Genomic DNA, 230,686 nt, shown 5'->3' with positions numbered 1-230,686 from the left:
GCGCCCTCCCCCAGACAGGATTTCCCATGCTGCAAATGAACACTGAAGCGTTGATGGCCACGCCCTGCGACGACGAAGAAGACAACATGGCCATGCTTTGCTGCCACGGCAACAATGGCGAGATGTTCATGCTCAGTCGTTATCCGGACGAGGATGAGGTTGAGCTGACCTGGGACTATGAGCCATCGACCCTGGACGGGCTGAAAGTCACCTTGAGTGACACCACCCTGGTGATTGAACTGGCGGCCGGCGATGCCGATGCGCTGGGTGGCAAGGACTGTTTGGAGATCACCCACACCACCGCTGTGTCGGATATGGCTGAAGTGGAAGAAACCTTGCAGAACATCCTCAAGGACACCGGCACCTTCAGCCGGATTTAAGCTGCGCCAACGCTCAAATGTGGGAGTTGGCTTGCCTGCGATGCAGGCACCTCGGTGTATCAGGCCACCCCAGTTGATGCCATTGCAGGCAAGCCGGCTCCCACAGGGGTCGAGCAACCTTTGGTGGAATGTGTGCGCTGCACACAAAAATCCTACAAGTTTTGCTAAAAATACCGCCCACGCCGTTAGTCGCCGCACCCCGCGATGCATTAAAGTAGACGCCCCAGGCCCGGCGGTTTTTTTGACGTTGGGGCTCATCTCTCCAGGAACCGTCATCGATGGAACATCGTGAAGCGCTGCTTGCGCTGCGAACCTTTCTTTCTACGCAGATTCTCGGCCAGGAAAAACTCATCGATCGCCTGCTGATCGCCCTGCTCGCGGACGGCCATATGCTGGTCGAAGGCGCACCGGGCCTGGCCAAGACCAAGGCCATCAAAGAGTTGGCCGAAGGCATCGAAGCGCAGTTCCATCGTATCCAGTTCACCCCCGACCTGCTGCCCGCCGACATCACCGGCACCGAGATCTATCGCCCGGAAACCGGCAGCTTCGTGTTCCAGCAAGGCCCGATCTTTCACAACCTGGTGCTGGCGGACGAAATCAACCGCGCCCCGGCCAAGGTGCAATCGGCACTGCTCGAAGCCATGGCCGAACGCCAGGTCAGTGTGGGCCGCAGCACCTACGACCTGTCGCCATTGTTTTTGGTGATGGCCACGCAAAACCCCATCGAGCAGGAAGGCACTTACCCGCTGCCAGAAGCCCAGCTCGACCGTTTCCTGATGCACGTCAAAATCGGCTTCCCGGACGCGGCCGTCGAACGGCGCATCCTGCAGCAAGCCCGGGGCGAAGCACTCAATGGCGAAACCAAGCCTGAGCGGCGTGTGAGCCAACAGGCCATCTTTGCTGCGCGCAAGGAAATCCTTGGCCTGTACATGGCCGATGCGGTGGAGGAATACCTGGTGCAACTGGTCATGGCCACACGCACCCCGGCCAAGTTCGACCCGGAGATGGCCGAGTGGATCGCCTATGGCGCCAGCCCGCGCGGCTCCATCGCCCTCGACCGCTGCGCCCGCGCCCATGCCTGGCTGGCCGGGCGCGACTTTGTGAGCCCGGAAGATATCCAGGCGGTGCTGTTCGACGTGCTGCGCCATCGCATCATTCTGTCGTTCGAGGCCGAAGCGGCCGGCATTGACCAGGACCGCGTGGTGCAACGCATTCTCGACGTCGTAGCCGTCGCTTGAACCCCATGAATGCCGGCGATGGAATCCGCGTCACACTCAGCGAATTGATTGAGATGCGCCATCGCGTGCGCGAAGTGCAGCTGTTTTCCACCCCCAGCCAGCGCAGCCCGTTGATCGGCCTGCACCACTCCAAGCTGCGTGGGCGCGGGGTCGACTTCGACCAGGTGCGCGTGTACCAGGCCGGCGATGATGTGCGCACCATCGACTGGCGCGTCACGGCGCGTACCCAGGAGCCGCATACCAAGCTGTTCCACGAAGAACGTGAACGGCCGATTTTCATCATGGTCGAGCAAAGCTGCCGGCTGTTTTTTGGCTCCGGCCAAATGTTCAAATCGGTGCTCGCCGCCCAAGCCGCCAGCCTGATCGGCTGGGCCGCGCTGGGGCATAACGACCGTGTGGGCGGGCTGGTGTTCGGCGACAGCGAACACTACGAAATCAAACCTCGGCGCAGCAAACAAAGCCTGCTGCAATTGCTCAACCGCCTGGTGCGGGTGAACCAGAGCCTGAACACCGAACGTCGCCCCGAAGCCGACGCGTTGGGCATGGCCCTGCGCCGTGGCCGCGAAGTGCTGCGCCCGGGCAGCCTGGTGATTGTGATCTGCGACGAGCGCGCCCTGACCGAAGGCGCCGAGCAACAACTGAGCCTGCTGTCACGGCATTGCGACTTGCTGTTGCTGCCTATTTCTGACCCGCTGGACCACGCCCTGCCTGCTGCGGGGCTGCTGCGTTTCGCGCAAAGAGGCGCGCAACTGGAACTGGACACCCTGAACTTCGATTTGCGCCAGGCTTACAAAGCCCAGGCCGAGGAGCGTATTGCGCGCTGGGAACTGCTCGCACAGAAGCTGCGCATCCTATTGATGCCCTTAAGCACCCAAAGCGAAATGGTCGAGCAATTGCGCGAATACCTCAACCCGCAACGCCCGGTTAAAAAGCAATGAGCAGCCTTGACCAACTGCAGCCCCTGATCGCCCCGCCGGCCATCGGCTTCTGGCCGCCTGCGCTGGGTTGGTGGTTGTTGCTGCTGGTGATTCCCCTGCTGGGCTGGGGCTTGTGGTGGTTGCGCCGGTTCCTGCCCACACGCCGCCCCGTGGCCCGCGCCGAACAACCGCTGGACCCGCTGCGCATCGCCGCCCTCGCCGAACTGGCGCTGATGCCCAAACCCTACGACGGCGCGCCCGCCGGTGCCTGGCTGCAACAACTCAATGGCCTGCTCAAGCGCCTGTGCCGCAACGACTACCCCTACAGCCAGAGCCACACACTCAACGGTCGCAAATGGCTGGCGTTCCTCGACAACCGTTGCCCGGCCGCCGGCCTTACGCGCTGGATGGTGTTGGTCGAAGGCGCCTACAAACCCGAATGCAAACTCGACGACAAGGCCATCGCCGGCTTGACCCAAGCGGTCGATACCTGGATTCGCAAACATGTTTGAGTTCGCCTGGCCGTGGATCTTCGCCCTGTTGCCCTTGCCGTGGTTGATGCGCTTTATCCTGCCGGTGGCCGACAGCGGCGAGCCCGCGCTGAAGGTCAGCTACCTGGCCGACCTTGAAGGCCTGGCGCGCCGCCGTGCGCGGGTCAACCTGCCCGGCTGGCGCCAGCAAGCGCCGTTCGTGGTGCTGTGGTTGCTGCTGTTGACCGCTGCCGCGCGCCCTGAATGGCTCGGCGAACCGCTGCCGATTGCCGCCAGCGGCCGTGACCTGCTGGTGGCTGTGGACGTATCAGGCTCCATGGACTTCCCCGATATGCACTGGCACGACGATGACGTCAGCCGCCTGAGCCTGGTGCAGCATTTGCTCGGCGACTTCCTGGAAAGCCGCGAAGGCGACCGCGTGGGCCTGATCCTGTTCGGCAGCCAGGCGTACCTGCAAGCGCCGCTGACCTTCGACCGGCGCACCGTGCGCACCTGGCTGGATGAAGCGCGCATCGGCATCGCCGGCAAGAACACCGCCATCGGCGATGCGATTGGCCTGGCCCTTAAACGCCTGCGCCAACGCCCGGCGCAAAGCCGTGTGCTGGTGCTGGTCACCGATGGCGCCAACAACGCAGGGCAGATCGACCCGCTGACCGCCGCGCGCCTGGCGGCCGAAGAAGGCGTGAAAATCTACCCGATCGGCATTGGCGCCGACCCGGAGCAAACCGGCTCGTTGGGCATCCTGGGCGTCAACCCGAGCCTGGACCTCGATGAGCCAGCCTTGAAGGCCATCGCGGACGCCACCGGTGGCCGCTACTTCCGCGCGCGCGACGGCGATGAGCTGCAAAAGATCAAGCAAACCCTCGATCAGCTGGAACCGGTGGCCCAACAACCGACCCAGGCACGCCCGGCCCAGGCGCTGTACAGCGCCCCCTTGGCGCTGGCCCTGATACTGAGCATGCTGCTGGTGGTGCAGGAGCGCTGGCCCAATAACGCATTGCAACGCTGGTTCAATAAGCTCTCGACCAAAGGCATTTTTTTGCAGCAACACCCGCAATGGCGCCAACGCCTTAAACGCCTGCGCTTGCGGAGGCGTCGATGATCGACCTGTGGCCACACTGGTTCCGCCCCTGGTGGCTGTTGCTGCTGCCGTTGCTCGGCTGGCTGCTGTGGCAGCTGTGGCACCGGCAAAAGCGCGCCGGGCGCTGGCAGATGATTTTGCCGCCGGCCTTTCATGCGGTACTGCTCAGTGGCGGCAATGGCCGCGAGAGCAAATCACCGTGGGTGGTGCTGGGCATCGCCTGGCTGCTGGCCGTGTTGGCGTTGCTCGGCCCCAGCTGGCAAAGGGTTGAACAGAACAGCCAGAAACCCGCCGACCCGCTGGTGGTGCTGCTGGAACTGACCCCGGAAATGCTTGCCACCGACAGCCCGCCCAATCGCCTGGAGCAGGCGCGGCGCAAGCTCTACGACTTGCTGCAAGCACGTGACAACGCGCCCACCGCCATCGTCGTGTATGCCGGCAGCGCGCACACGCTGGTGCCGCTGTCGGACGACCTGGCCACCAGCCGCAACCTGCTCGAAGCGTTGCGCCCCTCGATCATGCCCGAGCCCGGCCATCGCGCCGATCTGGCGGTGGAAAAAGCCCTGAGCCTGCTCAAGCAAGCCGGCCTTGGCCAGGGGCGCCTGCTGCTGGTGGGCTCGTCACTGTCCAAACAGGAGCGCCAAGGCATCCGCCTGCAATTGCAAGGCGCCCAGGCCCCGGCCCTGTCGATCCTCGGCATCGGCAGCCGCGAAGGCACGCCGGTGACCCAGGAAAGCGGTGAGTTCCTTAAGGATGACCAGGGCGCCATCCTGGTGCCGCGCCTGGACAGCCCGACCCTCAAAGCCTTCGCCAGTGAGATGGGCGGGCGTTACCGCGCCGCGCGCCTGGACGACAAAGACCTGCGCCAACTCAACCTGCTCGACGGCCCGCAACAACTGCGCAATGACGGCCAACTGCTGCACCTCGATACCTGGGCCGACCAGGGATACTGGCTGCTGCTGCCGCTGTTGCTGCTCGCCGCCTGCGCGGGCCGCCGAGGCTGGCTGCTCTGTTTGCCGTTGCTGCTCCTGGGCGCGCCGCAACCCAGCTACGCCTTTGAACTTCAGGACCTGTGGCTGCGCCCCGACCAGCAAGGCCAATACCTGCTGAAGAAAAAGCGCCCCAGCGAGGCCGCCGAACACTTTGAAGACCCGCAATGGCAAGGCGTGGCGCTGTATGAGGCGGGCAACTACGCCGAGGCGATCAAGCGTTTTGCCCAGGGCAATGACGCCTATTCCCACTACAATCGCGGCAATGCCCTGGCCAAATCCGGTGAACTGGAAGCCGCCATCGACGCTTATGAGCAAGCGCTCGAAGCCCAGCCCGACCTGCAACCGGCGTTGAAAAACAAAGCGCTGGTCGAAAGCCTGATCCAGGAAAAAGCCCAGCCCGAACCGGCCAAGCCTGTCAAAAATGAGGATGACGAAACCACCCAACCCGGCCAAACTGCGCAACCGGGCGCCAGCGGCCAAAGGGCCACGGGCGGCGAGCAATCGCCCCAAGGCCAAGGCCAGGCCAGTGCCGGCGATAACCAGACGGGCGCCCCCCCCAAGGCCGGCGGCAATGACGTACCCGGCAGCGAACTGGGCGACGAGCACACCACCACCCCGCCCTTGCGCCCCGCCGATGCCAGCCTCGATGGCGAGCATCGCCAGGCACTGGAGCAATGGCTGCAGCAGATCCCGGACAACCCCGGCGAGCTGCTGCGGCGTAAATTCTGGTACGAACAGCAACAACATCAGGACAAGACTCGATGAGCCGCCGCACCACCCTTCTGCTCCTGCTTGCACTCTCGGCAGGCCACGCCCAGGCGGCCAACCTGGTGGCGAGTGTCGACCGCAGCCGCGTCAATTCCGGGGAAACGGTGGAGCTGACGGTGGAATCCAGTGACGTCACCCAGTTCGGCAAACCCGACTTGTCACCGCTGGATGCGCAGTTCGAAGTCAGCGGCACGCGCCAGATCAACCAGCTCACCACCTTGGGTGGCGATAACCACGCCACCACGCGCTGGATTATCACGTTGCTGCCCAAGGAAAACGGCACCGTAGTGATTCCGCCGCTGCAAGTGGGCGAACTCAAGACCCAGCCGATCAGCCTGCAAGTGCTGGAAACCGCCAGCCAGAACACCAGCGCCGAACTGGCCCCGGTGTTTATCGAAGCCAACCTCGACCAGAGCAGTGTGTACGTGCAGGCCCAGACGCTGTTGACCGTGCGCGTGTACCACTCGGTGTCGCTATATGACGACAGCAGCCTCACGCCGTTGCAAATCCCGGATGCGCGCATCGAGCAATTGGGCGAGTCGCGCACCTACGAAAAGGTCATCAACAGCATTCGCCACGGCGTGATCGAAACCCGTTATGCGATCTACCCGCAGCACAGCGGCGCCCTGGTGATACCGGCGCAGACTTTCAGTGCCACCCTGGTGGAATCGCGGCCGCCCCAGGAGAACACCCTGCAAGGCACCAAACCGGGCAAGTTGATTCATGTCAGCTCGGCCGAGTTGCCACTGACGGTAAAACCCAAGCCGGAATTTTACCCCGCCGACGCCGCCTGGCTGCCTGCGCGCAGCCTGACCCTGAGTGAAGCCTGGAACCCTGAACCCGATCACGTACAAGTCGGCGACTCCCTGACGCGCAGCCTCACGGTCAAGGCCGAGGGTTTGTCCAGCGCACAACTGTCGGCATTGCCCACCAGCGAGATCAACGGCCTGCGCCGTTACCCGGACCAGCCGGTGCTCGCCAACCAGAACAGCGACCGTGGCCTGATCGGCAGCCGTGAAGACCGTGAAGCCCTGGTGCCCACCCGCGCCGGCAGCGTGGAAATGCCCGCCGTGGAAGTGGTGTGGTGGAACACCCACGAAGATCACCTGGAACGCACCAGCCTGCCCGCGCGCACGCTGCAAGTGGCGACCAACCCAAGCCTGGTGGTGGACACGCCCGCCACGCCAACGGTGATTACTGCACCGGACGATAGCCGCCTGTGGCTGTGGCAACTGAGCACCTTGATACTCGCCTGCACCACGCTGCTGGGTTTCGGCCTGTGGTGGCGCGCACGTCGCCAACCTGCCGTGCAGCGCGCCGCACAAACCGGCCCGAGCCCACGCTCGCTGCTGGACGACCTCAAACGCGCCACCCAGGCCAACGACCCACAAGCCACACGCCAGGCGCTGGATGCCTGGGCGCGGCAACAGCCGGAAACCCTGGCCGACATGGCGGCGCGATTTGTGCCGTTGTCGGATGCCCTGGATGGGTTGAATGGCGCGCTGTACAGCGAGAGTGGCCAATACTGGCTGGGTGAAGATTTATGGCGTGCGGTCAAAGCGATTCCGATGGTCGAACGTGCGCAAGACCCGGCCACGGATACCACCAGTTTGCCGCCGTTGTATCCCAAGTAAATTTCTATCTACCTGACACCACAAAACCTAGGTGGGAGCTGGCTTGTCGAGTCGTCGCACCGCTGCGATGCAGACACCTCGGTATTCAGGCAAACCCAGGTCATGCCATCGCAGGCAGGCAGGGGGTCTATGAGCGTATGGGCACAAGCACTATTGCACTATAGCCGTTGCAGTTTGCACTGACAGAACGTGTCATGGGCGAGTCTCTGATTGAGTGAACGGGGCAAAGAAAGCTGTGTGTCCGAAGAGACGGAACCTGTGGTCGGACACCTTGCCCCGATCGGTAAGGTCTGCTTAACGGTGCTTACATTAAGTCTTGTTCCACTGATCCTCGGACTGGGCGCCAAAAATCACATAGGCATTGCCGTTGTTGGTGCCATTAGACGTGACATGGCGGCTAGGGTTGGGATCCAAACGGTGGTCACTGCGCAGCGCCCCATAACCCTGCTCTGTGAAGTCCTTCCACATCCCGGCCGGCGTGCCACGACGAGCATCGCCACTGCGTGTGATGCCTTCCAGATCGCCGTTATCCGAGTACTTGCCACGACTTTTACCCGTTGCGGTCAACGAGGTGTCAATCCAGTTGAGGACACGGGCGGCATTAAAAGCGGCGTCCGCCCTGGACACTGGATCAGGATTACTGTCAGTCCAGTTACCCAGGCGCTCATAGGCCAATTGACGATTAATATCTTTTTGAAAGCCCAAATTTTTCAAAATGGGGTTGTCATTAATGATTTGCTCGGCACTACGGTTATCGCCCTCAGGCCGCTTGATGTTCTGCTGGGGAACAAAATGCTGGTTCCTCTCGCTTCGGTAGTTGGGCATACCGATATCAGCAGTGACGCTCACGCGACTATTCGCGGTGTAGGCGCCTACGCTGACGTTCGCATTGTAGACCGTAGGCAGTACAGGAATGGAAGTAGTCATCTTACGTAGTACTCTTCGTTATTTATGATAAGAACCCACTGTCAATACCAGTGCGAAAAGTGATTGGTGCCTGAGAACAGTTCGGTTCCCTCTGCGTCCCACGCGAAGGCGTGACAAAATATGTGTGCATTGTTAAAGGCCAGCAATCCGTATCCCTTTAACTTGCAGGAAGTTTCCTAGACAATCCTTTGGCCTTGCGCCTGCTCACTTCACTGGCTAGCCTTCGCTTCGTCGCTGCCTATCAGCGATCGGGTGTGAGAACCTGTGAACCAGTAGGCGCCAAGCGCCGCAACCGCGAGCAACATGCTCTATGGCGGCTGTGTGCAGGCAGACTTTGGTCTGGCTGGAGTCCTACTGTCCGGTATTCTCACCCTGCACATAGCTGCCACCCTTTTGTCGAGTGAGACCGACATCCGGATGGCTCCTTTTCAGTAGGAATCTCCGTATGACAAAAATCGTCCCAGACCCACCCCGCCTCACCCCCGACCGCGAACTCTTTGAACGCGCCCTCAGCCACTCTCTACAACCCGACTCGCCGCCCGCCTTCGCCGTGCATCACGACTTCAGCTTCGAAGACGCCCTCGCCCAAATCTGCGACGTGCTGCGCTGTGCAGCCGCCACCGCAGCGGGCACCCGCCAGGCGCTGACGGGTGATGAACGCCATATGGCCGGCGCCACCGAGCACTTGGTCAACCAGGCCAAAACCCTCGCAGACCGTGCGCTGGAGTGCCTGCACGCCGCGTAGCCCTCTGCCGGAACTGGCTTGTGTGGGAGCTGGTTTGCCTGCGATGGCCATAGGTCTCTACACAGCCGCTTAACACAAAGTCTGTGGCCAGTGGGCTGTTGTGGCGAGCAGGCTTGTCCTGCGTTGGACTGCGAAGCGGCCCCACACCCGGACACTGAGTTTTTTCAGGAAAATTGCAGTGGCTTGACTGGGGCCGCTTCGCGGCCCAACGCAGGACAAGCCTGCTCGCCACAGGAGAAATTGGCTGCCTTCAGAAGGTGTGTAGAGACCTATGGCCATCGCAGGCAAGCCAGCTCCCACAATTGATGGGTGTGGGCATGGCTTAATAGGCGGTCAAGCCTCAGCCAAATGTTAGCGGTAAGTGTCGCGGTAGTTGCCTTCAGCGGTCACATTCGCGTCATTGGTCCATTCCAGACGACGATCGCGGTTCAGGATGTCGTAGCCATGCTCTATAAACCCCTCCCACGCCCCGGCTGGCGTGCCGAAGGCGGCGTAGCCGGTTTGGGTGTAGCCCTCCAGGACGCCGTTGTTGGAGTACTCACCGCGGTCTTCGCCCACTGCCGTCAACGACGTGTCAATCCAGTTGAGAACCCGGGCAGCATTGTAGGCAGCGTCCGCCCTCGACGCCGGATCAGGGTTATTGGCGCTCCAATCGCCCAGACGCTCCTTGATGAGTGCCAGGTGGATGTCTTTTTGAGGCCCCAGATTTTTTAGAATGGGGTTGTCGAGAATAATCTGCTCGGCGCTACGACGATCATTCGCGGGCCGCTGGACGTTCTGCGTGGGCACGCTGCCCAAGGCTTTTTCACCGGTGATGGCAACAGAAGAAGTAGAGCGCGCGACCGTCACTTTTGCAGGACTTAGCAGTTGCTCAAGCAGAGGCCTGACGAAGTGAAAACCAACGGAAAAATTAAGCATCTGAATAACCCTTGAATAGACGTAGAGAGAGGCCACCGCCAAGCGGGGCACACAAGGTAGTTGGCACCCGCCAGGCGCCCGGTTCCCCTCTAAATGGCAAGGGTTGTTGCGCATTATTAAAGGCCAGCAGTCCATATCCCTTTAATTTGCAGGAAGTTTCCTAGACAATCCTTTGGCCTTGCGCCTGCTCATTTCACTGGCTAGCCTTCGCTCCGTCGCTGCCTATCAGCGATCAGGGGTGAGATCCTGTGAACGGAGTGCCAAGTGCCACAACCGCGAGCAACATGCTCTATGGCGGCTGTGTGCGGGCAGACTTTGGTCTGGCCGGGTGCTCCTGACCGGTTATCTCACCCCGCACATAGCTGCCACCTTTTGTCGAGTGAGATCTGCAAAAGAATGGCTCCCAAACTTAGGAGTTTCATTCATGAAAAAAATCGTCCCAGACCCACCCCGCTTCACCCCCGACCGCGAACTCTTTGAGCGCGCCCTCAGCCATTATCTACAACCCGACTCGCCGCCCGCCTTCGCCGTGCATCACGACCTCAGCTTCGAAGACGCCCTCGCCCAAATCTGCGACGTGCTGCGCTGTGCAGCCGCCACCGCAGCGGGCACCCGCCAGGCGCTGACGGGTGATGAACGCCACATGGCCGGCGCCACCGAGCACTTGGTCAACCAGGCCAAAACCCTCGCAGACCGTGCGCTGGAGTGCCTGCACGCCGCGTAGCCTTCTGCCGGAACTGGCTTGTGGGGGGGCGCTGGCTTGCCTGCGATGGCCATAGGTCTCTACACACCTTCTGAAGGCAGCCAATTTCTCCTGTGGCGAGCAGGCTTGTCCTGCGTTGGGCCGCGAAGCGGCCCCAGTAAAGCCGCTGCGATTTTCCTGGAAGAACTCAGTGTCCGGGTTTGGGGCTGCTTCGCAGCCCAACGCAGGACAAGCCTGCTCGCCACAACAGCCCACTGGCCACAGGCTTGGTGTTAACCGGTTGTGTAGATACCTATGGCCATCGCAGGCAAGCGCCCACTGGTCAGCGTCTACGCGTGAACGTCAGGTCTTTGCGCGGCTGAGTTTGTAGACATAGGCGATGTTTTCGATATCGAAGCGGCCGTCCTGCTTACCCGGCCCATCGTCGCCAATCCCGATATCCAGCGCCAGCAGCAACTCAGGGCGGGCCAGAAGTTCCAAAGCGCTCTCTTGTGCCTGTGCCGAAAACGTCCGGGTGCTGGGCACCATGCCGGCGGCTTCTTTCAACTCATTAATGTTCACAAAACGGTCGTTTTTACCGGCGGCAAACTCGCGGAAGTAGTAGGCGATGTGCCGCAGTAAGTACTCGTCGCTCCAGAACGGCTGCGGCCCGAGTGTAGGCGGCCCGTCTTCGAGTGGCGTCAGCCATTGCTTATCGCTGAGCGCGCCATAACCCTCCTGACTGAAGGCTTGCCACATACTTGCCGGTGTTTCGGCCACCGCGTAGCCGCTGCTGGTGAACCCTTCCAATACACCGTTGTTTGCGTCCTGACTGCGGATTTTGCCGGTTGCGCTCAGGGACCCATCAATCCAGTTGAGCACTCTGGCCGCGTTGTAGGCCGCATCCGCTCTGGACTGGGGATAAGGGTTACTGGAGGTCCAATCACCCAATTGTTTATAGGCCATTTCAAAGTAGATATTTTTTTCACGCACCGGTTGTCTCACGACTATTTTGCCGTTCACTTTCCCCACCCAGTCACGACGAATATCTCTTTGGCTGTCCAGCCATTTGAGTATGGGGTTGTCATTAATGATTTGCTCAGCAGACCGAGTATCGCCCGGGGGACGCTGGAGGTTTTCTTTCGGGACAACAGACTGATTTTTCTCGCCGCGCAGCGGGTCGATGGGGCCGCGCGCAGGCGTTGGCACATAGATGGGGAAGAGTTCCCCTTCAGTAAACCCAGGTCGTGCGGGTTCGTGCTGATAAATGTTACCTAGAGACATGGGGCAGTGACTCCAAAAGGACAAAGAGAGACCTCGCTGAACACAGGAGGTCATTCTTATTGACGCAGGCCATGACGCTGGTTCCCTTACAGGGAACACCGAATGAGGCTGCATTCGTCGGCAAATGTTTCCACTGTGGTGTGGCGAAGATTACCCGGTCGCTCCCCCGACAAGCCCGCATGCCAGCGGTTTTTACAGGTAAACTCCCCTCTTTTTACCGCCCTTCTCTGTTCACGGCGGCCATTCACCTCTTGTATTTAACGGAGTTCGCCTTGCGTCTGTTCCACACCTCCGACTGGCACCTTGGCCAAAACCTGCACGGCCAGGAACGCGACTTCGAACACGCTTGTTTTCTCGAGTGGCTGCTGGGCCAGTTGAAAGCCGAGCAGCCGGATGCGCTGCTGATCGCCGGCGATATCTTCGACACGGTCAACCCGCCACTCAAGGCCCAGGAGCGCCTGTATGACTTCATCATCAGCGCCCACGAACAAAACCCCAAACTGACCATTGTGATGATCGCCGGCAACCACGATTCCGGCTCGCGGATCGAACTGCCCGCGCCGTTGATGCGCCGTTTGCGCACCCATGCGCTGGGCCGCGTGCTGTGGCTGGATGACGGCCAATTGGACGCCGAGCGCCTGCTGATCCCGCTGCCCGACGCCAAAGGCAAGATCGCCGCCTGGTGCCTGGCACTGCCGTTTTTGCGCCCGGCGGAAGTCACGGGTGCGCACTTGGGCGATGATTACCTGCGTGGTATCGGCCAAGTGCATGAATGGCTGATCGCGGCTGCCAATGCCAAGCGCAAGAAAGGCCAGGCGCTGATTGCCATCAGCCATGCGCACATGGCCGGTGGTTCGGTGTCCGAGGATTCCGAGCGCAGCCTGATTATCGGCAATGCCGAAGCCCTGCCTGCCAGCCTGTTCGACGCCAGTGTGAGCTATGTGGCACTGGGCCATTTGCACAAGCCGCAGCAGGTCAACGGCGAAGAGCGTATTCGCTACAGCGGCTCGCCCATTCCCCTGTCGTTTTCCGAAATCGGCTACAAGCACCAGATTCTCGATGTGACCTTCCAGGGCCAGCGCCTGGTGGGCGTGGAGCCACGCCTGATCCCACGCTCGGTCAACCTGCAACGGCTGGACGCCGCACCACTGGCGGATATCCTCGCGCAACTGGCCGACCTGCCCGACATCGACCTGCTCGCCGAAACCCAGCGCCACCCTTGGCTGGAAGTGCGCGTGCGCCTCGACGAGCCGCAACCGGACCTGCGCCAGCAAATCGAAACCGCCCTGCAAGGCAAGGCCGTGCGCCTGGTGCGCATCGCCGCCGAATACGCGGGCAAACGCGGCAGCGACGACACGGACGAAGACCGCCTGGTCGAACTGGACCAGCTCACGCCCCAGGAGCTGTTCAGCCGCGCCTGGCAGGACAACTACGGCAGTGAGGTGGATGAACAGACCTTGAAGGATTTCGCCGTGCTGCTCCAGGAAGTGCAACAGGAGGGCGAACAGCCATGAAGATCCTCGCCATCCGCCTGAAAAACCTCGCCTCCCTGGCCGGCCCGTTTGAAATCGACTTCACCGCCGAGCCCCTGGCCAGTGCCGGGTTGTTCGCAATTACCGGCCCTACCGGGGCGGGTAAAAGTACCCTGCTGGATGCCTTGTGCCTGGCCCTGTTTGGAGCCGTGCCGCGCCTGGGCGATACCGGCCAGGCGAAGATGCCGGATGCCGACAGCGATATCTCCATCGGCGACCCGCGCACCCTGATCCGCCGCGGCACCGGCGGCGGGTATGCCGAGGTGGATTTTGTCGGCGTCAACGGCCGTCGCTACCGGGCACGCTGGGAAGCCAACCGCGCGCGCGACAAGGCCAGCGGCAAGTTGCAAAACAGCCGCCAAAGCCTGATCGACCTGGACAGCGACCAACTGCTGGCCAGCCAGAAAACCGAATACAAAACCCAGCTGGAACTGGCCCTGGGCTTGAACTTCGAGCAGTTCACCCGTGCCGTATTGCTGGCGCAAAGTGAGTTCAGCGCGTTCCTCAAAGCCAACGACAATGAGCGCAGCGAACTGCTGGAAAAGCTCACCGACACCGCGCTGTACACCCAGCTCGGCCGCCGCGCCTTCGACAAGGCCAAGGATGCCCGGGACGCGCATAAACAGCTGCAAGACCAGGCCACCGGCCTGGTGCCGCTGGCGCCTGAGGCCCGCGCCGAACTTGACCAGCAATTGGCCGAGGCGCAGCAGCACCTCAAGACCCAGCAGGCCCAACTCAAACAGCTCGAGCTGCAACACACCTGGCTCAAGGAACTGCGCGAATGGCAAGAGCGCCAGCTCAGTGCCACCGAACAGTTGCAGCAAGCCCAACAGGTCTGGGACAGCCAAGGCCCGCAACGTCAGGACCTGAACCGCCTGGAGCAGTTAGCGCCACAACGCCATCAGTTCGCACGCCTGGCTGAACTCGACACCCTGCTTACGCCGCTGGCGGTGCAGATTCAACAGCACCTGGAGCAGCAAACCGCGTTGCAAACACGCCAGGAGCAGGCGCAACAACAGCAGGCCGCCGCCCAGGTCGCCTTGGCTGACGCCTTGAAACACCAGGCCGACGCCGTGCCCTTGCTGCGCCAGGCGTTCGAACAGCAGAGCACCCTCGCCCACCTGAGCAAAGACCTGGCCAAACGCAGCGACGACAAGCAGCAACAGGACACCGCCTGCGCCGAAGGGCAATCATTGCTCAATGGCTTGCTGGAGAAGCAGGCCCAGGTTACCGGGCGCCTGCAACGCCTGGCCGCTGAACTTGAGCGCAGCGCCGCGTTGGCACCGCTCAGCGACGCCTGGACCGCCTATCGCGACCGCCTGCAACAGCTGATGCTGATCGGCAACCGCCTGAACAAGGGCCAGGCCGAACTGCCGCAGCTTGAACACAAAGCCACCACCGCTGCCGAAAAATTCACCCAGCAACGCGAGGCGTTGGACCTGCTGTACCAGGAAGCCGGTGCCGAACCGCACGCCGTCGCCGAGCAGGTCCAGTTACTCGCAAGCCTGCTGCAGGACAATCGCAAGCAGCAACGCGCCTTCGAGGACCTCACGCGCCTGTGGGACAGCCAGCAGCAACTGGATCTACACAGTGCCGCGTTGACGCAAAAACTCGCAGACGCACAGCAACAGCGCGAACAACTGAACCAGACCGGCCTGCAAACCAAGGCCGAACTGAGCGTGGCCGAGCAAACCCTGTCGGTCACCAAGCAACTGCTGGAACGCCAGCGCCTGGCGCGCAGTGCCAGTGTCGAGGAGTTGCGCGAGCAGTTGCAGGACGACCAGCCGTGCCCGGTGTGCGGCAGCCATGAGCATCCGTACCATCAACCCGAAGCCTTGCTGCAAAGCCTTGGCCGCCATGATGAAAACGAAGAAGCCACGGCGCAGAAGGCCGTCGACACCCTCAAGGAAAAACTCACCGAACTGCGTGCCGTAGTGGGCGGCTTGATCGCCCAGCAAAAGGAGTTCCTGCTACAGCAGGAGCAGTTGGCGGCGCAACAGCAGAGCCTGACGCCAAGCCTGCAAGCGCACCCGTTGTCCGCCTCGCTGTTCAACCAGGACGCCGCCAAACGCAGCGCCTGGCTGGGCCAGCAGTTGAGTCAGCTGACGCAGAACATTGCCCAGGATGAGCAACGCCAAAGCGCCCTGCTCAACCTGCAACAAAATGCCGGGCGTTTGCAGCAACAGCTGCAAGCGGCCCAGGATGCCAGTCAGCAAGCCCGCCAGTTGCTGGTGGACCAGCAACGCGAACTGTCCAACGACCGTGAGCGCCTGGACGAAGAACTGCACGCCTTCGCCGGCCTGCTACCGGCCGATACCCTCGAAGGTTTGCGCCGTGAACCGGCAGCCACCTTTATGCAACTGGACCAGCACGTCAGCCAGCGCCTGGAACAGTTGGGCCATCAGCGCGATGAGTTGGCCGAACAGCAAGAGCGCCAGCAGGCCATCGAGAAAGAGCAGACCCATCAGCAGCATCGCCAGCAGCAGCTGGAAGCCTTGCAGCAGCAAGTCAGCGAGCTGACCACGCAGCAACAAGCCGCCCAGGCACAGCTCAGCGCATTGCTGGGCGAACACGCCACTGCCGAACAGTGGCAACAGCAGCTGGATCAGGCCGTGGCGCAATCACGCCGCAGCGACAGCGACGCCAGCCAACAGCTGCAAGACAGCCGCGATGCCCTGATCCAATTGGCCGCCGACCTCAAGGCCCTGCAGGAACGCCAACAGGCGCTGACCGCCGAGCAGCACACCCTCGCCGCGCGCCTGGGTGAATGGCGCGCGCTTCATCCAGAACTCGATAACGACGGGCTTACGCGTTTGCTGGCCTTTGATGACAGCCAAGTGGGCGCCTTGCGCCAGCAGTTGCAGCACAGCGAAAAAGCCGTGGAGCAAGCCAAGGTGTTGTTGCAGGAGCGCCAACAGCGCCTGGCCGAACACCAGGCCTTGCACAATGGCAACCTGGACGCCGAACAGCTGGACAGCCAGCTTGCCGCGCTTAATCAGCAATTGGCCGAGGGCGACAGCCGCTGCGCCGAATTGCGCGCCCGTCAGTCCGAAGACCAACGTCGCCAGGACGCCAACCATGTCCTGGGCGAGCATATCGCCAAGGCCTATGACGAGTGGCAGCGCTGGGCACGCTTGAATGCGCTGATTGGCTCGGCCACTGGCGACACGTTCCGCAAGATCGCCCAGGCCTATAACCTCGACCTGCTGGTACACCACGCCAACGTGCAGTTGCGCCAACTGGTGCGCCGCTATCGCCTCAAGCGCGGCGGCAGCATGTTGGGGCTGTTGGTCATGGACACGGAGATGGGCGATGAATTGCGCTCGGTGCATTCGCTGTCGGGTGGTGAGACGTTCCTGGTGTCGCTGGCGCTGGCGTTGGGGCTGGCGTCGATGGCATCGAGCACCTTGAAGATTGAGTCGTTGTTTATCGACGAAGGCTTCGGCAGCCTCGACCCCGAGTCGCTGCAGTTGGCAATGGACGCGCTCGACGGTTTGCAGGCTCAGGGCCGCAAGGTGGCGGTGATCTCTCACGTGCAGGAAATGCATGAGCGCATCCCGGTGCAGATCCAGGTCAAGCGCCAGGGCAATGGTTTGAGTACGCTGGAGGTCAAGTGAGCGAGGCGCTGCTGTATTCGTTTCGGCGCTGCCCGTATGCGATGCGGGCACGCCTGGCCTTGCGCTACTCGGGCGTGCCCGTGCAAATCATCGAAGTGAGCCTCAAGGCCAAGCCGGCCGAGATGCTCGCGCTGTCGCCCAAGGGCACGGTGCCGGTGCTTTGCGTGGGCGGCCGGGTGATCGAGGAAAGCCTGGAGATCATGCAATGGGCGCTGGCGCAGCACGATCCTGACGACTGGTCGCTACAAGGCGACCCGAGGGTTCAGGCACTGATTGCTGAGAACGACCAGGCGTTCAAACATCATTTGAATCGATACAAGTACGCCGAGCGCTACCCGGAGCAGCCGATGGAACACTATCGGGCCGAGGGCGAGGTGTTTTTGCACAAGCTGGAAGCGTTACTGGCAAGCAATGATTATTTGCTGGCCGAGCATTTGAGCCTGGCCGATATGGCACTGGCGCCGTTTGTGCGCCAGTTTGCGCATGTGGACCGCGAGTGGTTTGCGCAGACGCCGTACAAGCGCTTGCAGCATTGGTTGCAACGCTTTCTGGAGTCGCCGCTGTTTGTGGCGGTGATGGCAAAACCCTGAGATCCACACAATCAAATGTGGGAGCTGGCTTGTGTAGGAGCTGGCTTGCCTGCGATGCCGACGACTCGGTGCAACAGATTCACCGCATTGATTTCATCGCAGGCAAGCCAGCTCCCACATTTGACCGTCGCTTGGCTCAAGCTCAGTGCTGAGCTTTGTGATCCAGTGCGGCATAGAAGTTGGCGCTTTGTTGCAGGTATTTCTGGGTGTAGGCGGTGGTGCTGGATTTTTTGCCGGAGACTTCCACGCTGGCGGCAGCTGGCAGGGCCACGGTGGCGGAAACGGCGGAAGCGGCGATGATGGAGAAGAGGTTCAAGTTCATGGCGGTAACCCTTGTGTTCGTTTGGTTAGGTGGCCGGTGGAGGCCTTGGAACCCAACTTACGCCCGAGGGTTGAACCTTAGAAATGCTTTGAAACAGTAGCCGCTATTAATAGAATTAATACAAAGGGTCAGGCCCCGCATTGCGGGGCCTGTGGCTTATTGACGCACCAGGAACTTGAGGTCGCTGGGCGCATCGATCGATTGTTTCTGCACGGTTTTACCCAGCAGGCCGGTCCTGGGGTCGCGTTCGACCACCACGATTTCATTGCTTTTCTGGTTGGCGATCAGCAAAAACTTGCCGCTCGGGTCCAGGCTGAACTCGCGCGGATGGTCGCCTTCTACGGAGCGGCGCTGCAATTCCTTGAGGTGCGCGGTGGCCGGGTCGATGCTGAACACCAGCACCTGGTTGGCCGTGCCACGGTTGCTTACATACAGGAATTTGCCGTCGCTTGAGGCGTGTACTGCCGCACCGGCCTTGTCGGACACCGGCTGCCCGGCGGCAAAATCGACCAACTGGGTCTGGCTGAGTTTGCCGTCGTTGTAATCGAACACCGCGATCTGGGCGCTCATTTCGGTGGTCAGCCAGGCATGTTTGCCATCGGCGCTGAACAACAGGTGGCGCGGGCCGCTGCCCGGTGGCAATTGCACAAAGGCGGGATCGGCCGGGGTCAATGGCAGTTCGTGGTTGGCCTTGGGGTCGTAGTGGTAGGCAAACACCTTGTCGGCGCCCAGGTCCTGCACAAACACATACTTGCCGTCCGGCGACGACACCACCGAGTGCACATGGTTGGAGGCCTGACGCTCAGGGTTCACGCGGCTGGCCGGGTGCCCGCTCAACTGCACCGGCGCCGAGAGCTTTCCATTGGCATCAACCGGCAAAACCGCCAGGCTGCCGCCCGGATCTTCCAGCACCGAATAGTTGGCGACAAACAGGTAACGGCCATCGGCGGCCAGGCTCGAATGGGTAGGCTCGTTGCCCAGGCTCTGGACCTGGTTGATCAGGCTGAGCTGATGATTCTGCGGGTCGATGCTGTAACTGCTGACGCGGCCGACCGGGTCGTTTTGCCCTAGGCCGTTCTCGTTGACCACAAACAGGTGCTTGCGGTCTTGGGAAATCGTCAGCCACGACGGGTTGGCGGCCTTGGCCGCCAGCACGGGCTTGCCACTGAACTGGCCGGTGCGGCTGTCAAATTGCAGGCGGTAAATACCTTCGCTGGTGCCGGCGGTGTAGCTGCCCACCAACAGTTCATAGGTGTCGGCCGGCGCGGCTTGCACCGACATCGCACCGACACTGCCCGCCATCAGCAGGGGCCAGAATTTACGCATCATCATCCGCTTCGTCCTCGTCGTTATTGTTGCCGGTGACGCCACTCAAGCACACCAGGCGATGCTCGCCCGAGTCACCGGTAAGGGTCCAGCTTTGCAAGGTTGGATCAAACACCGCCGCGTTGACTTGCTCCAGGCTGAAACTCCAGCGCTTCTCGACGCGACCGTCCATGCAAATGATCAGCAGTTTCTGGTCATCCAGGCTGAAATCGAAGGCGTGCAGCCCATCGATTTCGACCATCTGGCAGTCTTTAAACGCATCGAGCAAGGTAGCGGTGTCGGCAGTCATAACCATCAATCATCAAGGGGAAAGACCTCATGATAGAGCAAGTTACCGCATCAGCCTAAGCCCCTGCCTTAAACACACCAACGCCTAGCGTGAAGTACCCTGATACCGCTTCCACACCACGAGATTGACGTTAACTCGCCATGACCCCTGTGAGTTTCAATTCACTAATCGTGGAGACCTCTAAACATGCAAGCACCCTCCAGCAACGAGCCGCAAACCACCGTCGCGACACGCACCGAACACCCGAACATGGCCGCTACCATCAGCGCGCTGTTCGCAGACCGCCCCACGCTTGAAGCCGTTATCCAACACATGCTGGAAACAACCATCAGGCAAAAATACCCCGGCTTGGCGCTGGACCTTTCCCGCACCCAGTTGGCGACACCCCAGGCCGATGGGAGCCACGCCTTCGAACGACTCACGACAACAGCACTGGACTATCTGGCAGCCGGGGCCGCCCTGGATTTCAGTGCGGTCGGCTCGCAGGCGTTTTTCCTCACTGAGCAGGCCCCCATCCCCATCTGCACCCCCACCGGTGAGGCGCTGGACATGAGGGAGATTGAGGCACTGATTCGCGAACTGACCTGGTCGCTGCCGATCGGCCTGCAAAATGCACTGACCGCCTATTGGAACCCGACCGGCGAGCTGCCCAGCCGCTGGAGGTCGCTCAGTGACAGCCTGGTGCAAGCGCTGCAGATTTCAGTGCTGACCCAGCCAGGCTTGAGCGATATCGAACGCCAGACGGTACAGCAGGTCATTGACCTCCCACAGTGTCGTCCGCGCTGGTCGGAAAACTATAAAAGCAACACCCGTGTCTACGAGCTGGAAACTTACCTGAACAGCGCCAGCGGCAACTCGGTTCTGTTCGCTCCCGCGTTGCTGCTGGAACGTACCGTCGATACGCGTACGGTCGTGCTGTTATGTCATCCGGGTGGCAAAATCGAAACCTTTGCCTCGATGGAGGCCTTCAACCAGCATTGGGGCAGCGCCCTCACCGCGCAATACCGCGTCGATTCGTTGAGCTGCAAGCGTTTCGAAGTGTATGGCGATGTGTTCGGGCATCAAGCCGAACTGATCCTGAATCAACAATTGCTCGACATTGAAGCCGTGCAACTGCCGTGCACCTTCGGCAAGGCCAAGTTGCAAGCGCTTTACCATGAGCTCAGTGACCCGGCGCCCTACTTTGCCAACTCGACCCAAGTCCAAACGCCGTATCAAAACGTGCTGAGCCCGCGACTGCCGGACTGGCTACAAAACGCCTCGCCCACCCTTAAACAATACTATTCTCGCGACAGCCTGGGGTTGGCTACCAGCAAGCTGAAGAGCAAAGGCCAAACTTTTCTCAGCGCCATTACGGATATCCACGCGTTCACCACTGCGGCCTTGTCAAGCGCGCTTGACGCCAAGCAGCGAAGCCTGCCCGCGAGCGACGAAGAGGCTGCGTTACCCCACACCTATGCACCCGACAACGTGCTTGTCACCGTGGCGCCTGTTGCTGACGCCGAAGACACGTCGCAGAGCGCCTCCACCGAGTCGATGAGCCTGACGGAGTTGCTCATCACCGGCCTGAAAGGCCGCCCTGCAGGCGCCTTGACTCTGGCGCATCGTGACGGCCTCACCCTGCCCGACTGGTTGTCGGCGGACTTCATCACCCGCACCGGCGGGCTGATTGAGCAACTCGACATCGGCAAGGCTTATGTCGACTACCTCCAGACACAGTTATTGGAGCGCACCCCAGAGGCTTTCGAGCGCCGGCGCAAGCTCGTCGCCCAGCTGTGTTATCAGTTGCCGTTGCAGGCGCTGGAGCTGCATCTGCAACAGCCGAGCAGTGTCAGCGCACTGGGCGCCGAATACGTTGCCACGTTGCTGCAGCACCACCTCAACGAACCCTCGGTTGGCAGCGAAGGCTTCGCCGACACCCCCTCCGTGATCATCCAACCCTTGGCACTGTTACGCGCAGTGCAAGCGGAACCTGACCGAGTCAGCGCGATGTTCATCATCGAAACGCAGGGCGAGACCCAAGGCCCCCACCTGCTTTACCGTCCTTTTTATGCACCCTCCTTTTGTGAGTTCGCCACACGCGAAGCGCTGTTGAATGCCATCGCACAGCCGGGAGACCTGCAAAACAGTGTGCTGGCCTGGTTGCCGGATGAGGCCCGGGCCGTCTATGACAACGGTGGTTTCCTCGCGCCCCATATCCTGGATGTGGGCCGGGATGATTCACCGCCACTCCCTGCACAACTGGCCAGCCAGAACGTGCTCACCGGCAGGAAGTTCTCGAACGCACAGTCCTTCCTCTACTACCACCTCGTAGAAGCGCTGATCAATTTAGGGGCTGATAGCGCGCCGCTGAATGCACCAAAACGCTGGGCTGCCTTACTGGAAATGAATGAGGGCCCGTTTAATGCGTTGCTGCTGCCGCAACAGCAAGCACCTGTGTTGCTGACGCCTTGGCTTGGCACGCTGGCGAACCCATTGACGCCTGATCTGCCTGCACTCAACAGCCATGAGCCCCTCGCACGGGAAGTGGCCATCGCCAATCTGACCCTCAACCTGGGTAGCCTGCTCACCGAAAGCATGCCGGTTGCCACGGCCTCCGAACCTGTGGACACCACGCTCAAAGACCAGGCATTACGCCCGCCGGCGCCACGCCAGCCCCAAGCGGGACGGCAGCTCTCGAGCGACGTGGCACTGACGGAAAACGTCATTGGCTACTACTACGGCGCCAACAAGAAGCTCGATTCGGCACTGGAGTTTGACTACACCTTTTTCCAGAACAGAATGCCGTATGGGCATTGGGCGAACGTCACCAGCTTTTTCGGCTTTGTCTATCTTGAAGAGCTGCCTGAAGCTTCGCCGGACGGCCCGTACCGCGGGCTGTACCGGATCGACAACGCCTGGCACTTGATCGCCTATGGAATTCACTTCAAGGTCACCCTGCTCGACGACGAGCGTGTGGCGATCGTTCGCGATAATCCCAGCACCCACGGACCGCGCGTAAAAGTCGACGCGCAAGGCAACTGGTCGTTCGATATGAGTCTACGTGTGAAAGGCGGCAGTGTGCTCAAGCGCCTGGCTACCGAACGCCAGCGCAGGGCCCAACGCGCGCACGCCGAGCCAGCGGCGTGAGGTGCATGACAAGCTAAGCCTTCGCCCGCCATGCCTTGAGGGTAAAACGCCCGATGGGTCAGGTCGGGCGTTTTTTCCGGATTGCCGGCGGTGAACCGGGCTCAGTGTGCAAACAGCGAATTGCCCTTCTGCCCCGCCAGCTTCTCGGGTTTGATCAGGAACCGCGCCAGTGCCGGCAACAGCCACAGCGCACCGAACATGTTCCAGAGCAGCATGAAGGTGAGCATCAGGCCCATGTCGGCCTGGAACTTGATGGCCGAGAAGATCCAGGTGCACACACCGATGGCCAGGCACAAACCGGTGAACAGCACGGCTTTACCGGTGGACTTGAGCGTCTGGTAGTAGGCCTCTTGCAACGGCAGGCCGGCGCGCAGGAAGCTTTCCAGACGGCTGTAGATGTAGATGCCGTAGTCCACGCCAATCCCCACGCCCAGTGCCACCACCGGCAAGGTCGCAACCTTGACGCCGATGCCCATGAAGGCCATCAGGGCGTTGCCCAGCACCGAGGTCAGCACCAGCGGCAACACGATGCACAGGGTCGCCGCCCAGGAGCGGAAGGTGATCATGCACATGGTCGCCACGCACAGGTACACCAGGATCAGGATGGTCAGTTCCGACTCCTTGATCACCTCGTTGGTGGCGGCTTCGATCCCGGCGTTACCGGCGGCGAGGATAAATTCCAGGCCGTCCCGGTTGTTTTCCTTGGCGAAGTCCTGCACCGCATGCACGGCACGGTCGAGGGTTTCGGCCTTGTGGTCGTTGAGGAACACCAGCACCGGCGCCAGTGAGCAATTGTTGTTGTACAGGCCGTCGGCGCGGGCAATGGAGTTGTTCAGCACGTCGGGGTTGCGCGACAGGGTTTCCCATTTGAGGTTGCCCTCGTTCATGCCCTTGATCATCTGCTTGGACACGGTCACCAGCGAGATCGCCGACTGCACGCCCTCGGTGTTCTGCATCTTCCACATCAACTGGTCGATGGGCGCCATGGCTTCATAACGCGAGCAGCCCTCGGCCTTGGTCTTGACCATCACCACCAGCACATCGGAGCTGGTGGAGTAGTTGCTGATGATGAAGTTGTTGTCTTTGTTGTAGCGCGAATCCGGGCGCAGTTCCGGTGCGCCCTGGTCCAAGTCGCCGATCTTCAGGTTCTGGCTGTACCAGAGGCCGCCGCCGAAGGCGACCAGCGCGAGCAGGATCGAGACGGGCGCAACCTTCGCGCTGGCGAACTTGGACAGCAGGCGCCAGAACGGGTGTTCGCGGTGCGCGTCCTTCTTGCTCTTGGCGATGGCACGCTTGCTGATGCCAACATAGGAGATCGCCACCGGCAGCAGGATCAGGTTGGTGAACACAATCACCGCCACGCCGATGGACGCGCCGATGGCCAGCTCGCGGATCACGCCGATGTCGATGATCAGCAGCGTGATAAAGCCCACGGCGTCGGCGAGGATCGCAATCATGCCGGGCAGGAACAGTTGCCGGAACGTGCGCCGCGCCGCGGTCAGTGCGTTGTCCGCTTCACTGGATTGCAGGGCGATACCATTGATCTTCTGCACGCCATGGGAAATACCGATGGCAAAGATCAGGAACGGCACCAGCATCGAATAGGGATCGAGGCCGAAGCCGAAAAAGTGCATCAGCCCCAATTGCCAGATCACCGCCACCAGGGTGGTACTCAACACCGCGACGGTGCTGCGCAGGCAGTTGGTGAACCACAGCAGCAGGATCAAGGTGATGACAAACGCGATGCCGAAGAACATCACCACCATCACCAGGCCGTCGATCAGGTCACCGACCTTCTTGGCAAACCCGACGATATGGATCTTGACGTTGGGGTTCTGTGCTTCGAATTTGTCGCGGATCTTGTCTTCGAGTTCATGGGAGAACTTGCGGTAGTCCAGGGCCAGCAACTTGCCTTGGTCCTGCGGGTCCGGGTAGGACTCCAGCAACGGAATATCGACGATGCTCGACTTGAAATCGTTGGCCACCAGACGCCCGACCTGGCCGGACTTGAGCACGTTGTTGCGCAATTGGTCGAGGCTTTGCGGCGAGCCGTTGTAGCTTTGCGGGATCACTTCACCGCCGGCAAAGCCTTCTTCGGTGACTTCGGTCCAGCGCACGCTGGGGCTCCACAGCGACTTGAGGCCCGAGCGGTCAACGCCGGAGATGTAGAACACCTCGTCGTTAATCTGACGCAGGGTCTCCATGTACTCCTTCGTGAAGATGTCGCCATCCTTGGCCTCCACCGAGATACGCACCGTGTTGCCCAGGTTGGCCAGGTCGTTTCGGTGCTCCATCATCTTTTCGATGAAGGGGTGCTTGAGGGGGATCATCTTTTCAAAGCTGGTGGACGGGCGAATCAAGGTCGCCTGCCAGAACAGGAAAATACTCACCAGCAGGCAGATGACGATCACTGCCGGGCGGTTGTTGAAGATCAGGCGCTCAAGAAAGGTCGCTTTATCGTTGTGATGACTGCTCATTCTTTCCCCGCCTTCTTATTGTTTTTCGAGTTCAGCGCCGGTTGGCTGGGCAACACGAACGCCGCCCTGCCCCGTCAGAATCAAGTTGCCATTGCCCGCCGCCGTGACCGAGGACAGTGAAATGCGGTCCGGGCGGTTGAACACGCTGAAGGTCTGGCCGTCGTCGTGGCTGATCACCACGCTGCCGCCGTTGCCGACCACCACGATGGCGCCGTCATCGAGCAACGTCGCACCCGACAAGCCGAACTCCAGGGCGCCGCGTGCTGCGTTCAACTCGACCTGTTCCCAGGTGCTGCCAAAATCGGTTGAGCGGTACAGATTGCCGCGCAGGCCATAAGCCAACAGGGTTTGTGGCTGCGCGGTGCCGATCACACCGAACAGCGAGCCTTCGTAAGGGCCTTCGAGTTTTTCCCAGGTCTGGCCGTCGTCGCTGGAGCGGAACATGCTGCCCTGCTCGCCGACGATAAACAGGCCGGCGCCCTTGATAGCGGCGATGGCATTGAGGTGGAACTGGTCTTCGTTGTCGAGGCGATCGCTCACGTCGTCCCAGGTTTTGCCGCCGTCGGTGGTTTCGATCAGCGCACCGTAGGCACCCACGGCCAGGCCATGCTCGGCATCCTTGAACCACACATCGAGCAATGGCGCTTCGCGCTTGAGGTCCTGGTATTGCTGGGCCCAGGTGGCGCCACCGTCGGTGCTGGCGAGGATCTGCGCGTCATGGCCCACCGCCCAACCCTGTTTGTCGTCAACGAAATACACCGCCGTGAGCAGTTGCCGGGTCGGCACTTTGGCTTGGTTCCAGGTGCTGCCCTGGTCATCGGAATACAGGATGTGCCCGCGATCGCCGACCGCCACCAGGCGCTTGCCGGCATGCACCACATCGATCATCAGGCCCTTGGCGGCCTTGGGGGATTCAATTGCAAATACCGGCTGTGCGCCGCTGGTGTCGCCGGCTGCCAACGCGGGTGTCGACAACACCCCAAGCAGCGAGAGCGCTGTGGCCAGCATCGCAACCTTGCGTGCGGCGCGCGGGCGGCAAACAGCCCAACCCATGACAGGCTCACTCATAGACCTTTCTCCCCATTTATTATTGTTAGGTGGTCTCGCCTTCCCGGGCTCTGAAACCTGCAATCTAGAGCGCCTGGAGGAAGCAGGGGCCATCCTATCGGGCTTTGGAATCGTCTGACAATCGGCGCTACGTTATCTTTTGTTAACTGAGGGTGTTTGGCGCCGGCCTGAATATGTCTGCATTACCCAGGCTGATGCTCGTTCCCTGGCGGAGTGAACTGTCGAACAAAATGAATTATTATTCCATCTATTGAATTATGGGAATTTTTATTCCATTAATAGCCTTCCTGACAACAATAATCCAAAGGACCACGGCGATGCGTGAACTCGGAATCGGCTTGATCGGCACAGGCTTCATGGGGCGCGCCCATGCGTTGGCGTTCAACAATGCCCGCGCAGTGTTCGAACTGCCGGTACACCTCAAGCTGGCAGCGCTGGCCGATGCCGACACCGAACGCGCCCAGCGTTGCGCCACGGCCTGGGGCTTTGCCCAGGCCCACGGTGACTGGCAGGCGCTGGTCAATGACCCTAATGTCGATGTGGTGGCCATCACCACGCCCAACCACTTGCACTATCCCATGGCCATGGCGGCGATAGCGGCGGGCAAGGCGGTGTACTGCGAGAAACCGCTGGCCGTGAGCCTGGAACAAGCCGACGCCATGCGCCGTGCCGCACGTGCGGCCGGCGTGGTCACGCGTGTCGGTTACAACTACCAGCACAACCCGATGATTGGCCTGGCCAGGCAGATGATCATCGACGGCGAACTGGGCGAGATCATCAGCTTCCAGGGGGAGTTCAGCGAAGACTTCATGGCCGACCCGGCCTCGCCCTGGTCGTGGCGCTGTGAAGTGGAACATGCCGGTGGCGCGCTGGCGGATCTGGGCAGCCATTTGCTGTCGATGGCGCGTTATCTGGTGGGCGATGTGGTGAGCGTGTGTGCCGACACACACACCGTGCATGCGCAACGCCCGGCCGTCAAAGGCAGCAGCGACCTGAAATCGATCGCGGTGGACGACCAGGTGCATGCCCTGCTGCGCTTTGCCAACGGCGCCCGTGGCACCGTGAGCAGCAGTTGGCTCAAGCAGGGCTACAAGAATCACTTGAGTTTTGAAATCAGCGGCACTCAAGGCACCTTGGCGTTCGATCAGGAACGTTTGAATGAACTGCGCGTATGCCGCGCCGGGCAGGACGGTTTCCAGCGTGTGCTCGCCGGTCCCGCCCTGCCCGGCTATGCCGCATTCAGCCCTGCCGCCGGGCATCAGTTGGGTTACAACGAGTTGAAGACCCTGGAAGTGCAGGAACTGCTCATGGCGCTGGCGGGGCAAGGCGCGCACGGTACCGACTTTGACGGCGCCTGGGCGGTCGAGCGGCTGGCCACCGCGATTCGCCTGGCCGCCCGTGAGGCGCGCTGGGTCGACGTCAATACGCTTTAAACAGCGTGCCCGCGGCGTGCACTGCCCGTGCGCGCCGATCCTTACGTGTGTTGGGCGTGCGCAAACTTACGCAAAAAAGAGCGAGTTATCGCGCCAAGCCCCTATTAGCCAAGCAACTTCCTTCGCACTAAAACTCCAGAACCCAACCCCACGCAACTCACAATCCCACACGCGCTTGTACAAAGCCCTGCCACACATTTACATCACCCACTGGAAATAACTATATGTCACACGCCGCAATATATACCCCGCTGGCACGCGCCTCAAAAACCACCTACCTTATTTATTCATCAGCCACTCCCCGACTTTATAATTTATTATTATCATCAAGAGCACTCCATGTTAACTCTCAAGCCTTATACCTTTACGCCCTTACACCTTACCCCGCCCCGAACAGCTTAAGCCCTCGTCCCTCTTCACAGGCTGCTACGCCTGCTACTTCCTCAGTATCTGACAGGGTTGCCAAAGAACTCACCCAGGAAGGATTCAAAATATGGGATAAGAACGGAGACGGCCAGATAACCATCGGTTATAAATTCTACAGCGCCTCCGATCCTACACAATCCTGGCGTAGAGAAAGCGGGGCAAGGCCATTCAGCGAAGCTCATAAAAAAGCCTTTAGAAATGCATTACGCGCCTGGGAAGATGTGGTTAAAGTCAAATTCATTGAGAACACCCAAAACGCCGATGCTACCTTATCAATTCACGGCACTGATGGCACCGGTGGCTTTTCCAGCATGCCAACTAACACAAACAACGCGTTGGACATCGGGATCGGAGTGGGCGATTCGCGTTTCCCCTCACACTCCTCAATGATTCACGAAATTGGCCACAGCCTGGGACTGGGACATACGGTCGGGCAGTACGCCGAAGACAACTTAACCTATACCGCCATGTCCTATAACCGCCATTGGTGGAGCCCTCAAGACCCAAACGGCGCCCGCGTCTCGGACAGCCCGTTAACGCCAATGATGCATGATATTGCCGCTGGTGATCTGCTCTATGGCGCCAACAAAAAAACCCGCCAGGGTGATACAACCTATGGCTTTAACTCAAACGCTGGGCGCGATCACTACAGTTTAAAAAATGCCAGTGACCTGACAGCCTTTTGCATATGGGATAACGGCGGTAATGACACTCTGGATTTGTCCGGTTACAAGCAAAACCAACGGATTAACCTCAACGCAGAGACACTGTCGGATGCGGGCGACAGGAAGGGCAACGTGTCCATCGCCAAAGGCGTTATAGTGGAAAACGCCATCGGTGGTTCGGGGCATGATGTGCTGATAGGCAACGCTGTCAACAACCGCATCACCGGCAACGCCGGCGGCGACACGCTGTACGGCGGCGGTGGCGCTGATACATTTGTCTACAAGCGGGCCAGTGACTCGCCGCCACAAAACCCGGACATGCTTAACGACTTCGTCAGTGGTGTCGACAACATTGATCTTTCCAAGGTCCTGAAAGACGCGGGTATATCAACCCCTATCTTCACCAGCGTTCTCACTGATCAAGCCGGCAAGCTGAGCGGGCGCAAAGGCGAACTGCTGTTGGACTATGATAAAAACGTCAAGATGCACAGGTTGATTCTTGATGTAAGTGGCAACGCTAAGTCCGTGCTGTTGATTATGAGCAAAAGCCCAATAAAGCCCACTGATATTTTGATTAATGCGGGTTCACAATCACCGACGGCATCACCCTCCCCTCAGCCAACGCCCAACCCAGCGCCTTGGCCCATGAATAAAAAGCCAGCGCCTACACTGACCCTACTCCCACTCGTATTACGCGATAACGTTGATACCGGTGATACCGTCTACGGGTTCAACGCCACGACCACTAAGCCTGGCATGCGGCTGACCTCTTCCACCGATAAACCTGCTTTCACCGTGACAGACCCTGAAGGTAATGACACCTTGGACTTTTCAGGTTTCGACCACAACCAACGCATCAACCTTATGCCGAGCTCACGCTCCAGCGTTGGCGGCCTGGTCGACAATGTGCGTATCAACAACAATACGGTTATTGAAAATGCCAGGGGTGGCCGAGGCCATGACCATATAACCGGAAACGCGGCCAATAACGTTCTGACGGGCGGAGCCGGTGCAGACAAACTGACAGGCAACGGCGGCGCAAACATTTTCAACTATGAAGCCGTCAGTGACTCGCCTTATCACAACGCTGACGTGCTGATGGATTTCACAACCGGCAAAGATAAAATCGACTTGACCACTATGAGTAATAAAACCCAAGTGCCCCTCAACCAGGTCAAGTATTACACAGGCCAAATCGGCGATACCATTATTGACTATTACCCCGCCACCAAAAAATACTACCTGGGTGTCGATATGACGGGAAATCGCCAGTCTGACTTTTTGATCAAAAGTTTTAAGCCGATCAACAGCCAGGATGTGATTGGCCTTAACCGTATCAACGACGGCCATTGCTGACCGTCTCGAAGGGCTTTAAAAGTGCGCGGTGTGAGGGCGGCTCACACCGGTCGATCAGATAACGAACCGCGCCACCATCCCATTCAAATCCACCGCCAGGCGCGACAGTTCATGGCTGGCCGCGCTGGTCTGGTTGGCGCCTGCCGCCGATTGAGTCGCCAGGTCACGTATGTTGACGAGGTTGCGATCGACTTCACGGGAGACCTGGGCCTGCTCTTCCGAGGCGCTGGCGATCACCAGGTTGCGCTCGTTGATCAGACTGATCGATTCGGTGATCTGTTCCAGGGCCACACCGGCAGCGCGCGCCAGTTCCAGGGTGGTCTGGGTGCGCTGGTTGCTCTGCTGCATCGACTGCACGGCGTCGCCGGTGCCACTCTGGATGCCGGCGACCATTTTTTCAATTTCCTGGGTCGATTGCGCGGTGCGGTGCGCCAAGGCGCGTACTTCATCGGCCACCACCGCAAACCCACGCCCGGCTTCACCGGCGCGTGCGGCTTCAATCGCAGCATTAAGTGCCAGCAGGTTGGTCTGTTCGGCAATCGCGCGGATCACGTCGAGGACCTTGCCGATATCACGGCCCTGAGTCGCCAGGCCTTCAATCATCCGTGCGGTGTTTTGCACATCCTGGGTCATGGTCTGAATGGCGCCGACGGTTTCCACCACGCGGTCACGCCCTTCCCGCGCCGCCTGGGTGGACTGGCTGGAAGCTTCTGAGGTAGACACCGCATTACGCGCAACTTCTTCGACGGCGGCGGTCATTTCATTGACGGCCGTGGCGGCCTGGTCGATTTCGTTGTTCTGCTGTTGCAGGCCTTTGGAGGCTTCTTCGGTCACCGCACTCAATTCTTCGGCGGCCGAGGCCAGTTGCGTGGCAGAGCCGGCGATGTGCTGGATGGTCTGGCGCAGGTTGGTTTGCATCGCCGACAAGGCGCCCAGCAGGCGCGCAGGCTCATCCTTGCCGGCGTCTTCGATGACTTTGGTGAGGTTGCCGCCGGCAATGGTCTCAGCCACTTCCAACGCTTTGCGCAGCGGCGTGACGATGCTGCGGGTCAGCAGCCAGGCGAGCAGGACCGTCAGCAAGGCGGCAGCGACCGAGAAAACAATTACGCCGGTAATCGCGCCTTGATAACTCGACCCGGCTAAGGTGTCGGCATCCCTGGCATCGGCTGCATTGATGGCGATCAGCTTGTTGAGCTGCTCGCCCATCTGGTCAGTACCGTCCTTGATACGCGTGTTAATTAACGCACGCATCTCCTCGACTTTGTTCTGTTTGGACAAGGCCAGCATTTCGGCCTGCGCCTTGAGGTAGTTGTCCAGCGTACTGACAAATGTCTTGTACAACGCTGCTTCCTCCGGCCCCGCCGGCAGAGGCGCATACCCGGCCTGGGCGGTTTTCACTTTGTCGGTCAAGACGCCCATGCGGGTTTCGGCTTCCTGCAGGCCGGCAGGCTCGCGGTTAACCAATACGCGAAAAGAGAGGATGCGCAAGCGCAGCACGTTTTCGGTGATGTTGCCCAGGTACGTGACGCTGGGCAGTTGCGTGGAGGTCATCTCCACCGACGACTGACGGATCTGCGTCATGCGGTTGACCGCAAACACCCCCAACAACACCACTAACAACGCAATGAATGCGAAACCGAGAAACGCGCGAGGGGCAATATTCAAATGACGTAGGAACATAGAGGTTGCTCTCAGAAGGAGTGTTTGCGAGCGTCCCTGCCGCGAAACGATCAGTGGGCGTCAACGCGCCGCTCTGATCTTTGGTCACCACTGTTATGGTTGGAATGTGGGCCTATACGAGATATCGGCAGATCCTGAGGTTTTGCGCAGGGTTTTTATAAATATTTTTTTACACTTCTGAGGGCCGGCACTTTCTGGCATCCTGCGCCTCCATTTTCTGACCCGAGCCCGCACTTTGTCTGACGCTCAAGCCCCCCGCCCCCGCTATAAATCCGACCTGATCTATGGCCTGGAAGACCGCCCGCATTTCACCGCAGCGATCTTTGCCGCACTGCAACATGTGCTTGGCAGCTTCGTCGGCATCATCACGCCCACGCTGATCGTCGGCGGCGTGCTCGGCCTGGAAAGCGAGGTGCCTTACCTGGTGAGCATGGCGCTGTTCGTGTCCGGGCTCGGCACCTTTGTGCAGGCGCGTACCTTCGGCCCGATCGGTTCCGGCCTGTTGTGCCTGCAGGGGACGAGCTTTTCGTTTATCAGTGTGATCCTCAGTGCCGGGTTCATGGTCAAGGCCCGGGGCGGCGGTACCGATGAGATCCTCTCGACGATTTTCGGCATCTGCTTTTTCGCCGCGTTTATCGAGGTGGTGCTCAGCCAGTTCATCGGCAAACTGCGCAAGCTGATCACTCCGGTGGTCACCGGCACCATCATTACCTTGATGGGGTTGTCGCTGATCAAGGTAGCGGTCACCGACATGGCCGGCGGCTTCGGGGCCAGCGACCTGGGCGCCGCGGGCAACATGGGGCTGGCCGCCCTGGTGCTGTTGACCATCGTGGTGCTCAACCGCTTCAGTAACCCGTTCGTGCGCCTGGGTTCGATCGTGATCGGCCTGACCCTGGGTTTTGTGGTGGCCTGGTGGATGGGCCGCGTCGACATGGCCGCGCTGCCCCAGGTACCGCTGATCAGCGTGCCGGTGCCGTTCAAGTATGGTTTTTCGTTCGACTGGGTGGCGTTTATCCCGGTGGCGGTGATCTTCCTGATTTCACCGCTGGAAGCCGCCGGTGACCTGACGGCCAACTCGATGATTTCCCAGCAACCGGTCAAGGGCCCGCTGTACATCAAGCGCATCAAGTCCGGCCTGCTGGCCGACGGCCTCAACTCGGCGATGGCGGCGACGTTCAACAGCCTGCCCATGGTGACCTTCGCTCAAAACAACGGCGTGATCCAGCTGACCGGCGTGGCCAGCCGCTACGTCGCGTACTTTATCGCCGGGCTGCTGGTGCTGCTGGGGCTGTTCCCGATGATTGGCGCAGTGCTGCAACTGATGCCCAAGCCGGTGTTGGGCGGCGCCACGCTGATCATGTTCGGCACCGTGGCCGTGGCCGGGATCAAGATCCTCGCCGAAGCCGGGCTGCACCGCCGCAATGTGCTGATCGTGGCGATCTCCTTAGGCATGGGCCTGGGCGTGGCCGCCGTACCGGAAGTGCTGCGCGACCTGCCCAAGGCGCTGCACAACATCTTTGAATCGCCGATCACCGTGGGCGCGTTCTGTGCAATCCTGCTGAACATTTTCCTGCCCGAGGAGTTCTTAGAGCTGGAAGAGGATGAATTTGATCCGGAGTCCTCTACCCTCAAGGTCATGCAGGATCCGGACGTCACGAAATAGGAGCACCTTTGGTATGCGCAAGCTCATGGTTCTATCGCTGCTTTTGCTGACCTTGAGCGCCTGCGCGCTGTTCCCCAATCGCGACCCGGTCAATATCACTGTGGTGGGCATCGAACCGCTGCAAAGCCAGGACCTGGAAGTGCGTTTCGCCGTGAAGCTGCGGGTGCAAAACCCCAATGAAACGGCGATCGACTACAACGGAGTGGCCCTGGACCTGGACGTCAATGGGCGCCCCCTTGGCGTCCGGCGTGAGCGACCAGGCCGGCAGCATCCCACGCTTTTCCGAGACAGTGCTGAGGGTGCCTGTGAGTGTTTCGGCGTTCTCCGTGTTGCGTCAAACCTTGGGGCTGAGCCAGACCCAAAGCCTGAACAACCTGCCCTACACACTGCGCGGCAAACTGGCGGGCGGCCTGTTCGGCACTATGCGCTTTGTGGAACACGGTACCCTGGACCTGCCCAACACCGCGACCTGGTAACCGCCATGCAACCGACGTTGTTTACCCAAAGACTGATCCTACGCCCGCTGACCCTGGAAGATGCCGAAGACATCCAGGCGCAATTCGCGCATTGGGACGTGGTGCGTTACCTGACTGCCGAGGTGCCCTGGCCGTACCCGGCCGATGGCGCGCGCCGCTACCTGGAGCAGGTAGCCTTGCCGGGCATGGCCCGTGGCGACCAATGGCATTGGTCGATTCGCCTTAAAAGTGCGCCGCAAACGATGATCGGCAATATCAACCTCACGGACGAGGAAGACGACAACCGAGGCTTCTGGCTGGGCCCGCAATGGCAAGGCCAGGGCTTTATGACCGAAGCCAGTGCGGCGGTGACGCAGTACTGGTTCGAAGTGCTCAAGCGCCCGCGGATGCGCGTGCCCAAGGCTGCGCCTAATCTGGCATCGCGGCGGATCTCCGAGCGCACGGGGATGCGCTTGATCCGCACGCAGATGGGTGAGTTTGTAGAAGGTACCTTCCCACGCGACATTTGGGAGATTACCCGCCAAGAGTGGTTGGCATTCAGATCTTCCAAACAGTGAAAGTGCAATGTGGGAGCGGGCTTGCTCGCGAAGACGGTTTTTCAGCCAGTATCTAAGGTGACTGACCCACCGCTTTCGCGAGCAAGCCCGCTCCCACATTTTTACCGTGTTTAATCTGTCAGTGTGCGCACGCCCGGCTTGGTGCGCTCATCCACCACCAACTCGAATATGTCCGGCCGCGCGTAATGCCCCACCACATCATAGTCATAGCGCGCCCGCACCAGATCATCGGTGTTGATCTGCGCAGTCAGCAACCCTTCTTCACCCACCAGCGGCCCGGCCAGGATGTCGCCCATCGGCCCGACAATCACGCTGCCGCCGGCGATCAACGGGCGCTCTGACGGCCAATTGGCAACCTGCGTGCCCAACGCCGCCGGCGAAGCCTGCACCTGGCAGGCGCTCACCACAAAGCAGCGGCCTTCATGGGCGATGTGGCGCATGCTCACTTGCCACATCTCGCGCTCATCGACCGTCGGCGCGCACCACACTTGCACACCTTTGGCGTACATCGCCGTGCGCAGCAGCGGCATCATGTTTTCCCAGCACACGGCGCCGCCCAAGCGCCCGACGGCAGCGTCGATCACCGGCAAGGTCGAGCCATCGCCCGTGCCCCATATAAGTCGTTCAGTGCCGGTGGGCATCAGTTTGCGGTGCTTGGCCACCAGGCCGCCGGTGGGTTCGAAATACAACACGGTGCAATACAGCGTGCTGCCACTGCGCTCGATCACGCCGAGTACCAGGCTGGCACCGGTGCGTGCGGATAACCCCGCCAGCGCCTCGGTCTCGGCGCCCGGCACATCGATTGCATTGGCAACATAGCGCGCAAAGGCTTCACGGCCTTCCGGCAAGCGGTAGCCCAACTGCGTGCCGAAGGTTTCGCCCTTCGGATACCCGCCGAGCAACGCTTCGGGCATCACCACCAATTGCGCGCCACTGCGCACAATCGCGTCCTCGTAGGTGAGGATCTGGGCCAGGGTGTCAGCCTTGCCTCCCGGCAAGGCTCCGATCTGCAACGCCGCTACGATAGAAATGGGCATCAGGTTCACTCCAGATAAAGGGGGTTGCCCATTCTCCGGCGAGGGGCAATCATGAATAAAGCCCGCTTCAGTACTAAATGATATGAGCCAAATGAATATCGCCCAGGTTGACCTGAACCTGCTGAAAACCTTCGAAGCCTTGCACGACGAGTCCAGCGCCAGCCGCGCAGCCTTGCGCCTGGGCGTCACGCAATCGGCGATCAGCGCCGGCCTGCGACGTTTACGTGACGTGTATGGTGACCCGCTGTTTGTGCGCACCGGGCGTGGGCTGGCGCCGACGTTGCGCGCCAATCAGTTGAAACCGGTGATCAGCGAGGCGCTGGACCGTTGTCGGCAGAGCCTGGAAATGATCAACCCGGCCAACCCGAACTATCAGGGCCGCTCGGTGGTGCTGGGCTTGTCCGATGACTTCGAGATTGCCCATGGTCGGCGGCTGATGGCAGAAATTGCCCGGCGCGCGCCGAAACTGCGGGTGATCTTCCGCCAGACCCACAGCCAGATCGTGGCAGGCGCCCTGCTCGAACGCAGCCTGGACCTGGCGATCACCGCCGGCGGCTTTGCCGAGCGCAGGTTGAGCCGGCACGTGCTGGGCGAAGGCGACTACCGCTGCCTGGTCGACCCGCACAGCCTGGTGCCGGGCCAACATGGCATCACCCTTGCGCAGTTCGTGGCACGCGAGCATGTGCTGGTGTCGTCGGGCGGGTTTATCGGGATTACCGATGAAGGGTTGGCGGCACACGGGTTGAGCCGCCAAGTGTGTGCGTCCACCAGCCACTTTGCCGCGCTGCCGTTTTTACTCAAGGGCAGCGCAGCAGTGGCGACGATCCCCGGGCATGCCGCCGAAGCGATTGCGCAAATGACCGGCTTGCGTGTGCTGCCCTGCCCACTGGCGCTGCCGCGCTACCCGGTGGAGCTGGGCTGGCGCACCCAGGCGCAGCTGGATCCGCTGCTGCTCAAAGTACGCGAAGCAATTGTGGCCAGCTTTACTTAGCAGCGGCCATCAGTTTGTTGACTTCGCTGCGCACCATGTTGGAAAACTCCGGCGGCGACATGCCATCAAGCTCGGCACGTACCCACTCAGCCCACTTGCCTTTGCGCTTGCCACGCTCACCGAACAAACGCGCCGCTTCGCCCTTGGCCTTGCCCAGGTTGGTTTGCCACAGGTCGTAGAGGCGGGACTTTTCATCTTCCAGCTCGGCGCGTTCGGCGAGGGTTTTGTTGGCCAGATTGAAGCTCATGTTGAATTACCTGCTGCACAAATAGGTGACATCTTACACTGTAGGTCGAACGATCCTGATCCGGATTTTACCCGCAAACCGCGCACGGCAAAAAAACTGCAACTTTTAGCCAAGCCCGACACTCCATTGTTCACTGTCACATTCACTCGCAAGGAGTCACACAATGGCCCGCAAAACTGCCGCCCAAGCTGTCGAAGATCAAATCAAGGATCAAGCTTTCAGTGAACTGACGGCCTTGATCGAAGAGTCGGACAAGCTGCTCAAAAGCAGCGCTTCGCTGGTAGGCGAAGAAGGTGAGACGCTGCGCGAGCAGGTTGCCATCAAGCTCAAGCAAGCGCTGGACTCGGTGTCCAACGTGCGTGAACGCAGCAAGCCGGTGGTGGATGCCACCGAAAACTATATCGGCGGCCACCCATGGCAGACCGTGGCGATTTCTGCAGGTTTTGGCCTGGTGGTCGGCCTGTTGCTGGGTCGTCGTAACTAAACCATCGAGGCTACGCCATCGAGACTAAGCCATCGAGGCTGCGTGATAAAGGCTGCGCCACTGGCGCAGCCTTTTCTTTTACCCTTCGGCCAGTGCCTGTAACTGCTTGAGCTCCTGCGCATCGATCTCGATGCCGGTTTCCTGCGACTTCGCCCGTGTGCGATGGCGCCGATCCCCCGGCAACCGCCGCAACCCCGCCGCATGCATCTGCCGCACCAGTTCCTGGCTGCGCTCGGCGAAGCCTTGCCCGGCGGTTTTGCTCGGGTCGATCACAATCAGCAATTGGCCGGTCCAGGGTGTGCGCGCACCGGGATGATCGGCCCAATTGAACTCGAACGAAAAATTACCGCCCGTGAGGGCCGCTGCCAGCAACTCGACCATCATCGAAAGCGCTGAGCCCTTGTGCCCGCCAAAGGGCAGCAGGGCACCGCCTTCGAGAATCGCCTTGGGGTCCTGGGTCGGCTGGCCCAGGCTGTCCACGCCCATGCCCGGTGGCAGGCGCTCGCCCTTGCGCGCCGCGATTTGCACGTCGCCATGGGCAATCGCGCTGGTAGCCAGGTCAAACACGATGGGCGGCCCATCGGCACGCGGCGCGGCAAAGGCAATGGGGTTGGTGCCGAACAAGGGGCGATCCGCACCGTGGGGCACCACGCAGGTCATGCTGTTGACCACGCTCAAGGCCACCAGGCCTTCTTCGGCGAAGGGCTCGACATCGGGCCATAACGCCGCAAAGTGATGAGAATTGCGAATCGCCAGTAACGCGATCCCGGCGCTGCGCGCCTTCTCTACCAACAGTGAGCGCGCGGCGTCGAGTGCCGGTTGGGCAAACCCGTTATCGGCATCCACACGTACAAAGCCTGCGGCCACATCCTCGACCACCGGGACCGCCTTGCCATTGACCCAGCCGCTGTTGAGCGTCGATACATACCCCGGAATGCGGAACACGCCGTGACTATGGGCGCCGTCACGTTCGGCGCTGGCGCAGTTGTGCGCGAGGATCGCTGCCACCTGCGCAGAGGTGCCGTGCCGCACAAAGACCTGTTGCAGCAGAGCGACTAACTCGGTGAAGCCGATTGCGGTTGAAGCCTTGGCCACTGTCGGAGACTGCGCAGACATTTGAAGCTCCGTTTTTATGATTACGTTTTTATGATTAGGAGAGGCAACGAATGGACATTCAAGTGTTCGATTAAACACCACGCACAGTGCCCGCTGTCAACTTGCGACGGGCCTCAATAGTTACCCCCGCCCGCGCCTCATGTGCCCTTAGCCTGTCATTCCCCTGCCCATTGGAGCAAGCCCATGACCGGCGTTACCCCGGCGTATTTTTTTGACGAATTTTTACTGCCGATTAAAAGAAACTCGCCGAGCGCACGCGAGCGTGCGCTGGGGCTGACCGTCAAAGACCTTGATTGGCTGCATACGGTGTATCAAGCCAGCGATGCCGCGCGTAAGGACCCCGAACGGCAAACCTACCCCATGAGTGTCGAAAGGCTGATGATCAATGTGTCGGGCCAGGCGCCCTTTCCACTGGCCGGCGCCTTTGTGATGAGCCCCACCCCGGACGCCGGCAAAGCACTGCTCTACACGCCTTATGGCGGTATTCAGGTGTTTGACGACCATGCCAGCCTGCTTGTCGATGTCGCCGAGCAATTGGCGGATACGGTGCAGCGTGTCGAACTGATGAGCTTTCTGTCGATTGCGCAGCGCAACGCCTTACCCGTCGGCACGCCCCTGACACTGACCACCACGGTTGTCGAAGGCGCCGTCATGCAAGACCAGGAGCAAGCCCTTGAGGCCTGCCAGCAAGACAACGTGCGCGCGGTACTCGAGCACCTGCAAAAGACCCCCACGTTGTACGGCATGCTCGACACGCTGCTCGGCATCATGGCGCGCTCGAATTTCCCCAACCTGGATCAACGCGATACACGGGTAGATTTCTTTATCCAGGACCCGGCGGGCGGTCAGCGACGCTGGGCCAATTCCCTTCCGCTGAGCGAGGCGTTGCTGCAGTTTTATGTGAAACATGCCTGGCCCAAGGACCAGACCCGTGAATACGTCAACCCCAAACACATCACCCACACCTTGGCCCCGGCCGATCTTGAACAAGATCAGCAGTATTGGGAAACCCTGATCAAGGAAACCTCCGGCAGCCTCTCGAAACTGCTGGACAGCCTGCTGAAAACCTATTGGAACGAAGACATCGGCAACGAAACCTCACGCCTGGAACTCTTTACCCAGGTGATGGCGGATAAATTTCGCCTGGACGTCTTGCTCAAGCGCCAGGAGCAAATCCTCAGCGCCGACGAAAGCCACACCCTTCAGGCCTTGTTACTGCCAGACCAGCGCGCCCGTAATGCTCACGCCAGGAAACTAAGCGTGGAAAAAGTACGCCTGCATGCGCCTTATCAGCACTATGTGGAGCTGGCCAGCACGCTGTTGATCAGCGAGACCCACGCCTATCTGTACACGCAGTCGCGTGGGGTGCAGGTACTCAAGGACATGCAGGCGCTCAAAGATACGTTACAGAGCATGCTCAAGGCCGCAGGCCACGAAGATGAGTTGCTCAATTTTCTGTCGCTGGATGAGCGCGACACCTTTATTGGCCTGAACCGGATAGACATCGCCGCCCAGCCGGTTCCGGGCAGCGTTTTTTCCGGCATGCTCGAAGACATTGCGGCCAAGCAGGTCAGCAATATGAACCACGCACTGGACCTCTTCCGGCGCAGTGATGGGCAGGTAAACCTGGACGCGTTGCTCGATTGCGCCCTGGATATTCGCACGATGCTGGACAGTCGCCTGGCGGCACTGGAAACCGCCGGGCGCTGGACGATGCACCCCGTCACCAGCGGTAACGATCGGCCGTCAACGGTGCAGGCCGAGCGCGCAAAACTGCACCTGCAGCGCCTGCGCGCCGCCGAAGAAGCACTGGCAACCGAGCGTAAACAACACCCGACTTTACGCTCAATGGCCGCCCTCGCCTTGAATGCAGAACTGCAAGCACAGCGCCTCGCGTTCAAGGCAGAGGAGGTCTATATCAACACCTACCCAACCCATGCCCAGGAGCGCGAAGAACGCCCGTCATTGACGTCCGTGAGCATGGTTGACCACTTCATCAAGCGCCTGAGCGGTGAAACTTCGAACGTCCCCAACATCAGCACCACCGGGTTTTACCAGCAGCTCGAACCCCATCTGGCCCTGAGGTTGCCCAGCATGACCCTGAGCACCTTCAACATGATCAATGAACAAGTGTTGAAGGTATTTGCCAACCACGAAATGCGCCAGCTTCCACTTCTATTCCTCAGCAATATGAGTAAAAAACACGCGCACGTGATGTTGCTTGGCTTGCGCAGTGAGGCCGAACTGAGGCTGTTGGGTAAAACACTGTCATCTGACAGCGAGGCGGTAGTTGATACTCTGCTACGCACCGACAGCCTTGTACGCTTGACCCGACACGCGCTGAACGGATTCCTGCCAGATGCCTACGCCTTGACACTGAACATGGGCACATCCGACACCGCCCACACCCTGGCCAACCTGTTTGTACTGACCGAGCGCGGTGGTATCGACCCGCAGCGCTCGGGCCAGGCCGTGCTCTGGACGCCTCGACGCGGGTATGAAATGTTCGCTTCGGTGCACGCTTTGCGCGAGGAGATAACACAGCGCCTGCAGCACCCGATCAAGTGCTTGCCCCTGCTGGAAAACCTGGCGCTTTCATTGCGTACGCCACACCAGGTTTATCAGTTGGGCCAGTTGCAACGCATTGACGACAACGTGCTGGACAACCGCCTGAAAACCTACGGCGACCATGTCATGCACAGTATCGATCAATTGATTTCGATGAAATTGCCCGCTCCCGCCCTGCAAGACCGTATCGACGCGGCCTTGGAGCAATCTGCACCCACCAACCTTACGCGGGCCCTGGCGGTGGCGAGTGCCATGGCCCATCAACAGGCCCTGCCGGTCTGGTTGGGCATGGCGCCTGCCAAGGATCAGATCCATCAGGCCGAACTGCTCGAGCAGTATCACAACAGCGCCCCGGACGCAGAAGACTACCTGCACGGCATCACCTCAATGCGCACGCATACGCACACGGCACTACTGGCCTTGCTTAAGGCGCGCTTTCCCGGACAGACTCTGGACCCCGATAACGTGCTGATTCCGGTGCACCAGGCCCTCGACGTGCATGTCGACAGCCTGACCGATTTTGCCTTGCGCCATTGGCCAAACCTGGACGCCGAAAACATTCGCCCCCGCTCACGGACCGCCACTGCCCTGCCCGCTTCACTGGACGCCCGCGCCGTGGTGCAAATGGTCCGCCAACTCGATCTGAAAAGCGTCTACCAGAAACGGGTGCAAAGCCGACTGGACCCCAAAACGGATGAGGGGCGCAAACGTCGGCGCTTGTTTTGCCAACAATTGCCCTGGCAGACGTTGCAGTACGCCCATGAGCAAAGGCTACAAGAACGGCTGACAGCGCAGGCGCTCAGTAGCGTGCAACAGGTGTTCGACATGCCCGACGCCGTGGCGCGAGCGGCGCTGGACAGTGCAGCGGCCACGTTTCGGCCCTTGGAGCTGATTGCAACCGAAGGGGCTACGTCTGCCAAGGTGCTGGGCATGTACCTGGTGAGCCCAGCAGCAGGCAGTGCTGGCCCGGTGGTGATGTTTGCGCCTTATAGCGACAGCCATGTGCTTAAGGAGTACAAGAACGAGCAAGCCTTGCTGGATGAGGTGGGCAGGCCGGGAGAGCTTCAGGATTCAATCATCCGGCACCTGGAGGCGCCTCATCAGGCTACGTACCGAAACTTGTTGCAAAACAACCGGCATCGTCCCCTCGACATCCGGCTGGCCTCCACCGCAGTCACCGGCAACGCGCTGCACCTGCTGTTCAATGACAACACCTTGATATTGCTCAAGATGCTGGCCAGCCAGTTCGAGGAAGGCGCCAAGTCACTCTGGGACCGAATCACGCATCTGCTGGGCGAGGGCATCCCGAAGGCTGTGCAGTTCATGGCCGGAAAGCTCTCGTACCCGCTGATGGTGTGGCGCAGCTACGCGCTGTTCAAGCGCTCAGCCGACGCATTGCAGTTGCACCAATGGAAAGCCGCTCTAAAGGACTTCATCAGAGGCGTGGCGCAAATGGCTGCGCTGCGCAGCGAGCTTGAGGGCACCGAAACGCCGCCGCCCGACGAGACAGAAGTGTCCGAAGCCGACTTGTCAGATGAAACCCTGCCCACCGCCACGCCATTGTCCTCCCTGCGTGTCACTGCCCCTTCACGCACGCGGCTGCAGCCTTTGGAAGATCACGATGTTGCATTGACCGACCTGGAGCTTAAGGCTTCCAGCCATGTATACACGGACAAGACAACATTGAAAAACTATGTGCCCCTTGCAGGCAAAGTGTATGCGGTCAAGCAAACCGCAAAACACTGGCGATTGGAAAAAGATCACCTGAAAGGCCCTTTTGCAGGCCTAAACCAACAGGGCAAATGGGTATTGGACCTCAACCACCACACTCCACGTTTCGGCAAAACCCTGTCGCGCATGAGGACGCGCAGCGGCGAACAGGACGCGATCAATATCGAAGCAAGAGGTATTTTGGAAATTGCCGGGCTGTCGAGCTGGCAAGCCCAAGTGATCAATGAAGCGTTGAATGTTGCGACTTATTACGCCAACAATTGCCATCGCAACCTTGTGCTGTTCTCAGCACAACGCGCCCCCAATAGCCGCATAGGCGTGTTTTTGGGCGAGATGTTCGGCGTCGTCAGCTTGAGCGCTGCTCAAGTAGACAGGCTCAAGAGCATTGTCCATGGGATGCTGGAGGAGCTGTGCGATTCGAGCTTGACCCGCAGCGATTCAACGCGGTTTGTCAGTGGTACCAGCCGAGCAGATATGGACACTCGATACGCTTTTACTATTGTCGGTGACCCAGAGCGCAGGATTTATTTGCTCGAGCGGTTTTTCTATCCGAACATGAATGCCTACCGTGGCCGCTTGAATTCTCCGTTCGACATCTCGGCCCATGCGAGGGCCAGCGTTCTGATCCACGAAGTGACGCACTTGAAGCTCGACACCGAAGACCTCGCCTACCTTGACACCGTTCGCCCCTTCCCCGACCTGATTGATACGGCCAAACGCGGCTCTCATGCGCTGAAAACCGAGCTGGAAGACTTGCGCAAGTACGCACTGTCCACGCTGACGCCTGCCGACATGCTGTTCAAAGCCTGGGATGATTACACGGCGACATGGGAGGACTACGGGCCTGACACCTCAACTGAAGATCTTCGGAAAAGAACCCTCAACCTCACTGGGGCCAAGACCCTCGCAGACGCCCGTGCGGCATTCATGAGCGATGCCGACAAGCGTTTCAACACCATCCTGAGCAATGCCGACTCCTTGACTTACCTGATTACGGAACTGGGTCGCATGCTGGATGCGGGGGCGTAAGCCCCCGGCGGGGAGGGTCAGTCTTTCTGGTCGCGCAGGATTTTACCGGAAGCGCCATCGATACGCGCTTCATACACGGTGCCATCGGACTTGCGCCCTTTGACTTCCCAGTAACCTTTGTCATCGGCTTCGGCGCTGTAGACCTCAACATAGCCGGCCTTGATCTTGGCGGTTTCAATGGCCTTTTCGATGGTGACCCAGCCCGCACCCGGCTTATCGGCCAGGGCGGCGCCGGCGCTGAGCAGCGCGGTGGTTGCACACAGGGCGACTAAGGTTTTCTTCAACATATTCGTTCTCCATTGTGGGACTGACGGACTCGTGTTCTGTGTTTTCTGATGTTTACAAACGAGAATAAGTTCCAATTGATGTGCAATCGCCATGACGGCTGTTCTCGTCATCCGCCTCGGGAGGTTAGAATGTTGGAAATCAGGACGGTTTAATGACTCAACAGCCCCTTTCAGAAGACGAATATGACGCGATCACCGATGCCGCCGCGCATTGGTGCATGCGCCTGCACGCCAGTGATTGCACGGCGGGCGAACGTCGGGCTTTTGAACAATGGCACGACGCCCATCCGCTGCATGCCTTTGAGTATGCGGCCATGCTGGAAATCTGGGACGTGGCCGACCACCTGCCGCGCAGTGAGCCTGTTGCGGTGGTGGTGCCGTTCAAACCGCGCAGCCGCTTGCGCACTTACGCGGTGGCCGCCGCGATATGCCTCGCCGCCCTGCCGCTGGCCGCCTTTACCGGCTGGGAAGCGGGCTGGTTGCCCAGCGCCTATGAGCATTTCGAAGCCGGTACTGGCTTGCGCAAGGTCACCCTTGGCGACGGCAGCCAGGTTGAATTGAACCTGGGCACCGAGTTGGTCTACAGCCGTTACAAGGACCAACGCCGTGTGACCTTGAACAAGGGCGAGGCGTTTTTCAAGGTCACCCACGACAGCCTTCACCCGTTTATCGTCAACGCGGGCGAAGGCCAGGTTCAGGTCACCGGCACTCAGTTCAACGTCTGGAAATACGAAGACCAGGTGCGGGTGATGTTGCTGGAAGGCTCGGTGCAGATTTCCAGCGACAAGCAGCACGCCAGCGTGCCCCTGACCCCAGGCATGCAGGCCAGTTACAACCTGGGCGATGCCACCCCGCAAGTCGCTGCGATTAACCCCAATGACTCGGCCCTGGCCTGGCGCCAGGGCAAACTGGTACTCGACAACCTGGCTTTGACCGACGCGTTGCCGCTGATCAACCGCTACCTGAGCAAACCGGTGATGTTGGCAGATGCCAGCACCGGCGCGATTCGCATCGGCGGCATCTACAACATCAATGAGGTCAACAACCTCGTGCCTTCCCTGCCCAAGGTGCTGCCGGTCTACCTGACCCAGAACCAGGACGGCAACCCGGTACTCAATTCCATCCCGCGTAAAACGCCCAAGGGCTGAGCCTGCCTGCAACAGTGGGTTCGCTCGCGCCCAAAGTGTCCATTTTTGAAACACCTCCCTCGCCTGAATCGCCCGCCGGGTGCGCATTCATGAGTTTGTCATGCGCAGTGTTTCATCGCTGAGACAGCCGTGAGGCGGGGCCGGGCATGCCCCTTGACGGCGGCACTGTTTCAACGATGAAACAGCATCGCCATCACTTTGCCTCGATTTAACTTCAACCCATTGAATACAAACAATAAATAAAAAGCGGCACGCGTTCTGCTCTGTTCCTGACAACGCTGTTTAGGGTCAGCGTTGAGAATAAGGAACACTGCCATGGACACACGCAATCCAGGCTCACTGAGCCTCCTGCTGATCGGCTGTGCACTGAGTGCCAGCGTGAGCATTCCGGTGCTCGCGGCAGGTGATGGCGTAATCGTGGTTGAACGCCAGGTTCAACCTTATGCAATAGGTCGCCCACGCGGCGTCGACCCTTACCCCACCACCGTGAATGCCAACCCGTCGGCTCAAGTCAACCGCGCCATGAACCATGAGCTCAGCGACAACGACATCGCCGGTATCAGCAGTGGCTTAAGCATTACGCGCAGCATCATGCCCAATGGCAGCATCCCCGGGCTGAACAATCTCGGTGGCGCCAACAACCTCGGCGCGGCGGGTGCAGCCGGCCACGGCAGCAGCGGCAGCAGCATCGCCGGCACGGTCAACGGCGCGATCTCCAGCGGCCTCGCGCCGCTGAACAACATCAGCGGTATGGTCGGGGGGGCAATGAAATGAACCGCTCATGGATGCTTCTTGCGGCCCTCGGTTGCACCGCTGCAATGGCCGACAGCAACAACAACGCAACCCTTGAGAACTCGGGCCAGCAGTACAACGGTGTGGTGACGATCAACCAGGCCGCCGGTGACCAGCAGCAACTGAGCAACAACGTTGCCATCGCAGTGGGCCACAACGCCCAGGCGAACATCGCCGTCACGCAAAAAATCAGCGGCGCGCCCGCCGACCGTTCCCTGAACGCCAACGCGACGATTCAGGGCAACGCCTTCAGTAATGGCAACGGTGCACTGAGTGTCAACCAGTCCGCCGGGGCCCAGAACCAGATGATCAATGCCGTGCGCATCAGCGTGAATGCTGGCCCGCAAAGCATCGACGACAGCGTCATGTCGCAACAGAACGTTGCGCTTGCAACCGACTCAGGATTGACCTCTACCACTGGCAGCCGCCAGGTCGTTACCAGCGACCGGGCCTTCACCGGCAGCCGTGGAGTGGTTCAGGTCAGCCAGAGCGCCGGGGTGGGGAACCGAGTGGCTAACACCCTGAACTTACGACTCAACTGATGGAGCTGAGTCCATAGCTAGACCGTACCAACACTTAACCAACTAATTAGAAGCAAGGAGATACACCATGAAAACTTCAATGGCTCTTAAACCACTGGCTTTTGCTCTGGCTGCGCTCATGGCTGTTGCTGCTCAAGCGGGCGGTTATCACGCGCCTACCACAGCTGCCGCGACCACACTGGACGGTCAAAGCAACCATGACAACGCGGTGCTCAATGACAAAACCAAAAACAACGCCTCGGCTAATGACTCCTACAACAACATCAGTGGCGTGGCCAACGGCAACGTGCTGAGCGGCGACAACAACCAAGGCAAAAACGATGTGGCTATCGTTTCCGGGGATGCGGATTTCGTGTTCGCCACCACCGGCACCGCCCAATCGAACACTGGTAACTTTGTGGCCAACAGCGGCACTAAAAACAACGCTTCCCTTAACGACAGCGGCAACCACGCTTCAGGCGTGATTCAGTTGAACGCCGCATCGGGCACCTCCAACCAAGGCAGCAACAGCGTTGCAATTGCTTCGGGGAATGGCGACAGCGGTACTGCGGCCGTCACTGGCGTGCAGGACGTGTCGGGCAACCTGACCCTCAACCTGGCCAGCGGCCACGGCTGGGGCAGCACCAAACCGGTGGTTAACAACGCCAGCGTGAACAACTCGATGAACTACAGCTCCGGGGTCTCGAACTCCAACGTTCTGTCGGGCAGCAACAACCAAGGTCAGAACAACGTCGCAATCACTCGCTTCTGATCCAGATCGGGCCTTGGCAACAAGGCCCTTTTTATTTCCAGTGTCCAGCAGGTCATACGATCATGCGCCTCACAGCTGCTTTGCTTCTGCTTGCACTCACCGGCCCGACCTGGGCAGCGCAAATGGCAGTGGTCATGCCAAACGGCGCGGTGGTGTACAAGAAGGTCGAAAGCATCCGCGAGCGCAAATTCGCCAACCTGGTGGAACAGAAAACCGATTTCAGCTGCGGCGCCGCCGCGCTGGCGACCATCCTGCGCCAAGCCTATTGGATGGACGTGGATGAAGACCACGTGATCAAGGGCATGCTGGTCAACGCCGACCAGGACCTGGTGCGCACCCAAGGCTTTTCGATGCTCGACATGAAGCGCTACCTGGAAAGCATCCACATGCGCGCCAAGGGCTACCGGATTACGCCTGAAGTGCTGGTCACCGTGAAAGTGCCGGTGGTGGTGCTGCTGGACATTCGCGGCTACAAGCACTTTGTGGTGCTGCAACGGGCCGACAACGACTGGGTGTATATCGGCGACCCCGTGCTGGGCAATAAGCGCTATGCCAAGGACGATTTCGTCAAGGGCTGGAACGGCATCGTGTTCGCGGTGATCGGTGAAGGTTACGACAAGACCAACGCCCTGCTCACGCCCCGCGCGCCGCTGACGGCCAAGAACCAGTTCAACGAGTTCAGCCCAGTACGCGACAGTGAATTGATGGACTTCGGTTTTATCCAGAGCGACTTCTTCTAGAAGCGCAATAAGGAGCAGGACGCTCCAGGAGCAAACGATGAACACTCGACGCTGGCTGACGGTCATGTGCCTGGCAGCCGCAGCACCTGCCTATGCTTCTTCGGCATTCAAGCCGATCGAGCTCAAGGACGCGGAAATGGCCGAGTTGCGCGGGCGTTATGTGATGCCCGGGCGCATTATCAGCTTCGGCATTGTGATGAGCAGCACTTGGACCAATGCCGCCGGCGCGACGGTGACCGGCACCGCGAACATGCAAGTCAATGCCTCCACCGTCACCCCGCAGTTTTACGTGCAAATTACCGGCAACGACGGCACTGGGGTGATCAAACAGCCTGACGGCAAGGGCACCGTTGTCGGCGGCGCCGGCCTTGGCACCGGCCAGGGTGTGACGCAAAGCGTGCGCGCAGCCGGCGATGGCAACACGGCCAACAACGGTGTGGATATCAACGTAACGAAAAACGGCCTGGCGCCCGCCAATTACGTGCAGTCCGGCCAGGCACTGATTGCCGGCCAGCCGATCACGGGTGGCACAGCTGCCGGCCAGGTCACGGTCACGGCTAAAAACGGCGGGCTGCAAATGGCCCTCCAGGCCAATAACAATCAAGGCAACGTGGTGCAACAAATCGGTGCCGGCAATGTGCTGCAAGGCACGGTTATTCAAGGCAACAGCAACTTCGTGAACAACATGACCCAACTTAATGTGGTCATGGGCAATAACGGTTTGAACAACATCACGCAGAACCTGAACCTGGATCAACTCAAAGGCCTACGCCCCTCCGGTTATTGAACTACGCTGAGCCTCGACACTTACGCATTAGAAAGGGACGGCTTATTTCATGCATCGATCTTTATCGTTACGTGCCGTGATTTGTTTGAGTACGCTCCTGCCCGCCTCGGTGCTGTATGCCGCGCCGGATGCCGATATCGAAACACTGAAACAGGAACTGCTGGAACTCAAGCAACGTTATGAAGTGCAGCAAAAAGCACTGGCCGTCCTGGAGCAACGCGTAAGACAAGTAGAAGATCAGCCCGCAACACCTGCGCCCAAACGCCTGGCCAAATCACCTGCCGACTTCCAAAAAGGCGGTACAACAGTGGCTGGCGTCGGCGCGGGCGCCGCGTCCGGTGGTGCGGCCGGCAGCAGTTCCTACGGGCAAAGCCTGAAGGACGATTCCGCCCCGGCCCAAAGTGTGAGCAACTTGTACAACGAGGCCAGCGGCTTTTTCGGCAATGGCAAGTTCAGCTTTGAAACCGGCCTCACCTATGCTCGCTACGACGCGCGGCAATTGTCTCTCAACGGCTTTTTGGCACTGGACTCGATCTTCCTCGGCAATATCAACCTGGACCGGATCAAGTCGGACAGCTGGACCCTGGACCTCACCGGCCGCTACAACCTGGACAACCGTTGGCAGTTCGACCTCAACGTGCCGGTGGTGTATCGCGAAGCGACGTACCAATCCGGCGGTGCCGGCGGCGATGCCAAGAATACGTCGGAAGCCTCCGTCAGCCGCGACCCGACCATTGGTGATGTCAACTTCGGCATCGCCTACAAGTTCCTCGATGAGAGCGCCAGCCTGCCGGATGCGGTGGTGTCGCTGCGGGTCAAGGCACCCACCGGCAAGGAACCCTATGGCATCAAGCTGATCGAGCAAGCCAGCAACAATAACCTCGCCGTGCCGGAAAGCCTGCCGACCGGCAACGGGGTGTGGTCGGTCACGCCAGGTATTTCCCTGGTCAAGACCTTCGACCCGGCGGTGCTGTTCGGCTCGCTCTCCTACACCCATAACTTCGAAGATTCGTTCAGCGATATCAGCCCCAACCTCAATCAGAAGATCCCAGGCAAAGTCAGCCTGGGTGACAGCTTCCAGCTTGGTGTGGGGGTGGCCTTCGCGCTCAACGAGAAGATGAGTATGTCGTTCTCGGTGTCCGATCTGGTGCAACGCAAAAGCAAGGTCAAGCAGAGCGGCCAGGACTGGCAATCGGTGGTATCCAGCGATGCCAACGCCGGGTATTTCAACGTGGGCATGACGATTGCGGCGTCGGATAACCTTACCATCGTGCCGAACCTGTCGATTGGGATGACGGATGATGCGCCGGACTTTACGTTCAGCCTGAAATTCCCGTATTACTTTTAGCGGTAGTGGGACGCGGAGCGTCCCTGGCGGCATTCCCACGCCGTGGGAACGATCAAGGAAAAGCCCCGCAACGATAAGGGTCGTTGCGGGGCTTTTCGGTTACCCGCCCTAGCGGATCTGGTGTTTGTGCAGCAACCGGTAGAAGGTCGGCCGGGACACGCCCAGCACGCGGGCCGCGATACTCAGGTTATCGCTGTGCCGGTTTAGCACATCGCACAACGCCTGGCGTTCAGCGCGGTGCTTGTAATCTTCCAGTGTAGCCATTGGCGGTGCAATTGCCTGCTGCCCCTGCAACCCCAGGTCACCGGCTTCGATCTGGCGCCCTTCTGCCAGCACCAGGCCACGGCGCACACGGTTCGCCAATTCGCGCACATTGCCCGGCCAAGGGTGTTGGCCCAGGGCAACCAGTGCATCCTGGCTGAAGCTGCGCGGCCTGCGCCCGGTTTCCTGGCTGTAGAAGCGCGAGAAATGGTTGGCCAGCATCGCCACGTCGCCATGCCGCTCGCGCAGTGGCGCGGTGATGACCTGCAGGACATTCAGCCGGTAATACAAGTCTTCGCGAAACGTGCCCTTCTCAACCGCCGCTTCCAGGTCCACGTGTGTGGCCGCCAGCACCCGCACATCCACCGGGATGGGCTGGCTGCCACCGACGCGCTCGATCTGCTTTTCCTGCAGGAAACGCAGCAAGTTGGCTTGCAGTTCCATGGGCAGGTCGCCAATCTCATCGAGAAACAGCGTGCCACCGTGGGCCGCCTCGATACGCCCGACCTTGCGCTGGTGAGCGCCAGTGAACGCACCTTTTTCATGGCCGAACAGTTCGGACTGGATCAGGTGCTCGGGAATGGCGCCGCAGTTGATCGCGACAAAGGGCTTGGCATGGCGCTGGGATTGGCGATGCAGGGTCTTGGCCACCAGCTCTTTGCCGGTGCCGCTGTCGCCGCGAATCAGCACGGGCGACTCTGTAGGGGCCAGCTTGGCGAGCAATTTGCGCAGCTCGCGAATGGGCCGGCTGTCGCCCAGCAGTTCATGTTCCTGGGCGTCGATCAGTGCGTTGCCTTTGCCGCGCAAGCGCGCCATGCCGAATGCACGCCCTAGGGTGACCTGCACGCGGGCTACATCAAACGGCAGGGTGTGGAAGTCAAAAAACCATTCACAGACAAAATCGCCGACATTTTGCAGGCGTAAAACGTCCTGGCTGAGCACGGCGATCCATTCGGTGCCGCTGCGGCTGATCAACTCCTTGACCGCTTCAGGGCGCTCCAGGTGATACGGCTGCAGGCGCAACAACCCCACATCACAGGACCTGTCGCCTACGGCGGCAAGCGCACAGCTGTCCACTTCCCACCCTGCACTGTGCAGACCGGGCAATAGCTGGTGGCAGTCGTCGCACGGGTCGACTACGAGCAAGCGTCGCTGGACAGGTGTAACAACCATGACTATTCCTTGGCGCCAAATTGTTAAAGTTATTTATAAACAACGGTTTGTGCGGCCTGGCGCTAACACTATCAAGTTATTGACGCGGTCTTTGTACCGTTTCGCTATAAGTCTGGGCAAAAAGCCACCTCGGCGTCGCTGCGGATAAAAAAATCAGCAACCAACTTCACACTCAATGCGCTTTTAAAACAGCCGCTTACATGACGCCAATCACGAAAAGTTGAAATTTCTTGCTCTAAGATGTGACCCGTACCCTGCCATCGTGCATCAGTACAAGTAACTCACCGTCTGGCTCGCCCAACCGACGGGACTTAACTGACTGGGCATTTAGAGAGAAGACCCACATGAACGCCCCGCTGCGCATCAACGAAGCTCTTTTGATTGCAGACCGTGCCTTCCAGCCCTTTCAGTGCGTGGCCTGGCACGATGGCAATGGCGCCCTGAGCCTGAGCGTCATCGACCGTACCAATACCCGTATCGGCAGCAAACAGCTGTCATCGAGTACCTATACCGATCCGGCTCAACTGGAAGATTTGTTGTTGCAGGCGCGTGCCGAACTCGACAAAGATGGCCATCAGTTGTTGTCGTGGGCCATGCCCAAGTAAGACGCGGCACTCACTTCCGATCATTGCCTGACAATGATCGGAAGTTGAGCATCACACCTTAAGCGACTTATCGTGGCGCAAGAATAAAGCGCTCGATCGCTTCGGCTGCGCCGTCCTCGACATTGCTGCCGGTGACCACACTGGCTTGGCGCTTGACGGTTTCTTCCGCCTGCCCCATCGCGATCGACAAACCCGCCACGGCAAACATCGCCGGGTCATTGCCGCCATCACCGATGGCTGCCGTTTGCTGCATCGGCACGCCGAGGTGCGCAGCCAGGGTTTTCAAGGCCTCGCCCTTGTTGGCGAGCATGGCCGTGACGTCCAGGTACACCGGCTGCGACCGCGATACCTGTGCGAGCCCTTGCACCTTGGGCTGCAACTGCGCTTCCAGCTCGATCAACAACGGCGTGTTGTTGCTCGCCGCGACAATCTTGTCGACCCGGTCCAGGTACGGCTCAAAACTCTCCACCACCACTGGCCCATAGCCCAGGCCATCGGCTTCGCGCTGCACCATCGGCCCAGGCGGGTCACGGCGCAGCCAATCGCCATCGGCGAACACCCAGACTTCCACGTCCGGCTCGGCCGAAAACAGCGCCAGGGTCACCAGCGCAGCTTCTGCCGGCAGATGATGGGCAACCAGGATGCTGCCATCCGGGTTGATCAACGTACCGCCATTAAAACCTGCGACCGGCACATCGATCCCGAACGTTTCGATAAGGTGCAGCATGGCCTTGGGCGGGCGCCCGCTGGCCAGGCTGAAAAACACACCGGCGTCACGCAACGCTCGGACCGTGTCGGCGGTGCGCTGGCTAAGACTGTGGTCAGGATGCAACAAGGTCCCGTCTACATCACTGAGCACCAACTGGATGGGATGAATCGCTGCATCACTCATCCGAGGCTATGCCAGCTGCGGCCATCGCGGGCCAGCAACTCGTCGGCGGCCGCCGGGCCGTCTTCACCGGCCTTGTAGGTCTGGATCGCGTCATCCTGCTTCCAGGCATCCAGGAACGGCTGCACCGCACGCCAGCCATTTTCAATGTTGTCGGCGCGCTGGAACAAGGTCTGGTCACCGGTCATGCAGTCGTAGATCAGGGTTTCATACCCGGTCGACGGCTGCATTTCGAAGAAGTCCTTGTAGTCGAAACCCAATTCGATATTGGCCATTTCCAGGGCCGGCCCGGGCTTTTTGGCCAACAGGTCGAACCACATGCCTTCGTTTGGCTGGATCTGGATTTTTAGATAAGTGGGCTTGAGCTCATCCACGTCCGTGTCGCGGAACTGCGCATACGGCGCGTGCTTGAAGCAGATCACGATTTCGGTGTCACGGATGCTCATGCGCTTGCCAGTACGCAGGTAGAACGGCACGCCGACCCAACGCCAGTTGTCGATCATCACCTTGAGGGCGACAAACGTCTCGGTGCTGCTGTCGGGCGCAACGTTGGCTTCTTCACGATAACCGGGCAACGACTTGCCGCCGATTTCGCCGGCGCTGTACTGGCCGCGTACCGAGTTGGCGCGCGCATCTTCCAACGACCACGGGCGGATAGCCCCCACGACCTTGGCCTTTTCACCGCGCACTGCATCGGCGCCAAACGCCGCCGGCGGCTCCATGGCTACCATCGCCAGGAGCTGGAACAGGTGGTTGGGGACCATGTCGCGCAGGGTGCCGGTTTTCTCGAAGAAATTACCCCGAGTCTCGACACCGACGGTTTCCGCCGCAGTGATTTGCACGTGGTCGATGTAATGGTTGTTCCAGAACGCTTCGAACAGCACGTTGGAGAAACGGCTGATCAGGATGTTCTGCACCGTCTCCTTACCCAGGTAATGGTCGATGCGATAGATCTGCTTCTCGCTCATTACCTTGAGCAGGCACGCGTTCAGCGCTTCGGCGGTGGCAAGGTCCGAACCGAACGGTTTCTCGATCACCACACGACGGAAACCGTCATCGGTTTCGTTAAGCAAACCGGCACTGCCCAGGCGCTGCGCCACTTCACCGAAGAAACGCGGTGCCGTGGCCAGATAGAACACGGCGTTACCGGTGCCGCTGTCAGCGATCTTCTTGCCGATGTCGGCGTAGGTGCTGTCGTCGAGGAAATCGCCCTCGACGTAGCTGATGCCTTTGGCCAACTGCGCCCACAGCTCGGGGTCCAGGGCGTTTTCGGCATTGCCCCGGACCTTGCTGGCGGCCTCGGTGCGGATGAAGTCCTCAAGTTTCTTGGCGAAGTCGGCATCGCTGATGGCGTTGTGGTCAACGCCGACAATACGCAGGCCGTCGCCCAGCAGCCCGTCACGACTCAGGTTGTACAGCGCCGGCATGAGCAGGCGCTTGACCAGGTCGCCATGGGCGCCAAACAGAAACAAGGTAGTGGGTGGAGCGGGTTCGGCCTTGGGTTTCTTGCCGTTAGCGGTCATTTTTTGGAAGTCTCCACGTGGCCACCAAAGCCGAAGCGCATGGCAGACAGCATTTTGTCACCGTAGGTGCTCTGCTGACGGGAGCGGAAGCGGGCGAACAAGGAAGTGGACAGCACCGGGACCGGCACGGCTTGCTCCATGGCAGCTTCGATGGTCCAGCGGCCTTCGCCACTGTCGGCCACTGAGCCGGAGTAACCGTCCAGTTTCGGGTCGGTGGCCAATGCGTCGGCGGTCAGGTCCAGCAACCAGGACGAGACCACGCTGCCACGGCGCCAGACTTCGGCAATATCGGCAACATTGAGATCGAAGCGCTCGTGCTCCGGCAGGTTCTCCGAGTTTTTGGTCTTGAGGATGTCGAAGCCTTCAGCAAAGGCCTGCATCATCCCGTACTCGATGCCGTTGTGGATCATCTTCACAAAGTGCCCGGAACCGGCTGGGCCTGCGTGGATGTAACCGTGTTCGGCGCGGCTGTCGGCAGAGGCCGAACGGTCCTTGGTGCGCGGGATGCTGCCCAGGCCCGGTGCCAGGCTGGCGAAAATCGGGTCGAGGCGCTGCACGGTCTCGACGTCGCCGCCGATCATCATGCAGTAGCCGCGCTCCAAACCCCAGACGCCGCCGGAGGTGCCGACGTCGACGTAGTGCAGGCCTTTTTCCGACAGAGCCTTGGCACGACGGATGTCATCTTTGTACATAGTGTTGCCGCCGTCGATGATCACGTCACCGTCTTCGAGCAACTCACTGAGCGTATTGATGGTGTCTTCGGTGGGCGCGCCTGCCGGCAACATCACCCAAACAGCGCGCGGCTTTTGCAGGCCGGCTACCAGGGCCTTGAGGTCGGCGACGCCGGTGGCGCCCTCCTCGCTCAAGCCTTTGACGAATGCTTCGTTACGGTCGTATACAACGGTGGTATGCCCATTGAGCATCAGGCGCCGCGCAATGTTACCGCCCATGCGGCCTAGTCCGATAATCCCCAGTTGCATGTGCTGATGCTCCTAACTACTAAATAAATGTGTGACATAGTTTATAGCGCAATGAGGCTAATGAGGGTTAGTCCAGAGCGGATCCGTGTAGTTTCATGACAAAAAAATGCCATCGTTTCAGCATCACCGCCGAAAAAGTCACAGTGACCACCAAAAATAAAAAAGTTCCATTGACCGAAAAAAGAATTCAGAATTGCTTCCGACTGTTGCCGAGAACCTCGACTGAAGCGTTCCGGCACCGCGATCTACCGGCTATTTGCGAGGTAAGCAATGAGCACAGCACAGATGACCCGACCGCCACAGACCCTCTACGTGAGCGTGCGTCGCGATGAATTGCGCCAATTAAAAGAAGAGCGCGATCAACTGCAGCAGGAAGTCCTGCGCCTGCGCACACACCTTCAAGCGCAGCTCAATCAGGCATCCGGCGCCCAGCCTGCGCTTTGCTGAACCTGAGCTGAACAAAGCCTTCAGAAATAACTCACAAAGTTTTCACATCCTCATCCCGATACTCCCGCCGAATAGGGCCACGCACACGCGGCGGCCCACTGTCGCGTGCATTCCTGCGCAGCGACTGAGCAATTATCGGGTTGGAGTACTGGATGGCGATGTTCAAACGCAGCACCAAGTCTGCGAAAGGCTTTGATTGGGCCGGTCTTGGCTGGTTGTTCCTGTTTTTCTGGTATTTCTCGGGTATTACCCAACTCCTGATCCAACTGACCGGCACCTCCGGTTTCAGTGGCTTTCGCCAAGCCTTCTTCCTGAGTGCGTTCTGGCTCGCGCCGATGCTGCTGTTCCCAAAGCGTACGCGCTTGCTCGCGGCCCTGATCGGCGTGGTGCTGTGGGCCTGTTCGATGGCCAGCCTGGGTTATTTTTTCATCTACCAGCAGGAATTTTCACAAAGCGTCATCTTCATTATGTTCGAGTCGAACATCTCTGAGGCGGGCGAATACGCGACCCAGTACTTCGCGTGGTGGATCGTGCTGGCGTTCATCGCCCATACCGCCGTGGCCATTTTCCTGTGGACCCGCCTGCGCCCGGTTTACCTGCCGCGTGGCCAGGCGCTGCTGGCAGCCACCGCGATTGTGCTGGCGGTGGTCGGTTACCCGCTGGTCAAGCAGATTGCAACCAACCCGACCATGGAACTGGCCATCGACGGTTTCGAAAGCCGCGTCGAACCGGCCGTGCCATGGCAGATGATCGTTGCCTACCGCCGCTACACTGAACAGCTCAACAGCATGCAGGGCATGCTCACCAGCGCCAGCAAGATTCCGCCCTTGAAGAACCTCAAGGACACCATGGCCGACCAGCCGTCGACCCTGGTGCTGGTGATCGGCGAATCCACCAACCGTCAGCGCATGAGCCTTTACGGCTACCCGCGTAACACCACGCCGGAACTGGACAAGCTGCGCGACCAGTTGGCGGTGTTCGACAACGTCATCACCCCGCGCCCCTACACCATCGAAGCGCTGCAACAGGTGCTGACGTTTGCCGACGAAGAAAACCCGGACCTGTACTTGAAGACGCCGTCGATCGTCAGCGTGATGAAACAGGCCGGCTACAAGACTTACTGGATCACCAACCAGCAGACCATGACCAAGCGCAACACCATGCTCACGACCTTTTCCGAGCAGGCTGACGAGCAGGTGTACCTCAACAACAACCGCAATCAGAATGCGCGCCAATATGACGGCGACGTGCTGGCACCGTTCGCCAAGGCGCTGGCCGAACCTGCCGAGCGCAAGTTCATCGTGGTGCACCTGCTGGGCACTCACATGAGCTACCAGTACCGCTACCCACCGACCTTCGACAAGTTTACCGATCGCCAGGGCGTACCCGCCGGTGTCAGCGACGATCAGTTGCCAACCTACAACAGCTACGACAACGCGGTGCTCTACAACGATTTCGTGGTGTCGAGCCTGATCAAGGATTACGCCAAGACCGACCCGAACGGCTTTCTGCTGTACCTCTCGGACCACGGCGAAGACGTGTTCGACTCGGCCGGCCACAGCACCTTGGGCCGTAACGAAGGCAAGCCGACGGCGCCGATGTATACCATCCCGTTCATGGCCTACGCCTCGCCGAAGTGGCGTGAAACCCATGACTGGAGCTTTGCCGGCGACTTGCAGCGCCCTTACAGCAGTTCACAGCTGATCCACACCTGGGCCGACCTGGCCGGGCTGAGCTTCGATGAGTGGGACCGCAGCAAGAGCCTGGTGAACGACAGCTTCAAGCCACGCCCGTTGCTGATTGGTGACCCTTACATCGGCCAGAAAAAGGGCTTGATTGATTTCAGCCTGATCAAGCCAAAGAAGCCGGACGCCTCTGAAGTGGTTGCCAAATAGCGTGAGCCTTGTAACAGAAAGATAACAATCATTCTCGTTTAAGCCTAAAGTTCCGCGCGCCCTTTCGTCTTTGAGCCAAGGCCTTCTCTTACTGAGAAGGCCGCAAAGACGACAAGGAGTCTGCCGCGATGTTCGCGCCTTTTACCCGTTCCATGACCTTCACCCTTGGCCTGTGCAGCGTCGCGCTGAGCCCGGACCTGCTGGCCGAAACCGACCCCGAACATGCCCCGCCACGCGCGCTTGAGCTGGGTGCCACCAGCATCACCGCCGAAGGCCTGGGCGCGACCACCGAACACACCGGCGCCTACACCACCGGCTCGATGAACACGGCCACCAAGCTGAACATGTCCATCAAGGAAACCCCGCAATCGGTTTCGGTGATTACCCGTCAGCAAATGGATGACTTCAACCTCAATACGCTGACTGACGTACTGCGCCAGACCACAGGCATAACGGTGCAGCACATGGACTCGGATCGGGTCGGTTACTCTTCCCGTGGCTACTCCATCAGCAACTACCAGGTCGACGGCATGCTCAGCACCTACGGGCGCATGAAGTCGGATGCCGACACCATCATCTATGACCGCATCGAGGTGGTGCGCGGTGCCACCGGCCTGACCACCGGCGCGGGCGACCCGTCGGCCACGGTCAACATGATCCGCAAGCGCCCGACCTCAGACTGGCAAGCCAAGACCGGCGTCAGCGGCGCCAGCCATGACAACTACTACAGCTACGTTGATGTGGGCGGCCCCCTGGCGTTTGATGGGCGACTGCGTGGGCGCACGGTGCTGGCCTATCGCGACAGCCAGTCCTATCGCGACAATTACGCCATGCAACGGGAGGTCGGCTACGGCATCCTCGAAGGCGACCTGACCGACGACACGGTGGTCGCCGTCGGCCTGGACTATCAGAACAAGCATGTGCAAGGCACCTCCTGGGGCACTCTGCCCTACTGGAACAGTGATGGCAGCAAAGCGCGGCTGTCGCGCTCGGCCAACCTGGCGGCCGACTGGAGTTCCTGGCCGCTCAAAGACAAGACCACCTTCGCCTCTATCGACCATAAGCTGTCCGCCGACTGGCGCCTCAAGGCGGCCTATACGCATCGCCAGAGTGACACTGACGGCAAGGTCTACTACGGCGGCGCCGGCTACCCCAACCCGGATGGCAGCGGCATGAACGCCTGGACCAACTAGATGGTCGGCACATCGAAAATGGACGTGGTGGATTTCAACCTTGCCGGGACCTATTCATTGTTTGGCCGTGAGCATGAGTTGATGGCGGGGTATGGCGAATCCGAGCAGCGCGACTCATCGCCGTTCCAGCGCTACAGCACCCCCGATGGCTACGAAGACATCAAAGACTGGCAGCACATGGGTGATATCCCCAATTTCCCCGACCGCACTACCGGCCTCAAAGGCGAACACAGCAGCAAAAAACAGAAAGCCGGGTACCTGGCGACGCGCCTGAGCCTCACCGACAAACTGCACGCGGTTCTCGGCGGCCGCTATGGCAGTTGGGAAATCGAAAGCGTCTCGCCGCAGTACAACGACAATAACCAGCTGACCCAATCGACCAAGACCCGCCAGACCCACAACGATATGTGGACGCCGTATGCGGGGCTGCTCTACGACATCACTCCCGAGTACACCGTGTATGCCAGCTACACGGATATCTTCAACCCGCAGGATGAGCGCGATTCCAGCAAGAAGTACCTGGAGCCGGTGGTGGGCAGCAACTACGAAGTCGGGCTCAAGGGCAGCCTGTTCAATGAGCGCCTGAACCTGGCCACCGCGTACTTTTGGAGCACCCAGGACAACGTCGCCGAACTCGATAACAGCGCCCCACCGGACCCGGTCACGCGCGAGCAGTTCTACAAGTCCGGCGGCAAAGGCAACAAGGTCCAGGGCTTTGAAGTGGAGGCATCGGGCGAAGTCATGCCGGACTGGAACCTCACGGCCGGCTACACCTACACCCACTCGGTCAATGGCGATAAACAGCGCAACAATACCGACCAGCCACTCAACCTGTTAAAACTGTCCACGGCGTATCGCCTGCCGGGCCAATGGCGCGGGTTGACGGTAGGTGGCGCGGTGAACTGGCAGAGCGATTTCTACAAGTTTGCCCCACGCCCTACCGGTGCCCGGGACAGCGACGGCCGCCTGGTCACCGAAAGCACCAAGATTACGCAGCAGGCCTACACCGTGGTCAACCTGATGTCGCGCTACCAATTCGACGAACATGTTTCTGCATCAGTTAACGTCAACAATCTATTTGATAAAAAATATTACGAGCGCGTCGGCTTTTATAATGGCGTGTATTGGGGAGACCCACGCTCCATCACACTGGCAGTGGATTGGCGGCTATAAATCGCTGCCCCGAAGTTAACAAAAACGTTAACTTCGGGGCAGTTCCATGTTAATTCCCACTTAATAAGACAGCCCCATAGTCGCGCCATGAATCGGATCACGGAGCGATCACACACCAATCACTCTTAATGGGAATACTGCCATGAAATTTTCGACCTTGATGCTTGCCGGCCTGATGAGCCTGACCTCCGTAGCTGCCTTCGCAGAGGGCGGTTCAGAGCGCTCGAAGGAGTTTTACAACAACTTCGCCTTCGACCAGCAGCAAATGCACGGCACCACGGATAAAACCGCACTGGCCGACGGCAAGAATGTAAAGACCGAACAGTCCCGCGCTGAGCAACAGCCTAACAGCTGATTTAATCTTTAGTTAATCCGCATGCCCCTGTGCCAATCCGCTCCTTTGGCAAAGGTTAATTTGGCGCCATTTAATGGCGCCTTTTTTTATGCTGTTTATATTAAACACCGTGATTAAAGCGGCTTGCTCCAAAACAGCATGCGGCCATGGGCGGGATCAAAAATCGAGTCGTCAAAACCGAACTTGCGGTAGGCCGCTTGCGCCACGTCATTGCCTTCGAGCACTTCCAGGGTGATCTTGCAGCAACCGCGCTGACGGGCAATCTCCTCGACCTTGAGCAGCATTTTCTGGCTCAGCCCCAGGCCACGAAACTGATTCATCACCACCACATCGTGCACGTTGATCAACGGGCGGCAGGCAAACGTCGAAAACCCTTCAAAACAATTGACCAGACCCGCCGGCTCACCGCCGACAAATGCCAGTACGCTGAAAGCGTGGGGGCGCTTGGCCAGTTCGGCTGGCAGTTGCTGCAGCAGGTCGGCCGGCAGCGTGTGACCGCCGCCCATCGGGTCTTCAGCGTAATGGTTGAGCACCTGGCCAATGGCTTGGGCATGCACGGGGTTGGTGTAGCTGGCTTGCAGCACCAGGATGTCTGGGGTGTCCATTTCCTTCCTCAATCACGGCAACAAGGGAATCGGTTCCCTTTTGAGCGGACGATTGTAAGCGGGGAGCCAGTCGCAGATGAAGGAGATTAGCTACAAATACCTGACGGAAATGACGAGGCTTGTGCCGCCCAACAGGCACTGCTGGCCTGGGATATTTCCTAGGCGCCGAACCGCTGCAGTTGCATTTCTTGTAAACGGCTCAGGGTGCGCCGGAACGCAAACTCCAGATAACCCTCGGTGTAAAGGCTTGCCAAAGGCACCTGGGCCTCGATAAACAACGGCACCTTGCGGTCGTAGCACTCATCTACCAGTGCGATGAAGCGCCGCACACTGTCATCGTGCACCGACAACTCGGGCAACTCACGGTCACCGGCCACGACTCGCTGAACGCCGTCTTCGGTGCCACGGGCAATCCGGCCTGGGCGCTTTTGTGCGCTCAGGTTGGGCACTTCACCCAGCAGGATCGCCTTGTAGCGGTCACACAGCAGCATGAAATCCATTGCGGCCAAGGGCTGCTCGCACAAATCGGCGTACCGGCACCAGAGCACCGTATCGCTGGACTGCACCGCCACTATCGAACGGTACCCGACGCTGACCGCGCCGCTGCTGGTCACTTGGTCTTCACTTAACTGTTTGAACAGTGTGGCAAGCGCTTGCGGCTGATTGACCCAATAGCGCTGCAGCCCCACACCCGGATGCAAACGGTGATCTTCAGCGCCGTCTACCGCCACCACGTGCATATGCCGCTTGATGGCCTCGATGCCCGGCAGGAATCGCTCGCGGTTGAAGCCGCCCGCATACAGTTCGTCCGGCGGTTGGTTGGAGGTGCAGACCATGACCACGCCTTCCTCGAACATCACCTGGAACAGTCGACCGAGAATGATCGCATCACCAATGTCGTTGACGAACAGCTCGTCGAAACACAGCACGCGCACCTCCTGGCTGAGTTCCCGCGCCATAGCCTGCAAGGGGTCCTGGATGCCGCTGAGCTGGAAAGAACGCTGATGCACCCAGCCCATGAAGTGATGAAAATGCTGACGCCGCGCGGGAACGCGCAGGCGCTGATAGAACTGGTCCATCAGCCAGGTCTTGCCCCGGCCCACCGGCCCCCACAGGTATACCCCGGGAATCGGCGAGCGGCCTTGGTGCAAGGCCTCAAAGCAGGTTTGCAGGGCTTGTACCGCCCGGCGCTGGGCGTCGTCGGGCACGAAGCCCTGCTGGGCGATGGCGTGTTGGTAGGCGGCGAGCGGCGAGTCGAAAGTCATGCGTGCCAGTATGACTTACAGCGAGATATCCAGCCGTGAAATCTTGCCTTGCTCGTTCAGGCGGAAGGTATAGCGCAACTCCAGTGGGCTACCGGGGAAATTGCCCGAGACCCGGTTGCTGACCAATACCTTGCCGGTGCGATGCTGCACGTTGATCACTTCTACACGGGGCTGATAGCGCCGCCCGGTATCTTCGACCCAGCGGGCAATGGCTGTCGGACCGACCTGATGCTCGCCTTCATCGAACACATTGGCATCGTCGGCAAAACACTGGGCAATGGCTGAGGTGTCGCCGGTATTGGTCGCGGCCAGGTAGGCTGCAATGGCGGGGGCCAACGCTGGAAAAGACATGGCACAGCTCCTTTTTAGTGATTTATGGCGCCATGCTAAGCCAGCCCTGTGTCAGTTTTTGTCAGGAGTAAACGGTCCTGAATCATTGTGTTCCATCAACTTGCGCCAGCCGCGCAGCAGGTCGCTGCGCCGGCCAGGGTAACGCTCACCGTGGGCGTGAGCTGCGGCCACCCGGTCGGTGCGAAACGTACGATAGGCGCCACGCAACTCGCACCAGGCCACGATCACACGAACCTCATTGAGAAACCCCAATGCCAGCGGCCAAATCAGCCGCTGGCTCTGGGTTTGGCTGGCATCGGCGTAATCGACGTGCAGCTTGGCCTGATTGCGAATCGCCTCACGAAACACATTCAGCGGCACGCGGTTTTCCGGGTAGCCAAACCCCGGCGGCCCTGGCAGCAGCGTGGGATTACGCAAGGCTTCCTGCGCCGCCGGGTCGAGCACATCGGCAATTTTCGCCAAAGCATTGGCCGCCGCACGGCTGAGCACGTCATCGCCGCGCTGGTCCACATAGCGCAAGCCCAGCACGATGGCTTCAGTTTCTTCGGCGTTGAGCATCAATGGCGGCAAAAACAGTCCGCTACGCAACACATAACCCACCCCCGCCTCACCAAAAATCGGCGCGCCGAGTGCCGTCAGCTCGGCGATATCGCGGTACAGCGTGCGCTCGGACACTTCCAGTTGCGCAGCCAGTACGGCTGCGGTCACCGGGCGCTTCTTGCCCCGCAGGGCCTGCAACAAGGTGAGTAAACGAGTAGTGCGCGACACGTGGACCCCGCCGAAACAGCCAAAAGGCCGCAGCTTAGCAGAGCGCCCTGTCAGAAAACGTCAGCAGTAAAAAGTCTCTTGACCGAATAAATTACCAAGATCATATTAAATACATGTTTGAAGACATGTATAAACCTCAGCCTTTCTGGAGTCTCTGTATGCGCAATAAAGTCTTTGGCCGCCGCAGCGGTCTGCAAGTATCCGAACTGGCCTTGGGCACCGGCAATTTCGGCACGGGCTGGGGGCATGGCGCCGAGCGCGAAGAAGCCAAACAGATATTCGACGGCTACCTCGAAGCGGGCGGCAATTTCCTCGACACCGCCAACGGTTACCAGTTTGGCCAGGCCGAAAAGCTGCTGGGGGAATTTATCGCCACCGAGCGTCACAACCTGGTGGTTGCCACCAAGTACAGCCTGCGCACCCAGCCGTCCGACGAAGGCACGATCAAGCTCGGCAACAACCGCAAGAACATGGTGCGGGCCGTCGAAGAAAGCCTCAAACGCTTGAACACCGAGCACATCGACCTGCTCTGGGCGCATATGAGCGACAACGTCACGCCGATGGAAGAGATCCTGCGCGGTTTCGATGACCTGGTGCGCGCCGGCAAGATCCAGTATGCCGGCCTGTCGAACTTCCCGGCCTGGCGCATCGCCCGCGCCGACCTGCTGGCCGAAGTACGCAATTTCGCGCCGATCATTGGTGTACAGGTCGAATACAGCCTGGTCGAACGCAGCGCCGAACGTGAAGTACTGCCGATGGCCGAGGCCCTGGGCCTGGCCGCCACGCTGTGGTCACCGTTGGGCGGCGGCTTCCTCACCGGCAAATACCGCGAAAGCCTGGACGACAATCGCGCCAACAAACTGGGCATGCTGATCCATTCCGAACAAAGCGCGCGTGAAACGGCCGTGCTCGATACTTTGCTGGCGGTTGCCGGCGAATTGGAGGCAAGCCCCACCCACGTCGCCATCGCCTGGCTACGGGAAAAGGCCCGGCGTTCGACGACCGCGCTGATCCCGATCCTTGGCTCACGTACCCGTGCGCAGCTGGATGCCACGTTAGGCGCGCTAAACGTGCAACTGTCGAACGAGCAAGTCACCCGCCTGGACACTGCCGGCGCAATCCCATTGGGCGTTCCCCACGGGATTATCTCGGAGCGTTTCGCGCTCGACCATGGCGCAGACACACCGCGACCACCGGTTATTTGAGACAAAAAAAAGGCCTGTTCCGACTAATGCCAGCCAGTTAAGCGCTAGAACTGACAGCCATTAACCTGTGGCGAGGGAGCTTGCTCCCGCTGGGCCGGGCTGGCGCTCCAGCGCGAAGCGGCCCCTGCTCTTTGCTTTAAAAGCATGGGACTGCTACGCAGTCCAACGGGAGCAAGCTCCCTCGCCACAATTACCGGGTATGTCTTAACTGACTGGCATTAGCCTGTTCAGGCCGTTTTTATGCGCCCAGCTTACGCAAGGCTCTTGCTGACCACCTCGAACACATCGCTCGACAGCTCGCCCGAGGCACGAATGCGCTCCAGCTCCGCCTTCATCAGCGCCTGACGGGCGCTGTCGTATTTACGCCAGCGGGTCAGCGGCGCCAACTGGCGCGACGCGATCTGCGGGTTGAAGCCATTGAGCTGGATCACCAGGTCCGCCAGGAAGCGATAACCCGAGCCGTCCGCCGCATGGAAGTTGATCAGGTTCTGCCCGGCAAAGGCACCCACCAGTGCACGCACCTTGTTCGGATTCTTGATGTTGAAGGCAGAGTGCTCCATCAGCGCCTTGACCCGCGCCAACCCGCCCGGCAGGGTGCTGCCCGCCTGCACGCTGAACCACTGGTCCATCACCAACGGGTTGTCCTTGAAGTTCTCGGCAAACACCGCCAACGCCTGGGCTTTTTCCGCCTCGAACGGCGAGTTCACCAACACCGCCAATGCCGTGAGGCGCTCGGTCATGTTATCGCTGGTGTCGAACTGATCCAGGGTTGCGGCCAACACCTCAGGCTTGCCGCTGAGCATCAGGTACGACAGCGCGATGTTCTGCAAGACGCGTCGCGCAAAGTGCTCGGCCGCCGCCACGTAAGGCGTCTGCTTGGACAGCTCGCGATTGGCCTGGTAACGCAGCCATAGCGCTTCGAACAGGTTGTCGGCCAGTTGCTTGCGGGCGTACTCACGGGCGGCGTGGATAGCCTCCACATCCGCGACGTCGCTGATTTCCGTGAGGTAGGCCTCGCTTGGCAGCGAGAGCATTTCGGCGACCATGGCCTGGTCCAGGCTTTCGTCGCTCAAGACCGTGCGCAGTGCGTCGATCAGGCGCTGATCGAGCTTCAACGCCTGCCCCGCCTGATGCTGGGTGATCAGCTCCTGCAACACCTGCACCGACAATTGCTGGCCGGCATCCCAGCGGTTGAAACCATCGCTGTCATGCTGCATCAGGAACATCAGTTGGTCGCGGTTGTACGGGAAGCTCAGTTTCACCGGCGCCGAGAAGCCGCGCAGCAGCGAAGGCAACGGCTTTTCGGCGATATCGACGAAGGTGAAGGTCTGCTCGGCCTCAGTCACCGAAATCACCCGTGACGTGCCGCCAGCTGTCGCTTCACCGGCCAGGCGCAAAGCGATAGCGGCGCCCTGCCCGTCCAATAAGCCCAACTCTACCGGAATCACGAACGGCAGTTTCTCAACCTTGTCCGGGGTTTCCGGGCAGCTTTGACGGAACGTCAGGCTGTAGGTTTTGGCCGCGGCATCAAACGACTCGCTCACCGCCAGACGCGGCGTACCGGCCTGGCTGTACCAGCGTTTGAACTGGCTGAGGTCGGCGCCGTTGGCGTCTTCCATGGCCTTGATAAAGTCATCGCAGGTCACGGCCTGGCCGTCATGGCGCTCGAAGTACAGGTCGCTGCCTTTACGGAAACCTTCAGCGCCGAGCAAGGTGTGGATCATGCCGACCACTTCCGAGCCCTTTTCGTACACGGTCAGGGTGTAGAAGTTGGAGATCTCGATAAAGCTGTCCGGGCGTACCGCGTGGGCCATGGGGCCGGCGTCTTCAGCGAACTGATGGGTGCGCAGGTACGCCACGTCCTGAATACGCTTGACCGTGGCCGAGTTCATGTCGGCGGAGAAGCCCGAGTCCCGGAACACGGTGAAACCTTCCTTGAGCGACAGCTGGAACCAGTCGCGACAGGTGACGCGGTTGCCCGACCAGTTGTGGAAGTATTCATGGGCAACAATCGCCTCGACGCGCTGGTGCGCGGCGTCGGTGGCGGTTTCGGCGCGGGCCAGCACGGCGCTGGAGTTGAAGATATTGAGGCCCTTGTTCTCCATGGCGCCCATGTTGAAGTCATTCACGGCGACGATCATGAAGATATCGAGGTCATACTCGCGACCGTAGGTTTCTTCATCCCAGCGCATGGATTTTTTCAGGCTGGTCATGGCGTGCTGGCACTTGTCGATGTTTTCCGGCTCGACGTAGATGCGCAGCGCCACTTCGCGGTTGGTCATGGTGGTGAAGGTGTCTTCAACACACCACAAATCACCGGCCACCAGCGCAAACAGGTAGGCAGGCTTCTTGAACGGGTCTTCCCAGGTCGCCCAGTGGCGGCCGTCTTCGCCAGGGCCGCTGGCAATCGGGTTGCCGTTGGACAGCAGCACCGGGTAGCGGTGTTGCTCGGCGATCACCGTGGTGGTGAAGGTGCTCATTACGTCCGGGCGGTCGAGGTAGTACGTGATCTTGCGGAAACCTTCGGCCTCGCACTGGGTGCAGAACATGCCGCCGGATTTGTACAGGCCTTCGAGGGCGGTGTTGGTTTCCGGGTGGATACGCACGCTGGTGTCGACCGTGAAGGTTTCGCGGGTCGGGTGCAGGGTCAGGTGGCTGTCGGTCAACTGGTAGTCGGCCTCGCTCAGTGCCTTGTCACCCAGGTTGACGGTCAACAGCTCCAGCTGCTGGCCGTCGAGCACCAGCGGCGGCAGGCCGGCGCCGCGCTCGGGGTTGCGGCGCATCACCAGTTGCGCATGGACCAGGCTGTGGTCCTCGAACAACTCGAAGGTCAGGTGCGTCTCTTCGATCAGGTAGTCCGGCGCCTGATAGTCCTTCAGGTAAATCATCTTCGGTTGTTCGGTGCGCATGGATAGCATCCTTTTTACTGATGCACGGCGAGCTGGTAGGCCGTGTACTTACGAATGTTGATAACGCCGGTGTCGAAGATCAGGTATTGGCCCTTGATCCCCAGCAACGTGCCTTCGGCAATCGGGTTCTTGTCCAGGTTGAAGCTGACGATCTTGGCCGGGTATTGCTCGACCGGGTAACGGATTTCGATCGGCTCGATGTCGGTTACCGGTTGGATGGCCTGCAAGCCAAAGCGTTCCTGCAACCCCAGCAGGCCGTCGGCGCAGGTGGCGAACAGCTCATCGCGTACCTGCTTGAGGTCCACCGATTGCGCATCGCCCTTGAGTAAAGCACGCCAGTTGGTTTTATCGGCCACTTGGCTGCGAAACAGGTCTTCAACGAAACCGGATTGCTGACGGGTCGCCACGCGCATGATCGGCAGCGCCTGGCTGGCGCCCTGGTCGAGCCAGCGGGTCGGCAACTGGGTGGCACGGGTGATGCCGACCTTGATGCCCGACGAGTTGGCCAGGTACACCACGTGGTCGGTCATGCAAAATTGTTCGCCCCAGCCCGGATCACGGCAGGTGCCGGCGTCGTAATGGCAACGCTCGGGGCTCATGATGCACAGGTCACACTGGGCCAGTTTGGTCATGCACGGGTAGCAATAACCCTGGCTGAAACTGGTCTTGGTCTTGCGGCCGCAATGGCTGCAATGGATGGCACCGAGATACTCCAGGCGCACGTGGGTACCGATCAACGGGTTGACCGGCACCTCGGTGTCGCCCAGGCGAAACGCATATTGAACAGTCGGCTCACCGAGTTGCGCCGACATTTTGCTGACTGCACCGCGACCAATTTCAATCAATGGATCGCATCCGACTTGAACAGAATGTTCGGCACCGGCGCCGACTTCGACGCGCATTCCTGCGGGCCCATGTAGCCGGTGCGCTGCTCCTCGGGCAGGTTCTGGATTTCCCAGGCGATCACCGCTTGCAAGGACAGCTCGCGCTGCTCGGCGGTGAGCTTGCGGCCATCGGACCACTTGCCGATTTCCACGGCCAGCTTGAGGCTCTCGTAGATGTCCGGGGTGATGTTTTCGATCATTTCAGCAAAAGAGGACATAAGGCTCTTCCTTATCAAATAGAGGCTTTGCGGCGGTTGTACAACCCACCCAGCAAACCCGTCAGGCAACCGATGACCAAGCCGCTCAAGTGAGCCGCGTTGGCGATTTCGCCGAAACCGATCATCGAGATCAGCCCCGACATGCACAGCACCAGCCATATCAGCATCATCGCCAGCACGCCGCGCGGCAGGCGATAAGCCGGGTTGGGCGACAACAATTGGAAGATCCAGCAATGCCCGAGCAAGCCATACAACACGCCGGACAGGCCGCCAAACAGGCTCGGCCCGCCATAGGCGTATTGCGCGTAATTGGACACCAGGCTGAACAACAGCGTCAGGCCCAGCAGGTTGATACTGCCCTGGCGCACCTCGATACGACGGCCCAGCTCCCAGTACCACATGCCATTCATGGCCAGGTGCAGGATGCCGAAGTGGATCAGCATCGGCGTGACCAGCCGCCACCACTGCCCCGAGGCCATGGTCTCGGCAAACGGAGTGAACTGGATGTAGTCGCCCATCACGTGAAACGGCAGGAAGGTCAGCCAGCTCATGGTCTGCAGGTTTTCACCCAGCATGGTCACTGCGCCGACAATCATGCTCGCCAGCAGCACCAGCGCCGTAACCGGGCTGAAACGCACTTGCTGAACAAAGCTTGGCCGCTTGACCGGCGCCTGCTCGGGAATATCCAGTTGCTGGTCCGGGTCACCGGCGGGAAAGCGTTGATACAACACTTGCACGTCGGCGCTGATGTTCTCGGGCACCCACAACACTTGCTCGCCCGCATCGAAACTGACGCGATGGGGCACTTGCATGCGTTGCAGCAGTTTGACGAAACCGCCCAGGTCGACACTCAGCGGCAAGCGCAATACAGCTACGGTGCTCATACAATGACCTCTGGCCGCTCAACGTCGACCCATACAAATTTACCCGGATCCAGGCGGGTTTCCTGGTCCAGTCGATACGCCACCAGCTTGCCGTACAGCACCGCGCTGTAGTCCAGGCAGGCCAGGTTGTCGCGGATCGGCGCCGGCTTGCCGCTGCGCCAGTAATGCCCGACGAACAACAACGGTTCGTCGACGCCATAACGCAGCAGGGCATTTTTTTCGGTCGACGACAACGGCGTACGGGCCACCGGCTCCGGCAATGCATCGGGCTGGAACACGATGTCGCCGTAGGTTTTCGGGTCGTCTTCCCAGAACTTGGTGCGGAAAAATGAGCGCGTCAGGCCATCGCCACCCGTGAGCGTCAGGCCGTCCGGCAGGCGCATGTCGGTGCCGCGCAGCAGGCGGTCGAAGGCGTTGCAGGCAAAGCTGCCCGGCACGGCGGCGGCCTGCAAAAAGTGCTGGTCGATGCAACCGTCCGGGAAAGTGGCGCGCAGCGGCTGGATAAAGCCTTCGTCCCAGCACGCATGCACCACACGAAACCGCCCGGCGTCGACAAACAGCGGCATGTCGTAGAACCAGCCGAGAAAGTCGTGCCAGTCGGCCGGATGGTGTTCGAACTGGGTCAGGGTTTCGTGGATCAACCGCGCATGGCGTGGGTTGTGCTCGCGCACGAATTGCTTGCCACTGCCCGGCGGCGCCGGCGTGGTCCAGCCCAACGCATTGAACTCGTGGTTGCCCATGATGCACAGCGCCTGGCCGGCCTCGGTCATATCGTGGACGATATGCAGCGCCTCGCGGATGCGTGGCCCACGGTCGATGATATCGCCGAGGAACACCGCCATACGCGTCGGATGGCGCCAGGTTCCAGCCTGTTTGTGGTAGCCCAGCCGGTCGAGCAAGTGCTCAAGGGTATGAGCGCAACCGTGCACGTCACCGATCAGGTCATAGCTACGCGCGGGATCGAGCATCAGTCGCCTCCACCCCCCAAGCGGCTGCCCCAGCCCAGCTTGGTGCGGCACACTTCGTAGTAGTTGTGGTCCAGCGGGTGGATCAACCGCAACTTCTGTGCCTTTTTGCTCACGGTAATGGTGTCACCGGGGGCGCAGGTGAAATGGTTCTGCCCGTCGCAGGAGACTTGCGGGTAGATTTGCATGTCTTTGGATACCACGATTTTCAGCTCACTGTTGCCATCGACCACAATGGGCCGGCTGGACAACATATGGGGGTACATCGGCACGATCACAATGGCGTCGAGCTTGGGGTGCATGATCGGGCCACCGGCCGACAGCGCGTACGCAGTGGAGCCGGTCGGCGTGGCCACGATCAGGCCGTCGGCCTTCTGGCTGCACACGAACTGGCCGTCGATATACAGCTCGAACTCGATCATGCGCGTGGATTTGCCGGGGTGCAGCACCACGTCATTGAGCGCGTCGCCCTGGCCGATGGCCTCGCCGTGGCGGCGCACTTCGGCTTGCAGCAGGAAGCGGTTTTCCACCAGGTAATGGCCGTCGAGCACCTTGGCGACTTCGACTTCGAGGTCATCCGGGCGAATGTCGGTAAGAAACCCCAAACTGCCACGGTTGATCCCCAGCACCGGCACGTTGTGCCGCGCCAGGGCACGGGCGGCACCCAGCAGGCTGCCATCACCGCCGACCACAATGACCATGTCACACACTTCGCCGAGCATCTTGCGCGAGGAAGTTTGCAGGCCATGGCCAGGGAGGATTTCGGCGATGGTGTCTTCGAGGATCACATGCAGGTGGCGTTCCAGCAGGAACTTTTTCAGTCGGCGGACGGTGTCCAACACCTGGGTACTGCCCAGGCGACCGATAATGCCGATATTGCGAAATTGCTCCATGGGGCTCCTGCGGGATGTGGGGTCTGGCAAAAAGAACGATTATGGGCGAAAGGCCGCGTCAGGCAAAACCCTTTGTCGCCGCAGGGCCTTGATGACAATGGTTCTCAGCCACCCGTAAGTGCTCTAAAAGGCTATGCTCGGACCATGACTGTGTTCCCAGACCTGCTCAACCTGCCCCGCCAATTGCGCCACCCCGAGGTGCGCGACTTGGCGTGGGTGATGCTCGCCCCGCCGATGCTTGCGCAAACGCCCTGGCCGCAGCGCCATCCGCTGGCGGGCAGCGACTGGGTGCAAGCACCGCACCGGCTCGAACAGTGGCTGCGCACCCTCGACCAGGACAGCAGCGCCTTGCAGCACTGGCTCAGCCTGTCGCGCACGCGGCGCCTGGGCCTGTACTACGAACGCCTGTGGCAATTTGCGTTGCAGCATGCGCCGGGCGTGGAGTTGCTGGCCGCCAACCTGCCGATCCGCCGCGCCGGGCATACGCTGGGCGAGCTGGATATGCTGATACGCGACCGCGACGGCGTGCACCACCTGGAACTGGCGATCAAACTGTATTTGGGGCCGCAGGACGGCAACGGCCAGGACGCCGCGCAATGGCTGGGCCCCGGCTGTCATGACCGGCTGGACCGCAAGCTCGCGCACCTGGCTCAGCATCAATTGCCGATTTCGGCCCGCCCGGAAAGCCGCGAAGCCCTGGCGGCGCTGGATATTGTGCAGTTCGATGCACATTTGTGGCTGGGCGGGTATTTGCTCTATCCATGGCCCGGCACCGCCGAATCCCCACAAGGCGTCGATCCACGACACCTGCGCGGGCGCTGGTTGCATCAGCGTGACTGGCGCGATTTCGTCAGCCAAAGCCCGCCGGGGCGCTGGCAGCCCCTGCCTCGGCATGCCTGGCTGGCGCCGGCGCATTACCCGGCGGATCAAGTGTGGTGTGCCAACCAGATGCACGCCTGGCTGGCAGACCTGGACCCGATGGCACCGGCCCAGTTGCTGGTGCGACTGGTTCAAACAGGAGAAGACTGGGAAGAAGCCGAACGTGTGTTCCTCGTTGCAGACCTGTGGCCAAACGTCCCGGGGATTACTTGAGTTTCAAGTGGCGTGCATACCAGGGCCGTTTCGGCACCCGCTTGAACAATGCCTGCAATCCTTCGTCTTCGGCGAAGGTGATGCGCAGGGCCAGCTTCATGGTTTCCGGGTCCATCTCCATCGACCGCCCCATCTGCAGCCCCGGCGTGGTGCTGCAACCATGGGTGTCCGGCCCCAGCCATGGGTCAGCGACTTCCACCCAGCGCCCCTGGGCAAACCAGTTGACCCCATTGACTTCAAGCCGGCTGACCTCGCCCGGATTGAACCGCTCATGGGCGCGAAACCAGTCTTCGATGCGATCATCGATCCAGCCGTGAAAGTGCCAGAACACCGGGTTTACATGCGATGAGAACGGGTCGCCCAGGAAGTCGTTCTCTGGCGCGTACCAACGCGCGGCAAAGTCCGCCGGGTCACGGGCGAACGGCACCGGGGCACCGTTTGAAGGGTCGCGGGGCACCGAGGCCCAACGCATGTGCAACCAGTCGTGCAGGCCCAACTCCATCTCGGAACCCAACTGGCCCAAGGTCAGCTTGGCCAGGTAACGCGGGTCACGGTACTGCGACTCCCACACCTGGAAGTTGCTGTGGTAGGTCTCAGCCGCCTTGATATCGCTGACCCATTGGGTGTAATCGCTGTCATCGGGTGCCGACCAGCAAGGCGGCAGCGCAAAGCCGTCGTGGTTGTCGAAGTAGCGCAAAAACCCCAGGCGATCGCGCTCCAGCGCCGGCTGTGGCTCCGGGAATTGCGGCCAGGAAGGCAGGTCTTGCAGGGAGCGCGCAGTGCCGAGCATATGCCGGTGCATGAAAAAGAAGTCGATACCCGAACCGTTGCGGTCTTTGCGTTTGCCGCGCGCGTCGCGCTCCTGGCCGCGTGGGCCTGGTTGCCAGCCGATACCGCGCAGGGCATCGCGCTTTTCCTCGGACAGCTTGTGCCACTGGTCACGGGTGGCGTGCCACAGCTGGTGGAACAGGCGGTGCTCAGGCGCAATCAGCCAGGCCAACAAGGTCGGGTTAAGGCCGATACGCTGACGCGCTTCGGGGAACAGTTGCTTGTGGGCGATAAAGCGGTTGTCGCGCTCAGTCAAGGCCAGGGGGCGCTCAAGGTCGAGAATCTGCCCGCTCAGCGTGCTGCTGCCGGCATTGGCGAAGTCGGCCCAGACTTCATCGAGGGTCATCTTGAACTCATAGGCCGGTGCGCCCTGCGCGGCGTCGCGGTCGATCAGCCGCCAGTAGAGCACGGCGCCCTCGCCCGTCAGCAGATCACCGAGCACGCGATAGCGCGGCTCGCCCTCGGCACGCAGGTTTGCAGCGGTGTCCAGATAGCCGCGCAAGCCACGGCCGCGTGGGGCGATGTCGAGCAACAGCTCCAGGCCCTGCAGCGGCAAGCCTTCAAGGCCTGCATCGCGACCTTCCAGGCGCAGGCTCCACACACCACGCAAGGTATTGGCCAAGTGTTGCCCGGCGGTGTCGGCCAGGTCCACCGTAGCCTCGCCCGGCGTGATCGGGAATGCTTCACGCGTCAGCTCGCGGTGGGCATAAAGGGCCGCGGGCACGGCAGCGCCGGTCAGCGCCAGGCCTGCGATGAAGCCACGTCGAGAGAGGGTCATTGTCTACCTTAGGAAACAGCTTGATCAGAGCTAGAACGTTGACGGCCGCGAGAAATTTACCGGTGCCGCGCCCAGGCCTAAATTTCGCCGGCCATGGCTCGTTCCTCCCTGATAGCAAAGGCCTCAACTGACTGAGATGGCAATGACAAAACCACGTTCGAAGAAGGCGCTGTATATCGGCCTGCCGCTGGCACTGGCCATCGGCGCGGGGGCTGGTTTCCTGGTCTGGGATCACTGGTTCAAAGGCAATGCCGGCTACTCGCTGGAGGTGATCAAGCAGGCCAATGAAATGCAGGACCGCTTGTTGTCGTTCGACAGCCATATCACCGTGCCCATGGATTTCGGCACGGCCGGCAACGAAGCCGACAAGGATGGCAGCGGCCAGTTTGACCTGGCCAAGGCGGCACGCGGGCGCTTGTCGGGCGCGGCCCTGACGATTTTCGGCTGGCCGGAAATCTGGAATGGCCCCAACGCACCACACAAACCCACCGACGGCTTTGTCGAGGAGGCCCGTCACGAGCAGGAGGTGCGCTACAAGATCATCTCCGGCATGGTGCGCGACTTCCCCAACCAGGTCGGCATCGCCTACACCCCGGACGATATGCGGCGCCTGCATGGCGAAGGCAAGTTTGCGATCTTCATCAGCATGCTCAACGCCTACCCGCTGGGCGACGACCTCAACCAGCTGGACCTGTGGGCGGCACGCGGCATGCGCATGTTCGGTTTCAGCTATATCGGCAACAACGCCTGGTCCGACTCGTCGCGCCCGCTGCCGTTTTTCAATGACACCACCGACGCGCTTGAAGGGCTATCGCCCATCGGCCAACAAGCCGTGCACCGCCTCAATGACCTGGGCGTGATCATCGATGTGTCGCAGATGTCGACCAAGGCGCTGGAGCAAATCGCGCAATTGAGCCGCACACCCATGATTGCCTCGCACTCGGCACCGCGTGCCTCGGTGGACATCCCGCGCAACCTCAGCGACAAAGAACTGCAACTGATCAAAAACAGCGGCGGCGTGGTGCAGGTGGTGGGCTTCCCGGCCTATTTGCGCCCGCTGAGCCAACCCACCCAGGACAAGCTCAATACCTTGCGTGCGCGCTTCGATTTGCCGCCGCTGCCCAACCTGGCCATGGCCTTGATGCCCGGTGACGCCATCATCGCCGCCTGGTCCGAGCAAAAGTTCGGCCAGTACGCCCAAGGGCTGTACGCCATTCTTGAGGAAGAACCCAAGGCCACCCTCAAGGACTGGGGCGATGCCATTGACTACACCGTGCGCAAGATCGGCATCGACCACGTCGGCATCGCCTCCGACTTCAACGACGGCGGCGGCATCCAGGGCTGGGAGAACGTTGGCGAAGTGCGCAATGTCACCGCCGAACTGATCCAGCGCGGCTACTCCGAGGCCGACATCGCCAAGCTGTGGGGAGGCAACTTCCTGCGGGTGTGGGACCAGGTACAAAAAGCCGCCAAGCCGTTGGCCAACCGCTAATTACCCAGAAGCCAGTCCATGACCGACCGCCGTACATTCCTCAAGCAGGCCGGGGTACTCGCCGCCAGCCTGCCTTTGGGCAGCGCATTGCTCGCGCACGCCCAGGCAGCCCCGCAGGCGCCTGCCATCAACGACCCATGGACGGGTTTCAAACAGCTGTTCACCCAAGACCCGGACTACCTGCATTTTTCCAACTTCCTGGTGACCTCCCACCCACGCCCCGTGCGCGAAGCCATTGAGCGCTACCGCCAGCAGATCGACCGCAACCCCGGCCTGGCCATGGACTGGGGCCTGGAAGAAACCTGGAAACGTGAAGGCCAGGTGCGCGAATGGGCCGGACGCTACCTGAACGCCCAGCCCGCGCAGATCGCGCTCACCGGCAGCACCTCCGAAGGCCTGGCGATGATCTACGGCGGAATCAAGCTGCGCCCCGACCAGGAAATCCTCACCACCGAACACGAGCACTACGCCACCCAGAACGTGCTGGATTTTCGCGTCGCGCGCCAAGGCACCCAGGTGCGGCGCATCCGCCTGTTCGAGCAGGCCAGCCAAGTCTCCAGTGACGAGGTGCTGGGCAACATCAAGCGCGCGATTCGCCCCACTACCCGCGTACTGGGCATGACCTGGGTGCAGTCCGGCAGCGGCGTGAAGCTGCCGATCGGCGAAATCGGCACGCTGATGGAGGAACTCAATCGCAACCGTGACGACAATGACCGCATCCTGTATGTGGTCGACGGCGTACACGGTTTTGGCGTGGAAAACCTCGACTTCCCGGCCATGCACTGCGACTTTTTTATCGCCGGCACGCACAAATGGATGTTCGGCCCACGCGGCACCGGACTGGTCTGCGCCCGCGATGCCGAAAACAAATACGTCACGCCCATGGTGCCGACCTTCTCCGAAGACACCAGCTTTGCCACCACCATGACGCCCGGCGGCTATCACGCCTTTGAGCATCGCTGGGCGGCGGACGAGGCCTTCAAGCTGCACCTGCAACTGGGCAAGACACAGGTTGAGGCGCGCATCCATGCACTCAACAGCGAACTCAAAACCCAGTTGCTGGCGCATCCGCAGATCGAACTGGTGACGCCGCGCAGCAGCGACCTGTCGGCGGGCTTTACCTTCTTTCGGGTCAAGGACCAGGACAGCGAAGCGGTCGTCGCCCATATGCTGAAAAACCGCGTGGTGATCGATGCCGTCGACCGTGACGTTGGCCCGGTGATCCGCACTTCCCCCGGTTTGCTTAACAACACGGACGAAATCCAGCAGTTCATGACCCTGTTGAGCCAACGCCTGTGATGCCCACTTTTTCCTTTGAACGAGATGCCCCCATGAATCCATCCCGACTCAAACCCCTGACCGCCCTGGCGCTGACGGCCCTGTGCGCGGCATGGCTGCCCAACCTGGCGCAAGCCGCCACGCCACAACCCGGCAAAGTGTTCAAGGACTGCAAGGACTGCCCGGAAATGGTGGTGCTGCCCGCCGGCACTTTCACCATGGGCACGCCGGAAGACGAAGTCGGCCGCGAGCCCGATGAAGGCCCGATGCACGACGTGACCTTCGCCAAACCCTTTGCCATGAGCCGCTTCCACATCACCGCCGGCGAGTGGGACAGCTATATCCGCCAGACCGGCGTCAAGATTGCCGACGGCGACACCCGCCCCGGCCGCGAATGCATCGCCAGCAAGCCCCGCTACCCGCAAGGCCCACGCCAGCCGGCGGTGTGCATGGACATGGACGACATCAAAAATTATGTCGCCTGGCTGTCGAAAAAAACCGGGCAGAAGTACCACATGGTCAGCGAAGCCCAGCGCGAATACGCCGCCCGCGCCGGCTCCACCGGGCCGTTCCCCTTCCCGTTCGATGAGGGCAAGGGCTACAGCATCGCCCAGCACGCCAACACCTACGGCCCGGCAGATGGCTACAGTTATTCCTCACCGGTGGGCAGCTACCCGCCGAATGCATTTGGCATGTACGACATGCACGGCAATGTGTATGAGCGGGTGGCCGACTGCGAGCACCCCAACTATATCGGCGCCCCTACCGACGGCAGCGCCTGGATGGAGCCCAACTGCGAGGGCTACCAGATTCGCGGCAATGACTGGGGCGAAGCGCCGGTGTTCTCACGCTCGGGCAACCGCAACACCATCTACCCGCAAACGCGCGGGGACTGGATTGGATTCCGGGTAGTGCGCGACCTCTAAGCAGCTCCCACAGAAAAGCAGATTTTCAGTGCATGTAAATCCGCAGCCGACCTCATATTCAGAACTGTATGCGGTCAACTGTGGGAGCGGGCTTGCTCGCGAATGCGGTGGGTCAGTTACAGATGAATTGACTGGCACACCGCCTTCGCGAGCAAGCCCGCTCCCACATTTAGACTGTGTTGCATCAGGTAGATAGGCTTTGGCTTTGCACTTGATCTGGCTTTTGATTCAACCACTCAGGTCGGCTTTCAGGCCGCCGTGCTCTGCTTTTGATCTTGCTTTTGTTCTGAGGCGCCCCGTCAACCACGCTGGCCGAACGCAGGCTTGAATCCGTGGGTAACCCGGCAGGACGCCGGGTTAGCCGTGACCGCAGCAACGGATATACACACCTACAAACGGCCACAGCAGGCAAGCCAGCTCCCACATTTAGTTTTGCATCAGGCCTGCTGGGCCAACAACTCCAACCCTTCATGCAACGCCGGGAACAGGCTGTTGTTGAAGTTGTTCCAGCGCAATTCGAGGATGGTGTCCTCAGGCGAAATCTCGGTTTTCAGCACGTCGTGGAACACTTCGCCAGAATCAATGCCGTTGTCCACGTAATGGAACGAAGCGCCGGTAAGGTACAGCGGTTCGCAGGCCTTGGTTTCTTTGGTCGCCCAATCCACCACCGTCTGCCCGCGCGCGCCGTACAAGGCATTCCAGGTGGCATAGGCACCACGGCGCTCGTAAGGCGATTCAATGCGGGTAATGCCTGGGTGGATGTTCATGATCCGCCGCGCAAACGGCGCACCGGGCCGCACCAGCTCATCGAGGATTACCAGCAGGCCGTCCAGCACCACGATGTCAGCCTTCAACTCCACCAGGGTATCGTGCAGGCGACGTTCGAAATCCTGTTTGCCGGCGATGTGTTCCGCGCTGCCACGCGGCAGGCGGCGATAGGTGGACGGCACGCTCAGCAGCAGGTCATTGACCAGCTTGCCCTGCACCGTCAGGTCTGCCGGGTAGAGCCACTGGCGACCCGGCTGGTAGGCAAAGCCATAGTCAGCGACCAACTGCTGGTCCCGTGGGTTGTGCTCGTCATCGTCGTACACCACGCCGACCAGGTTGTAGGCCTGGCCCAACGGTGTGTCGTTCAGCGACCCCACCAGAAACTCCAGCACCGACTTCATATAGCGCTCGTGGTCCTTGTAGGCCACCGGCTGGCCGGCCTTGTCGGCGGCAGCGTTTCTCAGGGACCAGACATACACCAGATTCTTTTTCGTCATTGTTTCGCTCTCGCTGGATAGATCAGGCACGCGCCAATACGCGTGCGCCTACACAACAAGAACGAACCAGCCTGTTGGCAATTTATCGACCCGCTCCACCGCCCGGCATGCCGCGCTAAATAGTCGCCCCGGCACTTCGTTTGTCATGGGTAAGGGTCTGTGTGCCCAGCCCCCTCTTTTTCACTTTCCGGGAAGTATTTATGACCGACCCCAAGCGCGGCGCCTTTAACGGTTTGCTCGAATTGCTCAGGCCTTTTCGCACCATCGTGAGCGTCTCTGTCGCGCTGGGCATGGCCGGCGGCCTGGCCATCACGTTGCTGCTGGCGACTATCAATAACGCCCTGCACTCTTCCACCGGCATGACCCAGGGCGTGGTCTTGACCTTTGCCGCGCTGTGCCTGCTGGCGCTGACCAGTTCGATCGTCTCGGATATCGGCACCAACTATGTGGGCCAACGAATCATTGCCGCCCTGCGCAAGGATCTCGGCGAAAAAGTGCTGTCGGCGCCCATCGAGCAGATTGAACGCTACCGCTCGCACCGCCTGATCCCGGTGCTGACTCACGACGTCGACACCATCAGCGATTTCTCCTTCGCGTTTACCCCATTGGCCATCGCCAGCACGGTAACCCTGGGTTGCCTGGGTTACCTGGCCTACCTGTCAGTGCCGATGTTCCTGATGATGATCGTCGCCATTGTGATCGGCAGCAGCGTCCAATTCATCGCCGGCCACAAAGGTATTCGCGGCTTCGACGCCGCCCGTGACCTGGAAGACGAACTGCAGCGCTACTATTCGGCGATTGCCTCCGGCGCCAAGGAGCTGCGCATCCACCGGCCACGGCGCTACCGGATGAACACCCACCGCATCCAGGAAACCGCTGACCGGATCAGCGACATCCAGGTGCGCTCGGTCAACATCTACATCGTGGCCAAAACCTTTGGCTCGATGCTGTTCTTTGTGGTCATCGGCCTGGCCCTGGCCATGCAAGCCTACAACCCCAACCCGGACCCGGCGGTGATCACCGGTTTCGTGTTGGTGTTGCTGTACATGAAAGGCCCGCTCGAACATGTGATCGGTTACCTGCCGATCATCGGCAAGGCCGGCATTGCCTTTGCGCGCATCACCGAGCTGTCGGATCGCTTCTCGTCCCCCGAGCCGCATTTGTTGATGGACGGCAGCGAAGCCCCCACACCGGTGGTCAACAGCGTTGAACTGCGTGGCGTCACCTACAGCCCGCCGCCGGTCGAGGGCAGCGAGCCGTTTCATCTGGGGCCGATCAACTTGAGCATCAAGCAGGGCGATATCGTGTTTATCGTCGGCGAGAACGGCTGCGGCAAGACCACGCTGATCAAACTGTTACTGGGCCTGTATCAACCCGACGCGGGGGAAATCCGCCTGAACGGCGAAACCGTGACCGACCCGGTGCGCGATGACTACCGCCAATTGTTCACCACGGTGTTCGCCGACTATTACCTGTTCGACGACCTGGTCCAGGGCAGCGCAACACAATCGCTGGACAGCGCCGCCAAATACCTGGAGCGCCTGGAAATCGCGCACAAAGTCAGCGTCAAGGACGGCGTGTTCAGCACCACCGACCTCTCCACCGGGCAGCGCAAGCGCCTGGCGCTGGTCAATGCCTGGCTCGAAGAACGCCCAGTGCTGGTGTTTGACGAATGGGCCGCCGACCAGGACCCGGCCTTCCGCCGCGTGTTCTACACCGAGCTGCTGCCCGACCTCAAACGCCTGGGCAAAACCATCATCGTGATCAGCCACGACGACCGCTATTTCGACATCGCCGACCAACTGGTGCGCCTGCGAGCGGGCAAGGTCGTGCACGAGATGGAACCGGCCTGAAGTTTTTTTTCCGGTTTTTACGGATAGGAACGTCTCACTAGTGGTAATGAGAATTGACCTCAATAAACACTAAAAGCTGCCCACTTAAAACATAGAAGAGAATGCATCCATGCCAGCAACGTTCGGTCTGAGTCCCTTGAGCAAGGCACTCTCCATGCGCCGCCTCTTGAATACCCCTCTGCTGCCAAGCGCGATTGCCCTGGCACTGGCACTGCCGGTCGCAGGTTATGTGCAGGCGCAGGAGGTCGAATTGAATGTACCCGCACAGCCGCTGGGGAGCGCGCTTCAGGAGTTCGGTCGCCAAACCAACTTGCAGGTGCTCTACAGCCCGACCGACGTCGAAGGCAAACGCAGCCACGCGATCAAAGGCAAGTTGCAACCCGGCCAGGCCATGACCACCTTGCTGTCCGGGACGGGCATCAGCTATGACCTGCAGGGCAGCTCATTCACCATCAGCGCGGCGAAAACGTCGGCACTGGAACTGGGCGCAACCCAGGTGACCGCCAACCAGTTGGGCACCATCACCGAAGGCTCCGGCTCCTACACCCCCGGCACAATTGCCACCGCAACCCGCTTGGTGCTTAGCCCACGCGAAACGCCGCAGTCGATTTCGGTGGTGACCCGCCAGGCCATGGACGACTTCAGCCTCAAGTCGATCGACGACGTGATGCGCCACACACCGGGCATTACCGTTGCCGCCTACGACAGCGAGCGTACCAGCTACTTCTCTCGCGGCTTCGCCATTCAGAACTTCCAGTACGACGGTATTCCGATCCTGCAGGATGCCCAGTACTCGTCCGGCCACACCTTGACCGACACCGTTATCTACGACCGCGTCGAGATTCTCAAGGGCGCCACCGGCCTGTTGACCGGCGCCGGCGGCCCGGGCGGCACCATCAATATGGTGCGTAAAAAACCCACCTCGGAATTCAAAGGCTATGTCAATCTGGGCGCGGGTTCCTGGGACAACTACCGCTCCGAAATCGACGTCAGCGGCCCGCTGACCGAGACCGGCAACGTGCGTGGCCGAGCTGTTGCGGCGTACCAGGATAAACATTCGTTCCTCGATCACTACCAACGCCAGACCAACGTCTACTACGGCATTCTCGAGTTCGACCTGGCACCGGATACGTTGCTGACCGTCGGTGGCGACTATCAGGACAGCGACCCGCAGGGCTCCAGCTGGTCCGGTTCGGCCTCACTCTTTGACTCCGCCGGTAACCGCATCAGTACACCACGCTCCTTCAACAACGGCGCCAAGTACAGCAAGTGGAAACAGTACACCCGCACCGCCTTCGCCACCCTGGAACACACGTTCGACAACGGCTGGGTCGGCAAGGCGCAGTACAACCACCAGATCAACGGCTACAAAGCCCCGCTGTCGGCCCTGCAGTCACCCAATGCCGAAACGGGCAAGGCACCGCTGCTGACCCGTACCTACAACGGTGAAACCACCAGCGACACGGGTGACCTCTACGCCACCGGGCCGTTCAGCCTGTTCGGGCGCGAGCACGAACTGGTGGTCGGCACTTCGGTCTCGCGTTCGCGCTGGCTGGGCAGCGACTACACCAACGCCACCAACTACGACAACAGCCACGACTACTTCAACTGGGACGGCGACGCCCCCAAGCCGGACCGTGGTCCTCGAACCAAAAAGAACGACGAGTTGACGCGCCAGAGCGCCAGCTACATCACCGGGCGCTTCAGCCTCGCGGATGATTTGCACCTGATCCTCGGCACTCGGGTCAACAACTACGAAGTCAGCGGCACCAGCCAGGTCAAGGACACCGGCAAGGTAGTGCCATACGCCGGCATCACCTATGACCTTAACGACAACTTCTCGGCCTATGCCAGCTTCACCGAAATCTACCTGCCACAGGACGACTACCGCGACCGCAACGACAAACCGCTGGAACCGGATGAAGGCAAGAACTACGAGATCGGCCTCAAAGGAGAATTCTTCGATGGCCGCCTGAACTCGAGCCTGGCCTACTTCGAGGTTCACGAGAAAAACCGCCCCATCGACGACACCGATTACATCCCCAACAGCCACCCTGGGCTGGATTACGCCTCCAAGGGCACCGAAGCCAAAACCAAAGGCTATGAAGCGGAAATCTCCGGCGAGCTGGCGCCGGGCTGGCAGTTGCAGGCAGGCTATACCCACAAAATCATACGCGACAAACAGGGTGAGAAACTCTCCACCTGGGAACCGGAAGATCAGGTCAATATCTACACCAGCTACAAGCTGACCGGCCCACTGGACAAACTGACCCTGGGCACCGGCGTGCGCTGGCAGGGCACTGGCTGGAAACTGCTGAACAACTATGCCAAAGGCACTGAGGAAAACTTCTCCCAGGACCCACTGTGGATCGTCGACGCGATGGCCCGTTACCAGGTGACCGAGAACGTATCGGCGACCCTCAACGTCAACAACATCTTCGACAAGAAGTACTACACCAACATCGGCTTCTACAACTCGGCTTATTACGGCGACCCGCGTAACGTCATGCTCAGCACCCGCTGGAACTTCTGATCCAGCCCAAGCCCCTGGTCATCGCTGATGGCCAGGGGCTTTTTGTTGCCCGCTAAATCGTGACGCTTGGCGAATAACGCCGATAAAAAAAACGCCCTTGGCCATCGGTCCAGGGGCGTTTCTTTTACACGGGGGATTACTTCATCGCATCAGCAAAGCTCTGTACGAACGCGGCGTTATCGATGATTCGATCGTGGGTGGAGTCGATCACTACTGACTGCTCAATACACGGCCGGCCCATAACCTGCGCCATGCTCGCCTCGATCAACTGACGATGCTGCCCTGCACGGCTTGCAGCGGCCCACCAGCAACGGATCGGTGCCTGGATCGGCTTGAAGTCGGCGTCCTTGAGACTCTTGCCAAGAGCACGGTCGAGTTCCCAGGAAATCTGCGCTTCGTCGCCCTCAAGCAAGCTGGCCTTGACCTCCAGATAGGTCTCACCGAGTGCATCTTCGGCCCACGCGCTGAACGCCTGCCATTGCTGCACTTCGTCGTCAGAGAGCGCCTGGCTTTGCAGCCACGCGGCCTGGATCAACGCGCTCGATTGCGCAAACATCACCTGCAACAGCTCGACACGCCGCTGATTGACCGGTACCTCACTGTCATCGGCGATCACTGCTGTATCCCAATAGGCCTTGAGCCAGTGCGGCGGCGATGCATCGATCCAACCGACAACCTCGACCACACGCCCCGCCTGTTCCAACGCATACGCGACCTCCATGGCCAGGTTCCCCCCCAGGGACCAACCGGCCAGGCGATAAGGGCCTTCGGGCAGGGCATCGAGCAGTTGCGCGGTGTAGTCATCGACCATTGATTGCCAGCTGGGCACGTCACTGCCCTCCTCCACCAGCGCCCGACTGATCACCCCCAGCACCGGCCGTTGTTCACGCAGCGCCAAGCCAATGGCCTTGTAGCAATGCACCGAACCGTAGCTGGGGTGGAACAGGAACAGTGGCGTGCCTTGGCTCTGGCTGTTGAGTTTGACGATCAGCGAGTGACGGGTCTCGCCGCCCAGGCAAGCCACCTGCCCCGCAATGGTCGGGTTAAGCATCAATTGGCTGACTGACAGCGCTGTACCGGTTGCCTTGCGGATGCGCTCCTTGAGCCTCAACACCAACAGCGAATGCCCACCCAGCTCAAAGAAATTGTCATTCAAGCCGACGCGTTCAACCTCAAGCACTTCGCTCCAAATGGTTGCGAGGCGCTGCTCCAATTCGGTCTGCGGCGCCTGATAGACCCGTTCTTGCAAGTGCGCATCAGCCTTGGGCAGCGCCTTGCGGTCCAGCTTGCCATTCGGGCTCAGGGGCATGTGCGCCAGCAGCACCCATTGCGCCGGCACCATATAGTCCGGCAAGTGCGCCAACAGGTGTGCGCCCAGGGACTCACGCCAGGTTTCGCTCTGGGCCTGCAACACCAAATAGCCCACCAGGTGCTTGCCATCGACCACCTGGACCGAGGCTTCCTGTACCTGGGGATGTTCAAGAACCCGCGCTTCAATCTCACCCAATTCAATCCGCAGGCCTCGCAATTTGACCTGGTGATCCAGGCGCCCAAGGTATTCGATAACCCCGTCGGCACGCTGACGCACGCGGTCGCTGGTACGATACAGGCGCTCTCCCGGCGCAAACGGCGAAGCGACAAACCGTTCGGCTGTGAGCCCCGGGCGTCGGTGGTAACCGCGTGCCAAGCCGATACCGCCCAGGTACAACTCGCCCGCCACCCCCACGGCAGTGGCTTGCAGCTGTGCATCCAGCACATAGGTGCACAGGTTGGCGATCGGCTGGCCGATAGGCACCGTGTCTCGCCCTTCGTCGACGCAGGTCCAGTGGGTCACGTCAATGGCGGCCTCGGTCGGGCCATACAGGTTGTACAACGCGGTTTGCGGCAGTTTGCGCAAGACCTGTTGTTGCGCGTCTACCGGCAATGCTTCGCCACTGCACACAATACGCTGCAGGGTGTGGCAGGAAGCAACGGCCGGGTCTTGCAGAAAAGCCTGCAGCATCGACGGCACAAAGTGCAGCGTGGTGACCTGTTCGGCGTTGATCAGCTCTACCAGCCTGGCCGGGTCGCGGTGATCACCCGGCGCAGCCACTACCAGGCGCGCACCCGTCATCAGCGGCCAGAAGAACTCCCACACCGACACGTCAAAGCTGAACGGGGTCTTTTGCACCACCGTGTCACGGGCACTCAACCCGTAGGCTTCCTGCATCCAGCACAGGCGGTTGGTCAGCGCGCAGTGGCGGTTGCCCGCGCCTTTGGGCTGGCCGGTGGAACCGGAGGTGTAGATCACGTAGGCGAGGTTTTCGCCCTCCAGCACAATACCTGGGTTCGCTTCGCTGTAGCCGTCAAAACCGGATTCACCCAGCACCAAAGTTTCCAGGCCTTCCGGGATCGGCAACTGTTCGAGCAGATGCGCCTGAGTCAGCAGCAACTTCACGCCGCTGTCTTCCAGCATGTAGGCCAGTCGCTCGCGGGGGTATTCCGGGTCAAGCGGCACATACGCGCCACCGGCCTTGAGTACCGCCAGCAGGCCGACGACCATTTCCACCGAGCGTTCCACGGCCAGCCCCACCAACACGTCGGGGCCGACACCGGCGGCCATCAGGCGATGGGCCAGGGCGGTTGGCCCGCCGATTAAGCTGGGCGTAGGTCAGGCGCTGCCCGGCAAACACCAGCGCCTCGGCGTCCGGCGTGAGTTCGACCTGGGCTTCGATCAACTGATGCACAGGCTGCTGCGGGTAGTCACGCGCAGTGGCGTTCCAGTCTTGCAGCGCACTACGTTGCTCGGTGCCGTCCAACAGCGGCAACTGGCTGATGCGCTGCTGCGGGTCGTCGAGCATGCCTTGCAACAGATTTTGCCAGTGCGCCAGCATGCGCGTGAGCATGGCCGGCTCGAACAGGTCGGTCGCATAGGTCAAGGTGGCCCAGATGCCCTGCGCGGTGGCCTGGGTGTCCAGGCTCAGGTCGAACTGCGCGGTCTGGCTGCCCCAATCCAGGCCCTCCACGCGCAAATCGGGCAACTGACGGCCACGGGTAGCCAAGCCCGCATCGCTCTGATGGTTGAACAACACCTGGAACAACGGGTTATGGCTCAGGCTGCGTTCCGGCTGCAGGGCTTCGACCAGTTGCTCGAAGGGCAGGTCCTGATGGCTCTGCGCATCCAGGCTGCGGCGTTTGGCCTGCTGCAACAGTTGGGTCACAGTGATCTGCTCGTCCAGGTCGGCCTTGAGCACCTGAGTGTTGACAAAGAAACCGACCAACCGCTCGACTTCAACCCGGTTGCGGTTGGCGATCGGCACCCCGATACGGATGTCCTGCTGGCCACTGTAGCGGTACAACAAACCCTGAAAGGACGCCAGCAACAGCATGAACAGCGTCACGCCCTCACGCTGCGCCAATGCGTTGAGCCCTTCGGCCAGTTGCGTTGGCAACTCCAGTTCCAGGCTGGCCCCGCGATAGCTTTGCAGCGCCGGGCGCGCATGCGCGGTGGGCAGCTCCAACACCGGTTGTTCACCGTCCAGCAGCTCGCACCAGTAAGCCAATTGACGCTCGCGCTCACCCACCGCCATCCACTCGCGTTGCCAGTGCGCGTAATCGGCATACTGCAATGCCAGCGCGCGGTAACTGCGCGACCTCGCCCTGGCTGTAGGCGCTATACAACTGCACCAGTTCGTCAACCATCACCTGCATCGACCAACCATCGGAAACAATATGGTGCTGCACCAGCACCAGTACATGCTCATCTTCGGCCAGGCGTAACAAGGTGACGCGCAGCAGCGGACCTTGCTGCAGGTTGAAAGGCTTGGCGATTTCGGCTTCTACCTGCTGCTGCAGTGTCTGCTCCGTGGCATCGCCTCGCAGGATTGGCAACGGTTCGGCGGGAAAAACCACCTGCACCGCGCGCTCATCCTGCTGATCGATGCGGGTGCGCAAGCTCTCATGTCGAGCCACCAAACGGTCAAAACTGCACTGCAAGGCACGCTGATCAAGGCGACCACTCAGACGCAGAATGCTCGGGATATGGTAAGCGGCGCTTTGCGGATCCAGCTGCCAAAGAAACCATTGGCGCTCCTGGGCAAAGGACAGCACTAACGGCTGATCCCGCCCTATCGCCACCATCGGCGGCGCCAGATCCTCTTCAGCGGCTTGCAGTGCGAGCACAAACCCTTGAAGTTGCGGCTGCTCAAACAAGGTGCGCAGTGGCACGTCGCGTTCAAGCAACTGGCGCACACGGGAAATCACCTGCATGGCCAGCAACGAGTGGCCGCCCAACTCGAAGAAATGATCCGTCAGACCAATGCGCGCAGCGCCCAGCACCTGGGCCCAAATCGCCGCGACCTGCTGTTGCAATGGCGTAACCGGTTCAACCCACTCGCCCTGCGACTGCGCCGCGTCCGGCTGAGGCAAGCCCTTACGGTCAAGCTTGCCATTGGGCGTCAGCGGCATCTGGTCCAGGAACATGAAGTGCGCAGGCACCATATAGTCAGGCAGACGGGTTTTCAGGGCGCGACGCAAGGCTTCGCGAAATGCCACCGGGTCGGTCGCGGGCTCAGCGGGCACGACGTAGGCCACTAACTGTTTGCCGCTCGGGCTTTCCTGGGCCACGACGACCGTTTCACCAACCGCCTGCTGCTCACGCAGACGCGCCTCGATTTCACCCAGCTCAATACGGAAACCACGGATTTTCACTTGGTGATCGACACGCCCGAGGTAATCCACCACGCCATCTGCGCGGCCACGGGTCAGGTCGCCGCTGCGGTACACGCGGCTGCCGGGCTTGCCGAACGGGTCCGGCACAAAGCGTTCGGCGGTGAGTGCCGGACGCTCCAGATAACCCCGGGCCACACCTTCGCCGCCCAGGTACAACTCACCGGCCACGCCGATGGGTTGCAAGTTGAGTTGTGAGTCCAGCACGTAGCCGCTGCGGTTGCCCAACAGCGTGCCGATCGGCGCATAGACCGCGCCGCAGGGGTCGCCGCGACGGGCTTTCCACAGCAATGGCGTAACCACGGTTTCGGTCGGGCCGTAGCCGTTGAACAGGTAGGTTGGTTTCAGTGCGCGCCAAGCCAGGTCGTAACTGGCCTGCGCCACCGCATCACCGCCGAAGCAGTACACGCGCACGTTGGGCGGGTTGCCATCGCGCTCGGCATGCTCGGCCAGCTGTTGCAGGTACACCGGCGGGAACACCGCCATGGTCACGTTGTGGCGGTGCATTTGCTGGTAGGTGTATTCCGGCAGCCACAGGCTGTCATCGCGGATCAGCACGCTGGCGCCGTTGATCAGCGGGTGCATCCAGCCTTCGTGGGAACCGTCGAAGGCAAAAGACATGAAGTGCAATTCGCAGTCGGCCGGGCCGGTTTCGTAGCGCTCGCCGGTGGCGATGATGTGCGCCACCAACGGGCCGTGGGAAACGGCCACGCCCTTGGGCATGCCGGTGGAGCCGGAGGTGTAGATCACGTAGGCGAGGTTGTCGCCGTCCAGATCGACCTTCGGCGCGTTATCGCTATAGCTGGTCCAGTCTTCGGTGCGGTCAATGGCCAGGGTTTCAAGCCCTTGCGCTACCGGCAATTGCGCCAAGGCACTGCTGTGGCTCAGCAGCAATTTCGCGCGGCTGTCTTGCATCATGTACAGCAAGCGGTCACGCGGGTATTCGATGTCCAGCGGCACATACACGCCACCGGCTTTCATCACCGCAAGGAACGCCACCATGATTTCCGCACTGCGCGGCATGGCAATCGCCACCCGCACTTCCGGGCCGACGCCACGGGCGATCAGCGCATGGGCCAGGCGGTTGGCCTGGCTGTCCAGCTCGCCATACGTCAGGGTTTGCGCATCGAACTTGACCGCCACCGCATCCGGATTGTCCCGCGCGCGATCGGCGAACAGCTCGTGCACCAAGCGTTTAGCCGAGAAGCCGGAATCGGTGCAGTTCCACAGTTGCAGGATGTGCTGCTGCTCGTCGCTATCCAACAGGTTCAACTGGCCGATGTTCTGCTGCTGATCGGCAACCATCGCCTGCAACAGGTTCTGCCAATGGCGGGCCATGCGCTCGATGGTAGCGACTTCAAACAGATCGGTGGCATAACCCAGCGTGGCCCACAGCCCTTGTGTGCTTTCATGCACGTCCAAGTCGAGGTCAAAATGCGCGGTACGGCGCTCCCACTCCAGGCCTTCGATGCGCAAGTCCGTCAGCGCTTGCACACCCAGCTGACCTTCGCTCTGATAGTTGAACATCACCTGGAACAGCGGGTTCAGGCTCAGGCTACGCTCGGGTTGCAGGGCTTCGACCAATTGCTCGAACGGCAGGTCCTGATGGGTCTGGGCCTCCAGCGCACGCTGCTTGACCTGGGTCAGCAACTCGGCAACCGTCATGTGCCCGTCGATATCGGCCTTGAGCACCTGAGTATTGACGAAAAAGCCGATCAGACGTTCTGTTTCCACACGATTGCGGTTGGCGATCGGCACGCCGACACGTATGTCTTGCTGGCCACTGTAGCGGTGCAGCAACGTCTGGAACGAGGCCAGCAGTAACATAAACATCGTCACGCCCTGCGCTTGCGCCAGGGCTTTAAGATCTTGCGCCAGGCTGGCGGGCAACGGTACATCCAGACGCGCGCCGCGATGGCTTTGCTGCGCCGGGCGCTGATGATCGAATGGCAACTCCAACACGGGCTGCTCGCCGCCGAGCACGTCGCGCCAGTAGTCCAGTTGCCGGGCCTGCTCACCGGCTTCCATCCACGTACGCTGCCATACGGCAAAGTCGGCGTACTGGATCGGCATCACCGGCAACTGCACTGCCTGGCCCTGGCTGAATGCAGCATAAAGTTGCACCAGCTCGTCGATCATGACGTGCATCGACCAACCGTCAGAGACGATGTGATGCTGCACCAGCACCAACACATGATCGTCCTGCGCCACACGCATTAAGGTCACACGCAGCAACGGCCCGCTTTGCAGGTTGAACGGCTGTGCGATTTCGGCTTCGACTTTCGCTTGCAGATCAGCTTCTTGCACGTCAATGCACTGGACAGGCAGCACCGCCTGCGCATGGATAACTTGCCGCGCACCCTCCGCGTGCTGTTCGACGCAGGTGCGCAGGCTTTCATGGCGAGCGACCAGCACATCGAAACTGCGCTGCAACGCCGCGGTATCCAGCCGCCCCTTGAGGCGCAAGGCACTGGGGATATGGTAGGCGGCGCTGTCCGGGGCCAGTTGCCAAAGAAACCACTGACGCTCCTGGGCATAAGACAGTGGCAACGGCTGGTCACGGCCGATCGGCTCCAATACCGGCGTCTGCTCACCCAGGCCACTTTTCAGGGCGTGCAGAGCGCCAGCGAACCCTTCCAGACGCGGCTGCTCGAACACCAGTTTGAGCGGTACTTCGCGCCCCAGCGTATGCCGCAGGCGTGAAACCACCTGCATGGCCAGCAGCGAATGCCCGCCCATCTCAAAGAAGTGATCGGTCAATCCTACGCGCTCGGCTCCCAGGATTTGCGCCCACACGGCGGCGACCTGCTGCTCCAGCTCAGTCACCGGCGCCACCCATGCCTGCTGCGATTGGCTGGCGTCGGGTTGGGGCAGCGCGTGACGATCCAGCTTGCCGTTGGGGTTCAGCGGCATGCGGTCGAGGAAGATGATGTGGGCCGGCACCATATAATCCGGCAGTTGTTCGCGCAGCGTCAGCTTGAGGGATGCGGCGTCTTGCTGTTCGGCAACCAGATAGGCGACCAATTGATTGTCGACGGCCAGCACCAGTGTTTCGCGCACGCTAGGCTGGGCCAACAACAGCGCCTCGATTTCACCCAGCTCGATACGAAAACCGCGGATCTTGACTTGGTGATCGACCCGCCCGACATACTCGATGACACCATCGGCGCGATAGCGTGCCAGGTCGCCGGTGCGATACAGGCGCTCGCCGGTTTCGCCGAACGGGTCCGGCACAAAGCGCTCAGCCGTGAGCAGCGCGCGGTTCAAATAGGCACGCGCCAAACCGCAGCGGCTGCCGATGTACAACTCGCCCACCGCTCCCAACGGCGCCAGGTTCAGGTCGCGGTCCAGCACGTAAAGGGCGCGGCCCGGCAAGGAACGGCCAATCGGGCTGGCGGTGGCACCGACGATTTCAGCGGCGGCTGTGCAGTCCAGCACACTCGACACCACGGTCGCTTCTGTAGGGCCATAGGTATTGAGCAAGCGTACATGGCCAAGACCGGCTTTCACCCACTGCGACGGGCCATCCAGTGGCATGGCTTCGCCACCAATGTGGACCTGGCGAAGCGCGCCATAAGACCGTGGCCCCGCGGCCAGGCAATCGAGCAGGAACAGGTTCCAGTAAGCGGTCGGCAAGTCGGCCAGCGTGATGCCTCGGGCGATGATTTCGTCGTACAGCCGAGCGCTGTCCCACAGCTGCGGCCCTCGCAATACCACCGTCGCGCCGTGGGTTAGCGCCGGGTAGAGCTGCTCGACAAAACCGTCGAAATTCAGGGTAGCGAATTGCAGTACGCGGTCATCCTGAGTCAGGCGCGAGTAATCGGCGGCCATGCGCGAAAACTCGGTCAGCGCCGCATGATCGATCGCCACGCCTTTGGGCTTGCCGGTGGAACCGGAGGTGTAAATCACGTAGGCCAGGTTGTGCTTGTCGACCTTGACCTGCGGGTTGCTCTCGCCGTAGTGGGCCAGCCCCGAATCCGCCACGTCCAGCGTCGCCATGCCTTCGGGCAGCGGCATCGGCACATGGGCTTGCGTCAGCACCACACGCACACCGCTGTCCTCCAGCATGTGCAGCAGGCGTTCACGCGGGTATTGCGGGTCCAGCGGCACATAGGCGCCGCCGGCCTTGAGCACGGCCAACACGCCAACCACCATCTCGAACGAGCGCTCGACCGCCACACCCACCCGCACTTCCGGGCCGACACCGCGCGCGATCAGTGCATGCGCCAGGCGATTGGCCTGGCGGTTCAACTCGGCATAGCTGATGGTGTGTTCGTCCAGGCACAGGGCAACCGCCTGCGGGCGCTGTTGCACCTGGGCCTCGAACAACCCGTGAACACCTGCCGCCGCTTCGAACGCAGGGCCACCCTGGTTCCAGGCATACAGCAAGTCACGCTGTTCTGCATCGATCAGCATGGCCAGCTGCGCCACACGGGTGTCCGCACGCCCGACAATCGCGCGCAGCAAGCGCTGCCAATGCTCAGCCATGCGCTGCACAGTGGGCGCGTCGAACAGGTCCGTGGCGTAGGTCAGCGAAGCCCAGATACCTTGCGGGGACTCCTGAGTATCCAGGCTAAGGTCGAACTGTGCACTCTGGCTGCCCCACTCCAACGCCTCAACGGCCAGGCCCGGCAATTGCAGCTCGCCACGGGATTTATGGGCTTCAGTCTGGTGGTTGAACATGACCTGGAACAACGGGTTATGGCTCAGGCTGCGCTCCGGTTGCAGTGCCTCGACAAGCTGCTCGAACGGCAAATCCTGATGGCTCTGGGCTTGGAGTGCGCGCTGCTTGACCTGGGCCAGCAACTGACTGAAGGGCATCTGCCCGTCGATATCAGCCTTGAACACCTGGGTATTGACGAAGAAGCCGATAAGGCGCTCGGTTTCTGCGCGATTACGGTTGGCGATCGGCACACCGACGCGGATATCCGACTGCCCGCTGTAGCGATACAACAGCGTTTGGAAGGACGCCAGCAACAGCATGAACAACGTCACACCTTCGCGTTGAGCCAGCGCCTTGAGGCTGCTGACCAACACCGCGTCCAGGTCCATGTCCAGACGCGCGCCGCGATAACTTTGTACCGGCGGGCGCGGATGATCCAGGGGCAACTCCAATACCGGTTGCTCACCGCCCAACCGCTCAAGCCAATAACCCAGCTGGCGCTCTTTTTCGCCGGCTTCCATCCAACTGCGCTGCCACAAGGCATAGTCGGGGTATTGAACCGGCAGCTCTGGCAAGCGCACATCCTGGCCCTGGCTGTAGCCCACGTACAACTGCACCAGCTCATCGACCATGACCTGCATCGACCAACCGTCCGAGACAATGTGGTGCAGCACCAGCACCAGCACATGCTCATCCGGTGCCAGCTGCAGTAATTTCACCCGCAGTAACGGGCCTTGTTGCAGATCAAAGGGTTTGGCGACTTCGGCTTGCACTTGAGCTTCGAGTTGCGTGCGCTCACCCACACCCTCAGCGATCTCAAGGTGCAGTTCAGGCTTGACCACCTGTAACACCCGGTCGACGTCCTGATGCAGGCAGGTGCGCAAACTCTCGTGACGGGCAATCAAGGCGTCAAAGCTGCGCTGCAGGGCCGACCGATCAAGTCGGCCTTTCAACCGCAACGCACGTGGCAAATGGTAGGCAGGGCTCTGCGGCTCCAACTGCCACAAAAACCACTGCCGCTCCTGAGCATAAGAGAGTCGCAGCGGCTCGCCTTCCTGACGCTTGAAAACCGGGGCAATCTCAAACAGGTTGATGCCTTGCTGCTTGAGCATTACCGCCAACGCTTTCTTTTGTTGCGCAGACAGTGAACCTACCGACTCGATTAATGCTTGCACGCCACGCCCCTCAGGAAATCAATTTATCCAAATCTTCTGCTGATAGACGTTTGAGGGCCTCCAAGGATTTAGCCAATGCGTCCTGCACCGGTGAATTATTTGTTTGCCGGGTGGCTACATAGGCACTGAAATCCGCCAGGGTCGGGGTGGTGAAGATCGATTTGACGTCGAATTCGGCGTGCAACTGCTCGCGCAGGCGCACCACCACTTGGGTGGCCAACAGGGAGTGCCCGCCCAACTCGAAGAAGTTGTCGTTCAGGCCCACCCGTTGCACGTCGAGCACTTCGGCCCAGATTGCGGCGATCTGTTGTTCCAGGTCGCTGCCCGGCGCCACGTATTCGCGCGCTTGCAGGTTGGCGTCCACCTTGGGCAGCGCCTTGCGGTCGAGCTTGCCGTTGGGGCTCAGGGGCATCTGTTCCAGCAGCATCCATAGCGCGGGCACCATGTAGTCCGGCAGATGGTGGGCCAAGTGCGCGCTCACTACGTCGCGCCAGTCGTCGGCGGCGTGTTGCAGCACCAGGTAGCCCACCAGGTATTTGCCGTCGACGGCCAGCACCGCGGCTTCACGCACCCATTCGTGCTCCAGCAGGCGCGCTTCGATTTCGCCCAACTCGATACGCAGGCCACGCAACTTGACTTGATGGTCGATACGCCCGGCGTACTCGATCACGCCGTCGTCGCGATACCGCGCCAGGTCGCCGGTGCGGTACAGGCGCTCACCGTTGACAAAGGGGTTGGCAATAAAGCGCTCGGCGGTCAAGGCCGGGCGGCGATGGTAACCACGGGCCAGGCCGACACCGCCCAGGTACAGCTCGCCCAACACGCCCACCGGCGCCGGCTCAAAGTTGCCGTCGAGGATGTAGCAGCCCAGGTTGGCAATCGGCCGACCAATCGGCACCGCATCGCGACCTTCATCTATGCAGGTCCAGTGGGTCACATCGATGGCGGCTTCGGTCGGGCCGTAAAGGTTGTACAGCCCGGCTTGCGGCAATTTGGCGAAGACTTGCTGTTGCGCATCCACCGGCAGCGCCTCGCCGCTGCACACGATGCGGTGCAAGGTGTGGCACGTCGCAACGGTCGGGTCTTGCAGGAAGGCCTGCAACATCGAAGGTACAAAGTGCAGCGTGGTGACCTGTTCGGCATTGATCAGGCTGACCAGCCTGGCCGGGTCACGATGGTCGCCCGGCGCGGCAACGACCAGGCGTGCGCCGGTCATCAGTGGCCAGAAGAACTCCCACACCGACACGTCAAAGCTGAACGGGGTCTTTTGCAGCACGCTGTCGCTGACATCCAGGCCGTAGGCTTCCTGCATCCATTGCAGGCGGTTGGTCAGGGCCGCATGACGGTTGCCGGCGCCTTTTGGCTGGCCGGTGGAACCGGAGGTGTAGATCACGTAGGCGAGGTGTTCGCCGTCCAGGGCAATACCCGGATTCTCTTCGCTAAAGTTGTCGAACCCAGTCTCGCCAAATACCAGGGTTTCCAGGCCGTGTGGAATCGGCAACTGACCGAGTAGATGCGCCTGAGTCAGCAGCAGCTTCACGCCGCTGTCTTCAAGCATGTAGGCCAGGCGCTCACGCGGGTATTCCGGGTCCAGCGGCACATAGGCGCCACCGGCCTTGAGCACCGCCAGCAGGCCGACCACCATCTCGATGGAGCGCTCCACTGCCAGCCCCACCAGCGTGTCCGGCCCCACGCCCGCCTCGATCAGACGATGGGCCAGGCGATTGGCGCGGCGGTTGAGCTCGGCGTAATTTAAGCGCTGCTCGGCAAACACCAGCGCCGGTGCCGCTGGCGTGAGCGCAACCTGCGCTTCAATCAGTTGATGCACCGTTTGCTGCAACGGGTAATCGCGGGATGTGGCGTTCCAGCCCTCAATCACCTGCTGGCGCTCAGTGACGTCGAGCATCGCCAGCTCACCCAGGCGTTGCTGCCCGCCCTCAAGCATCGCTTGCAGCAGGTTGACCAGGTGCCGGCCGTAACCTTGCACCGTATTTCCGTGGAAATACGCGCGGGCAAAGCTGAACTGCACCGACAGCGTTTCGCCCAGATCCACCAGCACCGTCAGCGGGAAGTTGGTTTGTTCATGGGCGTGGGGCTCGCCAAACCGAATGCCGCTGCCGCCGCTTTGCGCCAGGGCTTTGGACACCGGGTAGTTTTCGAACACCAGGATATTGTCGAACAAGGCTTCACCGCCCTGCCCGGCCCAGCGCTGAATGTCATACAGGCCGGTGTGCTCATGCTCACGCAAGGCCAGGTTCTGCGCCTGCACCGCTTGCAACCAGTCGGCCACCGAGGCCTGCGCCTCCACTGCGCAGATCACCGGCAAGGTGTTGATGAACAGACCGATCTGCTGCTCAACGCCCGCAAGCTCCGCCGGGCGCCCGGCCACGGTAGCGCCGAACGCCACCACCGCCTGGCCGCTGTGACGCTGCAACAGGATCAGCCACGCCGCCTGGATCAGGGTGTTAAGCGTGACCTTGTGGCTGCGGGCGAACGACTCAAGTTGAGCCGTGAGTGTGCGATCAAGCGCCAGTTGATGCTCGCCATGCCCTTGCTCCGCCGTCGGTAGGCTGCTGCCCAGCCGTGTCGGGGTTTGCAATGCACTCAATTGTTCGCGCCAGAAGGCTTCGGTCGCAGCGGCGTCCCGCTGTTGCAGCCAGCCGATGTAATCGCGATAGCGCCCGGCCGCTTCCGGCACTGCCACGCCGGCATAGCGTTGCAGCACTTCACCGAACAGCCGCGAATTGCTCCAGCCGTCCATCAGGATGTGGTGGTTGGTGTAAATCAATTCGTAGCGCTGCTCATCGGTGCGCACCAGCACCAGGCGCACCAGGGGTGCCTTGGCCAGGTCAAAACCCTGGCGGCGCTGGGCCTGTTGCAGGTTGCGCAGTTCCAGTTCGCGCTCCGGCATGGCGCGCCAATCCAGAACCTGAATCGGCAGCCGCGCCTGGCGATACACCACCTGGCACGGCCACTCCAACTGGCCTTCCCAGAAGAACCCGCTGCGCAGCACATCATGGGCCTGCACCGTGGCATCCCAGGCGTGCTGGAAGCGCGCCACATCCAGCCCTTGCGCAGTCACGCGGATCTGGTTGATGTAGTCGCCCGCCGTCTGCTCATAGAGCGTGTGAAAGAGCATGCCCTGCTGCATGGGCGACAAGGTGTAGATGTCTTCAATGGCATCGAAGGCCAGCGGCAACGACTCCAGCTGTGATTGATTCAAGCGCGACAACGGGAAATCGGAGGCCGTCACTCCGCCATTGCCGGGCGTGCAGCAATGTTCGATCAGCGCGCTGAGTTCGCGGGTGTAGGCCGCGCTCAGCGTTTCGATCACCGCGGGGTCGAACATCAGCGGGCTGAACGTCCAGCCCAGTTGCAGTTCGCCGCCATAGACCTGGCCGTTGAGCGTCAGCCAGTTGCCCAGCGGCGCGTCCGGGCTTTGTTCGGCGCCGGCGCTTTCTGCGGCGGGCGCCAGCAGCGTGTCCGGCTGGTCGAAGCTGCCGTCGACCTGGCCCAGGTAGTTGAAGGTGATGCGCGGCGCCGGCAAGGCACTGAACGCCTCACGTGTGGCGTCATCGCCCAGGTAACGCAAAGCGCCAAAACCCAGGCCTTTATGCGGCACGCTGCGCAGTTGCTCCTTGATCTGTTTGATCGATACCGCCAGGGATGCGTCGGGGGTCAGGCGCACCGGGAACAGGCTGGTGAACCAGCCCAGGGTGCGCGTCAGGTCGATGTCGTCAAACAGCTCCTCACGGCCATGACCTTCCAGCTGGATCAGGCTCGAGGCGTGGCCCGTCCACTGGCAGATCACCCGCGCCAGGGCCGTGAGCAGCAGGTCGTTGATCTGGGTGCGGTAGGCCGTGGGCGCTTGTTGCAGCAATTGCCGCGTGCGTTCGGCATCCAGTTGGCTAACCACGGTCTGGGCCAGGCGGCCAGGACGTGCGCCTTGCGGGTCGCGGCACGGCAAATCGGTGGCCGCACCTTGCAGCTGGTGCAGCCAAAAGGCTTGCTCGGACGCCATCGCCGCACTGCGGGCGTGGGCTTGCAAGCGCTCGGCCCAGGCTTTGAACGACGAGGTTTTGGCCGGCAGTGTTTGTTCGCGATACAGCGCTTGCAGGTCTTCAAGGAACACCCGCCAGGACACGCCGTCCACCACCAAGTGGTGCATCACCAGCAACAGGCGCTGGGAACCGTCTGCCAGCTCGGCCAGTACCGCACGCAGCAATGGCCCGTGTTGCAGGTCGAGGCTGCGCTGGGCTTTTTCGCAGAGCGCGGTCAACTCGCTGGCATCCGCCACCGTGGCTTGCCAGAGTACCGGCGAGCCGCCTGCAGCATGCTCGGCTTTCCAACCCTCAGGGTGCTGGATGAAGTTCAAACGCAGCACATCGTGATGGGCAATCAGGCCCTGCAACGCGGCTTCCAGACGATCGCCCTGAAGCGTTTGGCGCGGCGTCAGCAAGAAGGACTGGTTCCAGTGATGCGAGTCAGGCAACTGCATGTCGAAGAACAACTGCTGGAACGGCAGCAACGGCGTCTGACCTTGTACCGGGCCTTGATCGATCACCCGCGCGGTTTGCAACTGCGCCACCCGCGCGAGGCTGCGCACGGTTTGATGCTGGAACAACGCCTTGGCGGTGAAGTGAATACCGGCGGCACGCGCGCGGCTGACCACCTGGATCGAAATGATCGAGTCACCGCCGCGCTCGAAGAAGTTGTCGTTCAACCCCACCTGTTCGATGCCCAGCACATCGGCCCAGATGGCGGCGATTTGCTGCTCCAGCGCGCTTTGCGGGGCTTCATATTGCTGCGTGGCTTCGGGCTTTGGCAGCGCCTTGCGGTCAAGCTTGCCGTTGGGGCTCAGGGGCATCTGCTCCAGCAGCATCCATTGTGCGGGCACCATGTAATCCGGCAGGGTTTCGGCCAGATGAGCACTGAGTACATCGCGCCAATCGTCAGCAGCGTTTTGCAGCACGAGGTAGCCCACCAGGTATTGACTGTCCGGCGCCAACACGGCCGCTTCGCGGACGCAATCGTGCGCCAGCAAACGCGCTTCGATTTCACCCAATTCGATACGCAAGCCACGCAACTTGACCTGATGATCGGCCCGCCCGGCGTATTCGATCACGCCGTCTGCGCGATAGCGCGCCAGGTCGCCGCTGCGGTACAGACGCTCACCGCTGACAAAGGGATGGGCGATAAAGCGCTCGGCGGTCAATGCCGGACGGCGGTGATAACCACGGGCCAGGCCAACGCCGCCCAGGTAAAGCTCGCCCAGCACGCCAATCGGTACCGGTTCGAAATGGCTGTCGAGGATGTAGCAGCCCAGATTGGCAATCGGGCGACCAATCGGCACGGCGTCACGCCCTTCATCGACGCAGGTCCAATGGGTCACGTCGATGGCGGCTTCGGTCGGGCCGTAGAGGTTATACAGCCCAGCGTGCGGCAGTTTGGCCAGGACGTGCTGTTGCGCATCCACCGGCAGCGCCTCGCCGCTGCACACGATGCGCTGCACGCTGTGGCAGCTCGAAACCGCCGGGTCTTGCAGGAACGCCTGCAACATCGAGGGCACAAAGTGCAGCGTGGTGATGTGTTCGGCCGTGATCAGGCTGATCAGCCGGGCCGGATCACGGTGATCGCCCGGTGCTGCAACGACCAGGCGCGCGCCGGTCATCAGTGGCCAGAAGAACTCCCACACCGACACGTCGAAACTGAACGGGGTCTTTTGCAACACGCTGTCGCTGACGCCCAGGCCATAAGCCTCCTGCATCCATTGCAGGCGATTGAGCAGTGCTGAATGGCGGTTGCCGGCGCCTTTGGGTTGGCCGGTGGAGCCGGAGGTGTAGATCACATAGGCGAGATTTTCGCCATCCAGCACGGTATCCGGGTTCGCGTCGCTGTAGCTGTCGAAACCGGACTCGCCCAGCACCAGGGTTTCCAATCCCTGCGGGATCGGCAATTGTTCGAGCAGATGCGCCTGAGTCAGCAGCAACTTCACGCCGCTGTCTTCAAGCATGTAGGCCAGGCGTTCACGCGGGTATTCCGGATCCAGCGGCACATAGGCGCCTCCGGCCTTGAGCACCGCCAGCAGCCCCACCACCATCTCGATGGAGCGCTCCACGGCCAGCCCCACCAGCGAATCCGGGCCAACGCCAGCCTCGATCAAACGATGAGCCAGGCGATTGGCGCGGCGGTTCAGTTCGGCGTAACTCAGCGCCACGTCACCAAAGCGCAACGCCGCTGCATCCGGCTGCTTGAGCACCTGCGCTTCTATCAACTGATGCACCCATTGGCCTTGCGGGTAAGCACGCTCGGTGGCATTCCACTGGTAGAGGAGCTGTTGGCGCTCCGTGGTATCCAGCATGGCCAGGTCCTGCAGGGCCAATGCAGGGTTGGCCACGGCGGCGCGTAACAGGCTCAACCAATGGCCCAGCATGCGTGCGGCGGTGGCGGCGCCGAACAAGTCGGTGGCGTAGGTCAAGGAGGCCCAGATGCCGTCGCCGCTCTCCTGAGTATCCAGGCTCAGGTCAAACTGGGCGCTCTGAGTCTCCAGTTCCAGGCTGGTCACACGCAGGCCCGGCAATTGCTGCTCTGCGGATGGGGTTTTGGCCTGGTGGTTGAACATCACCTGAAACAACGGGTTATGGCTCAGGCTGCGCTCGGGTTGCAGCGCTTCGACCAGTTGTTCGAAGGGCAAATCCTGATGGGCCTGGGCTTCGAGCGCGCGGCGCTTGGTGTGTTGCACCAGCTGGGTGAAGGTCATCTGGCCGTCGAGATCGGCCTTGAGTACCTGGGTGTTGACGAAAAAGCCGATCAGCGATTCGGTCTCGACGCGGTTGCGGTTGGCGATCGGCACGCCGACGCGAATGTCCGACTGCCCGCTGTAGCGGTACAGAAATGCCTGGAACGCCGCCAACAGCAGCATGAACAGCGTCACCCCTTCGCGCTGTGCCAACGCCTTGAGACCGGCGACCAGGGCGGGTTCCAAGGCCATGTCCTGGCGTGCGCCAAGGAAACTCTGCTGCGCTGGGCGCGAGTAATCAAGCGGCAGTTCCAGCACCGGCTGTGTGCCGCTGAGCAGCTCACGCCAGTAATCCAGTTGGCGGGCCTTCTCCCCTGCTTCCATCCAGCGGCGTTGCCACACTGCGTAGTCGGCGTACTGGATCGGCAGCGGTGCCAACGTGCAGTCCTGGCCCTGGCTGTAGGCGGCATACAGCTGCATCAACTCTTGCACCATCACGCCCATCGACCAGCCGTCAGAGACGATATGGTGCTGCACCAGCACCAATACATGCTCTTCTGCGCTTAGGCCGAGCAAGCTGACGCGCACTAACGGACCTTGCTGCAAATCGAAAGGTCGGGCGATTTCAGCTTCGACGCTTGCCTTGAGCTGGGTCTCGTCGACTGGGCGCTCAGCGATCTCGATCGCCGCATGGGCCAACACTTGCTGGGCACGCTGCTCGCCCTCCAGGTGCAAACGGGTGCGCAGGCTCTCATGGCGTGCCACCAATGTGTCGAAGCTGCGTTGCAGTGCGGCCTTGTCCAGGCGCCCGCTCAGGCGCAAGGCGCCGGGGACGTGATAGGCCGCGCTGTCCGGGTCCAGTTGCCAGAGAAACCACTGGCGCTCCTGGGCATAAGACAGCGGCGCGTGTTGGCCCTCCTCACGAATCGAGGCGATCGGCAGTTGCGCGAAACTCATGCCGCGGCTTTGCAGACGTTGGTAAAACTGCTGACGCTGTTCCAGAGGCAGGCGAAGAAAGCGCGAAACCAGATCGATATTAGGGTTGGAAAGCATGGTTCAAATCGCCTCTAGTTCGCTCAAAAAGTCACGAAGGTCATCAAAATCTTCCGCGCTGCCGGCGTGGAAGGTGGCAGCGGCCTGCACATAGGCGCGCAACGTTTCGGTCTGGAACACTTCCACCAGCGGCACTTCCAGCCCCAGTTCGGCCTGCACCCGCGAAGTGATCTGGATCGCCAGCAGGGAGTGGCCGCCCACTTCGAAGAAGTTATCGTCCAGGCCCACGCGAGGCAGGTGCAGAATCTCGGCCCAGATCGCGGCGATTTGCTGCTCCAGCTCGGTTTGCGGGGCGACGTAGTGCTGCTGCATCTGGCTCGCATCCGGCTCGGGCAGGCCCTTGCGGTCGAGTTTGCCGTTAGGCGTGAGTGGCATCTGCGCCAGGAACATGAAGTGCGTGGGCACCATGTAATCCGGCAAGCGGGTTTTCAGCGCACGGCGCAGGCTGTCGCGGAACTCGGTTTCATTTGGCTGCGCGGTTGCTGGAACCACATAAGCCACCAGTTGTTTGCCGTTCGGGCCTTCCTGGGCCACGACAACGGTTTCGCCAACGCTGTCCTGCTCACGCAGGCGCGCTTCGATTTCACCCAACTCAATACGGAAACCACGGATTTTTACTTGGTGATCGACACGCCCGAGGTAATCCACCACGCCATCTGCGCGGCCACGGGTCAGGTCGCCACTGCGGTACACGCGGCTGCCGGGTTTGCCGAACGGGTCCGGCACAAAGCGTTCGGCAGTCAGTGCCGGGCGCTCCAGATAACCGCGGGCCACGCCTTCGCCGCCCAGGTACAACTCACCGGCCACGCCGATGGGTTGCAGGTTGAGTTGCGAGTCCAGCACGTAGCCGCTGCGGTTGCCCAACAGCGTGCCGATCGGCGCATAGACCGCGCCGCAGGGGTCGCCGCGACGGGCTTTCCACAGCAATGGCGTAACCACGGTTTCGGTCGGGCCGTAGCCGTTGAACAGGTAGGTTGGTTTCAGTGCGCGCCAAGCCAGGTCGTAACTGGCCTGCGCCACCGCATCACCGCCGAAGCAGTACACACGCACGTTGGGCGGGTTGCCATCGCGCTCGGCATGCTCGGCCAGCTGTTGCAGGTACACCGGCGGGAACACCGCCATGGTCACGTTGTGGCGGTGCATTTGCTGGTAGGTGTATTCCGGCAGCCACAGGCTGTCATCGCGGATCAGCACGCTGGCGCCATTGATCAGCGGGTGCATCCAGCCTTCATGGGAACCGTCGAAGGCAAAAGACATGAAGTGCAATTCGCAGTCGGCCGGGCCGGTTTCGTAGCGTTCGCCGGTGGCGATGATGTGCGCCACCAACGGGCCGTGGGAAACGGCAACGCCCTTGGGCATGCCGGTGGAGCCGGAGGTGTAGATCACGTAGGCGAGGTTGTCGCCGTCCAGATCGACCTTCGGCGCGGTATCGCTATAACCGGCCCAGTCTTCGGTGCGGTCAATGGCCAGGGTTTCAAGCCCTTGCGCTACCGGCAATTGCGCCAAGGCGCTGGTGTGGCTCAGCAGCAATTTCGCACGGCTGTCTTGCATCATGTACAGCAAGCGGTCACGCGGGTATTCGATGTCCAGCGGCACATACACGCCACCGGCTTTCATCACTGCAAGGAACGCCACCATGATTTCCGCACTGCGCGGCATGGCAATCGCCACCCGCACTTCCGGGCCGACGCCACGGGCGATCAGCGCATGGGCCAGGCGGTTGGCCTGGCTGTCCAGCTCGCCATACGTCAGGGTTTGCGCATCGAACTTGACCGCCACCGCACCCGGGTTTTCCCGAGCGCGATCGGCGAACAGCTCGTGCACCAGGCGTGTGGCCGAAAAGCCGGCGTCGGTCTGGTTCCACAGCTGCAGGATGTGCTGTTGCTCATCCTGGCTGAGCAGGTTCAACTGGCCGATGGGCTGCTGCTGGTCGGCGACCATCGCCTGCAACAGGTTTTGCCAGTGACGGGCCATGCGTTCAATGGTCGACGCTTCGAACAGGTCGGTCGCATAGCTCAGGGACGCGCTCAACTGGTCACGGGACTCCTCGATATCCAGGGTAAGGTCGAAATGCGCAGCCGTTTCGTCCCAAGTCACCGGGCTCATGTCCAACTGCGCCAGGCGCTGTAAATGCTCGCCGGCCAGGCTGATGTGGTGGTTGAACGCCACCTGGAACAACGGGCTCAAGCTCAGGCTGCGCTCAGGTTGCAAGGCCTCGACCAGTTGCTCGAACGGCAGGTCCTGATGGGCCTGGGCTTCCAGGGCGCGCTGCTTGACCTGCTGCAGCAACTGGGCAACGGTGGTTTGCGCGTCGATCTCGGCCTTGAGCACCTGGGTGTTGACGAAGAAGCCGATCAGCCGTTCGGTTTCAACACGGTTGCGGTTGGCAATCGGCACGCCGACACGGATGTCCCGCTGGCCGCTGTAGCGGTGCAATAACGCGTGGTAGGAGGCCAGCAGCAGCATGAACAGCGTCACACCTTCGCGCTGGGCCAACAACTTGAGGTTATCGAGCAGCGGGGTCGGCAGCGCAATATACAGACGCGCGCCGCGATGAGACGGTACCGCAGGGCGCTGTTGATCAAAAGGTAACTCCAGCACCGGTTGCTCGCCACCGAGCAGTTCACGCCAGTAGTCGAGCTGGCGCGTCTTTTCACCGGCTTCCATCCAGTCGCGCTGCCATTTTGCGTAGTCGGCGTACTGGATCGGCATCGCCGGCAATTGCAGGGTCTGGCCTTGGCTGTAGGCCGTATACAACTGCACCAGTTCGTCGACCAACACTTGCATCGACCAGCCGTCGGAAATGATGTGATGTTGCACCAGGACCAGCACATGCTCGTCTTGCGCCAGGCGCAAGAGGCTTACACGCATCAGCGGCCCCTGACGCAGATCGAACGGTTGCGCCACCAGCGCTTGCACCGTGGATTTAAGCTGTGCTTCGTCGGTGAGCTGCGACACGAGTTCGATCCGCGCCTGTGGGCTGACCACTTGCACCGTGCGGTCGCTTTCTTGCTGCAAATGCGTGCGCAGGCTGTCATGGCGCGCCACCAGGGTATCGAAGGCACGTTGCAGGGCACTGCGGTCCAGCGGACCTTTCAAGCGCAGCGCACTCGGCACGTGATAGGCCGAACTGTGCGGGTCCAGTTGCCAGAGGAACCACTGCCGTTCCTGGGCGTAGGATAGCAACCATGGCTGATCGCGGTCCGCCGCCACCATCGCCGGCGCCGAAGCGCTGACCGCGGCCAGAGTGTTGGCCCCTGCCAGAGTGTTAACAAAGTCGCCCAGCACGGGCTGCTCAAACAGCGTGCGCAGTGCAACTTCGAGACCCAGGCCATGGCGCAAGCGGGACACCACCTGCGTGGCGAGCAACGAATGCCCGCCCATCTCGAAGAAGTGATCGTTGAGCCCAACCCGTTCGGCGCCCAGCACTTGAGCCCAGATAGCCGCGACGCGTTGCTCGGTCTCGGTGACCGGGGCAACCCAATCGACCAGGGCTTGGCTGATATCCGGCTTGGGCAGCGCGGCACGGTCCAGCTTGCCGTTGGGGCTCAGAGGCAAGCGCTCCAGCACCAGCAGATGCGCCGGAACCATGTAGTCCGGCAGCTCTTGGCGCAACGCGGCCTTGAGCTGCGTGCGCAATTGAGCCTGCTCGGTGTCGGACAACGACTGGTTGGCCACGACATAGCCGACCAACTGGTTGTCCGCCGCGATCACCAGCGCCTCGCGCACACTGGCCTGGGCCAGCAGACGCGCTTCGATTTCGCCCAACTCGATACGGAAACCTCGCACCTTGACCTGATGGTCTATTCGCCCCACGTACTCGATCATCCCATCGGCGCGGTAGCGCGCCAGGTCACCGGTGCGGTACAAACGGCCGACGCCGTCAGCGCAGAAGGGATCGGGAATGAAGCGGTGGGCCGTCAGGTCCGCACGCTTGAAATAACCCCGCGCCAGCAGCGGCCCGCCGATCACCAACTCGCCCGCGACACCTACCGGCACCGGGTTGAGGTTGGCATCCAGCAGGTAAATGGCACGGCCATCCAGCACGCGGCCAATCGGCATCATCGACGGCAAGGCCTCACGGCCCTCGACATACGCGGCGCAGTCCAGGGCAGTGGCGGTCACCGTGGCTTCGGTAGGCCCGTAGGTATTGAGCAACCGCACATGCTGCAAGCCCGCTGCGCGCCAGGCATTCAGCCCTTCAGGCGGCATGGCTTCGCCGCCAATGTGCAGTTGGCGCAAGCGCCCGTAATCACGTGGGCCCAGGTCTGCAAAATCGCGCACCAGAGCCAGCCAATAGGCCGTGGTCAGGTCGACCACGGAAATATCGTGTTCAATCAGTTGCTGGTAGAAGGTGTCGCTGTCCCAAAGTTCGCCACCGCGCACCACCACCGCCGCACCGCAGCACAGCGCCGGGTAGAGCTGCTCGACAAAGCCGTCGAAGTTGAAGGTGCCAAATTGCAGCACGCGGTCATGGGCTTGCAGCGCAAACAGTTCGGTGAAGACCTCCACATGCCGGGCCAGGGACGCGAGGTCGATGCCCACGCCTTTTGGCCTACCGGTCGAGCCGGACGTGAACATCACGTAGGCCAGGTTGGCCGGCTGCGCCCTCGATTCGGGGTTTTCAGCGCTGTAGTCGGCCAACCAGTCTGCGCCGGACTCCAGGCACACAAGCGTCAGGTTCGCGCTGATCGGCAGATTCGCCACCAATGGCTGCTGAGTCAGCAGTAATTGCAGACCGCTGTCCTCGATCATGCATTGCAGGCGTTCGGCCGGGTATTTCGGGTCCAGCGGCACATAGGCGCCACCGGACTTGAGCACCGCCAGCAAGCCGACGATCATTTCCAGGGAACGGTCGACCGCAACGCCCACCAGCGTGTCGGCGCTGACGCCCAACGCGATCAGGCGATGGGCCAGGCGGTTGGCGCGCAAGTTGAGGTCGGCGTAGGTCATACGTTGCTGATCCAGGATCAGCGCGATGTTTTGCGGGTGCAACGCGGCGTGTTGTTCGAAGCGCTGCAATACGCTTGCCTTGGCCGGTTGAGCGACACTGCGCGGGTTCCAGTCTTGCAGCATGCGGGTGTATTCAGAATCCAACAGCAAGGGGATGGCGCCCACGGCTTGCTCCGGCGCCTGGATAAATTGCTGCAGCACGCCCTGCAAGTAGGTGCCAATGTGCTGCACGGTGTCGGTCGCAAACTCCGCACGCAGGTATTCCAGGTGCAGGCTCAGGCGCTCGCCGCCGTGCACGGTCAGTGTCAACGGGTAGTTGGTGCGCTCCTGATGACTGACGCCACTGAAACGCAAACCGCCCTCGCCCGACTGCTCCAGCGTCTTGGCCACCGGGAAGTTTTCGAACACCACCAGCGTGTCGAATAACGCCTCACCGGCCGAACCGGCCCAGCGCTGGATATCAAACAGCGGCGTGTGTTCATGCTCGCGCATTTCCAAGTTCAGTGCCTGCACGCATCGCACCCAATCGCTGACGCTTTGCGCCGGACTGGCGGCAGCAATCAGCGGCAAGGTGTTGATGAACAGGCCGACGTGCTGCTCGACATTCGCCAGCTGCGCCGGGCGCCCAGACACCGTCACCCCACAGGCGACGCTGGACTGGCCGGTGTAGCGTTGCAGCAGCAACAGCCACGCCGATTGCACCAGGGTGTTGAGGGTCACTTGGTGCGCACGGGCGAAGGCCGAAAGGCGCTGAGTCTGGATGGCATCCCACTCACAAAAGACTTCACCGTATTCACCCGCACTCTGCGCCGGGCTTTTGAGCACGCTGCGCGCCAGATGCGTCGGCTCGTCCAACTGCGCCAGGCGCTGGCGCCAAAAGGCCTCGCCCAACGCCGGATCCTGCCGTTGCAACCAGGCGATATGCTGGGAAAACCCCGCGCCCACCGGCGCCAATGCCTGGCCCTTGCAGGCCTGCAGCACTTCATTGAGCACCAGTGCATTGCTCCAGCCATCCATCAGGATGTGATGACTGGTGTAGATCAAGTGCCAGCGGTCTTCAGCCGTACGTACCAACGCCACCCGCAGCAACGGCGGACGCGCCAGCTCGAAGCCCTCGCGATGGTGCTCGGCGGCCAGGCTATCCAGGGCGGCAGGAAGGTCCTGATGCCCGCGCCAGTCGAATTCGGTGAACGGCAAGCTGACCTGCCGATACACCACTTGCAGGGCTTGGCCCTGGTCGTCCTGCCAGACAAACCCGGTACGTAACATGTCATGCCGGGCCAGCACTTGCGCCCAGGCGCGCAGGAAGACTGCCACGTCCAGGCCGTGCACATCGGCGCGCAGCTGGCTGACGTAAATGTCATCCTCGCCCTGTTGGTAGAGGCTGTGAAACAACATGCCCTGTTGCATCGGCGACAGCGGGTACAGGTCCTGCACGTCCCTTGCTGGCAGTGCAAGGTCGTCAAGCTGGGGTTGGGTCAATTGCGCCAGGGTCACGTCGGCCGGTGTCAGGCCGCCCTGTTTCGGATCGACGCAATGGGCGATCAGTGCCAGCAATTCCTGCTGAAAATCATCCGCCAGGTGCTGGACAGTCGCCACCTCGAACATCTCACGGCTGAACCCCCACTGCAGGGCCAATTCACCGCCGTACACCTGGCCTTCCACCGTCAGCCAGTTGGCCAGCGGCGCCTGCGGGTCCTGGGCTTGCCCACTGCCCTGGGTGGCGGGCACGAATAACGCCGACTCGTTGAACTGGCGGTCGAACTGCCCCAAGTAGTTGAACGTGATGCGTGGCGCGGCCAGGTTCGAGAGCGCTTCACGGGCGTCAGGCGTGCCGAGGTAGCGCAGCAGGCCATAGCCAATGCCTTTGTGCGGCACGGCGCGCAGTTGTTCCTTCACCGACTTGATGGCCGCCGACAACTCGCCATCGGCGTGCAGGCGCACCGGGAACAGGCTGGTGAACCAGCCCACGGTGCGGCTCAAGTCAAGCGTGTCGAACAGGTCTTCACGGCCATGGCCTTCCAGCTGGATCAGTGCGGCAGGCTGCTCGCTCCAGCGGCTGACCACGCGCGCCAGCGCGGTGAGCAGCAGGTCATTGACCTGGGTGCGGTAGGCCGCCGGGGCGTCTTGCAGCAGTTGACGGGTGTGTTCGGCGCTCAAGCGGATTTCGAGCTTGCTGCCCAGGCGATTCTGCAGGCCGCCCTGGGGGTTGTCGCAGGGCAGGTCGGCGCTCGCGGTCTGGGCCTGCCAGTACGGCAGTTGGTTGCCCAGCGTCAGCGCATGGGCCTGCAACTGCTGCGCCCAGTCTTGGTAGGCGCTGGTCTTGGCCGGCAACGCCGCGTTGCGGTAAGCCTGTTGCAGGTCTTCGAGCAGGATGCGCCACGACACGCCATCGACCACCAGGTGATGCACCACCAGCAGCAGGCGCTGGGCGCCGTTTGCCATCGAGACCAGTACTGCGCGCAGCAGCGGCCCCTGTTCAAGGTCGAGGCTGCGGTGTGCCTCGTCGCAAAGTGCGGCCAGCTCAGCCTCGTCAGCAACCTGCGCCTGCCACACTGAAACGCTTGCAACCGGCTCGGCGTGGGCCTGCTGCCAACCGTCTGCCTGTTGCACAAAACGCAGGCGCAGGGCGTCATGGTGGTTGATCATGCGGGTCAAGGCCGCGTCCAGGCGCGCGGGCTCCAGGGTTTCGCGCGCGGCCAACAGCAGCGACTGGTTCCAATGCTGACGCGCCGGGATCACCTGTTCGAAAAAGCTGTGTTGCACGGGCGTGAGGATCACCTCGCCGCTGACCGGGCCTTGATCGATCACCGTCGCCTGTTCAAAGCTGGCCACCAGCGCCAGGCTGCGCACGCTCTGGTACTGGAACAGGTCACGCGGGCTGAGGCGAATCCCCGCCTGACGGGCGCGGCTGACCACTTGGATGGAGATAATCGAGTCGCCACCCAGCTCAAAGAAGTTGTCGTCCAGACCCACTTGCGCGGCGCCGAGCACATCGCTCCAGATCGCTGCCAGGGCCTTTTGCAGTTCGCTTTCGGGCGCGACAAAGGCTTGTTGCGGCGCGGCATCCGGCAATGGCAGCGCCTTGCGGTCGAGCTTGCCGTTGGCGGTGACCGGCAATTTGGCCAGGGTGACGAAGTGCGTGGGCACCATGTATTCCGGCAGGCTGCTGAGCAGCCAGGCCTTGAGGTTGGCCGGCTCTTCACCTTCGTTAACCAGGTAGGCAACCAGCTGTTTGCCGCCCTGCACCAGTACCACGGCTTCGCGCACCTGCGGGTGTTGCATCAGCCGGGTTTCGATTTCGCCCAGCTCGATACGCAAACCGCGCAGCTTGACCTGATGGTCGAGACGGCCGAGGTATTCGATCACGCCATCGGCACGCTGGCGCACGCGGTCGCCAGTGCGATACAGGCGCTCGCCGTCAACAAAAGGGCTTGGCACAAAGCGCTCGGCGGTCAAGCCCGGGCGGCGGTGATAGCTGCGCGCCAGGCCGACACCGCCCAGGTACAACTCGCCTGAAACGCCGGCGGGTACGGGGTTGAGCTGGGCGTCGAGCACATAGGTGGCCAAGTTGGCAATCGGGCGGCCGATGGGCACGCTGTCGGCGCCTTCGTCGACGCATGTCCAGTGGGTGACGTCGATGGCGGCTTCGGTGGGGCCGTAGAGGTTGAACAAACCCGCCGCTGGCAGCTTGGCGAACACTTGCAGTTGCGCGTCCAACGGCAAGGCTTCGCCGCTGCACACGATGCGCTTGAGGTTCGTGCAGGCACCCACGCCAGGCTCATGGATAAACGCCTGGAGCATCGACGGCACGAAGTGCAAGGTGGTGATGGCGTGGCGACCGATGGTCTCGATCAGCCGCGCCGGCTCGCGATGTTCGCCGGGCGCGGCTACCACCAGGCGAGCGCCGGTCATCAATGGCCAGAAAAACTCCCACACCGACACATCAAAGCTGAACGGGGTTTTCTGCAAGACCGCATCGCTGGCGTCCAGGCCGTAAGCCTGCTGCATCCAGCACAAGCGGTTGACCAGCGCGCGATGGCTGTTGCCGGCGCCCTTGGGTTTGCCGGTGGAACCGGAGGTGTAAATCACGTAGGCCAGGTTGAGCGCCTGGATGGCCACGGCCGGTGATTCGCTGCTATAGCCGTCAAGCCAACCCGGCGCCTGGTCCAGAACGAGCACTTGCACGCCATGAATCGGCAGCAAAGCCTGCAGGCTCTGCTGGCTGAGCAACAGCTTGATGCCGCTGTCTTCGATCATGTAGGCGAGGCGTTCCTGGGGGTATTCCGGGTCCAACGGCACGTAGGCGCCGCCGGCCTTGAGGATCGCCAGCAAACCCACCACCATTTCGACCGAGCGCTCCACACAGATACCCACCAGCACGTCGGGACCAACGCCCTGCTCGCGCAAGGCATGGGCCAACTGGTTGGCGCGGGCGTCGAGCTGGGCATAGCTCAAGGTGCTCGCACCAAACACCAGCGCCGGGGCCTCCGGGGTGCGCTGCACCTGCTCTTCAATGAGCCGATGCACACCTTGCTCCGTCGGGTACGCCTGGGCCGTCTGGTTCCATGCCTGAACCAGCACCTGCTGCTCATCCGCGGCCAGCATCGGCAGCTCACCGATGCGGTGTTGGTCGCCGGCCACCATCGCGTGCAACAGGCTGACCCAGTGCTCGGCCATGCGTGTAATAGAGGGTGCGTCAAACAGGTCGTTGGCGTAGGTCAACGCGGCATGCAAGGTGCCGGACTTTTCATAGGTGTCCAGGGTCAGGTCGAACTGGGTGGTACGGCCTTGCCACTCCACCAGCGCCAATTCCAGCCCGGAGGCGGTGCTCACCGAGGCAATATCCGCCACCACTGGCTGGTGGTTGTACATCACCTGAAACAGCGGTGTATGGCTCAGGCTGCGCTCGACCTTGAGGGCTTCCACCAGGCGTTCGAACGGCAGCTCCTGATGGGCCTGGGCGCCCAACGCATGCTCCTTGATGCCTTGCAGCAACTCGGCGACACGGGTTTGCCCGGTCAACTCGGTGCGTAGCACCTGGGTGTTGACGAAGAAACCAATCAGCCCTTCGACTTCGCTGCGATTGCGATTGGCAATCGGCACACCGACGCGGATATCGCCCTGCCCCGTGTAGCGATGCAACAACACGTTGAAAGCGCCCAGCAGCAACATGAACAGGGTGACGTTGTGCTTTTGCGCACAACTGCGCAGCTGCGCCGCGAGGCCTGAATCGATGGCGAAATTATGCCGGGTGCCCTGGTAGCTGGGCATGGCCGGACGCGGGCGCTCGGTGGGCAGCTCCAACACCGGATGCTCGTCACCCAGACGGGCCTGCCAGTATTCAAGCTGGCGTGCCTGCTCCCCCGCTTCCAGCCAACGCCGCTGCCACAGGGCGTAGTCGCTGTACTGGATCGGCAGCGCCGGCAATTGCGGTGTTTGGTTGCGTTCGTGGGCGTCGTAGCAGCGAATGAACTCGTCGATCAGCACATTCATCGACCAGCCATCGGAGACGATGTGGTGCAGGGTCAGCAGCAGCACATGCTCCTGCGCATCCAGCTTTAGCAATTGCACGCGCAGCAGCGGGCCGTGCTCCAGATCGAAGGGCAACAGCGATTGACGGGTCGCCGCCTGGTTGACGGCCTGCTCGCGCTCGTCAAAGGCCAGCGCACTGAAGTCCAGATGCTCGACGGCAACCGAAGGCTCGATGGCAACTTGCAGCAAGCGATCGTCGGCCTGGCGCTGGAAGACCGTGCGCAGTGTTTCATGACGTGCCACCAGGCTTGCGAATGCCTGCTCCAGTGCGCGCAGGCTGAGGGCGCCTTTTAACCGCACGGCGCCAGGCAAGTTGTAGGCGCCACTGGTCGGGTCCAGTTGCCACAGAAACCACATGCGCTGCTGCGCGTAGGACAGCGCCTGGCGATCCTCCACCTCCACCCCTGCCGGAATTGGAAACCGCGAAAAATCCACGCCTTCTTTCTGTAGGGCTTGCAGGAAAACCTGGCGTTTTTCCAGGGGCAACCCGATAAACCGGCGAGCAAGTTTCAAGGAGTCTTCAGCATTCATTTCTTGGAGTCCGGAACAATAGGCAGGAAGCACAAAGGCACGTCGTCCCTATAAAACGAACCGGACAAGGAAAAATTAGCGGGGCGTAAGCGGCGTTAAGCGCGGTGTCATCAGGGGTTACATCAATCTCAGCCAAGGCTCGCAAACTCCGGCTAGCATTGACGAACACCACTTTTTGCAACTACATTTAGTTACACGCAAGGAACGCCGTGTCCAAAAATGAAAAGCTGCTCGCCAAACTGCTCAATGAGCACATGGCGTTTACCTGGCCTGAGCTGGTAACGCTGATGCGTCAGCTTGGCTACCGACAAATTGAAGGGGCTGGAAGCCGCGTTAAGTTCGATATCGGCAACCCCAGTGCAATGATCACCTTGCACAGGCCTCACCCCGGCAACGAACTGAAACACTACATTCGGCGCCAGATCATCGAACAATTGAAATCAGGAGAACTGATTCAGTGGACAACCAACTGAAACATCAAGGCTACATCGGCTCTATCGAAGCCAGCCTCGAAGACAATTGCCTGTTCGGCAAGGTGCTGTTCATCAAGGCACTGGTGAGCTATGAAGGCAAAACCGTCGCCGAGCTGGACGCGGCGTTCCGCGAGGCGGTAGATGACTACCTCGTGACCTGCCAGGCACTGGGGCAAACCCCGGAGAAACCTTGCAAGGGTTCATTCAACGTGCGCGTCGGTCACGACTTGCATTTGGCGGCGGCCCTGGCAGCGACGCGCAAAAAAGTCACGCTCAATGACCTGACGCGACAGGCGTTGAATGAGTTTTTGCAGCATCACTGCGCAGAACCTGTACCCACGCTCGGCTGAGCGCCCAAGCGCCGATACCCAAACACCGCCGAGCCCAATACCACCGCGCCCGCCACCAATGCCACCCAGAACCCGCTGGCAGCACCAAAGTGGTCGATCATCCAACCGGAGCTGGCCGCGCCAATGGCCACGCCAATACTCAGGCCGGTGATCAGCCAGGTCATGCCTTCAGTCAGGCGGCTGGGCGGCACCACCTGCTCCACCAAGGCCATGGATACGATCAGCGTTGGGGCAAAGAACAGCCCGGAGATAAAGATCGCCGCCGCCAGACCGGGGATATTGGTCACCAGCAGCAGCGGTAATGTGGTCAACGCCGTGGCCACGCCGCAGAACAGAAATTGCCGAGGCAGCGGCGCCTTGAGCTTGAGCATGCCAAAGGCCAAACCCGCCAGGCACGACCCGATGGCATACACCGACAGCACGATACTGGCCGCCGCCGGTTGGCCCTGGTGTTGGGCGAAGGCCACGCTGACCACATCCACCACACCCACGATCACGCCCATGGCAAGCAGCAGGATCATCAGGATCAATACCGACGGTGAAGCGATCAACCAGCGGCCGTGGTGGTCTTGCTGCGCATGCACCGGCGGCTCTGTCGCACGCTGCAGCACAAAGGTGGTGACGCCAACCGCCAGCAGCAACGCCGCCACCAAGGGCCCCGCTTCCGGGAACAGCACCACGCTCAGGCCTACCGAGATCGGCGGGCCGATAATGAAACACACCTCATCAAGCACCGACTCCAGGGCGAAAGCGGTTTGCAGCCTGGGCTGGCCACGGTACAGCTCGGTCCAGCGCGCCCGCACCATGGCCGACATGTTCGGCATGCAACCGGCCAGTGCGGCGAACACGAACAGCATCCAGGCTGGCGCCTGCAAACGAGTGCACAGCAACAACAGCAACAACGCTCCGCCGCCGATCAACGCCGCAATCGGCAGCACCCGGCCTTGGCCATAGCGGTCCACCAGGCGGGACACCTGCGGCGCACAGAATGCCGTCGCCAAGGCAAACACCGCCGCCACCGAGCCTGCCAGGCCATAACCGCCATGCACTTGCGAGAGCATGGTGATCAGGCCGATACCGGTCATCGAAATCGGCATGCGCGCAAGCATGCCCGCCAGTACAAACGCCCGGCTGCCTGGGGCCTGGAATAACTCGGCGTAGGGATTTGCCATCCTGCTTAACCTCTTCCTCAACCCTTGAAACTTGCGATTTGCAGGTATCAAGGCAAAATACATACGGTGCGTATGTGACAAATCATGCGTAACATACGCAGCGTATGTCAATCACTCACTGAGCTAATGCGAGCCTTACCCATGAGCCGAGCCCGTACCGAAATGATCGACGCCACCCGCGCCCGGCTGATCGCCAGCGCTCGCCAAGCCTTCGCGACCCAAGGCTACGCCAACACCTCGATGGATGACTTTACCGCTCGCGCCGGCCTCACCCGCGGTGCGTTGTACCACCACTTCGGCGACAAGAAAGGTTTATTGGCGGCGGTGGTCGCCGAGCTCGACGCGGAAATGGACGCGCGCCTGCAGGGCATCAGCGACCAGGCGCAAGAGCCCTGGAGCGGCTTTTGTGAACGCTGCCGCGCCTATTTGCGCATGGCCCAGGATGGCGAGATCCAACGCATTGTGTTGCAGGATGCGCCTGCCGTACTCGGTGATACAGGCTCTCAGCAACAGTGCGTGGAATCCCTGCGCCAGCTGCTGGAGGCGATGATGCAGGCCGGTGTCATCCAGCAAGCCCCCAGCGTCGCACTGGCCCAGTTGATCAATGGCAGCCTGGTCAACACGGCCCTGTGGATCGCCCGTGACGAGCAACCAAACCTGCGCCTGCAAGAAGGTTTACAGGCGCTGGAACTGTTACTGCAAGGCTTGAAGCAACCCGTCACACCAGCCGTTTGATCTGCTTGTGGCGCCACACCAACCGGTAATAGGCGGTCTGCAACACCAGCATCGCCAGGTAGGTCACCGGAAATGCCATCCACACGCCTTCCAGGCCGAAGTGCGCGTTGAACAGGTACGCCATCGGCAACTCAACGCACAGCACACAGAAGATCGAAATCGCCACCGGCATCAACACCACGCCACTGGCGCGCATGATCCCGCCAATCACCGCCTGGAACCCGAACACCAGGATGCTCCACAGCATGATATGCAGCAGGTGCTCGGCATTGAGCCGTGCCGCGTCGTCGGTGATAAACAAGCCCAGCAACCAGTGGGACAACAGGTAACCCAACAGGATCAAGCCACCGGTCAGGCACAGGTTGATCACAAGCCCGGTGCGCAGGATCGGACCGATACGCTCCAGGCGCCCTGCACCAATCGCCTGGGCACCGAGGATCGAGGCCGTGATCGCAATCGACAGCGCCGGGAACTGCACGTAGTTGACGATCTGCGTCACCGCGCCATAGGCCGCCGTAGCTTGTGAGCCATGACCGTTGACCAGCGCCAGAATCACCAGCTCCGACAGCGACAACACCACCATCTGCAAACCGGTTGGCAAGCCGATACGCAAGACCTTGCCGAGGATCGCCCGGTCCAGGCGCAAGGCCGCGAGCAGTTCACGGTCCGGCGCCATCACATGGTTTTTATGGCGCAGGCGCAAAATCAGAAACAGCATGGCCGCCGCGTTGCCTACCAAGCCCGCATACACCGCACTCTGAATGCCCATGGGTGGCAAGCCGATCCAGCCACGAATCAGCGCCGGGGTCAGCAGCAGGCCGACCAGCGTCGAGACCATCAACGCCAGCAACGGCGAAACCGTATCGCTGACGCCTCGCAATAGTTGGGTGTAGAGGATGAACACCAGCAGCAACGGCATGATCAACATCATCATCTGGGCATAACCCACCGCATCATCGAGTACATCGATCGGCGTACCCAACGCCTGCAACGCCGGGCGCGCAAACAGGCTGCCCAGCACTGCCGCGATCAAGCCAACCAGCGCGCCAAGCGTCAGGGTGGCGCCGGTAATCACCTTGACCATCGCGGTTTCCTGCGCGCCCCAGGCTTGCCCGATCAACACCGACGCGCCCGCCCCCAGGCCGATCACCAACGCAATAAAGAAAAACACGATGGGGAACATCCCCGACACCGCCGCCAGCGCCTGGGTGCCGAGCATCTGCCCGACATAGATGCCGTTAAGGGTGCCGGAAAAGCTTTGCAGGAAGTTGGACAGCACCATGGGTGCCAGAAACATCAGGTAGATCTGCCACAACGGCCGCTTTGGGGTGACGTCCATACGGGTTTGAATCTCTGGATTATTGTTATGCAGTAAAGGCATTGCGTGACAGCCAGGCCAGATACGTCTGCACGTCCACCGGCCAATGCGCGATTTTCAGGGAAAACTCGGCACCGTCCTCGGCAAACAGCGCCCGTGACGCGTCTTCAAACCCTGGCAGGTCGCCGCCGAGGGCGCTCATGAAACGATAGCTGGCCTCTTTGGCCTGGCGCATTTGATCACGGGCAGCATGAACATTGCGCGCTTCATCCACCAACCGGCGTAACGCCGCCGACGCGCCGCCACGTTGTTGGGCCAGCCATTCCCAGTGGCGCGGCAGCAGGGTGACTTCCCGCGCGACGACACCGAGCTTGGGACGGCCCACCGAAGGCGTCGCGGGGGTGGTTTCATCAATCTCGACGGGCGCTGGTTGTTCCGGCGCGTAGCCTGCAGGCCAGGGATAGTCGACCTGGGTGCCGGTGGCATCATCGAAGACCAGGAAGCTGCCGGTCGGCAAATCAAGGCCAGACAGCGCAGCGGCAACCTCAGCATAAGAACCGGCCGCCACACGTTGGTGACGGACAAAGGCAGTGCAGGCTGCTGTATTTTGAATAGGCATCGATTATTACCCGGATGTTATTTGTTTTACCCGGATCATATTAACTGTATTTTAATAATCCGCAAGCCGATGCGGTAAAACCGTCGGCGCGGCCACACACTTGTCGCGTTAGCTGCAACCTGAGGGAGCTGGCTTGCCTGCGATTGCGATTTGGCAGCTTGCCTCTTCGGCGACTGGTTTACCGCTATCGCAGGCAAGCCAGCTCCCACAGTGGACTTGCATCGTGGCTGAGACCGGCTAGCCGCCAAAGGTCTGCGACGGCCGCCGCAACGTCGGATCAAACGGATTGATCCGTGGCCCGATCGCTGCCGCTTCGCGCTTGAGCAACTCCACCACCATCGGCAACCGGCTTGGCCCCAAGCGGTCACTGATGGTCGCCACACTCAACGCCGCCACCGCATGCCCATCCCGATTCAGAATCGGCACCGCCAACCCGGCCATGCCTTCGAGCACACCGGTATTGCGCGCCGCATAACCCAGGCGCCGCACATTCTCGACCTCGGAGCGCAGCAGCACTTCGTCATACAGGTGAAAATCCTTGAGGCGTGGCAGGTTGTAGCGGATCACCGTCTCACGCTCTTCCTCCGGCAGGAAACGCCAGAATCGCCAGACTGCCCTGCCCCACGCCGAGCGCCACACGCCCGCCGATATCGCCAGTGAAGGTGCGAATCGGATACGGCCCTTCGCTGCGGTCCAGGCAGATCGCATCAAAGCCGCTGCGCGCCAGCAGAAACAGCGAATCCCCTAAGGAAGCACTCAGGCGCAACATGCTCGGGCGCACCAGGTCGCGCAGGTTGCCGGTCTTGCCGGCGTTGGCCGCCAGGGCGAAGAACTCCAGGCTCAGGCGGTAGCGCTTGCTGCGCGCATCCTGCTCAACCATGCCTTCGTCCATCAGGCTGCGCAGCAAGCGGTGCGTCGTGGGCTGCGACAGGCCGACTTGCTGCGCGAGCTGGGTTACGCGCTCGCCGCCTTCGGGCACTTCGCCCAGCGTGCGCAATAACGCAAACAGACGAGACACGCTGCCCGCGCCAACTTCCTTAGGGTTTTCATTCCGATCAGTGGAATCCATAACGCGTAATCTCGGGTTAAATTCTGGTGAGTGAATAAATCTGAAAATAATAGTCCATTCAGTGAAATTCCATCTTCCGCCCATCCTAGTCTTCGTCCTAATCTGCGTCCACAGGGGCGAAATGAACAACAACCGGCAGCCGACTTGAGATCGAGCGCCAACGCACCCGCAACACTCTTTTCGCATCTGCCCAAAACAAAAAAGCGCGTTTCGACGCGACTCAAAAAAGGTGGAACGCAGACATGGCTTTTCTCCAACTCAACGCCTTGAGCAAACGCTACGGCGCCGTCGACGCAGTGGTCGCCACCGACCTTGCGGTGGAAAAGGGCGAGTTCGTTTCCCTGCTCGGCCCCTCGGGCTGCGGCAAGACCACCACCCTGCAAATGATCGCTGGCTTTGTGGACGTGAGCGGCGGGCAGATCCTGCTCGACGGCCGCGACATCACCCACGCCAAACCCGCCAGCCGTGGCTTGGGCGTGGTGTTCCAGAGTTACGCGCTGTTCCCGCACATGAGCGTGCGCGACAACGTCGCCTTCGGCCTGAAAATGCGCAAAGTGCCGGCGGCCGAGATCGCCAGCAAAGTCAAAACCGTGTTGGAACTGGTGCGCCTGGCCCCACACGCCGAACGCTACCCGCGTGAATTGTCCGGCGGCCAGCGCCAACGTGTGGCCCTGGCGCGTGCGCTGGTGATCGAGCCGCCTGTGCTGCTGCTGGATGAGCCGCTGTCCAACCTCGATGCCAACCTGCGCGAAGAGATGCAGTTCGAAATCCGCCGTATTCAGTGCGCCGTGGGCATCACCACCTTGATGGTCACCCACGATCAGGCCGAAGCGCTGTCGATCAGCGACCGCGTGGTGGTGATGCAGGCCGGGCGCGTGACCCAGATCGACGCGCCCTACAAGCTCTACGAACACCCACGTACGCGGTTTATCTCGGACTTTGTCGGCAAGGCCAACCTGCTGGCCGGTGACTTCGACGAATTCGGCACTCCCCAAGTGCGTCATACCGGCGGCGACGGCACACTGGTACTGAGCCTGCGCCCGGAAAAAATCCAGCTGGTGGATGCAGGTGCAGGCCGCCTGCAGGGCAAGGTACTCGACAGCTACTTCTTCGGCAGCCAATGGCTCTACCGCGTCCAAACGTCTCTGGGCGAAATCACGGTGGTACGCAGCAATGACGGCAGCGCGCCGCTCGGTTGCGGCGCGGCGGTGGGCCTGGACTGGCATGCCGAATTGCTGCGCGTGCTGGCAGCCGATGAGGTGCGCGCATGAGCCGTGGTTATCTGTTGTCGCTGCCGGCCCTGCTGCTGTTTACCGGCCTGCTGATCCTGCCACTGTTCATGACCCTGGTGCTGTCGTTCAACGTGTTCGACTACCAGGTGGGCGTGAAGGCCGATGAGTGGACCTTCGCCCATTACCTGTCGCTGTTCAGCGATGCGTACTTCTACGAGATCTTCTGGCGCACCTTCTGGATCAGCGCCCTGGTGACTCTGCTGTGTGTAGTGATCGGCGTGCCGGAAGCCTACATCCTCAGCCGCATGGGCACGCCGTGGCGTTCGATCTTTTTGATTTTGATCCTCACGCCGCTGCTGATTTCGGTGGTGGTGCGCGCCTTCGGCTGGAGCTTGTTGCTGGGTGCCGATGGGTTGGTCAACCAAGTCATCCAGTTCCTCGGCGGGCGCCCGGTGAAGCTGCTGTACACGCCGTTCGCGGTGGTGATCGCCCTGGTGCACGTGATGCTGCCGTTCATGATCATCCCGGTGTGGACCTCGCTGCAAAAGCTCGACCCGTCGGCGGAACAGGCGGCGCTGTCGCTGGGTGCAAGCCAGGCCACGGTGATGCGCAAGATCGTGTTGCCGCAAGTGATGCCCGGCGTGCTGTCCGGCACCTTGATCGTGTTCGGCCTGGCCGCCAGCTCCTTTGCGATACCCGGCCTGCTCGGCGGGCGGCGCCTGAAAATGGTCGCCACCGTGGTCTACGACCAGTACCTCTCGGAACTCAACTGGCCCATGGGCGCGACCATTGCGGTGGTGCTGCTGTTGGTCAACTTGCTGATCATGCTGAGCTGGAACCGCATGGTCGAAGGCCGCTATAAAAAGTCCCTGGGGGTTTAAGCGCATGTCCAGAAACGGTCCTTTGGCCCTCGGTTTCCATGGTTTGGTGGTGCTGTTCATGATGGCGCCGCTGGTGGTGGTGTGCCTGGTGGCCTTCACCCCGGAAAACACGCTGAGCCTGCCCACCTCGGGCTTCTCGCTGCGCTGGTTTCGTGCAGTGTTCGAGCGTGCCGACTTTATCCAGGCGTTCTACAACAGCCTGATCCTGGCGTTTACCGCCGCCACCCTGGCGACCCTGATTGCAGTGCCCGCCGCCTTGGCGATCAGCCGCTATCAGTTCCCGGGGCGCAACTTTTTCAGCGCGTTGTTCCTGTCGCCCATCATCATCCCGCACCTGGTGCTGGGCGTGGCGATGCTGCGTCTGTTTGCGCTGATGGGCGTCAATGGCAGCTTCACCTGGCTGATGCTGGCGCACGTGGTGATCATCACACCGTATGTGCTGCGCCTGGTGTTGGCGGCGGCCATTGGTATTGATCGCAGTGCCGAGCAAGCCGCTGAATCCCTCGGTGCCGGGCGCTTCACGCTGTTCCGTCAAATCACCTTGCCGATGATTCTGCCGGGTGTGGCCGGCGGCTGGTTGCTGGCGTTCATCAACAGTTTCGATGAAGTAACGCTGTCTATTTTTGTCAGCTCGCCGGCCACGCAAACCCTGCCGGTGCGCATGTACGTGTACGCCACCGAGTCCATCGACCCGATGATGGCGGCAGTGTCGGCGCTGGTCATTGCACTCACCGCAGCCACCATGATCCTGCTCGACCGGGTGTATGGCCTGGACCGCGTCCTGGTGGGGAAACATTGATGGCCTTGTTCAAGCGCTTGGCCGAAACCCGCCGCCCTGCCCTGGCCTTCACCCTCGACGGGCAACCGGCCACCGGCTTGCTGGGCGACACGTTGCTCACCGCCATATTGACCTGCGCCGAGCACCTGCGCGGCAGCGATTTCAGCGCCGAACGCCGCGCCGGTTTTTGCCTGATGGGCGCGTGCCAGGACTGCTGGGTGCGGCTGGAGGATGGCCGCCGTGTGCGGGCTTGCTCGACGCTGCTGCAAGAGGGCCAGGCGATCAGCCGCGATCCGGGGCGTCAGGCATGAAACCGATCGTGATTGTCGGCGCAGGCCCGGCGGGCATCAGCGCGGCGCGCACCTTGCTCGACCATGGCATCACGCCTTGCCTGGTGGATGAAAGCCTGCGCGGCGGCGGGCAGATTTACCGGCGCCAACCGGCTAATTTTCAGCGTTCGCCCAAGCAGCTGTATGGCTTTGAGGCGGGCAAGGCGACGGCCGTGCACCGCACACTGGATGAGTTGGCGCCACTGATCGACTACCGGCCCGAAACCCTGGTGTGGAACGCCGAGGACGGTCGCCTGGACATGTTGAGTAACGGCCACGCCGAAAGCGTGGAGTACGCCCGGATTATCGTCGCCACCGGCGCCACCGACCGCATTCTGCCGGTGCCGGGCTGGACCTTGCCCGGCGTCTACAGCCTGGGCGCTGCGCAAATCGCGTTGAAATATCAGGGCTGTGCCATTGGTGAGCGCGTGGCGTTGTGTGGCAGTGGGCCGTTGCTGTATCTGGTTGCCTACCAATACGCCAAGGCCGGGGCCAAGGTGGTGGCAGTGCTCGACAGCGCGCCATTCATCGCCCAGTGCCGTGCTTTGCCGGCGCTGCTGGGGCAACCGGCGACCCTGGCCAAAGGCATTTATTACCGTGCCTGGCTCACCGCCCATGGGGTTCCCGTGCACCAGGGCGCGACGCTCCAGCAGATCGACGGCGAGCAACGGGTGCGTGGCATTCGCTGGGGCAAGCGGGTGCTGGAATGCGATGCCGTGGCGTTCGCCCATGCACTGCGCAGCGAGACGCAACTGGCGGATTTGCTCGGCTGCGAATTTGCCTGGAACCCTTTGAACCGTGCCTGGCTGCCACAACGCGACAGCACCGGGCGCAGCAGCGTCAGCGGCGTGTACCTGGCGGGCGACGGGGCCGGGATCATGGGCGCCGATGCTGCGCAGATGGCCGGTGAACGTGCGGCGTTGGCGGTACTGGAAGATTCAGGCGTCGCCATCGATCCGCTTCGCCCAGCGCTGCTTGAGCAGCAACTGGCGGGTATCCAGCGCTTTCGCCATGGCCTGGAAACCGCGTTCCCTTTCCCTGAGCAATGGGCCGCGCAGGCACCGGATGCGTTAATCCTGTGCCGCTGCGAAGAAGTCAGCGTCGGCGATGTACGCGCGGTCGTCGATGAGGGCCACTGGGAAATCAACCGGGTCAAAGCCCATTGCCGGGTCGGCATGGGCCGCTGCCAGGGCCGCATGTGTGGGCTGGCGGCAGCAGAGGTTGTGGCCGAGCGCAGCGGTCGCGCCATACACGACGTTGGCCGCCTGCGCGGCCAGGCGCCGATCAAGCCGCTGCCGTTTGGTGTGCAGGTGCAGCCATGATCGATGTGATCGTGTTGGGCGGCGGTATCGTCGGCGCGTCGGCGGCCTTGATGCTCGCGCACAAAGGCCAGCGTGTGGCCTTGGTGGAACGAGACTTTTGTGGCTCGCACTCCAGCGGCGTGAATTACGGCGGTGTGCGCCGCCAAGGCCGCCCCTTGCACCAATTGCCACTCTCACAACGTGCTCATGAACTGTGGGCCGACCTGCCGGGGTTGATCGGCATCGACGGCGAGTACGTGCGCTCCGGGCATTTGAAACTGGCGCGCAGCCATGGGGATTTCGCTGCGCTGCAAGCCTATGCCGAACAGACCCGTGGGTTTGGCCTGGGCTTGCAATTGCTGGACTACACCGAGTTGCGCGCACGCTTCCCGTGGGTGGGCGACATCGCGGTGGGCGCTTCGCTGTGCCCCGAAGACGGGCATGCCAACCCGCGTTTGGTGTCGCCTGCTTTCGCCCGTGCGGCGCAGCGTCTTGGCGCGGCGGTGCACGAACAGGCCGAAGTGACGCAGATCGAACATGACGGCCAGTGCTTCCAGGTGCGCTGCGCCAATGGCCTGCACCTGCAAGCGCCGTGGTTGCTGAACTGCGCGGGGGCCTGGGCCGGGACGCTCGCCGCGCAATTTGGCGAGCCGGTGCCGATCACCTCGGCGCACCCGGCGATGCTGGTCACCGAGCCGCTGCCGGTGGTGATGAACGTGAGCACCGGTGTTGAAGGCGGCGGGATTTATGCGCGGCAGGTCGCCCGTGGCAATTGCATCCTCGGCGGCGGCCGTGGTTTTGCCCTTGGCCCGCTGACGGCGCGCCCTGGGCAAGCGGCGGTATTGGAGATTCTGCGCAATGCCGGCGAGCTGTACCCGTTTCTCAAGGGTGCCCAGGCGATTCGTACCTGGAGCGGCACCGAAGGTTACTTACCCGATCATGAACCGGTGATCGGCCCCAGCAGCACCCAACCTGGCCTGCTCCACGGTTTCGGCTTTGCCGGCGCCGGGTTCCAGCTCGGCCCCGCCGTCGGTGAAGCCCTGGCAGAGATCGTCTGCACAGGCGCCAGCCGCCAGCCCATCGAAGCGTTTTCCATTCGTCGTTTCCAAGCCTGAGAGGAAAAACCCCCATGAACCTACGTATCGCGCTGTCCTGCTTGCCCCTCGCCTTGCTCACCACCACCGCCCATGCCGCGCCGACGCTGTACCTGGGCATGAACGGCGGCACCATGGAACGGGTGTACGCCGACAAGGTGCTGCCCGCGTTCGAGAAAGCCAATAACGTCAAGGTGGTGATTGTGCCCGGCACTTCGTCGGACATCCTCGCCAAGGTCCAGGCCAACAAAGACAACCCGCAGATGCACGTGATGTTCCTCGACGACGGCATCATGTACCGCGCCATTTCCATGGGCCTGTGCGACAAACTCACACCCAACCCGACCCTGGACCAGATCCCGGCCAAGGCGAAAATCAAGGATGAAGCGGTCGCCGTAACTCTGGGCGTCACGGGCCTGGGCTACAACGCCAAGATGTTCAAGGAAAAAGGCTGGGCCGCGCCCACCTCATGGATGGACCTGGCCGATCCGCGATTCAAGGACAAAGTGGTGTTCCAGTCCCTGGCCTCCTCCACCTTCGGCCTGCACGGCTTCTTGATGTTCAACCGCATCCAGGGCGGCTCCGAGACCAACGTGGAGCCGGGCTTCAAGGCCTGGCCAAAAACTATCGGCCCCAACGTGCTGGAATACATCGCCAGCTCCGCGAAAATCTCCGAGATGGTGCAGACCGACGAAGCCGCGATCTTCCCCCTCACACCCACCCAGGTCACCACCCAGCAATTGCTCGGCATCCCGATGGAATACGCCCAGCCCAAGGAAGGCGCAGTGGTGCTCAATGTGGCCGAGTGTGTGATTGCGCGTAATGACCAGCCGGAACTGGCGCAGAAACTTGCGGCCTTCTTGCTGACCGCCCAAGCCCAGGCGCCGGCGCTGGAAGAAGGTGACCAGATCCCGTCGAACCCGACCACGCCGACCACCGACAAAACCCGCGCACGGGTGGAGGCCATGCAAGGCTACTTGCAGACAGCGATTTCGATTGATTGGGACCAGGTCAACCAGGCGCGGCCGGAGTGGAATGCGCGGTGGAGCCGCTCGATCGAGCGTTAACGGGCAGTTGTGGCGTGCTCCCGCGCGACTGCGCGGGAGCTACTGGCAGCGAATGTTTGCCAGTTTCAGTCGCATGTCGTGATAGCGGTAAGTGTTTAGCAGAAGTATTCCCAGCAGTGGAAACGCAACCCCCAACAGATAAGCCAGCGCGTGGGGCCGGTATTGAATGGTCGGGGTCACCACTATCAAGCAGAGGACAAAATAGCCCGTCTGCCATCCAGTGGAAGCAACGCGCCCGCGTGCCAGCATCCAATGGCCGAGGCCAGATAAAATCATCAAACCCAGCAACAGCGCAACGCTAGATCCGGTTTGCATCGCCGGGCCAAGGCGGCGCAAATAGGTGGTGCTCGCCAGGAAGCCAGCGGCTCCGCCTGAAAGCAGGCTTACAACGACTATAAGCAGAAATTCAGGCAGACACCGGGCAAGACGGTTTGCAGTTGACTCCCTCACGCTACAGCGCTCCCCGGCCAGTCAAGGCCGCTCGTGCAAAAGCGTGAGGGTAATCAGTAACGCCCAATGAGTGATGTAGGACACTTCTCGTTTTTTTGCGCGCAACGTTACCGGTCTAGCCGCGAATCATCGGCTCCCACAGGAAAGCAGATATTGGGTGATAGCTATGCGCCTTAACGCGTCGCCATCGCGGCGAGTTCTTCGCGGCTACGGCTGATCGCTGCACCGGCATTACGCAAGTCCGTTACCGCCGCCGCACCGCCCGCCTCGCTGATGCCTCGGCACGCCGGCAGGTGCAGCACCACTTCCAGGCCAGCCCTGAGCAATTGCATGGCCGTGGTCTTGACGCAAAAGTCCAGGGCCAGGCCCCCCACGATCACACGGCGCACGCCCTGGGCCTTGAGGTACTCGATAACCCCGGTGGACAGCTTGTCGTGCAGGTCGTGGTAACAGGCGCCATAGGGATGCAGGTCGGGTTCGACGCCCTTCCAGATGAAGTAGTCGTAGTCATACGGCGTGGGTAATTCGTCGAGCAAGGTGAAGCCTTCAGTGCCCGGCACACAATGACTGAGCCAGGTGAGGTCGGCATGCTCAAGGCCGGTGGGTTTCAACATGTCGCCGGGCTGCGTGACCACCCACAGGGCGTGCGGGGTATGGGCGTCTTTGCTGCCGACACGATAACCGGCAAGACTGGCCATGTAGTTGAGCTCGGCACCGATCTGATCGCCACCGGCCACCGGCAGTTCATTGGGGCACAACGGCGTGAAGCTCTTTTGAGGGTCGACGTCGAATGAGGCAATGGCGGTTTTCAAAAGGGTCATGGCGGCACTCCTGTGAGGTGCAGGTAAAAGTAGACATGAGGTACGGCTACCTCCACAAACACTTTGTTTACTTTTTTGAGCACAGCGTTGCCGTCTCACCTCGCATACAAGCCCCCTGGAGATCCATTGTGGGAGCGGGCTTGCTCGCGAATGCGGTGTGTCAGTTGCTAAATGCATTGACTGACACGCCGCATTCGCGAGCAAGCCCGCTCCCACATTTTGCTCAGTGCTTGGCTCAATTCATCCAGTTGCCGCCATCGACATTGTAGGTCTGGGCCACGATGTAATCGGCGTCTGTAGAGGCCAGAAAAATCGCCATGCCGGTCAGATCCTCAGCCGTGCCCATCCGCCCGAACGGCACCTCGGCGCCAACCCGTTGCTTCTTCTCGCCAGGTGCCAGCCCTTCATGCCTGGCAAACAGCGCATCCACACCATCCCAATGCTCGCCGTCGACCACGCCCGGTGCGATCGCGTTGACGTTGATGCCCTGCTTGATCAGGTTCAAACCCGCCGACTGCGTGAGGCTGATCACCGCCGCCTTGGTCGCGCAATACACCGCCACCAATGGCTCGCCGCGCCGCCCGGCCTGGCTGGCCATGTTGATGATCTTGCCACCGTGGCCCTGGCTGATCATCTGGCGGGCCGCGGCCTGCAAGGTGAACAAGGTGCCGGCGACGTTGATCGAGAACAGCCGGTCAAAGCTGTCGCGGGTGATGTCGACGATGGGCGCCAAGTCGAACAGTGCAGCGTTGTTGATCAGGATATCGAGCTTGCCGGCATGGGCCACCACAGCCCTAATCGCGGCGTCGATAGAGGCTTGCTCCGTGACATCCATCGCGACCGCGTAAGCCTGTGGCCCCAGTTCGGCGGCTGTGGCCTGGGCGCGTTGCAGGTTGATATCGGCAATGGCGACCGTTGCGCCTTCAGCGATATAGGCCTGGGCAAAGGCGCGGCCGATACCGCGCGCCGATCCGGTGATCAGCGCGCTTTTACCTTCGAGTCGGTTCATAAAGAAGTCCTGTTTACTTAGGGTAATCGGCGCGTTTCATTTCGCGCTCGGTGGTGGACTGAGCCGCAAGCAGCGCCTGGTCGACCGTCATGCCGCCGGTAAGCGCCGCCGAGAACAACTTGCCCACCGAGGTGCCGATGGCCTGGAACTCCGGGATGGTCACGTACTGGATGCCCACATACGGCACCGGTTGGGCCGAGGGGTGCGCTGGGTCGGCGTGCTTCATCATCTCCAACGTCACCTGGGCAAACGGCGCGGCCTTCAGGTAAGCCTCGCTGTAGGTGGACTGGCGGGTGCCCGGCGGTACGTTGGTGATGCCTTCTTTATCCGCGACCAGCTGGATGTAGTCCTTGGAGGTGGCCCAGGCAATAAAGGCCTTGGCGGCGTCTTTATGCTTGGACGTGGCCGGGATGGCCAGGGACCAGGCATACAGCCAGGATGAGCCTTTGTCGGTGACTTCGGTCGGTGCAGCGGCAAACCCTACACTGTCGGCCACTTTGCTCTGGGTTTTGTCAGTGGTGAACGAGCCGGCGACGCTGGCATCCACCCAGATCGCGCACTTGCCGCTGTTGAACAGCGCCAGGGTTTCGTTGAAGCCGTTGCTGGAGACGCCTGGCGGGCCGTAGTTCTTCAGGGTGTTGACGTAATAGTTAGCGGCGGCCGTCCACTCGGGGCTGGTCAGTTGCGGCTTCCACTGTGGGTCGAACCAGCGGGCGCCAAAGGCGTTGGCCATGGTGCTCAGCAAGGCGATGTTCTCGCCCCAACCGGCTTTGCCACGCAGGCACATGCCATATTGATCTTTGTCTTTTACCGTGAGCTTGGCTGCGAACGCGCCGAGCTGAGTCCAGGTCGGATGCGCAGGCATGCTCAGGCCGGCTTGCTTGAACAGGTCGGTGCGGTAGTAGGTGACAGTACTTTCACCGTAAAACGGCAACGCATACAGGGTGTTGTTAACCGACAAGCCCTGGCGCACGGAGGGGAAAATATCCTCGGCATCGTAGTCGGCCGGCAACTGGGTCAGCGGCTCCAGCCAGTGTTTGGCGCCCCACAATGGCGTCTCGTAGGTGCCGATGGTCAGCACGTCGAACTGCCCGCCCTGGGTGGCGATATCCGTAGTGAGGCGTTGGCGCAGCACGTTTTCTTCAAGCACCACCCAATTGAGCTTGATGTCCGGGTGCTGCTGCTCGAACACCTTGGACAGGCGTTGCATGCGGATCATGTCACTGTTGTTGACCGTGGCGATGGTCACGGTGTCGGCGGCGTAGCTGGGCATGGCCAGCGCCAGGCCAGTCAGCAGGAACAGCGCGTGTGGGAGCTTGAGCATGGCGGTATCCACCTGTTGTTTTTGTTGTTGAGCAGCGATTACAGCAGCTTGGTCAAGGCCTCACAAACGAATGGCGAATGCGTGGCTGGTACTTTTTTAACCCATGTGTGAAAGTCAAAAAAGTATCAGTGCCGAGCGAAACCGGGGGTAGCGCACTGATTGCCGGTGCGCGTATTTTGGCGTTATCCAACGCATAAGAGGCATCACCATGCCCGTCAGCCGCGCCCAATTGTTCGAACACCGCCCCGCCGAACTCGAAGTGATCCTGCCCGAGCCGGACCACTGCTTTCGCTGGTTCGAACATGACTACCCCTATGATCTGGCGCGCTGGAACCACCATCCGGAATTTGAGATTCACCTGATCCGCCAAGGCAGCGGCAAGTTGGTGGCGGGCGACTATATCGGTGCGTTCAGCGCCGGGCATGTGGCGCTGATCGGCCCGGACCTGCCCCACGACTGGATTGGCGACCTCGCCCCCGGCGAATACCTGAACGGCCGCGACGTGGTGCTGCAATTCGACGGCGCCGCCCTGCTCGCCCTGCGCAAAACCCTGCCGGAACTCGGCGACTTGCAGCCGCTGTTCGAACAGGCCCGACGCGGCCTGGAATTCACGGGCGAGACCGCTGTGCAGGCAGCCGGGTTGATGGAAGCCATCGGCAACGCCCATGGCCTGCAGCGGTTGATCCTGTTTCTGCAACTGCTCGACACGCTTAACAATGCACCGCAAGCCCAGGTAAAGGCGCTGGCCAGCCCCTGCTACGCGCCCACCCTGGATGCGCGCAGCGCCGAGCGCATCAACAAAGCCTTCGATTACCTGATGCGCGAGCTGACCGGCGACTTGCGCCTGTCAGTCATCGCCCAGCAACTGCAGATGAGCGAGCCGGGCTTCTCACGCTTCTTCAAGCGCAACACTGGCCACGGCTTTATCGACCTGATGCGCAAGTTTCGTGTGCAACGCGCCTGCCGCCTGTTGCTGCAAAGCGACATGTCGGTGGCAGACATCTGCTTTGAAGTGGGCTACGCCAACCTGTCCAACTTCAACCGGCACTTTCGCATCGAGATGCACCAGACGCCGAGCGAGTATCGGCGCGAGACCGCGATGCATTTATTCAACCGCAGCGAGAAATTGACACCCAGCCAATTTTGACCAAAAGGTCGACTAATCCCTGTTTTTTCCATACTGCTCAACCCTTTGAGCAAAGTTGGTACGCCACGTGCAAACGTTTGCGGAACGAACTTGGCCACCAGGTTCGTCACTACCCGCAGAAACGGGTTCAAACCGCGTAAGAATAGGGATTTTCAATGCACCTCACCTCAAGGCGTCCCGCTTGTTTTGGTGTTTCCTTGCTACTGGCCGCCGTTACGGGAGTACTCAGCGCACCCATTTTGGCGCAGCAAAAACCCGTGGATGACTCAGCACAGGGCGAAACCCTCAGCCCTGAAACCAAAAGCCCGGACGCCAGCCCGACAAAAAAAGGCGTGTATATGTCGGACTGGTTCAACCAGGACCTGACCCTGATCGGCAGCAAAGACATCAGCTTCGGCCCCAAGCCGCAGGATGATGTGTACCTGGAATATGAATACTTCGGCCGCAAAGGCCCTTTCGAGCTGTATGGCTACATAGACGTGCCGAAAATCCTCGGCATCGGTAACAGTAATGACAAGGGCGCGTGGGACCATGGCTCGCCGGTATTTATGGAGCATGAGCCGCGTATCTCCATCGACTACCTGGCCGGCCGCAGCCTGGCCATCGGCCCGTTCAAGGAATGGTATGTAGCCTTTGACTGGATCTACGACCACGGCAGCAACAAGTCCAACCGCGCCAACACCCTGTACAGCGGCCTGGGCACCGACATCGACACCCATTCGCGGGTCAACCTGTCGGCCAACTTCTATGGGCGCTACCAGTGGGAAAACTACGGCGCGAGCAACGAATACTCGTGGGACGGCTATCGTGCGCAAATGAAATACATCGTGCCTATCAGCAGTTTCGATAACGGCGCATCGCTGACCTACATCGGCTTTACCAACTACGATTTCGGCTCGGATTTGCACAAGGACAACCCGGCGCGCACCGCCAACTCATTAGTGGCCACCAACGTGCTGCTGTACTCGTTTACCCACTTGCGCTTCACCCTGGTCGGCCGTTACTTCCACAACGGCGGCAACTGGGAGGATGGCAGCGAGCTGAATTTTGGCGAGGGTAACTTCCGCGCCCGCTCGGATGGCTGGGGCTACTACGCCGGTGTCGGTTACCAATTCTGATCAAGGAGCTTTAGATGAACATGCTTACCCGTCTCTCGATGGCCATCGGCCTGGCCTTTTTGCCCCACGTGGTGCTGGCGGATGCTCCGGCGCCGATCAAACCCAAAGTGATGCTGATCACCATGTTCGCCCCCGAGGCGCAAACCTGGATCGACCGCCTGGAACTCAAGCAGGAGGTCCGCGTACCAGGCCTGTCAGCCGAATACCCGGTGATCCGCTGCAACACCCAGGACGTGTGCCTGCTGGTGACCGGCATGGGCCAGACCAACGCCGCCGCGTCCACGCTGGCCCTGGCGTTGTCGCCCAAGTTCGACCTGCGCCAGAGCTACTTCCTGATTGCCGGGATCGCCGGCATCAGCCCTAAACACGGGACCATCGGCACCGCAGCCTGGGCGCATTACCTGGTGGAGTTCGGCACCCAGTGGGAGCTGGATTCGCGCGATGCGCCCAAGGATTGGCCAACCGGTTACATCGGCATCAACACCAAAGGCCCCAACGAAAAACCCCCGTTGGACTACAAGACCGAAGTATTCGAGCTGAACCCCAAGTTGCAGGCCAAGGCGTTTGCCCTGTCGCAAAAGGTTGAGCTGAGCGAAAGCAAGGAATCCAGCGCCTGGCGTAAACACTACCCGGCCGCGCCGGCCAACCAGCCGCCGCAAGTCACGCGTTGCGACACACTGGCAGGCAACACCTGGTTCTCCGGCACACGCCTGAGCGAACGCGCCGAAGTCTGGACCAAATTGCTCACCGATAACAAAGGCGAGTACTGCACCACCCAGCAGGAAGACAACTCCACCTATGAAGCCTTGCTGCGCGCCAGCCGTGAAGGGTTGGTGGATATTCAGCGCTTGGCCGTGGTGCGCGCCGGCTCCGATTTCGATCGGCCGTATCCGGGTTACAGCGAAGTGGACAACCTGCTGAAGTATGCGGACCAGGGCGGGTTTGTACCGGCGCTGGAGAACCTGTACCGCACGGGCAATCCGTTGGTACAGGCGATCCTGAAGAACTGGTCGGCGTGGGAAAAAGGCGTCCCCGAAGCCTAGTAAAAATCAAAATGTGGGAGCTGGCTTGTCAGCTCCCACACTTTTAAGTCACGGGGTGGGCTACATTCAGCGCCTTGTCGACCAGCAGCTGCACACCTTCCAGCATTCGGCAGATACCCAGCGCGACATTGCGTTGCGAACCCTCGATTTCAAATGCCAGGTGGTTGGCGATATCACTGATGGAAGCCAGATCCTGGGAAGCATTGACCAGCAAGGTTTCCGTGCCCAAGTCTGCGCGCACGGTGAAGATGCCTTCGCTGGGTTCAGGAATGGGTTTGCCGGGGTTGAGATAGTGGTTGATCGCACGGTAGGCGACTTCGTGCAGGGTGCTGGTGTCGTAGTCTTGATGGGCTGGGGGGTTGGGGGTGTCTTTGATCATGGTGGAATCCTTCGGGAGTGGAGCCGCCACGTTTCGCGGTCAAGCGAAATAGGGTGGCAGCTATACGCGGGTTGACCGACCGGTCCCAAAGTAGCCCGGCATACCCTAAGGTATCCCGCGTACAGCTGCCGCGACACGATACAGCAGGCGTAAAAAAAACGCCTGATTCGATGCGGTACAGATGCACTTGGGAGTCGGACGGTCAAATCCGGCCGCTGAATTGGCAGCGACGGCAGTGAGGTTAGTCAGCCCGCTTCCGAGCGACAACCTGAAACCTTTGTGGGAAACGTCCGATCAACCGAGAAGCCTGAAACCTTGTGGAGATCCAAATGTGGGAGCGGGCTTGCTCGCGAAAGCAGTGGATCAGCTAATACATCTGGCGACTGACACACCGCATTCGCGAGCAAGCCCGCTCCCACAATTTTTAACCGAGTTAAGGCAGGAAGATAATCTTGTCCGCGCTGCCCTTGTTCACTTCCTCATAGCACTGCACCCCATCCGCCAACGCCACCTCACGCAACCCTGTCGGCAACGGCAGCGAACCCTCATCAAAAAACCGCCCAAACTGCTCCAACATCACCGCGCACTGCTCGCAGTTGTAGAGCAACGAATTGATGCCCAGCACCGAACCGCCCTTGCGGTACAACGCCAGGGCCGGCAGTTGCACATGCCCATCGGCCGGCGCGGCGATGATCGCGATGCGGCCAAACGGGGCCAACCCTGCGACAGCCGCCGGCAGCCAGAAACCGGTGGTGTCGAAGATCACATCGGCACCGCCCTTGAATACCGCATTCACCTGCCCGCCCAAGGCGTCCGGCTGGCCCAGGGCAATCGCGTCGAAGCCCTGCGCCTGCAACGTCTCGACCTGATCCGCCTTGCGCACCGCCGCCAACACCTGCGCACCGCGAATTTTCGCCAGCGCCAACGCCGCGCTGCCTACCGCACCATTGGCGCCAATCACCAGCAGCCGCGTGCCTTTGCCAACACCGCTGCGCTCCAGCGCATCCCAGGCGGTGGTGTATGGCACGCCGAGGCTGGCGGCCTGGGCAAAGCTCAGGTGCGTCGGTTTGTGTGCCACGCCCTTCGCCGACACCGTGAGGTATTGCGCGTGGGAGCCGTCGGCAAAAAAACCGAGGTCACGGCCGGTGCCCCACACTGCCTGGCCAACCAACTCCTGCGGGCCTTCCACCACCACACCGGCAAAGTCGCGGCCGGGAATACGCGGCAACGTTGTATAGGGAAAACGCCCAAGCACATTTTTAACATCGCTGGGGTTCAGGCCTGCAGCCTTGATCTGCACCAACACTTCACCCGCAGCCGGCACCGGTTTGGCGACGTCGACAACACTCAGGGCGGCAAGGTCGCCGGTGGCGGAAAATTGCAGTGCTTTCATAACCAACATCCCTTCAAATAAAAGAAAAAATCAGGACAACCAACCGCTGACCAGCTCACGCCCCATGGGCCAGAGCTTTTCACCAAGCAACATGCCCATCAGCCCCACAAGGGCAATGGCGGGCGGCGCGGGCGAGCGAAAGTCCAGGGCGCCGTAGATCACGCCGACAAACAGGCCGATGGCGAGGGAAATGAGGTAGTTCATAGGGTTTACGCCGGGTGGGTTGATGCGCCCAGTTTAGTGAGCCCAATCCCGAAGCATCGGCCAAGTACTTCAGGATTTCGGCCAAAGCCTCAACCGACGTATTGCGACGGCGCCACACCGAGTTCACGGCGGAACATGTCGCTGAAGCTGCTGGGCGAATAGCCCAACGAGCGGGCAATGCCGCTCACCGACTGGCCCTGGATCAGCTCCGCCACCGCCGTGGCGAGTTGCACCTGACGGCGCCATTCGGCAAAGCCCATGCCGACGTGGTTCTGGAACAACCGCGCCAGGGTGCGCACGCTGGCGCCCGCCGCTTCGGCGTGTTGCTCAAAGGGGATCGCCAGCGAGGGCGCCGCCATCACCGCCTGGCAGGCATTGATCAACCGACGATCGGCCTCCAGCGGCATGGCAATGCGGATCTGCGAGCGGCGCGCGCGTTGCAGCTCCAACAACGCCAGGCCGACCACGGCGTCGTAATAGGCTGTGTCACCGTTATCGCCTTGATCAACCAGGGTGACGATCAGCTCACGCAGCAGCCCACCGACTTCAATCACTTGCACCTGGCTGTCCAGTGTCGCCGCCAACGCCGGGCGCAGGTAGATGTTGCGCATCTGCAGGTCCGAGACCACACGAATGCCGTGTTCCACACCCGGAGGCAGCCACACGGCGCGTTGCGGCGGAACGACCAACGCTTCGCGCGGTGTTTCAACCCACATCACCCCGCTCATGGCGTAGAGCAACTGGCCCCAGTCGTGGCTGTGTGGCTCCACATACAACCCACGCGGATAGGTGCGCGCCAGCGGTTGCACGGGGACAGCATGATCAGTGAGGTCGGGAGGCGCGGCCAGGGCCATGAAAAACCCATCAATCAAGGGTGAGCGGCCATGGTAATGACCGCTGCCCGATAAGCCGAGGGATTTTTAGCCTTTTGCGGACTTGGCGCACTCGCAACCGGTCGACGAGTCACACGGTTCGCCATGCGCATGGTGCTCGGCGCAGCCTTGGCAGCAATAACCCTTGCCGTCTTTCATCACCGCATTGGTGCCCAGTAAGCAATTGCAATGTGGGCACGCACAGTTTTCATCAGCCATGTTCAGACTCCTTTTGCATGGTCGTCCAGGTGCAACGGGCGCTGCACCTTAAGCAGTGACTACCGGCAAGGTTTCAAGGTTCACCGCCGTTAATCGGCCAGGCGGCTGTTGCTGCGGTACATGAACACCAGCGCCAGCGCCAACAGCAGCATCGCTACGATACGGCTGCCCGACAGCTCGATGGCCGGGTTGCCCAGCCAGCCGAAGTTATCGATCAGCATGCCCATGCCCAACTGCCCGACGATCACCGCCACCGTGGCCACCGCCGTACCCACCACGGGCACCGCGCCGACCATGACCATCATGTACACCACCCCGAACAGGGCGCCGGTCAACTGCCATTTGGGCACGTCCAGCAAGCTCACGGCCTGTGCGGGTTCGAAGAAGAAAATCAACAGTGCCGTGGTGATTGCGCCCACCGCAAAGGTCAGCAAACTGCTGCGCAATACGCCTACCGTCTGGCCCAGGCGGCCGTTGATCGCGGCTTGCACACTCAGCACCGCACCGGCGGCAATCACCAGTAGCAATAACAGAATCAGATTCATCGCCTTAACCTCGTGCAATCAGAACAAGTGCCGCCACAATCAACGCCAGGGCAATCCAGCGCTCGCCATTGACCCGTTTACGCGCGGTGCCGAACCAGCCGAAATGGTCGATGAGCACGCTCTTGCCGACCTGGCCCGACAGAATCGCGATCATGGTCATGGCGATGCCGATATGCGGCGTGGCCAAAGTCAGCACCACCACGTACATCGGCCCCAAAAAGCCGCCGATCAACTGCCAGCGCGGCAAGTCGGTGAGTGCCGGGCCTTTTTGCGGGCCGCTGAACAACAGCAGCAAAAACAGAATCGCCGTACCGACGCCAAAGATGCTCAACGTCGCCCACAAATGCCCGACCTGTGCACCCAATGGCCCGAGCAAGCCGGCCTCAACCGACAGGCCCATGCCCGCCAGAATCACCAGCGGCAGCAAGAGCAAGCGCAAAAGGTTTTTTTTCGGCCTGGCCTGCGCCACGCCCTCGATGGAACTTGCCTGCATACATCACCTGCGCGTCAAGAAAGGAAACATGGCGCGCATTATCCGGTGGCCGTCTTGTGCGATAAATGGGAGCATGCAAATAACACCTTTGCGCATTGCGCACAGCACGGAGCCACGATGCAGGGTTTGAATGAACTGAGTTTCAAGGCATTGCGCCTGTTTGTAGCCGTGCTGGACCACGGCAGCTTTTCTGAAGTGGCGCGCCGTGAAGGACTGGCGCCCTCCTCCATCTCGCGGCAAATCCAATTGATGGAACAGGCGCTCGGCCAGCAGTTGCTCTACCGCCACACACGAGCGGTCAGCCCCACCGAAGCCGGGCGGCTGCTGGGGCGCCATGCACGCTTGATGCTGGAACAGTTGGAGGCCGCCGGCCAAGCCCTGCAGGAGCAGGAAAGCGAACCCAGCGGGCTGGTGCGCATCAATGCGCCGATGGTGTTTGGCCAGCGTCACCTGTCACCGTGGCTGGGCGAATTGTGCCGCCGCTACCCCAAGCTGCAACTGGATATCCAGCAAACCGACACCTACGTCGACCCATTGCAAGACGGCACCGACCTGCTGTTTCGCATCGGTGTGCTTAACGACTCCAGCATGCAGGCACGCATCTTCGCGCCCCAGCGTTTTCGCCTCGCCGCCAGCCCGGCGTACCTGGCCCGATATGGCACGCCGCGTCATCCCGATGAGCTGGCCAACCATCAATGCCTGGCCTACAAAGGCATCACCGGCCAGCAACGCTGGTTCTTCCGTCGCGGCCAGGGCGACTGGACGCCGTACAGCGTCAAAGGCCCCATCACCGGCAACCACGCCGACACCCTCACCCACGCGGCGGAGCAAGGCCTGGGGCTGGTGGTGTTTCCTTCCTGGCTGATCGGCGAAGGCTTGCGTGCCGGCACCTTGCAGGCGGTACTCACGGAATACGACGTGGCGACCACGCTGGAGCCGCAGCAGATTGCCGCGCTATGGCCAGGCAGCCGACGGCTGTCGCTGAAGGTGCGCACGGTGATTGACTATTTTGTGGAGTGTTTTGGGGCGGTGCCGTATTGGGATCGGTGAAGCTCCTCCTTCCCACTGGAAAAAGCATTGGAAGGTAAAAATTCCTCGTGGGAAAAGTAGGCTCGTTCTGATTTTTCGGGCCACTATTTTCAGCCACCGTATGCCAGGCCAGACTCAGGCTACTTCCGCACAGGAGAGATGCCATGAATGCGCAGCGCCACGTCATAACGGATCCATTAGACCCAGCGAAAGCTCACGTCTCCAAGCGGGCTCATCAGGCCAGTACCGGCCAAATAATCATTATCACCAAGAACGGATGTGCGCTTGCCCAGCGCATAACGGCTGGGCAATACCGGAGGCAAAGAACTGGCTTAATGAAAGGCAAACTGACTGTCCCGGACGACTTAGATGCGCCCTTGCCTGACGAGATGCTAGATACCTTCCAGAAGGGTTTGATCTGAAACGCTGATCAAAACAACCACTGCCCAATCAACCACGCATTCGCCCCACTGATCAGCGCAAACAGAAACCACGCCAGTAACCGCGTGGGCAAGCGGTTAACGAAGGGCCCCATCAGTTGCTTGTCGTCAGTCATGCGGATCAGCGGGTACAACGCGAATGGCAGCTGCAGGCTGAGCACCACCTGGCTCAGAATCAGCAGTTTGCCGATGGCATCGTCGCCCATCAGCCAGACGCCGAGGAACGCCGGGATCAGCGCCAGCCCGCGCGTGATCAGGCGCCGCTGCCAGCACGGGATGCGCAGGTTGAGGTAACCCTCCATGATCACCTGCCCGGCGATGGTGCCGGTAAAGGTCGAGCTCTGCCCCGAAGCCAACAAGGCGATGCCGAACAGGATGCTGGCGAAGGCGCCACCCACCAAGGGGTCGAGCAGGTGATAGGCGTCCTGGATTTCGACCACCTCGGTGTGGCCGGTCTTGTAGAACGCGGCGGCGGCCAGCACCAGGATCGCGGCGTTGACCAGCAATGCCAGCGCCAGGGAACCGATGGTGTCGATACGCGCCAGCTTGACCGCGTCCTGTTTGCTGGCGAGGTCTTTGCCAATCAGGCGGGTCTGCACAATGGAGGTGTGCAGGTAGAGGTTATGCGGCATCACCGTGGCGCCGAGAATGCCGATGGCCAGGTACAACGGCGCGGCGTCGCTGATGGCCGCCAGTGACGGAGTAAAGCCACTGAGTACGTCCGGCCAGTAAGGTTTGATCAGCACCAATTCGATAAAGAAACACACGCCAATGGTTGCCACCAGCGCCAGCATGATCGCTTCCAGGCGCCGGAACCCGCGGTTTTGCAGGGCCAGGATCAATAGTGTGTCGAAGGCAGTAATGACGATGCCGGTGGTCAGCGACACACCTAGAAGCAAGTGAAAGGCCAGAGCGCAGCCGAGTACTTCAGCAAGGTCGGTGGCGATAATCGAGATTTCCGCCAACACCCACTGCGTGCGCGCGGAGCGTTTGCTGTAGCGCTCCCGGCACAGTTGCGCGAGGTCTTTGCCGGTGGCGATACCCAGGCGCGAACACAGGCACTGCACCGCCATCCCGGCCAGGCTGGCCAGCAGCACCACGAATAACAGGCTGTAGCCGTAACGTGAACCGGCCTCGATGGCCGTGGCCCAATTGCCGGGGTCCATGTAGCCGATGGAGATCAGCAGGCCGGGGCCGGCGAACATCAGCGCCCGTTTGAAAAACGAGGCCTTGGGGTCGACGATAACGGAGCCGGCCACTTCCGGCGGGCAGAACGGGGCAGTGGCGATTTTCGGCAGGCTGAATTTCACGCGGTATCCCAGGCAAACACACAAGTCAGAGCCGCAGCTTATCAGTCCGACGCGACCGTGCGCATCACCGTTTCCCGGGGCAAGTCGAACGCTTCGACGACTTGCACCACCAGGTCCATCTCCTGATTCAGTGCCTCGCGCTCCATGCGCTGGCGAATCACGCCAATCACCAACACCGCCAAGGTGGTGATCGAATAGGCCGGGCCGGAAAACGCACGCACGCCTGTTACCAGCAACATCGCCGCCGCCAGCGCCTGGCCCACCACCGGAATCGCCGTGGCCGCGCCGCGCCGCAGCATAAACCCGGTAAGCCCCGCCAACGCCGTGCCGCTCAGGGCGGTGGTGGCTGAACGGCCGATATCGATGCGATTGAACAGGCCCTGCTCTTTTTGCGCGGCCGCCTTCAGCTCAGCGTCGAAGGCCTGGCGGTCGGCGCGACTGAGTTTGTCCTTGTACTGCTCAATGAGTTTTTCCGCGACCTGTGCCTCGATGTCCGCCAGCACCACGGTTTCAAGCGGCCCATCGAACTTGATGCCCAGCCGCTGTGCGACATCTTCGGCGATCTGGCGATAACTCACGCCATGGCCACGGGCGAGGTTCATAAAGCTGTCACCGCCCATGCGTTGCAGTTCGATGGCCAGTTTCAGCGGTTCACGCACGTCGGCGTCGATCGAGGCACTGCGTTTTTGTGCCATCAACTCAGCCAGAAACTTAAGCTCCTCCGGGCGTGCCTGCACCAAGGCCGGAAACAGTTCTGCGTCCTCCTCGGCAAAACGCACTTCGCTGCTACGCAGGTCGGCGCGGATCAGGCCACGCCGTTCCTGCAGCAGGTCGGTGTACTGCACCACCGTTTTCAGCTGCGGCCAGTAGGCGGCGTGGTCGAAGGTGGCCAGGTGCACGTTGGTGACCTTGGCCTTGAGCGCGGGGGTGACGTCGATCGCATACCGGCCGATGCAGCGCTCGGTGTCCGGCTTGATCGCAAGCGCCCAGTCCTTGCTGGAGTAGCAGTTGATCACGCGGCCCTTGAGCGGTGCCGTCACTTCATCCCAGGGGCTGGACGTACTGATGGCGCCGCCCATCAGCAACACATTATTGAGCGGCAACTGGCGGGCGACCTCGGGGCTGGCCAGCAGGCTCTTGACCAGGATACGCGCGCCGAGGGAATGCCCGATCAGGTTGATGCGCCGCACCGGCAGCGCTTCGCCGTGCAGGTAATGGGCAAGCTCAGGCAATAACGTCTTGGCCACTTCATCGACACGCGCCTCGACACTTTTGTAATGGTCGAGAAAGTAGGCAATTGCACGGCCCACACCCACGGTTGCCGCGCCCAGCCCGCCACCGCCCAGCAACGCGGTGATCACATCCTTGACCGGTGCAAACAGGTTTTCCAGAAAATGCCCCGCCGGCCAGAACAGCATCAGGTTGGTCGAACCTTCGATGCTTGCCAGTTGTTGCGTGAAGTTGCCCAGTTGCTGGCGGTTGAAGAAGGCCGAGTAACCGTGAACATAGAGATTGAGCACATCCCCTTGAGGCTCGCCGCACAACAGGAACGTGGGCTTGCGGGTGCGGTGCATTTCATCCCACTGGTGCTGCATGGGCCGGTGACTCCTGGTGACGGTGGGCGGCGATAGTAACAAAGCAGAGCCGCCTGCAAGGTGAATCCTGACCAGCGTGTGAGTTTTTCAGAACAACGACACGGCCTTGGACTTGGCCAGGTAGCGCGCCGGGGAATCGCCCAGGTGCCGGCGAAACATTGCGGTGAAGGCGCTGGGGCTGCTGAAGCCCAATGCGAACGCGACCTCGGTGATCGAGGCGCCATGGCTGAGCTGCGCAGTCGCCTCCAGCAGGCAGACTTGCTGGCGCCAGGCCACGAAGGTCATGCCGGTGCTGTCCTGGAAATGACGGGTAAAGGTCCGCCGACTCATGCTCGACCAATCCGCCATTTGATCCAGAGACACGGTTTGCGCAGGCGCGTCCAGAAAGCGCTGGCAAGCCCGCGCCAAGCGCGGTTCGGAGGGCAACGGCGCACTCAGGGGCAGGGCCGGCAGCGTACCGATTTCGTCGATCAATAGCGTCAATACGCAGTGCCGCCGCACCTCGGACGTTGCCGATGCCCCGCACGTCAACGCCGCTTCCAAAAGATGCCTGAGCAACGGCGAGACCTCGAACACCTGGCAGTGCCCCTGCAACCCTGCGCGCTCGGCCGCTTGCGCATCGAGGTAGGTATTGAGCATCACCACATCGCCGCGCATGTGCATTTCATGGGCAATGCCACCGGGCACCCAGACGGCCCGCTGCGGCGGCACCACCCAGTTGCCCAGGTCGGTGAACATTCTTAACGCGCCGGTGGAGGCATAGGCAAACTGGCCACGCGGGTGCGTATGCCTGGCGAACACGCTGCCGGACGGGTATTCACGCAGGGTCACAAGCGCTTCGGGGTCGTTGTCGTCAAAGGTCGGAATCATGGCCCGATCTTGTCAAAGTATGACCTGACATAGCAAGCGGGCCATCAGCCCGCACTCTAGCATCCACCCCTTTGAAGCTACCGGTTCGAAGGAACATCCATGCACAAGAAACACCTGGCACTTGCCCTGTTGGTCACGCTGGCCTGGGGGCTGAATTTCCCCATCACCAAGCTGGGCCTGCGGGCCATCGACCCGTTTGTACTCACCGGCCTGCGCTTTGCCCTCGCCGCCTTGCCGTGGGTGCTCTTCATCAAGCGCCCCGCCGTGCCATTCGGTTATGTGGCGGCCTATGGCGTGATCTTCGGCTTGGGTATGTGGGGGGTGATCAACTATGGCATCCAGCTTGGGGTGAGCCCGGGGATTGCCTCCTTGCTTATCCAGCTCAGCGTGTTTTTCAGCCTCGGTTGGGGCTGTGTGTTGTTCAAGGAGAACATTCGCGGCGCGCAGTGGGCCGGGGCTTTTTTGGCCTTGATTGGATTAGCCGGGATCATCGCCAACCAGCAAGGCGAACACGCCGTACTCGGCGTGCTGATGATTGTGTTCAGCGCACTGGCGTGGAGCATCGGCAACGTCATCATCAAGACGTCGGGGGTCAAAGAAATCTTTTCCTTCATGGTGTGGGCCAGCCTGTTTCCGCCAATACCGTTGTTCCTGATGGCCTGGTGGGTACACGGCGACGCGGCATTTGTAAGCCTGCCCGCCAACCTCGACCTCACGGCCGTGTGGTCGCTGCTGTTTCAGGTGTACCTGGCCACGCACTTTGCCTACTGGGGCTGGAATTCATTGCTCAAGGCGTACCCGGTTTCCACGGTAGCGCCGCTGTCGCTGCTGATTCCGGTGTTCGGCATTGCCAGTTCGATGTTGATACTGGGCGAGCGCGTTGGCACCGCCAATCTGGTTTTTATCGGCGTGATTATCATCGGCCTGGCAGTCGGGCTGTATCGCAGACCGAGTGTTCACCGGGCTGATCTTAGTGAGCGAAGTTGTCGATCTTGACCTGGCCATCCGGGAAGGTCGCGATGATCTCCAGCTCGCCGCCCATCGCCCGGATATAGTCCCGCAGCGTGCTGATGTACATGTCGGTACGCCGCTCCATCTTGGAAACCGCCGCCTGATTGATATTCAACGCCTTGGCCAGGCTTTCCTGGCTCAGCTGTTGGGCCTTGCGCAACTCATGCAAAGGCATTTCCTTGAGGTGCTGGCGGAACAGTTGCTCGGCCTCGGCACGCGACTCCGGGGTCATGCGCGCTTGAAGTTCAGCGAATTTTTTAGCCATGGTTACGGGCCTCTTTACGCAATGTTTGCAAATGGATGTCGTACACATTTTCGGCCAGGGGCACATGCACCTCGTACCACCTGGAGTCGGCGGCTTTATCGCCTCCGATCAGCAGGACAGCGCAGCGCCTGGGATCAAATGCATACAACACTCGATAAGGCCGGCCGGCATGCTTGACCCGCAGTTCCCGCAGGTTGCCATGCCGGGAACCCTTGATATCACTGGTGTGGGGGAAGCCCAGCCCAGGCCCGAAAAGCCCCAGCAGATCAACGCTGGCGGACACAGAGACTTGCTCCTTTGCGCCCAGCTCATCCCACCATTCTGCGAATTCATCCGTGTATTCAATGTCCCAGTCCATGCGAATATGCCACCTAAGGAATATAAACTCAAGGGCATACTTTAGATTCAGAAAAGGCTGTATTGCCAGCCGGGTTCCAGGCGAAATTGTTTGTACATCCTTCTGACCAGACGCAGGACAACAAACCCGTCACCTGCGCAAAAGATCGAATAGCGTTAAGAAATATTTCCCAAAAAAACCGCCCTTTCGGGCGGTTAAAAATACTCGGCTTTGATCAGAAACCGAGGGAGAAGCTGATAGTCATCGCATGGTCCTTATCGTTGCGCGACAGCTGGCCGGAATAGCCCAGACCCAACTTGCCGTTCTGACTGATCTGGTAGTCCAGGCCCGCCTCCACCACCGCGCTGTCCTTGGCGATCGGTACACCTTGAGTGCTGAACGATGCACCGCCGTTGACAAAGCTCAGGTCGACATCCGGCTGGGTGTCGCCAAAGGCATGACGCCAGCCGATGCTGCCCCGTGGGGTGATTTTCGAGCCGTTGCCCAGGGTGATGGTCTGGCCGATGCGTACGCCCAGGGTCGAGAAGGTCACGTCCTGATCGGCATCGCCGCGCAGGGCCGCCGAGCCGCCTTTTTCCTTAAGGGTGTCGCTGTCGTAGTTGACGTAAGCCAGGCCGGCGAACGGTTCTACCACCACCTTGCCGGTTTCAATGGTGTAGCCCACTTCACCGAACACTTGTGCGCTGCGTGCCTTGTAGTCGGCTTTGAGGCGTTGGCCCACGCCGCCTACGGCCACATCGCGTTTGCTTTCGATGTCGTGCCAGCTGTACGCCACGCCCAGGCGAGCGGCGAAGGCTTCCTGCTGGTACGCGGTGTAGGCCATCAAGTGGTAGCTGTCGACGTCGGCGCTGGAGCTGCGGCGCTTGGCGTCCAGGTCGCTGCGGGTGTAGCCGGCGGCCACACCGACGCGCCAGGCGTCATCCACTTGCTTGTCGGTGCCGAGCAGGAAGCCACCGAGGTTGCGGTCCAGCTTGGCGGTGTTGCTGTCGCCGCCCATATGGCCCCAGGTGCCCAGCACGCGCATCCAGCCGACCATCTCGCCGTGGCAACCGGCGCTGCTCAGGCGGTTTTCGCTTGGCGCGAGGCTGTTGCGTGGGTCGTCTTCGCGGTAGCAGCCGGGCTGGCGCAGGCGCTCGTTGACGGCGTCACGCACGTAACGCGAATCTTCGAGCAGGGCGCTGGCGGTGCTGGCGTGAATCTCCCCGGACAAGCTGTCGAAGGCGGCACGCGCCCCGGCGGCATCGGCGTTGAGCAGCGCGTTCTGCACCGCTGCACCGCCCACCGCAGCACCGCTGTCCAGCGCGGCGGCCACGCCACGTTGGTTACCGGTAGCAGCCACGCTGGCGTAGCTGACGTTGTTGCGGCTGACCGCCAGCGCCACTTGAGTCGGGCTGTAGTTCAAAGCGGTATTGAGGAACGCCAGGTTCTCCAGGTTGGTGGTGCCGAAGGTGCCGTTCACCGCGCCCGCCGTGAGCAGCGTGTAGGTGGCCGGGCCGGCGTACGGCGCAAGGTTGACCACATTCAAGGTGCCGCCCAGGTTCGCCGTACCGCCGACGGCCAGGGAGCCGGTCGACGATGGGGTGATGAGCAGGTTCAACGCACCGGTACTGCCATTAGTGAAGTTACCGGCCACCGTCAGCTTACCGTTATCAGGTGTGACGCTGCCGTTGTTGACCAGCGCGCCGACGCTGCCGTTGCCGGTCAGGCCTGCACCGTTGGCGACGCTCACCTGCCCACCGAACACCGCGCCTGGGTTGGCTGCGTTGCCGACTTGCAGCACGCCTTCGTCCACCGCCACGGTGCCGCTGAACGGCTGATTGCCGGTCAGCAACAACGCGCCTGCGCCTTGTTTGGTGATGTTGCCGGTTCCGCTCAATACGCCATTAAAGGTGCCGTTAGTGCGTTGGACAAACAGCAGCCGCGCATTGTTGAGGAAGCGACCCTGCAAGCTCAGCGCGTTACCGGCCAACGTACCGCCACTGACGGTGGTGCCGCCGGTGTAGGTGTTGGCGCCGGTCAACAGCAAGGTGCCGGCGTCAAGTTTGTTGATCGCCCCGGCACCCACGATTGGCGCGGCCACTTCGGTAGTCACACCCGAATTGACACGCACCACTGCGGTACCGGTTGGCGACAAGGTCCCACCCGCGCCTGCCGTCAACGTGTAGCCAGGGTCAAGGAATTGCAGGCCAGTGAAGCCCTGATTGCCGACCACCGTGACCGTACCGCCCTGCCCGCCGAACACGGCAAACTGGTTGTTCGACACCTCGCCCTGGGTGCCGGTTGGATCGGTCCAGTTGGTGCCTGGGCCCCAGGTGCCGCTACCGCCGGTGATGGTGCCATCCGGGTTGGTGGTGCCGCCGTTCCAGAACTGGATTTGCCCCGGCGTGGTCTGCACCAGCAGGTTCAGTTGGTTGGCCAGCGACGTTTGCAGGCTCAGGTTGCCAAGGCCGACCGGCAGCGAGCCGAGGGTCAGGCCGTTGTCGGTCAAGGCGCCGCCGTAGCGGAACAGTTGATAAACGCCGAGGCTAAAGCCACCGGCATCGGTGACGTTGAGCGTACCGTCGAGGGTCAGATTGCCCGCCACATTCACCGCGGTGGTGGATGCTCCAGGCGCGCCGAGGGTGAAGTCCAGGGCGGTACCCGACGACAACGCCAGCGCACCCACCGACAGTGGCGTTGCCGCCCCGGCCTTGAGGGTCGAACCATCAGCCATTGTCACAGCACCGCCCAGGTTGCCGCTGCCACCAAGGGTTGCGCCAGTGGCCACCTGCACCGCTGCACTGTTCAAGTTGCCATTGACCAGCAGGCTGCCGGCGTTGACGTTGGTGTGGCCGGTGAAGGTGTTGTTGCCGGTCAACAGCAACGCGCCGGTGCCGGTTTTATTCAGCACGCCTGCACCGGTAAGGTTACCGGTGTAGGTGCCATCGGTACCCTGCTCGAAGGTCAGGGCCGCGTTGTTGGCAATCGCGCCTTGCAAGCTGTTGGTGTTGCCGGTGGTGGTGCCGCCGCTAAGGGTGGTGCCGCCGCTGTAGGTGTTGGCGCCGGTCAACAGCAGCGCACCGTTGCCGTTTTTCACCAGGCTGCCGCTGCCGCTGACCACGCCGTTAAGCGCCAGCGCATTGCTGCCGGCCAGGGTCAACGGCCCACTCAGACTGATGGCGTTGGCCAGTTGCAGGTCGGTGCTGCCATCCAGCGCCGCAACGCCGCCGACGGTGAGCGCGCCGCTGCCCAATGCGGCGTTATTGCCCAGGGTCAGTTGCCCGGCGTTCAGGCCGGTGCCGCCGCTGTAGGTGTTGGCGCCGTTGAGGGTCAGGGTTGCCGCGCCTTTTTTCAGCAGGCGGCCATTGCCGCTGAGACTACCGTTAAGCGTCAGCGCATTGCTGCCGCCGATGGCCAGTGCGCCGTTAAGTACCGCAGCGTTGCCGAGTGTAACGGCCGCGTTGCTGTCCAGGGTGGTGCCGTCGGCCGACGTCAGTTCTCCGCTGCCCAGTGCGCTGTTATTGCCGACCACCAGCGTGCCGCCATTGAGCGCAGTGCCGCCGGTGTAGGTGTTGGTGCCGTTAAGCACCAAGGTGCCCGTGTCGAGTTTGGCCAGGGTGCCGGCGCCGCCGAGGGTGACGCCCAGGGTTGCGGTGGCGTTCGGGTCGACACGGATCGCCGTGTTGCCGGTACCGCCATTCACCAGGTTGAGCTCGCCCGCCGTACCGGAGGCCAGGTTGTAGCCATCGGTGACGAACTGCAGGCCGGTGAGGTTTTGCGTGCCCTCCACGCTCACGTTACCCCCCGGGCCCTGGAACACTGCAAAGCTGTTGTTCCAGTTCTGGTTGAAGGTGCCATCAACGTTGGTCCAGTTAGTGGTGCCAGGGCCCCAGATGCCGTTGCCGCCGTCGATGGCGCCGTTGCCGATCAAGTTGGCGCCGTCCCAGAACTGCACGGTGGTGTTGGGCGCGGTGACCAGCAGGTTGACCTTGTTGCTGATGACCGTCTGCACTTGCACATCGCCCGGCATCACACTGCCCGGCAAGGTGCCGAAGGCCAGGTCGTTATTGGTGAGTGCCCCGCCATAGTTGATGATGTTGTAGACGCCGCTGCCAAAGCCGCCGACATCAGTGACATTGAGCTTACCGCCCAAGGTCAGATCGCCGCCGACATTCAGCAGCCCGCTGCCACCGCCCATCACCGGCACACCGAGGCCGACGTCCAGGTTGGCATTACTGCCCAGCACCAACGAGCCCACCGACAGCGTGCTGCCGGTGGTCAGGCCGATATGCCCGTCATCGGCCACGGTTACCGCGCCCGCCAGCGAGCCGGCGCCGGCCAGCGTCGCGCCGGTATTGACCACCACCGTGCCGCTGGCCAATGAGCCGCTGACATTCAAGGTGCCGCCATTGACGTTGGCCGCGCCGCTGATGCCATTGACGCCGCTCAGGTTGAGCACGCCGCTGCCGTTTTTATCCAGGTTACCGGCACCGATAAGCGTGCCTGCGAAGGTGTTGTCGAGGTTGCTGCCACCCACCGCCAGCGTGCTGCCGCCCGCCACCTGAATCGCGCCGTTACCGGCCAAGGTATTGAGGCTGGCGTTGCCGCCCAGATTGAGGCTGGCACCGCCGCCGACATTGGCGCCGGAGGTGTTGCCCAAGGCCGCGTTGCCTGTGGTCGTCACACTACCGCCAAGTACATTGACAGGGCCGGAGAAGGTGTTATTGCCGCTGAGCCGCAAGTCTGCCGCGCCATTTTTGATCAGCGCCGCATTGCCCGCCAGCACACCGGCCAGGGTCAGGTTGTTGTTACCGGCCACGCTGAGGTCGGCATTCAGGTTGACGGCGTTGGCCAATACCAGCGGCACGCTGTTATCCAACGTGCTTGCGCCAGTGACGGTCAAGGCGCCCGTACCCAAGCCTGTGGCATTGCCGACAGTCAGCGTACCGGCCGCAAGCGTGGTGCCGCCGCTGTAGGTATTGGCGCCGTTGAGGGTCAGGTTGGCGTTGCCGTTCTTGATCAGCGCTGCGCTGCCATCAACCACACCGCCAAGCGCCAGGTCGTTGCTGCCAACCACGGTCAGCGCAGCATTGAGCGTGGTGTTATTGGCCTGCGCCACTGCGGCACTGGTATCCAGCGTCGCTGCGCCGTTGACGGCCAGGCTGCCGGTGCCAAGTGCCGAACCATTGCCCAGTACCAAGCCACCTGCGTTCAACTGCGTACCGCCGAGGTAAGCATTGTTGCCGTTGAGTGTCAGGTTGCCCGCCCCACTTTTAGCCAGGCTGCCAGCCCCGGTGACCAACCCATCAAGGGTCAGGTCGGCGCTGCCGAGAATGCCTAGGTTGCCCGCCAGGTTCACGGCATTTTCCAGGGTGACTGCACTGCTGGTATCGAGCGTGGTGCCTGCCGCCGCATTCAGCGCGCCGGTGCCCAGCGCAGTGTTAGAGGCCAGGATCAACCCGCCGGCGTTCAATGCCGTCGGCCCTGCATAGGTGTTGTTGCCACTCAAGGTCAGGCTGGCGATGCCGTTCTTGATCAGGCTGCCGGTGCCGGCCACGGTGCCGGCCAAAGTCAGTGCGTTGCTGCCGCCGACGGTCAGCGTACCGTTGACGTTCACATCATTGGCCAGGCTGACAGCGGCATTGCTGTCCAGGGTGGTGCCATCGGCGGTGGTCAATACACCGCTGCCCAACGCACTGTTATTGCCGACCACCAACGTACCGCCATTGAGTGCGGTGCCGCCGGTGTAGGTGTTGGCGCTATTGAGTATCAGGGTACCGGCGTCCAGCTTGGCCAGGGTGCCGCCGCCATTGAGGGCGACGCCCAGGGTGGCGGTGGCATTCGGGTCAACGCGCACGGCGGTGTTGCCACCGGTGCCATTGAACAAGGTCAAGGCCCCCGCCGTGCCGCCGACCACGTTGTAGCCGTCGGTGACGAATTGCAGGCCGGTAATCGCTTGGGTGCCGTCCACGGTGACGGTACCCGCCGTGCCCTGGAAGACCGCAAAGCTGTTTGGCGCCCAGGCGGTGTTGAACGAACCGTTAACGCCTGTCCAGGTGGTGGCGGCGGTTGTCCAGGTACCGCTGCCGCCCTCGATGCTGCCGTTACCGGTGGTTTGGCTACCGTCCCAGAACTGCACAGTGGTATTGCCGTTGACCAGCAGGTTGATCTGGTTGCCGATCACTGTTTGCGGGTCCAGGTCGCTGGCCGGGATATTCACCGGCAGGCTGCCCAGTTGCAGGCCGTTATTGGTCAGGCCGCCGGTGTAGTCGATCAACCGGTAAATGCCGGGGCCGAAGCCACCGATATCGCTGACATTCAGCGTGCCGTCCAGGGTCAGGTTACCGCCCACATGAATCAGCGCCGTGCCGCCGGTAGACGGGGCGCCGAGCCCGGCATCGAGGTTGGAGTTGGTATTGAGTACCAAGGAACCGACCGTCAGGGTGTTGCCCGAGTTGACCGCCAGGTGGCCGCCATCGGCAATGTTGACTGCGCCCACCAGGGTGCCGGTGCCGCCGAGGGTGGCGCCATTGGCCACGTTCACATTGGTACTGGCCAGCGCGCCGTTGACCAGCAGGCTGCCGGCGTTGACCTGGGTGTCACCGGTCAACACGCTGAGGCCGCCGAGGGTCAAGGCACCGCTGCCGATTTTGTTGAGACCGCCCAACCCGGCGAGTACGCCACCGAACGTGCTGTCGAGGTTATTGCTGCCGACACTCAAGGTGCTGCCGGTGCCGACAACGGCCACGCCGTTGCCGGTGAGTTCACCCAGGCTGGCCGAGCCACCCAAGTTCAATTGTGTACCGCTGCCCAGGTTGACCCCGGCGCCTGCGCCCAGCGCGTCGTTACCGAGCGTGCTAAGGCTGCCCGATTGCACGTCGAAAAGACCGGAGAAGGTGTTGTTACCAGTCAGGGTCAGGTCGCCCGTGCCGGTTTTGATCAGATTGGCGCTGCCCCCCACCCCACCCGCCAGCGTCAGGTTGTTATTCAGGCTGCCCACCGTCAGGTTGGCGTTGATGTTGACCGCATTGGCCAGCACCAGAGGTGTGCCATTGTTAAGGTTGGCCGCGCCGCCCACCGTCAAGGCGCCCGTCCCGAGCGCTGTCGCAGTGCCCAGGGTCAAGGTACCCGCATTGAGTGTCGTGCCGCCGCTGTAGGCATTGAGGCCATTGAGGGCCAGGTTGGCCGCGCCATTCTTGACCAGCGCACCGGTGCCGGTGAGCAGGCCGCCCAGGGTCAGGTCATTGTTGCCAGCCACCGTCAAGCCAGCGTTCAGTACAGCACTATTGCCGATGCTCAGCGCGCCGCTGTTATCCAGCGTCGATGCGCCACTGACCGTCAGATTACCCAGGCCCAGCGCGAGGTTGTTGCCCAGAGTCAGGGTGCCCGCGTTCAGCGTCATGCCGCCCAGGTAGGTATTGGCGCCATTGAGGATCAGGTTGGCTGCGCCGTTTTTACTCAGGCTGCCAGCACCATTGATTGCACCGCCCAAGGTCAGGTCAGCCGTGCCGCCGATACCCAGGTTACCTGCCAGGTTGATCGCGTTATTGGCAGTGACCGCCGTGCTGGCATCCAGTGTCGTGCCGCCAGCCGCATTCAACACGCCAGTGCCCAAGGCATTATTAGCAGCCAGGATCAGCCCGCCTGCATTCAGGGCTACCGGCCCGAGGAAAGTGTTACTCGCACCCAGGGTCAAAGTGGCCGCGCCGTTTTTGATCAGGCCACCAACGCCGCTGATCCCGCCATTAAGGGTCAGCGCGTTGCTGCCCGCGACAGTCGTGTCGCCGTTCAAGAGCAGCGTGTTGCCCAGGGTGATGGCAGCATTGCTGTCTAGTGTCGTCCCGGCCGCCGTGGTCAACAGGCCGCCGCCCAGTGCGGTGTTGCTGCCGACGATAAGCCTGCCGCCATTGAGCAAGGTGCCACCGGTATAGGTGTTGGCGCCGTTGAGCACCAGGGTGCCGGTGTCGAGTTTGTTCAGGGTGCCGGCGCCATCGATATTGACCCCGACGGTCGCGGTTGCGCCCGGATCTACACGCATCGAGACATTGCCACTGCCGCCATTGATGGCCGTCAATTGCCCGCCTGCACCGCTGACCAGGTTGTAGCCGTCGCTGACAAACTGCAGGCCGGTAAAGGCTTGCGGTCCTTGCACGGCGACCGTACCGGCAGCCCCGGTGAACACCGCAAAGCCACTGGCCCAAGGTGAGTTGGTCAGGCCATCGGCGGACGTCCAGTTAGTGCCGCCGGCAGTCCAGGTGCCAGTGCCGCCATCCACCACGCCGTTGGCGATAGCTTGGCTGCCGTCCCAGAAGCGGATATTGGGCGCCGCCACCACCAGGTTGACCTGGTTGCCGACCGAGGTTTGTACCAGCAGATCGCCGAGGCCATAACCCACGGGAACACCGGCTACGGTCAGACCACCGGTCAGGCCGCCGGTGTAGTTGATCAGGCGATACGTGCCCGCGCCAAAACCACCGGCATCGGTGACGTTCAGGTTGCCGGCGAGCGCCACGTTACCGCCGACATTGAGCAAGGAAGTCAGGGATGGCGCACCGAGGGCAACATCCAGGTTGCCACCCGCGACCATGTTCAGCGCACCGGCCGACAACGTATTGCCGCTGCTCAACGCCAGATGGCCGCCATTGTTGACATTCAACGCGCCCAGCAGCGAGCCGGTACCGGTCAGCGTACCGCCGTTGTTGACGTTGACCTGGGCACTGGCCAGGGAACCACTGAGGTTCAAGGTGCCTGCATTGATCGCCGTGTTGCCAGTGACGCCATTGATGCCGGTAAGGTTGAGGGTGCCGGTGCCGACCTTGATCAGCCCGCCAGTACCACTCACATCACCATCAAACGTACTGGTGGTGTTGACCCCGCCAACGGTCAAGGTGTTGGCGCCACTGAGTTGCACGCTACCGCTGCCGCTCAAGCCGGCCAGGCTGACGTCGGCGGCCAGGTTGACCCCCGGCGCCCGCACTCACGTTCACCCCGGCAGTGCTGCCCAGGGCATTGGCATTGACCAGCGTCAAGCTGCCGGAGACCACGTCCACGGCGCCGGTGAAGGTGTTGTTGCCGGCCAGGGTCAGGTCGGACAAGCCATTTTTGATCAGGTTGCCGGCGCCGCTGACCACCCCGTTCAGGCTCAGGTCGTTGTTGCCGGCGACGGTGAGGTCGGCGTTCAGCGCAATCGCATTGCCGATACCAAAGGACGCGCTGTTGTCCAGGGTCGCCGCACCGCCGACAGTCAAGGCACCGCTGCCCAGGCCATTGGCGTTGCCCAGGGTCAAGGCCCCGGCATTGAGGGTGGTGCCGCCGCTGAAGGTGTTGATGCCGTTGAGAGTCAGGTTGCCCAGGCCACTTTTGGTCAGCGGCCCTGCCCCGCTGAGTACACCCGCCAGGATCAGGTTATTGGTACCGCCCACGGTCAACCCGGCGTTGAGCACTACGTTGTTGCCCAGGCTGAGTGCCCCGTTGCTGTCCAACGTCGACGCGCCGCCAACGGTCAAGTTACCCAGACCCAGGGCTGAGTTGGAGCCGGCCGTCAGGGTGCCAGCATTGAGCGTGGTGCCGCCGAGGAAGTTGTTGGTGCCGTTGAGCACCAGATTGGCGGCGCCGTTTTTAGTCAGGCTGCCAGCGCCATTGAGCGTACCGGCCAGCGTCAGGTCGGCGGTGCCGCCGATGCCCAGGTTGCCGGCCAGGTTGAGCGCGTTGGTCAACGTGGCGGCCGTGTTGGCATCCAGCGAAGTCCCGCCTGCCGCATTCAAGGTCCCGGCGCCCAACGCGCCGCTCGCCCCCACCACCAGCTTGCCAGTGTTCAACGCCGTGGTGCCCAGATAGGTGTTCGCGTGGTTGAGCACCAGGTCGCCCGCGCCGTTCTTGATCAGGCCGCCGAGGCCTGCCACCGTGCCGCCCAGGGTCAGTGCATCCACACCGGCGATGGTCAGATTGCCGCCCAGATTGATGTTATTGCCCAGGCTCACCGCTGCACCACTTTGCAAGGTGGTGCCGGCCGCTGCGTTCAAGGCGCCGGTGCCGATTGCCGTGTCGGAGCCGACCACCAGCGTCCCTGTGTTCAGCGCAGTGGGGCCGGTGTAAGTATTGGTGCCATTGAGCGTCAGGCTGCCGGCGCCACTCTGGGTAAGCCCACCGCTGCCGCTAATGGCGCCGTTCAGGCTCAGCGTACCGGCCACATCGGTCGTCAGGTTGTCGTTAAGGGTGAACGTGTTGGCAAGGCTGACTGTGCCAGGCGCCTGCAACGTCGATGCGGCCGTGACGGTGACAGCGCCGCTGCTCAGCGCCAGGTCATTGCCCAACTGCACCGAACCGCCGGACAGCGTGGTGGCGCCGGTGTAGGTATTGGCGGTATTGAGGATCAGTTGACCGGTGCCCGCCTTGTTCAAGCCGCCGGTGCCCGAGAGCACGCCGCCCAGGGTCAGCCCGGTATTGGCGCCCTGGACGGTCAAGCCGCCGGTGCCCAGCGTGAGCAAGTTAGCCAGCGTCAGGTCATTGGCCGTTGCTTCGATAATCCCGCCATTGGCGGTGATTGCCCCAGTACCGAACGTCGCACTGTTATCGAACTGCGAAATGCCGCCATTGAGCGTGGTGCTGCCGCTGACCAACGGCCCCTGCAGCGTCCAGGTGCCGCCATTGATGGTCAGGTTGTTGAAGTTGATATAAGTGGCGCTGGACGCCGTGCCGGTGCCGCTGCTGCCAACACCGCCGGGGTTTTTCAGGATCAAGGTATTACTGCCGTTTGCGCCGCCATCCACCTGGCCGGTGGGGGCAAACGTCAGGTTCACGCCCACCAGGCCGCCGAGGCTCAGGCCGATACCGCCGCCAGAGGACACGCTCGACCCGGTCACCGCCGTAAAGGTGTTGGTACTGCTTGCCCCCATCGACACACCGCCGGAAATGATCCCGCTGTTGACGAAGGTGTTGCCCAAAGTGGAGGCCTCGAACGCAACCCGCCCGGTGAGCGTGCCACTGTTGGTCATATTGACCTGGCCGCCACCTTGCACGGCGACCACTGGCGTGTCAGAGGCAAACAAAGAAAGCCCCAGCAAGGCGTTGGAGCCGAGGGTGCCGGCGTTGGTGAGGGTGGTGGTGCCACCGACGCCATTGGTGACGTTCAGCGCCGCGCCCGCCAATGAAGTCAGGTTGAGCCCCAGCAATGCGCCGGTGCCGCGGATGATCCCGGTGGCCGTGTTGGTGAAATTCACCGTACTGGCCGCGGTATTCCCCATCACCACACCACCGCTGAGCACGGAAACAAGCCCGAGCAGCGCCGGGTCGATGGTGCCGGAGTTGTTCAATGTGGTGTTGTTACCGGTCAGGTTCAACGCAATGCCGCCCAGTGTCGCATTGAGCTGCGCGCCCGGGTTGACGTTGACCGTCAGGTTATTCACCGCACTCGAAAAGGTGTTCAGAAACAGCGGTAACGAGGGCACCCCCGTGCACGTCACCGTGGCACCCGCCGTGGGGCTTGCGGGCGAGCAGGCCGCCATCGCTGCGGGGCTTGCAAGCCCCATCACCAGCCCCGCTACGCCGAGGCGAATCGCGAGCGAAAGCGCAGAAATACGAGGTGCAACGGCAGTAGCAAGTCTTCTATCCACGCTCAACTCCTTGTGGTTCAAGCCTTTCATCCATGAGTGCGTAGAAGCTCAACCTTATTGACCCACACGCATCGAATTCGAGATACCTGACCGTGGTGACAACTGATCCAATTTGTCGAAACGGTAGTAGACCTACAGAAAAGTCATTGAATTAAATGGTATTAATACTTTCGTAAGCGCCCCGTAAGAATGGGATTACAGCCAGCACCCATTGACTGTCGCGACATAAATACAAGTTTCTAAATGTAAAAAACGCTCTAATGGCGCCCTGTAGATTCGCTTAAAAGATCTGGGAGATCTCAATGCCCCATGAAGGCAACCTGTTACAAGCAGCCGTGGTGTTCCTGCTCGCCGCTGTGTTGACCGTGCCTTTGGCCAAGCGCCTGCAACTGGGCGCCGTGCTGGGCTATTTGTTTGCCGGCGTGATCATCGGCCCGTCAGTGCTGGGCCTGATAGGCAACCCGCAGAGCGTGGCGCAGTTTTCTGAATTGGGCGTGGTGTTGCTGCTGTTTATCATTGGCCTGGAGCTGTCGCCCAAACGTTTATGGGTGATGCGCAAGGCGGTGTTCGGCGTCGGCCTGGCCCAGGTGGTGCTCACCGGCGTGGTGATGGCCGTGGCGGCGTTGTGGCTGTTTGGCCAACCCTGGAACAGCGCAATCGTGCTGGGCCTGGGCCTGGCGCTGTCCTCCACGGCGTTTGGCCTGCAAAGCCTGGCCGAACGCAAGGAGCTCAACCAGCCCCACGGGCGCCTGGCCTTTGCCATCCTGCTGTTCCAGGACATCGCGGCGATCCCGCTGATCGCCATGGTGCCGCTGCTGGCCGGCAGTGATCACCCGACGACCGAAGTCCAGGGCGTGCAACACGTGCTGCAGATTCTGGGCAGCATCGCCGTGGTGATCATCGGCGGGCGTTACCTGCTGCGCCCGGTGTTTCGCATCGTCGCCAAGACCGGCATGCGCGAAGTGTCCACCGCCACCGCGCTGCTGGTGGTGATCGGCACCGCCTGGTTGATGGAATTGGTGGGCGTGTCCATGGCCCTCGGTGCCTTCCTCGCCGGGCTGCTGCTGGCCGATTCGGAGTACCGCCACGAACTGGAATCCCAGATCGAGCCGTTCAAGGGCCTGCTGCTGGGGCTGTTTTTTATCAGCGTGGGCATGGGCGCCAACCTCAGCCTGCTGCTCAGCACGCCGCTGATGGTGATCGGCCTGACCCTGCTGCTGATTGGCCTGAAACTGCCGCTGCTGTACGCCGTGGGCCGGTGGGTGGGTGACCTCAACCGCGAAAGCGCCTTGCGCCTCGGTGTGGTACTGGCCGCAGGCGGTGAGTTCGCCTTCGTGGTGTTCAAGATCGGCCGCGACCAGGGCCTGTTCGAGCCGCACCTTTACGATGTGCTGGTGCTGACCATCACCCTGTCCATGGCCGTGACGCCACTGCTGCTGTTGGTGTGCCCCAAGCTGTTCAAGCCCAAGGCCAAGTCGGTGGAAGTGCCGGAGGAATACCGCACCATCGAAAGCGATGCGCCCCGCGTGGTGATCGCCGGCATGGGCCGTATGGGCCAGATCGTCGCGCGGATTCTGCGTGCGCAGAACATTTCGTTTATTGCCCTCGACACCTCGGTGGAAACCATCGAGCTGACCCGCAGCTTCGGTGGCATGCCGGTGTTTTACGGCGACCCGCAGCGCCCGGAAATCCTGCATGCGGCCAAGGTCGACCAGGCCGAGTTTTTCGTGATCGCCATGGATGACCCGGAGATCAACATCAAGACTGCCGCCCTGGTGCGCAGCCTCTACCCGCACATGAAAATCATCGCCCGCGCGCGCAACCGCCAGCACGTTCACCGCCTGGTCGACCTGGACGCCTCGCCGGTACGCGAGACCTTCTATTCCAGCCTGGAAATGAGCCGGCGCACCCTGGTCGGCCTGGGCTTGAGCCAGGCCCAGGCCGACGCGCGCATCGATCGATTCAAAAACCATGACCATCAGTTACTCGCCGCTCAGCACGCGGTGTATGACGACGCGGCCAAAGTATTGCAATCGGCCCAGGAAGCCCGCACGGAACTGGCGCGGCTGTTTGAGATGGACCGACTTGAGGAGGAGTCCGACAAGGTGTGAGCTTACGGATGAACGACATTGCGAAATTTCTGACAGAATACGCCGCAATTTCGTTCATCCTTGGAGCGCTTCATGGCCACTTTCACCAAGACCGCCGTCCTGCTGGCCCTTGCGCTTACTGCCGGTAGCGTGTTCGCCGCCAGCAAGTCCCCTGCCACCCAGACCATCTCGACCCTGGGCGGCAAATTCACCTTCAACCTGCCCAAGGCGTTTGTCGCTGACACGCTGCCAACCGGCAAGGTCGAGGATGGCACCGCCGACACCCAAGGCACGCTGTACGCCAACGCGACCACGAAAAGTGTGGTGATCGTCGCCGAAACCGTGCGTAACGACGGGGCAAGCATCAAGGACAATGACCCGCAGTTCCTCGATGGCGCCGTGGCGGACTTCGTCAAGGATCAGAGCGCTGCCCTGCCCGACTTCAAGAAGCAAAACGAGAAGAAGCTGACGTTCAAAGGCCTGGGCCTGCGCCAGGTGGACAGCACGGCGACCCAGGGCGGTGGCAAGACGTTAAATTCCACGTTCCTCGGCGGTTCGGGCAACCACCTGCTGGTGATCCAGGCGATTTCGCGGGCCGATGATGTGAAGGGGCATGCCGAGTTGGTGAAGCAGATTACCGGCGGCAAGTAACCTGGTTTAACAAACAACACACATCAACGGTGGGAGCTGGCTTGCCTGCGATAGCGATTTACCAGTCGACCTATTGGGTGACTGATACACCGCTATCGCAGGCAAGCCAGCTCCCACATTGTTTAACCGCGTTTTTACTTCAGGCTATTTTCCAGCCAAGCCTTGAGGTCCTGTATCTCAGCCTCGCTCACGGTATGCGGCATGCCCACATACCCATGAAACTCAGGCTTCAACCCCAGCCCCAGCAACACCTCATTGGCGCGGGTGGCCGACGCATACGGCAGCGCCTGATCCAGGGTGCCATGGCCGATAAAAATCGCCAGCTTATGCAATGACTCATCAGGCTTGAGCTCAGCCTTGAGCACCGGCAACACGCTGCCACTCAACGCCGCAATCCCGCGCACCCTGGCAGGCTGTCGCAAGCCCACTTCATACGCCATGATCGCGCCCTGGCTGAACCCCACCAGGAACACCCGATCACTGTGGGTGTGGTACTTGGCCGTGGCCTTGCTGACAAAATCCTCAATCAGCTTGGCGCTGCGTTGCAAATCCGCGGTTTCGCCATCGTAGTCGCCTTCACCGGATTTCCTGGCAAACCAGCGATAACCGCTGGGGTCCACCGGCATCGGCGCGCGGGCCGACAAATAGGTCCAGGTGGACGGCAACGCGTCCTTGATGCCAAACAAGTCTTCCTCGTTACTGCCAAACCCGTGCAGAAAGATCACCAGTGGCTGGTTGCGCGCATCACTCTGCGTCTGCTCCAGGTAGGCCAAGGGCAAGTCGGTGTGCAAGGCATTATCGGCGTGGGCGGAACCGGCGACTAACGCCAGCGCCAGGGCTAACTGTTTGAACATGGGCATCAACCTCAGGGTTTGCGCAACAGATACGTGTCCATGATCCAGCCATTTTCCAGGCGCGCGGCCTTGCGCACCCGTTGGATTTCGTCGGCCACTTCGCTGACTTTGCCGCTGATAAGAATTTCATCCGGCGTGCCCAGGTAGGCGCCCCAATAAATATCCATATCCTGGTCGGCCACAGTGCGGTAGGAGTCCTCGGCATCAAGCATCACCACCAAGGTATCGGCATCACTCGCCTGCCCCGCCGCCAACCGGCGCCCAGTGGTGATCTCGATGGAGCGGCCAATACGGTTGAGCGCCACCTTATGCTGGGCCGCCAGGGCCTGCACACTGGTGATGCCGGGGATCACTTCGAACTCAAACTCACAACGGCCGCTGGCCAGAATCGCCTGCAGGATGCGGAGGGTGCTGTCGTACAGCGCCGGGTCGCCCCAGGCCAGGAAAGCGCCCACTTCACCGTCGGCCATGTGCTCGTTGATCATGCGCTCGAACGTCTGCTGCTTGTCGCGGTTCAGGTCCTGCACGGCGGTGGTGTAGTCGATATCACCGCGCACGCGCTCGGGGCAGTCGGCCTCGACGAAACGGTAACCGGGCTCGGTGATGTAGGTCTCGCAGATCTCGCGGCGCAGGTCGATCAACTTGTCTTTGCTCTGGCCCTTGTCCATCAGAAAAAACACGTCGGTGCGGTTCAGCGCCTTTACGGCCTGCATCGTGATGTAGTCGGGGTTGCCGGCGCCAATGCCGATGATCAGGATGCGCTTCATGGGGTGCTCTCATTGCGGGGCGTGGATTTTGCCACGTTCATAGGGTCAGGCGTGAGTTTCCAGGCGCAGGCGCCACACATTGTTAAAGCGCAGCGCGGTGGCGGACAGCGGCTCGACGTCAATGCGGTAGAACATTAAGGCCGGGAACTGCATGACGTACAGCAGGGCGGCGCGGATCACGAACGGATGGGTGACGGCCACGACATGGCCGGGTTGGGTTTCAAGGGATTTGATCCAATGTCCAACCCTCACACAGAGCTGTTCCACTGATTCACCGCCATGGGGAACGGCGGTGCTGTCGGTCATCCAGGCCGCCAACGCGTCGGGGGCCAACTGATCAATGGCCTGGCCTTTCCAGGCGCCGAAATCAGCGTCACGCAAAGCATTTTCGATCTGCGCCTCGGCACCGAACAGGCCCGCGGTCTGACGGGTTCTGGCCTCGGGCGCGCTGACTAACCGCAGGGTTTTCTTGAAACGCCCGGCCAGGGATAGCGCCGCACCTTGCCAATCCATCGCCACAGACTCGTCATCGGGAAAACGCCCGTACTTTTGCAGCGGCGTGACGGCATGGCAAATCAAGGTCAAGCGGGTGGCCTGCATCACAATTCACTCTGTTTCGTGGCGCAGTCAGCGGAGACTGGCGAAGTTGTCTCTATATATTACACCACACATGAAACAGGACGTCGGTCAAACCCCAACGCCCCTGAGCGATCAGGCCAGCGCCGCAGCCGCAGGCGGCGCGACCACCGGGCTAGCGCTGGCAACAAAGTCCTCTTTGCGCAACACCATCAGGGCAATCAGCGACACCACACCGGTGGCCACGTAGAAGTACCACGGTGAAGTGATGTCGCCCGTCACCTTGATCAGCCAGGTGGAGATCAGCGGCGCGCTGCCACCAAACACCGCGACCGGCACGTTATAGGCCACGGCAATCCCGGTGGAGCGGATGCGCGTCGGCAACAACTCACTCATCAGCGCGTAGGTGGATGAGGCGTACAGCCCGAACAGGATCGCCACGGCCATCAACGGCGCGAAGAACGACGCAGGCGTGGCGGTGGGTGCCGATTTGAACAGCCAGAACATCGCCAGCGTGGCCAAAGTGCCGATCACCATCAGAAACGGCTTGCGCCCGTACTTGTCGGTGAAGGCGCCTCCAAACGGCATCACGAACGCCGCCGAGAAACTGGCGACAAACACGTAGAGCAAGGTGGTGCCGCTGTCGAACTTGAGGATCTTGGCCATGTAGGTCGAGGCGAAGGTCAGCACCAGGTAAAAGATCGAGCTGTGTAAGGTGATGATGAAGAACACCAGGGCGATGGCGCGTTTCCACTGCCAGACCTCGCGCAGCGGCGCGCGGGAGGTTTGCCCGGCGCGTTGCAGGGCCAGAAACTCCGGGCTGTCTTCGAGCTTGAGGCGGATATACATGGAGATAAAACCCAGCGGCGCCGCGATCAGGAACGGCACGCGCCAGGCCCATTCCTGCATCGTGTCGGCGCCCAGAATCCAGGTCATGCCGTTCGCCACGGCGCCACCCAGCAGCAGGCCGAGTACGGCGGTGACCATCAACCAGCACGTGGCAAAACCGCGGCGGCCGGGGCCGGCGTATTCGGAGATAAAGCTGGTGACCGTGCCGATTTCGCCGCCCGCTGAAAAGCCCTGCACGCAGCGCACCAGAATCAGCAGGATCGGCGCGGCGATGCCCAGGGTTGCGTAAGTGGGCAGCACGCCCAACAGCACTGTGGAACCGGACATCATCACCAGTGCCATGATCAGGGTTTTGCGCCGGCCGATCTTGTCCGCCAGCGGGCCAAAGAACAGCCCGCCCAGCGGCCGGATAAAGAAGCTCAGGGCGAACGCCGCGAAACTGGCAAGCAGGCTGGTGGTGGGGTCATCGGAGACGAAAAACGCCTGGCCGATGTACACGGCGAGAAAGCCGTAGACGCCATAGTCATACCACTCGATCAGGTGGCCGGAGGTGGCACCGAGGAATGCACGGCGGCGCTTGCGCTGCGTGTCTTGCGCTGTATTGCCCATCGAAGGGACTCCTTGTCGATTGTTCTGTCCATGAAAAGCTAGGAAAGCGCGGCGATACTCGCTGCTTTCAACCACTGCCGCAAGTCGGTCTTGAGGGTTTTGCCGTAGCTGTTCTTCGGCAAATCGGCTCTGAACACATACTTTTTGGGTTTCTTGAATGACGCCATGCGTTCCAGAAACCACGCGGTGAGTTCGGCCTCATCCAATGCCTGCCCGCTGCGTGTGACCACAAAGGCCACCACGGACTCGCCCCATTGCGCGTCCGGCTCGCCCACCACACACACCTCGGACACCTCGGGATGCTGCACCAGCACTTCCTCGACTTCACGCGGGTACACATTGCTGCCGCCGCTGATGATCACGTCTTTGGAACGATCGGTGAGGGTCAGGTAGCCGGCCGGGTCGAGAAAGCCGATGTCACCGGTGAGCAGCCAGCCATCGACCAGGGTGTGCGCAGTGGCCTGCGGGTTGCGCCAATAACCTTGCATCACCGTGGCGCCGCGCACGGCGATCTCACCGCGCTCGCCGGTCGGCAGCGGTTGGTGCCGGGCATCCAGAATACGGATTTCAACACAGGCTTGCGCGTGGCCCACGGAGGCTGCCAGGGTTGACCAGCCTGGGCGCTGACGGTCCGCGATCAGGGCGCGGGGCAATACGCTGATGGTCATCGGGCTTTCACCCTGGCCGTAGATCTGCACCAAGCGCGGGCCGAAGGTGTCGAGCGCCTCGCACAGGTCGGCCAGGTACATCGGCCCGCCCCCGTAGACGATGGTCTTGATGCCGTCGCCGCCATAACCCTCGCGCCGCGCCTGTTCGACCATGCGCTTGACCATGGTCGGCGCGGCGAACAGCGATACATTGCCCAGCTCTGTAGCCAGGCCAAACAGCTCGCCGGCATCAAAACCGCCGGAAGCCGGCACCACATGCCGGGCGCCGCAACGCACATGGATAAAGTTATACAGCCCCGCCCCGTGGGACATCGGCGCGGCATACACGGCTGCGTCGTCAGCACTCACCGGGTCGACATCCGTGGGGTAACACAGCGACATGGCGACCAGGTTGGCGTGGGACAGCATTACGCCCTTGGAGCGCCCGGTGGTGCCGGAGGTGTAGAACAGCCAGGCCAGGTCCTGATCCTGGCGCGGCACCGGCTGCTCCAGGGTCGGCCAGCCACGGGTCGGCGGCAGCGTGTGAGCGTCCAGTTCCTTGCAGCGCGCAGGCAAGTCCCGGGATGACGCGAAGACCCGGCCGCCGTCGGTAAAGATCAAGCGGGCCTCGGCATCGGTGGCAATCCACGCGGCTTCTGCCGGGTGCAGTTTGGCGTTGATCGGCACCACCACGCCGCCCAGCCACCAGACGGCGTAGAGCACTTCCAGGTAGTCGCAGCTGTTTTTCATCAACAGCGCCACCGCATCGCCCGGCACCAGGCCATATTGATCGACCAGTTGCGCGGCCCGTTGGCGGACATGGGCGGCGAAGGTTGCGTAGTCGGCGACTTGCCGCGTGCCTTCAAACAACGCCGGGCGTTGCGGGTCGCGGCGCTGGGTGTCGTGCAGCCAGTTGGCAATGTTCATGGCTCAGCTCCGACGCGCGTGCAGCACCGAGGCATAGTTGGCCACGGCCATCCCGCCCATATTGAACACCAAACCGAACTCGGGGTTAGGCACTGCCAGGCCGATCGGCTCGCCGGTCAATTGGCGAAACGCCAGGGCATGCATCGACACGCCGGTGGCGCCCACCGGATGCCCCTTGGCCTTGAGCCCGCCGGACAGGTTCACCGGCAACCGCCCGCCTGCGCGCACCACGCCGCTGTCAAGCACACGGTGCCCCTCGCCTTTGGGCGCCAGGCCCATCGCCTCGTAGATCAGCAGCTCGGCGATGGTGAAGCAGTCATGCACCTCGGCGAAGCTCAGGTCGGCCAGGGTGATATTCGCCCCGCGCAACGCCGTGTGGATCGCGCGTTGCGGGCCTTCAAAGGCGAGGATGTCGCGCTGGGCAATCGGCAGGCAATCGTTGACCTGGGTCAGTGTGCGAATCTGCACATCACGACGAAACGCGCGCGCACGTTTGGGCGAAGCCAGGATGATCGCGGCGGCGCCGTCGCTGATCAGCGAGCAATCGGTCAGGCGCAGCGAATCGGCCACAAACGGGTTGCTCTGGGACACGTTGTTGCAGTGTTCGAAATCCATCACCCGGTGCATCTGCGCCAACGGGTTGGCCATGGCATTGGAGTGGTTTTTGGTGGCGATGGCCGCCATCGAGCCCAACGGGCAGTGGTAGCGCTCGGCATATTGACGTGCCGCACGGCCGAACAACTGCGGGAAACTCAAGCCTGCTTCGGCCGGGTCGTTCTGATAGCCGGCACCGGCCAAGGCCTGGGTCACCTCGGCGGTGGTGGTGTGGGTCATCTTTTCGGCGCCCACCACCAGTACCAGCTCGGCGCTGCCGGACAGGATTGCCTGAACCCCGGCCAGGATCGCCGCCGACCCGGACGCGCAAGCGTTTTCACAGCGGGTCGCCGGTTTGAAGCGCAGCCCAGGGTCGGCCTGCAGCAGTAGCGAAGCCGGGAACCCATCGGGCACCAACCCCGAATTGAAATGGCCAAGGAATAACGCGTCGATCTCGCTCGCGTCAATTGCCGCGTCCTTCAGGGCTTCGCGGGTGACCTGTACGATCAGATCCTCCAGGCGGGTGCCTTCAAGGCGACCGAAACGTGAATGACCGGCAGCAACAATGGAGACGCAATCAGCTGGCATAATCAATTTCTTCTATTTTTGGTGCGGACATTTACCTACAATGACCCACCGTTGGGCGCGCGCCAATTCGTGCAACTACTTACATGGCTAAGTAGCCCCAGTTGAGAAAAGCGACGAGGCAGGATGCCCAATGAACGCGTTTGCACAACAGTTCCACGACATAGAACGCTTGGCGTTCCAACTCTCCCCCGCGCCGCAACTGGTCACCCGCAACCGCGTAATGGTCGACTGTAATGAGGCCTTCCTGCAGTTGTTCGGCTATTCGCGCGACGCATTGGTCAACCAACTGACGCTGCTGATCTACCCTTCCCAGGCGGACTACCACGCCATTGGCAAGCGCAGCCATGAATGGCTGCTGGAAAGCGAAAACGGCTTCTACTCCGACGAACGTTTCATGCAGCACCACAACGGCGAAGTGTTCTGGGCCAAGTCCCACGGCTACACCCTCACGCCCAAAGACCCATTCAAACTGATGATCTGGCACTTCGAGCGCCTGGACCGCACGCACCAGGGCACGGGCGATCTCACGCCACGGGAGCGGGAAATCGCCATGCACATCGTCAATGGCCTCAAGTCCAAGGAAATCGCCTTGCGCCTGGCGATCTCCCACCGCACGGTGGAGGTGCACCGCGCGCGGTTGATGAGAAAGTTGCAGGCCAAGACGGTGGTGGAGTTGGTGTCGAAGATTATTAAGGTGGCGTGACAGAGGTAGATGTTTGTCGGGTTCCGCTATCACTCGAAGCGATAGCAGGGCTGCCCGCTGAAAAACGCACCTGTCATGCCCGGGGACTTTCCTGCCTCAAGTGCTCCATCAAGCACGTCCATACAATTCGCATCCATGCAGGCCGCCTAAACTTCTGACTTTCCAAAATCGGCTGGAGAGCAGGCATGGGTAGAAAAGCGAATAGGGTAAGCCTGGCATTGACGCTGTTGGCCGGGGCCATGATGAACAGCGCGTTTGCGGCAACGCCGAGCGTGGCCGTGGCGCCGCAATACGACACCAGCCATGTATACGTGGCACCCGCTGATGTGGACCGCTTTGCCACGAGCTTCCTGGCGACCTTCGGTGGCAAAAGTACCCCACAGGTGGTGGTGAACGTACTGCCAGTGCCAAGCAGTACCACCTCGCAATTGCTGCAGACGCCGGTCGGTACGGTGTCACTGTTCGGTTTCAGCACACCCATACCGCATCCGTTTGGCCAGGAGCGCAACGGTTATCTGGTCAAGGACATGGACGTGGCCCTCAAGGCCGCGCGAGAAAATGGTGCCGCCGTGATTGTCAGTGACTTTCCCGACCCTATCGGCCGCGATGCCGTGGTGCAGTGGCCAGGCGGTGTGAACATGCAACTCTACTGGCACACCCAGGCCCCTAACTACGCAGGGTTCCAGACGGTGCCGGAAAACCGCGTCTACCTGCCTGCCGAGCGGGCCGAGGCGTTTATCAAAGCGTTCCTCGGCTTTTCCCATGGCAAGGTCCTGGCTGACGACAAACACGCGCCGGGTATCGATATCGGCCAGGGCGGCCTCTACCGGCGTGTCGACCTGCAATCGCCGTTCGGACGCATGGCCGTACTGGTGACCAATGGCCAACTGCCCTACCCGTTCGGCCATGAGACCACCGGTTACCAGGTCGACGACCTGACGGCCACCCTGGCCAAAGCCGCAGGCTCTGGCGCCACTGTGCTGGTACCGGCGTTCGCGAGCAAAGGGCGGCGCAGCGCAATGGTCGAATTTCCCGGTGGATACGTCGCGGAAATTCACCAGCTCAGCGCGGCAAAATGAATCGTCGTACCCCCTGGGGCTTGGCCGTGCTGTGGCCGCTGCTCACCGCCAGCGCCCACGCCGAGGAGCAAGCCACCCGACCGGTGCTCAAAACCAACCGCTGGCAGGAAAACTGGTCGGTGCTGCAAGACCCGGCGCTGCGCACGCAACCGTTGGACAATTTGAAGTACATCCCGCTGTCAGGCGCCAACCCGATGACGTACCTGTCGTTGGGCGCGAGCTTGCGCGAACGTTTCGAGATGAACGATGCCAGTGGGTTCGGCGTGCGCGATGTGCAGCGTGATCGCTACCTGATCCAGCGCTTTGAGGTCCACGCGGACCTGCACCTGGACGAAAACTGGCGGGTGTTCACCCAACTCGAAGATGCTCGGGCGTACAACAAAACCACGGTGGGTGGTGCCGATCAAAACCGTGTCGACTTGCGGCTGGCGTTTGCCGAGTACGTGAACACCTTCAGCAGCGGGACGTTCAAAAGCCGTATCGGCCGCCAGGACTTTGCCTTCGACTTGCAGCGTTTTATCTCGTCGCGGGATGGGCCGAATGTGCGCCAGTCGTTCGATGCGCTCTGGGCCGACTGGGAAACCACCCATTGGCGTTTTATCGCGATCGCCAGCCAGCCGGTGCAGTATCAGGACGAGAGACATTTCGACGACCGCTCCAACAGCGACGCACGCTTTCACCTGCTGCGGGTCGAGCGATTGGTGGGCGGCAGCAATGAGTTGTCGGCCTACTACGGCGTGTATGAACGCAGCGCTGCGCATTACCTGGACGCCGACGGCGAGGAAACCCGCCAGCTGTTCGACGCCCGCCTGGGCGGCGCGGCCCAGGGCTTCGATTGGGACATCGAGGCGATGCTGCAAAGGGGGTCGGTGGGGAGCAAGTCGATTCGAGCGTGGGCCGCTGGCAGCCGTACGGGCTATACGCTTGAGGGCCTGGCATGGCAACCACGGCTCGGCGTACAACTGGATATCGCCTCCGGCGACCGCAAAGCGGGTGACGCTACCGTCGGCACGTTCAACCCGCTGTTTCCCAACGGCTACTATTTTTCACTGGCCGGCTATACGGGCTACAGCAACCTGATCCACGTCAAACCGTCGATCACCGTCAAGCCCATTTCCAAACTGAGCGTACAGACTGCCATCGGCCTGCTCTGGCGACAGACCACCGAAGACGCGGTCTATACCCAACCGAACTTGCCCGTGGCCGGCACTGCAGGCCAAGGCGAACGCTGGACCGGCGCCTACACTCAGTTGCGCACCGACTATGCCTTCACACCGAACCTTGCCGGCGCGGTCGAAGCCGTGCATTACGCGGTGGGCCGCACCCTGCGCGAGGCCGGTGGTGACGACAGCAATTACCTGGGAGTCGAGCTCAAATTCAGTTGGTAAACCCAGCCAAGCACAGGTGTACAAGCCCTTCGACAAATGCAGGGCAATAGTAACGCGCAGTCATCCCCCTCAACCAAGGAGTTATGCATGAGCACATTCGTTGCCAAAGACGGTACCCAGATCTACTTCAAGGACTGGGGCAGCGGTAAACCCGTATTGTTCAGCCACGGCTGGCCGCTGGATGCGGATATGTGGGAATACCAGATGGAATACCTGAGCAGCCGCGGCTTTCGCACCATCGCTTTCGACCGCCGTGGTTTTGGCCGGTCCGACCAACCCTGGACCGGCAATGACTACGACACCTTCGCCGACGATATTGCCCAGTTGATTGAACACCTGGACCTCACCGACGTGACCCTGGTGGGCTTCTCCATGGGCGGCGGCGACGTTGCTCGCTACATCGCCCGCCATGGCAGCGCACGCGTGGCCGGCCTGGTATTGCTGGGTGCCGTGACACCGATCTTCGGTCAGACAGCGGACTACCCGCAAGGTGTGCCCACCGATGTATTCGACGGTATCAAGGCCGGGCTGCTGAAGGACCGCGCGCAATTTATCAGCGACTTCAATACCCCGTTCTTCGGCATCAACCAGGGGCAGAAGGTCTCGCCGGGCGTGCTCACCCAGACCTTGCAGATTGCCTTGCTGGCATCGCTCAAATCGACGGTTGATTGCGTCACGGCATTCTCCGAAACCGACTTTCGCCCGGACATGGCCAAGGTCGATGTGCCGACCCTGGTGATCCACGGTGATGGCGACCAGATCGTGCCGTTCGAGACCACCGGCAAAGTGGCGGCGCAGATGATAAAAGGCGCGCAATTGAAGGTGTACAAGGATGCGCCGCATGGTTTTGCCGCCACTCACACCCAGCAGTTGAACGAAGACCTGTTGGCCTTCCTCAACCGCTGAAGCAACGGCGTCACCCTCTCCTTTCTTTGGCCGGGCTTACCCGGCCTTTTTTTGTTCAGGCTCAAGCGTGACCAAGTGCCAGGCGACCTGGCCCTGCGATCAGAATGCTGGAAAACAGAATCAACAGCAGCCATCCAAACTGCCCTTCAAACAGCGACCACTCCGGGTGCACTACCAGCAAAGCCACCAGCAGCACTGCAAGGATCGGCAAACAGGCCAGGCGCACCCAGACCCCGGCGATAATCAACAACGGGCAGACAACTTCAGCGCCAATCGCCAGGCACAACGTGACATTGGCGCCCAGGTGGAACGGGTCTTCGATCAGCGTCAATTGCTGGCTGTAGTGGAGCAGTTTGGGCAGCCCATGCACCCACAGCAAGAACAGCGATGCACTGACTCGCAGAAACAGCAGCCCAAGCGCCTGACTTTTTGATTCATTCATCTGCAACGTCCATAAAAGAAACCGACGTCGATTGTGTCCGCTGAACCGAGCCCGAGCTTGCAAGCCTGTGCTGACCTTATGGTAAAGAGCCGGTTATGCTGGGCGCCACACGAACTACCCCGGTTGAATCAACCACCACCGGCTGCGGTCCCACTTCATACGCTCATCGCTACAGGAATCGTGAACATGACTCTGCCCCACGACATGACCCAGATTGAAATCACCACCTTCGGCGGCCCTGAGGTGCTTCAGCCTCGTCAGGTTGCAGTGCCCTCACCCGCCCCCGGCGAGATTCTGATTCAAGTGCACGCCGCCGGGGTCAATCGTCCCGATGCCCTGCAACGCGCTGGCAAGTACCCCATGAAACCCGGCATGAGCCCGATACCGGGCCTGGAAGTGGCCGGCGAAGTGGTTGCGCTGGGCGACGGCGTCAGTGCATACAGCCTGGGCGACAAGGTCTGTGCCCTGACCAATGGTGGCGGCTATGCACAGTTCTGCGCCGTACCCGCCAGCCAGGCCCTGCCGGTGCCTGAAGGCATGGATTGGATTCAAGCCGCTGCCGTGCCGGAAACCTTTTTCACTGTCTGGGCCAACTTGTTCGGCCTGGGTGGCGCGCACAGAGGCCAACGCGCCTTGATCCACGGCGGCACCAGTGGCATCGGCACCACCGCACTGATGCTCTGCCAGGAGTTCGGCATCCAGGCGTTCGCCACCGCCGGCAGTGCCGAGAAATGCGCGGCGATTGCCAAACTGGGCGCCGAGCCGATCAATTATCGCGAGCAGGACTTTGCCGAGGTCATCGCCAAGAAGACCGGCGACAAAGGCGTCGACGTGATCCTCGACATCATGGGCGCCTCCTACCTGAACAACAACCTCAAGGCCCTGGGCATGGACGGGCACTTGGTGATGCTGGGCTTCCTCGGCGGCGGCAAAGCCAATGACGTCGACCTGCTGACTATCCTCGGTAAACGCGCAGTCATCACCGGTTCCTTGTTACGCGCTCGCACCAAAGACGAGAAAGCCGCAATCGCTGAGCAGCTGCACGAATACATATGGCCGGTGCTGTCCGCCGGGCGCTGCCTGCCGATCATCGACAAAGTGTACGAATACACCGACGCCGCCCAGGCCCATGCGCGAATGGAAGGCGGGGATCATATTGGCAAGATCGTGTTGCAAGTGAAGTAATCGAGCCCCGGCGAGGCTGCGAAGGCGGCGGCACAGACGAAATATTAGTTGCCTGACCCACCGCTTTCGCAGCCTCGCTAAAGCTCGACAGCTCCCACAGGGGATCGGCTTTGTTGGTTAGGTCTCAGTTCGCAGGGCCATCGCGCCATACACAAATCCCCCCAGCAACAAAGCTCCAATGTGGGAGCTGTCGAGCCCCAGCGAGGCTGCGAAGGCGGCTGCACAGGCCATACACAAGTTGCCTGACCCACCGCTTTCGCAGCCTCGCTAAAGCTCGACAGCTCCCACAGGGGATTGGCTGTGTTGGTTAGGTCTCAGTTCGCGGGGGCCATCGAGGCAAGCACAAATCCCCCCAGCGACAACGCTCAAATGTGGGAGCTGTCGAGCCCCGGCGAGGCTGCGAAGGCGGCGGCACTGGCGATACATAAGTTGCCTGACCCACCGCTTTCGCAGCCTCGCTGAAGCTCGACAGCTCCCACAGGGGTCGGCTGTGTTGCTGGGGGGTCGGTTTGCAGGGCCATCGCGTCGAACGCAGATTCACCCAGCGACAAAGATCAAATGTGGGAGCTGTCGAGCCCCGGCGAGGCTGCGAAGGCGGCGGCACAGGCGACATATAAGTTGCCTGACCCACCGCTTTCGCAGCCTCGCTGAAGCTCGACAGCTCCCACAGGAGATCGGCTGTGTTGCTGGGGGTTCGGTTTGCAGGGCCATCGCGTCGAACGCAGATTCACCCAGCAACAAAGCTCCAATGTGGGAGCTGTCGAGCCCCGGCGAGGCTGCGAAGGCGGCGGCACAGGCCATACACAAGTTGCCTGACCCACCGCTTTCGCAGCCTCGCTGAAGCTCGACAGCTCCCACAGTAGATCGGCTTTGTTGCTTAGCTCTCTGTCAGCAGGGCCATCGCGTCGAACGCAGATTCACCCAGCGAAGCAATTCAAATGTGGGAGCTGTCGAGCTTCAGCGAGGCTGCGAAGGCGGCGGCACTGGCGATACATAAGTTGCCTGACCCACCGCTTTCGCAGCCTCGCTAAAGCTCGACAGCTCCCACAGGGGATCGGCTGTGTTGCTGGAGGTTCGGTTTGCAGGGCCATCGCGTCGAACGCAGATTCACCCAGCGACAAAGATCAAATGTGGGAGCTGTCGAGCCCCAGCGAGGCTGCGAAGGCGGCGGCACAGGCCATACACAAGTTGCCTGACCCACCGCTTTCGCAGCCTCGCTAAAGCTCGACAGCTCCCACAGGGGATTGGCTGTGTTGCTGGGGGGTCGGTTTGCAGGGCCATCGCGTCGAACGCAGAGTCACCCAGCGACAAAACTCAAATGTGGGAGCTGTCGAGCTTTAGCGAGGCTGCGAAGGCGGCGGCACTGGCGACATATAAGTTGCCTGACCCACCGCCATCGCAGCGACTCAGCGCACTGACCCGGCGTACACCGGGTAGTCGGTATAGCCCTGCGCCGAGCCGCCGTACATCCCTTCTGCCCGCAGCGGGTTCAATGGCCAGTCATTGAACAGTCGCTGTGGCAGGTCCGGGTTGGCAATGAACGGGCGACCGAAGGCGATCAAGTCCGCCAGCCCCGACTCCAACAGCTTTGCACCACGCTCAGCGGTGTAACGCCCGGCGTAAATGATCCGCCCGCTGAAGGTGCTGCGCACCGCCTGACGGAAGGTTTCAGGCAGGTCAGGCGCGTTGTCCCAGTCGGCTTCGGCGATGGACACATAGGCAATGCCGGACGCCTCCAGCACCTTGATCGCCTCGATATAGGTGTGATGCGGGTCTTCCTCCACCAGGCCGATATACACGCGGTCCTGATCAGTGCCGCTGAACAGCGGCGAAAAACGCACGCCAAGACGCTCCGGCCCGACCACGGCCGTCACTGCTTCGACGATTTCGCGCAAAAAGCGCAGGCGATTGTGCAACGAGCCGCCGTATTCGTCGTCGCGCTGGTTGGCATGGGCAGAGATGAACTGGTTGACCAGGTAACCATTGGCGGCATGGATTTCCACGCCATCGAACCCGGCGTCCAAGGCATTGCGCGCAGCCTGTGCGTAATGCCCAACCAACTCCTCAATCTCGAGCACGCTCAATGCACGCGGCACCGGCGGCTGTTTCAATTCACCCACGCCGGGGCCGGTTTCGATAAAGGCTTTCGCCTGCTCCGCCTGCAACGCAGAGGGCGCGACCGGTGCCAATCCATCTGGCTGCAGCGCGTTGTGGGACACACGGCCGACATGCCACAACTGGGCGAAAATCACTCCGCCTTCGGCATGCACCGCCTCGGTGACTTGGCGCCAACCGTCGATCTGCGCCGGGGTATAAATGCCCGGCGTCCACGCATAACCCTGGCCACGCGGTTCGATCTGCGTGCCTTCACTGACCATGAACCCGGCAGTGGCGCGCTGGCGGTAATACTCGGCCATCAGGTCGGTGGCGATATCACCCGGTTGCGCACTGCGTTGACGGGTCAAGGGCGGCAGCACAACCCGGTTATTCAAGGTGTGATGCCCCAGTTTTACCGGGGTATTTAAAACACGCATAGTCATGAGTCACTGTCCAAATTCAGGGCGAACAAAAGCGTTGGCGGCTCTTGAGAGCCGCCAATGCGTACAACGGTTAGTTAATTTAAGCGGTGAGTTTCAGCAGGGCCTTGGCCACGTCGCTGGAACTGGCAGGGTTCTGCCCCGTCACCAGCAAGCCATCTTCAAGCACAAAGGACTGCCAGTCGGCGCCCTTCTCATACAGGCCACCGAGTGCCTTGAAATCATCTTCAATCAAAAACGGCACCACATCGGTCAGGCCCACCGCAGCTTCTTCTGAGTTGGAGAAGCCCGTTACACGACGGCCCTTCACCAACGCTTCACCGTTGACCGCCTTGACGTGACGCAGCGCGCCCGGCGCATGGCAGACAAAACCGATCGGCTTGCCGGCGCGCTCAAAGGCTTCGATCAACGCGATCGACGTTTGCGATTCGGCCAGGTCCCACAATGGCCCATGACCGCCTGGGTAAAACACCGTATCGAAATCGGCGGCATTCACCGAGTCCAGCTTGACCGTGTTGGCCAGCGCCTGCTGCGCGGCCGAGTCGGCGGCAAACCGGCGGGTGTCTTCGGTTTGCGCATCCGGCTGACCGCTGACCGGGTCCAGCGGTGGCTGGCCACCGGCCGGGGATGCCAGCACCAGTTCGGCACCGGCGTCCTTGAAGGTGTAATACGGAGCGGCAAACTCTTCAAGCCAGAAGCCGGTTTTACGACCGGTATTGCCCAGCTGGTCGTGAGAGGTCAGTACCATTAATACTTTCATTTTCCAGTGCCTCGATCGATGGGTTGCAGTAGGTGTTGTGTGAGTAGCAGCGCCTCATCAAACGGCGCGGATGTTCGGGTGATCTTGCTCATGACGCTGGTCCCCAGCCACAACGCATACAGGCGCCGGGCCAGGCTTTCGGGGTGCGGCTGTGCCTGCAGCGAACCGTCTTCAACGCCGTGCTGCAAGGCTTCTGCCAGCAACGCAATGGTGCGTGCAGTGCCACGCTGCAGGGCCAGGCGCATCGGCTCTGAAAGGTCTGACACCTCGGCACCGAGTTTGACGGCAAGGCATTTGCCCGTGTCGGTGCAGCCGGTCTGGTTGTCGACCCAGGAGTGCCAATAACGCATCAACTTGGCAAAACCTGACAGATCAGGCTGATCGAACAATTGCTGCATGCCGTTGACGTAATGCTCGAAGTAGCTGTCGAGCAACACCACGCCGAAGGCATCCTTGGAGTTGAAGTAGTGATAGAACGAGCCTTTGGGTACCTCGGCGGCTTGCAGTATTTCGTTCAAGCCCACCGCAGAAAATCCTTTACGGCCGACAATCACTTGCGCCGTGTCCAGAATCGCCTGCCGGGTACTTTTAGTGTCGTTGTTCATCACGCCTCCCCTCCGATTAGACCAGTCGTCTAGTTCGTTGAGGGGATGTTAGGCGCCAGGTAAATCTTCAACAATGTCATATGCGCAAGGATTCCGGACATGCCACAAAGCCGGTTGCCGTTTCCCCGGCACCCGCCGACAATCGCCACTCCCGTGCCCCTGGCCCGCGTTTTTGGAGAACAATGATGCACAGCGTTGCGCTGATGGTTTACCCGAACTTCCAATCCCTGAGCCTCAGCCTGGGCTCGGTATTTGAATGCGCGAACCTGCTGCGCGGCGAGCCGGCCTATGAGTTTCACCTGGTGTCGGAGAGCGGCGGCGCCGTGATGACCTCCCAAGGCTTTTCGGTGAACACCACGCCGATCCGCGCACAGGGTTATGACACGCTGATCGTCAGCGGCTATCTGGAATTTCGCTTGCCGGAAGCCAACCTGCTCGAACTGGTCAAGGCCGCCTCCGCCCAGTCACGGCGCGTAGCCTCATTGTGCATGGGCATTTTCGTGCTGGCCGAAGCCGGCTTGCTCGACGGCAAGCGCACCACCACCCACTGGATCCACGCGCCCGCCTTTCGCAAGCGCTACCCGCACATCCAACTCGAAGAGGACAAGTTGTTCGTGGTCGACGGCCAGATCTGGACCGGCGCCGGCATGAGCGCCGGTGTCGACCTGGCACTGGCCATGGTCGAGGCCGACCTGGGCGGCGACCTGGCCCGGCGCATCGCACGCAAACTGGTGATTGCGCAACGTCGCGGCAGTGAGCAGTCGCAGTTGTCGGCCCTGCTGGAACTGGACCCCAAGTCCGACCGCGTGCAACTGGCCCTGGCCTATGCCCGCGAAAACCTGACCCACGACCTGTCGGTGGAAGCCCTGGCCGAGGTCGCCCGCCTGAGCCCGCGCCAGTTCAGCCGGGTATTTCGCGAAGAAACCGGGCAAACCCCGGCCAAGGCCATCGAATCACTGCGCGTGGAGGCGGCCCGGGCGCTGATGGAAACCAGCCGTCACCCGGTCGAAGTGGTGGCCCGCGAAACCGGCTTTGGTGATCGCGAACGCATGCGCCAGGCGTTTCTGCGTGCCTTCGGGCAGCCGCCCCAGGCCATGCAGCAGGCTTTTAATGCAGGACCGCTCGGGTAATCAGGTAACTCACCAACTGCGGGTCATCCTCAAGCTCCAGGGTCTGCACCGGGCGCGGCAATTCATCCAGCACGGCACGCCAGAACGCCTGTGACACTTCATCCTGGTCATAAAAACGCACCAGCCAATCGGCCTGGCCGCTGCTCAACACCTGGGTGGCGATGGCACGGCCAATGCCTTTGCGGCGGTAGCGCTTGAGAATGAACAGGTCGGCCAGTTCCAGGGCGTCAATGCCCGGCAGTTCGCTGCCCTCGATCAGCAGGAAGCCGGCGATATAGCCGTCCACCAGCAGCAGGTTGGCGCTCCATTGCGGGTCATGCCAGTAGCGGGTCAGGTGCTCATCGTGGATGTAGAAGCGGCCATCCGCCTCGACATCCTCCTGCTCCCAGTCCGAGGACTCATAGGCGTAATACTGGTAGAGATTGCGGATCAGCTCGGACTCTTCGGGGCCGGTCTGGATCAGTTCAACGGTGGTTTCAGGCATGGGGCTCTCGGTGACAAAACGCAGGGCGCCATTGTTCACAAAACACGCGCGCAGGCCAATACATTGCATAACCTTTCTGTTTGCTGAACCGATTGCGGATTTGCGCCGTCCAACCGAAATTCCTGAAACATTTAGAATAAACTTCGTCAGCTTCGACCTTTTTCTCAAGGACCTCTATTTTGACCAACGTCTGTTCCGCCGGCCTGGATGTGGGCTTTGCCTCCCTGGATTACCTGCAGATTTTTATCCTGGGGGTGATCCAGGGCATTACCGAGCTGCTGCCGGTGTCGTCCACCGCCCACATGCGTGTGGTGCCCGCCCTGCTCGGCTGGCAAGACCCCGGCTCGGCGTTTTCGGCGGCGATGCAGTTGGCGGCGCTGGCGGCGGTGGTCAGTTATTTCTGGCGCGATGTGCGCCAGGTCACCACAGGCAGCATCGGTGCGGTACGCCGGGGCGACTACAACGACCCGTGGTTCAAGCTGGCGGTGGCGATTGTGCTGGCAACCATCCCTATCTGTATTGCCGGCCTGGCCTTGTCCTCGACCCTCAACAGCTGCAATTCGCCGTTGCGCGGCCTGATGGTCATCGGCATTTCCTGTGTGGTGATGGCGGTATTGCTGGCGGTGGCCGAAGTGCGCGCACGCCACACCCGCGACATGGGCCAAATGCGCCTGCGTGATGCACTGATTGTCGGGGTCGCGCAGATTGGCGCGTTGATTCCCGGCGTCTCGCGTTCAGGCTCGACACTGACCGCGGCGCTGTTCCTCAACTTCAAGCGTGAAGAAGCCGCGCGCTTTTCGTTCCTGCTGGGCCTGCCGGCCATCGCGCTGGCTGGCTTGAAGGAGCTGTGGGTGCTGCTGCATGCCGACATGCCGGCCCACGCCTGGCCACATTTGCTCTTCGGCCTGGTGGTGGCAAGTATCTCGGCGTTCTTCGCGATCTGGGGCCTGATGAAGTTCCTGGAGCGGTTCTCCACCTGGCCGTTTGTGATTTATCGCGCGCTGCTGGGGATCTTCTTGATTGTGGCGGTCAGCACCGGGTTGCTCAGTTAAGCCCCCGGTTGACGGTCGGCCAGCTCTTCAAGCAAATCGGCCGAAGGCACAAAAAACAGGCCGCCGGTCACGGCGGTACTGAAGTCCAGCAAACGGTCGTAGTTGCCGACCGGGCGGCCGACGAACATGTTTTCCAGCATCAATTCCAGAGGCTGCGGCGAGCGCGCGTAGCCGATAAAGTAGGTGCCGAACTCGCCGGCGCCCGGGCGGCCAAAGGGCATGTTGTCGCGCAGGATTTTCACTTCTTCGCCATCGGCGTCGGTGATCACGGTCAAGGCGCTGTGAGAGTTGCTCGGCTTGGTCTCTTCATCCAGCTCGATGTCGGCCAGTTTGGTACGCCCGATCACCTTCTCCTGCGCTTCCACCGTCAGCTCGTTCCAGGCGCTCATGTTGTGCAGGTACTTCTGCACCAGCACGTAGCTGCCGCCTTCAAATTCCGGGTCTTCATCGCCGACGATGGTAAAGCCGACAGCCTTGCGCCCCACCGGGTTCTCGGTGCCGTCGACAAACCCGATGATGCTGCGCATATCGAAGTAACGGAAACCCTGAACCTCATCCACCACCTTGACACTGTCGCCCAGGGCCACCATCAGCTGCGTGGCCAATTCAAAGCACAGGTCCATCTGCTCGGCGCGAATATGCAGCAGGATATCGCCGGGCGTCGACGGCGCCATGCGCCCTGGCACGCCGAACTCGCGAAACGGGTGCAAGGCCGCCGGGCGTGGCCCGCCGAACAGCCGGCTCCAGGCATCCGAGCCGAACCCGCAGACACAGGTCAGGTTGCCCGCCGGCACGCGCTTGCCCACCGAACGCACCAGCCCGGCGATGTCGCCGCACCAGGCGCGCACCTGGTCTTCGCTGCCGGGAGCGACGGTTGCAACCATGAAGATCGCGCTGCTGGTGATGGGATGGCAGACGGACTGCGGCTCAAGAGGTGGCTGAACAGGGCAAGTCTTCATGATGAAAGTCCACAGGCTAAGGGCGGTTTTAACCCGCGCAGATTAGCAGATCATCGCTGGCAGCTCTCCCACACTTGGCGAATCAGGATTTTCAACTTCAGCGCCTCGGCCCAGCGGTCGCTGATTTCACCGCCGTTTGCATCCGTGATTGCATAGGGCGGCGGGCCCAGTTCACAGGTGAATGACAGGCTATTGGGCGTGTCGGGCCGGGCCAGCCAGTCTTCGATCCCGTAGCGCCACCAATCGGTAAAGCGTTCGACCCAGGCTTGGTGCTGAGGGAAATCCACAGAGACCTGCACCTGTTCACTGCTGGCCACCCGGCCGTGAAAGCCCCAGCTATGGCGCAATATTGTGCGTATGTGTTCGTCGTCCTCAACCGCGCCAGGCTCCGGCAACTCCCGGCCGACGACGTAATGGGACAGGTCGGCCAGCAGCTTCAGGTTGGGCATCTGTGCAAGCAAGTCGAGGGTGAACAACAGGTCGTTGGTAAGCCGGTAGCGATGGGTTTCCAGCAGGATCGGAAAGTCCACCTGTTCGGCCAGACGCTGCCAGCCTTCGACCAACCGGGCCGCCTCGCCCAGCGTGCGCGGGCGTACATCGGCCTGCAGGGTGAGGTGGTGGCAGCCATAGCGGCTGATCACATCCAGCGCGGCGGCCAGGTCATCCACCGATTGCGGGAACAGCTGGCCTTCGATCTGCAAGCCCCTGGCGCTGGCGGCAGCGTGCAGGCGCGCGACCTCGGCGGGTTTCCAATAATGGTCGGTGATGCCGTCAAAGCCGGCGGCGGCGATGCGATCGAGCTGGGCTTCCAGCGGCCCAGGTTCAGTCTGCATGGCCCAGAGGGATTGGAACACCAGCAATTGGCGCATATCAGCCTCGCAGCAAATGTTTAAGGGAAACGTCCGGGTCGGCCAGGTCGGCCGCATTGAGTGCAATGCGCGCGCTGATCAAGCGTTCGCACAGCTTGATGTCCTTGGCCACACCATTGCCGAGCGCCCAGCCGCAAGCGCCTTGTAAATGCCCGTCGGTATCCAGGTGGAACAACAGCAAACCGCCGCCCGGCAGTGCCCGGCTGACCGTCAGCGGGGTCATCACGCCGACGGTCTGCAAGCCCCAGTCGTACTGGTCGGACCAGAAACCCGGCATGGCCTCGAACGGCAACTCACGCCCGAGCATATTCAGCGCAGCATGGCGGCCTTGGGCTTCGGCATTGCGCCAGGTTTCCTGGCGTTGATACAGGCCACCCAGGCGAAACTCACAGACATCGCCCGCCGCATAAATGTTCGGCGCACTGGTGCGCAGCTGCGCGTTGACGCGAATGCCCTGCCCTACTTCCAGCCCCGCGGCTGCGGCCAGTTCCAGATTGGGTTGCATGCCAATGCCGACCACCACCCGATCGCACGGCAAGCGTTGCCCATCGACCAGTTGCACCGCGTCGGCGTCGATGGATTCGAGTGCCACATTCAGATGAACCGCCACGCCTTGCTGGCGATGCACATCCAGCAGCGCTTGGCTGATCACCGGCGGCAACACCCGGCCCGCCAAGCGTGGGCCTGCTTCAAGCACCGTGACCTGGCAGCCCAGGCCGCGCGCGGTCGCCGCCACTTCCAGGCCGATAAAACCACCGCCGACCACCACCAGCCGCGTGCCGGGGCGCAAGGCGTCGCGCAGGGCCAGCGCCTCATCATGGGTGCGCAGGTAAAGCATGTTCGCCTGCTCCACAGGCCAGCGTCGCGCCCGGCCGCCAGTGGCCAGCAGCACACCGGCAAAGTCCAGCCATTGGCCGTCAGCCAGTTGCAGCCGTTGCTGCTGCGGCTCCAGGCGCGTGACCGGGTTGCCGGCGATATGTTCGATGCCCAGCGCGGCCATGCGCTGGCTGTCACACAGGCTGCAACCCGCCAGGTCCGTACTGCCTTGCAGCAAGCCCTTGGATAACGGCGGGCGCTCGTAGGGCAAGTGCGGTTCATCGCCGATCAGGATCAGGCGCCCGGTGTAGCCTTCTTCGCGCAAGGTCAGCGCCGCACGGCCACCGGCATGGCCGGCGCCGACGATGATCAGGGGGGCGTTCATGCTCACGCCGTCACGGCGAGCAAAACCCGCCCCGCTTCGACCCGCACCGGGTAGGTTTTGAGGTTGACGCACACCGGCGCGCCGAGGGCCTTGCCGGAGCGGTAATCAAAGCGCCCGTTGTGCTTGGGGCACTCGATCACGTGGTCCATCACCAGGCCGTCGGCCAAGTGGATTTTCTCGTGGGTGCACAGGCCGGCAGTGGCAAAAAATTCATTCTCGGCCGAGCGGTACACCGCGTAAGTGTGCGGCCCATGGTCGAAGCGCAGCACGTCTTCTTCGTCAATTTCGCCCACGGCGCAGACGTCGATCCATTGATCGTTCATGGTGTTTTTCTCTCTATGAATGGCCTTGCTTGTGGCGAGCGAGCTTGCTCGCGCTGGGCTGCGAAGCGGCCCCAAGTTCGGCAGTCGAGTGGTGTCTGAAAGAATGCGGTGGTTTTTATTGGGGCTGCTGCGCAGCCCAGCGCGAGCTAGCTGGCTCGCCACTGTGAGTGGGGCGCTGCACGAAATAGCTCGGGTCGCTGCGCTGCTTCCAGATCGTCGGCAGGATTTCCTTGTACGCCTCAAGAATATTCGCGTACGGCGGCGGGCAGTCGCTGCGGATCTCTTCGTGCAGTTGCGCCAACGCGTGGTACGGCACCATCGGGTACATGTGGTGTTCGAGGTGGTAGTTCATGTCCATGTAGATAAAGCGCAGCACGCGATTCATGTAGATGGTGCGGCAGTTGCTGCGGTGGTCCAGTACATCCTCGGCCAGGCCCACATGCTGGGTGAGGCCGAACAGGTAGCCGAGCCAGGCGCCATACAGGCTCGGCAGGCCGACCAGCATCAGTGGCAGCCAGCTGTGCAGGTACAACGCGGTGCCGATCACCAGCGCATAAATGCCGACCCAGATCCGCGCAGCACGGAACACCTTGGGCCATTCGGACTCGGGGATGAAGTCCTGCTCCTGGACGCTCATCTTGCCGAGCGCATGGCGCGCCACGCCGCTGAAAGTTTTCCAGGCCAGCGGCAGGTTGAACAGGCTCAGGCCCATCATCACCAGGCTTGGCGGGCGCGGCTCGACGATCTCCGGGTCACGCCCGACCACGATGGTGTCGGTGTGGTGCCGCGCATGGCTCCAGCGCCACACGTGTGGCTCGAAAATGCACATGAAACTTGCCACCTGGTACAACCCATCATTCATCCAGCGGGTCTTGAAGGCGGTGCCGTGGCCGGTCTCATGCCAACGCGGGTTGGACGCGGTGCCGTAGAGCACGCCGTAAGCCATAAAGAACGGCACGCACGCCCACGAACCCCAGAACCAGTAGCCGCCAAACCCCGTGACCAGCAGCGCGGACACCCACAGGGCCGTATCGAGCAACGCCGGACCGTCGCGGCGCTGCATCAGTTCTTTCATGCGTTTGCGCGAGATCGGCGATTGATACCAACTGGCCGAGACCAGGCCCTTCTCTGCGGCGCGGGCAGCTTCCGGACCGGTGAGGCTGTAGTCGCGCCGGGCGCGGTGAGGCGTGTGTTCAGACATTGTTATTGTTCTCCGCAAGCGTTGGGTAACAGGTGCTTTGCGAACAAACCATAGAGCGCGGATAAATCCGCCTCAAGGCCTTGAATCCATTCCCTATCAAGCTATCATCCAGGCCCAGCGGGGCTTGATAGTTTTCTATCAAGACGTTTGAGAGGCCTGTCATGAACAATAATAAACGCCCGACCATCGCCACCGTTGCCGCCCAGGCGGGCTTGAGTGTGGCCACCGTCGACCGCGTACTCAACGCCCGTGCGCCGGTGAACCCGCAGACCGCCGAGCAGGTGTTCCAGGCCGCCGAAGCCGTGGGTTATTTTGCTGCACGGCTGATTGGCCAGCGCATTCGCGAACGGCGCCCCACTTATCGCTTCGGCGTCCTGTTGCTGGGCACCGCTCAAGCGTTTTACGCCAACCTGGCGCAGTCGATCAGCGCGGCTGCGCAGCATCACGCTACAGCCAACCTGACCTGCCAGTTCGACTACATTCTCGACCGCACACCCAGCGCCATCGCCGCACAGATCGAGCAATTGGCGGTGCAGTGCGACGCCCTGGCGGTGGTCAGCTTTGCCCATCCGTTGATCAACGCCACACTGGCGCAGGTGCGCGAAGCCGGCGTGCCTGTGGTTGCGCTGCTCTCGGATATCCACGAACACGCCTTGGAGGCTTATGTGGGCCAGGACAACCATGTGGTCGGGCGCACCATGGGCTGGCTGCTGGCGCGCACCTGCGGCGCACGCAAAGGCAGCGTCGGCATCCTGTTGGGCGGCCATCGTTTTCTCGGCCACCAGGCACGGGTTGAAGGCTTGCACAGTTACCTCGCCGAACATGCGCCGGGGCTCAAGCCGCTGGAACCGCTGATCAACCTGGACAACAGCGACATCACTGAAGAAGCCACCCTCGACCTGCTCACCCGCCACACCGACTTGCGCGGCCTGTGCGTGGTGGGCGGCGGCGGTGACGGCGTGATCAATGCCCTGGCGCAACTGCCCAAGCGGCCGGCGCTGTGCTGCATTTTGCAGGAGTCCACCGCGTTGTCGCGTGAGGCGCTGAGCCGGGGTTTGATTGATGTGGTGATGGACTCACAGCCACGGCAGACGGCGACCGCGCTGATCGAATTACTGGTGGCGTTGCAGACCGCCGAGGCCTTCGACCCGCTGCGGCACAGAGTGCATATCCCACTGCAGATCGTGACCTCGGAGAACCTGTCCAACTGATACACAACGATCAAAAACTGTGGGAGCTGGCTTGCCTGCGATTGCGGTGGGTCAGTGACACATTTATCGACTGACACTCCGCAAATCGCAGGCAAGCCAGCTCCCACAGGTGACCGAGTTTCAGTCCAGATCGGTAGCGTGTGGGTGGGGTTTGAGCTGCGTCACAAATAGTTTGGAAAACTATGGAGATCCAAATGTGGGAGCTGGCTTGCCTGCGATTGCGGTGGGTCAGTGACACATTTATCGACTGACACTCCGCAAATCGCAGGCAAGCCAGCTCCCACTTTTCACCGGGTTTTGCTTGGGGATTACGGCACGCGAAAATCCCCGGCGCTCAACCCGAACCGGCTCATCTTGTTGTACAGCCCGCCACGCGACACGTTCAACTGCCGTGCAGCCAAACGGATATTGCCACCGGCAGCGGTAAGCGCGGCGACGATAGCGTGCCGCTCATGGCTGCTCAGGTCCTGTGCGGGCTGAGGTTCGTAAGGGCGCAAGGCTGCACGCTGCTGGGTTTCAAGTGGCAAATCGGCAGCCTGGATCAATTCCCCCATCGCCAGGTTGGTTGCCCGCTCAATGCTGTTTTCCAGCTCACGCACGTTGCCGGGCCAGCCGTAGGCCGCGAGCAACACCAGTGCATCCGGCGAAAAACCCTGAACCGCTTTGCGCATCGAACGGGCGCACCGACTGAGGAAATGCCGCGCCAGCAGCGGGATATCGTCACGGCGCATGCGCAACGGCGGCACGGTCAGGTTCAAGACATTGAGACGGTAGTAAAGGTCTTCACGAAACGCACCCTCTGCTACCGCCTGGCTGAGGTTGCGATGGGTGGCGGCGATAATGCGCACATTCACTGAGCGGGAGCTTTTTGCGCCGACACGGGTGACTTCACCTTCCTGTAATACCCGCAGCAAACTGACCTGGGCGTCGAATGCCATGTCGCCAATTTCATCGAGAAAAATCGTGCCGCCATCGGCCAGTTCAAACTTGCCCGCCGAGCCGCCACGGGCGGAGCCGGTGAACGCGCCCTCGACATGCCCGAACAATTCGCTTTGCACCAGGTCCCGTGGGATCGCGCCGCAATTGACCGCCACAAACGGGCCTTTATGGCGCTCGCTACCGTTGTGAATCGCCTGGGCAAACAGCTCCTTGCCGGTGCCGCTTTCGCCGAGGATCAAGGTGGTGGAATCGCTGCGGCTGGCGATACGCCCCAAGTGCAACGCGTCCTGGATCGCCCGCGAATTACCCTGGATGGTTTCAAAGGTGTAGCTGGCCTGGGTGCCGATAATACGCCGGGTGATTTCGCGGATACGCCGGCTTTCGCGCAGCGACACAATCACCCCGCCCTGCTCCAGCGGGCATACCGACACCAGGCACGCCAGTTGGCTGCGGTCGTGCAAGTGGAAGGTGCAGTCAAGGTCACGCACGCCCTCGCCGGCCCGCAGCAACATGGCATCGCTCAGCTCACTGCGGCCCAGGCGCTGGAACGGGCTGCCGAGCAGTTCCAGGCCGACGCGGAATAATTGCCGGGCGTAGCGATTGAGCGCCTTGATGCAGCCACGCTCATCGAGCACCACCAAGCCTTCGTTTAGCACCTCGAGCACCGTCTGCTGTTCCTCCAGCAGCGCTTGCAACGCCATCTGCCGCGCCACCGCCTCGGCGGCCGCTTGCACAGTGCCCAGGGTGTGGAAATGAAACCAGCCGGGCTCGGCAGTAAGCGTCAGCATGGCCAGGGTCTGGCCCTGGGCATTCTTGATCGGCGCGGCGGCGCAATGCATGCGGCGTTCACGCAGGCCACGGCCAAAGTTTTCCTCGGCCAGCACGTACACCAGGCGGTCTTCGGCCAGGGCCAGGCCAGTGCAGTTGGTGCCCTGTACCGATTCCAGCAGGCGACTGCCGATGGGCGTGATATCCAGCCCGCAAAAATACAGGGTCGTGCCCTCAGCGTCGGTGAGGTTGATGTGCCCGCGCGGGTTGTAGGCCAGCAAGCCGCGCATGACCTGCGCCGCCGCCGCGATCAGCACGCGGTGAGTCGCCAGGGTGGCCGCCAGCGCGTCGGCGGCGACAAACCGGTATTGGCTGTCATCCGGGCTGATACCCGCCTCGACACTGCCCCGCCACGAATCCCAAATCACCTGCCGAACGTCGGCCGGGCGTTCAACCACGCCGGCCTGACACGCCTGCCATGCCTGTTCCAGCGCGGCAATCGGGCCGTCGTTCAGCGAAGCCGGCCCCAGGGCCGTGAGGTAGTCGAGGTCTTGCACGCTGAAAGCCATGGGAACGGGGGTCATTGCGGCAGTCCATGTTCATATTTTTGACATGTCAGTATAGGCATGTCATCAGAATGAACACTTATTGTTTATAGAATTTTATAATCCGTTAAATATCAACATCTTAAATATTGGCATAGTGCTTGCTTTTACCCCATAGCCGTTGACAACTGTCCCGCGGCCAACAATAAAAAGGGGTCATTGCATGAGTACACAGAACATCCGCCTGGGTTTGATCGGTGCCGGTCGCATGGGCAGTTTCCACGGCCTGACGGCCGCCCGCCACATCCCCGGCGCCTGCCTCGCCGCCATCGCCGACCCCACGCCCGGCCAGGCCGCACGCCTGGCGACGGAGCTGGGCGTGAACAAGGTCTACACCGACCCACAGCAACTGCTCGACGACCCGGAGATCGATGGCGTCCTTATCGCCGCCCCCGCCCGCAGCCACGCCGAACTGGTGATCAGCGCTGCCCGCGCCGGCAAGGGTATCTTCTGCGAAAAACCCATGGCCATCACCCTCGATGAAGCCGACCGCGCCATCGCCGCTGCTGCCGATGCCCGCGTGCCGCTGCAAGTGGGTTTCAACCGGCGTTTTGCCAAGAGCTTTCGCACCGCCCACCTCGACGTGGCGGCCGGGCGCATTGGGACGCCACAACTGCTGCGTTCGCTGACCCGCGACCCGGCGCTCAACAACCCCGCCAACTCGCCACAGTGGGTGATCTTCCTCGAAACCTTGATCCACGACTTTGACACCCTGCGCTACCTCAACCCGGGCGCCGAGGCGGTGCAGGTCTACGTGATGGCCGACGCATTGATTGCGCCGCAATACAAAAGCAAAGGCTTCCTCGACACCGCCGTGGTCACGGTCCGCTTCGACAATGGCGCCATCGCCACCGCCGAGGCCAACTTCCAGGCGGTCTACGGCTACGACGTGCGCGGCGAAGTGTTCGGCAGCGCAGGCATGCTGAGCATGGGCAGCCTCAACGAATCCGACCTGGTGCGCTACCTGGCCCACGGGGTCCAGGCCGACACTCAGCGCATGGACACCGACCTGCTGCGTGACGCCTACATTGCCGAGCTCAACCACTTCGTCGAGTGCTTGCGCACCGGCGCCAAACCTCTGGCCAGCGGCGAAGACGCACGTGCTGCCCTGGCGATTGCCCGCGCCTGCATCGAGTCGTTCGAAACCGGCAAGGCCGTGGCCGTGCCAGGAGCCCGCCGATGATGCCGTTTAAGCTGGCGGTCAGCGCCGAGATGGTGTTTCTCGACCTGCCCTTCATCGAACGCGTAAAGCGCATTCATGCCCTGGGGTTCAGCGCCGAAATCTGGAACTGGACCCACAAGGACATCGGCGCACTGGCCGCCACCGGCGCCGACTTCACCTCCATGACCGGCTACATCAGCGGCACCCTCACCGACCCCGACGGTATCCGTCAGTTACTCGACAGCGCCCGCGAGTCCCTGGGTGTTGCCGCACGCCTGAACTGCCCCAGCCTGAACCTGCACGGCACCGGCCTGGGTGACGGTGGCCTGCCGGTGCAGCCGGTGGGCCAGACCACCGCACGCATGTGGCTGAGCGCGTGCAAGACCCTGGAAAAAATCGCGCGCCTGGGCGAAGACGCCGGCCGCGTGTTTTTGCTGGAAAACCTCAACACCGACGTCGACCACCCCGGCGTGCCGTTTGCCCGTGCCGACGACACCCTGGCGCTGATCGAAGCCGTCGGCAGCCCGCACCTGAAGATGAACCTGGACCTGTACCACGCGCAAATCGGCGAGGGCAATCTGATCGAGCTGATCCAGCGCGCAGGCAGCGCCATCGGCGAAATCCAGGTGGCCGACGTGCCAGGACGCAAGGAGCCGGGCACTGGCGAGATCCACTACCCGGCCATCGCCAGGGAGCTGCACGCCATCGGCTACAGCGGCGTGGTCGGCCTCGAAGGCTGGGCCAGTGGCGACAGCGAGCTGGCGCTGCAACGTTTCCGCCAGGCCTTCACCCTATAACAAAAAAAGGAACCGCCTCATGCCTCGTTACGCATTGATCGTTGCTGCTTTTTTACTGCTGTTCAGCCAATGGACCTTCGCCGCTTACCGCATCGGCGTGAGCATTGCCCGGGTTGACGATAACTTTATGACCTACGTGCGCACCGGCCTGGAAGCCGCCGCCAAACAGCAGAATGTACAGATCCAGTTCGAAGACGCCCAGGGCGACGTGGTCCGCCAGCTCAATCAGGTCGAAGGCTTTCTGAACCAGAAAGTCGACGCGGTGATCGTGCTGCCGGTGGACACCGCCGCCACCGCCAACATGACCCGCGCCGCCGTGGCCGCGAAGACGCCGCTGGTGTACGTCAACCGCCACCCGGACGAACGCACGCTGCCCAAAGGCGTGGTCACGGTGGCCTCCAACGACATCGAAGCCGGGCAATTGCAGATGCGCTACCTGGCGGAAAAGCTCGGCGGTAAAGGCAATGTCGCGATCATCATGGGCGACCTCGCGCAGAACGCCACCCATGACCGCACCGAAGGCGCCAGGCAGGTGCTCAAGGACTTTCCCGGCATCAAGGTGGTCGAGCAGCAAAGCGCCGAATGGCAACGCAGCAAAGGCATGGACCTGACCAGCAATTGGCTGCTGGCGGGCACCCAGTTCGATGCCATCGTGGCCAACAACGATGAAATGGCGATTGGCGCGGCCATGGCATTGCAACAGGCAGGCAAGGCCAAGGGTGAAATCGCGATTATCGGTATCGACGGCTTGCCCGATGGCCTCGCAGCGATCAAGCGCGGGATGCTCACCGCCTCGGTATTCCAGGACCCCAAGGCGCAAGCCACACAGGCCGTGGAGTCGGCGATTCGGATGATCAAGGGCGAACCGATTGAATCGGAAGTGTGGGTACCGTTTGAGTTGATCAAGCCGGAGCAGGTGGCGGTGTTTGAGCAGCGCTACAAATAGTTTGGAAGAATTCGGAGATCCAAATGTGGGAGCGGGCTTGCTCGCGAAAGCGCAGTGTCAGTCCCCCATTTCATAACTGACCCACCGCATTCGCAGGCAAGCCAGCTCCCACAGGTGACCGAGTTTCAGTCCAAAATCGGTGTGCTTCAACTGCCTCGGCCAGCGCAACGTGTGGGTGCCGTTCGAGCAGCGCTACAAATAGTTTGGAAAACTATGCAGATCCAAATGTGGGAGCGGGCTTGCTCGCGAAAGCGCAGTGTCAGTCAACCATTTCATAACTGACCCACCGCATTCGCAGGCAAGCCAGCTCCCACAGGTGACCGAGTTTCAGTCCAAAATCGGTGTGTTTCAACCGCCTCGGCCAGCGCTACGTGTGGGTGCCGTTCGAGCAGCGCTACAAATAGTTTGGAAAACTATGGAGATCCAAATATGGGAGCGGACTTGCTCGCGAAAGCGCAGTGTCAGTCACCCATTTCATAACTGACCCACCGCACTCGCGAGCAAGCCCGCTCCCACAGTTTGATCCAGTTTCAGTCCAAAATCGGTGTGGTTCAACCGCCTCGGCCAGCGCAATGTGTGGGTGCCGTTCGAGCAGCGCTACAAATAGTTTGGAAAACTATGGAGATCCAAATGTGGGAGCGGGCTTGCCCGCGATTGCGCAGTGTCAGTCACCCATTTCATAACTGACCCACCGCATTCGCAGGCAAGCCAGCTCCCACAGGTGAACGGGTTTCAGTCCAAAATCGGTGTGTTTCAACCGCCTCGGCCAGCGCTACGTGCGGGTGCCGTTCGAGCAGCGCTACAAATAGTTTGGAAAACTATGGAGATCCAAATGTGGGAGCGGGCTTGCTCGCGAAAGCGCAGTGTCAGTCACCCATTTCATAACTGACCCACCGCATTCGCGAGCAAGCCCGCTCCCACAGTTTGATCGAGTTTCAGTCCAGAATCGGCGTATTTCAACCGCCTCGGCCAGCGCAACGTGTGGGTGCCGTTCGAGCAGCGCTACAAATAGTTTGGAAAACTATGGAGATCCAAATGTGGGAGCGGGCTTGCTCGCGAAAGCGCAGTGTCAGTCACCCATTTCATCACTGACCCACCGCATTCGCGAGCAAGCCCGCTCCCACAGGTGACCGAGTTTCAGTCCAAAATCGGCGTATTTCAACCGCCTCGGCCAGCGCAATGTGTGGGTGCAGTTCGAGCAGCTACAAATAGTTTGGAAAACTATGGAGATCCAAATGTGGGAGCGGGCTTGCTCGCGAAAGCGCAGTGTCAGTCACCCATTTCATAACTGACCCACCGCATTCGCGAGCAAGCCCGCTCCCACAGGTGACCGAGTTTCAGTCCAAAATCGGCGTATTTCAACCGCCTCGGCCAGCGCAATGTGTGGGTGCAGTTCGAGCAGCTACAAATAGTTTGGAAAACTATGGAGATCCAAATGTGGGAGCGGGCTTGCTCGCGAAAGCGCAGTGTCAGTCACCCATTTCATAACTGACCCACCGCATTCGCGAGCAAGCCCGCTCCCACAGTTTGATCGAGTTTCAGTCCAAAATCGGTGTGTTTCAACCGCCTCGGCCAGCGCAACGTGTGGGTGCCGTTCGAGCAGCGCCACAAATAGTTTGGAAAACTATGGAGATCCAAATGTGGGAGCGGGCTTGCCCGCGATTGCGCAGTGTCAGTCACCCATTTCATAACTGACCCACCGCATTCGCGAGCAAGCCCGCTCCCACATTTTTGATCGGGTTTCAGTCCAGATCGGTGGCGTTGTGGCGCTCAGCCAGTTGCTCTTCAGGTGCCCCGGACACCCGGTTCACCCGCCGCCCACGCTGCACCGCCGGCCGGGCTTCAATTGCCTCGGCCCAGCGCAGCACGTGTTTGTATTCGTGCACCGACAAAAACTCCGCCGACGCCCCATACAAACGGCCTTTGACCAAGCCGCCATACCAGGGCCAGATCGCAATATCGGCAATGGTGTACTCATCGCCGGCAATGTACTCACTCACCGCCAGGCGCTGGTCGAGCACGTCCAACTGACGCTTGGTTTCCATGGCGAAGCGATTGATCGGGTATTCCATCTTGCTCGGCGCATAGGCGTAAAAATGCCCGAAGCCGCCGCCCAGATACGGCGCGCTGCCCATCTGCCAGAACAACCACGACAAACACTCGGCACGCGCAGCAGGCTCGGTGGGGAAGAACGCACCGAACTTCTCGGCCAGGTACTGCAGGATCGCACCCGACTCGAATACGCGAATCGGCGTGTCACCACTGTGGTCCATCAACGCCGGGATCTTGGAATTGGGGTTGACGGCCACAAAGCCGCTGCCGAACTGGTCGCCATCGCCGATCTTGATCAGCCACGCGTCATATTCCGCGCCGGTGTGCCCCAGGGCCAGCAGTTCTTCGAGCAGGATGGTGACCTTCTGCCCATTCGGCGTGGCCAGGGAATACAGCTGCAACGGGTGCTTGCCGACCGGCAGTGCTTTCTCATGGGTCGCACCGGCAATGGGTCGGTTGATGCTGGCGAAAGTGCCGCCACTTTCGGTGTCCCAGGTCCACACCTTCGGGGGTAGGTAGTCGGTCATGCTCACTTCTCCTTGATTTGAGTACTGTTCGATGCGGCCAGTTGGACCACGTTCCATCCGCCGCCCAGCGCCTTGATCAGGCCCACATTAGCGCTTAATTGCTGGGTTTGCAGTTGCAGCACACTGCGCTTGGCTTCCAGCGCCGCCACTTGGGCGGTCACCACATCCAAATAGGCCACGGCGCCCTGGCGATAACGCGAGGTCGACAGGTCTTCGGCGTATTGCGCGGCGGCGGCCGCGTCACGCTGGTCATCCAGGGCACTGCCCAGGCCGGCGATCTGCGACAGGTTGTCTTCCACTTGCTCGAAAGCGCCCAGCACCACGCTGCGGTATTTGGCCGCGGCTTCGTCGGTCGCGGCCTTGGCGATATCCACCTGGGCCTGACGCGCGCCGCCATCAAAGAGCGTGCCGACCAGCGACGGGCCGATGGCCCAGAACAGGTTCGGTGCGCTGAGCAAACGCGCAAACTCGTCACTCTGATAACCGCCCTGGGCGCTCAAGGTGATCTGCGGGAACCACGCAGCCTTAGCCACGCCGATACGCGCATTGGCCGATGCGATGCGACGCTCGGCAGCGGCAATATCCGGGCGGCGCTGCAGCAGGCTCGACGGCACGCCAGTGGGCACGTTGGGCAAGGCAATCGGCGCTACATTGACGGCGACGGTATAGGTTGATGCCGACTCACCCAGCATCGCCGCAATCGAATGCTCCAGCAGCGCCCGTTGCACCAGGCTCTGTTTGAGTTGCGACTTGACCGTCGACAGCTGCGTGCGCGCCCGCGCCACGTCCAGCCCGGACACGATACCGCCGCCGTGCAAGCCTTCGGTCAGGTTCAGGGCTTTGGTGTAGGCGTCTCGGGCCTGCTCCAGCAGCAACTGGTTTTGCCAGTCGATGCCACGCAGGCGAATGTAGCTGTCAGCCAATTGCGCTTGCAGGCTCAGGCGTACCGACGCAAGATCGGCCCTGGCTGCCTCCGAGTCACTGGTGCCCGCCGCAACCGTGTCGCGCACGCGGCCCCACAGGTCGACTTCATAGTCCACCTCAAGCCCCAGCGTGGCGGAGTTGTAGACGTCCGGCGAGGTGGCCGAGCGCAGCGGTCTGGTGTCCGACTGGCGAATACGCTGGCCGCTGCCGTTGGCCGAAAGTTTGGGAAACAACCCCGAACGGTCCTGGGCCAGGAACCCCTGGGCCTGCTGGTAATGCGCAAGTGCCGCGCTCAGGTCCGGGTTGTTGTCGAGCAACTGCTGCTGCATCGCGTCCAGCTGCGGGTCGTTGTAGATGCGCCACCAGCCGTCACGGTTGGCCTGGTCGTCGGGCGCGCCGACGGTCCACGGGCCTTGGGTGTGAAACTGCGCGGCAATGGGGGTTTGCGGCACTTCAAGCGGCGGCGCCAACGAGCAGGCGCCCAGGCTCAAGGTGACGAGCAGGCCCAGCAGGTTGTGCTTAGCCATGGGTTTTGGCCTCGGCGGAAGCGGCTGCCAATTGCACCGAGTCATCATCGGCCAGACCATCCGGCGGCGTATCGATCACGCGGTCGGCCGCTTGCAGGCCGCTGGCGATTTCCACACTGTCGCCAAAGTCACGGGCGATGGTGACGGTTTTGAAGTGCACATGGTCCTGGCTGTCGAGGGTGGCAACGCGCATGCCTTTGTCATCGAACACCAGGGCACTGGACGGTACGCGCAGCACGTCGGCCTGCACCGGCAAATCAAACTGCACGCTGGTGTAGCCACCGGGCAGCAGGCGGCCGCCGGGGTTGTCCACCAGCAGTTGCACCAAGGTGCTGCCAGACGCGGCGTTGACCGCATCGGCGGTGGCGATCACCTTGCCGGTGAAGGTTTCGCCGCGATACTCCGGCACGCTCAGGCGCGCCGTGGTGCCTTCGCGAATCTGTGGCGAGAAGGTCTGCGGCACCTGCACATACACGCGCAAGCGGCTGACATCGGCCACCGCAAACAGCTCTTTGCCGGCGGTGCCGCCAGCGCTGATCAACGCGCCCACGTCGGTGCTGCGCGCGGTGACCACACCGGCAAACGGCGCGACCAGATGCTGGAAGCCCTTGGTCGCCACCAACTGCTCGACATTGGCTTTGGCCGCCGTCACCTTGGCCTGCTTGGCGGTCAGGTCGCCAGTGCGCTCGTCGACGTCCTGGCGCGACACGGAGTCGGTCGCGAGCATCGCCTGCCAGCGCTTAGCGGTGGTTTCGGCCAGGTGTTCATCGGCCTGGGCCGAAGCCAAAGTGGCGCGGGCTTGCAGCAGTTGCTGGTCGAGTTCCGGGGTGTCGATTTCGGCCAATACCTGGCCAGCTTTGACACGGGTGCCGATGTCGACATTCCAGGATTTCAGGTAGCCATTGACCCGGGCAAAGATCGACGCCCGCGAATAAGCCTCCATGCGCCCCGGCAAGTTGAGTACCGGGCCTTGCGCTTGCACCACCGGCGTGACCAGGTTGACGCTGGGCAGTGCCTGGGCGTCGGTCCAGGTCTTGAGATCACGGGACTCACTGGCGCGCACACTCAGGCCGACACCGACGATGACCACCACCGTCACCCCGCCCACGACCAGCCACAGCAGGCCACGGGACGGTTTTTTTTGAGAACTGGAAACGGACATGTCAAACCCCTTGGGAAACGGTAGTCGCCAGCGTGGCGTGTTGCCGACGCCCGTGGACCAAACTGAAAATCAACGGCACCAAAATCAACGTGGCGATGGTGGCAAACGCCAGCCCGCCGATCACCGCACGCCCGAGCGGCGCGTTCTGCTCGCCGCCCTCGCCCAGGCCCAAAGCCATGGGTGCCATGCCGATGATCATCGAGATGGCGGTCATCAACACCGGCCGCAGCCGGGTGAAACCGGCCTCCAGCGCGGCCTGCACGGCATCGCCATGCACGGCCAGGCGCTCACGGCAGAAGCTCACCACCAGAATGGCGTTGGCGGTGGCCACGCCCATGCACATGATCGCTCCCGTCAAGGCGGGCACCGACAGCGGCGTATGGGTGACAAATAGCATCCACACAATGCCCGCCAATGCCGCCGGCAACGCGGTGATGATCACAAACGGGTCGGCCCAGGACTGGAAGTTGACCACGATCAGCAAGTAGATCAGCACCACCGCGCCCAACAGGCCGAACAGCAAGCCACTGAAGGCTGCGTTCATGGTCTGCACCTGGCCCTGCAAAATCACCTTGGAGCCGGTCGGCACTTCACCGGCGTGGGCCGCGATGATCTTCTGGATATCGGCGGCGACGCCACCCAAATCGCGGTCCTGAATCGCCGTCAGCACCTCAACCACCGGCTGGATATCCGACTGGCTGAACACCGAACTGCTGTGGCTGCGCTGGATATTCGCCAGGCCGCCCAAGGTCTGGTCGGTGGCCGCGCCATTGCTGCCGCTCAGCGGCAAGTTGTGCAGTGCGGCCAGGCTTTCCAGGTTGTATTGCGGGGTTTGCATCACGATCGGGTAGGAAATGCCGTTGGCCGGGTTCAACCAGAACGTCGGCGCCACTTGGCTGGAACCGGCAAGGTTGACCACCAGGCTGTTGGTCACATCCCGTTCGGTGAGGCCGACCAACTGCGCACGGGTGCGGTCCACGTCGATATTGAACGTCGGCAATTGCCGCGACTGCTGGATGCGCGCATCCACCACCCCCGGTACCCGGCGAATATCACGCAGCAGCGCGCTGGCATAGGTGAAGTTAGCCGCCAGGTTATTGCCGGTGATTTGCAGGTCGATCGGTGCCGAAGAACCGAAGTTGAGGATCTGCCCGACAATGTCCGAGGCCGGGAACGAGAACACCGCGCTCGGGAACTCTCGTGGCAGGGTTTCGCGCAATTGGCGCATGTACTCGGCGGTCGGGCGATGGCCTTCGTTAAGGCTGATCTGGATATCGGCGTCCTGGGAACCCACGGTGCCGGTGTTGTTGTACACCACGTTGATACCGCTGATGGACAGGCCGATGTTGTCGACCAAAGCTTTGAGTTCCTGGGCCGGGACGTTGCGGCGGATCGCGTTTTCGATGTCGGCGATCAAGTGCGCATTACTCTCCACCCGTGTGCCCACCGGGGCGCGTACGTGCAACAGGATCAGCCCGGAATCGACTTCGGGGAAGAAGTTGCGGCCCAGGAACGGCACCAGTGCAAACGACACGGCAACAAACGCCAGCAGGCCGATCACCACCGCGCGACGATGGTGCAAGGCGCCGTGCAACACGCTGTGGTAACGCTCGCGAAAGGCCTCAAAACGCTTCTCGAAACCGCGCTGGAACGTCACCAGCGGGTTGCGCGACGGCGCATGCCCGTCCTCGCCGTGTACATGCGGCTTGAGCAGGTAGTTGGCCAATGTCGGCACCAGCGTGCGCGACAGCAGGAACGAGGCGATCATGGCAAAGATCACTGCTTCGGCCATCGGCACGAACAGGAAACGCGCCACACCATCAAGGAAGAACATCGGCACAAACACGATGCAGATACACAGCAGCGAGACAAACGCCGGCGTCACGATTTGCGCCGCGCCGTCGAGAATCGCCGTCTGCACCGGCTTGCCCTGTTCCAGGTGCCAGTTGATGTTCTCGATGGTCACCGTGGCATCGTCCACCAGGATGCCCACCGCCAGCGCCAGGCCGCCGAGGGTCATGATATTCAGGGTCTCGCCCAGCGCCGAAAGCGTGGCTATCGAGGCCAGGATCGCCAGCGGAATCGAGGTGGCGATGATCACCGTCGAACGCCAACTGCCGAGGAACAGCAGGATCATCAGACTGGTCAGCGCCGCCGCGATCAAGCCTTCACGGGCCACGCCGCTGATGGCCGAGCGCACGAACAGCGACTGGTCGCCGATCAGGTCGATATTCAAGTTGGGCGGCAACGCAGCCTTGTTGTCGGCAAGCTTGTCCTTGATCCCGGCGATCACGCCCAAAGTCGATGCCGAACCGGTCTTGAGCACCGGCAGCAGCACCGAGCGGTTGCCGTTCACATGCACGATGTTGGTTTGCGGCGGGTTGCCGTCGCGCACGGTGGCCACGTCACGGATCAGCACGGTGGTGCCATCGGCGGTCTTGATCGGCAGGTTTTCCAGGTCATGGAAATCCGACGGCGAATTGTTCAGTTGCAGGTTGAATTCGTAGCTGCCGATCTTCTGGGTGCCCACCGGCGTAATCAGGTTCTGCGTGGCCAGGGCGGTGGCGACGTCCTGCGCCGACAGGCCACGGGCTTGCATGCGCGCCGAATCGAGGTCGATCTGCACCTGCCGGCTCTTGCCGCCGAACGGGTATGGCAGTGCCGCGCCGGGCACGCTGGTGAGCATCAGGCGCACCTGGTTCAGGCCGATATCACCCAGGCGCTGTTCGCTCAGGCCCGGCCCAGAGAGTGCAAGCTGCACGATCGGTACGGTGGAGGCGCTGTAGTTGAGCACCAAAGGCGGCACGGTGCTGGGCGGCAATTGCCGCAGGATCGCCTGGGACACCGACGTCACCTGGGCGTTGGCAGTACTGATGTTGACGCCGGGCTGGAAGAAGATCTTCACAATCCCGTAGCCGTTCATCGACTGCGCTTCGATATGGCGAATGTCGTTCACGGTGGTGGTCAGCACCCGCTCGAATGGCGAGGTGATGCGCCCCGCCATCTGGTCAGGCGGCAAACCGGTGTACTGCCAGATCACCGCAATCACCGGAATGCGGATTTCCGGGAAGATGTCGGTCGGCGTACGCCAGGCCGCCAGCGGCCCGACGATCAGGATGAAAATAGCCAATACCACAAAGGTATAGGGGCGCAGCAAGGCGATGCGCACGAGGTTGAGCATAAGAGGTGATCCAGACAGGAGATTGGTCGGTCAAGCAGGCTTCGCCATGCCGTTTTCCCGCCTCGCCCCATGCACGTCCTGGGGTTTTTGTAACGACATCCAGGTCACAAAGAGGCATATGCCACGATATCGAATTTAGTGGCATACGCAACTAATTTGTTTCAAGCTGTCTCAGTTTTCATCTGGAACGTCAGTTCGGTCCGAAAGACCTTGTCCTGACAGGTCGCGCAGGCATAATCAGCCGCGTCGTGTTTTGTATCAGAGAGTATCTGCCCTTGAAATCTGCCCCGCCTTGCTCCGAGAGCCCCAGCACCTGCGTCAACGGTGCCGTGCGCCGCACCTCGCGCCGCCTGGGCCAGATCTATGACGAGGCGTTCGCGCCCTGCGGGCTCAAAGCCACGCAATACGCGCTGCTCAACCGCATCGCCAAGGCCGGCACGCCGAAGATGGGCGAGCTGGCACAAACCCTGGTGATGGATTTGTCCGCGCTCGGTCACACGCTCAAACCGCTGGTCCGTGACGGCCTGGTGGAGCTGCGCGTGGATGAACTCGACCGGCGTACCCGGCGCGTGCTGCTGACCGAACACGGCAAGCGCACCCACCTGGCGGCCAAGCGTATTTCCACGCAAATGGCCGAACGCTTCGATCAGGCATTCGGCCGTGAAGCCGCGGCGCAACTGCGCCAGACCCTGGACTTTATCGCCTCCGACGAATTTGCCCGCACCCTGTTGGCCAAGGACGCCTAAGCGACCCACCGTGACAGTGAAAATGCGCCATTGGCCCGCAGCTTTAGCCAATGGTTGCTGATGCGTTTGCAGGTAGACCCGACATGAGCGACAGCCTCGAAGACATCCTCACCGAGCACCTGAAGGTGGTGTTCTGCGGCATCAACCCCGGCAAAGGCTCCGCCGCCCTCGGCCTGCACTTCGCCAACCGCAGCAACCGCTTCTGGCGTACGTTGCACCTGGCCGGCTTTACGCCCCATGAGATCCGCCCCGAAGCGGGGTGCAGCTTGCTCGACTACCACTGCGGCCTGACCACCCTGGTGGAGCGCCCGACAGCGAGCGCGCGGGAATTGGCGCGGCATGAATTCAACGACGCAGCCGTAGCGTTTGAACAGAAAATCCGCCGCTGCCAGCCACGCTTCGTGGCCTTTCTGGGCAAGGTCGGTTATAGCGCGGTGTCCGGCCAACGCGAGGTTGGCTGGGGGTTGCAGCCGCCGTTATTGGGCGGCGCAGCGGTATGGGTGCTGCCCAACCCCAGTGGGCGCAATTTGGCGTTCAACCTGGAGCAGTTGGTGCAGGCCTATCGGCAACTGTGCGAAACCATTGCACAGAGCGATCCAGTGCCCTTAATCTCCTGATCGAATCACCTGAAAGCAATCACCTGAAAGCAACGGAGGCTTCATGAAACTGGTAGGCATGCTGGACTCGCCTTACGTACGCCGCGTGGCAATTTCCCTGGACCTGTACGGCGTGGCGTTTGAACATCAGTCGGTGTCGGTGTTCAGCACCTTTGAGCAGTTCCACGCGATCAACCCGGTGGTCAAGGCGCCGACCCTGGTGCTGGACGACGGCACCGTGCTGATGGATTCCAGCCTGATCCTGGACTATTTCGAAGCCCAGGCCCCCACCGACAAGAAGCTGCTGGCGCAAGCGCCTGGCGCCCGCGCCCACGAACTGCACCTGCTTGGGCTGGCCCTGGCGGCCTGCGAGAAAACCGTGCAGATCGTCTATGAGGACAATCTGCGCCCGGCAGAAAAACGCCATGAGCCATGGGTAGACCGCGTGACCGCGCAACTGTTGGCCGCCTATTCAGTGCTGGAAAAGCACCTTGCCCAACCCACCGACGCACCGCTGACCCAGGCGGCGCTGACCGCGGCAGTCGCGTGGTCGTTCACCCAACTCAAACTGCCGTCGGTGCTCGACCCCAAGGCGTTCCCTAACCTGCAACGTCACGCCGACCGGCTCGAACAGCACCCGGCGTTCAAGCGCTACCCCATCGAGTAGCAGGCCTAGACCCAGCCACCATCCACAATAAAGTTCTGCGCCGAACACATCGCCGAGGCATCGGCGGCGAGAAACAACGCCATATTGGCGATGTGTTCCGGCAGCACGCTGCCGGGCAGGCACTGGCTGCGGCTGATCAGCTCCTTGGCCGCATCATCGACCCACATCGCCAGTTGTTTGTCGGTCATGACCCAGCCGGGCACCAGGGTGTTCACGCGGATATGGCTGGGGCCCAGTTCCCGTGCCAGGGCGCGGGTCATGCCATGGGCAGCCGCCTTGCTGGCGGCGTACACCGGGTAGCCGGCAGACGCCATCATCCACCCCACCGAGCCCAGGTTGATGATCGCCCCGCCACCGGCGCGTTTCATCATCGGCACCACGGCCTTGGCGGCAAAGAACGCGTGCTTGAGGTTGACCGCGATCAGCCTGTCGAACATCGCCGAATCGACTTCTTCCAGGGTGTGACGCACATCGTTGGCCGCGTTATTGACCAATACGGTGATCGGCCCCAGCGAGTGCTCAAAACGCTCGATCGCCGCCTTGTAGGCGATTTCATCGGTAATGTCGCACCACACGAACTCAACGTTGTAGCCCTGGGAGTGCAGCAGCGCGGCCAGGCGCTCGCCCTGGCTTTGCGCCCGGTCCACAAAACCCACCTTGGCCCCCTGGGCGGCGAACGCACGCACCAGGAACTCGCCAATGCCTGAGGCACCACCGGAAACCAGAACGGTCTTACCCTCAAGGTCGGGGTAAACAGCCTGTGAAGTCATCATATAAAAGGTCGCCCCACTCAATTAGTCTTATTTTATTTTGCAAACAGGCCGTAAAAGGCTATAAATCTGCTGCTGCAACGACAAAATATCGCACATTAGTAGAACTATTCCACTGAAAACAACAAAAGGAAGTTCGACCATGAAGCACCCTCGTCACCTGCTTTCCGGCCTCGCCTTGTCCATGCTGATCGCCAGCGGCGGCGCTCAGGCTGCGGGCCTAACCAGCGAGCATAAACCCTTCGGTAAAACCAATGACGGCACCGCTGTCGAGCAGTACATCTTGCGCAACAGCCACGGCATGCAAGCCACGGTGATCACCTACGGCGGCGTGTTGCAGTCACTCAAAGTGCCGGATAAAAACGGCAAGATCGATGACGTGGTACTGGGTTTTGATGACGTGCAGGGCTATCAGAGCGGCACGGCGTTTTTTGGCGCGACCATCGGACGCTTCGGCAACCGCCTGGCGGGCGGTGCGTTTGAGCTTGATGGCAAACGTTATCAGGTACCGCTCAACGACGGCCCCAATTCGCTGCACGGCGGCGCCCAGGGGTTCGACAAACACGTTTGGCAAGCCGAACCCGTCAAGGGCAAGGACTCGGTTGGCGTCAAGCTCAGCTACCTGTCCAAGGACGGTGAAATGGGCTTTCCCGGCAACCTGAAGACTGAGGTCACCTACAGCCTCAACGATAACAACGAACTGCATATCGACTACAAGGCCAGCACCGACAAACCCACGGTGCTCAACCTCACCAACCACAGCTATTTCAACCTGGCCGGCGCGGGCAACGGCGACATTCTCAAGCAGGTCGCGACCTTGCATGCCAGCCATTACACCCCGGTGAATGCCACCCTGATTCCGACCGGCGAGCTGGCACCGGTCAAGGGCACGCCGATGGACTTTCTCAAGCCCACGCCAATCGGCCAGCACATCAAGGACGAACATCCGCAGCTCAAGTTTGCCGAGCCGAAACAAGGTGGGTTTGACTTCAACTGGGCGCTCGACACCCAGGGCGATATCAAGCAACTCGCCGCCGAAGTACACGACCCTGCATCTGGCCGGCGTTTGAAGCTCTACACCAGTGAGCCTGGGGTGCAGTTCTACACCAGCAACTTTCTCGACGGCACGGTGAAGGGCAAAGGCGGCAAGACGTATCAACACTGGAGTGCTTTTACCCTCGAGACCCAGCACTTTCCCGATGCGCCCAACCAGTCCAAGTTTGCGTCGACTCGGTTGAATCCGGGGCAGAGCTATAGCCAGAATACTGTGCTCAAGTTCTCTGCCGACTGACTGTTGGTGCAACCGGGGTGTGGGCGCCGGGGTTGCCCTCGCTAAAGGCACTCCGGTTTTTCCTTGTGACCGGGGAGTGCCGGGGCAGTTTGAGGTCTTGGGTTGGGTCAGGGTTGCTGGGTACATATCCGTTGCTGCGGTCACGGCGGCTTATGGTTCCGCTCTTACAGCGGGTCACTTTTGCAAGGACGCAAAAGTAACCAAAAGGTCCTCGCCCCAACACTCGGTGCCTCGCTGTGGCTCGGCATGCCCGCAATCCGACAGTGATTTGGGGGGCCGCCGCCACGCGCCATCCATGGCGCGGGGCGGCTAAACCGGCATCCCTGCCGGTTTACCCCCCAAATCACTGTCGAATTCCGGCCATCGTGTTTGACGGGGCGATTTCAGATCAAGATCAAGATCAAAAGCGCAGATCAAAAGACCGCTGACTTCGTCATCGAAAAGGATGTAAGGGCCAGAGCAACAGCAACAGCAACAGCAACAGCAACAGCAACAGCAACAGCAACAGCAACAGCAACAGCAACAGCAACAGCAGAGCCATACTCGGTCAAAGGTGGGAGCTGGCTTGCCTGCGATGGCATCAACTCTGTGTACCTGACACACCGAGGTGTCTGCATCGCAGGCAAGCCAGCTCCCACAGAAAAGCAGTTCTTCAGTGCATGCAAATCCGCAGTCGACCTCATATTCAAAACTGCATGCGGTCAACTGTGGGAGCGGGCTTGCTCGCGAATGCGGTGGGTCAGTTACAGATGAATTGACTGGCACACCGCATTCGCGAGCAAGCCCGCTCCCACATTTAGACTGTGTTGCATCAGGTAGAGAGGCTTTTGCTTTGCACTTGATCTGGCTTTTGCTTCAACCACTCAGGTCGGCTTTCAGGCCGCCGTGCTCTGCTTTTGATCTTGATTTTGATCTGAGGCGCCCCGTCAACCACGATGGCCGAACGCAGGCTTGAATCCGTGGGTAACCCGGCAGGACGCCGGGTTAGCCGCGCTGGGCCAAGGATGGCCCATCGCGGCGGCCCACGGATTCAAGCCGGAGTGAGGGCACACCGAGCCTAGGCGAGGTGCCGAGTGGTGGGGCGAAGACCTTTTGGTTACTTTTGGGGCGTTTGCCAAAAGTGACCCGCTGTAAGAGCGGAACCATAAGCCGCCGTGACCGCAGCAACGGATATGTACTCCGTCTGATCCACCCCCCTGCCAAGCCTACCTCACTGCCACAACCCAATCTTCGTCAGCTCTTGCTTGAAGTTCTCCCGCGTAATCAGCGTCACCTCGTCCATCGCCGTGTACTTGGGCGGCTCAGTACCTTTGGTGACCCACTCATACATCATCAACGCAGTGTTGTAGCCCTCGATATGCGGACTAGGCAGCATCGAACCGAAAAAACCACTGTCAGCCTTTTTCAGTTCGCCAATGGCATCCGTACCATTGATGCCGATACCAATCACATTGGCCGCAGCAAAACCGGCCGTTTCGGTAGCGCGCACGCCACCAAGCACCGTGTTGTCGTTCATACCGCCGATAATCAGGTTCTTGGCACCGCTGGGCAGCTTGACCAGCGCCGAGTTGGTGGCGTCCATACTGCCCGGTACATCGAGGGTCTTGGCAGCGGTGAACAGGATGTGGTCTTTGGGAAAGCCAGCATCTTCCAGGGATTTGACCGAACCGTCAGTGCGTTTTTTACCCGTATCGAGCTCGTTAAAGGTGTTGATCACCGCATAGGTATCCTTCCAGTCCCAACCGCGTTTTTTCGCCTCAGCCGCCATCGCCGCGCCCTGCTTCTGGCCGACTTCAAACGCGGCCATGCCCAAGTAAGGCACGTCCTCCATGAAGTTGCCCTTGGCATCAACGAAACGGTCATCCACCGCAATTACTTTCAGGCCGTTAGCCTTGGCCTTGGCAACGATGGCCGGGCCCAGCGACACATCCGGCGGGCAGATCACAAAGCCCTTGGCGCCGTTGGCCGCCAGGCTGTCGATGGCCGAGAGGGTTTTCTCGCCATCGGGCACGGCGATCTTGATCACGGTAAAACCATGCTCCTTGCCGGCTTTTTCGGCAAACGCCCATTCGGTCTGAAACCACGGCTCCTCTGCCTGCTTGACCAAAAAGCCAATCTTCACTGCTTCAGCGGCCTGCAACAGACCGCCCAAGCTCAGGGCCGACACCGCCACAGCGGCGCAGCACAGGGAACGCATACCTCGACGACGATTCATACGGGTGACTCCTTGTTATTGTTTTCAGGTCTTGGGTTTATCCGGCAAAGCGGTGACAGGGGGTGCCCGGCACATCGACCTCGATGGCCAGCACCGCACCATCCAGCGGGTGATTGAGTGGGCTGGCGGCGCTGGTGATGTAGAGGGTAGTGAGGTTGGGGCCACCGAACACGCAACTGGTGGGGCGGCTGACGGGCAACTCGATAATGCGGTCGACTTCACCCGCGGGCGTCAGGCGCAGCAGGCAACTGCCATCCCAACGGGCGTTCCAGATATAGCCGTCTGCGTCCATCGCCGAGCCGTCCGGGCCGCCACGCTCATGCGGGCCGAACCAGACCTGGGCAGGCTCGAGCTGACCCTCCGGCTTGACCGAATGCCGGTACAAAGTACCGTCCAGGCTGTCGCCAAAATGCACCTGCGCGCCGTCATCGCTCCACACCAAGGTGTTGGGAATGCCCAACCCTTGTAGCAGCGGCGTGACGTGCGCACTGGCATCGATCCGAAACAGGCCGCCGGAACGCCGCGTAATCGGCAGGTCTTCGCCCTGCTCACCAATGTTGTTCTGCATGGTGCCCAACCACAGGCGGCCCTGGGCATCGCAGCGCGCTTCATTGCCACGGTTACCCGGTTGCGGGTCGGCCACGCACAGCAGCGTGAGGGCTTGGGTTTCCAGGTTCAGCCGGTACACGCCGCTGCTCAGCGTGACCAGCGCACCGCCACTTTCACAGGGTATAAAGGCCGAGACATGCTCGGGCAACTGCCAGATCTGCAACTGCCCGCCCATCAGGCGCAGCGCCTGTTTGCCGGCGATATTCACCCAATACAGCGCCTGGGTCGGCACGTCCCAGAACGGGCCCTCCCCCAACTGCGCACGGTGCGCAGTGACTGCGGTACACGACATAAAACCTCCTGGTGTTACAGCGGGTCGCGCGATGGCGTGCCATCCACCAGCCGCTGGATGCGCAACGGGTTGGCGTTTTTCAACGCGTCGGGCAGCAGGCTATCAGGGTAATTCTGCAAGCACACCGGGCGCAGGAAACGGTCGATGGCCAGGGTGCCGACCGAGGTGCCACGGGCATCGGAAGTGGCCGGGTACGGGCCGCCGTGAACCATCGAATCACAAACCTCCACGCCGGTCGGGTAGCCGTTGAGCAGGATGCGCCCGACTTTCTGTTCCAGCAGCGACGTCAGTTCAGTGAACTGTTGCAGGTCGGCCGGTTCAGCAATGAGCGTCGCAGTGAGCTGACCATGCAGGCCGTGCAAGGCGGCGTTGAGCTGGGCCTGATCGGCGACCTCGACAAACACCGTGGCAGGGCCGAACACCTCTTCCTGCAACACCTCATCACCGTCGATCAGCAAACGCACGTCGGCCTTGAACAGCTGCGGCTGCGCCTGACTGCCCACTTGAGCACTGCCCGCCAGGTGTTGGATGCCAGGGTGCGCCAAGAGTTTTTCCAAGCCTTTGCCATAACTGCCCAGCGTGCCGGTATTGAGCATGGTTTGCGGAGGCTGTTCACCGATCAGTTGCGCCACCTGCTGGGTAAACGCAGTGAACTGTGGCGAGGCAATACCCATCACCAGGCCAGGGTTGGTGCAGAACTGGCCACAGCCTTGCACCACCGAGGCAGTGAGGTCGCGGGCGATGGTCTCGGCCCTGGCGTGCAAAGCCTGGGGCAGCACGATCACCGGGTTGATGCTCGACATCTCGGCAAACACCGGGATCGGCTGCGGGCGTGCCGCCGCCATATCACACAGGGCACGGCCGCCCTTGAGCGAGCCGGTAAAACCTACAGCCAGGATCGCCGGGTGCTTGACCAGCGCCTCACCGACGCCGCCACCGAAGATCATGTTGAACACGCCCGCCGGCATCTCGGTGGCCTCGGCCGCCCGAATGATTGCATCGGCCACTCGCTCGGCCGTCGCCATATGCCCGCTGTGGGCCTTGAACACCACGGGGCAGCCGGCCGCCAGCGCGGCGGCGGTGTCACCGCCGGCGGTGGAAAACGCCAGCGGGAAGTTGCTGGCACCAAACACCGCCACCGGGCCGAGGCCGATGCGGTATTGGCGCAGGTCCGGGCGCGGCAGGGGTTGGCGGTCGGGCAAGGCTCTGTCGATGCGCGCGCCATAAAAGTCACCGCGACGCAGCACCGTGGCGAACAGGCGCATCTGGCCGCTGGTGCGCCCACGCTCGCCTTTGATGCGCGCTGCAGGCAATGCCGTTTCGCGGCACACCAACTGGATAAAATCATCCCCCAGCGCGTCCAGCTCATCGGCCACCGCCTCCAAAAACTGCGCGCGACGCGAGGCACTCAATGCCCGGTACGCGGGATACGCGGCAGCGGCGGCCTTGGCGGCGGCATCCACCTCGGCGGGCGTGGCCTGATAGAAGTCCTGAGGCAAGGCCTCGCCGGTGCTGGCATCGACGCTTTTCAGGGTGATGCTGCCCTGGGCGCTGCGCTGGCCGCCGATGTAGTTATGGCCGAGTAACGGATTCATGCTGATCTCCTTAAAGGCTGATGACAGTGCCAGGTTCGAACGCCGCTTCGGCGCTGCCGACCCGATTGACCAGCGGTGCGCCGAACTCGGCCTGGCTGATCTCGAACACATCCCCCGGCTGGGTACGTATACCGTCGGCGAATGACAGGGTGGCGGTGCCGAAGAAATGAATGTGCACGTCGCCCGGGGTCAGGAACTGGCTGTATTTGAAATGGTGATACTCGAGGTTTTCCAGGCTGTGGCACATGTTCGCCTCGCCACTGAGAAATTCGCTTGCCCATAGCACCTGGCCGTCTCGAAGAATGCGGCTGGTGCCGGCCAAGTGCTGAGGCAACTCACCCACGCGCAACTCCGGGCCATAGCTGCAACTGCGCAACTTGGAATGGGCCAGGTACAGGTAATTCTTGCGTTCCATGACGTGGTCGGAGAACTCGTTGCCCACCGCATACCCCAGGCGATAGGGCTTGCTGTCTCGGCCGATCACGTACAGCCCGCCGATTTCCGGCTCTTCACCGGCGTCTTCGGCAAAGGGCGGCACCGGGAACGCCTGGCCTGGGCGCACGACAATACGGCCATCGCCCTTATAGAACCATTCCGGTTGCACGCCGGCTTGGCCGGCCGGTGGCTTGCCGCCCTCCACGCCCCATTTGAAGATACGCATGGTGTCGGTCAAGGCGCTGTCGTCACCGGCCTGATGCATTTTATCGCGGGCCGAGGCGCTGCCCAGGTGCGTCAGGCCAGTGCCGCTGATCAGCATGTGCGCCGGGTCGGGATGGTCCAGCGGCGGCAGGACTTTGAGGTCCGCCAACAGCGCGGCGTAGTCATGACTGTCGCCCAGGCCCAGGCTGTCGACCTGTTGCGCCAGGCCCACACCGGCGTCGATGGCGGCCAGCGCCAATTCGCGCACGCTGCGTGCGGTGTGCACTTCGCGCAGTGTGTTGCCTTGCACCACGCCGACACGACGCTCACCGTTACGCAATTCGAACTGAACTAAACGCATCAAACTTCTCCAGGATTAAGTACGTGTGGCGCCTCGGGCGCTGGCAGCAAACTGGTCGGCGGGCAGCACATGCTTGCGCTCCAGCACGCGGTACACCACAGCGGTCAAGACCAGCCCGAACACCATGACGCCAGCCAAAAAATACAGGCCCGAAGCCAGGTTGCCGGTGTATTCCTTGAGCGCGCCGATCACGAACGGGCCGATATAGCCGCCCAGGTTGCCCACCGAGTTAATCAAGGCAATGCCCGCCGCCGCACTGGCACCGGCAAAAAACCGCCCCGGCAAGGTCCAGAACACCGCCGTGCAGGAAAACAAGGCAAATGCCGCCAGGCACAGCGCCGCCATTTGCAGCACCGGCACGCTCAGCCAGGCACTGCAAAACAAGCCGATGGCGCCGAGCACATAGAGCACGGCAAGGTGGCCATAACGATCGTTCAAGCGGTCGGAACTGCGCGGGATGATCAACAGCCCGATGATGCCGAAAATGTAGGGCACGGCCGAGATGAAGCCGGTCACCAGGTCAGTGCCGCCGAACTGTTTGATCAGGGTCGGCAACCACAGGCCCAGGCCATAGATGCTCAAGGTCACCGGCAGGTAGAACAGCGCCAGCAGCAACACGCGCTTGTCCTTGAGGGCATGCAGCGGGTTGCCGTGGCGCGTCTGACCGTAGGCTTGCAGGTCTTTGGCCAACTCACCCGTAAGCCAGGTTTTCTCGTCTTCGCTCATCCATGTGACCTGCTTGGGGCCGTCCGGCAGAAAGCGCAGCACCGGCCAGGTCAGCAGCAACGCCGGTGTGCCGATCACGATAAACAGCCATTGCCAGCCGTGCAGCCCGAGGATGCCGTCCATGCCCAGCAGGCCGCCGGACACCGGCCCGGTGATCATCATGGCAATCGGCTGGGAGAGAATGAACAGCCCCAGGATCTTGCCGCGATGGCGCACCGGGAACCATTGGGTGATGTAGTACAGCACGCCCGGAAAGAACCCGGCTTCGGCCGCGCCGAGCAAAAAGCGCATCACATAAAAGCTGTGCGGCCCCTGCACAAAGGCCATGCCAATGGTGATGGCGCCCCAGGTGAGCATGATCCGTGCAAACCAGCGCCGCGCACCGAAGCGGTCGAGCATCAGGTTGCTGGGGATCTCAAACAGGAAGTAGCCAATAAAGAACAACCCTGCCCCCAGGCCATAGGCAGCGTCGCCGATGCCGACGTCGGCGCCCATGTGCAGCTTGGCAAACCCCACCGCGGAGCGGTCCACGTAGGCGATCAGGTACAGCAGGATCAGGAAGGGAATCAGTTTCAGCGTGATACGCCGAACAAGCCGCAATTCCTGGCTCATGGGGTCGATCTCCGATTGTTGTTTTTATAGAAGCTCGGGGGCTGCCTCTCGCGAAAATCCGCCAGGGTCACACCTCAATTAAGCAGGACTATATAGTATGACTATTTGCAAAACAACACTTCCAAAGCTGCGATTTTGCGCTTATGTTTAAGCCTATATAGAACATATAGTCATACAATAAGAGAGTCGATCATGCCTGATAAAAAGCCCGCCCTCCGCTCCGCCCAGTGGTTTGGTACCGCCGACAAGAACGGTTTCATGTACCGCAGCTGGATGAAGAACCAGGGCATTGCCGACCATCAGTTCCATGGCAAACCGATCATTGGCATCTGCAACACTTGGTCGGAACTGACCCCGTGCAACGCGCATTTCCGCCAGATCGCCGAGCACGTCAAACGCGGTGTGATCGAAGCCGGTGGTTTCCCGGTGGAATTCCCGGTGTTCTCCAATGGCGAATCCAACCTGCGCCCCACCGCCATGCTCACCCGCAACCTGGCGAGCATGGATGTCGAGGAAGCCATTCGCGGCAACCCCATCGACGGCGTGGTGCTGCTGACCGGCTGCGACAAAACCACCCCGGCGCTGCTGATGGGCGCGGCCAGTTGTGACGTGCCGGCCATCGTGGTCACCGGCGGGCCGATGCTCAATGGCAAGCACAAGGGCCAGGACATCGGCTCGGGCACGGTGGTGTGGCAACTGAGCGAACAGGTCAAGGCCGGCACCATCACCCTTGACGATTTCCTTGCGGCTGAAGGCGGCATGTCGCGCTCGGCGGGCACCTGCAACACCATGGGCACTGCATCGACCATGGCCTGCATGGCCGAAGCACTCGGCACTTCCCTGCCCCACAACGCAGCGATTCCGGCGGTGGATGCGCGGCGCTATGTGCTGGCGCATATGTCCGGCATGCGCGCGGTCGAGATGGTGCGTGAAGATTTGAAGTTGTCGAAAATCCTCACCAAGGAGGCGTTTGAAAACGCGATCCGGGTGAATGCGGCCATCGGCGGTTCGACCAACGCGGTGATCCACCTTAAAGCCATCGCCGGGCGTATCGGTGTCGAGCTCGACCTCGACGATTGGACCCGCATGGGCCGTGGTGTGCCGACCATCGTCGACCTGCAGCCGTCAGGCCGTTTCCTGATGGAAGAGTTCTACTATGCCGGCGGCCTGCCGGCCGTGCTGCGGCGCCTGGGCGAAGCCAACCTGATCCCGCACCCGAATGCCCTGACGGTCAATGGCAAGTCGTTGGGCGAGAACACCCAGGGCTCGCCGATCTACGGCCAGGACGAGGTGATCCGCACCCTCGACAACCCGATCCGTGCCGACGGCGGTATTTGCGTATTGCGCGGCAACCTGGCGCCGCTCGGCGCTGTGCTCAAGCCGTCCGCCGCCAGCCCCGAGTTGATGCAGCACCGTGGCCGCGCGGTGGTGTTCGAGAACTTCGACATGTACAAGGCACGCATCAATGACCCGGAGCTGGACGTGGATGCCAACTCGATTCTGGTCATGAAAAACTGTGGGCCCAAGGGTTACCCGGGCATGGCCGAAGTCGGCAACATGGGCCTGCCCGCCAAGCTGCTGGCCCAGGGCGTGACCGACATGGTGCGGATTTCCGATGCACGCATGAGCGGCACCGCCTACGGCACGGTGGTGCTGCACGTGGCGCCGGAAGCCGCCGCCGGGGGGCCGCTGGCCACGGTACAGGAAGGTGACTGGATCGAGCTCGACTGCGCCAACGGCCGGTTGCACCTGGATATCTCCGACGCCGAACTGGCGGCGCGCATGGCTGACCTGGCGCCACCGCAAAACCTGATCGTCGGCGGCTACCGCCAGCTGTATATCGACCACGTGCTGCAGGCCGATCAAGGCTGCGACTTCGACTTCCTGGTGGGCTGCCGTGGCGCTGAAGTCCCCCGGCATTCCCACTAATTGGGATGCTATGATGCCGCGAACCTAAGCCAGAGCCTCCCCGTCGTTATGGATCACCAGCCGCCCAAGCCGCGCAAGAGCCAGCATGCCCAGATCGTTCAGGACTTGGGCATGCACATCGTTTCCGGGCGCTTCAAGCCCGAAGAACGCCTGCCCATGGAAGCCACGCTGTGCGAGGAATACCAGGTCAGCCGCTCGGTGTTGCGTGAGGCGACCCGCGTGCTCAGCGCCAAGGGCCTGGTGTATTCCAAGCCACGGGTGGGCGCGGTGGTGCGTCCACGGGTGAAATGGCATTTGCTTGACCCGGATGTGCTGTCCTGGCTGATGCAGTCCACGCCCCACAGCGAATTTTTCAACACCCTGGCCGGCGTGCGACGCATCCTCGAACCGGAAATCGCCGCCATGGCGGCGACCACGGCCACGGCTGAAGACATCGCCACCATCGAACACGCTTACCTGGGCATGGAAACCGCCAAGACGCACGACGACCTGCTGCAGGCCGACCTGGATTTCCACCGCGCCATCGCCGATGCGACCCGCAACGATTTGCTCGCCTACATGTGCAACATGCTGTCGTTGCCGCTGCGCGAATCGATCAACATCACCAACCGCCGCCCCGACATACAGGGCCTGAGCCTGCCCCGCCACAAAGCGATCCTCACCGCCATCCAGAACCGTGACGCCCTCGGCGCCCGGCACGCCTCGCTGGTGCAACTGGATGACACGCGGGTGGCGCTGGACACGGTGATGAACGTGCTCACGCCGCTGTAAATTGATCGTCTACGCTCAGAGGGTCAGTTCGAGGAACCGGCCGCGCTGAGCACTCATTGGGCGACTGCACACCCGTGCGGATTAATCGGCCTGCCCTCCAGATAAGCCCGGTCCTTGCCATTTTGCTTGGCGCCATACAGGTTGCGATCAGCGTCCTTAAGCACCGCCGACATCTCGTCCCCCGCCGAAAACCGCGCCATTCCCGCGCTGCACGTGTAGTTGTGCGGCGCCGCCACACTGCGCCGGATAGCCTGCAACAAATCCCGTGCGAACGCGCAGGCGACAGCCGGGTCGTCGCCCAACAACAGCACGCCGAACTCTTCGCCGCCGATCCTGCCGAAACTGTGGCTGCCCTTGGCGGTTTTCAGGCAGGTGGCCATGGCGCAAAGAATGCTGTCGCCCACATCGTGGCCATACCGGTCATTCTTGAGTTTGAAACTGTCGATATCCAACATCATGAAATAGCCGCTGTGGCCACTGGCGATCAGCGCGTCAAAGCCTTGCATGAAGGCGCGCCGGTTGAGAATGGAGGTCAGGTAGTCCGTCTCTGCCAGCTCGCGAAACTCGCTTTCTACCAGCAACACCGAGCGCAAGTTCTTCAAATAGGAAAAACTCAGAATAAAACCGATGGCCACCGACGCGACGCAAAAAATATACAGATAGACCTGGGCATCGCCGTAAATGTCCGCCTGGATGCACGGCCATAAAATCAACCAGACCAACGTGGCGCAGACCAGATAATCCTGCACACTGATAAACAGGATGGCGCTGCTGATCACCAGGATAACTGCCAGCGGCAAGCCAAACAGGCGCAACTCCCCATGCGCGCTGATGACATAGGCAAACCCCACGGACAGCAGCACGACATACACAACCCCGAGCGCACGCCACAGGTAAAAGTGGGGAGTCATGTGGTGCAGTCGACACACCGCCATCAGGCACAGACTGATCGCCACCAGATATATATCCAGCTGCAGGTCCGGATGAATCAACAACACCCCGAGCCAGGCAATAATCCCGATTAACTCGGCCTGGGTGACCGCTGGCGACAGTAACCGGCGCATCCGTGGCCTTAACTTCAAGTTAGCAGGCATCCCTTTTCCCTCTTTCAACCGCGTGCAGGCCAACCGCAAATGAAAACGCCATAAACCGTCTTACCAGGCCAACAAAAGCCGGCAGCACTTCCAGCTGTTTTTTCGCATGCACTTTGAAATAGCCCTTCTCGACGCCCTCGCGGACCATTCGAATAATATGGGTTTTCGATACCGACAGCTGCTGGGCGAGCGCAAGATAAGAGGACGATTTGAAGGTCATGCGCTCGTTTTCCGGTGAAAAGGCATCGTTATAAATCGCCAGCATCAACAAATGTCCTGCATCTTTTTTCACCAGCCAATAACAGTCGGGCAGCAACACATCAACGGTCATTTCGTCCGCCAGGATCTGAGCGAAGCCTTTGAAGTAAAGGGCTAGAAAACTGCGGTCATCCATCTCGCGCATTGTGCGAAAAAGGTCTTTTTCAGGGCACATCAGCGCCAGCGAGTCGGTAATCGACGTCAGCATCAACCGCACTTCCCGACAGGCTTCGTCCGAGGGTGCATACACCCTGAAACGGCTGTCCTCCGGGTGCGCGTCGACCACCATGAAGCCCAGCGCGCGAAACAGCAGGAAGATCGACTCCAGGCTGTTTCTTGAGCAATACCCACGTGCCACACAGAACGCTTTCACCTCGCAAAGCAAGGCTGTCGGTTTGGAAAAGTACTCGCTGAAAAGTGCAAAAGAGACCATCAATCGGCTGTATTTCATTGCACTTTTGTAGAAAAACGGGCGTTTCGAGTAAGGGCCTAGAAGCACCTGATAATGCGCCCGAATACAAGATTCAAAGTCCTCATGACGTTCAAGCGCTTGTGCAGTATTACCAATATCCAACGTTAACGAACTGACGCGCATGAAAGAGCCCTGATCAACCAACTTCATCCCACTGATCTAGACTACGAAGTTCACGTAGTCAGGTCCCAAAACAAATCACGTCGTAAAACGGTCCTTGATGGCGCTTTGCCTTTGAGGCCAATGTACAGTGATTGCCGTGCGGCACAGCATCATTACCAAAGTTGTTCCAACTGCACTTCCCAGGCTATTTGCTAACGCGCAAGCGTTGCACTTGCTTGGAATAGCAGTGCAAAGATTGCAGGTGCAGCAGCGCCAATAAATGGCGTCAGAAATATGACCGCGAACCTTTCACCGCCTGCGGGCGTCCGAGCTAGGGTGTTTATTGCCCATCGCTCGCTGTGAGGTCCTCGTTTGAAAGCCGCCATCATCAAAAAGTACCGCCTGATTATCAAAACCATGGGCTATGTAGGTTGGGCCTTGTTCTGGCTGTTGTTGTGGGATGTGGCCGTCACGGTCGATTTCATGTTGTTCCTGACCACCAAGATCAACTTGCCGCTGATGCCGCTGACCCTGCTGGGTTCGGCGCTGGTGGTGTTGATCAGCTTTCGTAACAGCAGCGCCTATAACCGCTGGTGGGAAGCACGCACGTTGTGGGGCGCGATGGTGAATAACTCGCGCAGTTTCGCCCGCCAGGTGCTGACACTGTTGGAGGACCCCGAGGGCGAGGTAAACCCGGTCAAGGCCACCCTGTTGCGCCGCCATGTGGCTTATGTGAATTGCCTGGCGGCGCACCTCAAGGGCCGGCCGTGCCCGGATGAAGTGCGTGCGTTTATCCCCGCCGAAGAGTTTGCGCGCAATGGCGCCACCAACAACTTTGCCAATGACATCCTCACCGGTTCAGCGACGTTGTTGGCCCGCGAATACAAGGCCGGGCACCTGGACAGTATTCGCCTGGCGCGGCTGGAGTCGACACTGGTGGACCTGTCCAATGCCCAAGGCGGCATGGAGCGTATCGCCAATACGCCGCTGCCCTACCCTTACGTGTATTTCCCGCGGCTGTTTATCTCGCTGTTCTGCCTGATCGTGCCGGTGGGCCTGGTGGAATCCCTGGGCTGGTTCACCCCGCTGGCCTCGACCGTGGTGGGCTTTATGCTGCTGGCGATCGAACGCATCGGCACCGACCTGCAGAGCCCGTTTCATTCCAGCGAACACCAGATCCAGATGGAAACCATCTGCGAAACCATCGAGAAGAACTTGCAGTCGATGCAGCGTGATGCGCTGGCTTAAGCTCAAGGTGCTTTTAATTCAAGAACCTATCATTTTTACCAGTGCCCCTGACGCGCGGTTTTGACTAGCCTGTAGCCCATCTATCCAAGGAGGTACACCGCATGCAGGTTCACGAAGGTTATGCCGATTTCCGTGGCTACCGGACATGGTTCCGGGTCACCGGCGACTTGAAGTCCGGGCGCCTGCCCCTGATCATCGCCCACGGCGGCCCCGGCTGCACCCATGACTACGTCGACAGTTTCAAGGACCTGGCCGATACGGGGCGCGCGGTGGTGCACTATGACCAACTCGGTAATGGCCGCTCCACGCATCTGCGCGAAGCATCCGCTGATTTCTGGAACGTAGCGTTGTTTCTGGCCGAGTTGAACAACCTGATCGAGCATTTGCACATCCGTGATTACGCGCTGCTGGGCCAGTCCTGGGGCGGCATGCTCGGTGCTGAACACGCGGTACGCCAACCCACCGGCTTAAAGGCATTGATCATCGCCAATTCGCCCGCCTCCATGGACTTGTGGTGCGCAGCCGCGAATGAACTGCGCCAGGCACTGCCCGCCGAGGTGCAAGCCACCCTGCTGCGCCATGAGGCGGCCGGCACCACCGACAGCGCCGAGTACCGCGCGGCCTCGGATGTGTATTACGCCCGCCACGTCTGCCGCCTCCAGCCGGAGCCCGCCGAAGTGCTGCGCACCAATGCCGCCATCGAAGACGACCCGACCGTCTATCACACTATGAATGGCCCCACCGAATTCCATGTGATCGGCAGCCTGCGCCACTGGAGCATCATCGAGCGCCTGCCACGCATCCAGGTGCCGACGCTGTTGATCTCCGGGCGCTTTGATGAAGCCACCCCCGCCACACTGCAGCCATTTGCCGATGGCATCCGCGACGTGCGCTGGCAGATTTTTGAGCAGTCGAGCCATATGCCCCATGTTGAAGAGCGTGAGGCGTGCATGGCGTGTGTGGGGGCGTTTTTGGCGCACGTGGAGTCATAGCCAATGTGAGCTTCGTGGCTGGCGCTCCCACATAAACCCCATGTGGAACGGGGTTTATGTGGGAGCGGGCTTGCTCGCGAATACGGTGGGTCTGTCACTTCATCTGTAACTGATACACCGCCTTCGCGAGCAAGCCCGCTCCCACAGTTAGACCGCATTGCATCAGGTAGACAGGCTTTGACTTTGCATCGATGCCCTGCGAACCGGGCTTTGCTGTTGTGACCGCATTTGTAAAAGACTATTACGCAGCACAATGTACTAACTGGTTACTTATATTGCTAAAATCGCGTCTTTGCCCTCTCACCTTCGAGTCCTATCGACATGAAAAGAGCATCGCGCGCCGCTGGCGCCTCTAGATTTCTCCTGCTGGGCCTGGGCGTGGTTATCGCCCTGCTCGGCGTAGCGCTGGCTGTGGGCGGCGCCAAGCTGGTCAGCCTGGGCGGTTCCTGGTACTTCCTGGTCGGTGGTGTGGCCATGGCCGTTTCCGGCTTGTTGATCGCACGACGCAAGCCAGCCGGTGCCTGGCTGTTCGCCGCGTTCCTGGTCGGCACGGCCGTATGGGCAATTGCGGATGTAGGCCTGGTGTACTGGCCGCTGTTCTCGCGGTTGTTCATGTTTGCCGTGATCGGCCTGGTGGTGGCACTGGTGTATCCGCTGCTGGCCGGCCGACCGGCGCGCGGCGCCTATGGCGTTGCCGCCGTGCTGGCAGTCGGCGTGGCGGTAGCGGCGGGCAATATGTTCGTTGCGCACCCAAGCGTTGCGCCCACCGGCAAAGGCCCTGGCGTCACGCCAGTGGCCGCCGCCGATGCGCAGAAAGATTGGGCGCATTACGGCAACACCGAAGGTGGCAGCCGTTTTGCGGCGCTGGACCAGATCAACCGCGACACCGTCAATAAGCTCAAAGTGGCGTGGACCTACCACACCGGCGACGTGGCCATCAGCGACGGCAACGGCGCCGAAGACCAACTGACGCCCCTGCAGATCGGCAACAAAGTGTTTATCTGCACGCCGCACAACAACCTGATCGCCCTGGACACCGACACCGGCAAAGAGCTGTGGAAGAACGAAGTCAACGCCAAGTCGGCGGTCTGGCAGCGTTGCCGTGGCATGGCGTATTTCGATGCCACCGCGCCGATTGCCCAGCCCACCCAGCCAAACAGCTCGCCGATCATTGCTGCCAGCGTCCCAGCCGGCGCGCAATGCCAGCGCCGCTTGCTGACCAACACCATTGATGCGCGCCTGATCGCGGTGGATGCCGACACCGGCAAGTTCTGCGAAGACTTCGGCACCCACGGCCAGGTGGACCTCAAGGCCGGCCTGGGCAATGTACCCGACAGCTACTACCAGCTCTCCTCGGCGCCCTTGATCGCCGGCACCACCGTGGTGGTCGGCGGCCGCGTGGCGGATAACGTGCAAACCGATATGCCCGGCGGTGTGATCCGCGGCTTCGACGTGATCAGCGGCCAGATGCGCTGGGCCTTCGACCCGGGCAACCCCGAAGACAAGCAAGCCCCGGCAGCCGGCAGCACCTACGTGCGCAGCACGCCGAACAGCTGGGCACCGATGTCTTATGACCCGCTGATGAACACGGTTTTCCTGCCGATGGGCAGCTCGTCCACCGACATCTACGGCGTTGAACGGACCCAACTGAACCACAAATACGGCGCTTCGGTGCTGGCGCTGGACGCCTCCACCGGCGCAGAAAAATGGGTGTACCAGACCGTCCACAATGACCTGTGGGACTTCGACCTGCCGATGCAGCCGAGCCTGATCGACTTCACCCCGCCGGGCAGCGACAAGGCCGTACCGGCGGTGGTGATCGGCACCAAGGCCGGGCAGATCTATGTGCTCGACCGCGCCACCGGCAAGCCGCTGACCGACGTGAAGGAAGTACCGGTCAAAGCCGCCAACATCCCCAACGAGCCTTACTCGCCGACCCAGCCGAAATCGGTGGGCATGCCGCAGATCGGTGCGCAGACGCTGACCGAATCGGACATGTGGGGCGCCACGCCGTTCGACCAATTGCTGTGCCGCATCGACTTCAAGGGCATGCGCTACGAAGGCCTGTACACCGCGCCGGGGACTGACAAGTCGCTGAGCTTCCCGGGCTCCTTGGGCGGCATGAACTGGGGCAGTATCTCCACCGACCCGGTGCACGGTTTTATCTTCGTCAATGACATGCGCCTGGGCCTGTGGATCCAGATGGTGCCGTCGCAGAACAAGGCCCAGGCCGCCTCCGGTGGTGAAGCGCTGAACACCGGCATGGGCGCCGTGCCGCTCAAGGGCACGCCGTACGCAGTGAACAAAAACCGCTTCCTGTCAGTGGCCGGCATTCCGTGCCAGGCGCCACCGTTCGGCACCCTGACCGCCATTGACATGAAGACTCAGCAGATCGCCTGGCAAGTGCCGGTCGGCACTGTTGAGGACACCGGCCCGCTGGGCATCCGCATGCACCTGCCGATCAAGGTCGGCCTGCCGACGTTGGGCGGCACCTTGTCGACCCAGGGCGGGCTGATCTTTATCGCCGGCACCCAGGACTTCTACCTGCGCGCCTTCAACAGCGGCAACGGTGATGAAGTCTGGAAAGCTCGCCTGCCAGTAGGCAGCCAAGGCGGCCCGATGACCTATGTGTCGCCTAAAACCGGCAAGCAATACATCGTTATCACCGCCGGCGGTGCGCGTCAGTCCACTGACCGTGGCGACTACGTCATCGCCTACGCCCTGCCGTAACGCCCCTCTGTTCGCGCGGTGCTCCCCGCACCGCGCGCGCCTTTCTATACATGCAGTTTGGAAGTCCGCGCATGACCCTCACTTCTCCTATGCCCTTGGGCCGCCTGGTGCTGGGCCTGGCCTTTGCTGCCGCCCTGCCCGTTCAAGCCGACGACACCACCCTCACCGGCGACTGGGGCGGCCTGCGTCGTGAACTCGACGAGCAAGGCATCCGCTTCACCGGCGACTACAGCGGCGAGACCGCCTACAACGCCGACGGCGGCCAACACCGTTCGGCGCGCTACTCGCAAAACATCAAGCTCGGTGTGCAGTTCGACCTCGGCAAGCTCTACGGCCTGACCAGTGGCGACCGCATTCAACTGACCATCAACGACCGGCGTGGCAACAGCGCCTCCGAAGACCTGGTGGGCAACCGCCTGCCGATCCAGGAAAACTACGGCGGCCTCTACACCCGTCTCACCGAGTTGAGCTACGAGCGCACGCTGTTCACGCCCGCGCTGAACATCAAGCTCGGTTACATGGCGATGGGCAACGACCTCGGCGGCCTCGACAGCGGCATCCTGTGCAACTTCATGAATGCCGGTTTCTGCGGGCACCCGCTGAACATGTCCGGCGGCAGCGGTTGGACCAACTACCCGAATGCACGCCTGGGTGCGCGGGTGAAATACGACTTTTCGCCAAACTGGCAGTTGCGTGTGGCGGCATTCAATGTCGACCCTGACAGCAACGGCAACTCCAGCCGTGCCTGGCGCCTGGACCCCAAACACACCACTGGCACCGTGGTGCCGATCGAACTGGTGTACAAACACGCGGGCACGCTGCCGGGTGAGTACAAGCTGGGGTATTACTACGACAGCTCCAATGTGAAACGCATCGGCAGCAACAAAGACGTCAACGGTCGCGGCGGCCACTACCTGCTGATCGACCAGGCCGTCTGGGCTTCCAGCACATCCGCAGGCCGTGTGCTGCACGCCTTCGGCCAATACTCGGCGGCCAGCCAAGCCGCCTCGCCGTTCAGCAAGTGGTACGGCGCAGGCGTGGTGCTGTACAAGCCGTTTGAAGGCCGCCCACGCGACACCGTCGCCCTGGGTTATGGCCGTGCGGTGCCGAACCCACGCAGCCGTGACGTGCAAGAGTTGGCGGCGTTCAATGCCGGTACGGACTCCCCCAACCTGAACAATGCCGAGCAATTGATCGAACTCAGTTATGGCTACCAGGCCACGCCGTGGCTGACGCTGCGCCCGGATGTGCAATACATCATCGAGCCGGGGGCGTTTTCCGGTGAGAACATCGATAACGCGCTGGTGCTCGGGCTGCAGGTGAAAGCGACCTTCTAAATAGTGTTGTTGACGGCGCGCTGACCGTGCCCGTCATCCCGTGACTAACCCCTCCTCATGCCCGGCATGGGGAGGGTCGAACAGCGACGTTTGTGCATGTGTATCACTGAAGTCTTTCAATCATCGTCGCTGATGTCGCTATCGCTGATTTCGTTATTTTTATGCGCGAAGTCATCGCGAAACCATTCGTCATCAAACGCCTTTTCACTCTCAGTCATATGCGTACTGTCGTGCCAGGCCTTTTGTTGCTCGTCTGTCAGCTTGCCGTCCTCCACAAATTTTTCGACCGGCAGTATTTGTTTAACGGCGGGGCTGAGATTGGTCTCGTGTAATTCGGCGGGCGGTTGGTAATGACCACTCGAATTCGTCCAAAACTCCGGCTTCCCGTTCTTGATATAAACAGTACCGGCATACAGCACATCGGTGGAACCGCCCTTAATAGACTGCAGACCGTTGGTCAATGCCGAGTGCCCGTCCACTAAATCGGGATTAGTGTGAACACTGTAGGGGTAAGGCTTGCCCTCTGGCGTGAGGCCTTTGTTCATAGAGCCCATGTACACTTTGTCCGGCTCATCGGCACGCACGACAAATGCGTACGCTCCGTCCATCATAAAGGGCTTGGGATTGTTCGGGTTTTGCGTTCTGAAGCTGTAGGTGCCATTGGCGTGTTTATCAAGTTGCAGTATTTGATCAGACGTGGCTGGCCTCTGAAGTGTCGTGCCTGCAATACGTTCCTTCAGGCGAACGGGTGTAAATGCTTGTTCTGATGTATCCGGTTTTACCCCTCCGTTGATTGCGACACGCGCCCAATCACCCTTTCCGTCAGAGTGAACCGTCATTACCGGCTGACGCGTATTATGATTAATGATCTGCGCATACTCGTCGTTCGGCTTGAAGGTGCCCATGATCTCGTAAACCTTAGGCACACCTGTCGCATCGGCATAACGGATAAACAATCGGTTGAATCCGCCTGTTTCATCCTTGACTTGATAAACGCCCTTCTCACTGCGTGTAGCATTTTTAATCAGTTGCTCACCATTGGGCACCGCGTGCTCACTGATGGACCCCGCTTGCCGAGGGCCGACGACTTGAGGAAGGTTGTCGTTGGCAACCGGTGTTTTAATCGCGGGTTCTGGGTTGTTTACCGCCGACGCCGCATCAGTCTCACTCGAAACCTTGGGTGTTCGCACAAACTCGAACTCGTTGGTCTGAGCACTGTAGCGCCAGCTGTAATGTTTAGACGAGGAGAACCCATTGGCTGCGGGCGGCTCATCCAGCCCTGCCCCCGCCGCCGAGAGTGCAAGTTCGTGCAGCAACTGCAGGCCGGAGATCACTGCGGCGGCAGTACCGTCCACGCGATCTTTAGCGGTCATGCCATGCGTGGCATCATGGATGCCAAACACCACATTACCCGCAGTGCCGACGATGGGCACGTAACCGAAGGTATTTCCCCAAAGCTCTTTCACAGACTTCCAGGACTGCTGTGAGGAGCCAAATACTTGGGTCTGGTCATCGTCTTTTGTATTCTTAAGGTTCATCGCCTGATAGGCACCGACAATACCGGACTCAAGGTTGCCGAACTTTAACGCATGATCAGCGCCTCGCGACTGCGTATAATTAAATGTCTCCCATACCGGCACATTTCTTTCTGCAATCCCATGTTTACGTCCCAGGTAGGTCGCATAGTTACCGATAATCAAATTATTGAGTACATCGACCGCCTTGGGCTTATGAGCATCCAGGCCACCTTGCTTATCCTTGGCGTTAAACCTGCTCTGCAACTCTTTGTGGTTTTTCTTTGCCCAACGGGCAAAATCCTCATCGCCGTGTATTTTAGTGACCGTGCCGCTCTTCAAATCAATCATCAGGCCTTTATTGGGCCTGGGGTCATGGTGGCCGTTATAGTTCACATGCGGGATAAATGCATACCCGGCCAGTGGATAGCCGTATATATTTGGAATAATGACATTGCCGCCCTTATCCAGCGTGCGCTCGATCGCCGATCGGTCCGCGGGGTCAAGCTTTTCGTAAGCCGACTTGTCGTTACGCAAACCGTCCAATACGCCCCGCACAACATAGGCATCGGCTTTGCCCGAGCGCTTCGCCAAGGCCCCCGATTTGTCGTGCATGCGCTTGTGTATGTCGTCCTTCCAATGATGCTGGAGGTGCTTACCCATCAGTTCCAGATTGTTGATTTTGTTCTTGTCTTCTTGTTTGAAGGTCACACTTTGTTGATTAATCACGCCGCCGCTCGGTGGCCGGTCATGCTTAAGGGCACCGGCTGCAATTTCCCAGGCAGAGTAGGTGCGCGTGTACTCATCGGTCTTGTGAGTGGCACCATTTAACTCTTTTGTGTAGGCCCTGAACGTCACGGTGATTTTTTCATGCGGGTCGTACCCTGCCGCCATTAGCCCACCGCTGAAGTAGCCGCCAGGCTGCAGGAACGGACGAATCTGCTGGAACCTGATATTGCTTTCGCCTTCCTCACCACTTTCTATGTGCTTGATTTGCGTGACCACACGGCCGGCGTAGGCATCGATTTGCTTTACGAGTTCCTCTGGCTTGTCGCTCGCCGCAGGCGGGGAACCGGTGACAGAGCCATAAATCACCCCCTTGGCGAAATCAAATTCATGATTAGGGGCCGGGGCTTGAATCGGCTTTTGTCCAAGACCCGGTTTTTTATCTTCTGTACCGCTCGGCGCGTCATCAACCCTGTTTTCTGGTGACGACGAATCGCGAATTGCCCGAGGCGCACGACTGTGTTCAGCAGGTGTTGGATGGCCAGGGATGGAAGGTTGCGACAGCAGAGATGGGCGTATATTCATGATCGACTTAGTTTTCAGGCTGTTGCTCTTGATAAGCCCCCTGCAGTTGGCCATACACGCCCGGGTCAGGTACCGGACGCTTCTTGTAGATCGTGCACGTTAGGGGGCGGCGTATACCTGTGTATTTTTTCGCACAGTAAGTACACAAAATACCTACACCGGTAACCACGTAAGTCGTACAGCCGAGTCAATGCGTTCCTTCAACAGCAGCGGCATTTGTAACCTGGTGTTTATCAAGCCCAGGCATGGGCATTACAACAGCGAAGACCTGCGCAACTCGGCGCCCAACCACCTGGGCATCCCCCGGCTCCCGGATTTCAGCGCACAGGCGACGCTGGTCAGCGGCAAGTTGGTGCAAGTGCTCAAGGGCTGGACACTCAAGGGCGCGTTAAAAACAGATTGCTCTACGATGTACTCACACCGTGCTGGTACTCGCGCGGCGTACAGCCAAACTCTCGCCGAAACACCGTGTGCAGGTACTGCGCCGATTTGAAGCCGCACTCCTGGGCAATGTCGGCAATCGCCTGCGTGTGGTTTTCCAGGCCCTTGGCCGCTGCCGCAAGTTTGAAGCGCAGAATCTCGTCATGCACGCTGCAACCGCGCACCTTACGAAAGTGCGACTCCAGGGATGAGCGCGACACCCCCACATACGCCGCCACTTGCGCGGTCTTGATGCCCTGGCAGGCGTACTGGCGGATAAACAGCAGTGCCTGCATCACATACGGATTACCCAACGGCTGATGCAAGCTGGAGGCCTGCACATTGATTGCATCCGGCGGCACCAGGATCTGCGTGCCTGCGCAGGGTTTGCCGTGCAGCATTTGGTGCAACAGCGCGGCGGCCGTGCGGCCCATGGTCTCGGTGCCCTGGATCACCGAGCTGAGCGGCACGCGCGTGAGGGTGCGGGTCAGCGGGTCGTTGTCGATGCCGATCAACGCCACTTCTTCCGGCACCGCGATGCCGGCGGTGAGGCAGGCTTGCAGCAATTGCCGGGCGCGGGCGTCGGTGACGGCGATGATGCCGATGGGCTTGGGCAAGGCTTGCAGCCAGGCAATCTGCTGCTCCACCGCGCTGTCCCACAGCGGCGCGCTGGTGCCCAGCCCACGGTAAATCTCAACCTGCAAACCATCGCGTTGCATCAGGCGGCGAAAGGCTTTCTCGCGCTCTTGCGCCCAGCGGTTGGCCTGGGCTTCGGGCAGGCTGAAACAGGCAAAGCGGGTCAGCCCCGCCTCGATCAAGTGTTCGTACGCCAACTTGATCAGCGCATGGTTATCGGTGGCCACATAGGGAATGCCCTTGGGGTAGGCGCGTGCATCCTGATAGGAGCCACCCACCGCCACCACCGGCAAATGAATATCGGCCAGCGCCTCGCCGATTAGCGGGTCGTCGAAGTCGGCAATGATGCCGTCGCCCTGCCAACGCTCGATGCCTCTTAAACGGCACAAAAAGTCTTCCTCCAGGAACAAGTCCCAGGACACACGCGTGCTGCTCAGGTAATTGCCGATGCCGGTAATGATGCCGCGGTCGTAAATTTTGCTGCCGTTGAACAACAGGGCGATGCGGTGCACGGGCGGTAGGGTTTGCATTGTTTTTATCCTGGGGCCGGTGGCTACAGACTAGCCCTGGCTGGTCAAAATCGCACTACGTCTTGGTGATTTTCATAATCGGCAGTCCCGATGCCGTTGCTAGTATCGGGGCACCGCCAAGAACAATAAGGAAAACGCCATGCCGTACTTCCAAGGTGTCGAGAAGGTTCGCTTCGAAGGCCCCAGCAGCGACGCCCCCCTCGCCTTTCGTCATTACGATGCCAACAAACTGATCCTCGGCAAGCCCATGCGTGAACACCTGCGCATGGCTGCCTGCTACTGGCACACCTTTGTGTGGCCGGGGGCGGACATGTTCGGCATGGGCACCTTCAAGCGCCCGTGGCAGCGCAGCGGTGCGCCGATGGACGTGGCCATCAGCAAGGCCGAAGCGGCGTTCGAGTTTTTCTCCAAACTGGGCATTGATTACTACAGCTTTCACGACACCGATGTGGCGCCCGAAGGCAGCTCGCTCAAGGAATACCGCTACCACTTCGCGCAGATGGTCGACCACCTTGAGCGTCATCAGGAACAGACCGGCATCCAGTTGCTGTGGGGCACCGCCAACTGCTTCAGCCACCCGCGTTTTGCCGCCGGCGCCGCCAGCAACCCGGACCCGGAGGTGTTCGCCTACGCGGCCGCTCAAGTGTTCAGCGCGATGAACGCCACCCAACGCCTCAAGGGTGCCAACTACGTGCTGTGGGGCGGTCGCGAAGGCTACGAAACCCTGCTCAACACCGACCTCAAGCGCGAGCGCGAACAGCTCGGGCGCTTTATGCGCATGGTGGTGGAGCACAAGTACAAGATCGGCTTTAAGGGGGATTTGCTGATCGAACCCAAGCCCCAGGAGCCGACCAAGCACCAGTACGATTACGACAGCGCCACGGTGTTCGGCTTCCTGCATGAGTTCGGCCTGGAACACGAGATCAAAGTGAACATCGAGGCCAACCACGCCACCCTGGCCGGGCACAGTTTCCACCATGAAATTGCCACCGCCGTGTCCCTGGGGATTTTCGGCAGTATCGACGCCAACCGTGGCGACCCGCAGAACGGCTGGGACACTGACCAGTTTCCCAACAGCGTCGAGGAAATGACCCTGGCCACCTATGAAATCCTCAAGGCCGGGGGCTTCAAGAACGGCGGCTACAATTTTGATTCCAAGGTGCGCCGCCAGAGCCTGGATGAGGTTGACCTGTTCCACGGGCATGTCGCTGCCATGGATGTACTGGCCCTGTCCCTGGAGCGTGCGGCGGCCATGGTGCAGAACGACCGCTTGCAGCAGTTCAAGGACCAGCGTTATGCCGGGTGGCAGCAGCCCTTGGGCCAGGCGGTTTTGGCCGGTGAGTTCAGCCTGGAATCGCTGGCCGAACATGCCTTTTCCCATGAGCTGAACCCGCAGGCTGTGAGTGGCCGTCAGGAGATGCTCGAAGGCGTGGTCAACCAGTTTATCTACACCTGACCGCCCGCTGCTTTTGTGGCGAGCGGACCTCTGTGGCGAGCGGGCTTGCCCCGCGTTGGGGCGCGAAGCGGCCCCTGTTACTGGCAACTCGGTTTTAACAGATACACCGCATCGCCTGGTTTCAGGGCCGCTTCGCAGCCCAACGCGGGGCAAGCCCGCTCGCCACAGGTACGGTACATTCATCAAATCAGTGTCTTTCCAACAACAATAAAAGGACGCACCACCATGAAAGCATTCAAACGTACCCTGCTCGCCACTGCCCTGGCTCTGCTCGCCCTGCCGGTGATGGCCGACTCCGCCCACCCGAAAATCGGCTTCTCGATTGACGACCTGCGTCTGGAGCGCTGGTCCCGCGACCGCGATTACTTTGTCGCCGCTGCCGAAAAGCTCGACGCCAAGGTGTTTGTGCAGTCGGCCGATGCCAACGAGCAGAAGCAAATCTCGCAGATCGAAAACCTTATCTCTCGCGGCGTCGACGTGATCGTTATCGTGCCGTTCAACGCCACGGTGCTGACCAACGCCGTCGCCGAAGCCAAGAAGGCCGGGATCAAGGTGGTGTCCTATGACCGTCTGATCCTCAACGCCGACATTGACGCGTATATCTCCTTCGATAACGAAAAAGTCGGTGAGATGCAGGCCAACGGCGTGCTGCAAGCGGCGCCCAAGGGCAATTACTTTTTGCTCGGCGGCGCGCCCACCGACAACAACGCCAAGGTGTTGCGCGAAGGCCAGATGAAGGTGCTGCAGCCGGCCATCGACAAGGGCGACATCAAGATTGTCGGCCAGCAGTGGGTCAAGGAATGGAACCCCACCGAGGCCCTGAGCATCGTCGAAAACGCCCTGACCCGAAACGACAACAAGATTGACGCCATTGTGGCCTCCAACGACGCCACCGCCGGCGGCGCGATCCAGGCCCTGGCCGCGCAGAAGCTCGCGGGCAAGGTGCCGATTTCCGGCCAGGACGCCGACCTCGCCGCCGTCAAGCGCGTGATCGACGGCACCCAGACCATGACCGTGTACAAGCCCCTCAAGCTGATCGCCACCGAAGCAGCCAAACTCTCGGTGCAGCTGGCGCGCAACGAAAAACCCACCTACAGCTCGCAATACGATAATGGCAGCAAAAAAGTCGACACTATCCTGCTCACGCCGACTCCACTGACCAAGGCCAATATCGACCTGTTGGAGAAGGACGGTTTCTATACCAAAGAGCAGATCGCCGGGCAGTGACCGCCATGGCCGACTACTTGCTGCAAATGAACGGCATCGTCAAAACGTTTGGCGGTGTCAACGCCCTAAACGGCATCGATATCAAGGTACGGCCGGGGGAATGCGTCGGCCTGTGCGGTGAAAACGGCGCCGGTAAATCAACCTTGATGAAGGTACTGTCGGCTGTCTACCCGTATGGTACCTGGGAAGGCGAAATCCTCTGGGACGGGCAGCCGCTCAAAGCCCATTCGATTAGCGAAACCGAGGCCGCCGGCATCGTCATTATTCACCAGGAGCTGACCCTGGTGCCGGACTTGTCGGTGGCCGAAAACATCTTTATGGGCCACGAACTGACCTTGCCCGGCGGGCGCATGAACTACCCGGCCATGCTGCAGCGCGCCGAAGCGCTGATGCGCGAACTCAAGGTACCGAACATGAACGTGGCGCTGCCGGTGTCGCAATACGGCGGCGGTTACCAGCAACTGGTGGAAATCGCCAAGGCCCTGAACAAACAGGCGCGCCTGTTGATCCTCGACGAGCCTTCCTCGGCCCTGACCCGTTCGGAAATCGAAGTGCTGCTCGACATTATCCGAGGTCTCAAGGCCAAGGGCGTGGCCTGCGTGTACATCTCCCACAAGCTCGATGAGGTGGCTGCCGTGTGCGACACCATCGCCGTGATTCGCGATGGCAAGCACATCGCGACCACGGCCATGGCCGACATGGATATCGCGCAGATCATCACGCAGATGGTCGGCCGCGAGATGAGCAACCTTTACCCCACCGAGCCCCATGCAGTCGGCGAGGTGATTTTCGAGGCACGCAACGTCACCTGCTATGACGTCGACAACCCCAAGCGCAAACGCGTGGACGATGTTTCCTTTGTGCTCAAGCGCGGGGAAATCCTCGGCATTGCCGGGCTGGTGGGTGCCGGGCGCACGGAGCTGGTGTCGGCCTTGTTCGGCGCCTACCCCGGCCGCTACAGCGCCGAGGTGTGGCTGGACGGGCAACTGATCGACACGCGCACGCCGCTCAAATCGATCCGCGCCGGGCTGTGCATGGTGCCCGAAGACCGCAAGCGCCAAGGCATCATCCCCGACTTCGGCGTGGGCCAGAACATCACCCTGGCGGTGCTCGACCGCTACGCCCATATGACCCGCATCGATGCCGAAGCCGAGCTTGGCAGCATCGACCAACAAATCGCGCGCTTGCACCTCAAGACCGCCAGCCCGTTTTTGCCGATCACCAGCCTGTCCGGCGGCAACCAGCAAAAGGCCGTGCTGGCGAAAATGCTCATGGCCAAGCCCCGCGTGCTGATCCTCGACGAGCCCACGCGCGGCGTGGATGTGGGCGCCAAGTACGAGATCTACAAACTGATGGGCGCGCTGGCCGCCGAAGGCGTATCGATCATCATGGTCTCTTCGGAACTGGCCGAAGTGCTGGGGGTTTCCAACCGCGTGCTGGTGATTGGCGACGGCCAGTTGCGCGGCGATTTCATCAATGAAGGGCTCACCCAGGAACAGGTGCTCGCCGCCGCGCTCAGCCACAACAATAACAACCGGAAAACCGCGTGATGAATCAGGTCAAACTGCTTTTTACCCGCTACAAAATGCTCGCCCTGGTGATCGCGGTGGCGATCATCTGGGTGTTTTTCAGCTGGCAGACCGAGGGTGGCTTTCTCACGCCGCGCAACCTGTCCAACCTGCTGCGGCAGATGTCGATCACCGGGATCCTGGCGTGCGGCATGGTGCTGGTGATCATCAGCGGCGAGATCGATTTGTCGGTGGGTTCACTGCTGGGGTTATTGGGCGGGCTGGCGGCGATTCTGGACGTGGTCTACCACATTCCGCTACTGGCCAACCTCAGCCTGGTGGCGCTGTGCGGTTTGATGATCGGCCTGGCCAACGGCTACATGACTGCCTACCTGCGCATCCCCTCGTTCATTGTCGGCCTGGGCGGCATGTTGGCGTTTCGCGGGATTCTGCTGGGGATTACCGGCGGCACCACCATTGCGCCGGTGTCGCCATCGCTGGTGTATGTAGGCCAGGGGTATTTGCCGCATGCCGTCGGCGTGGGGCTGGGCGTGTTGCTGTTTGCCTTGACCCTGTTCCTGACCTGGAAGCAACGGCGCAACCGCGCGCTGCATGGCCTGGCGGCGCATGCGTTGGTGCGTGACCTGTTGCGCGTGGCTGTGATCGGCGCAGTGCTGGCCGGGTTCGTCACCACTCTCAACAGCTACGACGGCATCCCCGTGCCGGTGCTGCTGTTGCTGGTGCTGCTCGGCGTGTTCAGCTACGTCACCAGCCAGACCGTGTTCGGCCGTCGCGTGTACGCGGTGGGCAGCAATATGGAAGCCACACGCCTGTCGGGCATTAACGTGCAGGCGGTAAAACTGTGGATCTTCGGCATCATGGGCGTGATGTGCGCCCTCGCCGGCCTGGTCAACACCGCACGCCTGGCTGCCGGCTCGCCGTCGGCGGGCAATATGGGCGAACTGGATGCGATTGCCGCGTGTTTTATCGGCGGCACCTCCATGCGCGGCGGCTCGGGCACGGTGTATGGCGCGTTGCTCGGGGCGCTGGTGATTACCAGCCTGGATAACGGCATGTCGATGTTGGACGTGGACAGCTATTGGCAGATGATTGTGAAGGGCAGCATTCTGGTGCTGGCGGTGTGGGTGGATGTGAGTACGCGGGCGGGGCGGCGCGGCTGAGCGAGAGCCTGCGCGCATTGTGCTCAGGACTAAAAGCCTGAAAGCGGAAAATTCCACGATCGAGCTTTTCGAACTGAGCACTGAAGGCTTCGATGCTAACGACGAACGTCAATCATCGTCGCTGATTTCGTTGTCGCTGTCAGTGTCTCCTATATTGAACTCTTCTTTCACCCACTCATCATGTTGCGCCAACTCCTTCGGGGTCAGATGGGTGCTACTGTTCCACATGTTTTCCTGCACGCGCGTAAGTTGGTCCCTTTCCACGTACTTGTCATCTGGCAGTATGTTTTTAACCGCAGGCGTGATGTTCGTCTCGCGAAGCTCAGTGGGCGGCTGGTAATGCCCACTCCCATTCGTCCAAAACTCTATAGCGCCGTTTTTTATGTAGACCTCGCCGGCAAAAAGCACATCGGTGGTGCCACCCTTCAGGGTTTTCAACCCATGGGTCAATGCCGAATGCCCGCCCACCCAATCAGGGTTGGTGCGCAGGGTAAACGGATAGCGCTTACCTTCGGGCGTGAGGCCTTTGTTCATCGAGCCAATGTAGACCTTGTCCGGTTCTTCCACACGTATAACGAACGCATAAGCGCCATCCGGCTTGAATGGCCGAGGCTCATTGGGGTCCAACGACGTGGCGTAATAGCCAGAACCGGGTTTTCGATCCAGTGCTAATATTTGCTCGCGTGTAGCGGGCCTCTCCAGCGTGGTACCTGCTATGCGCTCTTTAAGGGGAACGGGTTCGTTGCTCCCACCGGCAACTCCTCTTGCTCTCCAAACGCCGTCGGCATCCGGTTTGGCAATTTTGCCGGTATTTACCAATTTTGATGAATCTTTCGGATCCCGCTGACGCAACACATAGTGCGCGCCATCCCCCGCATCAGGCGTCTCAGCAGCAAAATACTTTTGCCCCCTGAATGCCACTTCGCGCATACCCGGAAATGAAACCGGTGGTACCTGATCTGGGACGACCGATGCCTGGGGTGTTCGCACCAATTCAAAGTCGTGCTCGAATGATTCATCGCTCCATTTATAGTGCGTACTTAGCGCTGAGTCGACTTCACTTAAGCCACCCTCCGCAGCAAAAGGCGCAAGTTCGTGTACCAGTTGCAGACCTGCTATCACCGCTGCTGCACCACCGCCGACGCGATCGTTTGCGGTCATACCGTGGAGAGCGTCATGGATGCCAAAAACAAGATTGCCCGCGTTGCCGACGACGGGTATATAACCAAAGGTGTTACTCCATAGCTCTTTTGCTTCTTTCCAACTCTGCTGCGAATGACCAAATACCTTAGTCTGATCGTCCCACACTGCATTCTTGGCGTTCACCTCCTGGTACTGTTTGGCAATGGCATTCACAGTGCCGTACTTCAACTGATAATCGCCATCTCGCGACTCGGTGTAATTAAAGGTTTCCCAAATGGGTACGGGCTTATCTTTGACTAAACTTCTGTAACCAGGAAAGGTTCTAACATTGCCCGCAATGTAGTCATCCAACAACTCGCTCGCTTTGGGCCAATGGGCATCTATGCCGCCTTGTCTGTCACGGGCATTGAAACTGCGTAATAACTGCTCACGATTATCGGGCGCCCAATTGGCAAAGTCCTGATCACTCCAAATAGAAGAAACCGTGCCATTTTTAAGATCAATCATCACGCCTTTATTGGGCCTGTTTTCCGGATTACCGTCGTAAGGTGTGATAGGAATAAACGCAAACCCTGCCAGTGGGTAACCATACAGGTTGGGAATAATAACTTGCCCATTTCCGTTCAGCGCGCGCTCGATGGCCGTGCGTTCTTCATACACCATGTTATGCCCTTGGGTCTTGAGCAGGCTCTGCAGGGTTCCCTTTAGTACATAGGCATCGGCTACTCCCGACCGCTTAGCCAATACTCCCTCCACGTCCCGCATCGGCTGGGCGATCTCATTTTCCCAATGGTTTTGAAGATTCTTGCCCGCCGACTCCAGATCCTTGACCTTGTTGCGGTCTTTCTGCTCAATTACCATCGACTGGAAATTGACCGTGCCGCCGCGCTGAACCCTATCGTGCACAAGCGTACCGGCGGCTATTTCCCAGGCAAAGTAGGTACGTGTGCTGGTATCGCTTAGCGTCTGGGGGTGTCCAATCCCTACGTATGAGTTGAACGTTACCGTGATTTTTTCGTGCGGGTCGTACCCGGCAGCCAACAACCCACCACTGAAGTAACCCGCAGGCTCCAGGAACTGTCGAGTCTGCTGGAATTTGACATTGCGCTGACCTTCCGAACCTGTCTCAATGTCTTTGATCGCCTTGCTGACACGCTCACTATAGGCATCGATGCGCTGCATACATTCTTGTTGGTTATCGCTCGCGCTGGGCATAACAGCGTTAGCCGAACCATAAATGGTCGTCTTGTAAAAAACATCAAGAGGCAAAGGCGGGGCGTCGATCTCCCTTAAAAATTCACGCACGCTACCGCGGATGCTTGCGCTGCTTGTGTCGACATTATCGGACGGAGTTATTTGTACTTCTGCGTTTGAACTCAGGACGGTATTCATTGCAGGCTGCGCGAGAGGATCCCAGGGCATAATCATTATCGGCACACTCTTTAAAACAACTTAATTTTACCCTTCCCCTTACAAGTTAAAGTGCGCCTACGAATCAAACGGCATCTACTTTCGGTTCAACATGCACGGGGCGGGAACTCATACGCTGACGAGGTGTTCTCATATTCTGGCTTCACGAATATGCCTACATCAGCAGTCGAATAAGTCGTATCGACCTGAAGATAGGTTCCTTCAGAAAGAATGCCTTTTATTACGAAAAGATTCTAACTTTTAGTAAACTACCAAACGACCAAAGTTGACCGTTTAATCGTTTTACTTCAAAACATTTCTTAACACGGCCAACAACGTAAAAATTGGGTGCCCACAGTGTTGGCCGCGCTCTTAGATTATTTCGACACCGGCATCGCAAACTCCGCGCCCTGCTCGATGCTCTCCGACCAGCGCTGCATGATCGACTTCTGCTTGGTGTAGAAGCGCACACCTTCCGTACCGTAGGCATGCATGTCGCCAAACAGGCTCTTCT

Annotated in this window: 168 protein-coding genes and 4 pseudogenes (1 of these 172 cut by a window edge); 84 read left to right on the top strand and 88 right to left on the bottom strand. The window is 61.1% G+C overall.

The features are described from left to right. Nucleotides 1-26: 26 nt before the first annotated feature. The 7 genes from QF043_RS11620 to QF043_RS11590 all read left to right on the top strand — a co-directional run bounded on the left by QF043_RS11620 (nt 27) and on the right by QF043_RS11590 (nt 7,501). Complete coding sequence (locus tag QF043_RS11620) at nt 27-380, top strand: hypothetical protein (protein WP_307418579.1); 354 nt, start codon at nt 27-29, stop codon at nt 378-380. Nucleotides 381-658: 278 nt separating this feature from the next. Beyond that, nucleotides 659-1,618, top strand: a complete 960-nt coding sequence (locus QF043_RS11615) for a MoxR family ATPase (protein ID WP_003174327.1) — start codon at nt 659-661, stop codon at nt 1,616-1,618. Nucleotides 1,619-1,623: 5 nt separating this feature from the next. Further along, nucleotides 1,624-2,556, top strand: a complete 933-nt coding sequence (locus tag QF043_RS11610) for a DUF58 domain-containing protein (protein ID WP_307418578.1) — start codon at nt 1,624-1,626, stop codon at nt 2,554-2,556. After that, complete coding sequence (locus QF043_RS11605; RefSeq protein ID WP_307418577.1) at nt 2,553-3,047, top strand: DUF4381 domain-containing protein; 495 nt, start codon at nt 2,553-2,555, stop codon at nt 3,045-3,047. Before QF043_RS11610 ends, QF043_RS11605 begins: the two co-directional genes overlap by 4 nt. Beyond that, entirely contained in the window at nt 3,040-4,128 is a 1,089-nt protein-coding gene (locus tag QF043_RS11600) for a VWA domain-containing protein (RefSeq protein WP_056860264.1), read from the top strand. The genes QF043_RS11605 and QF043_RS11600 overlap by 8 nt, the downstream gene beginning before the upstream one ends. Then, entirely contained in the window at nt 4,125-5,864 is a 1,740-nt protein-coding gene (locus QF043_RS11595; protein ID WP_307418576.1) for a tetratricopeptide repeat protein, read from the top strand. The genes QF043_RS11600 and QF043_RS11595 overlap by 4 nt, the downstream gene beginning before the upstream one ends. Further along, the gene (locus tag QF043_RS11590) at nt 5,861-7,501 is read left to right on the top strand and encodes a BatD family protein (protein WP_307418575.1); all 1,641 of its coding nucleotides are present in this window, start codon (nt 5,861-5,863) and stop codon (nt 7,499-7,501) included. Before QF043_RS11595 ends, QF043_RS11590 begins: the two co-directional genes overlap by 4 nt. A gap of 309 nt (nt 7,502-7,810) precedes the next feature. Here the strand turns inward: QF043_RS11590 and QF043_RS11585 are convergent, their stop codons facing one another. Further along, on the bottom strand, nt 7,811-8,428 hold the full coding sequence (locus QF043_RS11585; protein ID WP_307418574.1) for a hypothetical protein: 618 nt from the start codon (nt 8,426-8,428) through the stop codon (nt 7,811-7,813). A gap of 445 nt (nt 8,429-8,873) precedes the next feature. On the opposite strand from QF043_RS11585, the gene QF043_RS11580 reads away from it, so the two are divergent. Next, a complete protein-coding gene (locus tag QF043_RS11580; RefSeq protein ID WP_307418573.1) occupies nt 8,874-9,173 on the top strand; it encodes a DUF6124 family protein in 300 nt (99 codons plus the stop codon). Between the two features lie 351 nt (nt 9,174-9,524). Here the strand turns inward: QF043_RS11580 and QF043_RS11575 are convergent, their stop codons facing one another. Continuing rightward, nucleotides 9,525-10,091: a hypothetical protein gene (locus QF043_RS11575; RefSeq protein WP_307418572.1), complete on the bottom strand. Its 567-nt coding sequence runs from the start codon at nt 10,089-10,091 to the stop codon at nt 9,525-9,527. 424 nt (nt 10,092-10,515) lie between these two features. On the opposite strand from QF043_RS11575, the gene QF043_RS11570 reads away from it, so the two are divergent. Continuing rightward, nucleotides 10,516-10,815, top strand: a complete 300-nt coding sequence (locus QF043_RS11570; protein WP_307418571.1) for a DUF6124 family protein — start codon at nt 10,516-10,518, stop codon at nt 10,813-10,815. A 321-nt stretch (nt 10,816-11,136) separates the two neighbouring features. Here QF043_RS11570 and QF043_RS11565 read toward each other — a convergent pair whose 3' ends face one another. Continuing rightward, the gene (locus QF043_RS11565) at nt 11,137-12,057 is read right to left on the bottom strand and encodes a hypothetical protein (protein ID WP_307418570.1); all 921 of its coding nucleotides are present in this window, start codon (nt 12,055-12,057) and stop codon (nt 11,137-11,139) included. A 272-nt stretch (nt 12,058-12,329) separates the two neighbouring features. Here QF043_RS11565 and QF043_RS11560 point away from each other — a divergent pair, with 272 nt between their 5' ends. Genes QF043_RS11560 through QF043_RS11550 form a run of 3 tightly spaced genes read left to right on the top strand, consistent with a single transcriptional unit; the run spans nt 12,330 to nt 17,796 of the window. Further along, nucleotides 12,330-13,571 carry an exonuclease SbcCD subunit D C-terminal domain-containing protein gene (locus QF043_RS11560; RefSeq protein ID WP_307418569.1) on the top strand — a complete coding sequence of 414 codons (1,242 nt, stop codon included), beginning with the start codon at nt 12,330-12,332 and terminating at the stop codon, nt 13,569-13,571. After that, nucleotides 13,568-17,206, top strand: coding sequence for an AAA family ATPase (locus QF043_RS11555; protein ID WP_307418568.1), 3,639 nt, complete (start codon nt 13,568-13,570; stop codon nt 17,204-17,206). The genes QF043_RS11560 and QF043_RS11555 overlap by 4 nt, the downstream gene beginning before the upstream one ends. Next, nucleotides 17,203-17,796: a glutathione S-transferase gene (locus QF043_RS11550; RefSeq protein ID WP_307418567.1), complete on the top strand. Its 594-nt coding sequence runs from the start codon at nt 17,203-17,205 to the stop codon at nt 17,794-17,796. Before QF043_RS11555 ends, QF043_RS11550 begins: the two co-directional genes overlap by 4 nt. A gap of 142 nt (nt 17,797-17,938) precedes the next feature. Here the strand turns inward: QF043_RS11550 and QF043_RS11545 are convergent, their stop codons facing one another. From QF043_RS11545 to QF043_RS11535, 3 genes are all read right to left on the bottom strand, one after another. Next, entirely contained in the window at nt 17,939-18,118 is a 180-nt protein-coding gene (locus tag QF043_RS11545) for a hypothetical protein (RefSeq protein WP_056860271.1), read from the bottom strand. Between the two features lie 156 nt (nt 18,119-18,274). Continuing rightward, complete coding sequence (locus QF043_RS11540) at nt 18,275-19,450, bottom strand: lactonase family protein (RefSeq protein ID WP_307418566.1); 1,176 nt, start codon at nt 19,448-19,450, stop codon at nt 18,275-18,277. Further along, on the bottom strand, nt 19,437-19,733 hold the full coding sequence (locus tag QF043_RS11535) for a DUF5629 family protein (protein ID WP_307418565.1): 297 nt from the start codon (nt 19,731-19,733) through the stop codon (nt 19,437-19,439). Before QF043_RS11535 ends, QF043_RS11540 begins: the two co-directional genes overlap by 14 nt. Before the next feature lie 186 nt (nt 19,734-19,919). On the opposite strand from QF043_RS11535, the gene QF043_RS11530 reads away from it, so the two are divergent. After that, nucleotides 19,920-22,862: a dermonecrotic toxin domain-containing protein gene (locus tag QF043_RS11530; protein ID WP_307418564.1), complete on the top strand. Its 2,943-nt coding sequence runs from the start codon at nt 19,920-19,922 to the stop codon at nt 22,860-22,862. Nucleotides 22,863-22,963: 101 nt separating this feature from the next. Here QF043_RS11530 and QF043_RS11525 read toward each other — a convergent pair whose 3' ends face one another. Continuing rightward, a complete protein-coding gene (locus QF043_RS11525; RefSeq protein ID WP_307418563.1) occupies nt 22,964-25,339 on the bottom strand; it encodes an RND family transporter in 2,376 nt (791 codons plus the stop codon). Between the two features lie 15 nt (nt 25,340-25,354). Next, nucleotides 25,355-26,407, bottom strand: a complete 1,053-nt coding sequence (locus tag QF043_RS11520) for a YCF48-related protein (RefSeq protein WP_056860275.1) — start codon at nt 26,405-26,407, stop codon at nt 25,355-25,357. Nucleotides 26,408-26,724: 317 nt separating this feature from the next. On the opposite strand from QF043_RS11520, the gene QF043_RS11515 reads away from it, so the two are divergent. Together QF043_RS11515 and QF043_RS11510 are read left to right on the top strand one after the other, a co-directional pair. Beyond that, nucleotides 26,725-27,840, top strand: coding sequence for a Gfo/Idh/MocA family protein (locus tag QF043_RS11515; protein WP_307418562.1), 1,116 nt, complete (start codon nt 26,725-26,727; stop codon nt 27,838-27,840). 224 nt (nt 27,841-28,064) lie between these two features. Then, nucleotides 28,065-30,287, top strand: a complete 2,223-nt coding sequence (locus QF043_RS11510) for a M10 family metallopeptidase C-terminal domain-containing protein (RefSeq protein WP_307418561.1) — start codon at nt 28,065-28,067, stop codon at nt 30,285-30,287. A gap of 54 nt (nt 30,288-30,341) precedes the next feature. Here QF043_RS11510 and QF043_RS11505 read toward each other — a convergent pair whose 3' ends face one another. Continuing rightward, on the bottom strand, nt 30,342-31,967 hold the full coding sequence (locus QF043_RS11505; RefSeq protein WP_307418560.1) for a methyl-accepting chemotaxis protein: 1,626 nt from the start codon (nt 31,965-31,967) through the stop codon (nt 30,342-30,344). A gap of 235 nt (nt 31,968-32,202) precedes the next feature. Between QF043_RS11505 and QF043_RS11500 the strand changes: the two genes are divergently transcribed. The 3 genes and pseudogenes from QF043_RS11500 to QF043_RS11490 all read left to right on the top strand — a co-directional run bounded on the left by QF043_RS11500 (nt 32,203) and on the right by QF043_RS11490 (nt 34,663). Beyond that, a complete protein-coding gene (locus tag QF043_RS11500; protein WP_307418559.1) occupies nt 32,203-33,630 on the top strand; it encodes a nucleobase:cation symporter-2 family protein in 1,428 nt (475 codons plus the stop codon). 13 nt (nt 33,631-33,643) lie between these two features. Further along, nucleotides 33,644-34,106 (top strand): annotated as a pseudogene (locus tag QF043_RS11495) (LEA type 2 family protein). 5 nt (nt 34,107-34,111) lie between these two features. Continuing rightward, nucleotides 34,112-34,663, top strand: a complete 552-nt coding sequence (locus tag QF043_RS11490; protein ID WP_307418558.1) for a GNAT family N-acetyltransferase — start codon at nt 34,112-34,114, stop codon at nt 34,661-34,663. A gap of 110 nt (nt 34,664-34,773) precedes the next feature. On the opposite strand, the gene QF043_RS11485 is transcribed toward QF043_RS11490, so the two are convergent. Then, complete coding sequence (locus QF043_RS11485; protein WP_307418557.1) at nt 34,774-35,700, bottom strand: carbon-nitrogen hydrolase family protein; 927 nt, start codon at nt 35,698-35,700, stop codon at nt 34,774-34,776. A 91-nt stretch (nt 35,701-35,791) separates the two neighbouring features. On the opposite strand from QF043_RS11485, the gene QF043_RS11480 reads away from it, so the two are divergent. Next, nucleotides 35,792-36,691, top strand: a complete 900-nt coding sequence (locus tag QF043_RS11480) for a LysR family transcriptional regulator (protein ID WP_307418556.1) — start codon at nt 35,792-35,794, stop codon at nt 36,689-36,691. Here QF043_RS11480 and QF043_RS11475 read toward each other — a convergent pair. Continuing rightward, complete coding sequence (locus tag QF043_RS11475; RefSeq protein ID WP_307418555.1) at nt 36,684-36,938, bottom strand: hypothetical protein; 255 nt, start codon at nt 36,936-36,938, stop codon at nt 36,684-36,686. The two genes, QF043_RS11480 and QF043_RS11475, sit on opposite strands and share 8 nt — an antisense overlap. Before the next feature lie 163 nt (nt 36,939-37,101). On the opposite strand from QF043_RS11475, the gene QF043_RS11470 reads away from it, so the two are divergent. Beyond that, the gene (locus QF043_RS11470) at nt 37,102-37,422 is read left to right on the top strand and encodes a YqjD family protein (RefSeq protein ID WP_056860283.1); all 321 of its coding nucleotides are present in this window, start codon (nt 37,102-37,104) and stop codon (nt 37,420-37,422) included. Between the two features lie 78 nt (nt 37,423-37,500). Here the strand turns inward: QF043_RS11470 and QF043_RS11465 are convergent, their stop codons facing one another. Continuing rightward, nucleotides 37,501-38,538, bottom strand: coding sequence for an Ldh family oxidoreductase (locus QF043_RS11465; protein WP_236373237.1), 1,038 nt, complete (start codon nt 38,536-38,538; stop codon nt 37,501-37,503). A 183-nt stretch (nt 38,539-38,721) separates the two neighbouring features. Here QF043_RS11465 and QF043_RS11460 point away from each other — a divergent pair, with 183 nt between their 5' ends. Beyond that, nucleotides 38,722-43,866, top strand: coding sequence for a dermonecrotic toxin domain-containing protein (locus QF043_RS11460; RefSeq protein ID WP_307418554.1), 5,145 nt, complete (start codon nt 38,722-38,724; stop codon nt 43,864-43,866). A 17-nt stretch (nt 43,867-43,883) separates the two neighbouring features. Here QF043_RS11460 and QF043_RS11455 read toward each other — a convergent pair whose 3' ends face one another. Continuing rightward, a complete protein-coding gene (locus tag QF043_RS11455) occupies nt 43,884-44,153 on the bottom strand; it encodes a PepSY domain-containing protein (protein ID WP_307418553.1) in 270 nt (89 codons plus the stop codon). A gap of 152 nt (nt 44,154-44,305) precedes the next feature. Between QF043_RS11455 and QF043_RS11450 the strand changes: the two genes are divergently transcribed. The 7 genes from QF043_RS11450 to QF043_RS11420 all read left to right on the top strand — a co-directional run bounded on the left by QF043_RS11450 (nt 44,306) and on the right by QF043_RS11420 (nt 50,261). Next, the gene (locus tag QF043_RS11450; RefSeq protein WP_307418552.1) at nt 44,306-45,301 is read left to right on the top strand and encodes a FecR family protein; all 996 of its coding nucleotides are present in this window, start codon (nt 44,306-44,308) and stop codon (nt 45,299-45,301) included. 315 nt (nt 45,302-45,616) lie between these two features. Continuing rightward, a complete protein-coding gene (locus QF043_RS11445) occupies nt 45,617-46,075 on the top strand; it encodes a hypothetical protein (protein WP_307418551.1) in 459 nt (152 codons plus the stop codon). Further along, nucleotides 46,072-46,635, top strand: coding sequence for an adhesin (locus QF043_RS11440; RefSeq protein WP_307418550.1), 564 nt, complete (start codon nt 46,072-46,074; stop codon nt 46,633-46,635). Before QF043_RS11445 ends, QF043_RS11440 begins: the two co-directional genes overlap by 4 nt. A gap of 67 nt (nt 46,636-46,702) precedes the next feature. After that, nucleotides 46,703-47,386 carry a heme utilization protein gene (locus QF043_RS11435; protein WP_307418549.1) on the top strand — a complete coding sequence of 228 codons (684 nt, stop codon included), beginning with the start codon at nt 46,703-46,705 and terminating at the stop codon, nt 47,384-47,386. A 62-nt stretch (nt 47,387-47,448) separates the two neighbouring features. Then, a complete protein-coding gene (locus tag QF043_RS11430) occupies nt 47,449-48,126 on the top strand; it encodes a C39 family peptidase (RefSeq protein ID WP_307418548.1) in 678 nt (225 codons plus the stop codon). Between the two features lie 37 nt (nt 48,127-48,163). After that, entirely contained in the window at nt 48,164-48,913 is a 750-nt protein-coding gene (locus QF043_RS11425) for a hypothetical protein (protein ID WP_236373223.1), read from the top strand. A 49-nt stretch (nt 48,914-48,962) separates the two neighbouring features. Beyond that, entirely contained in the window at nt 48,963-50,261 is a 1,299-nt protein-coding gene (locus QF043_RS11420) for a hypothetical protein (protein ID WP_307418547.1), read from the top strand. A 108-nt stretch (nt 50,262-50,369) separates the two neighbouring features. Here QF043_RS11420 and QF043_RS11415 read toward each other — a convergent pair whose 3' ends face one another. Then, the gene (locus QF043_RS11415; RefSeq protein WP_307418546.1) at nt 50,370-51,695 is read right to left on the bottom strand and encodes a sigma-54 dependent transcriptional regulator; all 1,326 of its coding nucleotides are present in this window, start codon (nt 51,693-51,695) and stop codon (nt 50,370-50,372) included. 344 nt (nt 51,696-52,039) lie between these two features. Between QF043_RS11415 and QF043_RS11410 the strand changes: the two genes are divergently transcribed. Continuing rightward, a complete protein-coding gene (locus QF043_RS11410; protein WP_056860295.1) occupies nt 52,040-52,300 on the top strand; it encodes a hypothetical protein in 261 nt (86 codons plus the stop codon). Nucleotides 52,301-52,367: 67 nt separating this feature from the next. Here the strand turns inward: QF043_RS11410 and QF043_RS11405 are convergent, their stop codons facing one another. From QF043_RS11405 to gnd, 3 genes are read right to left on the bottom strand one after another with little or no spacing between them, the layout of a single operon-like run. Then, the gene (locus tag QF043_RS11405) at nt 52,368-53,192 is read right to left on the bottom strand and encodes an HAD family hydrolase (RefSeq protein ID WP_307418545.1); all 825 of its coding nucleotides are present in this window, start codon (nt 53,190-53,192) and stop codon (nt 52,368-52,370) included. Continuing rightward, nucleotides 53,189-54,712 (bottom strand): glucose-6-phosphate dehydrogenase, encoded by a 1,524-nt coding sequence (zwf, locus tag QF043_RS11400; RefSeq protein WP_056860297.1) that lies wholly within the window; start codon nt 54,710-54,712, stop codon nt 53,189-53,191. Before zwf ends, QF043_RS11405 begins: the two co-directional genes overlap by 4 nt. Continuing rightward, the gene (gene gnd, locus QF043_RS11395; RefSeq protein ID WP_017138121.1) at nt 54,709-55,692 is read right to left on the bottom strand and encodes a phosphogluconate dehydrogenase (NAD(+)-dependent, decarboxylating); all 984 of its coding nucleotides are present in this window, start codon (nt 55,690-55,692) and stop codon (nt 54,709-54,711) included. Before gnd ends, zwf begins: the two co-directional genes overlap by 4 nt. Nucleotides 55,693-55,962: 270 nt before the next feature. On the opposite strand from gnd, the gene QF043_RS11390 reads away from it, so the two are divergent. The 4 genes and pseudogenes from QF043_RS11390 to QF043_RS11375 all read left to right on the top strand — a co-directional run bounded on the left by QF043_RS11390 (nt 55,963) and on the right by QF043_RS11375 (nt 60,755). Then, nucleotides 55,963-56,139 carry a DUF6026 family protein gene (locus QF043_RS11390; protein WP_307418544.1) on the top strand — a complete coding sequence of 59 codons (177 nt, stop codon included), beginning with the start codon at nt 55,963-55,965 and terminating at the stop codon, nt 56,137-56,139. Between the two features lie 152 nt (nt 56,140-56,291). Beyond that, nucleotides 56,292-58,034: a phosphoethanolamine transferase CptA gene (locus tag QF043_RS11385; protein WP_307418543.1), complete on the top strand. Its 1,743-nt coding sequence runs from the start codon at nt 56,292-56,294 to the stop codon at nt 58,032-58,034. Nucleotides 58,035-58,162: 128 nt separating this feature from the next. Further along, nucleotides 58,163-60,400 (top strand): annotated as a pseudogene (locus tag QF043_RS11380) (TonB-dependent siderophore receptor). Nucleotides 60,401-60,542: 142 nt separating this feature from the next. Beyond that, nucleotides 60,543-60,755 (top strand): hypothetical protein, encoded by a 213-nt coding sequence (locus QF043_RS11375; protein WP_307418542.1) that lies wholly within the window; start codon nt 60,543-60,545, stop codon nt 60,753-60,755. Between the two features lie 113 nt (nt 60,756-60,868). Here QF043_RS11375 and QF043_RS11370 read toward each other — a convergent pair whose 3' ends face one another. The 4 genes from QF043_RS11370 to QF043_RS11355 all read right to left on the bottom strand — a co-directional run bounded on the left by QF043_RS11370 (nt 60,869) and on the right by QF043_RS11355 (nt 63,744). After that, on the bottom strand, nt 60,869-61,360 hold the full coding sequence (locus tag QF043_RS11370) for a GNAT family N-acetyltransferase (RefSeq protein ID WP_307418541.1): 492 nt from the start codon (nt 61,358-61,360) through the stop codon (nt 60,869-60,871). A gap of 158 nt (nt 61,361-61,518) precedes the next feature. Then, nucleotides 61,519-62,625, bottom strand: coding sequence for a cell division protein ZapE (gene zapE / locus QF043_RS11365; RefSeq protein ID WP_307418540.1), 1,107 nt, complete (start codon nt 62,623-62,625; stop codon nt 61,519-61,521). 15 nt (nt 62,626-62,640) lie between these two features. Then, nucleotides 62,641-62,976: a nuclear transport factor 2 family protein gene (locus tag QF043_RS11360; protein ID WP_305453821.1), complete on the bottom strand. Its 336-nt coding sequence runs from the start codon at nt 62,974-62,976 to the stop codon at nt 62,641-62,643. Nucleotides 62,977-63,027: 51 nt separating this feature from the next. After that, nucleotides 63,028-63,744, bottom strand: coding sequence for a YafY family protein (locus QF043_RS11355; RefSeq protein WP_307418539.1), 717 nt, complete (start codon nt 63,742-63,744; stop codon nt 63,028-63,030). A gap of 158 nt (nt 63,745-63,902) precedes the next feature. Between QF043_RS11355 and QF043_RS11350 the strand changes: the two genes are divergently transcribed. After that, on the top strand, nt 63,903-64,949 hold the full coding sequence (locus QF043_RS11350) for an aldo/keto reductase (RefSeq protein ID WP_307418538.1): 1,047 nt from the start codon (nt 63,903-63,905) through the stop codon (nt 64,947-64,949). A 251-nt stretch (nt 64,950-65,200) separates the two neighbouring features. On the opposite strand, the gene pepN is transcribed toward QF043_RS11350, so the two are convergent. Genes pepN through QF043_RS11320 form a run of 6 tightly spaced genes read right to left on the bottom strand, consistent with a single transcriptional unit; the run spans nt 65,201 to nt 71,702 of the window. After that, entirely contained in the window at nt 65,201-67,858 is a 2,658-nt protein-coding gene (gene pepN, locus QF043_RS11345) for an aminopeptidase N (protein WP_307418537.1), read from the bottom strand. Between the two features lie 14 nt (nt 67,859-67,872). Next, nucleotides 67,873-68,703 (bottom strand): DUF2797 domain-containing protein, encoded by an 831-nt coding sequence (locus QF043_RS11340; RefSeq protein WP_056860307.1) that lies wholly within the window; start codon nt 68,701-68,703, stop codon nt 67,873-67,875. Next, nucleotides 68,700-68,960: a YeaC family protein gene (locus QF043_RS11335; protein WP_017138108.1), complete on the bottom strand. Its 261-nt coding sequence runs from the start codon at nt 68,958-68,960 to the stop codon at nt 68,700-68,702. The genes QF043_RS11340 and QF043_RS11335 overlap by 4 nt, the downstream gene beginning before the upstream one ends. 14 nt (nt 68,961-68,974) lie before the next feature. Beyond that, nucleotides 68,975-69,844, bottom strand: coding sequence for a rhomboid family intramembrane serine protease (locus QF043_RS11330; protein WP_307418536.1), 870 nt, complete (start codon nt 69,842-69,844; stop codon nt 68,975-68,977). Continuing rightward, nucleotides 69,841-70,812, bottom strand: a complete 972-nt coding sequence (locus QF043_RS11325) for a metallophosphoesterase (RefSeq protein ID WP_307418535.1) — start codon at nt 70,810-70,812, stop codon at nt 69,841-69,843. The genes QF043_RS11330 and QF043_RS11325 overlap by 4 nt, the downstream gene beginning before the upstream one ends. Then, nucleotides 70,812-71,702, bottom strand: a complete 891-nt coding sequence (locus QF043_RS11320) for an NAD(+) kinase (protein WP_010210870.1) — start codon at nt 71,700-71,702, stop codon at nt 70,812-70,814. The genes QF043_RS11325 and QF043_RS11320 overlap by 1 nt, the downstream gene beginning before the upstream one ends. Nucleotides 71,703-71,846: 144 nt before the next feature. On the opposite strand from QF043_RS11320, the gene QF043_RS11315 reads away from it, so the two are divergent. After that, the gene (locus QF043_RS11315) at nt 71,847-72,794 is read left to right on the top strand and encodes a DUF1853 family protein (protein WP_307418534.1); all 948 of its coding nucleotides are present in this window, start codon (nt 71,847-71,849) and stop codon (nt 72,792-72,794) included. Here QF043_RS11315 and QF043_RS11310 read toward each other — a convergent pair. Then, nucleotides 72,787-74,400 (bottom strand): twin-arginine translocation signal domain-containing protein, encoded by a 1,614-nt coding sequence (locus tag QF043_RS11310; RefSeq protein WP_307418533.1) that lies wholly within the window; start codon nt 74,398-74,400, stop codon nt 72,787-72,789. The two genes, QF043_RS11315 and QF043_RS11310, sit on opposite strands and share 8 nt — an antisense overlap. 142 nt (nt 74,401-74,542) lie before the next feature. Between QF043_RS11310 and pvdM the strand changes: the two genes are divergently transcribed. From pvdM to QF043_RS11295, 3 genes are read left to right on the top strand one after another with little or no spacing between them, the layout of a single operon-like run. Further along, nucleotides 74,543-75,892 (top strand): pyoverdine-tailoring dipeptidase-like protein PvdM, encoded by a 1,350-nt coding sequence (pvdM, locus tag QF043_RS11305; protein WP_307418532.1) that lies wholly within the window; start codon nt 74,543-74,545, stop codon nt 75,890-75,892. 18 nt (nt 75,893-75,910) lie between these two features. After that, nucleotides 75,911-77,191: an aminotransferase class V-fold PLP-dependent enzyme gene (locus QF043_RS11300; protein WP_307418531.1), complete on the top strand. Its 1,281-nt coding sequence runs from the start codon at nt 75,911-75,913 to the stop codon at nt 77,189-77,191. 32 nt (nt 77,192-77,223) lie between these two features. Beyond that, entirely contained in the window at nt 77,224-78,096 is an 873-nt protein-coding gene (locus tag QF043_RS11295) for a formylglycine-generating enzyme family protein (protein WP_307418530.1), read from the top strand. A 437-nt stretch (nt 78,097-78,533) separates the two neighbouring features. Here the strand turns inward: QF043_RS11295 and QF043_RS11290 are convergent, their stop codons facing one another. Beyond that, nucleotides 78,534-79,361: a N(5)-hydroxyornithine transformylase PvdF gene (locus QF043_RS11290; protein ID WP_307418529.1), complete on the bottom strand. Its 828-nt coding sequence runs from the start codon at nt 79,359-79,361 to the stop codon at nt 78,534-78,536. Nucleotides 79,362-79,561: 200 nt separating this feature from the next. Here QF043_RS11290 and QF043_RS11285 point away from each other — a divergent pair, with 200 nt between their 5' ends. After that, on the top strand, nt 79,562-81,214 hold the full coding sequence (locus tag QF043_RS11285; RefSeq protein WP_307418528.1) for a cyclic peptide export ABC transporter: 1,653 nt from the start codon (nt 79,562-79,564) through the stop codon (nt 81,212-81,214). Nucleotides 81,215-81,368: 154 nt separating this feature from the next. After that, nucleotides 81,369-83,747, top strand: a complete 2,379-nt coding sequence (locus tag QF043_RS11280; protein WP_307418527.1) for a TonB-dependent siderophore receptor — start codon at nt 81,369-81,371, stop codon at nt 83,745-83,747. A 136-nt stretch (nt 83,748-83,883) separates the two neighbouring features. Here the strand turns inward: QF043_RS11280 and QF043_RS30755 are convergent, their stop codons facing one another. The 5 genes from QF043_RS30755 to QF043_RS11265 are packed head-to-tail and all read right to left on the bottom strand — an operon-like array spanning nt 83,884 to nt 113,103. Continuing rightward, the gene (locus QF043_RS30755) at nt 83,884-86,349 is read right to left on the bottom strand and encodes an amino acid adenylation domain-containing protein (RefSeq protein WP_373460678.1); all 2,466 of its coding nucleotides are present in this window, start codon (nt 86,347-86,349) and stop codon (nt 83,884-83,886) included. Beyond that, nucleotides 86,234-87,355: a condensation domain-containing protein gene (locus tag QF043_RS30750; RefSeq protein ID WP_373460677.1), complete on the bottom strand. Its 1,122-nt coding sequence runs from the start codon at nt 87,353-87,355 to the stop codon at nt 86,234-86,236. The genes QF043_RS30755 and QF043_RS30750 overlap by 116 nt, the downstream gene beginning before the upstream one ends. Next, nucleotides 87,303-94,292: an amino acid adenylation domain-containing protein gene (locus QF043_RS11275; RefSeq protein WP_373460676.1), complete on the bottom strand. Its 6,990-nt coding sequence runs from the start codon at nt 94,290-94,292 to the stop codon at nt 87,303-87,305. Before QF043_RS11275 ends, QF043_RS30750 begins: the two co-directional genes overlap by 53 nt. A gap of 10 nt (nt 94,293-94,302) precedes the next feature. Next, the gene (locus tag QF043_RS11270; protein ID WP_307418526.1) at nt 94,303-102,084 is read right to left on the bottom strand and encodes a non-ribosomal peptide synthetase; all 7,782 of its coding nucleotides are present in this window, start codon (nt 102,082-102,084) and stop codon (nt 94,303-94,305) included. Nucleotides 102,085-102,087: 3 nt separating this feature from the next. Then, nucleotides 102,088-113,103 (bottom strand): non-ribosomal peptide synthetase, encoded by an 11,016-nt coding sequence (locus QF043_RS11265; RefSeq protein WP_307418525.1) that lies wholly within the window; start codon nt 113,101-113,103, stop codon nt 102,088-102,090. A gap of 209 nt (nt 113,104-113,312) precedes the next feature. Between QF043_RS11265 and QF043_RS11260 the strand changes: the two genes are divergently transcribed. After that, nucleotides 113,313-113,576, top strand: coding sequence for a type II toxin-antitoxin system HicA family toxin (locus tag QF043_RS11260; protein WP_056859315.1), 264 nt, complete (start codon nt 113,313-113,315; stop codon nt 113,574-113,576). Beyond that, the gene (locus QF043_RS11255; RefSeq protein ID WP_056859316.1) at nt 113,561-113,926 is read left to right on the top strand and encodes a type II toxin-antitoxin system HicB family antitoxin; all 366 of its coding nucleotides are present in this window, start codon (nt 113,561-113,563) and stop codon (nt 113,924-113,926) included. The genes QF043_RS11260 and QF043_RS11255 overlap by 16 nt, the downstream gene beginning before the upstream one ends. Here the strand turns inward: QF043_RS11255 and QF043_RS11250 are convergent. Then, nucleotides 113,893-115,098, bottom strand: a complete 1,206-nt coding sequence (locus QF043_RS11250) for an MFS transporter (protein ID WP_307418524.1) — start codon at nt 115,096-115,098, stop codon at nt 113,893-113,895. The genes QF043_RS11255 and QF043_RS11250 overlap by 34 nt on opposite strands. Nucleotides 115,099-115,239: 141 nt before the next feature. On the opposite strand from QF043_RS11250, the gene QF043_RS11245 reads away from it, so the two are divergent. After that, the gene (locus tag QF043_RS11245) at nt 115,240-115,833 is read left to right on the top strand and encodes a TetR/AcrR family transcriptional regulator (RefSeq protein ID WP_307418523.1); all 594 of its coding nucleotides are present in this window, start codon (nt 115,240-115,242) and stop codon (nt 115,831-115,833) included. Here QF043_RS11245 and QF043_RS11240 read toward each other — a convergent pair. From QF043_RS11240 to QF043_RS11230, 3 genes and pseudogenes are all read right to left on the bottom strand, one after another. After that, entirely contained in the window at nt 115,817-117,172 is a 1,356-nt protein-coding gene (locus tag QF043_RS11240) for an MATE family efflux transporter (protein WP_017139597.1), read from the bottom strand. The genes QF043_RS11245 and QF043_RS11240 overlap by 17 nt on opposite strands. Nucleotides 117,173-117,197: 25 nt before the next feature. Then, nucleotides 117,198-117,770 carry a DUF2239 family protein gene (locus tag QF043_RS11235; protein ID WP_307418522.1) on the bottom strand — a complete coding sequence of 191 codons (573 nt, stop codon included), beginning with the start codon at nt 117,768-117,770 and terminating at the stop codon, nt 117,198-117,200. 237 nt (nt 117,771-118,007) lie between these two features. After that, nucleotides 118,008-118,839, bottom strand: a pseudogene (locus QF043_RS11230) (IclR family transcriptional regulator). Between the two features lie 242 nt (nt 118,840-119,081). On the opposite strand from QF043_RS11230, the gene QF043_RS11225 reads away from it, so the two are divergent. From QF043_RS11225 to QF043_RS11195, 7 genes are read left to right on the top strand one after another with little or no spacing between them, the layout of a single operon-like run. Continuing rightward, nucleotides 119,082-120,110: an ABC transporter ATP-binding protein gene (locus QF043_RS11225; protein WP_307418521.1), complete on the top strand. Its 1,029-nt coding sequence runs from the start codon at nt 119,082-119,084 to the stop codon at nt 120,108-120,110. Then, entirely contained in the window at nt 120,107-120,952 is an 846-nt protein-coding gene (locus tag QF043_RS11220) for an ABC transporter permease (protein WP_307418520.1), read from the top strand. The genes QF043_RS11225 and QF043_RS11220 overlap by 4 nt, the downstream gene beginning before the upstream one ends. A 4-nt stretch (nt 120,953-120,956) precedes the next feature. Continuing rightward, on the top strand, nt 120,957-121,751 hold the full coding sequence (locus tag QF043_RS11215) for an ABC transporter permease (protein ID WP_065932095.1): 795 nt from the start codon (nt 120,957-120,959) through the stop codon (nt 121,749-121,751). Next, nucleotides 121,751-122,041, top strand: a complete 291-nt coding sequence (locus QF043_RS11210; protein WP_017139603.1) for a (2Fe-2S)-binding protein — start codon at nt 121,751-121,753, stop codon at nt 122,039-122,041. Before QF043_RS11215 ends, QF043_RS11210 begins: the two co-directional genes overlap by 1 nt. Further along, nucleotides 122,038-123,381, top strand: a complete 1,344-nt coding sequence (locus QF043_RS11205) for an NAD(P)/FAD-dependent oxidoreductase (RefSeq protein WP_307418519.1) — start codon at nt 122,038-122,040, stop codon at nt 123,379-123,381. The genes QF043_RS11210 and QF043_RS11205 overlap by 4 nt, the downstream gene beginning before the upstream one ends. Then, nucleotides 123,378-124,475, top strand: a complete 1,098-nt coding sequence (locus QF043_RS11200) for an FAD-binding oxidoreductase (protein WP_307418518.1) — start codon at nt 123,378-123,380, stop codon at nt 124,473-124,475. The genes QF043_RS11205 and QF043_RS11200 overlap by 4 nt, the downstream gene beginning before the upstream one ends. Before the next feature lie 14 nt (nt 124,476-124,489). Further along, nucleotides 124,490-125,521: an ABC transporter substrate-binding protein gene (locus tag QF043_RS11195; RefSeq protein ID WP_307418517.1), complete on the top strand. Its 1,032-nt coding sequence runs from the start codon at nt 124,490-124,492 to the stop codon at nt 125,519-125,521. Nucleotides 125,522-126,144: 623 nt separating this feature from the next. On the opposite strand, the gene QF043_RS11190 is transcribed toward QF043_RS11195, so the two are convergent. From QF043_RS11190 to QF043_RS11180, 3 genes are all read right to left on the bottom strand, one after another. Next, nucleotides 126,145-126,792, bottom strand: coding sequence for a nicotinamidase (locus QF043_RS11190; protein WP_307418516.1), 648 nt, complete (start codon nt 126,790-126,792; stop codon nt 126,145-126,147). 235 nt (nt 126,793-127,027) lie between these two features. After that, nucleotides 127,028-127,801 carry an L-iditol 2-dehydrogenase gene (locus QF043_RS11185; RefSeq protein WP_307418515.1) on the bottom strand — a complete coding sequence of 258 codons (774 nt, stop codon included), beginning with the start codon at nt 127,799-127,801 and terminating at the stop codon, nt 127,028-127,030. A gap of 13 nt (nt 127,802-127,814) precedes the next feature. Next, entirely contained in the window at nt 127,815-129,074 is a 1,260-nt protein-coding gene (locus QF043_RS11180) for a sugar ABC transporter substrate-binding protein (protein ID WP_373460779.1), read from the bottom strand. Nucleotides 129,075-129,333: 259 nt separating this feature from the next. Here QF043_RS11180 and QF043_RS11175 point away from each other — a divergent pair, with 259 nt between their 5' ends. The 3 genes from QF043_RS11175 (at nt 129,334) to QF043_RS11165 (ending at nt 132,433) form a co-directional block, all read left to right on the top strand. After that, entirely contained in the window at nt 129,334-130,272 is a 939-nt protein-coding gene (locus QF043_RS11175) for an AraC family transcriptional regulator (protein WP_307418513.1), read from the top strand. A 155-nt stretch (nt 130,273-130,427) separates the two neighbouring features. Then, nucleotides 130,428-131,390, top strand: a complete 963-nt coding sequence (locus tag QF043_RS11170; RefSeq protein WP_307418512.1) for a nucleoside-specific channel-forming protein Tsx — start codon at nt 130,428-130,430, stop codon at nt 131,388-131,390. A 14-nt stretch (nt 131,391-131,404) separates the two neighbouring features. After that, complete coding sequence (locus QF043_RS11165) at nt 131,405-132,433, top strand: purine nucleoside permease (RefSeq protein ID WP_307418511.1); 1,029 nt, start codon at nt 131,405-131,407, stop codon at nt 132,431-132,433. A 43-nt stretch (nt 132,434-132,476) separates the two neighbouring features. Here the strand turns inward: QF043_RS11165 and QF043_RS11160 are convergent, their stop codons facing one another. From QF043_RS11160 to QF043_RS11130, 7 genes are all read right to left on the bottom strand, one after another. Continuing rightward, nucleotides 132,477-132,812, bottom strand: coding sequence for a DUF6124 family protein (locus QF043_RS11160; protein ID WP_307418510.1), 336 nt, complete (start codon nt 132,810-132,812; stop codon nt 132,477-132,479). A gap of 433 nt (nt 132,813-133,245) precedes the next feature. Beyond that, nucleotides 133,246-134,205 (bottom strand): zinc-binding alcohol dehydrogenase family protein, encoded by a 960-nt coding sequence (locus tag QF043_RS11155; RefSeq protein WP_307418509.1) that lies wholly within the window; start codon nt 134,203-134,205, stop codon nt 133,246-133,248. 30 nt (nt 134,206-134,235) lie between these two features. Continuing rightward, nucleotides 134,236-134,409 (bottom strand): DUF1427 family protein, encoded by a 174-nt coding sequence (locus QF043_RS11150; protein WP_074854484.1) that lies wholly within the window; start codon nt 134,407-134,409, stop codon nt 134,236-134,238. 89 nt (nt 134,410-134,498) lie between these two features. Next, on the bottom strand, nt 134,499-135,263 hold the full coding sequence (locus QF043_RS11145) for a helix-turn-helix transcriptional regulator (protein ID WP_307421362.1): 765 nt from the start codon (nt 135,261-135,263) through the stop codon (nt 134,499-134,501). A 66-nt stretch (nt 135,264-135,329) separates the two neighbouring features. Next, nucleotides 135,330-135,500, bottom strand: coding sequence for a metallothionein (locus QF043_RS11140; RefSeq protein WP_307418508.1), 171 nt, complete (start codon nt 135,498-135,500; stop codon nt 135,330-135,332). Between the two features lie 89 nt (nt 135,501-135,589). Continuing rightward, entirely contained in the window at nt 135,590-136,045 is a 456-nt protein-coding gene (locus QF043_RS11135) for a DMT family transporter (RefSeq protein WP_305453864.1), read from the bottom strand. Between the two features lie 4 nt (nt 136,046-136,049). Continuing rightward, entirely contained in the window at nt 136,050-136,538 is a 489-nt protein-coding gene (locus QF043_RS11130; RefSeq protein ID WP_065932109.1) for a DMT family transporter, read from the bottom strand. A gap of 117 nt (nt 136,539-136,655) precedes the next feature. Between QF043_RS11130 and QF043_RS11125 the strand changes: the two genes are divergently transcribed. Together QF043_RS11125 and QF043_RS11120 are read left to right on the top strand one after the other, a co-directional pair. After that, complete coding sequence (locus QF043_RS11125; protein WP_056859392.1) at nt 136,656-137,588, top strand: LysR family transcriptional regulator; 933 nt, start codon at nt 136,656-136,658, stop codon at nt 137,586-137,588. Nucleotides 137,589-137,731: 143 nt separating this feature from the next. Beyond that, a complete protein-coding gene (locus tag QF043_RS11120) occupies nt 137,732-137,989 on the top strand; it encodes a type II toxin-antitoxin system Phd/YefM family antitoxin (RefSeq protein ID WP_307418507.1) in 258 nt (85 codons plus the stop codon). A gap of 8 nt (nt 137,990-137,997) precedes the next feature. Here QF043_RS11120 and QF043_RS11115 read toward each other — a convergent pair whose 3' ends face one another. From QF043_RS11115 to QF043_RS11105, 3 genes are all read right to left on the bottom strand, one after another. Next, nucleotides 137,998-139,317, bottom strand: coding sequence for an Nramp family divalent metal transporter (locus QF043_RS11115; protein ID WP_017139624.1), 1,320 nt, complete (start codon nt 139,315-139,317; stop codon nt 137,998-138,000). Between the two features lie 41 nt (nt 139,318-139,358). Continuing rightward, nucleotides 139,359-140,912: a DUF726 domain-containing protein gene (locus tag QF043_RS11110; protein WP_307418506.1), complete on the bottom strand. Its 1,554-nt coding sequence runs from the start codon at nt 140,910-140,912 to the stop codon at nt 139,359-139,361. An 87-nt stretch (nt 140,913-140,999) separates the two neighbouring features. Further along, complete coding sequence (locus tag QF043_RS11105) at nt 141,000-141,782, bottom strand: helix-turn-helix domain-containing protein (RefSeq protein ID WP_307418505.1); 783 nt, start codon at nt 141,780-141,782, stop codon at nt 141,000-141,002. A 99-nt stretch (nt 141,783-141,881) separates the two neighbouring features. Between QF043_RS11105 and QF043_RS11100 the strand changes: the two genes are divergently transcribed. Beyond that, a complete protein-coding gene (locus QF043_RS11100) occupies nt 141,882-142,778 on the top strand; it encodes an EamA family transporter (protein WP_307418504.1) in 897 nt (298 codons plus the stop codon). On the opposite strand, the gene QF043_RS11095 is transcribed toward QF043_RS11100, so the two are convergent. From QF043_RS11095 to QF043_RS11080, 4 genes are all read right to left on the bottom strand, one after another. Then, nucleotides 142,753-143,058, bottom strand: coding sequence for an XRE family transcriptional regulator (locus QF043_RS11095; RefSeq protein WP_200433691.1), 306 nt, complete (start codon nt 143,056-143,058; stop codon nt 142,753-142,755). The genes QF043_RS11100 and QF043_RS11095 overlap by 26 nt on opposite strands. After that, nucleotides 143,051-143,416 (bottom strand): type II toxin-antitoxin system RelE/ParE family toxin, encoded by a 366-nt coding sequence (locus QF043_RS11090; protein WP_307418503.1) that lies wholly within the window; start codon nt 143,414-143,416, stop codon nt 143,051-143,053. Before QF043_RS11090 ends, QF043_RS11095 begins: the two co-directional genes overlap by 8 nt. A gap of 214 nt (nt 143,417-143,630) precedes the next feature. Further along, the gene (locus QF043_RS11085) at nt 143,631-152,372 is read right to left on the bottom strand and encodes an autotransporter-associated beta strand repeat-containing protein (RefSeq protein ID WP_307418502.1); all 8,742 of its coding nucleotides are present in this window, start codon (nt 152,370-152,372) and stop codon (nt 143,631-143,633) included. Next, complete coding sequence (locus QF043_RS11080) at nt 152,308-155,007, bottom strand: autotransporter-associated beta strand repeat-containing protein (RefSeq protein WP_307418501.1); 2,700 nt, start codon at nt 155,005-155,007, stop codon at nt 152,308-152,310. Before QF043_RS11080 ends, QF043_RS11085 begins: the two co-directional genes overlap by 65 nt. 302 nt (nt 155,008-155,309) lie before the next feature. Here QF043_RS11080 and QF043_RS11075 point away from each other — a divergent pair, with 302 nt between their 5' ends. Then, nucleotides 155,310-157,118: a monovalent cation:proton antiporter-2 (CPA2) family protein gene (locus tag QF043_RS11075; RefSeq protein WP_307418500.1), complete on the top strand. Its 1,809-nt coding sequence runs from the start codon at nt 155,310-155,312 to the stop codon at nt 157,116-157,118. 72 nt (nt 157,119-157,190) lie between these two features. Then, on the top strand, nt 157,191-157,748 hold the full coding sequence (locus QF043_RS11070; RefSeq protein WP_056859400.1) for a hypothetical protein: 558 nt from the start codon (nt 157,191-157,193) through the stop codon (nt 157,746-157,748). Between the two features lie 134 nt (nt 157,749-157,882). Here the strand turns inward: QF043_RS11070 and QF043_RS11065 are convergent, their stop codons facing one another. The 6 genes from QF043_RS11065 to QF043_RS11040 all read right to left on the bottom strand — a co-directional run bounded on the left by QF043_RS11065 (nt 157,883) and on the right by QF043_RS11040 (nt 164,159). Then, nucleotides 157,883-158,602, bottom strand: a complete 720-nt coding sequence (locus QF043_RS11065) for an alpha/beta hydrolase (RefSeq protein WP_307418499.1) — start codon at nt 158,600-158,602, stop codon at nt 157,883-157,885. A gap of 11 nt (nt 158,603-158,613) precedes the next feature. Then, entirely contained in the window at nt 158,614-159,369 is a 756-nt protein-coding gene (cobF, locus tag QF043_RS11060) for a precorrin-6A synthase (deacetylating) (RefSeq protein ID WP_307418498.1), read from the bottom strand. A 45-nt stretch (nt 159,370-159,414) separates the two neighbouring features. Continuing rightward, nucleotides 159,415-159,969: a histidine phosphatase family protein gene (locus tag QF043_RS11055; RefSeq protein ID WP_307418497.1), complete on the bottom strand. Its 555-nt coding sequence runs from the start codon at nt 159,967-159,969 to the stop codon at nt 159,415-159,417. 111 nt (nt 159,970-160,080) lie between these two features. Continuing rightward, on the bottom strand, nt 160,081-161,403 hold the full coding sequence (locus QF043_RS11050; protein WP_307418496.1) for an MFS transporter: 1,323 nt from the start codon (nt 161,401-161,403) through the stop codon (nt 160,081-160,083). Nucleotides 161,404-161,441: 38 nt separating this feature from the next. Then, a complete protein-coding gene (locus tag QF043_RS11045; protein ID WP_307418495.1) occupies nt 161,442-162,977 on the bottom strand; it encodes a class I adenylate-forming enzyme family protein in 1,536 nt (511 codons plus the stop codon). 3 nt (nt 162,978-162,980) lie between these two features. Further along, nucleotides 162,981-164,159, bottom strand: a complete 1,179-nt coding sequence (locus tag QF043_RS11040; RefSeq protein ID WP_065932124.1) for an acetyl-CoA acetyltransferase — start codon at nt 164,157-164,159, stop codon at nt 162,981-162,983. A gap of 130 nt (nt 164,160-164,289) precedes the next feature. On the opposite strand from QF043_RS11040, the gene QF043_RS11035 reads away from it, so the two are divergent. The 4 genes from QF043_RS11035 (at nt 164,290) to QF043_RS11020 (ending at nt 168,235) form a co-directional block, all read left to right on the top strand. Then, nucleotides 164,290-164,862: a LuxR C-terminal-related transcriptional regulator gene (locus QF043_RS11035; RefSeq protein WP_056859407.1), complete on the top strand. Its 573-nt coding sequence runs from the start codon at nt 164,290-164,292 to the stop codon at nt 164,860-164,862. A 185-nt stretch (nt 164,863-165,047) separates the two neighbouring features. After that, on the top strand, nt 165,048-165,941 hold the full coding sequence (locus QF043_RS11030) for a VOC family protein (protein WP_307418494.1): 894 nt from the start codon (nt 165,048-165,050) through the stop codon (nt 165,939-165,941). Next, a complete protein-coding gene (locus tag QF043_RS11025; protein WP_307418493.1) occupies nt 165,938-167,329 on the top strand; it encodes an alginate export family protein in 1,392 nt (463 codons plus the stop codon). Before QF043_RS11030 ends, QF043_RS11025 begins: the two co-directional genes overlap by 4 nt. A gap of 87 nt (nt 167,330-167,416) precedes the next feature. Continuing rightward, nucleotides 167,417-168,235, top strand: a complete 819-nt coding sequence (locus QF043_RS11020) for an alpha/beta fold hydrolase (RefSeq protein WP_307418492.1) — start codon at nt 167,417-167,419, stop codon at nt 168,233-168,235. A 61-nt stretch (nt 168,236-168,296) separates the two neighbouring features. Here QF043_RS11020 and QF043_RS11015 read toward each other — a convergent pair whose 3' ends face one another. Continuing rightward, nucleotides 168,297-168,677, bottom strand: coding sequence for a DoxX family protein (locus QF043_RS11015; RefSeq protein ID WP_056859411.1), 381 nt, complete (start codon nt 168,675-168,677; stop codon nt 168,297-168,299). Between the two features lie 186 nt (nt 168,678-168,863). Here QF043_RS11015 and QF043_RS11010 point away from each other — a divergent pair, with 186 nt between their 5' ends. Next, complete coding sequence (locus QF043_RS11010; RefSeq protein WP_307418491.1) at nt 168,864-169,862, top strand: NAD(P)H-quinone oxidoreductase; 999 nt, start codon at nt 168,864-168,866, stop codon at nt 169,860-169,862. 1,406 nt (nt 169,863-171,268) lie between these two features. Here the strand turns inward: QF043_RS11010 and QF043_RS11005 are convergent. The 3 genes from QF043_RS11005 to QF043_RS10995 all read right to left on the bottom strand — a co-directional run bounded on the left by QF043_RS11005 (nt 171,269) and on the right by QF043_RS10995 (nt 173,764). After that, on the bottom strand, nt 171,269-172,402 hold the full coding sequence (locus QF043_RS11005) for an alkene reductase (protein WP_307418490.1): 1,134 nt from the start codon (nt 172,400-172,402) through the stop codon (nt 171,269-171,271). Nucleotides 172,403-172,481: 79 nt separating this feature from the next. Then, on the bottom strand, nt 172,482-173,159 hold the full coding sequence (locus QF043_RS11000; RefSeq protein ID WP_307418489.1) for a type 1 glutamine amidotransferase domain-containing protein: 678 nt from the start codon (nt 173,157-173,159) through the stop codon (nt 172,482-172,484). Next, a complete protein-coding gene (locus QF043_RS10995) occupies nt 173,156-173,764 on the bottom strand; it encodes a TetR/AcrR family transcriptional regulator (protein ID WP_307418488.1) in 609 nt (202 codons plus the stop codon). The genes QF043_RS11000 and QF043_RS10995 overlap by 4 nt, the downstream gene beginning before the upstream one ends. 185 nt (nt 173,765-173,949) lie before the next feature. Here QF043_RS10995 and QF043_RS10990 point away from each other — a divergent pair, with 185 nt between their 5' ends. Beyond that, nucleotides 173,950-174,894, top strand: coding sequence for a GlxA family transcriptional regulator (locus tag QF043_RS10990; protein WP_305453891.1), 945 nt, complete (start codon nt 173,950-173,952; stop codon nt 174,892-174,894). On the opposite strand, the gene QF043_RS10985 is transcribed toward QF043_RS10990, so the two are convergent. Continuing rightward, nucleotides 174,872-175,378 carry a GNAT family N-acetyltransferase gene (locus QF043_RS10985; protein WP_307418487.1) on the bottom strand — a complete coding sequence of 169 codons (507 nt, stop codon included), beginning with the start codon at nt 175,376-175,378 and terminating at the stop codon, nt 174,872-174,874. The genes QF043_RS10990 and QF043_RS10985 overlap by 23 nt on opposite strands. A gap of 179 nt (nt 175,379-175,557) precedes the next feature. Here QF043_RS10985 and QF043_RS10980 point away from each other — a divergent pair, with 179 nt between their 5' ends. Beyond that, nucleotides 175,558-176,430, top strand: coding sequence for an undecaprenyl-diphosphate phosphatase (locus QF043_RS10980; protein ID WP_065932133.1), 873 nt, complete (start codon nt 175,558-175,560; stop codon nt 176,428-176,430). Here the strand turns inward: QF043_RS10980 and QF043_RS10975 are convergent. The 5 genes from QF043_RS10975 to QF043_RS10955 form a co-directional block, all read right to left on the bottom strand. After that, nucleotides 176,427-177,389 carry a Dyp-type peroxidase gene (locus QF043_RS10975; RefSeq protein ID WP_307418486.1) on the bottom strand — a complete coding sequence of 321 codons (963 nt, stop codon included), beginning with the start codon at nt 177,387-177,389 and terminating at the stop codon, nt 176,427-176,429. The genes QF043_RS10980 and QF043_RS10975 overlap by 4 nt on opposite strands. Before the next feature lie 50 nt (nt 177,390-177,439). Further along, the gene (locus QF043_RS10970; protein WP_307418485.1) at nt 177,440-178,258 is read right to left on the bottom strand and encodes a sugar phosphate isomerase/epimerase; all 819 of its coding nucleotides are present in this window, start codon (nt 178,256-178,258) and stop codon (nt 177,440-177,442) included. A gap of 1 nt (nt 178,259) precedes the next feature. Beyond that, nucleotides 178,260-179,459 carry an NAD(P)/FAD-dependent oxidoreductase gene (locus QF043_RS10965; RefSeq protein ID WP_307418484.1) on the bottom strand — a complete coding sequence of 400 codons (1,200 nt, stop codon included), beginning with the start codon at nt 179,457-179,459 and terminating at the stop codon, nt 178,260-178,262. Nucleotides 179,460-179,461: 2 nt separating this feature from the next. Continuing rightward, complete coding sequence (locus QF043_RS10960) at nt 179,462-179,782, bottom strand: MocE family 2Fe-2S type ferredoxin (protein WP_017134582.1); 321 nt, start codon at nt 179,780-179,782, stop codon at nt 179,462-179,464. A gap of 115 nt (nt 179,783-179,897) precedes the next feature. Next, nucleotides 179,898-180,983: a fatty acid desaturase family protein gene (locus QF043_RS10955; RefSeq protein WP_307418483.1), complete on the bottom strand. Its 1,086-nt coding sequence runs from the start codon at nt 180,981-180,983 to the stop codon at nt 179,898-179,900. A gap of 161 nt (nt 180,984-181,144) precedes the next feature. On the opposite strand from QF043_RS10955, the gene QF043_RS10950 reads away from it, so the two are divergent. Beyond that, entirely contained in the window at nt 181,145-182,194 is a 1,050-nt protein-coding gene (locus tag QF043_RS10950) for a LacI family DNA-binding transcriptional regulator (RefSeq protein ID WP_307418482.1), read from the top strand. Nucleotides 182,195-182,502: 308 nt separating this feature from the next. Here the strand turns inward: QF043_RS10950 and QF043_RS10945 are convergent, their stop codons facing one another. Next, complete coding sequence (locus tag QF043_RS10945; protein ID WP_307418481.1) at nt 182,503-184,485, bottom strand: sigma-54-dependent Fis family transcriptional regulator; 1,983 nt, start codon at nt 184,483-184,485, stop codon at nt 182,503-182,505. Between the two features lie 184 nt (nt 184,486-184,669). Here QF043_RS10945 and QF043_RS10940 point away from each other — a divergent pair, with 184 nt between their 5' ends. Genes QF043_RS10940 through QF043_RS10930 form a run of 3 tightly spaced genes read left to right on the top strand, consistent with a single transcriptional unit; the run spans nt 184,670 to nt 187,411 of the window. Then, a complete protein-coding gene (locus QF043_RS10940) occupies nt 184,670-185,689 on the top strand; it encodes a Gfo/Idh/MocA family oxidoreductase (RefSeq protein WP_307418480.1) in 1,020 nt (339 codons plus the stop codon). Then, nucleotides 185,686-186,465 (top strand): TIM barrel protein, encoded by a 780-nt coding sequence (locus QF043_RS10935; RefSeq protein ID WP_307418479.1) that lies wholly within the window; start codon nt 185,686-185,688, stop codon nt 186,463-186,465. The genes QF043_RS10940 and QF043_RS10935 overlap by 4 nt, the downstream gene beginning before the upstream one ends. Nucleotides 186,466-186,484: 19 nt before the next feature. Further along, nucleotides 186,485-187,411: a sugar ABC transporter substrate-binding protein gene (locus tag QF043_RS10930; protein WP_307418478.1), complete on the top strand. Its 927-nt coding sequence runs from the start codon at nt 186,485-186,487 to the stop codon at nt 187,409-187,411. A gap of 1,742 nt (nt 187,412-189,153) precedes the next feature. Here the strand turns inward: QF043_RS10930 and yghU are convergent. The 4 genes from yghU to QF043_RS10910 are packed head-to-tail and all read right to left on the bottom strand — an operon-like array spanning nt 189,154 to nt 195,784. After that, nucleotides 189,154-189,990, bottom strand: a complete 837-nt coding sequence (gene yghU / locus QF043_RS10925) for a glutathione-dependent disulfide-bond oxidoreductase (RefSeq protein WP_307418477.1) — start codon at nt 189,988-189,990, stop codon at nt 189,154-189,156. Between the two features lie 2 nt (nt 189,991-189,992). After that, complete coding sequence (locus tag QF043_RS10920) at nt 189,993-191,441, bottom strand: efflux transporter outer membrane subunit (protein WP_307418476.1); 1,449 nt, start codon at nt 191,439-191,441, stop codon at nt 189,993-189,995. After that, complete coding sequence (locus QF043_RS10915; RefSeq protein ID WP_307418475.1) at nt 191,434-192,603, bottom strand: efflux RND transporter periplasmic adaptor subunit; 1,170 nt, start codon at nt 192,601-192,603, stop codon at nt 191,434-191,436. The genes QF043_RS10920 and QF043_RS10915 overlap by 8 nt, the downstream gene beginning before the upstream one ends. Nucleotide 192,604: 1 nt before the next feature. Then, nucleotides 192,605-195,784, bottom strand: coding sequence for an efflux RND transporter permease subunit (locus QF043_RS10910; protein WP_307418474.1), 3,180 nt, complete (start codon nt 195,782-195,784; stop codon nt 192,605-192,607). Between the two features lie 275 nt (nt 195,785-196,059). Between QF043_RS10910 and QF043_RS10905 the strand changes: the two genes are divergently transcribed. The 3 genes from QF043_RS10905 (at nt 196,060) to QF043_RS10895 (ending at nt 197,793) form a co-directional block, all read left to right on the top strand. Then, a complete protein-coding gene (locus tag QF043_RS10905; protein ID WP_235593120.1) occupies nt 196,060-196,530 on the top strand; it encodes a MarR family winged helix-turn-helix transcriptional regulator in 471 nt (156 codons plus the stop codon). An 83-nt stretch (nt 196,531-196,613) separates the two neighbouring features. Continuing rightward, nucleotides 196,614-197,147 carry a G/U mismatch-specific DNA glycosylase gene (gene mug, locus QF043_RS10900; RefSeq protein ID WP_307418473.1) on the top strand — a complete coding sequence of 178 codons (534 nt, stop codon included), beginning with the start codon at nt 196,614-196,616 and terminating at the stop codon, nt 197,145-197,147. A gap of 43 nt (nt 197,148-197,190) precedes the next feature. Beyond that, nucleotides 197,191-197,793: a glutathione S-transferase family protein gene (locus QF043_RS10895; protein WP_307418472.1), complete on the top strand. Its 603-nt coding sequence runs from the start codon at nt 197,191-197,193 to the stop codon at nt 197,791-197,793. Between the two features lie 5 nt (nt 197,794-197,798). Here QF043_RS10895 and QF043_RS10890 read toward each other — a convergent pair whose 3' ends face one another. Then, a complete protein-coding gene (locus tag QF043_RS10890; RefSeq protein ID WP_307418471.1) occupies nt 197,799-198,566 on the bottom strand; it encodes an SDR family NAD(P)-dependent oxidoreductase in 768 nt (255 codons plus the stop codon). 139 nt (nt 198,567-198,705) lie between these two features. Between QF043_RS10890 and QF043_RS10885 the strand changes: the two genes are divergently transcribed. Continuing rightward, nucleotides 198,706-199,854, top strand: a complete 1,149-nt coding sequence (locus QF043_RS10885) for an aldose epimerase family protein (RefSeq protein WP_307418470.1) — start codon at nt 198,706-198,708, stop codon at nt 199,852-199,854. A 1,210-nt stretch (nt 199,855-201,064) separates the two neighbouring features. Here the strand turns inward: QF043_RS10885 and QF043_RS10880 are convergent. From QF043_RS10880 to QF043_RS10860, 5 genes are read right to left on the bottom strand one after another with little or no spacing between them, the layout of a single operon-like run. After that, nucleotides 201,065-202,069: a substrate-binding domain-containing protein gene (locus QF043_RS10880; RefSeq protein WP_017136516.1), complete on the bottom strand. Its 1,005-nt coding sequence runs from the start codon at nt 202,067-202,069 to the stop codon at nt 201,065-201,067. 37 nt (nt 202,070-202,106) lie between these two features. Continuing rightward, nucleotides 202,107-202,970 carry an SMP-30/gluconolactonase/LRE family protein gene (locus tag QF043_RS10875; RefSeq protein WP_307418469.1) on the bottom strand — a complete coding sequence of 288 codons (864 nt, stop codon included), beginning with the start codon at nt 202,968-202,970 and terminating at the stop codon, nt 202,107-202,109. 14 nt (nt 202,971-202,984) lie between these two features. Continuing rightward, a complete protein-coding gene (locus QF043_RS10870) occupies nt 202,985-204,565 on the bottom strand; it encodes an aldehyde dehydrogenase (NADP(+)) (RefSeq protein ID WP_307418468.1) in 1,581 nt (526 codons plus the stop codon). Nucleotides 204,566-204,575: 10 nt separating this feature from the next. Then, nucleotides 204,576-205,565 (bottom strand): AraD1 family protein, encoded by a 990-nt coding sequence (gene araD1, locus QF043_RS10865; protein ID WP_307418467.1) that lies wholly within the window; start codon nt 205,563-205,565, stop codon nt 204,576-204,578. A gap of 15 nt (nt 205,566-205,580) precedes the next feature. Next, nucleotides 205,581-206,903: an MFS transporter gene (locus tag QF043_RS10860; protein WP_307418466.1), complete on the bottom strand. Its 1,323-nt coding sequence runs from the start codon at nt 206,901-206,903 to the stop codon at nt 205,581-205,583. 192 nt (nt 206,904-207,095) lie between these two features. Here QF043_RS10860 and QF043_RS10855 point away from each other — a divergent pair, with 192 nt between their 5' ends. Together QF043_RS10855 and QF043_RS10850 are read left to right on the top strand one after the other, a co-directional pair. Continuing rightward, nucleotides 207,096-208,832 carry an IlvD/Edd family dehydratase gene (locus tag QF043_RS10855; protein WP_307418465.1) on the top strand — a complete coding sequence of 579 codons (1,737 nt, stop codon included), beginning with the start codon at nt 207,096-207,098 and terminating at the stop codon, nt 208,830-208,832. Nucleotides 208,833-208,880: 48 nt separating this feature from the next. Then, complete coding sequence (locus QF043_RS10850) at nt 208,881-209,603, top strand: FadR/GntR family transcriptional regulator (RefSeq protein WP_065932152.1); 723 nt, start codon at nt 208,881-208,883, stop codon at nt 209,601-209,603. A gap of 53 nt (nt 209,604-209,656) precedes the next feature. Here QF043_RS10850 and QF043_RS10845 read toward each other — a convergent pair whose 3' ends face one another. Further along, complete coding sequence (locus tag QF043_RS10845) at nt 209,657-210,697, bottom strand: GGDEF domain-containing protein (protein WP_307418464.1); 1,041 nt, start codon at nt 210,695-210,697, stop codon at nt 209,657-209,659. Then, complete coding sequence (locus tag QF043_RS10840; protein WP_307418463.1) at nt 210,687-211,577, bottom strand: hypothetical protein; 891 nt, start codon at nt 211,575-211,577, stop codon at nt 210,687-210,689. The genes QF043_RS10845 and QF043_RS10840 overlap by 11 nt, the downstream gene beginning before the upstream one ends. Nucleotides 211,578-211,901: 324 nt before the next feature. On the opposite strand from QF043_RS10840, the gene QF043_RS10835 reads away from it, so the two are divergent. The 4 genes from QF043_RS10835 (at nt 211,902) to QF043_RS10820 (ending at nt 217,836) form a co-directional block, all read left to right on the top strand. Further along, complete coding sequence (locus QF043_RS10835; protein ID WP_307418462.1) at nt 211,902-212,777, top strand: bestrophin family protein; 876 nt, start codon at nt 211,902-211,904, stop codon at nt 212,775-212,777. 101 nt (nt 212,778-212,878) lie between these two features. Further along, complete coding sequence (locus tag QF043_RS10830; protein ID WP_307418461.1) at nt 212,879-213,769, top strand: proline iminopeptidase-family hydrolase; 891 nt, start codon at nt 212,879-212,881, stop codon at nt 213,767-213,769. A gap of 321 nt (nt 213,770-214,090) precedes the next feature. Beyond that, nucleotides 214,091-216,499, top strand: coding sequence for a glucose/quinate/shikimate family membrane-bound PQQ-dependent dehydrogenase (locus QF043_RS10825; RefSeq protein WP_307418460.1), 2,409 nt, complete (start codon nt 214,091-214,093; stop codon nt 216,497-216,499). Between the two features lie 71 nt (nt 216,500-216,570). Continuing rightward, nucleotides 216,571-217,836, top strand: a complete 1,266-nt coding sequence (locus QF043_RS10820) for a carbohydrate porin (RefSeq protein ID WP_307418459.1) — start codon at nt 216,571-216,573, stop codon at nt 217,834-217,836. A 116-nt stretch (nt 217,837-217,952) separates the two neighbouring features. Here the strand turns inward: QF043_RS10820 and QF043_RS10815 are convergent, their stop codons facing one another. Continuing rightward, a complete protein-coding gene (locus tag QF043_RS10815) occupies nt 217,953-220,661 on the bottom strand; it encodes a hypothetical protein (RefSeq protein WP_307418458.1) in 2,709 nt (902 codons plus the stop codon). Nucleotides 220,662-220,914: 253 nt separating this feature from the next. Here QF043_RS10815 and QF043_RS10810 point away from each other — a divergent pair. Next, nucleotides 220,915-221,049 (top strand): annotated as a pseudogene (locus QF043_RS10810) (LysR family transcriptional regulator); the annotation flags it as partial. 16 nt (nt 221,050-221,065) lie between these two features. On the opposite strand, the gene QF043_RS10805 reads toward QF043_RS10810, so the two are convergent. Next, on the bottom strand, nt 221,066-222,247 hold the full coding sequence (locus tag QF043_RS10805; RefSeq protein ID WP_307418457.1) for a XylR family transcriptional regulator: 1,182 nt from the start codon (nt 222,245-222,247) through the stop codon (nt 221,066-221,068). A gap of 139 nt (nt 222,248-222,386) precedes the next feature. Between QF043_RS10805 and xylA the strand changes: the two genes are divergently transcribed. The 4 genes from xylA (at nt 222,387) to QF043_RS10785 (ending at nt 227,619) form a co-directional block, all read left to right on the top strand. Next, nucleotides 222,387-223,703 (top strand): xylose isomerase, encoded by a 1,317-nt coding sequence (xylA, locus tag QF043_RS10800; protein WP_307418456.1) that lies wholly within the window; start codon nt 222,387-222,389, stop codon nt 223,701-223,703. A gap of 225 nt (nt 223,704-223,928) precedes the next feature. Further along, nucleotides 223,929-224,930: a D-xylose ABC transporter substrate-binding protein gene (gene xylF / locus QF043_RS10795; protein WP_017136530.1), complete on the top strand. Its 1,002-nt coding sequence runs from the start codon at nt 223,929-223,931 to the stop codon at nt 224,928-224,930. A gap of 5 nt (nt 224,931-224,935) precedes the next feature. Beyond that, complete coding sequence (xylG, locus tag QF043_RS10790; RefSeq protein ID WP_307418455.1) at nt 224,936-226,480, top strand: D-xylose ABC transporter ATP-binding protein; 1,545 nt, start codon at nt 224,936-224,938, stop codon at nt 226,478-226,480. Continuing rightward, nucleotides 226,480-227,619, top strand: a complete 1,140-nt coding sequence (locus tag QF043_RS10785) for a sugar ABC transporter permease (protein WP_307418454.1) — start codon at nt 226,480-226,482, stop codon at nt 227,617-227,619. Before xylG ends, QF043_RS10785 begins: the two co-directional genes overlap by 1 nt. 108 nt (nt 227,620-227,727) lie before the next feature. On the opposite strand, the gene QF043_RS10780 is transcribed toward QF043_RS10785, so the two are convergent. Together QF043_RS10780 and QF043_RS10775 are read right to left on the bottom strand one after the other, a co-directional pair. Then, nucleotides 227,728-230,190 (bottom strand): hypothetical protein, encoded by a 2,463-nt coding sequence (locus QF043_RS10780; RefSeq protein WP_307418453.1) that lies wholly within the window; start codon nt 230,188-230,190, stop codon nt 227,728-227,730. 359 nt (nt 230,191-230,549) lie between these two features. Further along, on the bottom strand, nt 230,550-230,686 hold the end of the coding sequence (locus QF043_RS10775; protein WP_307418452.1) for a CoA-acylating methylmalonate-semialdehyde dehydrogenase. 1,363 nt of this gene lie beyond the right edge of the window; 137 of the gene's 1,500 nt are visible here — the last part of the coding sequence; its start codon lies beyond the right edge, outside the window; its stop codon occupies nt 230,550-230,552.

Source organism: Pseudomonas sp. W3I7, assembly GCF_030816095.1.
Taxonomy (GTDB): domain Bacteria; phylum Pseudomonadota; class Gammaproteobacteria; order Pseudomonadales; family Pseudomonadaceae; genus Aquipseudomonas; species Aquipseudomonas salomonii.
Note: the sequence above shows the minus strand (reverse complement) of the source record. Positions and strands in the feature narration are given on the sequence as shown.

Bases quoted from the DNA above. Each gene is read 5' to 3' on its own strand.
- QF043_RS11620 (WP_307418579.1), top strand. From the start codon at position 27: ATGCTGCAAATGAACACTGAAGCGTTGATGGCCACGCCCTGCGACGAC.
- QF043_RS11615 (WP_003174327.1), top strand. From the start codon at position 659: ATGGAACATCGTGAAGCGCTGCTTGCGCTGCGAACCTTTCTTTCTACG.
- QF043_RS11610 (WP_307418578.1), top strand. From the start codon at position 1,624: ATGAATGCCGGCGATGGAATCCGCGTCACACTCAGCGAATTGATTGAG.
- QF043_RS11605 (WP_307418577.1), top strand. From the start codon at position 2,553: ATGAGCAGCCTTGACCAACTGCAGCCCCTGATCGCCCCGCCGGCCATC.
- QF043_RS11600 (WP_056860264.1), top strand. From the start codon at position 3,040: ATGTTTGAGTTCGCCTGGCCGTGGATCTTCGCCCTGTTGCCCTTGCCG.
- QF043_RS11595 (WP_307418576.1), top strand. From the start codon at position 4,125: ATGATCGACCTGTGGCCACACTGGTTCCGCCCCTGGTGGCTGTTGCTG.
- QF043_RS11590 (WP_307418575.1), top strand. From the start codon at position 5,861: ATGAGCCGCCGCACCACCCTTCTGCTCCTGCTTGCACTCTCGGCAGGC.
- QF043_RS11585 (WP_307418574.1), bottom strand. From the start codon at position 8,428: ATGACTACTTCCATTCCTGTACTGCCTACGGTCTACAATGCGAACGTC.
- QF043_RS11580 (WP_307418573.1), top strand. From the start codon at position 8,874: ATGACAAAAATCGTCCCAGACCCACCCCGCCTCACCCCCGACCGCGAA.
- QF043_RS11575 (WP_307418572.1), bottom strand. From the start codon at position 10,091: ATGCTTAATTTTTCCGTTGGTTTTCACTTCGTCAGGCCTCTGCTTGAG.
- QF043_RS11570 (WP_307418571.1), top strand. From the start codon at position 10,516: ATGAAAAAAATCGTCCCAGACCCACCCCGCTTCACCCCCGACCGCGAA.
- QF043_RS11565 (WP_307418570.1), bottom strand. From the start codon at position 12,057: ATGTCTCTAGGTAACATTTATCAGCACGAACCCGCACGACCTGGGTTT.
- QF043_RS11555 (WP_307418568.1), top strand. From the start codon at position 13,568: ATGAAGATCCTCGCCATCCGCCTGAAAAACCTCGCCTCCCTGGCCGGC.
- QF043_RS11545 (WP_056860271.1), bottom strand. From the start codon at position 18,118: ATGAACTTGAACCTCTTCTCCATCATCGCCGCTTCCGCCGTTTCCGCC.
- QF043_RS11540 (WP_307418566.1), bottom strand. From the start codon at position 19,450: ATGATGATGCGTAAATTCTGGCCCCTGCTGATGGCGGGCAGTGTCGGT.
- QF043_RS11535 (WP_307418565.1), bottom strand. From the start codon at position 19,733: ATGACTGCCGACACCGCTACCTTGCTCGATGCGTTTAAAGACTGCCAG.
- QF043_RS11530 (WP_307418564.1), top strand. From the start codon at position 19,920: ATGCAAGCACCCTCCAGCAACGAGCCGCAAACCACCGTCGCGACACGC.
- QF043_RS11525 (WP_307418563.1), bottom strand. From the start codon at position 25,339: ATGAGCAGTCATCACAACGATAAAGCGACCTTTCTTGAGCGCCTGATC.
- QF043_RS11520 (WP_056860275.1), bottom strand. From the start codon at position 26,407: ATGAGTGAGCCTGTCATGGGTTGGGCTGTTTGCCGCCCGCGCGCCGCA.
- QF043_RS11515 (WP_307418562.1), top strand. From the start codon at position 26,725: ATGCGTGAACTCGGAATCGGCTTGATCGGCACAGGCTTCATGGGGCGC.
- QF043_RS11510 (WP_307418561.1), top strand. From the start codon at position 28,065: ATGTCACACGCCGCAATATATACCCCGCTGGCACGCGCCTCAAAAACC.
- QF043_RS11505 (WP_307418560.1), bottom strand. From the start codon at position 31,967: ATGTTCCTACGTCATTTGAATATTGCCCCTCGCGCGTTTCTCGGTTTC.
- QF043_RS11490 (WP_307418558.1), top strand. From the start codon at position 34,112: ATGCAACCGACGTTGTTTACCCAAAGACTGATCCTACGCCCGCTGACC.
- QF043_RS11485 (WP_307418557.1), bottom strand. From the start codon at position 35,700: ATGCCCATTTCTATCGTAGCGGCGTTGCAGATCGGAGCCTTGCCGGGA.
- QF043_RS11480 (WP_307418556.1), top strand. From the start codon at position 35,792: ATGAATATCGCCCAGGTTGACCTGAACCTGCTGAAAACCTTCGAAGCC.
- QF043_RS11475 (WP_307418555.1), bottom strand. From the start codon at position 36,938: ATGAGCTTCAATCTGGCCAACAAAACCCTCGCCGAACGCGCCGAGCTG.
- QF043_RS11470 (WP_056860283.1), top strand. From the start codon at position 37,102: ATGGCCCGCAAAACTGCCGCCCAAGCTGTCGAAGATCAAATCAAGGAT.
- QF043_RS11465 (WP_236373237.1), bottom strand. From the start codon at position 38,538: ATGTCTGCGCAGTCTCCGACAGTGGCCAAGGCTTCAACCGCAATCGGC.
- QF043_RS11460 (WP_307418554.1), top strand. From the start codon at position 38,722: ATGACCGGCGTTACCCCGGCGTATTTTTTTGACGAATTTTTACTGCCG.
- QF043_RS11455 (WP_307418553.1), bottom strand. From the start codon at position 44,153: ATGTTGAAGAAAACCTTAGTCGCCCTGTGTGCAACCACCGCGCTGCTC.
- QF043_RS11450 (WP_307418552.1), top strand. From the start codon at position 44,306: ATGACTCAACAGCCCCTTTCAGAAGACGAATATGACGCGATCACCGAT.
- QF043_RS11445 (WP_307418551.1), top strand. From the start codon at position 45,617: ATGGACACACGCAATCCAGGCTCACTGAGCCTCCTGCTGATCGGCTGT.
- QF043_RS11440 (WP_307418550.1), top strand. From the start codon at position 46,072: ATGAACCGCTCATGGATGCTTCTTGCGGCCCTCGGTTGCACCGCTGCA.
- QF043_RS11435 (WP_307418549.1), top strand. From the start codon at position 46,703: ATGAAAACTTCAATGGCTCTTAAACCACTGGCTTTTGCTCTGGCTGCG.
- QF043_RS11430 (WP_307418548.1), top strand. From the start codon at position 47,449: ATGCGCCTCACAGCTGCTTTGCTTCTGCTTGCACTCACCGGCCCGACC.
- QF043_RS11425 (WP_236373223.1), top strand. From the start codon at position 48,164: ATGAACACTCGACGCTGGCTGACGGTCATGTGCCTGGCAGCCGCAGCA.
- QF043_RS11420 (WP_307418547.1), top strand. From the start codon at position 48,963: ATGCATCGATCTTTATCGTTACGTGCCGTGATTTGTTTGAGTACGCTC.
- QF043_RS11415 (WP_307418546.1), bottom strand. From the start codon at position 51,695: ATGGTTGTTACACCTGTCCAGCGACGCTTGCTCGTAGTCGACCCGTGC.
- QF043_RS11410 (WP_056860295.1), top strand. From the start codon at position 52,040: ATGAACGCCCCGCTGCGCATCAACGAAGCTCTTTTGATTGCAGACCGT.
- QF043_RS11405 (WP_307418545.1), bottom strand. From the start codon at position 53,192: ATGAGTGATGCAGCGATTCATCCCATCCAGTTGGTGCTCAGTGATGTA.
- zwf (WP_056860297.1), bottom strand. From the start codon at position 54,712: ATGACCGCTAACGGCAAGAAACCCAAGGCCGAACCCGCTCCACCCACT.
- gnd (WP_017138121.1), bottom strand. From the start codon at position 55,692: ATGCAACTGGGGATTATCGGACTAGGCCGCATGGGCGGTAACATTGCG.
- QF043_RS11390 (WP_307418544.1), top strand. From the start codon at position 55,963: ATGAGCACAGCACAGATGACCCGACCGCCACAGACCCTCTACGTGAGC.
- QF043_RS11385 (WP_307418543.1), top strand. From the start codon at position 56,292: ATGGCGATGTTCAAACGCAGCACCAAGTCTGCGAAAGGCTTTGATTGG.
- QF043_RS11375 (WP_307418542.1), top strand. From the start codon at position 60,543: ATGAAATTTTCGACCTTGATGCTTGCCGGCCTGATGAGCCTGACCTCC.
- QF043_RS11370 (WP_307418541.1), bottom strand. From the start codon at position 61,360: ATGGACACCCCAGACATCCTGGTGCTGCAAGCCAGCTACACCAACCCC.
- zapE (WP_307418540.1), bottom strand. From the start codon at position 62,625: ATGACTTTCGACTCGCCGCTCGCCGCCTACCAACACGCCATCGCCCAG.
- QF043_RS11360 (WP_305453821.1), bottom strand. From the start codon at position 62,976: ATGTCTTTTCCAGCGTTGGCCCCCGCCATTGCAGCCTACCTGGCCGCG.
- QF043_RS11350 (WP_307418538.1), top strand. From the start codon at position 63,903: ATGCGCAATAAAGTCTTTGGCCGCCGCAGCGGTCTGCAAGTATCCGAA.
- pepN (WP_307418537.1), bottom strand. From the start codon at position 67,858: ATGCGCACCGAACAACCGAAGATGATTTACCTGAAGGACTATCAGGCG.
- QF043_RS11335 (WP_017138108.1), bottom strand. From the start codon at position 68,960: ATGTCCTCTTTTGCTGAAATGATCGAAAACATCACCCCGGACATCTAC.
- QF043_RS11330 (WP_307418536.1), bottom strand. From the start codon at position 69,844: ATGAGCACCGTAGCTGTATTGCGCTTGCCGCTGAGTGTCGACCTGGGC.
- QF043_RS11325 (WP_307418535.1), bottom strand. From the start codon at position 70,812: ATGCTCGATCCCGCGCGTAGCTATGACCTGATCGGTGACGTGCACGGT.
- QF043_RS11320 (WP_010210870.1), bottom strand. From the start codon at position 71,702: ATGGAGCAATTTCGCAATATCGGCATTATCGGTCGCCTGGGCAGTACC.
- QF043_RS11315 (WP_307418534.1), top strand. From the start codon at position 71,847: ATGACTGTGTTCCCAGACCTGCTCAACCTGCCCCGCCAATTGCGCCAC.
- QF043_RS11310 (WP_307418533.1), bottom strand. From the start codon at position 74,400: ATGACCCTCTCTCGACGTGGCTTCATCGCAGGCCTGGCGCTGACCGGC.
- pvdM (WP_307418532.1), top strand. From the start codon at position 74,543: ATGACAAAACCACGTTCGAAGAAGGCGCTGTATATCGGCCTGCCGCTG.
- QF043_RS11300 (WP_307418531.1), top strand. From the start codon at position 75,911: ATGACCGACCGCCGTACATTCCTCAAGCAGGCCGGGGTACTCGCCGCC.
- QF043_RS11295 (WP_307418530.1), top strand. From the start codon at position 77,224: ATGAATCCATCCCGACTCAAACCCCTGACCGCCCTGGCGCTGACGGCC.
- QF043_RS11290 (WP_307418529.1), bottom strand. From the start codon at position 79,361: ATGACGAAAAAGAATCTGGTGTATGTCTGGTCCCTGAGAAACGCTGCC.
- QF043_RS11285 (WP_307418528.1), top strand. From the start codon at position 79,562: ATGACCGACCCCAAGCGCGGCGCCTTTAACGGTTTGCTCGAATTGCTC.
- QF043_RS11280 (WP_307418527.1), top strand. From the start codon at position 81,369: ATGCGCCGCCTCTTGAATACCCCTCTGCTGCCAAGCGCGATTGCCCTG.
- QF043_RS30755 (WP_373460678.1), bottom strand. From the start codon at position 86,349: ATGGCCGCCGGTGTCGGCCCCGACGTGTTGGTGGGGCTGGCCGTGGAA.
- QF043_RS11270 (WP_307418526.1), bottom strand. From the start codon at position 102,084: ATGCTTTCCAACCCTAATATCGATCTGGTTTCGCGCTTTCTTCGCCTG.
- QF043_RS11265 (WP_307418525.1), bottom strand. From the start codon at position 113,103: ATGAATGCTGAAGACTCCTTGAAACTTGCTCGCCGGTTTATCGGGTTG.
- QF043_RS11250 (WP_307418524.1), bottom strand. From the start codon at position 115,098: ATGGCAAATCCCTACGCCGAGTTATTCCAGGCCCCAGGCAGCCGGGCG.
- QF043_RS11245 (WP_307418523.1), top strand. From the start codon at position 115,240: ATGAGCCGAGCCCGTACCGAAATGATCGACGCCACCCGCGCCCGGCTG.
- QF043_RS11240 (WP_017139597.1), bottom strand. From the start codon at position 117,172: ATGGACGTCACCCCAAAGCGGCCGTTGTGGCAGATCTACCTGATGTTT.
- QF043_RS11235 (WP_307418522.1), bottom strand. From the start codon at position 117,770: ATGCCTATTCAAAATACAGCAGCCTGCACTGCCTTTGTCCGTCACCAA.
- QF043_RS11225 (WP_307418521.1), top strand. From the start codon at position 119,082: ATGGCTTTTCTCCAACTCAACGCCTTGAGCAAACGCTACGGCGCCGTC.
- QF043_RS11220 (WP_307418520.1), top strand. From the start codon at position 120,107: ATGAGCCGTGGTTATCTGTTGTCGCTGCCGGCCCTGCTGCTGTTTACC.
- QF043_RS11215 (WP_065932095.1), top strand. From the start codon at position 120,957: ATGTCCAGAAACGGTCCTTTGGCCCTCGGTTTCCATGGTTTGGTGGTG.
- QF043_RS11210 (WP_017139603.1), top strand. From the start codon at position 121,751: ATGGCCTTGTTCAAGCGCTTGGCCGAAACCCGCCGCCCTGCCCTGGCC.
- QF043_RS11205 (WP_307418519.1), top strand. From the start codon at position 122,038: ATGAAACCGATCGTGATTGTCGGCGCAGGCCCGGCGGGCATCAGCGCG.
- QF043_RS11200 (WP_307418518.1), top strand. From the start codon at position 123,378: ATGATCGATGTGATCGTGTTGGGCGGCGGTATCGTCGGCGCGTCGGCG.
- QF043_RS11195 (WP_307418517.1), top strand. From the start codon at position 124,490: ATGAACCTACGTATCGCGCTGTCCTGCTTGCCCCTCGCCTTGCTCACC.
- QF043_RS11190 (WP_307418516.1), bottom strand. From the start codon at position 126,792: ATGACCCTTTTGAAAACCGCCATTGCCTCATTCGACGTCGACCCTCAA.
- QF043_RS11185 (WP_307418515.1), bottom strand. From the start codon at position 127,801: ATGAACCGACTCGAAGGTAAAAGCGCGCTGATCACCGGATCGGCGCGC.
- QF043_RS11180 (WP_373460779.1), bottom strand. From the start codon at position 129,074: ATGCCCAGCTACGCCGCCGACACCGTGACCATCGCCACGGTCAACAAC.
- QF043_RS11175 (WP_307418513.1), top strand. From the start codon at position 129,334: ATGCCCGTCAGCCGCGCCCAATTGTTCGAACACCGCCCCGCCGAACTC.
- QF043_RS11170 (WP_307418512.1), top strand. From the start codon at position 130,428: ATGCACCTCACCTCAAGGCGTCCCGCTTGTTTTGGTGTTTCCTTGCTA.
- QF043_RS11165 (WP_307418511.1), top strand. From the start codon at position 131,405: ATGAACATGCTTACCCGTCTCTCGATGGCCATCGGCCTGGCCTTTTTG.
- QF043_RS11160 (WP_307418510.1), bottom strand. From the start codon at position 132,812: ATGATCAAAGACACCCCCAACCCCCCAGCCCATCAAGACTACGACACC.
- QF043_RS11155 (WP_307418509.1), bottom strand. From the start codon at position 134,205: ATGAAAGCACTGCAATTTTCCGCCACCGGCGACCTTGCCGCCCTGAGT.
- QF043_RS11150 (WP_074854484.1), bottom strand. From the start codon at position 134,409: ATGAACTACCTCATTTCCCTCGCCATCGGCCTGTTTGTCGGCGTGATC.
- QF043_RS11145 (WP_307421362.1), bottom strand. From the start codon at position 135,263: ATGGCCCTGGCCGCGCCTCCCGACCTCACTGATCATGCTGTCCCCGTG.
- QF043_RS11140 (WP_307418508.1), bottom strand. From the start codon at position 135,500: ATGGCTGATGAAAACTGTGCGTGCCCACATTGCAATTGCTTACTGGGC.
- QF043_RS11135 (WP_305453864.1), bottom strand. From the start codon at position 136,045: ATGAATCTGATTCTGTTATTGCTACTGGTGATTGCCGCCGGTGCGGTG.
- QF043_RS11130 (WP_065932109.1), bottom strand. From the start codon at position 136,538: ATGCAGGCAAGTTCCATCGAGGGCGTGGCGCAGGCCAGGCCGAAAAAA.
- QF043_RS11125 (WP_056859392.1), top strand. From the start codon at position 136,656: ATGCAGGGTTTGAATGAACTGAGTTTCAAGGCATTGCGCCTGTTTGTA.
- QF043_RS11120 (WP_307418507.1), top strand. From the start codon at position 137,732: ATGAATGCGCAGCGCCACGTCATAACGGATCCATTAGACCCAGCGAAA.
- QF043_RS11110 (WP_307418506.1), bottom strand. From the start codon at position 140,912: ATGCAGCACCAGTGGGATGAAATGCACCGCACCCGCAAGCCCACGTTC.
- QF043_RS11105 (WP_307418505.1), bottom strand. From the start codon at position 141,782: ATGATTCCGACCTTTGACGACAACGACCCCGAAGCGCTTGTGACCCTG.
- QF043_RS11100 (WP_307418504.1), top strand. From the start codon at position 141,882: ATGCACAAGAAACACCTGGCACTTGCCCTGTTGGTCACGCTGGCCTGG.
- QF043_RS11095 (WP_200433691.1), bottom strand. From the start codon at position 143,058: ATGGCTAAAAAATTCGCTGAACTTCAAGCGCGCATGACCCCGGAGTCG.
- QF043_RS11090 (WP_307418503.1), bottom strand. From the start codon at position 143,416: ATGGACTGGGACATTGAATACACGGATGAATTCGCAGAATGGTGGGAT.
- QF043_RS11075 (WP_307418500.1), top strand. From the start codon at position 155,310: ATGCCCCATGAAGGCAACCTGTTACAAGCAGCCGTGGTGTTCCTGCTC.
- QF043_RS11070 (WP_056859400.1), top strand. From the start codon at position 157,191: ATGGCCACTTTCACCAAGACCGCCGTCCTGCTGGCCCTTGCGCTTACT.
- QF043_RS11065 (WP_307418499.1), bottom strand. From the start codon at position 158,602: ATGTTCAAACAGTTAGCCCTGGCGCTGGCGTTAGTCGCCGGTTCCGCC.
- cobF (WP_307418498.1), bottom strand. From the start codon at position 159,369: ATGAAGCGCATCCTGATCATCGGCATTGGCGCCGGCAACCCCGACTAC.
- QF043_RS11055 (WP_307418497.1), bottom strand. From the start codon at position 159,969: ATGCAGGCCACCCGCTTGACCTTGATTTGCCATGCCGTCACGCCGCTG.
- QF043_RS11050 (WP_307418496.1), bottom strand. From the start codon at position 161,403: ATGGGCAATACAGCGCAAGACACGCAGCGCAAGCGCCGCCGTGCATTC.
- QF043_RS11045 (WP_307418495.1), bottom strand. From the start codon at position 162,977: ATGAACATTGCCAACTGGCTGCACGACACCCAGCGCCGCGACCCGCAA.
- QF043_RS11040 (WP_065932124.1), bottom strand. From the start codon at position 164,159: ATGCCAGCTGATTGCGTCTCCATTGTTGCTGCCGGTCATTCACGTTTC.
- QF043_RS11035 (WP_056859407.1), top strand. From the start codon at position 164,290: ATGAACGCGTTTGCACAACAGTTCCACGACATAGAACGCTTGGCGTTC.
- QF043_RS11030 (WP_307418494.1), top strand. From the start codon at position 165,048: ATGGGTAGAAAAGCGAATAGGGTAAGCCTGGCATTGACGCTGTTGGCC.
- QF043_RS11025 (WP_307418493.1), top strand. From the start codon at position 165,938: ATGAATCGTCGTACCCCCTGGGGCTTGGCCGTGCTGTGGCCGCTGCTC.
- QF043_RS11020 (WP_307418492.1), top strand. From the start codon at position 167,417: ATGAGCACATTCGTTGCCAAAGACGGTACCCAGATCTACTTCAAGGAC.
- QF043_RS11015 (WP_056859411.1), bottom strand. From the start codon at position 168,677: ATGAATGAATCAAAAAGTCAGGCGCTTGGGCTGCTGTTTCTGCGAGTC.
- QF043_RS11010 (WP_307418491.1), top strand. From the start codon at position 168,864: ATGACTCTGCCCCACGACATGACCCAGATTGAAATCACCACCTTCGGC.
- QF043_RS11005 (WP_307418490.1), bottom strand. From the start codon at position 172,402: ATGACTATGCGTGTTTTAAATACCCCGGTAAAACTGGGGCATCACACC.
- QF043_RS11000 (WP_307418489.1), bottom strand. From the start codon at position 173,159: ATGAAAGTATTAATGGTACTGACCTCTCACGACCAGCTGGGCAATACC.
- QF043_RS10995 (WP_307418488.1), bottom strand. From the start codon at position 173,764: ATGAACAACGACACTAAAAGTACCCGGCAGGCGATTCTGGACACGGCG.
- QF043_RS10990 (WP_305453891.1), top strand. From the start codon at position 173,950: ATGCACAGCGTTGCGCTGATGGTTTACCCGAACTTCCAATCCCTGAGC.
- QF043_RS10985 (WP_307418487.1), bottom strand. From the start codon at position 175,378: ATGCCTGAAACCACCGTTGAACTGATCCAGACCGGCCCCGAAGAGTCC.
- QF043_RS10975 (WP_307418486.1), bottom strand. From the start codon at position 177,389: ATGAAGACTTGCCCTGTTCAGCCACCTCTTGAGCCGCAGTCCGTCTGC.
- QF043_RS10970 (WP_307418485.1), bottom strand. From the start codon at position 178,258: ATGCGCCAATTGCTGGTGTTCCAATCCCTCTGGGCCATGCAGACTGAA.
- QF043_RS10965 (WP_307418484.1), bottom strand. From the start codon at position 179,459: ATGAACGCCCCCCTGATCATCGTCGGCGCCGGCCATGCCGGTGGCCGT.
- QF043_RS10960 (WP_017134582.1), bottom strand. From the start codon at position 179,782: ATGAACGATCAATGGATCGACGTCTGCGCCGTGGGCGAAATTGACGAA.
- QF043_RS10955 (WP_307418483.1), bottom strand. From the start codon at position 180,983: ATGTCTGAACACACGCCTCACCGCGCCCGGCGCGACTACAGCCTCACC.
- QF043_RS10950 (WP_307418482.1), top strand. From the start codon at position 181,145: ATGAACAATAATAAACGCCCGACCATCGCCACCGTTGCCGCCCAGGCG.
- QF043_RS10945 (WP_307418481.1), bottom strand. From the start codon at position 184,485: ATGACCCCCGTTCCCATGGCTTTCAGCGTGCAAGACCTCGACTACCTC.
- QF043_RS10940 (WP_307418480.1), top strand. From the start codon at position 184,670: ATGAGTACACAGAACATCCGCCTGGGTTTGATCGGTGCCGGTCGCATG.
- QF043_RS10935 (WP_307418479.1), top strand. From the start codon at position 185,686: ATGATGCCGTTTAAGCTGGCGGTCAGCGCCGAGATGGTGTTTCTCGAC.
- QF043_RS10930 (WP_307418478.1), top strand. From the start codon at position 186,485: ATGCCTCGTTACGCATTGATCGTTGCTGCTTTTTTACTGCTGTTCAGC.
- yghU (WP_307418477.1), bottom strand. From the start codon at position 189,990: ATGACCGACTACCTACCCCCGAAGGTGTGGACCTGGGACACCGAAAGT.
- QF043_RS10920 (WP_307418476.1), bottom strand. From the start codon at position 191,441: ATGGCTAAGCACAACCTGCTGGGCCTGCTCGTCACCTTGAGCCTGGGC.
- QF043_RS10915 (WP_307418475.1), bottom strand. From the start codon at position 192,603: ATGTCCGTTTCCAGTTCTCAAAAAAAACCGTCCCGTGGCCTGCTGTGG.
- QF043_RS10910 (WP_307418474.1), bottom strand. From the start codon at position 195,784: ATGCTCAACCTCGTGCGCATCGCCTTGCTGCGCCCCTATACCTTTGTG.
- mug (WP_307418473.1), top strand. From the start codon at position 196,614: ATGAGCGACAGCCTCGAAGACATCCTCACCGAGCACCTGAAGGTGGTG.
- QF043_RS10895 (WP_307418472.1), top strand. From the start codon at position 197,191: ATGAAACTGGTAGGCATGCTGGACTCGCCTTACGTACGCCGCGTGGCA.
- QF043_RS10890 (WP_307418471.1), bottom strand. From the start codon at position 198,566: ATGATGACTTCACAGGCTGTTTACCCCGACCTTGAGGGTAAGACCGTT.
- QF043_RS10885 (WP_307418470.1), top strand. From the start codon at position 198,706: ATGAAGCACCCTCGTCACCTGCTTTCCGGCCTCGCCTTGTCCATGCTG.
- QF043_RS10880 (WP_017136516.1), bottom strand. From the start codon at position 202,069: ATGAATCGTCGTCGAGGTATGCGTTCCCTGTGCTGCGCCGCTGTGGCG.
- QF043_RS10875 (WP_307418469.1), bottom strand. From the start codon at position 202,970: ATGTCGTGTACCGCAGTCACTGCGCACCGTGCGCAGTTGGGGGAGGGC.
- QF043_RS10870 (WP_307418468.1), bottom strand. From the start codon at position 204,565: ATGAATCCGTTACTCGGCCATAACTACATCGGCGGCCAGCGCAGCGCC.
- araD1 (WP_307418467.1), bottom strand. From the start codon at position 205,565: ATGCGTTTAGTTCAGTTCGAATTGCGTAACGGTGAGCGTCGTGTCGGC.
- QF043_RS10860 (WP_307418466.1), bottom strand. From the start codon at position 206,903: ATGAGCCAGGAATTGCGGCTTGTTCGGCGTATCACGCTGAAACTGATT.
- QF043_RS10855 (WP_307418465.1), top strand. From the start codon at position 207,096: ATGCCTGATAAAAAGCCCGCCCTCCGCTCCGCCCAGTGGTTTGGTACC.
- QF043_RS10850 (WP_065932152.1), top strand. From the start codon at position 208,881: ATGGATCACCAGCCGCCCAAGCCGCGCAAGAGCCAGCATGCCCAGATC.
- QF043_RS10845 (WP_307418464.1), bottom strand. From the start codon at position 210,697: ATGCCTGCTAACTTGAAGTTAAGGCCACGGATGCGCCGGTTACTGTCG.
- QF043_RS10840 (WP_307418463.1), bottom strand. From the start codon at position 211,577: ATGAAGTTGGTTGATCAGGGCTCTTTCATGCGCGTCAGTTCGTTAACG.
- QF043_RS10830 (WP_307418461.1), top strand. From the start codon at position 212,879: ATGCAGGTTCACGAAGGTTATGCCGATTTCCGTGGCTACCGGACATGG.
- QF043_RS10825 (WP_307418460.1), top strand. From the start codon at position 214,091: ATGAAAAGAGCATCGCGCGCCGCTGGCGCCTCTAGATTTCTCCTGCTG.
- QF043_RS10820 (WP_307418459.1), top strand. From the start codon at position 216,571: ATGACCCTCACTTCTCCTATGCCCTTGGGCCGCCTGGTGCTGGGCCTG.
- QF043_RS10815 (WP_307418458.1), bottom strand. From the start codon at position 220,661: ATGAATATACGCCCATCTCTGCTGTCGCAACCTTCCATCCCTGGCCAT.
- QF043_RS10805 (WP_307418457.1), bottom strand. From the start codon at position 222,247: ATGCAAACCCTACCGCCCGTGCACCGCATCGCCCTGTTGTTCAACGGC.
- xylA (WP_307418456.1), top strand. From the start codon at position 222,387: ATGCCGTACTTCCAAGGTGTCGAGAAGGTTCGCTTCGAAGGCCCCAGC.
- xylF (WP_017136530.1), top strand. From the start codon at position 223,929: ATGAAAGCATTCAAACGTACCCTGCTCGCCACTGCCCTGGCTCTGCTC.
- xylG (WP_307418455.1), top strand. From the start codon at position 224,936: ATGGCCGACTACTTGCTGCAAATGAACGGCATCGTCAAAACGTTTGGC.
- QF043_RS10785 (WP_307418454.1), top strand. From the start codon at position 226,480: ATGAATCAGGTCAAACTGCTTTTTACCCGCTACAAAATGCTCGCCCTG.
- QF043_RS10780 (WP_307418453.1), bottom strand. From the start codon at position 230,190: ATGATTATGCCCTGGGATCCTCTCGCGCAGCCTGCAATGAATACCGTC.